The 226541-nt window shown below is 66.6% G+C and carries 230 protein-coding genes, 2 pseudogenes and 3 riboswitches (2 of these 235 cut by a window edge); of the genes and pseudogenes, 115 read left to right on the forward strand and 117 right to left on the reverse strand.

Annotated features, from left to right (window positions below; all coding sequences use genetic code 11):
- The 5 genes from M1247_RS14960 to lysA form a co-directional block, all read right to left on the reverse strand.
- On the reverse strand, positions 1 to 1056 hold the 5' portion of the coding sequence (locus tag M1247_RS14960; RefSeq protein WP_317157135.1) for a PDR/VanB family oxidoreductase. It extends 51 nt beyond the left edge of the window; 1056 of the gene's 1107 nt are visible here — the first part of the coding sequence; its start codon is at positions 1054 to 1056; its stop codon lies off the left edge, out of view.
- 14 nt (positions 1057 to 1070) lie between these two features.
- Positions 1071 to 1970, reverse strand: a complete 900-nt coding sequence (locus M1247_RS14965; protein WP_317157136.1) for a metal-dependent hydrolase — start codon at positions 1968 to 1970, stop codon at positions 1071 to 1073.
- 88 nt (positions 1971 to 2058) lie between these two features.
- On the reverse strand, positions 2059 to 2469 hold the full coding sequence (locus M1247_RS14970; protein ID WP_317157137.1) for a hypothetical protein: 411 nt from the start codon (positions 2467 to 2469) through the stop codon (positions 2059 to 2061).
- Between the two features lie 78 nt (positions 2470 to 2547).
- Positions 2548 to 4689, reverse strand: a complete 2142-nt coding sequence (gene malQ, locus M1247_RS14975) for a 4-alpha-glucanotransferase (RefSeq protein WP_317157138.1) — start codon at positions 4687 to 4689, stop codon at positions 2548 to 2550.
- A gap of 33 nt (positions 4690 to 4722) precedes the next feature.
- Positions 4723 to 6048 carry a diaminopimelate decarboxylase gene (lysA, locus tag M1247_RS14980; RefSeq protein WP_317157139.1) on the reverse strand — a complete coding sequence of 442 codons (1326 nt, stop codon included), beginning with the start codon at positions 6046 to 6048 and terminating at the stop codon, positions 4723 to 4725.
- A gap of 42 nt (positions 6049 to 6090) precedes the next feature.
- Between lysA and M1247_RS14985 the strand changes: the two genes are divergently transcribed.
- Genes M1247_RS14985 through M1247_RS14995 form a run of 3 tightly spaced genes read left to right on the forward strand, consistent with a single transcriptional unit; the run spans position 6091 to position 8885 of the window.
- Positions 6091 to 6708: a TetR/AcrR family transcriptional regulator gene (locus M1247_RS14985; protein WP_317157140.1), complete on the forward strand. Its 618-nt coding sequence runs from the start codon at positions 6091 to 6093 to the stop codon at positions 6706 to 6708.
- Positions 6705 to 7622 (forward strand): SDR family NAD(P)-dependent oxidoreductase, encoded by a 918-nt coding sequence (locus tag M1247_RS14990; RefSeq protein ID WP_317157141.1) that lies wholly within the window; start codon positions 6705 to 6707, stop codon positions 7620 to 7622. The genes M1247_RS14985 and M1247_RS14990 overlap by 4 nt, the downstream gene beginning before the upstream one ends.
- Positions 7623 to 7652: 30 nt before the next feature.
- Positions 7653 to 8885 (forward strand): MFS transporter, encoded by a 1233-nt coding sequence (locus tag M1247_RS14995; RefSeq protein WP_317157142.1) that lies wholly within the window; start codon positions 7653 to 7655, stop codon positions 8883 to 8885.
- Here M1247_RS14995 and M1247_RS15000 read toward each other — a convergent pair.
- Both M1247_RS15000 and M1247_RS15005 read right to left on the reverse strand, forming a co-directional pair.
- Complete coding sequence (locus M1247_RS15000) at positions 8854 to 9177, reverse strand: DMT family transporter (protein ID WP_317157456.1); 324 nt, start codon at positions 9175 to 9177, stop codon at positions 8854 to 8856. The genes M1247_RS14995 and M1247_RS15000 overlap by 32 nt on opposite strands.
- Positions 9177 to 9512, reverse strand: coding sequence for a DMT family transporter (locus M1247_RS15005; protein WP_317157143.1), 336 nt, complete (start codon positions 9510 to 9512; stop codon positions 9177 to 9179). The genes M1247_RS15000 and M1247_RS15005 overlap by 1 nt, the downstream gene beginning before the upstream one ends.
- 84 nt (positions 9513 to 9596) lie before the next feature.
- On the opposite strand from M1247_RS15005, the gene M1247_RS15010 reads away from it, so the two are divergent.
- The 4 genes from M1247_RS15010 (at position 9597) to M1247_RS15025 (ending at position 14190) form a co-directional block, all read left to right on the forward strand.
- On the forward strand, positions 9597 to 11144 hold the full coding sequence (locus M1247_RS15010; protein WP_317157144.1) for a carboxylesterase/lipase family protein: 1548 nt from the start codon (positions 9597 to 9599) through the stop codon (positions 11142 to 11144).
- Between the two features lie 51 nt (positions 11145 to 11195).
- Positions 11196 to 12599 carry an NAD(P)/FAD-dependent oxidoreductase gene (locus tag M1247_RS15015; RefSeq protein ID WP_317157145.1) on the forward strand — a complete coding sequence of 468 codons (1404 nt, stop codon included), beginning with the start codon at positions 11196 to 11198 and terminating at the stop codon, positions 12597 to 12599.
- 151 nt (positions 12600 to 12750) lie between these two features.
- Positions 12751 to 13374 carry a LysM peptidoglycan-binding domain-containing protein gene (locus M1247_RS15020; RefSeq protein ID WP_317157146.1) on the forward strand — a complete coding sequence of 208 codons (624 nt, stop codon included), beginning with the start codon at positions 12751 to 12753 and terminating at the stop codon, positions 13372 to 13374.
- A gap of 111 nt (positions 13375 to 13485) precedes the next feature.
- On the forward strand, positions 13486 to 14190 hold the full coding sequence (locus tag M1247_RS15025) for an Rv1815 family serine proteinase (RefSeq protein ID WP_317157147.1): 705 nt from the start codon (positions 13486 to 13488) through the stop codon (positions 14188 to 14190).
- On the opposite strand, the gene M1247_RS15030 is transcribed toward M1247_RS15025, so the two are convergent.
- Positions 14187 to 14627, reverse strand: a complete 441-nt coding sequence (locus M1247_RS15030; protein WP_317157148.1) for a nitroreductase/quinone reductase family protein — start codon at positions 14625 to 14627, stop codon at positions 14187 to 14189. The genes M1247_RS15025 and M1247_RS15030 overlap by 4 nt on opposite strands.
- A 116-nt stretch (positions 14628 to 14743) precedes the next feature.
- Between M1247_RS15030 and M1247_RS15035 the strand changes: the two genes are divergently transcribed.
- From M1247_RS15035 to M1247_RS15045, 3 genes are read left to right on the forward strand one after another with little or no spacing between them, the layout of a single operon-like run.
- Positions 14744 to 15436, forward strand: a complete 693-nt coding sequence (locus tag M1247_RS15035; protein ID WP_317157149.1) for a TetR/AcrR family transcriptional regulator — start codon at positions 14744 to 14746, stop codon at positions 15434 to 15436.
- A 45-nt stretch (positions 15437 to 15481) separates the two neighbouring features.
- Positions 15482 to 15976, forward strand: a complete 495-nt coding sequence (locus M1247_RS15040) for a VOC family protein (RefSeq protein ID WP_317157150.1) — start codon at positions 15482 to 15484, stop codon at positions 15974 to 15976.
- Positions 15977 to 16007: 31 nt separating this feature from the next.
- The gene (locus M1247_RS15045) at positions 16008 to 17486 is read left to right on the forward strand and encodes an FAD-binding protein (protein WP_317157151.1); all 1479 of its coding nucleotides are present in this window, start codon (positions 16008 to 16010) and stop codon (positions 17484 to 17486) included.
- Positions 17487 to 17495: 9 nt separating this feature from the next.
- Here the strand turns inward: M1247_RS15045 and M1247_RS15050 are convergent, their stop codons facing one another.
- A complete protein-coding gene (locus M1247_RS15050; protein ID WP_317157152.1) occupies positions 17496 to 19382 on the reverse strand; it encodes an ABC transporter ATP-binding protein/permease in 1887 nt (628 codons plus the stop codon).
- 23 nt (positions 19383 to 19405) lie between these two features.
- A complete protein-coding gene (locus M1247_RS15055; RefSeq protein ID WP_410506883.1) occupies positions 19406 to 21328 on the reverse strand; it encodes an ABC transporter ATP-binding protein/permease in 1923 nt (640 codons plus the stop codon).
- Between the two features lie 129 nt (positions 21329 to 21457).
- On the opposite strand from M1247_RS15055, the gene secA2 reads away from it, so the two are divergent.
- From secA2 to gcvP, 12 genes are all read left to right on the forward strand, one after another.
- Positions 21458 to 23794, forward strand: a complete 2337-nt coding sequence (gene secA2 / locus M1247_RS15060; protein WP_317157154.1) for an accessory Sec system translocase SecA2 — start codon at positions 21458 to 21460, stop codon at positions 23792 to 23794.
- Between the two features lie 9 nt (positions 23795 to 23803).
- The gene (locus M1247_RS15065; RefSeq protein WP_317157155.1) at positions 23804 to 24397 is read left to right on the forward strand and encodes a CDP-alcohol phosphatidyltransferase family protein; all 594 of its coding nucleotides are present in this window, start codon (positions 23804 to 23806) and stop codon (positions 24395 to 24397) included.
- Complete coding sequence (locus M1247_RS15070; RefSeq protein WP_317157156.1) at positions 24394 to 25293, forward strand: DUF881 domain-containing protein; 900 nt, start codon at positions 24394 to 24396, stop codon at positions 25291 to 25293. The genes M1247_RS15065 and M1247_RS15070 overlap by 4 nt, the downstream gene beginning before the upstream one ends.
- A gap of 28 nt (positions 25294 to 25321) precedes the next feature.
- Positions 25322 to 25654 carry a small basic family protein gene (locus tag M1247_RS15075; RefSeq protein ID WP_036439818.1) on the forward strand — a complete coding sequence of 111 codons (333 nt, stop codon included), beginning with the start codon at positions 25322 to 25324 and terminating at the stop codon, positions 25652 to 25654.
- 145 nt (positions 25655 to 25799) lie between these two features.
- Positions 25800 to 26552, forward strand: a complete 753-nt coding sequence (locus tag M1247_RS15080; protein WP_317157457.1) for a DUF881 domain-containing protein — start codon at positions 25800 to 25802, stop codon at positions 26550 to 26552.
- Positions 26553 to 26586: 34 nt separating this feature from the next.
- Entirely contained in the window at positions 26587 to 26982 is a 396-nt protein-coding gene (gene gcvH / locus M1247_RS15085) for a glycine cleavage system protein GcvH (protein ID WP_317157157.1), read from the forward strand.
- 17 nt (positions 26983 to 26999) lie between these two features.
- Positions 27000 to 27146, forward strand: coding sequence for a hypothetical protein (locus tag M1247_RS15090; protein ID WP_317157158.1), 147 nt, complete (start codon positions 27000 to 27002; stop codon positions 27144 to 27146).
- Positions 27147 to 27156: 10 nt separating this feature from the next.
- Positions 27157 to 27639, forward strand: coding sequence for a glycogen accumulation regulator GarA (gene garA, locus M1247_RS15095; RefSeq protein WP_317157159.1), 483 nt, complete (start codon positions 27157 to 27159; stop codon positions 27637 to 27639).
- Positions 27640 to 27642: 3 nt separating this feature from the next.
- A complete protein-coding gene (gene ftsR / locus M1247_RS15100; protein ID WP_317157160.1) occupies positions 27643 to 28392 on the forward strand; it encodes a transcriptional regulator FtsR in 750 nt (249 codons plus the stop codon).
- A gap of 95 nt (positions 28393 to 28487) precedes the next feature.
- Positions 28488 to 28982, forward strand: a complete 495-nt coding sequence (locus tag M1247_RS15105; protein WP_317157161.1) for a bifunctional nuclease family protein — start codon at positions 28488 to 28490, stop codon at positions 28980 to 28982.
- Positions 28983 to 29224: 242 nt separating this feature from the next.
- A complete protein-coding gene (locus tag M1247_RS15110) occupies positions 29225 to 29848 on the forward strand; it encodes a MerR family transcriptional regulator (RefSeq protein ID WP_317157162.1) in 624 nt (207 codons plus the stop codon).
- A gap of 119 nt (positions 29849 to 29967) precedes the next feature.
- Positions 29968 to 30066: riboswitch (glycine riboswitch) on the forward strand.
- Positions 30067 to 30202: 136 nt separating this feature from the next.
- Positions 30203 to 33043, forward strand: coding sequence for an aminomethyl-transferring glycine dehydrogenase (gcvP, locus tag M1247_RS15115; RefSeq protein WP_317157163.1), 2841 nt, complete (start codon positions 30203 to 30205; stop codon positions 33041 to 33043).
- A gap of 3 nt (positions 33044 to 33046) precedes the next feature.
- On the opposite strand, the gene M1247_RS15120 is transcribed toward gcvP, so the two are convergent.
- Positions 33047 to 33640, reverse strand: a complete 594-nt coding sequence (locus M1247_RS15120; RefSeq protein WP_317157164.1) for a TetR/AcrR family transcriptional regulator — start codon at positions 33638 to 33640, stop codon at positions 33047 to 33049.
- A 72-nt stretch (positions 33641 to 33712) separates the two neighbouring features.
- Here M1247_RS15120 and M1247_RS15125 point away from each other — a divergent pair, with 72 nt between their 5' ends.
- On the forward strand, positions 33713 to 35965 hold the full coding sequence (locus tag M1247_RS15125; protein ID WP_317157165.1) for a molybdopterin oxidoreductase family protein: 2253 nt from the start codon (positions 33713 to 33715) through the stop codon (positions 35963 to 35965).
- On the opposite strand, the gene M1247_RS15130 is transcribed toward M1247_RS15125, so the two are convergent.
- From M1247_RS15130 to M1247_RS15170, 9 genes are all read right to left on the reverse strand, one after another.
- A complete protein-coding gene (locus M1247_RS15130) occupies positions 35946 to 38192 on the reverse strand; it encodes a substrate-binding domain-containing protein (protein WP_317157166.1) in 2247 nt (748 codons plus the stop codon). The genes M1247_RS15125 and M1247_RS15130 overlap by 20 nt on opposite strands.
- 46 nt (positions 38193 to 38238) lie before the next feature.
- Complete coding sequence (locus tag M1247_RS15135; protein ID WP_317157167.1) at positions 38239 to 40482, reverse strand: malate synthase G; 2244 nt, start codon at positions 40480 to 40482, stop codon at positions 38239 to 38241.
- A 51-nt stretch (positions 40483 to 40533) separates the two neighbouring features.
- Complete coding sequence (locus tag M1247_RS15140) at positions 40534 to 41457, reverse strand: 3-methyladenine DNA glycosylase (RefSeq protein ID WP_317157168.1); 924 nt, start codon at positions 41455 to 41457, stop codon at positions 40534 to 40536.
- Positions 41450 to 42502: a hemolysin family protein gene (locus M1247_RS15145; RefSeq protein WP_317157169.1), complete on the reverse strand. Its 1053-nt coding sequence runs from the start codon at positions 42500 to 42502 to the stop codon at positions 41450 to 41452. The genes M1247_RS15140 and M1247_RS15145 overlap by 8 nt, the downstream gene beginning before the upstream one ends.
- On the reverse strand, positions 42495 to 43871 hold the full coding sequence (locus M1247_RS15150; RefSeq protein ID WP_317157170.1) for a hemolysin family protein: 1377 nt from the start codon (positions 43869 to 43871) through the stop codon (positions 42495 to 42497). The genes M1247_RS15145 and M1247_RS15150 overlap by 8 nt, the downstream gene beginning before the upstream one ends.
- A gap of 245 nt (positions 43872 to 44116) precedes the next feature.
- Positions 44117 to 45553, reverse strand: a complete 1437-nt coding sequence (locus M1247_RS15155) for a GuaB1 family IMP dehydrogenase-related protein (RefSeq protein ID WP_317157171.1) — start codon at positions 45551 to 45553, stop codon at positions 44117 to 44119.
- A 40-nt stretch (positions 45554 to 45593) separates the two neighbouring features.
- Positions 45594 to 47048 (reverse strand): NADP-dependent phosphogluconate dehydrogenase, encoded by a 1455-nt coding sequence (gene gndA, locus M1247_RS15160; protein ID WP_317157172.1) that lies wholly within the window; start codon positions 47046 to 47048, stop codon positions 45594 to 45596.
- Positions 47049 to 47105: 57 nt separating this feature from the next.
- Entirely contained in the window at positions 47106 to 48056 is a 951-nt protein-coding gene (locus M1247_RS15165; protein WP_317157173.1) for a M56 family metallopeptidase, read from the reverse strand.
- A 14-nt stretch (positions 48057 to 48070) separates the two neighbouring features.
- Positions 48071 to 48487 (reverse strand): BlaI/MecI/CopY family transcriptional regulator, encoded by a 417-nt coding sequence (locus M1247_RS15170; RefSeq protein ID WP_317157174.1) that lies wholly within the window; start codon positions 48485 to 48487, stop codon positions 48071 to 48073.
- A gap of 224 nt (positions 48488 to 48711) precedes the next feature.
- On the opposite strand from M1247_RS15170, the gene M1247_RS15175 reads away from it, so the two are divergent.
- From M1247_RS15175 to M1247_RS15210, 8 genes are all read left to right on the forward strand, one after another.
- Positions 48712 to 49482 carry an iron reductase gene (locus M1247_RS15175; RefSeq protein ID WP_317157175.1) on the forward strand — a complete coding sequence of 257 codons (771 nt, stop codon included), beginning with the start codon at positions 48712 to 48714 and terminating at the stop codon, positions 49480 to 49482.
- 155 nt (positions 49483 to 49637) lie between these two features.
- Positions 49638 to 50039 (forward strand): PaaI family thioesterase, encoded by a 402-nt coding sequence (locus tag M1247_RS15180; RefSeq protein ID WP_317157176.1) that lies wholly within the window; start codon positions 49638 to 49640, stop codon positions 50037 to 50039.
- Between the two features lie 57 nt (positions 50040 to 50096).
- On the forward strand, positions 50097 to 50399 hold the full coding sequence (locus M1247_RS15185) for an urease subunit gamma (protein WP_317157177.1): 303 nt from the start codon (positions 50097 to 50099) through the stop codon (positions 50397 to 50399).
- A 10-nt stretch (positions 50400 to 50409) separates the two neighbouring features.
- Positions 50410 to 50724, forward strand: a complete 315-nt coding sequence (locus tag M1247_RS15190; protein ID WP_317157178.1) for an urease subunit beta — start codon at positions 50410 to 50412, stop codon at positions 50722 to 50724.
- Positions 50721 to 52442: an urease subunit alpha gene (locus M1247_RS15195; RefSeq protein WP_317157179.1), complete on the forward strand. Its 1722-nt coding sequence runs from the start codon at positions 50721 to 50723 to the stop codon at positions 52440 to 52442. The genes M1247_RS15190 and M1247_RS15195 overlap by 4 nt, the downstream gene beginning before the upstream one ends.
- Positions 52442 to 53077 carry an urease accessory protein UreF gene (locus M1247_RS15200; RefSeq protein ID WP_317157180.1) on the forward strand — a complete coding sequence of 212 codons (636 nt, stop codon included), beginning with the start codon at positions 52442 to 52444 and terminating at the stop codon, positions 53075 to 53077. Before M1247_RS15195 ends, M1247_RS15200 begins: the two co-directional genes overlap by 1 nt.
- Positions 53078 to 53101: 24 nt before the next feature.
- Complete coding sequence (gene ureG / locus M1247_RS15205) at positions 53102 to 53788, forward strand: urease accessory protein UreG (protein ID WP_317157181.1); 687 nt, start codon at positions 53102 to 53104, stop codon at positions 53786 to 53788.
- Positions 53788 to 54441 carry an urease accessory protein UreD gene (locus tag M1247_RS15210; protein ID WP_317157458.1) on the forward strand — a complete coding sequence of 218 codons (654 nt, stop codon included), beginning with the start codon at positions 53788 to 53790 and terminating at the stop codon, positions 54439 to 54441. Before ureG ends, M1247_RS15210 begins: the two co-directional genes overlap by 1 nt.
- On the opposite strand, the gene M1247_RS15215 is transcribed toward M1247_RS15210, so the two are convergent.
- The 3 genes from M1247_RS15215 to M1247_RS15225 all read right to left on the reverse strand — a co-directional run bounded on the left by M1247_RS15215 (position 54438) and on the right by M1247_RS15225 (position 57549).
- Entirely contained in the window at positions 54438 to 55811 is a 1374-nt protein-coding gene (locus tag M1247_RS15215; RefSeq protein ID WP_317157182.1) for a type II NADH:quinone oxidoreductase Ndh, read from the reverse strand. The two genes, M1247_RS15210 and M1247_RS15215, sit on opposite strands and share 4 nt — an antisense overlap.
- Positions 55812 to 55927: 116 nt before the next feature.
- Positions 55928 to 56854, reverse strand: coding sequence for an LLM class F420-dependent oxidoreductase (locus M1247_RS15220; protein WP_317157183.1), 927 nt, complete (start codon positions 56852 to 56854; stop codon positions 55928 to 55930).
- A gap of 20 nt (positions 56855 to 56874) precedes the next feature.
- On the reverse strand, positions 56875 to 57549 hold the full coding sequence (locus tag M1247_RS15225) for an SDR family oxidoreductase (protein WP_317157184.1): 675 nt from the start codon (positions 57547 to 57549) through the stop codon (positions 56875 to 56877).
- A 133-nt stretch (positions 57550 to 57682) separates the two neighbouring features.
- On the opposite strand from M1247_RS15225, the gene M1247_RS15230 reads away from it, so the two are divergent.
- The 3 genes from M1247_RS15230 (at position 57683) to M1247_RS15245 (ending at position 60814) form a co-directional block, all read left to right on the forward strand.
- Entirely contained in the window at positions 57683 to 58489 is an 807-nt protein-coding gene (locus M1247_RS15230; protein ID WP_317157185.1) for an ABC transporter permease, read from the forward strand.
- On the forward strand, positions 58486 to 59565 hold the full coding sequence (locus M1247_RS36425) for a sulfate/molybdate ABC transporter ATP-binding protein (protein WP_410506873.1): 1080 nt from the start codon (positions 58486 to 58488) through the stop codon (positions 59563 to 59565). Before M1247_RS15230 ends, M1247_RS36425 begins: the two co-directional genes overlap by 4 nt.
- Before the next feature lie 223 nt (positions 59566 to 59788).
- Positions 59789 to 60814: an alanine and proline-rich secreted protein Apa gene (locus M1247_RS15245; protein WP_317157186.1), complete on the forward strand. Its 1026-nt coding sequence runs from the start codon at positions 59789 to 59791 to the stop codon at positions 60812 to 60814.
- Between the two features lie 15 nt (positions 60815 to 60829).
- On the opposite strand, the gene M1247_RS15250 is transcribed toward M1247_RS15245, so the two are convergent.
- Positions 60830 to 61087, reverse strand: a complete 258-nt coding sequence (locus tag M1247_RS15250) for a CDGP domain-containing protein (RefSeq protein WP_317157187.1) — start codon at positions 61085 to 61087, stop codon at positions 60830 to 60832.
- A 441-nt stretch (positions 61088 to 61528) separates the two neighbouring features.
- Here M1247_RS15250 and M1247_RS15255 point away from each other — a divergent pair, with 441 nt between their 5' ends.
- Entirely contained in the window at positions 61529 to 61795 is a 267-nt protein-coding gene (locus tag M1247_RS15255; RefSeq protein ID WP_317157188.1) for a GlsB/YeaQ/YmgE family stress response membrane protein, read from the forward strand.
- A 253-nt stretch (positions 61796 to 62048) separates the two neighbouring features.
- Positions 62049 to 63050 carry a zinc-binding alcohol dehydrogenase family protein gene (locus M1247_RS15260; protein WP_458695227.1) on the forward strand — a complete coding sequence of 334 codons (1002 nt, stop codon included), beginning with the start codon at positions 62049 to 62051 and terminating at the stop codon, positions 63048 to 63050.
- A 15-nt stretch (positions 63051 to 63065) separates the two neighbouring features.
- Here M1247_RS15260 and M1247_RS15265 read toward each other — a convergent pair whose 3' ends face one another.
- On the reverse strand, positions 63066 to 63539 hold the full coding sequence (locus tag M1247_RS15265; protein ID WP_317157190.1) for a hypothetical protein: 474 nt from the start codon (positions 63537 to 63539) through the stop codon (positions 63066 to 63068).
- A 120-nt stretch (positions 63540 to 63659) separates the two neighbouring features.
- Here M1247_RS15265 and M1247_RS15270 point away from each other — a divergent pair, with 120 nt between their 5' ends.
- Positions 63660 to 64241 carry a CGNR zinc finger domain-containing protein gene (locus M1247_RS15270; RefSeq protein WP_317157191.1) on the forward strand — a complete coding sequence of 194 codons (582 nt, stop codon included), beginning with the start codon at positions 63660 to 63662 and terminating at the stop codon, positions 64239 to 64241.
- Here M1247_RS15270 and M1247_RS15275 read toward each other — a convergent pair.
- Both M1247_RS15275 and M1247_RS15280 read right to left on the reverse strand, forming a co-directional pair.
- A complete protein-coding gene (locus tag M1247_RS15275) occupies positions 64238 to 65002 on the reverse strand; it encodes a CPBP family intramembrane glutamic endopeptidase (protein ID WP_317157192.1) in 765 nt (254 codons plus the stop codon). The genes M1247_RS15270 and M1247_RS15275 overlap by 4 nt on opposite strands.
- A 38-nt stretch (positions 65003 to 65040) precedes the next feature.
- On the reverse strand, positions 65041 to 67422 hold the full coding sequence (locus tag M1247_RS15280) for a phosphoketolase family protein (RefSeq protein WP_317157193.1): 2382 nt from the start codon (positions 67420 to 67422) through the stop codon (positions 65041 to 65043).
- Between the two features lie 37 nt (positions 67423 to 67459).
- Here M1247_RS15280 and M1247_RS15285 point away from each other — a divergent pair, with 37 nt between their 5' ends.
- Complete coding sequence (locus tag M1247_RS15285) at positions 67460 to 68935, forward strand: acetyl-CoA acetyltransferase (protein ID WP_317157194.1); 1476 nt, start codon at positions 67460 to 67462, stop codon at positions 68933 to 68935.
- Positions 68936 to 68939: 4 nt separating this feature from the next.
- On the opposite strand, the gene dthD is transcribed toward M1247_RS15285, so the two are convergent.
- Positions 68940 to 69713 (reverse strand): D-threitol dehydrogenase, encoded by a 774-nt coding sequence (gene dthD / locus M1247_RS15290; RefSeq protein ID WP_317157195.1) that lies wholly within the window; start codon positions 69711 to 69713, stop codon positions 68940 to 68942.
- 25 nt (positions 69714 to 69738) lie between these two features.
- Positions 69739 to 70659 carry a sugar-binding transcriptional regulator gene (locus M1247_RS15295; RefSeq protein ID WP_317157196.1) on the reverse strand — a complete coding sequence of 307 codons (921 nt, stop codon included), beginning with the start codon at positions 70657 to 70659 and terminating at the stop codon, positions 69739 to 69741.
- Between the two features lie 127 nt (positions 70660 to 70786).
- Here M1247_RS15295 and M1247_RS15300 point away from each other — a divergent pair, with 127 nt between their 5' ends.
- The 10 genes from M1247_RS15300 to xypA all read left to right on the forward strand — a co-directional run bounded on the left by M1247_RS15300 (position 70787) and on the right by xypA (position 81231).
- A complete protein-coding gene (locus M1247_RS15300) occupies positions 70787 to 71419 on the forward strand; it encodes an SIS domain-containing protein (protein ID WP_317157197.1) in 633 nt (210 codons plus the stop codon).
- Positions 71416 to 72912 carry an FGGY family carbohydrate kinase gene (locus M1247_RS15305; protein WP_317157198.1) on the forward strand — a complete coding sequence of 499 codons (1497 nt, stop codon included), beginning with the start codon at positions 71416 to 71418 and terminating at the stop codon, positions 72910 to 72912. Before M1247_RS15300 ends, M1247_RS15305 begins: the two co-directional genes overlap by 4 nt.
- Complete coding sequence (locus M1247_RS15310) at positions 72909 to 73559, forward strand: beta/alpha barrel domain-containing protein (protein WP_317157199.1); 651 nt, start codon at positions 72909 to 72911, stop codon at positions 73557 to 73559. The genes M1247_RS15305 and M1247_RS15310 overlap by 4 nt, the downstream gene beginning before the upstream one ends.
- Positions 73556 to 74596: an NAD(P)-dependent alcohol dehydrogenase gene (locus M1247_RS15315; RefSeq protein WP_317157200.1), complete on the forward strand. Its 1041-nt coding sequence runs from the start codon at positions 73556 to 73558 to the stop codon at positions 74594 to 74596. Before M1247_RS15310 ends, M1247_RS15315 begins: the two co-directional genes overlap by 4 nt.
- The gene (locus tag M1247_RS15320) at positions 74593 to 75351 is read left to right on the forward strand and encodes an SDR family NAD(P)-dependent oxidoreductase (RefSeq protein ID WP_317157201.1); all 759 of its coding nucleotides are present in this window, start codon (positions 74593 to 74595) and stop codon (positions 75349 to 75351) included. Before M1247_RS15315 ends, M1247_RS15320 begins: the two co-directional genes overlap by 4 nt.
- Complete coding sequence (locus tag M1247_RS15325) at positions 75345 to 76397, forward strand: zinc-dependent alcohol dehydrogenase (RefSeq protein WP_317157202.1); 1053 nt, start codon at positions 75345 to 75347, stop codon at positions 76395 to 76397. The genes M1247_RS15320 and M1247_RS15325 overlap by 7 nt, the downstream gene beginning before the upstream one ends.
- Entirely contained in the window at positions 76394 to 77947 is a 1554-nt protein-coding gene (locus tag M1247_RS15330) for a sugar ABC transporter ATP-binding protein (protein WP_317157203.1), read from the forward strand. The genes M1247_RS15325 and M1247_RS15330 overlap by 4 nt, the downstream gene beginning before the upstream one ends.
- Before the next feature lie 92 nt (positions 77948 to 78039).
- Positions 78040 to 78981, forward strand: a complete 942-nt coding sequence (locus M1247_RS15335; protein WP_410506885.1) for an ABC transporter permease — start codon at positions 78040 to 78042, stop codon at positions 78979 to 78981.
- Positions 78982 to 79027: 46 nt separating this feature from the next.
- Positions 79028 to 80077 (forward strand): sugar ABC transporter xylitol/D-threitol-binding protein ThpA, encoded by a 1050-nt coding sequence (gene thpA, locus M1247_RS15340; RefSeq protein WP_317157205.1) that lies wholly within the window; start codon positions 79028 to 79030, stop codon positions 80075 to 80077.
- 104 nt (positions 80078 to 80181) lie between these two features.
- Positions 80182 to 81231: a sugar ABC transporter xylitol/L-sorbitol-binding protein XypA gene (gene xypA / locus M1247_RS15345; protein ID WP_317157206.1), complete on the forward strand. Its 1050-nt coding sequence runs from the start codon at positions 80182 to 80184 to the stop codon at positions 81229 to 81231.
- 101 nt (positions 81232 to 81332) lie between these two features.
- On the opposite strand, the gene M1247_RS15350 is transcribed toward xypA, so the two are convergent.
- The 18 genes from M1247_RS15350 to M1247_RS15435 form a co-directional block, all read right to left on the reverse strand.
- Positions 81333 to 84476: a helicase HerA domain-containing protein gene (locus M1247_RS15350; protein WP_317157207.1), complete on the reverse strand. Its 3144-nt coding sequence runs from the start codon at positions 84474 to 84476 to the stop codon at positions 81333 to 81335.
- Positions 84476 to 85123, reverse strand: a complete 648-nt coding sequence (locus M1247_RS15355) for a hypothetical protein (protein WP_317157208.1) — start codon at positions 85121 to 85123, stop codon at positions 84476 to 84478. Before M1247_RS15355 ends, M1247_RS15350 begins: the two co-directional genes overlap by 1 nt.
- Before the next feature lie 181 nt (positions 85124 to 85304).
- Complete coding sequence (locus M1247_RS15360) at positions 85305 to 86519, reverse strand: NAD(P)/FAD-dependent oxidoreductase (protein WP_317157209.1); 1215 nt, start codon at positions 86517 to 86519, stop codon at positions 85305 to 85307.
- Between the two features lie 11 nt (positions 86520 to 86530).
- Positions 86531 to 87259, reverse strand: coding sequence for a DUF72 domain-containing protein (locus M1247_RS15365; protein WP_317157210.1), 729 nt, complete (start codon positions 87257 to 87259; stop codon positions 86531 to 86533).
- Positions 87260 to 87286: 27 nt separating this feature from the next.
- The gene (locus M1247_RS15370; protein ID WP_317157211.1) at positions 87287 to 87871 is read right to left on the reverse strand and encodes a hypothetical protein; all 585 of its coding nucleotides are present in this window, start codon (positions 87869 to 87871) and stop codon (positions 87287 to 87289) included.
- Between the two features lie 26 nt (positions 87872 to 87897).
- Positions 87898 to 88143: a hypothetical protein gene (locus M1247_RS15375; protein WP_410506874.1), complete on the reverse strand. Its 246-nt coding sequence runs from the start codon at positions 88141 to 88143 to the stop codon at positions 87898 to 87900.
- A 13-nt stretch (positions 88144 to 88156) separates the two neighbouring features.
- Positions 88157 to 89032, reverse strand: a complete 876-nt coding sequence (locus tag M1247_RS15380; protein ID WP_317157212.1) for an oxygenase MpaB family protein — start codon at positions 89030 to 89032, stop codon at positions 88157 to 88159.
- A gap of 14 nt (positions 89033 to 89046) precedes the next feature.
- Positions 89047 to 89271, reverse strand: a complete 225-nt coding sequence (locus tag M1247_RS15385) for a hypothetical protein (protein ID WP_317157213.1) — start codon at positions 89269 to 89271, stop codon at positions 89047 to 89049.
- A 94-nt stretch (positions 89272 to 89365) separates the two neighbouring features.
- A complete protein-coding gene (locus tag M1247_RS15390; protein ID WP_317157214.1) occupies positions 89366 to 90025 on the reverse strand; it encodes an endonuclease in 660 nt (219 codons plus the stop codon).
- Between the two features lie 38 nt (positions 90026 to 90063).
- A complete protein-coding gene (locus M1247_RS15395; RefSeq protein WP_317157215.1) occupies positions 90064 to 90399 on the reverse strand; it encodes a TfoX/Sxy family protein in 336 nt (111 codons plus the stop codon).
- Between the two features lie 17 nt (positions 90400 to 90416).
- Positions 90417 to 91799: an L-serine ammonia-lyase gene (locus M1247_RS15400; protein WP_317157216.1), complete on the reverse strand. Its 1383-nt coding sequence runs from the start codon at positions 91797 to 91799 to the stop codon at positions 90417 to 90419.
- 16 nt (positions 91800 to 91815) lie between these two features.
- On the reverse strand, positions 91816 to 93084 hold the full coding sequence (gene glyA / locus M1247_RS15405) for a serine hydroxymethyltransferase (RefSeq protein WP_317157217.1): 1269 nt from the start codon (positions 93082 to 93084) through the stop codon (positions 91816 to 91818).
- Entirely contained in the window at positions 93081 to 93485 is a 405-nt protein-coding gene (locus tag M1247_RS15410) for a glycine cleavage system protein H (protein WP_317157218.1), read from the reverse strand. The genes glyA and M1247_RS15410 overlap by 4 nt, the downstream gene beginning before the upstream one ends.
- A 15-nt stretch (positions 93486 to 93500) precedes the next feature.
- Entirely contained in the window at positions 93501 to 94607 is a 1107-nt protein-coding gene (gcvT, locus tag M1247_RS15415) for a glycine cleavage system aminomethyltransferase GcvT (protein WP_317157219.1), read from the reverse strand.
- A 154-nt stretch (positions 94608 to 94761) separates the two neighbouring features.
- A riboswitch (glycine riboswitch) is annotated at positions 94762 to 94853 on the reverse strand.
- Between the two features lie 78 nt (positions 94854 to 94931).
- Positions 94932 to 96410, reverse strand: a complete 1479-nt coding sequence (gene cycA / locus M1247_RS15420) for a D-serine/D-alanine/glycine transporter (protein ID WP_317157220.1) — start codon at positions 96408 to 96410, stop codon at positions 94932 to 94934.
- A 153-nt stretch (positions 96411 to 96563) separates the two neighbouring features.
- Positions 96564 to 96662: riboswitch (glycine riboswitch) on the reverse strand.
- Between the two features lie 194 nt (positions 96663 to 96856).
- On the reverse strand, positions 96857 to 99202 hold the full coding sequence (gene lon / locus M1247_RS15425) for an endopeptidase La (RefSeq protein ID WP_317157221.1): 2346 nt from the start codon (positions 99200 to 99202) through the stop codon (positions 96857 to 96859).
- 43 nt (positions 99203 to 99245) lie between these two features.
- The gene (locus M1247_RS15430; protein ID WP_317157222.1) at positions 99246 to 99530 is read right to left on the reverse strand and encodes a DUF3159 domain-containing protein; all 285 of its coding nucleotides are present in this window, start codon (positions 99528 to 99530) and stop codon (positions 99246 to 99248) included.
- Positions 99505 to 99723 (reverse strand): DUF3159 domain-containing protein, encoded by a 219-nt coding sequence (locus M1247_RS15435; RefSeq protein WP_317157223.1) that lies wholly within the window; start codon positions 99721 to 99723, stop codon positions 99505 to 99507. The genes M1247_RS15430 and M1247_RS15435 overlap by 26 nt, the downstream gene beginning before the upstream one ends.
- 84 nt (positions 99724 to 99807) lie before the next feature.
- On the opposite strand from M1247_RS15435, the gene M1247_RS15440 reads away from it, so the two are divergent.
- Both M1247_RS15440 and M1247_RS15445 read left to right on the forward strand, forming a co-directional pair.
- Positions 99808 to 100734, forward strand: a complete 927-nt coding sequence (locus M1247_RS15440; RefSeq protein ID WP_317157224.1) for an NADP-dependent oxidoreductase — start codon at positions 99808 to 99810, stop codon at positions 100732 to 100734.
- A complete protein-coding gene (locus M1247_RS15445) occupies positions 100731 to 101477 on the forward strand; it encodes an SDR family oxidoreductase (protein WP_317157225.1) in 747 nt (248 codons plus the stop codon). Before M1247_RS15440 ends, M1247_RS15445 begins: the two co-directional genes overlap by 4 nt.
- Before the next feature lie 62 nt (positions 101478 to 101539).
- Here the strand turns inward: M1247_RS15445 and M1247_RS15450 are convergent, their stop codons facing one another.
- The 3 genes from M1247_RS15450 to M1247_RS15460 all read right to left on the reverse strand — a co-directional run bounded on the left by M1247_RS15450 (position 101540) and on the right by M1247_RS15460 (position 106279).
- The gene (locus tag M1247_RS15450) at positions 101540 to 102547 is read right to left on the reverse strand and encodes an esterase family protein (protein ID WP_317157226.1); all 1008 of its coding nucleotides are present in this window, start codon (positions 102545 to 102547) and stop codon (positions 101540 to 101542) included.
- A gap of 166 nt (positions 102548 to 102713) precedes the next feature.
- Positions 102714 to 104114, reverse strand: coding sequence for a mechanosensitive ion channel domain-containing protein (locus M1247_RS15455; protein WP_317157227.1), 1401 nt, complete (start codon positions 104112 to 104114; stop codon positions 102714 to 102716).
- The gene (locus M1247_RS15460; RefSeq protein WP_317157228.1) at positions 104111 to 106279 is read right to left on the reverse strand and encodes an adenylate/guanylate cyclase domain-containing protein; all 2169 of its coding nucleotides are present in this window, start codon (positions 106277 to 106279) and stop codon (positions 104111 to 104113) included. The genes M1247_RS15455 and M1247_RS15460 overlap by 4 nt, the downstream gene beginning before the upstream one ends.
- Positions 106280 to 106373: 94 nt before the next feature.
- Between M1247_RS15460 and M1247_RS15465 the strand changes: the two genes are divergently transcribed.
- Positions 106374 to 106817: a DUF1810 domain-containing protein gene (locus M1247_RS15465; RefSeq protein WP_317157229.1), complete on the forward strand. Its 444-nt coding sequence runs from the start codon at positions 106374 to 106376 to the stop codon at positions 106815 to 106817.
- A gap of 3 nt (positions 106818 to 106820) precedes the next feature.
- Here the strand turns inward: M1247_RS15465 and M1247_RS15470 are convergent, their stop codons facing one another.
- From M1247_RS15470 to M1247_RS15500, 7 genes are all read right to left on the reverse strand, one after another.
- Positions 106821 to 108140 carry an alpha-amylase family protein gene (locus M1247_RS15470; protein WP_317157230.1) on the reverse strand — a complete coding sequence of 440 codons (1320 nt, stop codon included), beginning with the start codon at positions 108138 to 108140 and terminating at the stop codon, positions 106821 to 106823.
- The gene (locus M1247_RS15475; RefSeq protein WP_317157231.1) at positions 108133 to 108615 is read right to left on the reverse strand and encodes a nucleoside deaminase; all 483 of its coding nucleotides are present in this window, start codon (positions 108613 to 108615) and stop codon (positions 108133 to 108135) included. The genes M1247_RS15470 and M1247_RS15475 overlap by 8 nt, the downstream gene beginning before the upstream one ends.
- Positions 108616 to 108625: 10 nt before the next feature.
- A complete protein-coding gene (locus tag M1247_RS15480; RefSeq protein ID WP_317157461.1) occupies positions 108626 to 110296 on the reverse strand; it encodes a tetratricopeptide repeat protein in 1671 nt (556 codons plus the stop codon).
- Positions 110241 to 111371 (reverse strand): hypothetical protein, encoded by a 1131-nt coding sequence (locus tag M1247_RS15485; RefSeq protein WP_317157232.1) that lies wholly within the window; start codon positions 111369 to 111371, stop codon positions 110241 to 110243. Before M1247_RS15485 ends, M1247_RS15480 begins: the two co-directional genes overlap by 56 nt.
- 28 nt (positions 111372 to 111399) lie before the next feature.
- Positions 111400 to 111981 (reverse strand): TetR/AcrR family transcriptional regulator, encoded by a 582-nt coding sequence (locus M1247_RS15490; RefSeq protein ID WP_317157233.1) that lies wholly within the window; start codon positions 111979 to 111981, stop codon positions 111400 to 111402.
- A 100-nt stretch (positions 111982 to 112081) separates the two neighbouring features.
- Complete coding sequence (locus M1247_RS15495) at positions 112082 to 112660, reverse strand: ATPase (protein WP_317157234.1); 579 nt, start codon at positions 112658 to 112660, stop codon at positions 112082 to 112084.
- 4 nt (positions 112661 to 112664) lie between these two features.
- Positions 112665 to 113054 (reverse strand): TA system antitoxin ParD family protein, encoded by a 390-nt coding sequence (locus M1247_RS15500; protein WP_317157235.1) that lies wholly within the window; start codon positions 113052 to 113054, stop codon positions 112665 to 112667.
- Between the two features lie 88 nt (positions 113055 to 113142).
- On the opposite strand from M1247_RS15500, the gene M1247_RS15505 reads away from it, so the two are divergent.
- On the forward strand, positions 113143 to 113781 hold the full coding sequence (locus M1247_RS15505) for a DUF5701 family protein (RefSeq protein ID WP_317157236.1): 639 nt from the start codon (positions 113143 to 113145) through the stop codon (positions 113779 to 113781).
- A 37-nt stretch (positions 113782 to 113818) separates the two neighbouring features.
- Positions 113819 to 114445, forward strand: coding sequence for a PaaI family thioesterase (locus M1247_RS15510; protein ID WP_317157237.1), 627 nt, complete (start codon positions 113819 to 113821; stop codon positions 114443 to 114445).
- Here the strand turns inward: M1247_RS15510 and M1247_RS15515 are convergent.
- The 5 genes from M1247_RS15515 to M1247_RS15535 are packed head-to-tail and all read right to left on the reverse strand — an operon-like array spanning position 114442 to position 118231.
- Positions 114442 to 116439, reverse strand: coding sequence for an FUSC family protein (locus M1247_RS15515; protein WP_317157238.1), 1998 nt, complete (start codon positions 116437 to 116439; stop codon positions 114442 to 114444). The two genes, M1247_RS15510 and M1247_RS15515, sit on opposite strands and share 4 nt — an antisense overlap.
- A gap of 59 nt (positions 116440 to 116498) precedes the next feature.
- Positions 116499 to 116825, reverse strand: coding sequence for a ScnB (locus tag M1247_RS15520; protein WP_410506875.1), 327 nt, complete (start codon positions 116823 to 116825; stop codon positions 116499 to 116501).
- A gap of 4 nt (positions 116826 to 116829) precedes the next feature.
- Positions 116830 to 117513, reverse strand: a complete 684-nt coding sequence (gene scnC, locus M1247_RS15525) for a thiocyanate hydrolase subunit gamma (protein WP_317157463.1) — start codon at positions 117511 to 117513, stop codon at positions 116830 to 116832.
- Positions 117510 to 117809: an SH3-like domain-containing protein gene (locus tag M1247_RS15530; protein ID WP_317157239.1), complete on the reverse strand. Its 300-nt coding sequence runs from the start codon at positions 117807 to 117809 to the stop codon at positions 117510 to 117512. The genes scnC and M1247_RS15530 overlap by 4 nt, the downstream gene beginning before the upstream one ends.
- Positions 117806 to 118231 carry an SH3-like domain-containing protein gene (locus M1247_RS15535; RefSeq protein ID WP_317157240.1) on the reverse strand — a complete coding sequence of 142 codons (426 nt, stop codon included), beginning with the start codon at positions 118229 to 118231 and terminating at the stop codon, positions 117806 to 117808. The genes M1247_RS15530 and M1247_RS15535 overlap by 4 nt, the downstream gene beginning before the upstream one ends.
- Before the next feature lie 109 nt (positions 118232 to 118340).
- On the opposite strand from M1247_RS15535, the gene M1247_RS15540 reads away from it, so the two are divergent.
- Positions 118341 to 119054 carry an EthD domain-containing protein gene (locus tag M1247_RS15540; RefSeq protein WP_317157241.1) on the forward strand — a complete coding sequence of 238 codons (714 nt, stop codon included), beginning with the start codon at positions 118341 to 118343 and terminating at the stop codon, positions 119052 to 119054.
- 28 nt (positions 119055 to 119082) lie between these two features.
- Positions 119083 to 119838 carry an enoyl-CoA hydratase/isomerase family protein gene (locus M1247_RS15545; RefSeq protein WP_317157242.1) on the forward strand — a complete coding sequence of 252 codons (756 nt, stop codon included), beginning with the start codon at positions 119083 to 119085 and terminating at the stop codon, positions 119836 to 119838.
- A 23-nt stretch (positions 119839 to 119861) separates the two neighbouring features.
- Here M1247_RS15545 and M1247_RS15550 read toward each other — a convergent pair whose 3' ends face one another.
- Positions 119862 to 120083 (reverse strand): (2Fe-2S)-binding protein, encoded by a 222-nt coding sequence (locus tag M1247_RS15550; protein ID WP_317157243.1) that lies wholly within the window; start codon positions 120081 to 120083, stop codon positions 119862 to 119864.
- Positions 120083 to 120727 carry a fatty-acid--CoA ligase gene (locus M1247_RS15555; protein WP_317157244.1) on the reverse strand — a complete coding sequence of 215 codons (645 nt, stop codon included), beginning with the start codon at positions 120725 to 120727 and terminating at the stop codon, positions 120083 to 120085. The genes M1247_RS15550 and M1247_RS15555 overlap by 1 nt, the downstream gene beginning before the upstream one ends.
- Before the next feature lie 240 nt (positions 120728 to 120967).
- Here M1247_RS15555 and bfr point away from each other — a divergent pair, with 240 nt between their 5' ends.
- The 5 genes from bfr (at position 120968) to M1247_RS15580 (ending at position 125970) form a co-directional block, all read left to right on the forward strand.
- The gene (gene bfr / locus M1247_RS15560) at positions 120968 to 121447 is read left to right on the forward strand and encodes a bacterioferritin (protein WP_317157464.1); all 480 of its coding nucleotides are present in this window, start codon (positions 120968 to 120970) and stop codon (positions 121445 to 121447) included.
- Between the two features lie 136 nt (positions 121448 to 121583).
- Positions 121584 to 123644, forward strand: a complete 2061-nt coding sequence (locus tag M1247_RS15565) for an MDR family MFS transporter (RefSeq protein WP_317157245.1) — start codon at positions 121584 to 121586, stop codon at positions 123642 to 123644.
- Positions 123645 to 123686: 42 nt separating this feature from the next.
- Positions 123687 to 124169: a carboxymuconolactone decarboxylase family protein gene (locus M1247_RS15570; protein WP_317157246.1), complete on the forward strand. Its 483-nt coding sequence runs from the start codon at positions 123687 to 123689 to the stop codon at positions 124167 to 124169.
- Positions 124170 to 124190: 21 nt separating this feature from the next.
- Complete coding sequence (locus M1247_RS15575) at positions 124191 to 125561, forward strand: type I glutamate--ammonia ligase (protein ID WP_410506876.1); 1371 nt, start codon at positions 124191 to 124193, stop codon at positions 125559 to 125561.
- 43 nt (positions 125562 to 125604) lie between these two features.
- Positions 125605 to 125970 carry a VOC family protein gene (locus M1247_RS15580; protein ID WP_317157248.1) on the forward strand — a complete coding sequence of 122 codons (366 nt, stop codon included), beginning with the start codon at positions 125605 to 125607 and terminating at the stop codon, positions 125968 to 125970.
- Between the two features lie 11 nt (positions 125971 to 125981).
- Here M1247_RS15580 and M1247_RS15585 read toward each other — a convergent pair whose 3' ends face one another.
- The 3 genes from M1247_RS15585 to M1247_RS15595 form a co-directional block, all read right to left on the reverse strand.
- The gene (locus M1247_RS15585) at positions 125982 to 126425 is read right to left on the reverse strand and encodes a nuclear transport factor 2 family protein (protein ID WP_317157249.1); all 444 of its coding nucleotides are present in this window, start codon (positions 126423 to 126425) and stop codon (positions 125982 to 125984) included.
- On the reverse strand, positions 126415 to 128202 hold the full coding sequence (locus tag M1247_RS15590; RefSeq protein WP_317157250.1) for an N-acyl-D-amino-acid deacylase family protein: 1788 nt from the start codon (positions 128200 to 128202) through the stop codon (positions 126415 to 126417). The genes M1247_RS15585 and M1247_RS15590 overlap by 11 nt, the downstream gene beginning before the upstream one ends.
- Positions 128203 to 128301: 99 nt before the next feature.
- Positions 128302 to 129228: an SDR family oxidoreductase gene (locus tag M1247_RS15595; protein WP_317157251.1), complete on the reverse strand. Its 927-nt coding sequence runs from the start codon at positions 129226 to 129228 to the stop codon at positions 128302 to 128304.
- Between the two features lie 67 nt (positions 129229 to 129295).
- On the opposite strand from M1247_RS15595, the gene M1247_RS15600 reads away from it, so the two are divergent.
- The 3 genes from M1247_RS15600 to M1247_RS15610 all read left to right on the forward strand — a co-directional run bounded on the left by M1247_RS15600 (position 129296) and on the right by M1247_RS15610 (position 131947).
- A complete protein-coding gene (locus M1247_RS15600) occupies positions 129296 to 130198 on the forward strand; it encodes a dienelactone hydrolase family protein (protein ID WP_317157252.1) in 903 nt (300 codons plus the stop codon).
- A gap of 123 nt (positions 130199 to 130321) precedes the next feature.
- Positions 130322 to 131425, forward strand: a complete 1104-nt coding sequence (locus M1247_RS15605; RefSeq protein ID WP_317157253.1) for a glycosyltransferase — start codon at positions 130322 to 130324, stop codon at positions 131423 to 131425.
- Between the two features lie 108 nt (positions 131426 to 131533).
- On the forward strand, positions 131534 to 131947 hold the full coding sequence (locus M1247_RS15610) for a cupredoxin domain-containing protein (protein ID WP_317157254.1): 414 nt from the start codon (positions 131534 to 131536) through the stop codon (positions 131945 to 131947).
- Positions 131948 to 131963: 16 nt separating this feature from the next.
- On the opposite strand, the gene M1247_RS15615 is transcribed toward M1247_RS15610, so the two are convergent.
- Positions 131964 to 133244: a cytochrome P450 gene (locus M1247_RS15615; RefSeq protein ID WP_317157255.1), complete on the reverse strand. Its 1281-nt coding sequence runs from the start codon at positions 133242 to 133244 to the stop codon at positions 131964 to 131966.
- A 41-nt stretch (positions 133245 to 133285) separates the two neighbouring features.
- Positions 133286 to 134740 (reverse strand): ArnT family glycosyltransferase, encoded by a 1455-nt coding sequence (locus M1247_RS15620; protein ID WP_317157256.1) that lies wholly within the window; start codon positions 134738 to 134740, stop codon positions 133286 to 133288.
- Positions 134741 to 134911: 171 nt separating this feature from the next.
- Here M1247_RS15620 and M1247_RS15625 point away from each other — a divergent pair, with 171 nt between their 5' ends.
- Positions 134912 to 135370, forward strand: a complete 459-nt coding sequence (locus M1247_RS15625; RefSeq protein WP_317157257.1) for a hypothetical protein — start codon at positions 134912 to 134914, stop codon at positions 135368 to 135370.
- On the opposite strand, the pseudogene M1247_RS15630 reads toward M1247_RS15625, so the two are convergent.
- Positions 135367 to 135827: pseudogene (locus tag M1247_RS15630) on the reverse strand (SRPBCC family protein). The gene M1247_RS15625 and the pseudogene M1247_RS15630 sit on opposite strands and share 4 nt — an antisense overlap.
- A gap of 114 nt (positions 135828 to 135941) precedes the next feature.
- Between M1247_RS15630 and M1247_RS15635 the strand changes: the two are divergent.
- The 3 genes from M1247_RS15635 (at position 135942) to M1247_RS15645 (ending at position 138341) form a co-directional block, all read left to right on the forward strand.
- Positions 135942 to 136823, forward strand: a complete 882-nt coding sequence (locus M1247_RS15635; RefSeq protein WP_317157465.1) for a TIGR03854 family LLM class F420-dependent oxidoreductase — start codon at positions 135942 to 135944, stop codon at positions 136821 to 136823.
- A 94-nt stretch (positions 136824 to 136917) separates the two neighbouring features.
- Entirely contained in the window at positions 136918 to 137436 is a 519-nt protein-coding gene (locus M1247_RS15640; protein ID WP_317157258.1) for a protein disulfide oxidoreductase, read from the forward strand.
- Between the two features lie 8 nt (positions 137437 to 137444).
- Complete coding sequence (locus tag M1247_RS15645) at positions 137445 to 138341, forward strand: cytochrome c biogenesis CcdA family protein (protein WP_317157259.1); 897 nt, start codon at positions 137445 to 137447, stop codon at positions 138339 to 138341.
- Here the strand turns inward: M1247_RS15645 and M1247_RS15650 are convergent.
- Both M1247_RS15650 and M1247_RS15655 read right to left on the reverse strand, forming a co-directional pair.
- Entirely contained in the window at positions 138283 to 138618 is a 336-nt protein-coding gene (locus M1247_RS15650; RefSeq protein WP_317157466.1) for a hypothetical protein, read from the reverse strand. The genes M1247_RS15645 and M1247_RS15650 overlap by 59 nt on opposite strands.
- Positions 138619 to 138634: 16 nt before the next feature.
- Complete coding sequence (locus tag M1247_RS15655) at positions 138635 to 138847, reverse strand: Rv3202a family protein (protein WP_317157260.1); 213 nt, start codon at positions 138845 to 138847, stop codon at positions 138635 to 138637.
- 184 nt (positions 138848 to 139031) lie between these two features.
- Between M1247_RS15655 and M1247_RS15660 the strand changes: the two genes are divergently transcribed.
- The 5 genes from M1247_RS15660 (at position 139032) to M1247_RS15680 (ending at position 144065) form a co-directional block, all read left to right on the forward strand.
- Positions 139032 to 139916, forward strand: coding sequence for a cyclopropane mycolic acid synthase family methyltransferase (locus M1247_RS15660; RefSeq protein ID WP_317157261.1), 885 nt, complete (start codon positions 139032 to 139034; stop codon positions 139914 to 139916).
- Between the two features lie 68 nt (positions 139917 to 139984).
- On the forward strand, positions 139985 to 140935 hold the full coding sequence (locus M1247_RS15665) for a threonine ammonia-lyase (protein WP_317157262.1): 951 nt from the start codon (positions 139985 to 139987) through the stop codon (positions 140933 to 140935).
- Positions 140936 to 141192: 257 nt separating this feature from the next.
- Positions 141193 to 142536 carry a DUF7159 family protein gene (locus M1247_RS15670; RefSeq protein ID WP_317157263.1) on the forward strand — a complete coding sequence of 448 codons (1344 nt, stop codon included), beginning with the start codon at positions 141193 to 141195 and terminating at the stop codon, positions 142534 to 142536.
- A 20-nt stretch (positions 142537 to 142556) separates the two neighbouring features.
- Complete coding sequence (locus M1247_RS15675; protein WP_317157264.1) at positions 142557 to 143159, forward strand: Pr6Pr family membrane protein; 603 nt, start codon at positions 142557 to 142559, stop codon at positions 143157 to 143159.
- A 126-nt stretch (positions 143160 to 143285) separates the two neighbouring features.
- The gene (locus M1247_RS15680) at positions 143286 to 144065 is read left to right on the forward strand and encodes a L,D-transpeptidase (RefSeq protein ID WP_317157265.1); all 780 of its coding nucleotides are present in this window, start codon (positions 143286 to 143288) and stop codon (positions 144063 to 144065) included.
- Here M1247_RS15680 and M1247_RS15685 read toward each other — a convergent pair.
- From M1247_RS15685 to M1247_RS15695, 3 genes are read right to left on the reverse strand one after another with little or no spacing between them, the layout of a single operon-like run.
- A complete protein-coding gene (locus M1247_RS15685; protein ID WP_317157266.1) occupies positions 144049 to 144702 on the reverse strand; it encodes a sterol desaturase family protein in 654 nt (217 codons plus the stop codon). The genes M1247_RS15680 and M1247_RS15685 overlap by 17 nt on opposite strands.
- Positions 144699 to 145421, reverse strand: coding sequence for a FadR/GntR family transcriptional regulator (locus tag M1247_RS15690; protein WP_317157267.1), 723 nt, complete (start codon positions 145419 to 145421; stop codon positions 144699 to 144701). Before M1247_RS15690 ends, M1247_RS15685 begins: the two co-directional genes overlap by 4 nt.
- A gap of 39 nt (positions 145422 to 145460) precedes the next feature.
- Complete coding sequence (locus M1247_RS15695) at positions 145461 to 146234, reverse strand: helix-turn-helix domain-containing protein (RefSeq protein WP_317157268.1); 774 nt, start codon at positions 146232 to 146234, stop codon at positions 145461 to 145463.
- A gap of 108 nt (positions 146235 to 146342) precedes the next feature.
- Here M1247_RS15695 and M1247_RS15700 point away from each other — a divergent pair, with 108 nt between their 5' ends.
- The gene (locus M1247_RS15700; RefSeq protein ID WP_317157269.1) at positions 146343 to 146699 is read left to right on the forward strand and encodes a hypothetical protein; all 357 of its coding nucleotides are present in this window, start codon (positions 146343 to 146345) and stop codon (positions 146697 to 146699) included.
- Here M1247_RS15700 and M1247_RS15705 read toward each other — a convergent pair.
- Positions 146620 to 147900, reverse strand: a complete 1281-nt coding sequence (locus M1247_RS15705; RefSeq protein ID WP_317157270.1) for a cytochrome P450 — start codon at positions 147898 to 147900, stop codon at positions 146620 to 146622. The two genes, M1247_RS15700 and M1247_RS15705, sit on opposite strands and share 80 nt — an antisense overlap.
- A 250-nt stretch (positions 147901 to 148150) precedes the next feature.
- Between M1247_RS15705 and M1247_RS15710 the strand changes: the two genes are divergently transcribed.
- The gene (locus M1247_RS15710) at positions 148151 to 148522 is read left to right on the forward strand and encodes a hypothetical protein (RefSeq protein WP_317157271.1); all 372 of its coding nucleotides are present in this window, start codon (positions 148151 to 148153) and stop codon (positions 148520 to 148522) included.
- On the opposite strand, the gene M1247_RS15715 is transcribed toward M1247_RS15710, so the two are convergent.
- From M1247_RS15715 to M1247_RS15725, 3 genes are all read right to left on the reverse strand, one after another.
- Positions 148523 to 150772, reverse strand: a complete 2250-nt coding sequence (locus M1247_RS15715; RefSeq protein ID WP_317157272.1) for a molybdopterin-dependent oxidoreductase — start codon at positions 150770 to 150772, stop codon at positions 148523 to 148525.
- Entirely contained in the window at positions 150769 to 151347 is a 579-nt protein-coding gene (locus M1247_RS15720) for a TetR/AcrR family transcriptional regulator (protein ID WP_317157273.1), read from the reverse strand. The genes M1247_RS15715 and M1247_RS15720 overlap by 4 nt, the downstream gene beginning before the upstream one ends.
- A 148-nt stretch (positions 151348 to 151495) precedes the next feature.
- Positions 151496 to 152626 carry a nitronate monooxygenase gene (locus M1247_RS15725; RefSeq protein ID WP_317157274.1) on the reverse strand — a complete coding sequence of 377 codons (1131 nt, stop codon included), beginning with the start codon at positions 152624 to 152626 and terminating at the stop codon, positions 151496 to 151498.
- A gap of 181 nt (positions 152627 to 152807) precedes the next feature.
- On the opposite strand from M1247_RS15725, the gene M1247_RS15730 reads away from it, so the two are divergent.
- Both M1247_RS15730 and M1247_RS15735 read left to right on the forward strand, forming a co-directional pair.
- Complete coding sequence (locus M1247_RS15730; protein ID WP_317157275.1) at positions 152808 to 153542, forward strand: HAD family hydrolase; 735 nt, start codon at positions 152808 to 152810, stop codon at positions 153540 to 153542.
- Positions 153543 to 153598: 56 nt separating this feature from the next.
- Positions 153599 to 155830, forward strand: coding sequence for a S9 family peptidase (locus M1247_RS15735; RefSeq protein WP_317157276.1), 2232 nt, complete (start codon positions 153599 to 153601; stop codon positions 155828 to 155830).
- Here the strand turns inward: M1247_RS15735 and M1247_RS15740 are convergent.
- Entirely contained in the window at positions 155816 to 156550 is a 735-nt protein-coding gene (locus M1247_RS15740) for a MerR family transcriptional regulator (protein WP_317157277.1), read from the reverse strand. The two genes, M1247_RS15735 and M1247_RS15740, sit on opposite strands and share 15 nt — an antisense overlap.
- Positions 156551 to 156624: 74 nt before the next feature.
- On the opposite strand from M1247_RS15740, the gene M1247_RS15745 reads away from it, so the two are divergent.
- Complete coding sequence (locus tag M1247_RS15745) at positions 156625 to 157257, forward strand: DUF3159 domain-containing protein (RefSeq protein WP_317157278.1); 633 nt, start codon at positions 156625 to 156627, stop codon at positions 157255 to 157257.
- Positions 157258 to 157265: 8 nt separating this feature from the next.
- On the opposite strand, the pseudogene M1247_RS15750 reads toward M1247_RS15745, so the two are convergent.
- A pseudogene (locus tag M1247_RS15750) lies at positions 157266 to 158330 on the reverse strand (NAD(P)H-dependent amine dehydrogenase family protein); the annotation flags it as partial.
- A 114-nt stretch (positions 158331 to 158444) separates the two neighbouring features.
- On the opposite strand from M1247_RS15750, the gene M1247_RS15755 reads away from it, so the two are divergent.
- The 5 genes from M1247_RS15755 (at position 158445) to M1247_RS15775 (ending at position 164906) form a co-directional block, all read left to right on the forward strand.
- Positions 158445 to 159182, forward strand: coding sequence for a glucose 1-dehydrogenase (locus M1247_RS15755; protein WP_317157279.1), 738 nt, complete (start codon positions 158445 to 158447; stop codon positions 159180 to 159182).
- A gap of 166 nt (positions 159183 to 159348) precedes the next feature.
- Positions 159349 to 162072 (forward strand): glycoside hydrolase family 2 protein, encoded by a 2724-nt coding sequence (locus M1247_RS15760; RefSeq protein WP_317157467.1) that lies wholly within the window; start codon positions 159349 to 159351, stop codon positions 162070 to 162072.
- A gap of 10 nt (positions 162073 to 162082) precedes the next feature.
- Positions 162083 to 162307 carry a hypothetical protein gene (locus M1247_RS15765; protein ID WP_317157280.1) on the forward strand — a complete coding sequence of 75 codons (225 nt, stop codon included), beginning with the start codon at positions 162083 to 162085 and terminating at the stop codon, positions 162305 to 162307.
- Positions 162308 to 162374: 67 nt separating this feature from the next.
- On the forward strand, positions 162375 to 163577 hold the full coding sequence (locus M1247_RS15770; protein WP_410506886.1) for an enhanced intracellular survival protein Eis: 1203 nt from the start codon (positions 162375 to 162377) through the stop codon (positions 163575 to 163577).
- 36 nt (positions 163578 to 163613) lie between these two features.
- Positions 163614 to 164906, forward strand: coding sequence for a competence/damage-inducible protein A (locus M1247_RS15775; RefSeq protein ID WP_317157281.1), 1293 nt, complete (start codon positions 163614 to 163616; stop codon positions 164904 to 164906).
- Here M1247_RS15775 and M1247_RS15780 read toward each other — a convergent pair.
- The 8 genes from M1247_RS15780 to M1247_RS15815 all read right to left on the reverse strand — a co-directional run bounded on the left by M1247_RS15780 (position 164903) and on the right by M1247_RS15815 (position 172844).
- The gene (locus M1247_RS15780) at positions 164903 to 165550 is read right to left on the reverse strand and encodes an MBL fold metallo-hydrolase (protein WP_317157282.1); all 648 of its coding nucleotides are present in this window, start codon (positions 165548 to 165550) and stop codon (positions 164903 to 164905) included. The two genes, M1247_RS15775 and M1247_RS15780, sit on opposite strands and share 4 nt — an antisense overlap.
- Positions 165551 to 165583: 33 nt before the next feature.
- On the reverse strand, positions 165584 to 166513 hold the full coding sequence (locus M1247_RS15785; RefSeq protein ID WP_317157283.1) for an alpha/beta fold hydrolase: 930 nt from the start codon (positions 166511 to 166513) through the stop codon (positions 165584 to 165586).
- A gap of 15 nt (positions 166514 to 166528) precedes the next feature.
- On the reverse strand, positions 166529 to 167422 hold the full coding sequence (locus M1247_RS15790; protein WP_317157284.1) for a fructose bisphosphate aldolase: 894 nt from the start codon (positions 167420 to 167422) through the stop codon (positions 166529 to 166531).
- 107 nt (positions 167423 to 167529) lie between these two features.
- Positions 167530 to 168918, reverse strand: coding sequence for a pyridoxal phosphate-dependent decarboxylase family protein (locus tag M1247_RS15795; protein WP_317157285.1), 1389 nt, complete (start codon positions 168916 to 168918; stop codon positions 167530 to 167532).
- A 23-nt stretch (positions 168919 to 168941) separates the two neighbouring features.
- The gene (locus M1247_RS15800; protein ID WP_317157286.1) at positions 168942 to 170423 is read right to left on the reverse strand and encodes an amidase; all 1482 of its coding nucleotides are present in this window, start codon (positions 170421 to 170423) and stop codon (positions 168942 to 168944) included.
- Between the two features lie 6 nt (positions 170424 to 170429).
- Positions 170430 to 171059: a hypothetical protein gene (locus tag M1247_RS15805; RefSeq protein WP_317157287.1), complete on the reverse strand. Its 630-nt coding sequence runs from the start codon at positions 171057 to 171059 to the stop codon at positions 170430 to 170432.
- Between the two features lie 349 nt (positions 171060 to 171408).
- Positions 171409 to 172155: a peroxide stress protein YaaA gene (yaaA, locus tag M1247_RS15810; RefSeq protein ID WP_317157288.1), complete on the reverse strand. Its 747-nt coding sequence runs from the start codon at positions 172153 to 172155 to the stop codon at positions 171409 to 171411.
- 62 nt (positions 172156 to 172217) lie between these two features.
- The gene (locus M1247_RS15815; protein WP_317157289.1) at positions 172218 to 172844 is read right to left on the reverse strand and encodes a peptidoglycan endopeptidase; all 627 of its coding nucleotides are present in this window, start codon (positions 172842 to 172844) and stop codon (positions 172218 to 172220) included.
- Positions 172845 to 173324: 480 nt separating this feature from the next.
- On the opposite strand from M1247_RS15815, the gene M1247_RS15820 reads away from it, so the two are divergent.
- The gene (locus tag M1247_RS15820; protein ID WP_317157290.1) at positions 173325 to 174053 is read left to right on the forward strand and encodes an ArsR/SmtB family transcription factor; all 729 of its coding nucleotides are present in this window, start codon (positions 173325 to 173327) and stop codon (positions 174051 to 174053) included.
- Positions 174054 to 174064: 11 nt separating this feature from the next.
- Here M1247_RS15820 and M1247_RS15825 read toward each other — a convergent pair whose 3' ends face one another.
- The 5 genes from M1247_RS15825 to M1247_RS15845 all read right to left on the reverse strand — a co-directional run bounded on the left by M1247_RS15825 (position 174065) and on the right by M1247_RS15845 (position 179846).
- Positions 174065 to 176971: an MMPL/RND family transporter gene (locus tag M1247_RS15825; RefSeq protein WP_317157291.1), complete on the reverse strand. Its 2907-nt coding sequence runs from the start codon at positions 176969 to 176971 to the stop codon at positions 174065 to 174067.
- Entirely contained in the window at positions 176968 to 177441 is a 474-nt protein-coding gene (locus M1247_RS15830; RefSeq protein WP_317157292.1) for an MmpS family transport accessory protein, read from the reverse strand. The genes M1247_RS15825 and M1247_RS15830 overlap by 4 nt, the downstream gene beginning before the upstream one ends.
- A gap of 346 nt (positions 177442 to 177787) precedes the next feature.
- Positions 177788 to 178249 (reverse strand): DUF5078 domain-containing protein, encoded by a 462-nt coding sequence (locus tag M1247_RS15835; protein WP_317157293.1) that lies wholly within the window; start codon positions 178247 to 178249, stop codon positions 177788 to 177790.
- Between the two features lie 50 nt (positions 178250 to 178299).
- The gene (locus M1247_RS15840; RefSeq protein WP_317157294.1) at positions 178300 to 178635 is read right to left on the reverse strand and encodes a DUF732 domain-containing protein; all 336 of its coding nucleotides are present in this window, start codon (positions 178633 to 178635) and stop codon (positions 178300 to 178302) included.
- Between the two features lie 47 nt (positions 178636 to 178682).
- Complete coding sequence (locus tag M1247_RS15845; protein WP_317157295.1) at positions 178683 to 179846, reverse strand: alkaline phosphatase family protein; 1164 nt, start codon at positions 179844 to 179846, stop codon at positions 178683 to 178685.
- 62 nt (positions 179847 to 179908) lie between these two features.
- On the opposite strand from M1247_RS15845, the gene M1247_RS15850 reads away from it, so the two are divergent.
- The 3 genes from M1247_RS15850 (at position 179909) to M1247_RS15860 (ending at position 182799) form a co-directional block, all read left to right on the forward strand.
- Positions 179909 to 180484 carry an Rv1352/Rv1906c domain-containing protein gene (locus M1247_RS15850; protein ID WP_317157296.1) on the forward strand — a complete coding sequence of 192 codons (576 nt, stop codon included), beginning with the start codon at positions 179909 to 179911 and terminating at the stop codon, positions 180482 to 180484.
- Positions 180485 to 180729: 245 nt separating this feature from the next.
- On the forward strand, positions 180730 to 181980 hold the full coding sequence (locus tag M1247_RS15855) for an acyltransferase family protein (RefSeq protein WP_317157297.1): 1251 nt from the start codon (positions 180730 to 180732) through the stop codon (positions 181978 to 181980).
- Between the two features lie 132 nt (positions 181981 to 182112).
- The gene (locus tag M1247_RS15860) at positions 182113 to 182799 is read left to right on the forward strand and encodes an Rv0518 family GDSL lipase (protein WP_317157298.1); all 687 of its coding nucleotides are present in this window, start codon (positions 182113 to 182115) and stop codon (positions 182797 to 182799) included.
- Between the two features lie 8 nt (positions 182800 to 182807).
- Here M1247_RS15860 and M1247_RS15865 read toward each other — a convergent pair whose 3' ends face one another.
- Positions 182808 to 183779 carry a GlxA family transcriptional regulator gene (locus tag M1247_RS15865; RefSeq protein WP_317157299.1) on the reverse strand — a complete coding sequence of 324 codons (972 nt, stop codon included), beginning with the start codon at positions 183777 to 183779 and terminating at the stop codon, positions 182808 to 182810.
- A 114-nt stretch (positions 183780 to 183893) separates the two neighbouring features.
- On the opposite strand from M1247_RS15865, the gene M1247_RS15870 reads away from it, so the two are divergent.
- Complete coding sequence (locus M1247_RS15870; protein WP_317157300.1) at positions 183894 to 184547, forward strand: HD domain-containing protein; 654 nt, start codon at positions 183894 to 183896, stop codon at positions 184545 to 184547.
- A 10-nt stretch (positions 184548 to 184557) separates the two neighbouring features.
- On the opposite strand, the gene M1247_RS15875 is transcribed toward M1247_RS15870, so the two are convergent.
- Both M1247_RS15875 and M1247_RS15880 read right to left on the reverse strand, forming a co-directional pair.
- On the reverse strand, positions 184558 to 185217 hold the full coding sequence (locus M1247_RS15875) for an MOSC domain-containing protein (RefSeq protein ID WP_317157301.1): 660 nt from the start codon (positions 185215 to 185217) through the stop codon (positions 184558 to 184560).
- A 47-nt stretch (positions 185218 to 185264) separates the two neighbouring features.
- Positions 185265 to 185522: a hypothetical protein gene (locus M1247_RS15880; RefSeq protein ID WP_317157302.1), complete on the reverse strand. Its 258-nt coding sequence runs from the start codon at positions 185520 to 185522 to the stop codon at positions 185265 to 185267.
- Between the two features lie 90 nt (positions 185523 to 185612).
- On the opposite strand from M1247_RS15880, the gene M1247_RS15885 reads away from it, so the two are divergent.
- Positions 185613 to 186590: an o-succinylbenzoate synthase gene (locus M1247_RS15885; protein WP_317157303.1), complete on the forward strand. Its 978-nt coding sequence runs from the start codon at positions 185613 to 185615 to the stop codon at positions 186588 to 186590.
- Positions 186591 to 186596: 6 nt separating this feature from the next.
- Here M1247_RS15885 and M1247_RS15890 read toward each other — a convergent pair whose 3' ends face one another.
- Positions 186597 to 187490: an aminoglycoside phosphotransferase family protein gene (locus M1247_RS15890; protein ID WP_317157304.1), complete on the reverse strand. Its 894-nt coding sequence runs from the start codon at positions 187488 to 187490 to the stop codon at positions 186597 to 186599.
- Between the two features lie 60 nt (positions 187491 to 187550).
- Here M1247_RS15890 and tpx point away from each other — a divergent pair, with 60 nt between their 5' ends.
- A complete protein-coding gene (gene tpx, locus M1247_RS15895; RefSeq protein WP_317157305.1) occupies positions 187551 to 188045 on the forward strand; it encodes a thiol peroxidase in 495 nt (164 codons plus the stop codon).
- Positions 188046 to 188098: 53 nt separating this feature from the next.
- On the opposite strand, the gene tenA is transcribed toward tpx, so the two are convergent.
- On the reverse strand, positions 188099 to 188782 hold the full coding sequence (gene tenA / locus M1247_RS15900; protein ID WP_317157306.1) for a thiaminase II: 684 nt from the start codon (positions 188780 to 188782) through the stop codon (positions 188099 to 188101).
- Positions 188783 to 189177: 395 nt separating this feature from the next.
- On the opposite strand from tenA, the gene ripD reads away from it, so the two are divergent.
- The 6 genes from ripD to M1247_RS15930 all read left to right on the forward strand — a co-directional run bounded on the left by ripD (position 189178) and on the right by M1247_RS15930 (position 193516).
- Positions 189178 to 189789 (forward strand): NlpC/P60 family peptidoglycan-binding protein RipD, encoded by a 612-nt coding sequence (gene ripD, locus M1247_RS15905; RefSeq protein ID WP_317157307.1) that lies wholly within the window; start codon positions 189178 to 189180, stop codon positions 189787 to 189789.
- 86 nt (positions 189790 to 189875) lie between these two features.
- Positions 189876 to 190949, forward strand: a complete 1074-nt coding sequence (locus M1247_RS15910) for a M48 family metallopeptidase (protein ID WP_317157308.1) — start codon at positions 189876 to 189878, stop codon at positions 190947 to 190949.
- A 46-nt stretch (positions 190950 to 190995) separates the two neighbouring features.
- Entirely contained in the window at positions 190996 to 191778 is a 783-nt protein-coding gene (locus M1247_RS15915) for a hypothetical protein (protein ID WP_317157309.1), read from the forward strand.
- Positions 191779 to 191869: 91 nt separating this feature from the next.
- Positions 191870 to 192262 (forward strand): ArsR/SmtB family transcription factor, encoded by a 393-nt coding sequence (locus tag M1247_RS15920; protein ID WP_317157310.1) that lies wholly within the window; start codon positions 191870 to 191872, stop codon positions 192260 to 192262.
- Position 192263: 1 nt separating this feature from the next.
- A complete protein-coding gene (locus M1247_RS15925) occupies positions 192264 to 192752 on the forward strand; it encodes an SRPBCC family protein (protein WP_317157311.1) in 489 nt (162 codons plus the stop codon).
- A gap of 29 nt (positions 192753 to 192781) precedes the next feature.
- Entirely contained in the window at positions 192782 to 193516 is a 735-nt protein-coding gene (locus M1247_RS15930) for a M15 family metallopeptidase (RefSeq protein WP_317157312.1), read from the forward strand.
- 12 nt (positions 193517 to 193528) lie between these two features.
- On the opposite strand, the gene M1247_RS15935 is transcribed toward M1247_RS15930, so the two are convergent.
- Both M1247_RS15935 and M1247_RS15940 read right to left on the reverse strand, forming a co-directional pair.
- The gene (locus tag M1247_RS15935) at positions 193529 to 194041 is read right to left on the reverse strand and encodes a hypothetical protein (RefSeq protein ID WP_317157313.1); all 513 of its coding nucleotides are present in this window, start codon (positions 194039 to 194041) and stop codon (positions 193529 to 193531) included.
- Entirely contained in the window at positions 194028 to 194804 is a 777-nt protein-coding gene (locus tag M1247_RS15940) for a DUF899 domain-containing protein (protein WP_317157314.1), read from the reverse strand. The genes M1247_RS15935 and M1247_RS15940 overlap by 14 nt, the downstream gene beginning before the upstream one ends.
- 100 nt (positions 194805 to 194904) lie before the next feature.
- Between M1247_RS15940 and M1247_RS15945 the strand changes: the two genes are divergently transcribed.
- A complete protein-coding gene (locus M1247_RS15945; protein ID WP_317157315.1) occupies positions 194905 to 195237 on the forward strand; it encodes an ArsR/SmtB family transcription factor in 333 nt (110 codons plus the stop codon).
- Positions 195234 to 195671, forward strand: a complete 438-nt coding sequence (locus M1247_RS15950; protein WP_317157316.1) for an SRPBCC family protein — start codon at positions 195234 to 195236, stop codon at positions 195669 to 195671. Before M1247_RS15945 ends, M1247_RS15950 begins: the two co-directional genes overlap by 4 nt.
- Positions 195672 to 195681: 10 nt before the next feature.
- On the opposite strand, the gene M1247_RS15955 is transcribed toward M1247_RS15950, so the two are convergent.
- Entirely contained in the window at positions 195682 to 197229 is a 1548-nt protein-coding gene (locus M1247_RS15955) for a class I adenylate-forming enzyme family protein (protein ID WP_317157317.1), read from the reverse strand.
- Between the two features lie 56 nt (positions 197230 to 197285).
- Here M1247_RS15955 and M1247_RS15960 point away from each other — a divergent pair, with 56 nt between their 5' ends.
- The 3 genes from M1247_RS15960 to M1247_RS15970 are packed head-to-tail and all read left to right on the forward strand — an operon-like array spanning position 197286 to position 201120.
- Entirely contained in the window at positions 197286 to 197942 is a 657-nt protein-coding gene (locus M1247_RS15960; RefSeq protein ID WP_317157318.1) for a maleylpyruvate isomerase N-terminal domain-containing protein, read from the forward strand.
- Between the two features lie 57 nt (positions 197943 to 197999).
- The gene (locus M1247_RS15965) at positions 198000 to 199844 is read left to right on the forward strand and encodes a fatty acyl-AMP ligase (RefSeq protein ID WP_317157319.1); all 1845 of its coding nucleotides are present in this window, start codon (positions 198000 to 198002) and stop codon (positions 199842 to 199844) included.
- Positions 199845 to 199893: 49 nt separating this feature from the next.
- On the forward strand, positions 199894 to 201120 hold the full coding sequence (locus M1247_RS15970; RefSeq protein ID WP_410506877.1) for a serine hydrolase domain-containing protein: 1227 nt from the start codon (positions 199894 to 199896) through the stop codon (positions 201118 to 201120).
- Positions 201121 to 201130: 10 nt separating this feature from the next.
- On the opposite strand, the gene M1247_RS15975 is transcribed toward M1247_RS15970, so the two are convergent.
- The 6 genes from M1247_RS15975 to M1247_RS16000 all read right to left on the reverse strand — a co-directional run bounded on the left by M1247_RS15975 (position 201131) and on the right by M1247_RS16000 (position 205220).
- Complete coding sequence (locus M1247_RS15975) at positions 201131 to 201796, reverse strand: nitroreductase (RefSeq protein ID WP_317157320.1); 666 nt, start codon at positions 201794 to 201796, stop codon at positions 201131 to 201133.
- A 134-nt stretch (positions 201797 to 201930) separates the two neighbouring features.
- Positions 201931 to 202533: a methyltransferase family protein gene (locus tag M1247_RS15980; RefSeq protein WP_317157321.1), complete on the reverse strand. Its 603-nt coding sequence runs from the start codon at positions 202531 to 202533 to the stop codon at positions 201931 to 201933.
- Between the two features lie 29 nt (positions 202534 to 202562).
- A complete protein-coding gene (locus M1247_RS15985; RefSeq protein ID WP_317157322.1) occupies positions 202563 to 203198 on the reverse strand; it encodes a cation efflux transmembrane domain-containing protein in 636 nt (211 codons plus the stop codon).
- Entirely contained in the window at positions 203198 to 203527 is a 330-nt protein-coding gene (locus tag M1247_RS15990) for an ArsR/SmtB family transcription factor (protein WP_317157323.1), read from the reverse strand. The genes M1247_RS15985 and M1247_RS15990 overlap by 1 nt, the downstream gene beginning before the upstream one ends.
- A 55-nt stretch (positions 203528 to 203582) precedes the next feature.
- A complete protein-coding gene (locus M1247_RS15995; RefSeq protein ID WP_317157324.1) occupies positions 203583 to 204611 on the reverse strand; it encodes an alpha/beta fold hydrolase in 1029 nt (342 codons plus the stop codon).
- A 90-nt stretch (positions 204612 to 204701) separates the two neighbouring features.
- Complete coding sequence (locus M1247_RS16000) at positions 204702 to 205220, reverse strand: winged helix-turn-helix transcriptional regulator (protein ID WP_317157325.1); 519 nt, start codon at positions 205218 to 205220, stop codon at positions 204702 to 204704.
- Positions 205221 to 205277: 57 nt separating this feature from the next.
- On the opposite strand from M1247_RS16000, the gene M1247_RS16005 reads away from it, so the two are divergent.
- Genes M1247_RS16005 through M1247_RS16020 form a run of 4 tightly spaced genes read left to right on the forward strand, consistent with a single transcriptional unit; the run spans position 205278 to position 209116 of the window.
- Positions 205278 to 205922: a dihydrofolate reductase family protein gene (locus M1247_RS16005; protein ID WP_317157326.1), complete on the forward strand. Its 645-nt coding sequence runs from the start codon at positions 205278 to 205280 to the stop codon at positions 205920 to 205922.
- 53 nt (positions 205923 to 205975) lie between these two features.
- Positions 205976 to 207565, forward strand: a complete 1590-nt coding sequence (locus M1247_RS16010; RefSeq protein WP_317157327.1) for a threonine/serine exporter family protein — start codon at positions 205976 to 205978, stop codon at positions 207563 to 207565.
- Positions 207566 to 207607: 42 nt separating this feature from the next.
- Positions 207608 to 208042 (forward strand): type II toxin-antitoxin system Rv0910 family toxin, encoded by a 435-nt coding sequence (locus M1247_RS16015; RefSeq protein WP_317157328.1) that lies wholly within the window; start codon positions 207608 to 207610, stop codon positions 208040 to 208042.
- A gap of 48 nt (positions 208043 to 208090) precedes the next feature.
- The gene (locus tag M1247_RS16020; protein WP_317157329.1) at positions 208091 to 209116 is read left to right on the forward strand and encodes an NADP-dependent oxidoreductase; all 1026 of its coding nucleotides are present in this window, start codon (positions 208091 to 208093) and stop codon (positions 209114 to 209116) included.
- 12 nt (positions 209117 to 209128) lie between these two features.
- On the opposite strand, the gene sigJ is transcribed toward M1247_RS16020, so the two are convergent.
- Positions 209129 to 210061, reverse strand: a complete 933-nt coding sequence (sigJ, locus tag M1247_RS16025; protein ID WP_317157330.1) for an RNA polymerase sigma factor SigJ — start codon at positions 210059 to 210061, stop codon at positions 209129 to 209131.
- A 151-nt stretch (positions 210062 to 210212) separates the two neighbouring features.
- Between sigJ and M1247_RS16030 the strand changes: the two genes are divergently transcribed.
- The 4 genes from M1247_RS16030 (at position 210213) to M1247_RS16045 (ending at position 214551) form a co-directional block, all read left to right on the forward strand.
- Positions 210213 to 210683 carry a carboxymuconolactone decarboxylase family protein gene (locus tag M1247_RS16030; protein WP_317157331.1) on the forward strand — a complete coding sequence of 157 codons (471 nt, stop codon included), beginning with the start codon at positions 210213 to 210215 and terminating at the stop codon, positions 210681 to 210683.
- A gap of 60 nt (positions 210684 to 210743) precedes the next feature.
- Complete coding sequence (locus M1247_RS16035; RefSeq protein WP_317157332.1) at positions 210744 to 211820, forward strand: threonine aldolase family protein; 1077 nt, start codon at positions 210744 to 210746, stop codon at positions 211818 to 211820.
- A 63-nt stretch (positions 211821 to 211883) separates the two neighbouring features.
- Entirely contained in the window at positions 211884 to 213164 is a 1281-nt protein-coding gene (locus M1247_RS16040) for a class I SAM-dependent methyltransferase (RefSeq protein WP_317157333.1), read from the forward strand.
- A 118-nt stretch (positions 213165 to 213282) separates the two neighbouring features.
- Positions 213283 to 214551: an aminotransferase class III-fold pyridoxal phosphate-dependent enzyme gene (locus M1247_RS16045; RefSeq protein ID WP_317157334.1), complete on the forward strand. Its 1269-nt coding sequence runs from the start codon at positions 213283 to 213285 to the stop codon at positions 214549 to 214551.
- A 32-nt stretch (positions 214552 to 214583) separates the two neighbouring features.
- On the opposite strand, the gene M1247_RS16050 is transcribed toward M1247_RS16045, so the two are convergent.
- Positions 214584 to 215510 (reverse strand): LysR substrate-binding domain-containing protein, encoded by a 927-nt coding sequence (locus M1247_RS16050; RefSeq protein WP_317157335.1) that lies wholly within the window; start codon positions 215508 to 215510, stop codon positions 214584 to 214586.
- A gap of 80 nt (positions 215511 to 215590) precedes the next feature.
- Between M1247_RS16050 and M1247_RS16055 the strand changes: the two genes are divergently transcribed.
- On the forward strand, positions 215591 to 216526 hold the full coding sequence (locus tag M1247_RS16055; RefSeq protein ID WP_410506878.1) for an extracellular catalytic domain type 1 short-chain-length polyhydroxyalkanoate depolymerase: 936 nt from the start codon (positions 215591 to 215593) through the stop codon (positions 216524 to 216526).
- Positions 216527 to 216765: 239 nt separating this feature from the next.
- Positions 216766 to 217731 (forward strand): helix-turn-helix domain-containing protein, encoded by a 966-nt coding sequence (locus tag M1247_RS16060; RefSeq protein WP_317157336.1) that lies wholly within the window; start codon positions 216766 to 216768, stop codon positions 217729 to 217731.
- A 10-nt stretch (positions 217732 to 217741) separates the two neighbouring features.
- Here M1247_RS16060 and M1247_RS16065 read toward each other — a convergent pair whose 3' ends face one another.
- Complete coding sequence (locus tag M1247_RS16065; protein ID WP_317157337.1) at positions 217742 to 218740, reverse strand: aldo/keto reductase; 999 nt, start codon at positions 218738 to 218740, stop codon at positions 217742 to 217744.
- A 100-nt stretch (positions 218741 to 218840) separates the two neighbouring features.
- Between M1247_RS16065 and M1247_RS16070 the strand changes: the two genes are divergently transcribed.
- From M1247_RS16070 to M1247_RS16080, 3 genes are all read left to right on the forward strand, one after another.
- Positions 218841 to 219674, forward strand: a complete 834-nt coding sequence (locus tag M1247_RS16070) for a helix-turn-helix transcriptional regulator (RefSeq protein WP_317157338.1) — start codon at positions 218841 to 218843, stop codon at positions 219672 to 219674.
- Positions 219675 to 220012: 338 nt separating this feature from the next.
- Complete coding sequence (locus M1247_RS16075) at positions 220013 to 220216, forward strand: cold-shock protein (RefSeq protein WP_317157339.1); 204 nt, start codon at positions 220013 to 220015, stop codon at positions 220214 to 220216.
- 183 nt (positions 220217 to 220399) lie between these two features.
- Entirely contained in the window at positions 220400 to 221746 is a 1347-nt protein-coding gene (locus tag M1247_RS16080) for an NAD(P)/FAD-dependent oxidoreductase (RefSeq protein WP_410506879.1), read from the forward strand.
- A 5-nt stretch (positions 221747 to 221751) separates the two neighbouring features.
- On the opposite strand, the gene M1247_RS16085 is transcribed toward M1247_RS16080, so the two are convergent.
- On the reverse strand, positions 221752 to 222093 hold the full coding sequence (locus M1247_RS16085) for a cupin domain-containing protein (RefSeq protein ID WP_317157340.1): 342 nt from the start codon (positions 222091 to 222093) through the stop codon (positions 221752 to 221754).
- A gap of 70 nt (positions 222094 to 222163) precedes the next feature.
- On the opposite strand from M1247_RS16085, the gene M1247_RS16090 reads away from it, so the two are divergent.
- Positions 222164 to 223141: a GlxA family transcriptional regulator gene (locus tag M1247_RS16090; protein ID WP_317157341.1), complete on the forward strand. Its 978-nt coding sequence runs from the start codon at positions 222164 to 222166 to the stop codon at positions 223139 to 223141.
- A gap of 14 nt (positions 223142 to 223155) precedes the next feature.
- On the opposite strand, the gene M1247_RS16095 is transcribed toward M1247_RS16090, so the two are convergent.
- The 5 genes from M1247_RS16095 to M1247_RS16115 all read right to left on the reverse strand — a co-directional run bounded on the left by M1247_RS16095 (position 223156) and on the right by M1247_RS16115 (position 225697).
- A complete protein-coding gene (locus M1247_RS16095) occupies positions 223156 to 223521 on the reverse strand; it encodes an Hsp15 family ribosome-associated heat shock protein (protein ID WP_317157472.1) in 366 nt (121 codons plus the stop codon).
- A 44-nt stretch (positions 223522 to 223565) separates the two neighbouring features.
- Positions 223566 to 224723, reverse strand: coding sequence for an RNA polymerase sigma factor (locus M1247_RS16100; protein ID WP_317157342.1), 1158 nt, complete (start codon positions 224721 to 224723; stop codon positions 223566 to 223568).
- Positions 224724 to 224730: 7 nt separating this feature from the next.
- Entirely contained in the window at positions 224731 to 225138 is a 408-nt protein-coding gene (locus M1247_RS16105; protein WP_317157343.1) for a YciI family protein, read from the reverse strand.
- A 65-nt stretch (positions 225139 to 225203) separates the two neighbouring features.
- Positions 225204 to 225425 carry a putative immunity protein gene (locus M1247_RS16110; RefSeq protein WP_317157344.1) on the reverse strand — a complete coding sequence of 74 codons (222 nt, stop codon included), beginning with the start codon at positions 225423 to 225425 and terminating at the stop codon, positions 225204 to 225206.
- Between the two features lie 44 nt (positions 225426 to 225469).
- Positions 225470 to 225697, reverse strand: a complete 228-nt coding sequence (locus tag M1247_RS16115; RefSeq protein ID WP_317157345.1) for a hypothetical protein — start codon at positions 225695 to 225697, stop codon at positions 225470 to 225472.
- A gap of 161 nt (positions 225698 to 225858) precedes the next feature.
- On the opposite strand from M1247_RS16115, the gene M1247_RS16120 reads away from it, so the two are divergent.
- Positions 225859 to 226541, forward strand: partial view of an O-methyltransferase gene (locus tag M1247_RS16120; protein WP_317157346.1) — the 5' portion only. 4 nt of this gene lie beyond the right edge of the window; only the first 683 of its 687 coding nucleotides appear in the window; the start codon lies at positions 225859 to 225861; its stop codon lies beyond the right edge, outside the window.

A 226541-nucleotide genomic window follows, 5' to 3' on the forward strand; every position in this document is an offset into this window, starting at 1 on the left:
CAGCATGTAGCCTGCAGCCCGCTCAGGGTCGGTGAGCAGCGCGTCGCGGTGCTGCACGTTTCCGTCGAGCACCCTGACGCGGCAGGTACCGCAGAAACCCTGTTGGCACGAATACGGTGCGGCCACCCCCGCGCGGCCCAAGGCGGCCAGCAGGGTTTCGTCGGCATCGACATCGACAGTGGCCCCGGTGGAGGCCACCGACGCCGAGAAGCGCGCACCGTCGAGTACCGGTGGTGCGGCGAAGCGTTCGAAATGCAGCTCGATGTTGTCCCGATCCGCTAGCTCGGCGCGGATGGCGGTCAGCATCGGCGCCGGGCCGCAGGCGTAAACGGTGGTCGCGTCGGGGCAGTCGCCGAGTAACTCGGACGCGGTCGGCAGACCCTCGACGTCGTCGGTGCGGATCTGAATCCGGTCACCGAACCGGGCCAACTCGCCGAGAAACGGCAGGCTGTCACGATTGCGCCCCGCGTAGACCATCGACCAGTCGCTGCCCAGCCGTTGTGCGAGCCCGAGCATCGGCAGGATGGGCGTGATGCCGATGCCTCCGGCGATGAATCGGAACCTCTGGGTGGGTGAGCCGTAGCCGGGCACTGTGAGCGGGAACGCGTTGCGTGGACCGTGCGTGGTCAGCCGGGCGCCGACCCGCAGCGTGTCGTGCACCTCGACCGAACCGCCGCCGCCACCGGGTATGCGGCGCACCGCGATCCGGTACGTCGCGGTCGAGCCCGGATTGCCGCACAGGGAGTACTGCCGCACCCGTCCGCTCGGCAGGTGAACGTCGATGTGCGCGCCGGGATGCCACGGCGGCAGCGCCGCGCCGGTGGCGTCGGCCAGCGTCAGCGCGATGACGTCCTGATCGTGGGCCACCACCTCGCGGTCCACCACGGTCAACACGGTGGTCCGGTTCAGCTCCTGCGGTTGTTTCGCCCGGCGGACATACCGGGTCAAACCCCACATCGTGGTGATCGCGACTTCGGCCATACCCACCATCGGATCGTGCCGGAAGCGCCCAGAGGTGCTCGGCGGCAACTGCCGGTAGCGCGACAACAGTGGCATCGATGAGACTCCCGTCAGAGGTGCGCGGCCCGCGCCGCTGGTGAACTGGCCAGGTAGGCGACTGCCTGGGCCGTCGAACCCATCTCCTCCGGCGAATAGGAAGGCCGGCAGTACGTGAGCGTCTGGATGCCGAACATGGTGGCGAACTTCGGCAGCAGTCCGAGCTTGGAATCCCGCATGCGCAGGCGGTTCATCCGCCACCAGCTCACGTCGATGGTCGGGTCTCGCTTGACCAGATCCCAGGTACCGCGTTGGAAGAACACAAAGACCGCCGCCGCGGCGATGGACATGGCCCTGACCCGGCTGAAGTAGCTGTCCTGGAAGTAGACCGCGACATCGTGGGCCACGCTGCGATGCTCCACCTCCTCGCTGCCGTGCCAGCGGAATAGGTCGGTCAATGTCGGGTCGGCGTCGAAGTCCTCCCAGTTGCAGTTCAGTACGAAATCGCCGAGCACCGCGGTGTAGTGCTCGATGGCGGCGATGAGCCACAACCGGTCGCACAGGTCGCTGAGCCTGCGCTGCGGATCAGTCGAGGGCTTCGGCGCGAGCATCTTGGTGAAGACGTGCTCGACCAGGGTGAGCATCGGCGCGTAGTCCACACCGTGTCCGGTGAGGAACTGCTCCATCACCTGATCGTGCGTCTCGGCGTGCGTGGCTTCCTGTCCGATGAAACCGCGCATATCGTCGGCCAGCTTGGCGTCGCGCACGTACGGGAGCGCCTCGTTGAACGTCGCGACAAACCAGTGTTCGGCCGCCGGAAGCACGACGTTGAAGAGGTTCACCATGGTCGAGGCGACGGGATGGCCGGGGATCCAGTGCAACGGGATACCGGTGAGGTCGAAGTGAACCTTGCGGGCCTGGATCTGTACCGGGCCGGGGTCGATCTCGTTGTCGAACCTCAGTGGACGCAGCATTGCGGGCCTCCTCGAGCGAGTGTCCCTGCAGTCTACGAAACTAGGTGGGAACGCGGGTACCGGGTTCGGTGACCCGCGTTGTCATGCCTCAGGCAGGCGGCGGTGTCCCGGCACCGGGTGCGCCTGCGATCGGCACCACCGGCGTCGGCGTCACGGTCGTGACACCGTTGCTGCCGACTGTCGGACCACCGGGAACCGCGGAATCCGCCGCCGTCTCGGCGGCCTTGTCGCTGCAGTCCAGCATCAGGATCATCTTGCCGTTGGAGTTGACCTTCTGGGAGTCGACCAGGCATTCGGACTGGGGCAGCGAGCTGCCGAACGAGCCGCCGAACGTCGCCTTCACGCCCTGACTCTTCAGGATCGACAGGGCCTTGAGGTAGGGCTCACCTACGACGTTGTACTGGCCCGTGTTGGGATCGGAGGTGGCTGTCCCGGCGGCGAACAGGGCGATCGAGCCGGCGGCGACCAGGCCGCTGCCGAGCACAACAAGCTTCTTCACGAGATCTCCGTCAGTCGGGTGCGGTGCGAACATATCGCAGCTGTGACAATAGTGAAACCGGAACAGCGCCCCGTTGCGTTACAGCGGGGGCCGGGCGTGGGCTGCCGTCACCTCCGCCATGGCGCCGGCCAGCGCCGCTGCCCGAGGGTCGTCGAACACGTCCTCCAGCAGCAGTTGCCGCCCGTCCGGGCCGCCGAGCGGCACCCGCCAATTCGGGTATTCGTCGGTCGTGCCGGGTTGGTTCTGTGTCCGCCGTTCACCGACCGCGTCAGCCAAGGAGAGCGCCAGCAGTTTCGACGGGGTACGGCCGAGATAGCGGTACAGCGCCCCGACGGTGGCCTCGGTGTCGGCGTCCGGGCCGAGCAGTCCGACGCGGCGCAGCTCATCGAGCCAGGCGGACTGGGCGGCACGGTCCTGGGCCAGTTCCTCGGCGGCCGGTCGGGTGAGTAGACCGAGTTTCTCCCGCAGGCGGACGTGTGCACCTGCCAGATATCCGGCGGTCGGCGGCAGGTCATGGGTGGTGACCGAGGACAGGCAGTTCTCCCGCCAGCGCTGTGCAGGCAGGGGCCCGCCGGACTCGTCGGACTCGAACCACAGAATCGAGGTGCCGAACAGGCCCCGGTCGCGCAGATAGTCCCGCACCCACGGTTCGACCGTGCCGAGGTCCTCGCCGACCACCACGGCACCGGCGCGATGCGCCTCCAGCGCGATGATGCCGATCATCGCGTCGTGGTCGTAGCGCACGTAGGTCCCCGCCGTCGGCGCGGCCCCTTTCGGTATCCACCACAACCGGAACATGCCGATGATGTGGTCGATGCGTACTCCGCCGGCATGGCGCAGCGCCGTGTTGACCAACGCGCGGAACGGTCGGTAGGCCTGCTCGACGAGCCGGTCGGGCCGCCACGGTGGTTGCGACCAGTCCTGGCCGAGCTGGTTGAACTCATCGGGCGGCGCACCCGCCGAGACGCCGAGGGCGAGCACGTCCTGCAGGGCCCACGCGTCGGCCCCGTCGGGGTCGACGCCGACTGCCAGATCGCCCATGATGCCCAGCTCCATGCCCACCTGCACCGCGGTGGCCTGGGCGGCGGTGAGCTGATCGTCGAGTTGCCACTGCAGCCACCGGTGAAAATCGACCGCACCGGAATGTTCCGCGGCGAACGCCGCGACCGCCGGGCTGCCAGGATGCTGCAGTTCTGTCGGCCAGGTGTGCCAGTTGCTGCCGTGCTGTTCGGCCAGCGCGCACCAGATCGCGAAGTCGTCCAGGCTGCGCCCTTCCCTGGCGCGGTAGGCGGTGTATGCCAACTCTCGGCCCGCTGATCGCGACACGCGGTATACCTGTTCCAGCGCAACACGTTTGGCCTGCCATGCGGCGTCGCGGTCGATCAGGGCGGCACCGGCCGCGCGCGCCTGGATCGCCGCACGTGCCTCGCGGATGCCGGCCCGGCGCCGCATCGCGGCGTATTCGGGGATGGCTTCCACCCGCAGGTACAGGGGATTGACGAAGCGACGGGAGGTCGGGAGGTACGGCGACGGCTCCATCGGTGCTGTCGGCGCGGCCGCGTGCAGCGGATTGACCAGGATGTAGCCTGCACCGTGTTCGGCCGCCGACCACACCGCGAGGTCGGTGAGGTCAGTGAGATCACCTGTGCCCCAGGAGTTTCGTGACCGGGTGCTGTACAGCTGGGTGGTCAGCCCCCAGGTGCGCCGCTCGCCGAGGCGGGCGGGCAGCGTGAGGGTGGCGGGGGAGACCACCACCGGGGTGTCGGTCACGAACGGGCCCACCGTCAGTTTCAGCCGGTGATATCCAAGGGGTAGGTCCGCGGGGAGCTCGAAGGTGGCCTCGCCGATCTGTCGGTCACCGAGTGCGTACGGTGCCCGGTTGTTCTCCAGCTGGCGCAGACCCGTGCGCTCGGTACCGTCCTCGAGTGCCAGCGTGATCTCGACCGGGTCGCCGTGGGTGACGTGCACCCAGAAACTCGACGCCACTCCATCTAGGCCGAGCACGATCGGCGGAAGCGAACGCTGCCAGTAGTCGTGATCGTGAGCGACCAGCGCGTCGGCACATTCGCGCTCGGTGCCTGCCGGCACGCCCAGCGCCGCGAGCACCGCCACCAGCGTGGCCTCCGCCACCATGGTGCGCACGCCCGTCCAGTCGTCGTACTCGGTGGCCACGCCGTGGCGGCGGGCGAGCTCGATCAGTGCCGGGGACGGTCCAGTCATGGGGACAATCTTGGTGCCCACGGACCGATCGCGTCAGTCGACATCGCGGACCAGTAGATCGTCCCAGGTGTCCCGGCGCACCACGAGCCTGGCATTTCCGTTGTGGGTGAACACAACCGGGACCCGGCGGGCACCGTTGTACTGGTTGGACATGGTGTAGCAGTAGGCGCCGGTGACCGGCACCGCCAGCAGATCACCGACCGCCGGGTCGCGCAGCGGTACGCCGTCGACGAGCTGGTCGCCTGATTCGCAGTGTCTGCCGACCACGTTGACGCGCTCGCCGCCGCCGACCCGGTTCACGAGGGTGGCCTCGAACCGTTGACCGGTCAGTGACACTTCGAGGTTGTCGCCCATGCCGCCGTCGACGGCCACATGCGTGATCGGACCTGGTTGGCGCTTGACGGTGGTGACGCGGTACAGCGTGCAGGCGCTGGTCGCGACCATGCTGCGGCCCGGCTCCACGATGATCCGGCTCTCGGCGGGCAGCAGCGCGCGGGCCCGGGTCACCATCGCCTCGGCGTACTCGTCGAGGCCGGGCGGATGCTCGTCGTAGGTGTAACGGGCCCCGAGCCCGCCGCCGAGGTCGTACACCTCGAACGTGCCGAGTGCGGCGATCGGTGCCACCGCGGCCGCCAGTTGCTCGACGTCGAGCAGTTGTGAACCGACATGGGTGTGCAGGCCGTCGAGCCGCAGCCGCCCGCTGGCCTCGATCCGCGCAATCGCGGCGCGGGCATCCTCCGGTAACAGCCCGAACTTCGAACCGGCGTGCCCCGTGGCCTGCGAGGCATGGGTGTGTGCATCGACCCCGGGGATGACCCGCACCAGGCAGGGTTGTCGACGGCCCCGCGGCACGATCCGCTCGAGGCGGTCGATGTCGTCGAAATTGTCGACCACCACCAGGCCGACGTCGTTGGCGATGGCGAGCACCAGCTCCTCGTCCGTCTTGGCGTTGCCGTGCAGGATCAGCCGGGCCGGATCCACCCCGGCCTTGAGCGCGGACAAGACCTCCCCGCCGCCCGCGACATCGAGGTGGAGCCCCTCTTGTGCCATCACCCGCTGTACAGCTGTGCACGGGAACGCTTTTGACGCGAACGCCACGTCGGAGCGGGGCCAGCGGGCGCGGAACGCCGCCAGGTAGTCGCGCGCCTGCGCCCGCAGCGCCGCTTCGGAGACGACGATCACCGGGGTACCGAACTCGGCGGCGATCCGGTCGAGCCGGCAGCCTCCGACGGTCAGGGTGCCGTCGTCGCCGAGGTGGCTCCCCGGCGGGAAGAGTCCGGTCAGTTCCTCGGTGCTCGCCACCAGTTCAGCGTGCCATCGCGGCGCGCCGGGTGTGCGCTCGGTGCGAAAAAGTTGCATCGCTCTCACCGGCGGTGCACCGTGGCATATAGTCTGTATGTAATGATCAATACAGAGCGGACGCTGACGAAGAAACAGCAACAGGGCGCGAACTCGCGTGAGCAGATCCTCGATGCCACCGAGCAGCTGATGGCCACGCGCGGCTACGCCGCCACGTCGATCAGCGACATCCGCAAGGCCTGCGGACTGCCTGCCAGCTCGATCTACTGGCATTTCGGCTCCAAGGACGGCGTGCTGGCTGCGGTCATGGAACGCGGCGCCGAGCGCTTCTTCGCCGCGATCCCCACCGAGGCGACAACCGACGAGCAACTGGCCATCACCGCGGATCTGCAGTCACAGCACCCGGAATTCCTGCGGTTTCTGTACCTGCTTTCACTGGAGCGCAGCGACGATCCCGCGGTCACTGCGGTGGTGCGCACGGTGCGCGACACCGCGATCACGCGGTTCGCCGACGCTGTGCGCCGGTTACTGCCGGCCGACGTAGCTCCCGCCCGTGCGCGGCGGGTGGTGGACGAACTCACCGCGTTCGCGGTCGCGCAATCCGACGGGGTGTTCTTCGCCAGGCACCTCGAGCCCGACAGCACCGATGTCGTGCGCATGTACCGCAGGCTCTGGCAGGCCGTCACCGCCCTCATCCCGATACTCCTGGAGGAACAATGACCGACAACACCGGCAGAACTGTCGTGATCACCGGTGCCAACACCGGGCTCGGATTCGAATGTGCACGCGCACTACTGGAATCCGGGCCGGGTTGGCACGTGGTCCTGGCCGTGCGCGACACCGCCCGTGGGACCGACGCGGCAGCCAGGCTCGGTAAACCCGAACGCACCACGGTCAGTGCACTCGACCTGGCGTCGCTGCGATCGGTGCGTGACTTCGCCACCGGCCTGCCGCAATTGGGCCTCCCGCCGCTGACTGCGGTGGTGTGCAACGCCGGTCTGCAATTCGTGGGTGGCACCCAGACAACTGTCGACGGTTACGAAATGACGTTCGGCGTCAATCATCTCGGACATTTCGCGTTGGTGAACCAACTCCTCGACAACCTGCGGACCCCGGCCCGGATCCTGGTGGTCAGCAGCGGCACCCATGATCCGGACAAGTTCACCGGCATGCCCGCGCCGCGCTACACCACCGCTGACGAACTCCTCCGGCCCGCGCCCGGTGGGCTGACGGGCGAAGAAGGTCGGCGCCGCTACACCACCTCCAAACTGTGCAACATGTTCTTCACCTACGAGCTGGACCGCCGCCTGGGCCACGGCGCCAAGGGCGTGGCGGTGAACGCGTTCGATCCCGGCCTGATGCCGGCGTCGGGACTGTCGCGGGATTACTCACCAGGCCAGCAGCTGGCCTGGCGTCTGCTCAGACCGGTGCTGCGGATGGTGCCCGGGGTGCACAGCGTCCGCCGCTCGGGCATCAACCTGGCCGCGCTGGTCGCCGATCCGGCACTCGACGGCGTCACCGGTGCCTACTTCGCGGGCACCCGCCGCCTGCGGTCCTCGAAAGATTCCTACGACGAGGAGCTGGCGCGCGACCTCTGGCAGACCAGTGAACGGCTGGTGTCGGCGGCGCGCTGATCCCCGCCCGGGCGCGGTAGTGTCGCCGAAGTGGGTTCAGGGCAGCCGGATTCGGCCACGACGTCGGACCGGCGAGCCCGTATCGCCGTTGCGGCCCTGTTTCTGACCAACGGCGCCATCTTCGCCAACCTGTTGCCGCGGTATCCGGAAATCAAAGCTGACCTGCACCTGAGCAACGCGGTATACGGTGCGGCCGTCGCGGCGTTCTCGGGCGGGGCGCTGGTGGCGGGACTGACCGCGGGGGTGCTGATCCGTCGATTCCAATCCAGCCGGGTTGCGGTCGTCGCCACGATCGGGCTCGCGGTGTTCGTCGTGTTCGCCGGCCTGGCGCCGACGCCGGCGGCGCTGGCGGGGGCGTTGTTCGTGGCCGGTGCCTGTGACGCCATCACCGACGTCGCGCAGAACGCCCACGGATTGCGGTTGCAGCGCAAGTACGGCAGGTCGATCATCAACTCCCTGCACGCGGTGTGGGCAGTGGGAGCGATATCGGGCGGGCTGGCCGGTGCCGCCGCGATCGCACTCCACGTGCCGCGTGGCACGCACCTGACGGTGGCCGCGGTGTGCTGTATCGCGGTGGTGCTGGCCGCCTACCGGTTTCTGCTGCCCGGCCCTGACCACGATGATCATCCTTCGACCCGGGCGGCGGTGGGCACCCGACCGAGCCCGCGCGTATTCCTGGTGCTGCTGGCACTGGTGCTGATCGCGATCGCCGGCGCCACCGTCGAGGACGCCGGGAGTTCCTGGGCCACGTTGTACATGCGGGACACCCTGCACGCTGCGCCTGCCGTCGCGGTGTTCGGCTACGTCGCGCTGGTGGGTTTCATGTTCGTGGGACGGCTTCTCGGTGACCGGCTCGTCGATCGCTTCGGTGAACCGGCGGTGGTGCGTGCAGGCGGCGTGATCACCGCCGCCGGAATGGGCGCAGCGCTGGCATTCCCGTCGGTCGTCGGGAGCATTGCCGGGTTCGGGGCCGCCGGACTGGGCGTCGCCACGCTGATCCCGGCGGCCATGCATGCGGCGGATCAACTACCCGGTCTGCGTCCCGGATCCGGTCTGACCGTGGTGACATGGCTGATGCGGGTGGGGTTCTTCGGCGCGCCCTTGTTGGTGGGAGTCGTCGCCGACGCCCACGGCTTACGTGCGGGCCTGCTGGCAGTGCCTGTGGCGGGCGTGCTGACGGTGGTGCTGGCCGGCTCGTTGGGGACCGCGTTTGCCATGGCGGCGCGTGCCGTCAGTGCGTCACACCGGCCAACTCGATCGTGAACACCCCCGACACGATCAGCGCGATGCCCAGCATCATCACCGGAGTGAGCGGCTCGCGGAACAGAAACCGTGCAGCGAGCGCCACGAGCGCCACACCGCACGCCGTCCAGATGCCGTAGGCGATGCCGACCGGCACACCCAGTGACAACGCCACCCACAACAGGTAGAACGACAGCACGTATCCGAGGATCACCGGTGCGATCCACACCCTGCGACGCAGCCCGTCCGAGGCGCGCAGTGCCAACGTCGCACCCACCTCGACGATGATCGCGCCGATCAGCGCCAGCCACATCATGACTGCTGTTCCGACGGGCGCGAACCCAGCTCGACCAGCAGGACGCCGCCGATGATCAGACCGATACCGGCCGCGATGGGCCAGGTGAACGGGTCGCCGAACAGGACGGCCGCCAGCGCCGCGGTGGCGGCGGTCCCCAGCGCACCCCAGATGCCGTAGGCGACGCCGACCGGCATTCCGGCCCGTAACACCAGCGTCAACAACACGAAGGCGCCGAGGTAGCCGCTGACGACCACGAGCAGCCAGCCGGCGTGGTCCTGAGACGCCCGCAGCGAGAGCGTGGCCGCGACTTCGGTGACGATCGCCGCCGCCAGCAGCGCCCATTTTTGCACCGCACCAACCTATCCGACGGTGCGTGGTGGTCCGTCTGCGTACCGTGGGAGAGTTCACTGCTGCTGCGTCACCGAGGAGCCGCCATGACCGTCGTCGACACCGAGTACGGACCGGTTCGCGGATCCGACGACGGGACGGTCAAGGTCTGGCAGGGAGTTCGGTACGCCGCCGCCCCCGTCGGCGCGTTGCGCTGGCGGGCGCCCACCCCGCCCTGTCCGTGGCGCGAGGTCGCCGACGCCACCGCCGTCGGTCCGGTCTGTCCGCAGCCGATCGACCCCCGGATACCGCTCGACCTCGGCGGTAGCCAGTCCGAAGACAGCCTCGTACTCAACATCTGGGCGCCGTCGGGTACCCAACCGGGGGACGGTAAGCCCGTGATGGTGTGGGCGCACGGCGGCGCCTACGTCCTCGGCTCGGCGAGCCAGCCGCTGTACCGGGGCCGCGTGCTGGCCGCCGAAGGCGATGTCGTGATCGTCACCGTCAACTACCGCCTCGGCGCCTTCGGCTTCCTGGACCTGTCGGATCTCACCGCGAAATCTGGTTCGAGCACAGTGAGTTTCGACACCAATCTCGGCTTACGTGACGTACTGGCCGCACTGCGGTGGGTGCGCGACAACATCGCCGCATTCGGCGGCGACCCCGCCCGGGTGACGCTGTTCGGCGAGTCGGCGGGCGGTGGCATCGTCACCACATTGCTGGCCAGCCCGGCCGCCGAGGGTTTGTTCAGCGCCGCGATCGCGCAGAGTTCCCCGGCGACGTCGATCTACGATGCCGAGCGTTCACGCAGCGTCGCCAAACAGTTGCTCAACCGACTGGGCATCGGCCCCGAGGACACCGGCCGGCTGGCGCAGGTGCCGATCGCCGCGATCCTCGCCGCGTCCCATGAGGTGTTCAACGCGGTCCCGACCCAGACCCCGGGCACCCTGGCGTTCGCCCCCTACGTCGACGGCGATGTGGTGCCGGATTATCCGGTGAAGCTCGCCCGCGAGGGCCGTACCCATCCCGTGCCCTTGATCATCGGCACCAACAAGCACGAAGCCGCGCTGTTCCGCTGGATGAAGTCGCCGCTGATGCCGATCACGCCGGAAGCGATCAGGGAGATGTTCGCCGGGATCGCCGCCGAGCAGCCCGGCCTGCAACTGCCGACCGAAGCGCAGATCGCGTCAGCGTATTCGGGCCTGCGCACCAGGGCTCGCGGCATGGGTGTGGCCCGCGATGTCGGCTTCCGGATGCCGTCACTGTGGTTCGCCGAAGGACACAGCGCGGCCGCGCCGGTGTATCTCTACCGGTTCGATTTCTCCACTCCGATGCTGCGGCTGCTGCAACTCGGCGCGGCGCACGCCACCGAGCTGCCCTACGTGTGGGGCAATCTGGTTGCCGGACCGAAGGATCCGACGTTCAAGTTGGGCGGGCTCAAGCACGGCCGGGGGGTATCGCGACGCATGCGGCGCCGCTGGGTGAACTTCGCCACCACCGGACAACCGTGCGGTGCGCCGGGTGAACCGGTCTGGCGGCCGTACCGCCCCGCGGACCGGTCCGCCCTGGTGATCGACAAACAGGACAAGACAGTCACCGATCTGGATCGCGACCTGCATGCCGCCTGGGGCCAAGAGGTGCTCAACTTCCGGTGAATCACCTCATGACCGCAGTGCAGCTGCCTGCCGCCCCGTAATGTCCGCGGTGTGCAGACCGTTTTTGATGCCCACGTCGACCCTGCACTGATCGATCGTGCGCTGGGGTCGAGCACGCTGGGCTCGGTGTGGCTGGACATTGCACGGCCGGATCATCCGACACTGACCGCGTCGACCGATTGCGACCTCGCGGTGGTCGGGGCGGGCTATACGGGGCTGTGGACGGCGCTGCACGCCGCCGAACGCCATCCCGAGTGGCGGATCGTGCTGCTCGACGGCCGTCGCGTCGGCTGGGCGGCGTCCGGGCGCAACGGCGGATTCGTCGATGCCAGCCTGACCCATGGGGATGAGAACGGAAAGTCGCGTTGGCCCAACGAGATCGATGAGCTCAACGCGATGGGGCTGGACAACCTCGACGGGATGGCTGCCGATATCGAGCGGCTGAACCTGGACGCGGAATGGCAGCGCACCGGCATGTTGACCGTCGCCACCGAGCCGCACCAGGTCGACTGGCTGGCCGAATCGGCGGCCGCGGGCGACGGCACCCTGCTGGACACCGAAGCGGTCCGCGCGCAGGTCGATTCGCCGACCTACCTGGCCGGGCTGTTCGAACCCGACACCTGCGCCATCGTGCACCCCGCGAAGCTGGCGATCGAACTGGCCCGGGCGTGCACCGACGCCGGGGTGAGTATCTTCGAACACACCACGGCCCGGTCATTGGGCTCCGGCTCGACCGTGCGCATCGACACCGGCGGGGCCGCCATCACTGCGCGCAGAGTGGTCCTGGCCACCAATGTGTTCCCGAGCCTGCTGCGTCGCAACAGGTTTCATACCGTGCCGGTTTACGACTACGTGCTGGCCACCGAGCCGCTGACCGAGGAACAGCTGGCGCGGATCGGCTGGCGCGGCCGTCAGGGAGTCGGCGACTGCGCGAACCAGTTCCACTACTACCGGCTCAGCATGGACAACCGCATCGTCTGGGGCGGGTACGACGCCGTCTACCACTTCGGTCGCAAAGTCAAAGCACACTACGAGGACCGGTCGGCGACCTACCGCAGGCTGGCGGCGCATTTCTTCCTCACCTTCCCACAACTCGACGACGTGACGTTCAGTCACCGGTGGGCAGGTGCGATCGACACGAACACCCGGTTCTGCGCGCACTGGGGACTGGCCCGCCACGGCCGCGTCGCCTATGTCAACGGATTCACCGGTCTCGGGGTCGCGGCAACCCGCTTCGCCGCCGATGTCTGCCTCGATCTGCTCGATGGCGTCGCCACGCCGCGCACCGAGCTGGAGATGGTCCGCCGACGACCGCTCCCATTTCCGCCGGAACCGTTGGCCAGCATGGGAATACAGGCCACTCACTGGTCGCTGGACCGGGCCGACCATGCTGCGGGGCGGCGCAATGTGTTGCTGCGGACTCTCGATGCGCTCGGCCTCGGATTCGATTCCTGACCGGTCGCACCGTAGGCAGATCGGGGCCGACGCCAAAAGTTTGCATGACGTTTGAATTGGGCCGAGCAGAACGGCACACAATCAAAAGCGAGATCAGTAAGCTCGGCGGGGTCGGCGCTGAGTCGACTTCCGGTCACGAAAGGGGCATTGCGTGGGAGACACACTGACCGAAGGACAGAAGCTGGAAAAGGGGGGGTCGCTTACTTCCAACAACGGCGCGTACACGCTGACGTTGCAGGATGACGGCAACCTGGTGTTGTACGCCCGTGACCAATCCGTCTGGTCGACTTCCACCAACGGCCAGGACGTGGTTCGTGCCGAGGTGCAGACTGACGGCAACTTCGTGCTGTACACCGCCGACAAGCCGGTGTGGCATACGGACACCAAGGGCAAGAAGAATGTGAAGCTCGTCCTGCAGGACGACCGCAATCTGGTGCTCTACTCGGGTGATTCGGCCGCGTGGTCGTCGAAGACCGACACCACCGAGCCGCCGCCTCCGCCCCCGCCCCCGCCCCCGGCGCCGGAGGCCGCGCCCGAGGTCGCACCCGCTGCTGTGGAGGAGTCGGCGCCCCCCGCGCCTGCTGCGCCACCGCCGCCGCCACCACCGCCACCCGCGCCTGAACCACGGACGTACACGGTGGTTTCCGGTGACACGCTGTGGGCGATCGCCGAGCGTTTCTACGGCGACGGCAACCGGTACCAGCAGATTGCCGACGCCAGCGGTATCGCCAACCCCGACCTGATCCATCCCGGACAGGTTTTGACGATTCCCTGACCTGCACGAAATGGCGGCCCGGACCGAGCGGTCCGGGCCGTCTTCGTGTGGGAGTGCGGTCGCGACGGTAGGCTGGCAACCCCACGACCGCCCAATGATCGGAGGCCCGCCGTGCCCCAGCCGTGGCTGAATGTGTGGCGGGCAATTGCGGCGGCCGCCCCGGTGGCGTTGTTGCTCGCATGGCCGTCCCCGGCGCACGCGACGCCAGGGGCCCTGGTGTATCCCGGCATGGAGGTCCACCAGGACACCAACTCCTGCACCCTGGGCTTCGTGGATCCGCAAGCCAGGCTGGGCTATACCGCAGGTCATTGCCGGGGCAGCGGTCCGGTGTCGGACCGGGACGGCAATTTCGTCGGTAACCAGGCGTCGTTCCGGGACAACACACCCGACGGTGCCACCATCGACACCAACCACATGATCTCCGACTGGGAGGTCATTGCGCTGGCCGGTGACGTCGCGGTGAACAACATCCTTCCCGGCGGGCGGCCACTGGTGGAGGATCCCGCGATCGTGCCGTCACCGGGACTGCCGGTGTGTCATTTCGGTGTGATCACCGGTGAGAGTTGCGGCACGGTCGAGGCCGTCAACAACGGCTGGTTCACCATGGCCAACGGTGTGGTGAGTCAGAAGGGTGATTCGGGCGGACCGGTCTATGTGGTCACGCCCGACGGCCGGGCCGCCATCATCGGCATGTTCAACAGCACCTGGGGTCAGTACCCGGCCGCGGTCTCGTGGCAGAGTGCCAGCGGACAGGCGCGCGGGGACGTGGTGCAGGCCTCTGGCAATATCGCCGATAACATTGTGCCGCAGCCTTAATCGGCCAATTCGAAGATCGGGATCGACGGCGCGACGGAGCGCAACTCGGTTTCGGATGAATTCGGCGTCAGTCCGCCTGCGTGCCCTTTGACCTCCCAGTACCAGCGGTCGAGGTAGCGCTTGAGCAGGATCGGCTTCGCCTCGTCGGCGACCTCCGTGACGTTGACGGTACGGCGGCGCCAGCGCGGCCCGGTGGTGACCTGCCCGGCGGCTCGGGCGTTACGGACCCACTGGGTATTGCCGCGGGGCGCCACCACGTAGTCCCTGCCGTCGACGGTCATGAGATTGACCACCACGGTGCGCACCTGACCGGTGCTGCGACCGCGGACCCTCAGGGCTGTCGTGCCGGCGATGCTGACGCCGAATTCGGCGAGCCGGCGGATCAGTTCGTTGCCGGTGCGGGCGAGCCGGCCCGGAGCGTCGTATCGCGTGGTCATGGGGAGTCTCCTCGGGCCGATTGTGAGTTCCGAGAGCGGTGCTCTCGAAATCAGCGTGGCATACCTGGTGCGACAAATCAAGAGCAGTGATCTCGTTTTGTGTCAGACTCATCCACATGGGCAAGCGTCAGGACAGCCGGGAGCGCATCGAGGCCGCGATCATCGAGATCGGCAGGCGACACCTTGCCGTCGACGGGGCGGCGGGCCTGTCGCTGCGCGCCATCGCCCGGGAGTTGGAGATGGTGTCGTCCGCGGTCTACCGCTACGTCGCCGGTCGCGACGAGTTGCTGACCCTGCTGGTGGTGGACGCCTATACCGAGTTGGCGGATGCGGTGGATGCCGCCGACTCCGGTTCGGACTGGCGCGCGCGGGTGCGGGCGATCGCGCGGGCGGCCCGCGAGTGGGCCGTCGGGGAGCCTGCCCGCTGGGCCTTGTTGTACGGCAGTCCGGTACCGGGCTATCAGGCCCCTGTCGAGCGCACCGTCGCCCCTGGTACCCGGGTGGTGAGGTCGTTGTTCGCCGCGGTTGCCGACGGCGTCGCCGCCGGTGATATCGCCATGACGAATACCGTTGCGGCGCCTCCTCTGTCGGCAGACTTCGACCGGCTCCGGGCGGAGTTCACCTTTCCCGGCGACGACGCCGTGGTGGCTAGGTGCATTCTGTCGTGGGCGGGGATCGTCGGCGCGATCAGCCTCGAGGTGTTCGGCCAGTACGGCGCCGACACGCTCACCGATCCTGCGCTCATGTTCGACGTGCAGATCGACTTACTGCTCGGCCTGTTGGGCGCCGGCGCAGACCCGCAGAACTAGAACACGTTCTAGCTATTGCGGCGCGCCAGCGATATCCTCATGACGATGCCTGACCAGACACCTGTCCAGATCGCGTGGGTGACGCGTGACCTCGACGCCACCGAGCGCGTACTCACCGGGCTGCTCGGCGCGAAGAAATGGATCCGGATGCCCGGAATTCACTTCGGACCGGACACCTGCACCTACCGGGGAGCGCCCGCGGACTTCGTCGCCGACATCGCGCTGAGCTACGCCGGCGACCTGCAGCTCGAGCTCATCGCCCCGGTGAGCGGGGCCAGCATCTACACCGAGTTTCTCGACGCCGCAGGCCCCGGACTGCACCACGTCTGCGTCGAGGCCGCCGACCTGCCCGCCTACGAAGCGGCTCTGCGCGACGCAGAAGCCGACGGCACCCCGGTCATCCAGCAGGGGACCATGCCCGGCGGGATGCAGTTCGCCTATGTGAGTGCGAGCCACGCCGGGGTGCCCTACATCGAGATCGCCCACATCCCGCCCGATATCCGGGCCTTCTTCGATCACATCAAACAGGAGCAACGGTGAGACCCACGAACGCTCGCGCGAGGAGAATACGATGATGCAGCTTCCCGACCCGATCAACGCCGTCGACGTCACGACGTACTCGGACGAATTCGACGTCGTGGTCGTCGGTTTCGGCATCGCCGGTGGATGCGCGGCGGTGAGCGCGGCGACGGCGGGCGCGCGCGTGCTGGTGCTGGAACGTGCCGCGGCCGCGGGCGGTACCACATCGATGGCCGGTGGGCACTTCTACCTCGGTGGCGGCACGGCGGTGCAGCAGGCCACCGGTCATGATGACAGCGCCGAGGAGATGTACAAATACCTGGTTGCAGTGTCCAGCAAGCCCGACCTCGCCAAGATCCGGGCTTACTGTGACGGCAGCGTCGAGCATTTCAATTGGCTTGAGGCGCTGGGTTTTCAGTTCGAACGGAGCTACTGGAAGGGCAAGGTGGTGGTCCCGCCGGGGACCGAGGGGCTGTCCTACACCGGCAACGAGAAGGTGTGGCCGTTCTGCGAGCAGGCCAAGCCGGCCCCGCGCGGGCATTCCGTCCCGGTGCCCGGTGAACTCGGTGGGGCCGACATGGTGATCCAACTGCTGCTCAAACGGGCTGCCGAACTCGGCGTCGAGATCCGGTACGAGACCGGGGCGACCAACCTGGTGCTCGACGACGGCGCGGTGGCCGGCGTGCGCTGGAAGAGCTTCGGTGACACCGGCGCGGTCAAGGCGAAATCCGTTGTCATCGCGGCGGGTGGGTTTGCGATGAATCCCGAAATGGTCGCAGAACACACTCCCGCGCTGGGCAAGAAGCGGCGCACCAAGCACCACGGCGAAGTCGAGCCCTACATCCTCGGCAACCCGCACGATGACGGCCTCGGCATCCGGCTCGGTGTGTCCGCCGGCGGCGTCGCCAAGAATCTCGATGGGCTGTTCATCACCGCGGCGGCGTATCCGCCGGAGATTCTGCTCACCGGAGTCGTCGTCAACAACCAGGGCCAGCGCTTCGTCGCCGAGGACTCCTACCACTCGCGCACCTCGGCTTTCGTGCTGGAGCAGCCCGATCAGCAGGCCTACCTCATCGTGGACGAGGCGCACCTGCAGATGCCGGAGATGCCGCTGATCAAGTTCATCGACGGCTACGAGACGGTCGGCGAGATGGAAGAGGCACTGGGTATCCCGGCCGGAAAACTTGCCGCCACGTTGGACCGGTACAACGCCAACGCGGCCGACGGTTCCGATCCTGACTTCCACAAGCAGCCGGATTACGTTGCCGCGCAGGACACCGGGCCGTGGGGTGCGTTCGACCTCTCGCTCGGAGTGGCGATGTACTCCGGATTCACCATGGGCGGGCTGACCGTGTCCATCGACGGTGAGGTGCTGCGCGAGGATGGCCAGGCCGTGCCCGGTCTGTACGCGGCAGGCGCCTGCGCGTCCAACATCGCCGAGGACGGAAAAGGTTATGCCAGCGGCACTCAGCTGGGAGAGGGGTCGTTCTTCGGCCGGCGGGCCGGTGCGCACGCGGCGGCGCGCCGCTGACTCTGCTGGCTACGTCTGCTCGCCGACGGAGGCGAGCCGCCAGGCACCGTCGCCCAACAGCTCGAGCCGCCGATCGTGGTGCTGCTCGAGCGTGCCACGGTGGCTGACGCTGACGACGATGCAATCGGGCAGCTGCGCGCGCAGCGCTCGGTACAGTGCGAACTCCTGACCCTCGTCAAGCGCGGACGTGGACTCATCCAGGAAGACCACCTTGGGTCTGGTCAGCAGCACACGGGCGAACGCGATCCGTTGCTGTTCGCCGGGGGAGAGGATCTTCGCCCAGTCGGCCACCTCGTCGAGGCGCCCCGCCAGGTGTCCGAGCGCGACAGTGTCGAGCGCGGACCGGATCTCACCGTCGGAAAAGTGGCCGCCCTCATGGGGATAGGACACCGCCGTATGCAGATCACCCAACGGCACGTAGGGCAGCTGCGACAGGAACATGGTGTCGTCCTGCGGGCTACGCAGCGTGCCCGAGGTGAACGGCCACAGCTGTGCCAGGCTGCGAATCAGGGTGGTCTTGCCGCTGCCCGACGTCCCGGTGATCACCAGCGACTCACCCGGGTCGAGCCGCACATCCAGCGGGTCGATGAGCCGGACGCCCGCCGGTGTCCGCACCTCGACGTCGTCGAGCTCAAGTGAACCGTCGGTGCTCGCCACGGTGGTCAATGACGGTAACTCCCTTGCTGTTTCGTTGGCGTCGACCAGGCCGTGCAGGCGGATGATCGCGGCCCGGTAGCCGGCGAAAGCGTCGTACACGGACCGGAAGAACGACAGCGAGCTCTGCAACTGGGTGAAGGCGCTCGAGGACTGGGTGACATCGCCGAACTGGATCTGGCCGGCGAACAGGCGTGGCGCCTGGATGACCGTCGGCAACGGGTCCACGATGTCGTTCATCGACCTGTTCCAGCCGAGAAATGCGATGCCCCTGCGGACGAAGGCCCGGTAGTTGGTGATGATGGCGGCGAACCTGGTCATCAGCTGGCCCTGTTCGGCGCGTCCGCCCCGATAGAGGCCGACAGCTTCGCCCGCATCGCGCAACCGCACCAGCGCGTACCGGAACGCCGCGTTCGTCAACTCGTTGCGGAACGACAGCCGGATCAGTGGCCGCCCGATCCAGAACGCGACCGCGGTCGTGAGGGCCACGTACAGCAGCGCAATCCAGAACAGCGCCTTGGGCACCGTGATACCCAGGATGGTCAACGGGCCCGACAGGCCCCACAGAATCGGGGTGAACTCGATGACCGAGACGATCGCGAAGACCGTGCCGAACAACAGGGTCTGTGCGGTGCCGACGGTCGGCGTATTGGTCTCGGGTCCGGTGCCGGTGGTGAAGATGTCGATATCCTGCTGGATGCGTTGGTCCGCGTTGTCAATTGGGCGGTCGATGAACCGCCCGCGGTAGTAGGCCTCACCGTCCAACCAGTCGCCGGTGAGCCGGTGGGTGAGCCACACCCGCCATCTGATGATGAAGCGCTGCATCAGGTAGGTGTCGAGGAGGGTGCGGGTGAGCTTTGCCGCGATCAGCCCGGCAAGGATCAGCAGTGATATCCAGAAACCGTGTATCGCCGCATCTTTCGCAGCGCCTTCGCCCTCGAAGGCGGCCTGCATCGCCGAGAACTGGTCGTTGGACTGGTAGGTGAGCAGCACGACCAGACGAACGTCGATCATGACCGCGAGCAGTAACACACCGAGCAGCCCCCAGGCCGGGATGCTCTGAGGGCCTTTGAAATAGTCGCCCGTGATGCGCCAGAACTGGGCGCCCCAGGTCGTGAACCGGGCGAGCACGGCCAGCACCACGATCATGCCGACCGCCGAGATCGCCCAGGCTTTCGCGATCCAGATCGCCGACGCGATCAACTCGTCGCCCCAATCCAGGGACGGCGTGAACGTTTCCATGCCGGGAAGTTACCCCGGCGCGGTCACACCGGCGCGGGTTCCTTCTTCTCGCCGCCGCCATCCACCCGGCCCAGTCGCCATTCGCCGTCGCCGAGCAGTTCGAGTTGGTGGGTGTGGTGTTGCTCGACGGTCGTGCGGTGGCTGACGCTGACCAGGATGGTGTCCGGTAGCTCGGTGCGGACCAGCTGGTAGAGCAGGAATTCCAGGCCCTCGTCGAGTGCCGACGTCGATTCGTCGAGGAACACCACTTTCGGCTTGGTGAGCAGGATGCGGGCGAACGCGATCCGCTGCTGCTCACCCGGGGAGAGCACCTTGGCCCAGTCTTGTTGCTCGTCAAGGCGTTCGACCAGGTGCGGTAGCGCGACCTTGTTCAACGTGTTCGCCAGGACGTCGTCAGCGACCATGCCTTCTTCGCCCGGATAGGTGACCACCGCGCGCAGGTCGCCCAGCGGAACATAGGGCAACTGCGAGAGGAACATCGTCTCGTTGGGCCCGCACGGTCGCGTCAGCGTGCCCGAGGTGAACGGCCACAGTTCGGCCAGGCTGCGCAACAGCGTGGTCTTGCCGCTGCCCGAGGGGCCGGTGACGACCAATGTGTCACCGATTTCCAGCCGCATGTCGAGCGGCTTGATGAGCTGTTTGCCGTCCGGCGTGCGGACCTCGATATCGGCGAGCTGAACCGTGCCGTCGACACACGGCGTGGTGGTCACTTCGGGCAGCGCCCTCGCCTCTTCGTTGGCGATGACCAGGCCGTGCAGACGGATGATCGCGGCCCGATAGCCGGCGAACTGGTCGTAGGCGTTGCGGAAGAACGACAACCCGTCGAGCAGATTCCGGAATGCACTGGCAGTCTGGGTGAGCCCACCGAGATTGATGTCGCCGCTGTAGAACCGCGGGAACTGCACCAGGTAGGGGATGAGCTCCTGGGCCTGGCTCACCGACAGGTTCCAGCCGTAGAAGCCGACCATCCGGTTCACGTACTTCTTGTAGTTGGAGACGACGGGCGAGAACAGGCGCCGTAGCCCCGTGCGCTCGGCGACTTCCCCGCGATAGAACGCGACCGCTTCAGAGGCGTCACGCATGCGCACCAGCGCGTACCGGAAAGCAGCGTTGAACTTCTCGTTGTTGAAGGACAACCAGATGATGGGACGGCCGATCCAGAACGCGATGACGGTGGCCAGCAGCACGTAGACGATGCCGATCCAGAACATCGCCCTCGGCATCTCGAATCCGAGCACGGTCAGATTGCCCGACAGATTCCACAGAATCGCGGTGAACGAAATCATCGAGGCGATGGCATTGACGGCGCCGAACAACAGCGTCGCGGTCGAGGTGTTGTTCGGGGTGTTGGGCAGTGGCCCCACCCCGGCGGTGAAAATGTCGATGTCGCTCTGGATGCGCTGATCGGGGTTGTCGATGGTGTCGTCGATGAAGCGGGAGCGGTAATACGCCTTACCGTCGAGCCAGTCCCCGGTGAGCCGATCGGTCAGCCAGGCCCGCCAGGCCAACATGAACCGCTGGGCCATGAACAGGTCGAGCATGATCCTGCCGACGCTGATCAGCGCGAGGATGGCGAAGATCAACAGCGACATCCAGAAGCCGTTCTTACCGGATGTTTTGACGGCCTCGTTGCCGCTCGCGACACCCTCGGCGATGACCTGGAAGCTCGTCATCATGTCGTTGCCCTGATAGGTGAACAGCACCGAGAGCCGCACCCCGGTGATCACCGACAGCAGCAGCGCGGCCAACCAGACCCAGATACGGAGGCTCGACCGCCCGGTGAAGTAGGCACCGGTGATCCGCCAGTACTGGCTACCCCATTTGGTATATCGGCCGATGAGAAACAGGATCGCCAGAGTGGCGATCGCGGCGATGCCCCAGCCCTTGGCGATCCAGACCAGCGACGTCTGCAGTTCGTTGCCCCAGTCGAGCGTCGGGGTGAACATTCCGTCCATCCGGGCAACGTACCCCGACAATCCGCGCCGGGTGCTGTGGAGGTCACCGCGCGCCCGCACCCCGGCGCGTGTGTTGGGTCACGATCTGTCCCGGTGCACACGCCCGCGTAACGTGAACATGTGCCGAAGACATCCAGCGCCAAACCCGGGCGCGTGAGCAGCAAGTTCTGGAAGCTACTGGGTGCCAGCACCGAGCGGAATCAATCCCGCTCCCTGTCAGAGGTGAAAGGCGCAGCCGACTTCGAGGACAAGGCTGCCGCGCTCGATGACGAGCAGCTGACCAAGGCCGCGAAACTGCTGCACCTCGAAGACCTGGCCGACTCTTCCGACATACCGCAGTTCCTCGCGCTCGCCCGCGAGGCCGGGGAGCGGGCCACCGGACTGCGCCCGTTCGACGTGCAGCTGCTGGCAGCGCTGCGCATGCTGGCCGGTGACGTCGTCGAGATGGCCACCGGTGAGGGCAAGACACTGGCCGGGGCGATCGCCGCGGCGGGCTATGCCATCGGTGGCCGCAATGTGCACGTCATCACGATCAACGACTATCTGGCCCGCCGCGACGCCGAGTGGATGGGCCCGCTGCTCGAAGCGCTGGGGCTCAAGGTCGGCTGGATCACCGCCGACTCGACCGCCGAGCAGCGGCGCGAGGCTTACCAATGCGACGTCACCTACGCCTCGGTCAACGAAATCGGCTTCGACGTGCTGCGCGATCAGCTGGTCACCGACGTCGAGGACCTGGTGTCGCCCAACCCCGACGTGGCGCTCATCGACGAAGCCGATTCTGTTCTCGTCGACGAGGCACTGGTGCCGCTCGTGCTGGCAGGCACCAGCCACCGTGAGCAACCCCGCGTCGAGATCATCCGGCTGGTCGGCGAACTGACCCCCGGTACGCATTACGACACCGATGCCGAAAGCCGCAACGTGCATCTCACCGATGCCGGGGCACGCAAACTCGAAGCTCGGCTGGGAAACATCGACCTGTACTCCGAGGAACACGTCGCCACCACACTCACCGAGGTCAACGTCGCGCTGCACGCGCACGTGCTGTTGCAACGCGACGTGCACTACATCGTGCGGGACGATGCGGTGCACCTGATCAACTCGTCGCGCGGCCGGATCGCCTCGTTGCAGCGCTGGCCGGACGGGCTGCAGGCAGCGGTCGAGGCCAAGGAGGGCATCGAGACCACCGAAACGGGTGAGGTCCTCGACACCATCACCGTGCAGGCACTGATCAACCGCTATCCGACGGTGTGCGGCATGACCGGTACCGCGCTCGCGGCCGGTGAACAGTTGCGCCAGTTCTACAAGCTCGGGGTTTCGCCGATCCCGCCGAACACCCCCAACATCCGTGAAGACGAGACCGACCGCGTGTACATCTCCGCGGCGGCCAAGACCGACGGCATCGTCGATCACATCGCCGAGGTGCACGAGACCGGCCAGCCGGTGCTCGTCGGTACGCATGATGTGGCCGAATCCGAGGAGCTGCACGCCAAGCTGGTGAAGGCCGGGGTGCCCGCCGTCGTGTTGAACGCGAAGAATGACGCCGAGGAGGCCGTGGTGATCGCCGAGGCCGGCAAGCTCGGCGCGGTCACGGTATCGACCCAGATGGCCGGTCGCGGTACCGACATCAGGTTGGGCGGCTCCGACGTGGGCGATGACGACACCGAAAAGAAGCGGGTCGCCGAACTCGGCGGATTGCACGTCGTCGGCACCGGACGGCACCACACCGAGCGCCTCGACAACCAGCTGCGGGGGCGCGCGGGCCGCCAGGGTGATCCGGGTTCGACGGTGTTCTTCTCCAGCTGGGATGACGAGGTGGTGGCAGGGCACCTGGAGAGCAGCAAGCTGCCGATGGAGACCGACGAGAACGGCCGCATCGTGTCACCCCGCGCGGCGGGTCTGCTGGACCACGCGCAGCGGGTCGCCGAGGGGCGGCTGCTCGACGTGCACTCCAACACCTGGCGGTACAACCAGTTGACGGCCCAGCAGCGCGCGATCATCGTCGACCGCCGGGACACGCTGCTGCGCACGGCGACCGCACGCGACGAACTCAAGGAGCGGTCGCCCGAGCGCTACGCCAAGCTGGCCGATTCGGTCGGTGAGGAGAAGCTCGAGCAGATCTGCCGGCTGATCATGCTCTATCACCTGGACCGCGGCTGGTGTGACCACCTGTCGTACCTGGCCGATATCCGAGAGAGCATCCACCTGCGGGCGCTGGGTAGGCAGAACCCGCTCGACGAGTTCCACCGCATGGCTGTCGACGCGTTCGCGTCGCTGGCCGCGGATGCGATCGAGGCCGCCCAGCAGACGTTCGACACGGCCGAGTCGATCGAAGATGAACCCGGGATCGATCTGTCCAAGCTGGCCCGGCCGACCTCGACGTGGACGTACATGGTGCACGACAACCCGCTGGCGGAGGACACCATGTCGGCGCTGAGCCTACCCGGGGTTTTCCGCTAGGTTTAGCCCATGGCGGGCGCTTCGGGGGACGTGCGCGATCGGGTGCTCACAGTGCCCAACGCGCTCAGTGTGCTGCGCCTGTTGCTGGTCCCCGTTTTCCTGTACCTGCTGCTGGTGGTTCACGAGCAGGCCTGGGCGGTCGCGATACTGATGTTCAGCGGGTTCTCCGATTGGGCCGACGGCAAGATCGCGCGCCTGGTGGACAACCAGTCGTCGCGGCTCGGCGAACTGCTCGATCCGTTGGTGGACCGCATCTACATGGTGACGATCCCGATCGCGCTGGCGGTTTACGGCGCCGTGCCGTGGTGGATCGTGCTCACCCTGCTCGGGCGCGACGCGCTGTTGGCGGCCACACTTCCGGTGCTGCGCAGCCGCGGGCTGTCCGCGCTGCCGGTGACCTACCTCGGCAAGGCCGCCACTTTCGCACTCATGTCAGGGTTTCCGCTCGTGCTGCTCGGTCAGTGGGACGCGTTGTGGAGCCGGGTGATCCTGGCGTGTGGTTGGGCGTTCTTGCTCTGGGGACTCGCGCTGTATCTGTGGTCGGCGGTGCTCTACCTGATCCAGGTCGTGCTGGTGGTCCGGCGCTTGCCGGGGTCGCGATGAGCATGCTGGGGGGCTACGGCTCGCAGGCCGGTCTGAATGTCCACGAGGCCGACGCCCCGCAGCGCATTCCGCTCCCCTCACTGCTGCGTTCGCTGCTCTCCGAGCATCTCGACCCCGGATATGCCGCCGCGGCCGCAGCCCGCGAGGCCGGGGCTCCGCCGCGACGACGGATCGCGGAATGGGGATGGCAGGTACTCGCGGTGTTCGCGATCATCGCCGTTTTCACCGTGGCCGCCGCGCAGGCCCACACCGCCGCTCCGGCCGCCCGCGAAGCCCAGCACGCGTTGGCCGTCCGGGTGCGGGCCGCCGAGGTCGGCGCCCAGAACGCCAGTGCCACGCGCGACACACTCGGCGATCAGGTGGACGCCGAGCGACGCACCAGGCTCGGCATGGACGAGAACGGTCAGCAGTTGCTCGCCAGCCTCGATGAGGCAGGCATCAACGCCGCCGCCACGGCGATGATCGGTCCGGGTCTGACGATCACGGTCACCGATCCGGGGGTGTCAAAGGATCTCAGCGACGTGTCCAAGCAACGGGTGGCGGGAAGTCAGCAGGTCATCCTGGACCGCGATCTGCAGCTGGTGGTGAATTCGCTGTGGGCCAGCGGCGCCGAAGCGGTGTCGGTGGGCGGCGTGCGGGTCGGCGCGGGCGTCACGATCCGGCAGGCCGGAGGCGGAATTCTGGTCGACAATCAACCCATCGCCAGTCCATATGCCATCGTGGCCATCGGACCGCCGAACGGGATGGCCGACGCATTCGACCGCAGCCCCGGGCTGCAACGTCTTCGGCTGCTGGAGACCTCCTACGGTGCGGGGGTGCGTGTCAGCTCCGGGGATGGACTCAGCGTGCCCGCGGTTTCGGTACGAGATGTCAACTTCGCCAAGCAGATTGGATAGCCGTGAACAGCAGAGGATTGGCCGGTAGATGATCGGGATCGCCGCGCTCGTCGTCGGAATCGTGTTGGGGCTGGTGTTCCACCCCAGCGTGCCGGAGTTCGTCGAGCCCTATCTGCCGATCGCCGTGGTGGCAGCGCTGGACGCCGTCTTCGGCGGTTTACGGGCCTATCTGGAGCGCATCTTCGACTCCAAGGTGTTCGTCGTATCGTTCGTGTTCAACGTCTTGGTGGCGGCGCTGATCGTCTATGTCGGTGATCAGCTCGGCGTCGGTACCCAGCTGTCGACGGCGATCATCGTGGTGCTCGGCATCCGCATCTTCGGCAACGCCGCGGCCCTGCGGCGCAGGCTGTTCGGGGCGTGACGTGAGCGACGCCGACCCCACCGAACCCACCGAACCGGTGCCCGACAGCCCGCCCGACACGCCGGTGGCCGACAACGATCCCGGCGAGGTTCGCGCCGAACCCGCAGAACACGCCGCACCCGCAGAACACCATGGCCGGCACGAGATGCCCGACGACGTTTCGCCGAGGCGGTTCAGAAACCTGCGGGTGCGCGGTCGATCCCAGTTGATGTTCGGCGCACTCGGGGTCCTGCTCTGCGTGTTGCTCGGGATCGCCATCGTGACCCAGGTGCGGCAGAACGACTCCGGCGATTCGCTGGAGACGGCGCGCCCGGCGGATCTGTTGGTGCTGCTGGATTCCCTGCAGCAACGCGAGGCTTCACTCAACACCGAGGTGGCCGACCTCCAACAGACCATGCAGCAGTTGAAGGCCTCGGGCAGCAGCGACCAGGCCGCCATCGAGAATGCGCAGGCCAGGTTGGCGGCCCTGTCCATTCAGATCGGAACGGTCGCGGCGACCGGGCCGGGGGTGACCCTGACCATCGAGGACAACGGTCCTGGGGTGGCCCCGGAAACCATGCTCGATGTGATCAACGAGTTGCGGGCTGCCGGGGCGGAGGCCATCGAGATCCGCGGCGGCGGCCCTGACCAGCAAACCGCGCTGCGCGTGGGCGTCGATACCTGGATGGTCGGTTCCCCTGGCGAGCTCACCGCCGACAACGTGGTCCTGCACCCGCCGTATTCGGTTCTGGCCATTGGCGATCCGCCGACGCTTGCGGCGGCGATGACCATTCCGGGCGGGGCGATGGACAGCGTGAAGCGCGTTGGCGGGACGATGGTGGTACAACAGGCCGAGCGGGTCGACGTCACCGCCTTGCGGCAACCGAAACCACGCCAATACGCTCAGCCCGTCAAGTGAGCACAGCAACCCGGCCTGACAATCAAGGAGTGTCGTGAGCGAGATCCCAGCTGACCTTTACTACACCGCCGAACACGAGTGGGTACAGCGCACCGGTGATGACACCGTCCGCGTCGGCATCACCGACTACGCCCAGTCGGCGCTGGGTGATGTGGTGTTCGTGCAGTTGCCCGATGTCGGTGCCGAGCTGGCGTCCGGCGATTCGTTCGGCGAGGTGGAATCCACCAAGTCGGTCTCGGACCTGTATGCGCCGCTCGCCGCGAAAGTCATTGCCGTGAACGGTGATCTGGACGGCAGCCCGGCGCTGGTCAACTCCGACCCGTACGGCGAAGGCTGGCTCGTCGATCTGCGGTTGGAGGAGGGCACGCTGGCCGGTGCTCTCGAAGGTTTGCTCGACGCGGATGGATACCGCGCCACGGTGACCGAGTAACGAGTTGTTAGGGTTTCGTGACCGGTTCGACCGTGTACATCGGTGCGACATCCACCCCATCGGATCCGGCGGTGGTGGACACAACGATGGCCGTTGCGCGGTACGGTCGACGTGTGACCGACGACGGCTGGGGCCCCGCCGGGCAACGCCACAGCAGCCAGTGAGGAGCAGCGGGTGACGGACAAAGACAGCAATTCGGGGGCCGACCAGACGTCCGAGGAAGCCACGGTGGAGACGACTTCGGTCTTCCGTGCGGACTTCCTCAACGAACTGGATGCGCCCGCCGCGGCCGGTGCCGAGGGCGCCGTCTCGGGAGTCGAGGGGCTGCCCGCGGGTTCGGCATTGCTCGTCGTCAAGCGCGGTCCCAACGCCGGCTCTCGATTCCTGCTCGATCAGGCGACGACGTCGGCAGGCCGGCACCCGGACAGCGACATTTTCCTCGATGACGTCACCGTCAGCCGTCGCCACGCCGAGTTCCGGTTGGAGAGCAGCGAGTTTCAGGTGGTGGACGTGGGCAGCCTCAACGGCACCTACGTCAACCGGGAGCCCGTCGATTCGGCCGTACTCGCCAACGGCGACGAGGTGCAGATCGGCAAGTTCCGCCTGGTGTTCCTGACCGGGCCGCGCTCCGACGACGACAGTGGCGCGACCGGCTAGCCGATGACTGCCCCCGACAGACCTGCACTGGCCGGGATGTCAATCGGCGCGGTTCTTGACCTGCTGCGGGGCGACTTCCCGGACGTGACGATCTCCAAGATCCGGTTCTTGGAGGCCGAAGGACTGGTGACGCCGGAGCGCACCGGTTCGGGCTACCGGCGGTTCACCGCCTACGACTGTGCGCGGCTGCGGTTCATTCTCACCGCTCAGCGCGACCAGTACCTGCCGTTGAAGGTGATCAAGGCTCAGCTCGACGCCCAGCCGGACGGCGAGTTGCCCTCGACCGGATCCGCTTACGGGGTACCGCGTTTGGTACCGGTGGCGGGGGAGTCGACGGACCTGGCGGACGGCGCGCCCGGCGTTTCGGGGGTCGCGCCGACACAGGTGCGGCTGTCCCGCGAGGACCTGCTGGCCCGATCCGGTGTCGACGACGAACTGCTCACCGCGTTGGTGCGCAACGGCGTGATCACCACCGGCGCGGCCGGGTTCTTCGACGAGCATTCCGTATTGATCGCACAGTGCGCGCGGGCGTTGGCCGACTACGGCGTGGAGCCGCGGCACCTGCGGGCATTCCGCTCGGCGGCGGACCGGCAGTCGGATCTCATCGCGCAGATCGCCGGACCGGTGGTCAAGGCGGACAAGGCCGGAGCCAGGGACCGGGCCGACGACCTGGCGCGCGAAGTGGCAGCGCTGGCGATCACGCTGCACACGTCATTGATCAAGTCGGCCGTACGCGACGTTCTGGATCGCTGAGGATTAGACTCTTTTTGACGGCTACTTCGTCACATCAGGGTCCGCTTCGGAACAACAGCGACGAGACAGCACAGCGATGCGGAGGGCAGGCACAGATGGCTGAGGTTCGCGTGGTCGGCATTCGTGTGGAGCAGCCCCAGAACCAGCCGGTACTGCTCCTGCGCGAATCCAATGGTGACCGGTATCTGCCGATCTGGATCGGTCAGTCCGAGGCCGCCGCGATCGCACTGGAACAGCAGGGTGTCGAGCCGGCGCGGCCGCTCACCCACGATCTGATCCGAGATCTCATTGCTGCTCTTGGCCATTCGCTGAAAGAGGTTCGCATCGTCGATCTGCAGGAAGGCACCTTCTACGCCGATCTGATCTTCGACCGCGATATCAAGGTCTCGGCCCGTCCCTCGGACTCGGTGGCGATCGCGCTGCGCGTCGGCGTGCCCATCTACGTGGAGGAAGAAGTGCTGGCCGAAGCCGGCCTGCTGATTCCCGATGAGAATGACGAGGAAGCCTCCGGCGCCGTCCGCGAGGACGAGGTGGAGAAGTTCAAGGAATTCCTGGACAGCGTGTCTCCCGACGATTTCAAGGCGACATGAGATGGGGACCGTACCGCTGCGCCCTCGCAGGTCACGGATGCGTCTCAACTGGCCCCATCGGCGTCGACACGCGGTGCAGGTGCAATCCAACTCCTGAAATGGCGGCCATACTTTGATGGCAGCGAGCAGTCAGGACCCTGTGAGAAGCGTATGCTCGACACATTCGGGCTCGTGGCAAGAGCGCTGCAGTGCAGGTGGCTGCGGTAAACCGCGGGCGAGTTCGATCGGCGAGAGGATTCACAGTGGGTGACACGCCACGTCAGGAAGAGCTGGATCTGACCACGCGAAACCCTTCGGCGGATGCGACCGCAGGGCGACCCAGCGAGCCGGTCCAAGGGGGGTTGTTCCCCGATGATTCGGTGCCTGACGAGTTGGTCGGCTACCGGGGGCCCAGCGCCTGTCAGATCGCCGGCATCACATATCGCCAGCTCGACTACTGGGCCCGTACCTCTCTGGTGGTGCCGTCCATCCGGAGCGCAGCCGGTTCCGGCAGTCAGCGGCTCTATTCGTTCAAGGACGTGCTCGTCCTGAAGATCGTCAAGCGGTTGCTCGACACCGGTATCTCGCTGCACAACATCCGGGTCGCGGTGGATCACCTGCGCCAGCGTGGCGTGCAGGATCTGGCGAACATCACGCTGTTCTCCGACGGCACCACGGTGTATGAGTGCACCTCCGCCGAAGAGGTCGTCGACTTGCTGCAGGGCGGCCAGGGGGTGTTCGGCATCGCGGTGTCGGGCGCGATGCGCGAACTGACCGGAACCATCGCCGACTTTCCCGGTGAGCGGGCCGACGGCGGCGAGTCCATCGCCTCACCCGAGGACGAGTTGGCGTCCCGCCGCAAGAGCCGCGACCGCAAGATCGGCTGATTCTTTTTCCTTTCTTTCCTCCGCGAGCAGGCAGTTAAGTCCCCGCGCGGGCCCTGTTCGGGGTACCTGCGCGTCTGCTCGCGAGCCTTGGTGATGGGCCGGTAGAATCGGCGACGCATCGCCCTGGTGCGGGAGAGTTTCGTGACGGCCAGTCACGGACGCCGAAGGAGCAATACCTCTCCGTCAACCTCTCAGGCACCCAGGACCGCGCCAGGCCCCGATGCCTCTGGAAAGTGGTGCCCCTGTGGTGCCCGCCCATGGGGAAAGGCGCCACTGCGGCGCCGAATCTCTCAGGCGCCCGGACCGGGTCGACGACAGAGGGAGAGGGCGCGTGTCCGACCCCCAGGAGAACTCGTGTCCGACCAGCAGCAACTGCGTTTCGCCGACCGCCATATCGGGCCGGACGCCGACGCCGTCACCACAATGCTCGAGGTGATCGGGGTGGACTCCCTCGACGCCCTCGCCGCCAAGGCCCTGCCTGCCGGCATCCTTGACGCCCTGTCCTCCGACGGCCGCGCCCCCGGTCTGGAAACGCTGCCCGCCGCGGCCACCGAGGAACAGTCGCTGGCCGAGCTGCGCGAGCTGGCCGAGTCCAACACCGTCGCGGTCTCGATGATCGGCCAGGGTTATTACGACACGCTGACCCCACCAGTACTGCGGCGCAACATCCTTGAGAACCCCGCCTGGTACACGGCCTACACGCCGTATCAGCCGGAGATCAGCCAGGGCAGGCTGGAAGCCCTGCTCAACTTCCAGACCATGATCGCCGACCTGACCGGCCTGGAGGTGGCCAACGCCTCGATGCTCGACGAGGCCACCGCCGCTGCCGAGGCCATGACCCTGATGCACCGCGCCGTCAAAGGGCCGGCCAACCGGCTCGCGGTCGACGCCGACATCTACGCCCAGACCGCCGCGGTGCTGGCCACCCGCGCGCAACCGCTCGGGATCGAGATTGTCCGGGCCGACCTGCGCAAGGGTTTGCCGGACGGCGAGTTCTTCGGCGTGATCGTGCAGCAGCCCGGCGCCAGCGGTCTGGTCGAGGACTGGGCGCCGCTGGTCGCCGAAGCCCACGAGCGCGGTGCGCTGGTCGCGGTCGGCGCAGACCTGCTGGCGCTGACGCTGATCACCGCGCCAGGTGAGATCGGTGCGGACGTGTCGTTCGGCACAAGCCAACGCTTCGGCGTGCCAATGGGATTCGGTGGACCCCACGCCGGCTATCTGGCGGTGCACGCCAAGCATGCCCGGCAGTTGCCGGGACGCCTGGTCGGTGTGTCCCTTGATGCCGATGGGGCTCCGGCTTACCGATTGGCCCTGCAGACCCGCGAGCAGCACATCCGGCGCGACAAGGCCACGAGCAACATCTGTACCGCTCAGGTACTGCTCGCGGTGATGGCCGCGATGTACGCGAGCTACCACGGCGCGCAGGGTTTGACCGCCATCGCCCGCCGGGTGCACGGTCACGCCGCAGCGATCGCCGCCGCACTCGGCGATGCGCTGGTGCACGACACGTTCTTCGACACCGTGCTGGCCCGGGTGCCCGGGCGCGCCGACGAGGTGATCGCGGCGGCCAAGACCAAGGGCATCAACCTGTGGCGTGTGGATGCCGATCAGGTGTCGGTGTCCTGCGATGAGGCCACCACCGATGCGCACGTGGCCGCGGTGCTGGAGGCATTCGCGGTCAGCGCGGTACCGTCCGCGGCGACCGGCGCGAACATCGGCCCCGCCAGAACCTCGGAATTCCTGACCCATCCGGCGTTCCACAAGTACCGCACCGAGACCGAGATGATGCGGTACCTGCGCTCGCTGGCCGACAAGGATATTGCCTTGGACCGCAGCATGATTCCGCTGGGATCGTGCACGATGAAGCTCAACGCGGCCGCAGAGATGGAGCCGATCACCTGGCCGGAATTCGCCCGTCAGCACCCGTTCGCCCCGGCTGCGGACAATCCGGGCCTGCGCAAGCTGATCGCCGACCTGCAGACCTGGCTGAGCGGGATCACCGGTTATGACGAGGTGTCGCTGCAGCCCAATGCGGGTTCGCAGGGGGAGTACGCCGGGCTGCTGGCCATCAAGGCCTACCACGATGCCCGCGGGGACAGCACGCGCGATATCTGCCTGATCCCGTCCAGTGCGCACGGCACCAACGCGGCCTCGGCGGCCCTGGCCGGGATGCGCGTCGTGGTGGTCGCCTGCCGGGCGAACGGCGACGTGGACCTCGACGATCTTCGTGCCAAGATCGCCGAGCACGCCGACCGGATCGCGGCGCTGATGATCACCTACCCGTCGACGCACGGCGTGTACGAACACGACGTCGCCGACATCTGCGCGGCGGTGCATGACGTCGGCGGCCAGGTCTACGTCGACGGAGCCAACCTCAACGCACTCGTCGGGCTGGCCCGGCCCGGCCGCTTCGGTGGCGACGTGAGCCATCTGAACCTGCACAAGACGTTCTGCATCCCGCACGGTGGCGGCGGTCCGGGTGTCGGGCCGGTGGCGGTGCGGTCGCATCTGGCGCCGTACCTGCCGGGGCATCCGCTGGCCGACGAGTTGTCCGATGACCGCACGGTGTCGGCAGCTCCGTACGGTTCGGCGTCGATCCTGCCGATCACCTGGGCCTACATCCGGATGATGGGTGCCGACGGGCTGCGCGCGGCCTCCTTGACCGCGATCGCGTCGGCCAACTACGTCGCCCGCCGTCTCGATGAGTACTACCCGGTGCTCTACACCGGTGAGAACGGCATGGTGGCACACGAGTGCATCCTTGACCTGCGGGCCATCACCAAGGACACCGGCGTGACCGTGGATGATGTCGCGAAGCGATTGGCGGACTACGGTTTCCACGCGCCGACGATGAGCTTCCCGGTCGCGGGCACCCTGATGGTGGAGCCAACGGAAAGCGAAAGCCTGACCGAGGTGGACGCGTTCTGCGACGCGATGATCGCGATCCGGGCCGAGATCGACCGGGTCGGTTCGGGTGAATGGTCGGTGGAGGACAACCCGCTGCGAGGCGCGCCGCACACCGCCGAGTGCCTGCTGGTCGCGGACTGGGATCACCCGTACACCCGCGAGCAGGCGGCCTACCCGCTGGGCAAGGGATTCCGGCCGAAGGTGTGGCCGCCGGTCCGCCGCATCGACGGGGCATACGGTGACCGCAACCTCGTGTGCTCCTGCCCGCCGGTGGAGGCGTTCGCGTAGCGGCTACGCCAGCACGCCGCGCAGCACCAGTTCGGTCAGTTCGGCGGCCGCTGCGTCCAGGTCACGTACCTGTCGGACACAGACCGCGTACCAGGCTGCGCCGGCGATGACGTCCATGATGGTGTCGGCGCGCGCGGTGGGACGGGCGACACCGTCGGCCACCGCGGCGTCGACACGGTCGACGAGCTGATTGCGGGCTGCCGCCTCCAAGCGGTCGTTGAGCATCCGGCGCATCGGCCGGTCGGCCTGCACATCATGCAGCAACCCTGGGATCGCCTCGCGGACAACGGGATGCGAGTACATCCGCAGCGCGCCGCGGCAGAGCCTGGCGATTTCATCGGTGAAGTCGTCATGCGGGCTGTCCGCGCCGAGGTCGGGGAACATCGCGGCGTGGACGAGGTGCGCCTTGGATTGCCAGCGCCGGTACAGTGCGGGCCTGCTCACCCCGGCCGTGGTGGCGATCGCCTCGATCGATGTCGCGGCGTAACCGCGTTGTGCGAGCAGGCTCCGAGTGGCGGCCAGGACTGCGTCGTCGATCGCGGGGTCGCGCCGCGAGCCTGTCCGGCGGTGCCGTGGTCCCGCTCCGGTGGCCTTCACATTTCGCTCCCTGGTGATCGCTTTGTCGTTACAGTGTGTCACGACAAAGCTATGTCGAGGATGGAGACGCCGATGAGGACCGCAACTCCGCGAACACTGGCCGCTACAGGTCAGGACGGCACCCATCTGTACACCTGCCCGCTGTGCGAAGCCATGTGCGGCTTGGAGATCCAGGTGAGCGGTGGCCGGGTGGACGGGATCCGCGGCAACCGCGACGACGTGTGGAGCCGTGGGCACCTGTGCCCGAAGGGCGCGGCGCTGGGCGCGTTGCATGAGGACCCTGACCGGATCCGGCAGCCGATGATCAAGGTCGACGGGCAGTGGCAGGAGGTCAGCTGGCGGCGGGCCTTCGAACGCTGCACCGAACTCCTTGCCCCGGTGATCGCCGCACACGGGATCGGCGCCGTCACCTGCTACACCGGTAACCCACTGGCGCACTCGTTCTCGTTGGGCCGCTACACGGGCGTACTGCTCGGAATGTCCGGCATCCCGTTGAGCTATTCACCGGGCACGGTCGACCAGTGGCCCAAGAACCTGTCCTCGCATCTGATGTACGGCGGGTGGTGGACCTTCCCGGTACCCGACATCGAACGCACTGATCTCCTGGTCGTGATGGGTGCCAATCCGGCCGCCTCCCAAGGTTCCCTGCTCGCTGCGCCGGACGTGATGGGCATCATCGGCCAGATCCGGCAGCGGGGGAAGGTGGTGGTGATCGATCCGGTTCGCACCGCGACCGCCGCCAAGGCCGACGAATGGCTGGCGATCACCCCTGGTACGGATGCGGCACTGTTGCTCGCGGTCGTGCACACGCTGTTCGACGAGAACCTCGTCACGCTGGGCGCTCTCGGGGAGTACCTCGACGGCGTGGATACGATGCGGACGGTCGCCGCGCAGTGGGCCCCGGAACGCGTATCTGAGGTGTGCGGGATCGGCGCCGACCGCATCCGGGCACTTGCGCGTGAACTCGCGGGAACCACCCGGGCAGTGGTGTACGGGCGAATCGGCTTGTGCAACCAGGAGTTCGGCAGTCTGGCGAGTTGGCTCGTCGACGTCGTGAATATCCTCAGCGGGCACTTCGACACCCCTGGCGGTGCGATGTTTCCCCGGCCGGCTGCCTGGTCGGTGACCACGCAGCCGATCCCCGGTCTCGAAAACGGTGCTGCCGAGTTCGGCCGGTTCGCCACCCGTGTGCGCGGCGCGAGGGAAGTGCTGGGCCAGGTGCCGGTGTCGTGCCTGGTCGAGGAGATTGAGACGCCGGGGGAAGGCCAGATCAAGGCGCTCATCACCGTCGCGGGCAACCCGGTGCTGTCCAGCCCTGGTGGGCACCGGTTGGACGCCGCGTTGCCGCAGCTCGCTGCGATGATCTCGGTGGACCTGTGGCTCAACGAAACCACCCGCCACGCCGATGTCATCCTGCCCGGGCTCTCGCCACTAGAGCAGCCCCACCATGACGACCTGATCCTGCAGTTCGCGGTCAACAGCGTCGCCAACTATTCACCGCCGGTCTTCGCACCCGAGGATCCGGCACGGCCCGAAGAGTGGGAGATCCTCGTCCGGCTGACGGGCCTGTGTGCCGGCACGCCCGCCGAGGATGTCGATGTCGCCGCGATCGACGACGGGTTCTTCGATTACATGTGCTTCACCCAGGGACTCGACGGCGCGCAGATCCGTGCTCACTACGACCGCGGCGGCCCGGAACGCATCCTGGATCTGACGTTGCGCTCCGGGCCGTTCGGCGACGGGTACGGCGAAAACCCGGACGGGCTCACCCTGGACAGGCTCAAGGAACATCCGGACGGGATCAACTTCGGTCCGATGGTGCCGCAGGTACCGCAGGTTCTCGGCACCGTGGATGGCCGAATTCGGTTGGCGCCGCAGTACCTCCTCGATGATCTGCCGCGGCTGGCCCGGCGGCTCCATCGCCCTGCCGACGGGTTGGTGCTGGTCAGCAGACGCCATCTGCGGTCGAACAATTCGTGGCTGCACAACGTCCCTGCCCTGATGAAGGGCAGGGACCGGTGCACGTTGTTGATGCACACCGCGGATGCGCAGGCGCGTCGCCTTGCCGATGGTGACGTGGTGGTGGTGACGTCGGAGGCGGGCAGCATCGAAGTACCGCTGGAAGTCACCGACGCGATCAAACCCGGTGTGGTCTCGATGCCGCACGGGTGGGGACACGGCAAGCCTGGCACGCGGCTCGCGGTGGCCAACGGCGTGCCGGGAGTCAACACGAATACCCTTTCGCCACCGACGTTCCTCGACGAGCCGTCGGGAAACGGTGCGCTCAACGGCATCCCGGTGACGGTCAGCCGAGCATCGTGGTGACCGCGGTGGTCAACTCGGGAGAGGCCGAGCTGTCCAGGCTCTGGTAATTACCACCGCTGGCTTGGGCCACCGCTTCCCAGGTCGCCCGGTCGGAGTTGTCGCCGAAGTCGATCACGTTGACCGCGACCGGGCGTGCCGGATCGAACGCGCCGCGGATGAAGTCCTGTAGCCCGGAACCGCTCAGGCTCTGATCGGTGTGCGGACCGGTGGTGATCACCAGCACCGAATTGCCTTGCCCCTCGCGGTAGTCGGACAGGGCCTCGTTGTAGATCAGCCGCAACGTGGTGAACGAGACCGCACCGCCGGTCGAGGCCGACTGCTCGTCCAGGGTCGAGCTGAGCACCTCCGAGCGTGGCTTGCCGCCGACCTGATCCGACAGCGGGCCGGTGGAGACCACAGGGCGGCCCTCGGTGCCGTCGAAGGTCCACAGCCCGATCTGGGACGAGGCCGGGAGTGCTTCCAGCCGTGAATTCAGGGCAGCCACCACATTGGCCAGGCGGGATTTGCCGCCTTCCTCGGTGGGCATCGACTGGTCCAGCATGATGGTCACCGCCGGGCTTTTCGCCGGTGCCGCCATGGCATTGGCCAACGTGACCCGCATGGTGTTGTCGCCGACCGACAACGGCGCGGCCAGGGGAGCGAAGTCTGTGACGTCACTCTTGGGTGAATCCACGCCCTCGGCACGGAAACCGGCCTTGGCCAGTTCGCCGAGCTGGTCGGGTTTGCGCATGAATCGGGCGAACTCGTTTGCCGCCGTCACCTGTTCCTGGGACAACCAGTCACCGGACAGAAGCACCGTGGGGTAATCGGCCATCGCGGTGGGCCCGGGCGGAAGCCAGCCCGCGAGATCCTTCTCGGAGTCACTGAGTGTGGCGGCCCGCTGGAACAGCTGCTGCTCGGTGGTGGCCACCGCGTGCACCGGTGAGTTGGCCGGATCGGATGCGTCGAGCAGCGCGTCGAGGGCTGTGCCGAGCTCGCTGTCGCCGAGTTCGGGTTGTCCGCCGATGAGGCTGTTCACGCCGGCCATGCCCGATGTGGCCGGTGCACCTGCGGGTGCCGAGGCCTTGGCCACCGCTTCGGCAGCCAGGTAGGCGGCGTCACCGTTGTCGCGGGTCGGCAAGGCCAGCTTCAAAGTGCCCCAACCGGGCAGCTTGAGACCGTTCATGCCGGCAGGATTGCTCTGCAGGTTGGGCAGCGTCGACCAGTTCTGGTCGGCCAGCGCATCTTTGAGTTGCGGGTTGACCGCAAGTAGCACGGGCGAGGTGACCAGAGACCGGCTGTCGCTGACCGCCTTGGTGCCGACGGTGGCCTCCAGTCGTGCCTCGGCGATACCGCTGGCCGGTATCCACAGCGCGGGCCGTTCGCCGAGTTCTTTCGGCCAGGCATCGGCGAAACCGCTGACCACGCGGTCGGATCCGGCAGATTGCACGTGGACCTTCACACAGCGGTCACCGACCGGGCTGGCCGAATCGTTGTACTGGTTGGCCAACGTCTCGATGTGCGAGGAGATGGTGGGATCGGCGATGACCGACACACCCAGCTCACCGTCGACGCAGCGGGCCGCGGCGGCGTCGCTGCGGCTCGACAGGGCATCGCCGAAGAACCGCCACAGAATGACTGCGCCGACCACCACCACCACGGTGACCAGCGCGACAATCACCCCGACACTGACACCGCGCCGGCCGGAGGCCACTGCGCGATGGCTGCCGGTCCATTCGCCGCCGTCCCACTCGCCGTTGTGCTGTCCACCGGCGGGCGTCGACGGCGGCGGCGGCGGCTCGACCGCGCCGAACTGTGCGGTGGGAGCGTCGCGGACGTCGTAATCGTCGTCGTAGTCGGAATCGCCGTAACCGGCGCCCTCGTAGTCTTCGTCCTCATACCCGGCGCCGTCATAACCCGAGTCGTCGTAGCCCGAGTCGTCGTAGTCGTCGAACCGCCCAGGCCGCGGCGGGTAGGCCGGTTCGTCGTATTGAGGTTCGGCATAGCGCGGCTGCTCGTAGCCGGGCTGCCGGTGGCCGGGCTGGCCGTATCCGGCGTCCGGCTGGCCGTAGGCAGGGTAGCCGCGCCTGCCGTACCCGGCGGCGTCCGGCGGCGGTGCGGCCGGACGCGGCTGCTCGGGCTCCTCGTATGCGTCGTCATACGCGTCGTCGTAGCCGTCGTCAGACCCCGATTCGAACTCCGGCTCGTCGGCCGAATCCTCGGGGTCGGGAATGCTGTGCCTGCCCATCCCTAACCCCTGTACTCGTTGCTCACCCGGCTCCGCCGAAGTCTAGTCACTGTCCAGCGGTACTGGCTTTGAACTCGCGGCGGCGGCGATGCAGGATCGGTTCGGTGTAGCCGTTGGGTTGCTCCGTGCCGGACAGGATCAGTTCCTGGGCGGCCGCGAACGCGATGCTGGCGTCGGGGTTGGGAGCCATCGCACGGTACTCGGGATCGCCGGCGTTCTGTTCGTCGACGACCGCGGCCATCCGGCGCAGGCTGGTGTTGACGTCATCGGCAGTGATGACGCCGTGCCGCAGCCAGTTGGCCAGCAGCTGGCTCGAGATACGCAGCGTGGCACGGTCTTCCATCAGTGCGACGTCGTGGATGTCGGGAACCTTCGAACAGCCGACGCCTGCGTCGATCCAGCGGACGACGTAACCCAGGATCGACTGGCAGTTGTTGTCCACCTCCTCGTGGATCTCCTCGGGTGACCACGTCAGTGAGGAATCCGCGAGCGGGATGGTCAGCAGATCGTCGATGCTGCCGCGGGTCTGGCCGGCCAGTTCCTGCTGCACGGCGAACACGTCGACCTGATGGTAGTGCATGGCGTGCAGGGTCGCCGCGGTCGGCGAAGGCACCCAGGCGGTGGTCGCGCCGGCCTTCGGTTGGCCGATCTTCTGCTCGACCATATCGGCCATCAATTCGGTCATGGCCCACATGCCCTTGCCGATCTGGGCCTTGCCGGACAGTCCCGTGGCCAGCCCGGCGTCGACGTTGGCGTCCTCGTAGGCCTTGATCCAGGGCTGGGATTTCATCGCGCCCTTGCGGATCATCGGGCCGGCTTCCATCGACGTGTGGATCTCGTCGCCGGTGCGGTCCAGGAACCCGGTGTTGATGAACACCACGCGGTCGACGGCGGCTTTGATGCATGCCTTGAGGTTGACCGTGGTGCGGCGCTCCTCATCCATGATGCCGACCTTGAGGGTGGCCTGCGGCAGGCCGAGTACATCCTCGACGCGGCTGAACAGTTCAGCGGTGAAGGCGACCTCGTCGGGGCCGTGCATCTTGGGTTTGACGATGTAGACCGACCCGGTGCGGCTGTTTTGGTGAGGTCCGTTCGCCCCGTTGTTTTCAGCACCGGACTTCATGCCGTGCATGGCGATGAGCCCGGTGAACAGGGCGTCCTGGATGCCTTCTGGAACCTCGCGGCCCTCGGCATCGACAATGGCGTCGTTGGTCATCAGGTGGCCGACGTTGCGCACGAACAGCAGGCTGCGGCCGGGCAGGGTCAGTTCGCCCTCGCCGTCCGGCCGGGTGAAGGTGCGGTCCTCGTTGAGCACCCGGGTAAAGGTCTTGTCGCCCTTGCGGACCTCTTCGGACAGATCGCCGCGGTTGAGCCCCAGCCAATTGCGGTAGCCCAGCACCTTGTCGTCGGCGTCGACCGCGGCCACGGAGTCCTCGAAGTCCATGATCGTGGTGATCGCCGATTCGAGCACGACGTCCTTGATCCCGGCCTTGTCGGTGGATCCGACGGGGGAGTCGGGGTCGATGAGGATTTCGATGTGCAGCCCGTTGTTGCGCAGCAGCACCGACCACTGCGGCTTGCCGAGCTCGCCGGTGTAACCGACGAACTGCTCGGGGGTGGCCAAATTGGTCGACAGGTCGTCGCCGTAGGTGACCAGGAGCTGACCGTCGTCGATCTTGAGGCCGGTGGCCTCGCTCCACGAGCCTGCGGCAAGCGGGGCCGCCTCGTCGAGGAAGGTGCGCGCATAGGCGATCACCTTGTCGCCGCGGACCCGGTTATAGCCCGAGCCCTTCTCGGCGCCACCTTCTTCACTGATGACGTCGGTGCCGTACAGCGCGTCGTACAGCGAGCCCCACCGCGCGTTCGCGGCGTTGAGTGCGAACCGGGCGTTGAGGATCGGCACCACCAGCTGCGGCCCGGCGGTGGTGGTGATCTCGTCATCGACGCCGGCGGTGGTCACGGTGAACTCGGCAGGCTCGGGCAGCAGGTAACCGATCTCGCCGAGGAACTGCTTGTAGGCCTGCAGGTCAACCGGCTCCAGGACCCGGGACCGGTGCCACTTGTCGATCTGGGCCTGCAGGTCGTCGCGGCGGGCGAGCAGATCCTGGTTCTGTGGGGTGAGGTCGGTGACCACCTTGTCCACGCCGGCCCAGAAGCTGTCCGGGTCCACACCGGTACCTGGCAGCGCCTCGTCGGTGATGAAGTCGTACAACACCCGTGCCACCCGCAGATTTCCAACCGTCACACGGTCGGTGGCGCGGTCCGTGTTCTCTCCTCGCTCGCTGGCCATGTTTTCCTCCCTCGGCTCCAGACACCACGCGGCGCCTGCCGTTTATCCAGCTTACCCATGGGTAACGTCGGCGTTTCCGCCGTCCACCCCGTTGAGCAGCAGCTCACATTCGTTTGCCAGGGTGGCTCGCAACGGCGCTGCCCGCTCAGCGATCTGCTGTTGGGCCCGGACGTATTCGGCACGCCCGGCCGATGTTTCAATGGCGATCGGCTCGAAACCATATCGCCTCAGGTCGTATGGGCTCGCGCACATGTCCAACGCCCGCGCGTCGGCCGCGAGTTCGAGCGTGTCCATCACGAACTCGGAGGCCACCAGCGGACCCAGCTTGTAGGCCCACTTGTACAGGTCCATCGAGGCATGGACGCAGCCCGGCTGCTCGGTGCTGATCTGGTCCTGCCTGCTGAGTTGTCGGTGGTTCCGGGCCAGGGCGGGCTCGGTGAAAAATCGGTAGGCATCGAAGTGGCTGCACCGCAGCGGCATCGAGTCCACCACGGCGTCGGTGCCCGCGGCGCCGAGGCGCAGCGGTACCTGGGGGTGCCGCACCTCGGGTGCCCGGTAGACCATGGCCCATTCGTGCAGCCCGAAACAGTTCAACCGCGGCGCCCTTGCGGCGGTGGCCCGGAGCAGCGACGCGATGAATCGCACGGTATCGACCCGGGCCAGCAAATATTCGTCAGTCACGCCGACGCCGCCGTCGCGCCGACCGTAGCCACTGGCGCCCAGGTAGCGGCGGGCCGACGGACCGCCGAGCACCACGGGGAACCCTGGGTGCCAGCGGCGCAACTGACGGGGCCGCAGGCTGTAGTAGGTGAACAGGAAGTCCCAGACCGGATGGGCCTGCCCCCGCTCCTGGCGACGCAGATGCGGTGCCAGGAATGTGTTGACCCGCTCACGGTGTCGTGCTTCGGCGGCCGTCCAGTCCGGCTCATCGAGAACTCGGTGTGCCGTGGCGGTTCCGGACACCAGATCAGACACGGTGTGTTCCGTCGCGAACCGTGCCGACCAGGTCTTCGACCAGGTCCTCCAAGGCGACCATGGCGGTGAAGGTTCCGTCGGCGGAGGTGACCAGGGCCAGGTGACTGTTGCTACGGCGCAGCCGCGACAGCGCGTCGGGTAGCGGCATCGACGCGGGCACCTGCGGCAACGGCCGCACCATGTCGACGTCGAGGACCGCATCGGGATCGTTGACGTGGGAGAGCACATCTTTGATGTGCAGGTAGCCGATGAACGTGCCGGACGCGTCGGCCACCGGGAAGCGCGAGTAACCGGTCTCGGTCAACGCCCGCTCGACGGCGCCGACGGTCGGTCCGGTACCGGGCGCGGCAACCGGTATCGCGCGGATCTCCGCCAACGGCATGGCCACGTCGTCGACCGTCCGGGTCCGCGTCTGCAGGGCACGCGTCAACCGGCCGTGCTCTTCGGGATCGAGCAGGCCCTCCGATACCGACTCGGCGATCATTTCGGACAGTTCGACGGTGGAGACTGCCGATTCCAGTTCGTCGCGGGGCTCGACCCGAAACGCCCGCAAGGTGCTGTTGGCGCACCAGTTGTAGAAGGCGATGAAAGGCCGGGCCGCGCGGATGTACACCAGATACGTCGGGATCAACAGCATGGCAGCCGATTCCGGGCCGGCGATGGCGATGTTCTTCGGCACCATCTCGCCGAGCAGCACGTGCAGGATCACCACGACCGCCAGCGCCACGAAGAACGACACGGTGTGCAGCACCGCGTCCGACACCCCGACGAGGGCGAACGGTTTCTCCAGCAGATGCGCGACGGCGGGTTCGCCGACCCGGCCCAACAGGATCGAGCAGATGGTGATGCCCAGCTGCGAGCCGGCCAGCATCAGCGACAGCTGTTCTCCGGCGCGAATCACCGTCACCGCGCTCTTCTTGCCCTGCTCCGCGAGCGCCTGCAGCCGGTCCCGGCGCGCCGAGATGAGGGCGAACTCCGAGGCCACGAAGAATGCGTTGGCCGCCAGCAGAAGCACCGTGAGCAGCACACCCAGGACGTCACCCATTGCGGTCTCCACCCTGGTCGGTCTGGCCGTCGAGCCTGGTCAACTCGAGGACGTCGATGCGGCGACCGTCCATCCGCACCACCGTGGCCAGCCAGCGCAGCGGTTCGTCGGATACGCCGTCAGGATCGAAGGCGACCAGCTCGACAGACTCGCCGGTCTCAGGGATGTGACCGAGCTCCTGCAGTACCAGTCCGCCGATCGTCTCGTACTCGCCCTCGCTGGCGCGGAAGCCGGTTCCCGCCGCCACCTCGTCGATCCGCAGCAAACCCGAGACCTGCCAGCCGCGGCCGGCGGGCACCACGTCGGGGGTGGCGTCGTCATGCTCGTCACGGACGTCACCGACGATCTCCTCGATGAGGTCCTCGACGGTCACCATGCCCGCGGTGCCGCCGTATTCGTCGACCACCAGTGCGGTCTGCAGCCCGTTGGCGCGGATCTGGGTCATGACCGCGTCACCGTCCAAGGTGGACGGCACGGTGGCGACGGGCAGCGCCAGGCCGGCCAGCCGGATTCGGCCCCGCTCCTCGCGCGGCACCGTGAACACCTGCTTGATGTGCACCACACCGATGGTCTCGTCGAGGTCGCCCTCGACGATGGGAAACCGCGAGAAACCGGTCCTGATGGCTGTGTCCATCAGGTCGGCGACGGTGTCGTCGGCGTCCAGTGACTCGATCTTCGAGCGGGGTGTCATCAACTCCTCGGCGGTGCGCTCACCGAACTGCAACGACCGGTCGACCAGCAGGGCCGTGGTCGGGTCGAGTGAACCGCTGCGCGCGGAGTTGCGCACCAGGGACGCCAACTCCTGACCGGTGCGCGCGGAGCGCAGTTCCTCGGCGGGTTCGATGCCGAGACGGCGCAGGATCCAGTTGGCGGTGCCGTTGGTCATCCGGATCACCGGGGTGAACAGCATCGAGAACAGCAGCTGAAACGGCGCGGCCGCGCGTGCCGTCGGAATCGGACGCGCCACCGCGAGATTCTTCGGGACCAGCTCACCGAACACCATCGACAGTGACGTCGCGATCAGCACGGCCAGAAACAGTGACAGGCCTCCGGCGATGTTGGCCGGGATGGCGAGTGCGTCGAGCCCGGGCCGGATGAGCCCGCCCACCACGGGTTCCGCGAGGTAACCGGTGGCAAGGGTGGTGATGGAGATGCCCACCTGGGCGCCCGACAGTTGGAAAGACAGGGTGCGGTGAGCCCGGCGGACAAGTTGATCGCGACGGTCACCGCCACGGGCATGGGACTCGACGGTGCTGCGTTCCAGTGCGGTGAGTGAGAACTCGGCCGCCACGAACACCGCGGTGCCCACCGTGAGCAGCACGATGGCCAAGATCGACAGCACGGTGAACATCACGCTCGACGAGCTCATCGCATCTCCAGCAGAACGGCGCCGGGCCCTGGGCCCGGCCGACTAGAAGAGGGATCGTCAGGTTCGCTCACGGGTAACTGCTGGGCCGCCGGTTCACAACCGGAGGCCTCAGTGGGTGCCTGCGGCACATGAACCCTTTCGTTCGGACTGGCAGCGAAAGCCGGCCAGCACGGCGTGCAATGAAGCATCAATAATAACGCGAAGTCGATCGGTAACCGGTGGCAGCTACGAGTTTGACCGGGAGGTCACCACCCGGCGGGCAGCGGATGGCCTTCGGCGAAACCGGCCGCCGATTGCACCCCGAGAACCACCTTCTCGTTGAGCTCGGGCAGGGTGGACGCGCCGACGTAGGTGCACGTGCTGCGCACCCCCGAGGTGATGTGATCGAGCAGATCCTCCACCCCGCCGCGAGACGGATCCAACCCCATCCGTGAGGTCGAGATGCCTTCCTCGAACAAGGCTTTGCGGGCCCGGTCGAACAGGCTGTCGCCCGCGGTGCGCGCGGCCACCGCCCGCTTGGACGCCATCCCGTAGCTCTCCTTGTACGGCTGGTCGTCGCGGTCGTGCAGCAGGTCGCCGGGGGATTCATACGTACCGGCGAACCACGAGCCGATCATCACGTTGGAGGCGCCCGCCGCCAGGGCCAGCGCGACGTCGCGCGGATGGCGCACCCCGCCGTCCGCCCACACGTGTGCACCGAGCTGCCTTGCCGCAGAAGCGCACTCGACCACGGCGGAGAACTGCGGACGTCCCACCCCGGTCATCATCCTGGTGGTGCACATCGCGCCGGGGCCGACGCCGACCTTGACGATCGAGGCGCCCGCGCTGATCAGGTCCCGGGTGCCCTCGGCGGAGACCACGTTGCCCGCGGCCAGTGGCAGCCCGAGGTCGAGCGACGCCACGGCCTTGATGGCATCGAGCATCTTGACCTGGTGGCCGTGCGCGGTATCGACGACGAGGAGGTCGACACCGGCCTCTGCCAGCCCCCGCGCCTTGGCGGCGACATCACCGTTGATGCCGACGGCGGCGGCGATGCGGAGCCGGCCCTGCCCGTCGAGCGCCGGGGTGTAGATGCCGGCACGGATCGCCGAGGTGCGCGTCAGCACCCCGGCCAGGGTGCCGTCGGGTGCGGTCAGCACGGCGACGTCGACCGGTGCGTGTTCGAGCAGGTCGAACACCTGGCGAGGATCGGTGCCCACCGGGGCCGTGACGAAGTCGGACACCGCGACGTCACGGACCCGGGCGAACCGGTCCACCCCCGTGCAGCCCGCCGCAGTGACCAGACCGATCGGCCTGCCCTCGAAGACGACGACGGCAGCGCCATGGGCACGCTTGGGGATCAGCGCCGCGGCGTCGGACACCGAGTCGTCCGGCCCCAACGTCACCGGGGTGTCCACCACGAGGTCGCGGCTCTTGACGAAGTCGACGGTCTCCTTGACCGCTGAGATCGGCACGTCCTGCGGCACCACCACGATCCCGCCGCGACGCGCCACGGTCTCGGCCATCCGGCGGCCCGCCACTGCGGTCATATTGGCCACGACCACCGGGATGGTGGTGCCCGAGCCGTCGACGGTCGACAGGTCGACATCGAAGCGGGACGCCACCTCGGATCGGCCGGGAACGACGAAGACGTCGTTGTACGTCAGGTCGTAGGGCGGGTTGTGCCCCTCGAGAAATCTCATCGACCCCGATCCTATGCGGTCGGGCCGCCGTGCCCCCGGATCAGGCCTTGACCTCACTGCGGTCGCCGCTCCACAGGGTGTGGAACTTCTGGCCCGGTTCGGCGTCGGTACGCCCGTAGGTGTGAGCACCGAAGAAGTCGCGCAGGCCCTGGGTCAGTGCTGCGGGCAGCCGCTCGGTGCGCAGCGCGTCGTAGTAGGACAGGGCCGAGGCGAACCCGGGGACCGGGATGCCCAACTGGGTGGCGGTGATGACCACCCGGCGCCAGCTGTCGATTCCGGCTTCGACCGCGCTGCGGAAATACGGGGCCGCCAGCAGGGTCGCCAGATCCGGTTCATTGTCGAAGGCTTCCTTGATGCGGTTGAGGAATTTGGCCCGGATAATGCAGCCGCCGCGCCAGATCGTCGCCATGTCGCCGGGGGTGATGCCCCAGTCGTACTCGGCGCTGCCGGCCTGAATCTGGTTGAACCCCTGGGCATAGGCGATGATCTTCGAGGCATAGAGGGCCTTGCTGACGTCATCGACGAACTGCGCGGCGTCGGCCGGCTTCGTGCCGAGATCGCCCGAGGCAAGTCCGGTGGTCGCCTTGCGCTGTGGCACCGAACCTGACAGTGCCCTGGCGAATACCGCCTCGGCGATACCGGTCACCGGCACCCCGAGATCCAGCGCCGACTTCACCGTCCAACGTCCGGTGCCCTTCTGTTCGGCCTCGTCGACGATGACGTCCACCAGTGGCTTGCCGGTCTTGGCGTCGACCTGGCGTAGCACCTTCGCGGTGATCTCGACGAGGAAGCTGTCCAGGTCGCCCTTGTTCCACTCGTCGAAAACCTCGGCGATCTCCGGTGCGGTCTTACCCAGCCCGTCGCGCAGCAGCTGGTAGGCCTCGCCGATCAGCTGCATGTCGGAATACTCGATGCCGTTGTGCACCATCTTCACGAAATGCCCCGCCCCGTCGGGCCCGATGTGGGTACAGCACGGCACCCCGTCGACATGTGCCGAGATCTCTTCGAGCAGCGGGCCGAGGCTCTTGTAGGACTCTGCCGGACCGCCAGGCATGATCGAGGGACCGTTGAGCGCCCCTTCCTCACCACCGGAGATGCCTGCTCCGACAAAGTGCAGGCCACGCTCACGGATCGCCTTCTCGCGGCGGATGGTGTCGGTGTAGAGCGCATTTCCGCCGTCGATGATGATGTCGCCTTCCTCCATCGCGTCGGCGAGCTCATTGATGACGGCGTCGGTGGCCTCTCCGGCTTTGACCATGATCAGCACCCGTCGCGGTTTCTCCAGTGCGGCAAGGAATTCCGGAATGGTCTCGCTGCGGACGAAGGAGCCCTCCGAACCGTGCTCGGCAAGCAGGGCGTCGGTTTTGGCCACCGACCGGTTGTGCAGCGCGACGGTATAGCCGTGCCGGGCGAAATTGCGGGCGATGTTCGAACCCATCACCGCCAGGCCTGTGACCCCGATCTGTGCGGTACCGGTAATGCCCGAGTTGGTCATGCGGGAGCCTTTCGTTGTTTTGTTATAGGTGAACGCCGCTGCGGCGCAGAGTTATGCCTATCCGGCGAACAGCCGGTGCAGCTCGGTGAGCCAGGGAACGGCCACCGCGAATGTGGGGACGACCAGCACGGCGACTGCGCACAGGTACGCGACGACTGCCAGCGCGAGGCTGTTCGGCAGGCCGGCGAGCCGGCGGACCCGGATCACCGTCGTCGGCCCACCCGCGGCAAGGGCGCCGGACGGGGTGTGGCCGGAGGCGCACGCGACCAGGGCGCGGGCCAGGGGAGTGGGGCCCGCGGCGCGTACCGCGGCATCGTCGGCGAGCAACTCGATCAGGAGTCGCACCGCGTCCAGTGCGCTGGCGCTGCGGACGAACCGGGGGAACGCGGCATGTACCGCGGTGAACATCTCCAGGACGAGGTCGTGGCGGGCGCGCAGATGTGCCCGCTCGTGGCTCAGGATCGCCGCGATCTCGCTGTCGGACAGGGTGGTCAAGGTTCCTTCGCTGACCACGACCCGGCTGCGCACCCCGGGGAGGCAGTAGGCCAGCGGTTGGGCGACGTCGAGGATGCGCAGGCCGCTGGCCGGGGTGCGGAGATGGACGGGCACGGCGTCACGTGAGCGGCTCACCAGGTCGACCATCATGCGGTGATGTGCGCGCCGTCTGCGGGTGGCGACGGCGACCTGCAGTACCGCGATACACAGCCGGGCGCCGATGAACAGGGTGAGGCTGAAGACCACCACGTAGAGCAGCCACAGCGGCCACCCGAGGGCGCGGATCTCGCTGGTGATGGTTGCGGTCGGCCGACCGTCAGGACCAGGTACGAAGAGGCGGCTCGCGATCGCGATGCCTGCGGAAAAGGCCGAAAGTACGGCCGCAAGCGCGATCGACTGCCACAACACGATCGCCGCGCGGGGGGCGCGTAACGGCCACGACGCCCGCGCCAGCATTGCCGGCACTGGCCCAACCAGGGCCAGCGCGACGATTGTGAAGGCCAGCGCGGACACGCCGTAAGTCTCTCTCAGGCGACGGGGGAATTACCAGCCGGTGGGTCGATTCGGTCTTTGCTCTCGAGTTCTGCCAGCGCGCGTCGCAGTGCCTGGGCCTCGTCGGCGCCGACACGTTCGACGAAATGCACCAGCGCGGCCTGGCGGCTACCGGAATCCGCGGCCTGGTCGAGAGCGTCCACCATCAGGCCTGCGACCAGCTCGTCGCGGCCGTGGGTGGGCGCATAGCGGTGTGCGCGATCATCGCGGTGCTGAACGACGAGGTTCTTCTTCGCCAGTCGCTGCAGCACGGTCATGATCGTGGTGTAGGCCAAGTCGCGGCGGGCGGCCAGCGCCTCGTGGACTTGGCGCACTGTCTGGGGTTCGGGCGAGGACCACAAGTGATCCATAACCTCGCGCTCAAGCTCCCCTAGTCGCGTCAGTTTGGCCATGTTCCGTTCATTCTCCTGAGCAGTAGACCCAGCGTACTACGGGGTTACTACCGCGTGTCGTATCCGTCGGTGAGTGGTTGTGCTGCCGACCCGTTTGGGTGCCTCGTTCGAGGTCAGCCACCGTTCTTCGGGTGGCTGTGAAACGAATCACAGCGTCTGGACCTCAGTGCTCTCGTGACTATAGTAAGGCTAACCTAAGTCAATCTGGAACCTTCGGAGGTGCGATGACCGTCGTCATCGAGGACCCGCTCATCGCGGGTATGGCCATCAGGCAGACACTGCCGCTGCACGAATCGAGCCGGCGGCTGCGCGCGCTGTATCCGGAGTGCCCCCGGGTGTACGGGGTCGCAGTCATGGGGGACCTGTCGCGCCGTCGGTGGTGGCCGTTGGCGGAGGCGTTGAGCACCGACCGGCTTCAGGTGATGTTCGACACGGCGATGGCCGAGACGGGCAACCGGGCCGCTGTGGCCCAACAACTTGCCGCCACCCTTGCCCACGTCGTGATCGGCCGGGTGGTGCCGCTCCTGGTGCTGGAGGGTCGCGCCTGGGATACCGGCCTGGAGAACCTGTGGGTACACGTGGATTCCGAGGGCGCCATCGACTGGGTCGGCGTGGTCGATCCGATCCTGCGTGCGCTGCCGGGCGATGCCCAGTTCAGCGGGCGGGCCACCCGCCTGGCCAATGCCGGACGCGACGGGATCGTCGCACTTCCCGGCGAGGCGGCCCTGACCACCTGGGTCGCCCACCGCAGCCACCGGGCGCTGGAACCGCTGTTCGCCCGGTTGGTGGAGATCAGTGGTGGCGCGATGTCGGCCGCGGCGATGTGGCACATGGTCGGTGCCGCCGTCGTCAGCGCAGCCACCCAGGTGCCACTGCTGGCCGGATCGAGCGAGATCGTCAGCATGCGTCGAGGTCAGGCGGTGCTCGACGCGCTCGTCGGGTTCGGTCTGCCGGTCCGCGGCGAAAGCCGGGCAGGGAAGGTCTTGCTTAATTAGGGAAGGCTTGCCTATTATTTCGGTACGAGGCTAACGGACCGAGCCGGAGTCCTGAGGGCTGCAGAGACCCCCGGTCCACTCGAGGGCGGGTCCCGCGCAATATGTGCGGGGCCCGCCCGCATCTTTTGGATCGCCCGCCGTGTAAACACAAGGGCGTGACCACAGAATTGCCCGCCGGGCTGGGCGAAGGATTCGACACCGAGCTCGGGCTGACCTATCTCGAACTCACCGCAGACGGTGGCCGCGCGCAGCTCACGATTCACGACAAGCTGCTGCAGCCCTGGGGCATCGTGCACGGCGGCGTGTACTGCTCGATCGTGGAGAGCCTGGCCAGTGTGTCCGGTCACGTCTGGTTGTCGGAAAACGGCGGTGGCACCGTCGTCGGCGTCAACAACAACACGGACTTTCTCCGCGCGATCGGATCCGGCACCGTCACAGCGGTTTCCACCCCGATCCACCGGGGCCGCCGCCAACAGCTGTGGCTCATCACCCTCACCGACGAGAATGACCGCCTGGTGGCGCGGGGTCAGGTGCGCCTGCAGAACATGCCCGATTGAGGCTCGGCGTTCCGGCTGCGCTGCTGATTCGGCTCGGCCGTGGCAATATCGCGCACTATGCGTTTGACACCGCATGAGCGGGACAAGCTGCTCATCTCCTACGCCGCGGAGCTGGCACGGCGACGGCGGGCGCGCGGACTTCGGCTGAATCATCCTGAGGCGGTGGCGGTGATCACCGACCACCTGCTCGAGGGCGCAAGGGACGGCCGCACGGTCGCGGAGTTGATGGTCAGCGGTCGCGACGTGCTCCGCCGCGACGACGTCATGGAGGGCGTGCCCGAAATGCTCGACGACGTCCAGGTGGAGGCGACCTTTCCCGACGGCACCAAACTCGTCACCGTCCACCACCCGATCGCCTGAGGAGCGCGAGATGATTCCCGGCGAAATACTGTTCGGCGACGGTGATATCGAGCTCAATGCCGGCGCCGCCCGCCTCGAACTCGATATCGTCAACACCGGCGACCGCCCGGTGCAGGTCGGCAGTCACGTTCATCTGCCGCAGGCGAACGCAGCCTTGGACTTCGACCGGGCCGCCGCGCGCGGGCATCGGCTCGACGTCGCGGCGGGTACCGCGGTGCGTTTCGAACCCGGTGTCGCCCAACATGTGTGTTTGGTGCCGCTGGCCGGCAGCCGAGAGGTGTACGGGCTCTCCCTGAATGCGCCCGGCGCCTTGGATGTCTCGTGAGCGGGCTGTCGCGGGCCCGTTACGCGGCGCTGTTCGGTCCGACGACCGGCGACCGGATCCGGTTGGCCGACACCGATCTGTTCATCGAGATCACCGAGGACCGCAGCGGCGGGCCCGGACGCGCCGGTGACGAAGCCGTATTCGGCGGCGGCAAGGTACTGCGCGAGTCGATGGGTCAGGGCCGCGTCAGCCGGGCCGACGGCGCACCCGACACCGTCATCACCGGTGTGGTGATCCTCGACCACTGGGGAATCATCAAAGCCGACATCGGTATTCGCGACGGCCGAATCGTTGCGATCGGCAAGGCAGGCAATCCCGACATCATGTCCGGCGTTCATCCTGACCTTGTGGTAGGTCCGTCGACCGAGATCATCGGGGGCAACGGCCGCATCCTCACGGCGGGGGCCATCGACGCTCACGTACACCTCATCTGCCCACAACTCATGGACGAGGCGCTCGGCGGTGGCATCACCACGATCGTCGCAGGCGGCACCGGCCCGGCCGAGGGTAGTAAGGCAACCACGGTCACCCCCGGCTCCTGGCACCTGGCCCGGATGCTGGAATCGCTGGATTCCTGGCCACTGAACGTCGCGCTGCTCGGCAAGGGCAACACGGTCAGCACCGAAGCGATGTGGGAGCAACTCCGCGGTGGCGCAGCAGGTTTCAAACTGCACGAAGACTGGGGGAGCACTCCCGCGGCGATCGACGCGTGCCTGAGCGTCGCCGATGCGGCGGGGGTGCAGGTCAACCTGCACTCGGACACCCTCAACGAGACAGGATTCGTCGAGGACACCCTCGCCGCGATCAACGGCCGCGCGATCCACGCCTACCACACCGAAGGTGCCGGCGGCGGTCACGCGCCCGACATCATCACCGTGGCCGGGCACCCCAACGTGCTACCCAGCTCGACAAACCCGACACGGCCGCACACGGTCAACACCCTCGACGAGCATTTCGACATGTTGATGGTGTGTCACCACCTCAACCCGAGCGTTCCGGAGGATCTGGCATTCGCCGAAAGCCGCATCCGGCCCTCGACGATCGCCGCAGAGGATCTGCTCCACGACATCGGTGCGATCTCGATCATCGGCAGTGACGCGCAGGCGATGGGCAGGATCGGCGAGGTGGTGCTGCGGACCTGGCAGACCGCACATGTGATGAAACGACGCCGCGGCGCCCTACCGGGCGACGATCGTGCCGACAACAACCGCGCCCGTCGCTACGTCGCGAAATACACCATCTGCCCGGCGATCGCGCACGGTCTCGATCGTGAGATCGGCTCGGTGGAGGTTGGCAAGCTCGCCGATCTGGTGCTGTGGGAGCCCGCATTCTTCGGTGTGCGCCCCCACGCGGTAATCAAGGGCGGCATGATCGCCTGGGCGGCGATGGGCGATGCCAATGCCTCCATCCCGACCCCGCAGCCCGTCCTGCCGCGGCCCATGTTCGGCGCGGCCCCGGCGGCGGCCGCCGCCACCTCGGTGCACTTCGTGGCACCGCAGGCCATCGAGGACGGTTTGGCCGAACGACTCGACGTGCGCCGAAAGCTGGTGGCGGTCGGCAATGTTCGACACGTCGGTAAGGCCCAGATGCCGCTCAACGACGCGCTCCCGCACATCGAGGTCGACCCCGACACCTTCACGGTGCGTATCGACGGTCAGGTGTGGCAGGAGCAGCCTGCCGCCGAATTGCCCATGGCGCAGAGATACTTCCTGTTCTAGTGAGCACGCTGGCGACAATGCTGACCCTGGCCGATTCGCGGTTGCCCACGGGCGGGCACGTGCACTCCGGAGGTGTCGAGGAAGCGGTGAGCAGCGGCCTGCTCACCGACGGTGTGACCTTGCGGGCATACCTGGTCCGGCGCATCCGCAGCCACGGACTGGTCTCGGCGTCGATGGCGGTTGCCGTACACACCGGCGCCTTCGGTCCTGACACTGCCGACGCCGAAACCGATGCGCGCACACCGTCAGAGGCGGCCCGGTCGGCCTCCCGCGCCCAGGGCCGTGGATTGGTGCGGCTCGCCCGCCGGGTATGGCCGCAGTGCGACTGGGACGCGCTGGGCGCCAGACCCCATCTGGCAGTGGCCGCCGGTGCGGTCGGCGCCGCGTCCGGTCTGGACCCCACCCAGACGGCGCTCGCGACGGTGTACACCACCATGACCGGTTCGGCGACCGCCGCGCAGCGGCTGCTGGCACTGGACCCGGCAGAGGTCGCCGTGCTGACATTCGAGCTGTCACCGTTGTGTGAGGCGACCGCCACCGAAGCCACCGGCGGGCCTGCCGACCTGTCCGATCCGCTGCTCGATGTGCTGGCCGAGCGGCACACCGAACGTGAGCGGCCATTGTTCGTCTCGTGAGCATCCTTCTCTGAAAGGCACGTCATGCCACCACATTTTCTCGATGGTGAACCCCACACCCACCGCGAGCGGCCAAAACGGGTGCGGCAACCGGGTGAGGCCCTGCGCATCGGGGTCGGGGGCCCGGTCGGTTCCGGCAAAACCGCGTTGGTGGCCGCTTTGTGCAGGCAGCTGCGTGACGAGTTGTCGCTGGCGGTGCTGACCAACGACATCTACACAACCGAGGACGCGGACTTCCTGCGGCGGCATGCGGTCCTGCCCGACGAGCGCATCGCCGCCGTGCAGACCGGGGGATGCCCGCACACCGCGATCCGCGATGACATCACCGCCAACCTCGACGCCATCGACGATCTCGTCGCGGCCAACCCGGGGCTGGACCTGATCCTGGTCGAATCCGGCGGGGACAATCTCACCGCGACATTCTCCTCGGGCCTGGTGGATGCGCAGATCTTCGTCGTCGATGTGGCCGGCGGTGACAAGGTCCCGCGTAAGGGCGGTCCGGGGGTGACATTCTCAGATCTGTTGGTGGTCAACAAGACCGACCTGGCCCCACTGGTGGGTGCCGACCTTGAGGTGATGCGCCGCGACGCTGCGAAGGTCCGCGCAGACCGGCCGACGGCGCTGATCTCGCTGACCGAGGATCCGGCGGCGGGACCGGTATTGGCCTGGGTCCGCCTGCAACTGGAGACCGTGCGGGTGCCCGCGGTGTGATGCGCTCCGAACTGGTCATCGTGGCAAGTCCCGGCCGGTTGCCCCGCATCGAAGCCAGGGGTGGCCTCACCGGCCGCTGCACCGAACCCGACACCGTGCACCTGGTCTCCACCGCGGCGACGCCGCTCGGCGGCGACACGATGACGGTGCGGGTAACCGTCGAACCGGGGGCCCGGCTACGGATTCGCACCGTGGCTGCCACCGTGGCGCTACCGGGCGCCGATACGGCACGGTCGACGGTCCGGTGGGACATCGACGTCGCCGGGCAACTGGATCTCGATCCGCAGCCCACCGTGGTGGCCGACGGCTCCGAGCACGAGACCTCGGTACATCTGCGCCTGGCGGGCGCCGCACAGGTGCGGTTGCGGGAACGGATACAGATCGGCAGATCCGGTGAGCGCGCCGGATTCTGGTCAGGGTTGTTGTACGCGGACCTCACCTCACCGGACGCGGCCGTGCCGCTGTTGCGCCACCGGATCGAACTGGGTTCCGGGGCCCTCGGCGATGACGTGCTCAGCGCACCCCGGGCATGCGTCAGCGAGTTGCGTTATCCCCAACCATCATTCGATGCTGCGGGCACTGTGCTGCAGCTGGCGCGCGGCGGGAGTCTGGCCACCTGGCAGGGTGACCGGCTCCCGCCGTCGCACTGCTAGGACGCCGCTTTTTCCGTCTCCTGCACCGAGGCAGCGATCTCTTCGAGTTCCTCGATCCGGGTGCGGGCGTAGGCCTGCTGCTCGGTGATGGTGAGCTGGCCGCGCTTCGTGCTCAGGAACGTCACGCCCCAGGACAGGACCGTCACGAGCCTGCTCTTGAACCCGACCATGTACACCAGGTGCAGTACCAGCCAGGACAGCCAGGCGAAGACTCCGCTGAACTCGATCGGGCCGACTTTGGCGACCGCCGAGAACCGCGACACCGTCGCCATCGAACCCTTGTCGAAGTACTCGAACGGGGCACGGATCTTCGGGCTGGTGCCGCTGACCTCACGCTTGATCAACTTGGCCGCATACCGGCCGCCCTGGATCGCGCCCTGTGCCATGCCGGGCACGCCCTCCACAGCGGCCATGTCACCGACCACGAACACGTTGGGATGGCCCGGCAGGGTCAGATCGGGCTGTACCTTGACCCGGCCGGCCCGGTCGAGTTCGACCCCGGACTGCGCGGCGAGATCCTTACCGAGCGGGCTGGCCGAGACACCGGCCGACCACACCTTGCACGCCGATTCGATGCGCCGCAGTGTTCCGTCGGAATCCTTGACCGTCAGGCCGTTGCGGTCGACGTCGGTGACCATGGCGCCGAGCTGAACTTCGACACCCATCTTCTCCAACCGGGCCTGGGCCCGTTTGCCGAGCTTCTCGCCCATCGGGGGCAGCACGGCAGGTGCGGCGTCGAGCAGGATCACCCGGGCCTCGGTCGGATCGATGTGGCGGAAACTGCCGCGCAGGGTCTGATCGGACAGTTCTGCGATCTGCCCGGCCATTTCCACGCCGGTCGGCCCGGCGCCCACCACGGTGAACGTCAGCAGCTTCTCCCGGCGCACCGGGTCACTGGACCGCTCGGCCTGCTCGAACGCGCCGAGGATGCGCCCGCGCAGTTCCAGGGCGTCGTCGATCGTCTTCATGCCCGGGGCGAACTCGGCGAAGTGATCGTTGCCGAAGTAGGACTGACCGGCGCCTGCGGCGATGATCAGGCTGTCGTACGGCGTCGAGTAGGTGTGCCCCAGTAGCACGGAGTCGACGGTCTGCTTCTCCAGGTCGATATGGGTGACGTCCCCGAGCAACACCTGCGCGTTGCGGTTCTTACGCAGGACCACCCGGGTGGCCGGGGCGATCTCGCCCTCGGAGATGATGCCGGTCGCCACCTGGTACAGCAGCGGCTGGAACAGGTGGTGGGTGGTGCGGGCGATCAGCTTCACGTCCACATCGGCGCGCTTGAGGGTCTTGGCGGCGGTGAGACCGCCGAAACCCGATCCGATGATGACGACTTTATGCCGATCCGATGCCGTAGCTCCGGGATGGCTCATTGCTGCTCCTCGCGGACGTATTCCCAGTTGGTAAACCCATAGGCCGTTTATTCAACCAATAGGCTAGTCGGCGCCATTCCCACCAGCGCGGTGAGATGGGTAACCACGCCGAATGTTTACCCGGAAATCATCGGCTGCAGTGCCTCGCTCACCGCGGTGATATTGCCGGGGATGTAGCCGCCCATGGTCACCGGGCTGAGGATGACGCCGTCGACACCAGCGTCGAACACCTTGGTCTTGAGCTGTTCGGCGACCTGCTCGGGGCTGCCGAACACGGCTTGCTGCTTGAAGTCGTCGGGGATGGCGTCGGCGGTGAACTGTTCCCCGATCAGCGCGACCGCCAGCATGCTGGTCTCCAGCGTCGCGGGGTCCCGGTCGATCGCCTCGCAGCTCTGCCGCAGCACGTCGATCTTGCGGGGCAACTCGTCGAAGCCCGCGATGATGTTGAGATGGTCGAAGTGCCGCGCCGCTAGCGGGATGGTCTTCTTCTCGCCGCTGCCACCGATCATCAGCGGAATGTGGTCGCGGAAGCGAGGATTGGCCATCGCCTCGACCGTTCGGTAGTACTTGCCGGTGACGGTCGGACGTTCGCCTTCGAGCATCGGCAGGATGATCTGCAGAGCCTCGTCCAGCTTGTTGAAGCGGTCGGTGAACGTGCCGAACTCATATCCGAGCTGATCATGCTCGAGTTCGAACCACCCCGTGCCGATGCCCAGGATCGCCCGGCCCTGGCTCATCACGTCGAGTGTGGTGATGGCCTTGGCCAGCAGCGTCGGGTTGCGATAGGTGTTGCCGGTGACGAGCGTGCCGAGCTGGACGCGTTCGGTCGCGGCGGCCAGACCGCCCAACGCGGTATACGCCTCAAGCATCGGTTCCTCGGGGGCGCCGAGGCCGGGCAGTTGGTAGAAGTGGTCCATCACGAAGACCGAATCGAAGCCTGCGGCCTCGGCTTCTCGGGCCTGAGCGATGACGGTGGGGAAAATTTCGGCGACGCCGGTGCCGTAGCTGAAGTTCGGGATCTGGAGTCCGAGTCGGATAGTCACTCCACCGACCCTAACGCGCATTATCCGACGGTGGCGAGCGCACCCCGACTGACGTGCAGCGTCTGTCCGGTGATGTGGCGGGCGGCGGGCGTGCTGAGAAACAGTGCGAGCCGCGCGAACTCGTCGGCGACCGGCGGCGGCGTGCTCCCCAGGCCGTCATAGCCCGGCTCGGCGCTGCGACCGCAGGCGACCGCATTGACGGTGATGCCGCGCGTGCCGAAGTAGTCGGCCTGTCCCGCGGTCCATTCCGACAGGGCCGCTTTGACGGCGGATTCCGCGCTGCCCTCCTGGGGACTCTCGGTCACCAGGTTGACGATGGTTCCGCCGGAGCGAAGGTGGTCGCCCACGATCTGCACGGTCAACGCCGCCGCAACCACCGTGGCGTCGAGGGCATGGCGCCACGCAGCAGACAGATCGGCCAGTGTGAACGTCCGGGGGTCTTTGGCCGGCCAGAGCGGGGCGGGCACGTTGACCAGAGTGTCGAGGTGATGGGGGAACTGGCTGCGGGCGTCTTCGAGACTGGCCGGATCGGTGTTGTCGAACACGATCGACTCGACATCGAGTTCTTTGGCCGCGACCTCAAGGTCGTCCCGGCGTGCGCCGGCGATGACCACGGTGTGGCCGGCATCCCGGAAACCCGCCGCGATCGCGCGGCCCAGCTCGGTGTCGCCGCCGGTGACCAGCACGTCCGCCATGATGTACCTCCGTGAACCCAGGTGATCGCCGCACGGGTCGGGACGATCAGTCCTCGATGTTACTGGACAGTAGCTAGCTGACGAAACTCGACGCGCCAGCTCCCGGCGCCCGGGGTCACTTAGGGTTTATCCGATGACGCAGACCAGCGCGCCGCAGCTGCCGCGCTGGATCTATCTACCCGCGGCGTTCGCTGCGGCGTTCGTGGTGTTACCGCTGGTGGCGGTCGCGCTCAAGGTGGATTGGCCGCGGTTCTGGTCATTGATCTCCAGCGACTCGTCCACCGCGGCGCTGCTGCTCAGCCTGAGAACCGCGGCGGTGAGCACGCTGCTGTGCGTGTTGCTCGGAGTTCCGCTGGCCTTGGTGCTGGCGCGCAGCGAAGGCCGGTTCGTCCGGTTCACCCGGCCACTGATCCTGCTGCCCCTGGTGTTGCCACCGGTGGTCGGCGGGATCGCCTTGCTCTATGCCTTCGGCCGACTCGGCCTGATCGGCCGGTACCTGGAAGCCGCCGGGGTTCAGATCGCCTTCACCACCACCGCGGTGGTGCTGGCCCAGACGTTCGTCTCGTTGCCCTTCCTGGTGATCGCGTTGGAAGGCGCGGCACGTACCGCCGGTGCCGATTTCGAGGTCGTCGCGGCAACTCTCGGTGCGCGACCGAGCACCGTGTGGTGGCGGGTGACGCTGCCGCTGTTGGGCCCGGGCCTGCTGTCCGGCGCGGTGCTGGCGTTCGCCCGTGCCCTCGGCGAGTTCGGTGCGACGTTGACCTTCGCCGGATCCCGCGAAGGCGTCACCCGGACGCTGCCGCTGGAGATCTACCTGCAACGGGAGGCCGATCCCGACGCCGCTGTCGCGCTGTCGCTGCTACTGGTCGTGGTGGCGGCCGTGGTGGTGATCGGCTTGGGCAGTCGCCGGTTGCGGGTGGGCGGGGCGAACGTGACATGAGTGGGCTGCAGGTGCGTGCGGTCGTGGAACGTCGCGTGGACGTCGAGTTCAGCGTCGGGCCGGGGGAGGTGCTGGCCGTCCTCGGGCCCAACGGTGCGGGGAAATCGACGACGCTGCACGTCATCGCCGGTCTGGTGGCCCCCGAACCCGGCTTCGTGGCCGCAGGCGACCGCGTGCTGACCGATACCGCAGCCGGGGTGCGGGTGGCCACCCATGACCGCCGGGTGGGTCTGATGCTGCAGGATCCGCTGCTTTTTCCGCACCTTGACGCGGCGGCCAACGTTGCGTTCGGCCCACGCAGCCGGCGCCGCGCTGCCAGGGCCGCCGCGCGCGCGTCCGCGCAGCGCTGGCTGGCCGAGGTCGACGCCGCAGATCTGGCCGACCGGATGCCACGGCAGCTGTCCGGCGGGCAGGCGCAACGCGTGGCGCTCGCCCGTGCACTCGCCGCCGAACCCGATGTGCTGTTGCTCGACGAACCGCTGACGGGACTCGATGTGGCAGCGGCCACCGCCATGCGTCAGCTTCTGCGCCGGGTGCTGACGCGGGACGGGCGGTGCGCCGTGCTGATCACCCACGATCTGCTCGACGTGCTCACCCTGGCTGATCGGGTGGTGGTGCTGGAATCCGGCAGGGTCGTCGAAACTGGCTCGGCTGCAAAGGTGTTGGTGACACCGACAAGCAAGTTCGGCGCCCGGTTCGCCGGGGTGAACCTGATCAGCGGAACATTGGGCGCCCACGGTGTGCTCACCACGACATGGGGTGCGCACTGGCACGGCACTCCCGCTGCTGACGTTGTCGAATCTGCGCCGGCCGTGGCGGTCTTCGCCCCGGCGGCGGTGGCGGTCTACCGACAGGCGCCGCATGGCAGCCCGCGCAACACCGTCGCGGTGAGAATCGCGGAGTTGGACAGCCGCGGGCCTGGCATCCGGGTGCGAGCCGACGAGCAACCTGACGGTGCGCCGGGATTGGCTGCGGACATCACCGCAGAGGCCGCAGCTGAGTTGCGGCTCGTGCCGGGGGACCGGGTGTATTTCTCGGTCAAAGCGCAGGAGGTCGCTGTCCACGCGAGCGCGTAACGGAGCGGGCGGGCGCAACGATGAAATGGTCGGAATCCCGGCGCATTCTCCGTCGGCGACGGGTGGCCGCCGGGCCCGGCGTGGCGCTCGGTGGCCTTGTGCTGTCAGCAACTCGCTAGAGTGCTGTCAAACGCACGTCTTTCGCTCACAGCTAACTTCCAGTTGGACACTCTAAGAGCAACTCACACTTGCGTCACGGCGGTAACACGGTAGTTTCTTCCCCATGCACGAGTCGGACGCGGTGTCTCATCGACGCAAAGGTCTTTCGAAAAAGTTGATGTTGGTCGCGGTGACCGGCGCAACGGCGGTGGCCGTGGCGTTGCCGTCAGTGGCGAATGCCGATCCGGAGCCGCCGCCTCCGCCGCCCCCTGGCAACACCTTCCTGCCCGCAGCGCCGCCTGCTCCCGGTGCGCCTGCGCCCGCACCGGCACCCGCGCCTGCACCGGCGCCCGCACCAGCACCAGGGGCGCCCGTGCCCGTGCCGCCGCCCGCCGATCCGAACGCCCCGCCGGCCCCGCCTGCCGATCCGAATGCGCCCCCGGCGCCCGCGCCCGCGCCGGCCCCCGAACCCGGTCGGATTGACAATGCGGCCGGTGGTTTCAGCTATGTCGTGCCCGCGGGCTGGAAAGTCTCCGACGCCACCCAGCTTTCGTACGGCCAGGCACTGCTGACGAAGATTCCGCCAGAGGGCACCCCCGAGCCGCCGAATGACACCAGCGTGCTGCTCGGTCGTCTGGACCTGAAATTGTTCGCGGGCGCCGAATCGGACAACAGCAAGGCCGCCGTGCGGCTGGCCTCCGATATGGGCGAGTTCTTCATGCCGTTCCCCGGAACCCGGGTCAACCAGGAGACAGTGCCGCTCGACGCGAACGGGATGACCGGCGTCGCTTCGTATTACGAAGTGAAGTTCACCGACGCCAACAAGCCCAACGGTCAAATCTGGGCAGGCGTGGTGGGTGCGCCGACGGCGCCGGGAACACCGCGCGGTCAGCGGACCCCCGAACGTTGGTTCGTCGTCTGGCTGGGGTCGGCCACCAACCCGGTGGACAAGGCCGCCGCCGCAACACTGGCGAACTCGATCCGCCAGTGGGCTCCGCCCGTGGCGCCGCCACCGGATCCGAATGCGCCACCGCCGCCCGCTGATCCGAATGCGCCGCCCGCTGATCCGAATGCGCCGCCGGCGCGCCCCGGAGTCGGTGTGCCGGTTCCCGTCACAGACGCCCCGCCGGAGATGCTGCCCCCGGCCTGACGGCTGGGCGCGGCATCACGGCCCGACGTAGGGCACGTTTCCGGCCAGGTTGTTGACGTTCATCAGGTAGCAGTTGGTGCCGCCGAAGCCCATCGCGCCCGCAGTCACGCAGCGCTGAAAGGTGCCATCCTGGGCGACCGGTCCGTCGCAGGTGGTGCCGCCGCCCCACGGTGACCAGCCTCCTTGGCATCCGGCGTCCGCGGGCAGTGCAGTGGCCAAGGCGATACCGCTCGCCGCGAGCGCCCCGACAGCCAACCCGATCAACGTTTTCATCATTGCCTCCTACGTCAAAGGCGGTCTCACCATCGTTTGCTGACTCCTCGTTGTTACGCATGTGGCAGGTGTGGCTGCAGGTGCGGGTTGAGGTAGCCATCGGATCGGCGACGAGCTTGGCGCGACTCTCGGACACTGACCGCCCGATGCGGCCTGCCGTTGCCTCTGCACTGCATGGGGACGACCTTTCACCGCTTCGCGAAGCCGCCGCTCCCGACGGCGTCGCACCTCACACGGCGAGTTGCCAGACACTCCCGAGAATAGCCAGCTGTCCCCGGGTCGACAATGTGATGTGCGTTTGCCCACCGGTTCGCGCATCCCGATATGTCCGCCGGATGTTGCAGTGATTGACAACTGATCGTTCCCGATAAACCAGCCGATCCGTTACGTTCGGCAGGTATACCGATGTCTAGTAGCTAACCGTTCTCGGGAAGGATTCTCGTGGGAAGCATCATCGGTACCATCATTTTCGGCGCGATCATTGGGGCTCTCGCGCGCCTCGTTATTCCGGGCAAACAGGCGATGGGTTGGATAATCACCATCGTCATCGGCGTCGTCGGCGCGCTCATCGGTTATTGGCTCTGGGGTTTGATTGCGGGCGAGGGTAACGCCGACACGGGAGGGATCGATTGGATCCGATGGATCATCAGCATTGTTGTCGCCGTAGTCCTTACTCTCGGCTACACGGCTGCTACGCGTAAGAAATAGCTCCAAGCGCATCGTGGGTGCGGCGGGTGTGAGCATCATGCGTCGAAGTTTGCGTCATCAAGGCGATGGGCGGTTATGCACTTGACAACTGTGGGGCCCCGCGGTGAGCGGACCGCTGTTGCCAGAGTGGGAAGTCCGTCGTGCCCAACGTAGCCATCGGTTGCGATTCGGTCGTACGGTTATCGACTTCGTTTGCGGAGAGGATGTTGAATATTCGGCGCTGCACAACTGAGGCGATATGACCGCGGGGACCATGGCCGCGTGGCAGGTCGTGCGGCCGGGGCCGATCGCCACGCGTCCGCTGGACCACGTCACGGTGCCCAGACCGGAACCCGGCCCCGGCGAACTGCTTGTCGCGGTACTGGCATGCGGCGTCTGCAGGACTGACCTCCATATCGCCGAAGGAGATCTCGCCGTCCACCGGCCGCGGGTCATACCGGGGCACGAGGTGGTCGGTGAGGTGATCGCGGCCGGACCGGATGCCGGCCCTGATTTCAGTGCAGGCGACCGCGTCGGCGTGGCGTGGCTGCGCGATACCTGCGGGCGCTGCCGCTACTGCACCCGCGGCCGGGAGAACCTGTGTCCCCGGTCGCGTTACACCGGATGGGACGCGGACGGTGGATACGCGGAATTCGCCACCGTCCCCGCCGCTTTCGCACATCGACTACCGGCGGGATACTCCGATACCGCACTCTCGCCATTGTTGTGCGCCGGGATCATCGGCTATCGCGCCCTGCTGCGCACCGACCTGCCTGCGGGCGGCCGGCTCGGCCTCTATGGCTTCGGCGGCAGTGCCCATCTGACCGCCCAGATCGCGTTGGCCCAGGGAGCGCGGGTTCATGTGATGACGCGGGGTGAGAAGGCCCGCGAACTGGCGCTCGCACTCGGCGCGGCGTCGGCGCAGGGGAGCATGGACAGGCCGCCGGAGCCGCTGGATGCGGCGATCTTGTTCGCGCCGGTGGGCGAGTTGGTGCCGCCCGCCATGGAGGCGCTCGACCGCGGCGGCGTGCTGGCGATCGCGGGCATCCATCTCAGTGACATCCCCAGCCTGAACTATCAGCGACATCTCTTCCAGGAGCGCGAGATTCGTTCCGTCACCGCGAATACCCGGGCCGACGCCCGGGCGTTCCTTGCGTTCGTCGGTGACCACCGCATCGAGGTCACGGCTCCGCAGTATCCACTGGACCGCGCCGACGAGGCGCTCGGTGATCTCAGCGCCGGGCGGATCTCCGGGGCGGCCGTGCTGGTGCCGTGACCATGGCGGATCCGCTCAGAGTGCCGCGAGTGCGGCACCCAGCCGGCCCGTCAGATCGCCGCTGCCGACCAGGTAGAGCGGTCCCCGCCCGTCGGTGAGCACCCGGTTCAACCGGGCCATGCCGCGTGCGTTCACCGGCAGGGGCGAATGCAGGCGTAGCGTGATCGCGTCGATCACCGGTCGCGCGTGAGCAATGTTGTTGCCGTGCAGCGGGATGCAAGATGACGGTGTCATGCTGCCGTCGGCTTCACACACCGCGAGGCGAAACGCGCGGGCAATCGCCTCACGTTCGCCGACAGAGGTCAACCGGTCGGCACGCACGGCGAGCGGGCTGCCCGGAGGGGCGGGCGTTCCGACCGCGAGCATTGCGTCGAGTTGACCGGACCGCAGCCGCGCGGTCAGCTTGGCGCGCATCGAAGCCTGGCAGCCGTCGTTCCCCAATCCGGTCGGCGTTGATGCAGGAGTGGCGGAAATTCGGTTGTCGGTCATGTCGGTTACCTCGTAGTTTTCTGAATGCCCCACCCGAGGGTGCGGCTGTCTACGAGGCTAGGCCAGTCATGAGTGACCGGTCAAACTATTTAGATGGTCACGAGGGCCTAGACTGGTGCCATGACGTCGTGGAGCGGCGATGCCGAGTCCAAGCCGGCGCCGGGGCCGCTGGCCCGTATCCAGGCGTTGGTGAACACGATCGAACTGCCCGACGGGTCCGACCGACTCGCCGGCCCGGCAGACGCCGCGCCGTTTCTGGTCGACAACGCCCTGATCGGCACCGGAGCCACGCCGACCGCCGCCGAACTCGCCCTGCTGCGTGATGTCAGGGAAGCGTTACGTGCACTGTTGATCCACAACTCGGGCGGCCCGCCACCGGCGCCGGAGGCCCTTCAGACGCTGCGGTCGGTCGCGGCCGCGGGTGCCGCGCAGGCCGACGTCGCCGCCGATGGGCAGGTGCAGTTGCGCGCAGCCGGGGACAGCGTGGCGGAGCGACTCGTCGAACTACTGCTGGTGATGCGCGACGCGCAACGCGACGGCACCTGGGGGCGGTTGAAGGCCTGCGCGAATGCGGAGTGCACGTGGGCGTTCTACGACCGTTCCCGCAACCGCGGCGGGAGCTGGTGCGACATGTCCGACTGCGGAAACAAGATCAAGAACCGGGAGTTTCGCGCGCGTCGGCGCGCAGCGGGTGAACGCTAGGTCGACAGGTGCCAGACCATGGCGGCCGCCAGTGCACCCAGTCCGTTCAATGACCAGTGCAGCGCGATCGGCGCCAGCAGGCTGCCGCTGCGCTTGCGCAGCCAGGTGAAGACGAAACCGGCGAATCCGGTGGCCACCACCGCGAGCACGACACCGGCGACGGTGCCGAGAATGCCACCGCCGAACAGCCTGGTGAAGCCGACGTTGCTGCTGGTGAGACCCACTGAGGTGGCGATGTGCCACAGACCGAACAACAGTGACCCACCCGCGGCGACCCCGCGGAAGCCCCACGCCCGGTCGAGGGCGCCGTGCAGGACGCCGCGGAACGCCAATTCCTCGGGGATCACGGTCTGCAACGGGATGATGACCATAGACGCGATCAACGCGCCCGAGATGGTGGCGTAGTTGTCGTTCATGAACATCGGACGGGTCCACGGCAGCAGCGCCCCGATCCCGATCACCGAGACGACCAGGACCACCGCGCCTGCCGCGTACCCGGCGCCGGACTTCCAGTGCTCCCGGCTCAAACCCAGCTCGGCCCAACCCAACCCGCGCGCTCGAACCAGGATCAGCAGGCCGATCGCAGCCGCGGGGACAGTAGCGATACTTGCCCACGGTGTGGTGAAGTGCGCGATCAGGTTGGTGATCGTCAGAACGACGACGACCACCGCGATATCGGCATAAATCCGGAAATGGTGTAGCGCCGAAAGCTGGGCGACCAGCGGATGAGGGGGCGCGACCACGGCGCTCTGGTCAGACATAACCCGGCCAGTTTACCTGCGTCGGGCAATGCCCCAGGTCAATCAGAGTTTTGTGACCAGTCCCACGTCCATTCCGATATCGCCGGATCGTCCTCGCCGTGTTCGCGGGTGTAACGACGCGCCGCCAGCCGGGCGTCGGCCATCTCCTGGCGCAGCCCGGCGGCACCGGCGCCGAGTCCGGGAACCCGGTCGATGACATCCATGACCAGATGAAAGCGGTCCAGGTCGTTGAGCATCACCATGTCGAACGGGGTGGTCGTGGTACCCCGCTCCTTGAAACCGCGCACATGGAGCTGGTCGTGATTGGCGTGGCGGTACGTGAGCCGGTGGATCAGCCACGGATAACCGTGGTAGGCGAAGATGACCGGCTTGTCGGTGGTGAACACCGAGTCGAACTCCCGGTCGGAGAGGCCATGGGGATGTTCGGACTCGGGCTGCAGCCGCATGATGTCGACGACGTTGACCACCCGCACCTTCAGCTCCGGCAGCCGGCGACGCAGGATGTCCGCGGCGGCCAGCGTCTCCAGCGTCGGGATGTCCCCGGCACAGGCCAGCACCACATCGGGCTCGGCTGTCGTGGTGCTCGCCCACTCCCAGATCCCCAGACCGCGCGTGCAGTGGGCGATCGCCTCATCCATCGAGAGGTACGTCAGCGCCGGCTGCTTCCCGGCGACGATGACGTTGATGTAGTGGCGGCTGCGCAGGCAGTGATCGGCGACGGACAGCAGCGTGTTCGCGTCCGGCGGCAGGTACACCCGGACCACCTCGGGGCGCTTGTTGGCGACGTGGTCGATGAAGCCCGGGTCTTGATGCGATGCCCCGTTGTGGTCCTGACGCCACACATGCGAGGTCAGTAGGTAGTTCAGCGACGCGACCGGGCGGCGCCAGGTCAGTTGCGAACTGTTGAACAACCACTTGGCGTGCTGGTTGAGCATGGAGTCCACGATGTGCACGAACGCCTCGTAGCAGTTGAACAGGCCGTGGCGGCCGGTCAGCAGATAGCCCTCCAGCCAGCCCTGGCACAGATGCTCGGACAGCACCTCCATCACCCGACCGTCCGGCGCCAGGTTCTCGTCATCGGGCCCCGTCTCGGCCAGCCACGCCTTGTCGGTCGCCTCATATACCGCAGCGAGCCGGTTCGACGCCGTCTCGTCGGGACCCATGAGCCGGAACCGGTCGGTGTTGCGGGCGATCACGTCCCGCAGGAAAGTCCCCAGCACGCGGGTGGCTTCGGCGGTACCGGTGGCGGGATGCTCGACGGCGACGGCGTAGTCGGTGAAGTCCGGCAGGTCCAGGTCGCGGAGCAGCACACCGCCGTTGGCGTGCGGATTGGCGCTCATGCGGCGGGCACCGGTGGGCGCCTGCGCACGCAGCTCGGGCAGCAACGCCCCGGCCTCGTCGAACAATTCCTCGGGCCGGTAGCTGCGCAGCCACTCCTCGAGCTGGGCCATGTGGGCGGGATTCGTGTGGGTCTCCGACAGCGGCACCTGATGGGCCCGCCACGTTCCCTCGACTTTCTTACCGTCCACTTCTCTGGGGCCGGTCCAGCCTTTCGGGGTACGCATGATGATCATGGGCCACAGCGGGCGGCCGCGTTCGCCGTCGAGCCGGGCCGCCCGGCGGATGGCCGCGATCTGATCGAACGCCTCGTCGAGTGCGGTGGCGAGCTGCTGATGCACATTGGCCGGATCGTCCCCGGCGACCGTGATCGGCCGATACCCGTAACCGAGCATCAACGATTCCAGTTCGTCGGCCGGGATGCGTGCCAGCACAGTGGGATTGGCGATCTTGTAGCCGTTCAGATGCAGGATGGGCAGTACCGCGCCGTCGGTCACCGGGTTCAAGAACTTGTTGGAGTGCCAGCTCGCCGCCAGCGGACCCGTCTCGGCCTCACCGTCGCCGACCACGCACGCCACCACCAACTCCGGGTTGTCGAACGCCGCGCCGTAGGCGTGGACCAGGGCATAGCCCAGCTCGCCGCCCTCGTGGATCGAGCCGGGAGTCTCGGCGGCCACGTGGCTGGGAATACCGCCCGGAAAGGAGAACTGCCGGAACAACGCTCGAAGCCCGTCGACGTCTTCGCCGATACCGGAATAGATCTCGCTGTAGGTGCCCTCGAGGTATGCGTTGGCCACCAGCCCCGGCCCGCCGTGTCCTGGACCGGTGACATACATGACGTCGGCGTCGCGTTCCCTGATGATCCGGTTGAGATGCGCATAGATGAGGTTGAGGCCGGGTGTGGTGCCCCAGTGGCCGAGCAGCCGGGGCTTGATGTGTTCAGCGGCCAGTGGTTCGGACAACAACGGGTTGTCCAGCAGATAGATCTGCCCGACGGACAGATAGTTGGCAGCCCGCCAGTAGGCGTCGAGCTGTTCGAGTTCCTGGTCGGTCAGGGCCGGGGAGAGGGTCGCGTCGCTCATGTCTTCCATCGTGACGTGCGTCGGCTACGTTCGCAGCATGTCAATCGATCCCAGGACACCGGTGCTGGTCGGCTACGGCCAGGTGAACCAGCACGAGGACAATCCCGAGGTGGAGCCGGTCGACCTGATGGTGGCTGCCGCCAGGGCCGCAGCCGATCCGCGGGTGCTCGAGGCGCTCGACTCCGTCCGCGTCGTCAACCTGTTGTCCTGGAACTACCGCGACCCCGGGCTGTTGCTGGCACAACGCCTCCGCGCCGATCAGGCGGCCACCCGTTACACCGGGGTGGGCGGCAACGTGCCCCAGACTCTGGTGAACGAGGCCTGCGGCGACCTCGTGGCCGGACGCGCCGATGTCGTGTTGATCGCGGGTGCCGAGACGTGGCGTACGCGCAGCAAGCTGCGCGCCCGCGGTGCCCGGGCGGAATGGACCCGCCAGGACGAATCGGTGCCGATCGCACCCGGCGCACACGAAGGGGTGCCGATGGCCGGTGACGCCGAGATCCGGATCTCGCTGGACCGCCCGGCCTACGTGTATCCGATGTTCGAGCAGGCGCTGCGCATCGCCGCGGGCGAATCCAGCGACCGGCACCGGCACCGGATCGGCGAGCTGTGGTCACAGTTCAGTGCGATTGCCGCCGGCAACGGGCACGCCTGGAGCCGGGACCAACTGACTGCCGCGCAGATCGCCGAGCCCGGCCCGGGCAACCGGATGATCAGCTGGCCCTACACCAAGCTGATGAACTCCAACAATATGGTGGACCAGGGTGCGGCATTGATCCTGACCACTGCGGAGAAGGCGACGTATCTGCAAATCCCCACCGACCGTTGGGTTTTCCCATACGCAGGCACGGACTCACATGACACGTACGCGATCGGAGAGCGGGCTGAACTCCACCGGTCACCGGCAATCCGCATCGCCGGGCGACGCGTACTGGAGCTCGCAGGGATGGGCATCGACGATATCGACCTGGTGGATGTGTACTCCTGTTTCCCCTCAGCGGTCCAGGTCGCGGCAACCGAACTCGGCCTGCCGCTGGGAGATTCGTCCCGTCCGCTCACCGTCACCGGTGGCCTGACCTTCGCCGGCGGGCCGTGGAACAACTACGTGACCCACTCGATCGCCACCATGGCCGAGAAACTGGTGGCCAACCCGGGCGCGCGTGGGCTGATCACCGCCAACGGCGGCTACCTGACCAAGCACAGTTTCGGTGTTTACGGCACGGAGCCGCCACCGCAGGAATTCCGGTGGGAGGATGTGCAATCCACCGTCGACCGCGAACCGACGCGCACCCTGGAAGTGCAGTGGAGCGGGACAGGGACCGTTGAGTCGTGGACCACGCCGGTGGGGCGGGACGGTTCGCCCGAGAAGGCCTTCCTCGCGGTGCGCACCCCCGACGATGCCCGCACGCTGGCGCGGATCACCGACGCGACCGAGGTGGCGGCGACGGTGGCCGAGGACATCGCCGCGGCAAAGGTCCAGGTGCATGCCGACGGCACCGCGACGTTGTGCTGAGCGGCTATTTGATGGTGTAACCGCCGTCGATCACCAGGTCGGCGCCGTTGATCATTGCAGCGGCATCCGATGCCAGATATACAGCGGCGGCGGCGATCTCGTCGGGGTAGGCAAACCGGCCGGTCGGAATCAGCTGCTTGAGCGCATCGCCGCGGGGCCCGTCCCAGGCCTTGTGGCCCAACTCGGTGAGCACCACGGTCGGGGAGATGGTATTGACCCGAACACCGCGGCCGGCCCATTCGGCGGCCAGGACTTTGGAGACGCCGACCACACCGAACTTGGAGGCGCAGTAGGCCACGTGCTGATCGAGTGCCACACTCGCCGCCTGCGAGGCCATGTTGACGATCGACCCTCCGCCGGATGCCAACATGCGGTTGCCCACGGTCTGGCACATCAGGAACGTGCCACGCAGGTTGATGTTGATGGTGGCATCCCAGTCCGCCAGAGTCAGGTCCTCGGCGGGGGCGAGCCGCGCGATCCCCGCGCTGTTGACCAGGATGTCGATCTGCCCGAACGCATCGACGACCGCGTCGACCGCGGTGGCCACCGACTCGGGATCGACCACATCGCAGTGGAAACCCCGATGGTCCGAACCGAGCGTCTGCGCGGTCTGTTCGGCGCCTGAGGTGTTGAGATCCAGTGCGGCGATGCGGGCTCCCTTGGCGGCATAGGCAGCGGCGATGGCAGCACCGATCCCGGACGCGGCGCCGGTCACCACAGCGACCCTGCCGTCCAGCCGGAAGTCGAGATCCACTGGGCGCTGCGGTGTTTCGTTCATCTAGGGCAACCTTTCGATATATTCGTCAGTCGAGTACCGCGGCGGCGATCTCGACATCGGTGACAAGTGAGGACACCATTCCCGACCGCAGCACGGCGCGTGTCGCGGTGATCTTCTCCGGGCCGGTGGCGATCGCGATGACCGTGGGAATCGCGCGCATGGTGGATTCGTCGACACCCATCCGACGGTCGTCCATACCGGCCAGGCGGTTGCCGTCGGCGTCCAGTAGCAGCGCACACGTCTCGGCGCAGACGCCGGCGGCCGCCAACTGACGCACTTCTTCGCTCGACAGTGATCCGTGCACCTGCGAGGCGCCGTCGACCCATGCGCCGACCGAGACGATGGCACAGGTGACCTTGGCATGCTGACCGAAGGTTTCCTGGATTTGCTGATTGCCTGCGAGGCTGGCGGCCGTGCGCGCATCCGAGACCACCAGCGGGGCGTACAGCGGCCATGGTCTGCCGCCGCTGATCTCGCTGATCCGCCGGACCAGGTCAGCGCCGTTGTGGGAAATCGCCCCTGCCATGCCGGTCAGTTGGACGACATCGCAGTGCGGCAGTTCGGTCAGGTGATCGGCGATGTGGGCCAGGGTGCGGCCACAATCCACGCCGACCACGTCGCCGGGCCGCAGGATCGATTGCAGTAGTTCGGCCATCGCTTTGGTCACGGCGGCAACCCGCGCGGCGGTGTCGCCGGAATCGGCAGTGACGGCATAGGCGTGTTGGAGGCCGTAGCGGCGCTGTAACGCGGTGGACAGGTTGACGTCGACCGAACCTGGATTGTGGATCTTGATCTCGACCATGCCGGATTCGAGGGCTTCGTCGAGCATCCGCGCGACCTTGAACCGGGAGATGCCGAACTCCTCGGCGATCTGGATCCTGGTGCGTCCTTCGAGGTAGTAGCGGCGTGCGATCGCCACGCGTTGGAACAGCGCATCCGGTCCCATGCTGCATCCCTTCCCGAGGCAGTTGCCGTCCACCGTCATACTCGTGCACATATGTGCAGCCGCGTTGACACATGAGCATAGAGCACTGCATGATCCACATCACAAGCAATCAGGAGGATGAACCCGCATGCGGACTGAGGACGCCGACCTGGCAACGCTGGCCGGCGCGGTGTTGTCCCGGGAATCCGCTGCAGTTGCCGAGCTCACGGGCCACGTGGAGTCGGATCTGGTCGCAGTGGCCCGCAACCTGCTCGCGATCACCGGCAAAGTCATCACCACGGGCTCGGGCACCTCGGGAATCATGGCCGAACGGCTGGCCCATCTGCTGTCGGTGTGCGGCACCCCGGCGGTCTACCTGCCCTCGATGGACGCCCTGCACGGTGGCATGGGCGCAATCACCGAAAACGATCTGGTGCTGGCCATTTCCAAGACCGGGCAGTCCACCGAGCTCACCCGGTTGGCCGAGCGGTTGGCCGACCGGGGGGTCTCGGTGGTGGCGGTCACCGAGAGTCCCGAATCGCCGTTCGCCACGGCCGCGGGCAGGGTGGTCGCGCTGCCGCCGACCGCGGCCGGGGCCGACCCGGGTGACCTGATCGCCATGGCCAGCACCCTGGCGGTGGGCGCCTGGGGCGATGCGCTGGCCGTGGTGGCGATGGCACTGCGCGGGCACACCATGCGCGACGTGGTGGACAGCCATCCCGCAGGCGCGGTCGGCGCCCGCGGACAGACGGCCGGCGATACACCGGTGGTGCGCACATGACCGAATTCGCAGTCCTCGGGGTGGATTCGTCCACGCAGTCGTGCAAAGTCGAAGTGCGTGAACTGGACGGCGGGCGGCTCCTGGGATCCGGTTCCGCCGCACATCCGCCCGCATTCCCGCCCTGCAGCGAACAGCACCCGCTGGAATGGGTCGCCGCCTTCGCCTCGGCCACCCGCACCGCCTTGGCCCGCTGTGCCCAGCCTCCGGTCATCAAGGCGATCTCGGTCGCCGCGCAATGCCACGGCCTGGTACTGCTGGACGAGCACGGAAATCCGTTGCGGGCAGCCAAGTTGTGGAACGACACCACGGGTACACCCAATCTGGCGGCGCTGGTCGACCGCATCGGTGCGCAGCAGTGGATTCGCAGCATCGGTTCGATGCCCACCGCGGCGTTCACGATCGCCAAACTCGCCTGGACGGCGGAACACGAACCGCAGGTACTCGATTGGACCGCGTCGATTCTGCTGCCACACGACTACCTCACGTACTGGCTGACCGGGGCGCGGGTGACCGACCGCTCCGAAGCCTCCGGCACCGGATACTTCAACACCGAAACCGGGCAGTGGATCACCGAGTATCTCGATCTGGCCGGCGGCCGACGGGACTGGTCCTCGATGTTGCCCACGGTGCTGGCCCCGTGCCGGCCTGCCGGGACGGTCCGACCGGTGGCGGCCGACGCTCTCGGTCTTGACGCCGACGGCGCAGAGGTCATCGTCGGACCCGGCGGCGGCGACCAGCATGCCGCCTATCTCGGGCTCGGCCTCGACGATGGCGACCAGTACATCGGCATCGGCACCTCCGGTGTCGTCGCGACTTCCTGCCGCACAGCAGTTTTCGATCCGAGCGGCATGGTGGACGGGGTAGCCGATCTCACCGGCGGGTATCTGCCGCTGGTCAGTACGCTCAACGCGGCTCGGGTCGGCGAGGTTGCGGCCCGCCTGCTCGGCACCGACCTCGCCGGGCTGGCCGGCCTCGCGCTGGCCGCCGGTGACGGACCGGGCCCCGTACTGGTGCCGTTCCTGGACGGTGAGCGTAAGCCCGACCGGCCTGCGGCCCGCGGCGCATTCGTGGACCTCACCTCGCACACCACCCGCGAGGAGTTGGCCCGCGCGTTCGTCGAAGGACCGCTGCTGTCGCTGCTGAATGCGCGAGACAACCTGCGTGCCTGCGGAATCGATGTCAGCGGCGGTGCGGTCGCGGCCGGCGGTGGGACACGGTCCGCCGCGACACTGCAACTGCTGGCCGACCTGCTCGGCGACGAGGTGAGCGTGCTCGACGCCGACGAGGCGACCGCGCGCGGCGCCTGCGTCCAGGCCGCCGCGGTGGCGGGGGAGATGGACGTCGCCGGGCTCATGGACGTGGCCAAGCGTTGGCGACCGCCCGTAGTGACGCGGGTATCGCCGCGGCGCACCGGCCGTGACCTTGCCGCCCTTCGCGCCCGATGGCACGCGGTGGCCGGCTCACCACTACTCGACGCGGCGAGCCCGTCGTGATCGCGCGATGGCACACCGACTATCCGGGACTGGTCGCCGGATCCGTCTACGCGGCTCCGCCGCAGCGGCGTGGCGAGTTCGCCGCCGAACTCGTCGAGGCCGGCCTCGGCGTGCACGTGGATGTGATGGCCGAGAGTGAAGGACTGCCCGCCGGAGTCAGCCTCGATGAGTGCCGGGACATCTCGGCACGCGTCGGCCCGGCACGGCTCGAGGTGCATCTGATCGGTTCGGCCGAGTTCACCGAGGACGTGCTGCCCGCGCTGCTGGACCTGCAACCGGCCCGGGTGTTCCTGCCGTGGGCGGCCTTCACCGCACGGCGCGCAGCCGAGATCCGGGCCGCGGGCGCCACCGCGTGGATCACGATCTGGCAGGAGTGGTCGGACCGGCGCCGCGGACAGGAACCGCACTGGCACGCGCCGCCGGACGGAGCGCTCGTGATGCTGATCGAACCCGGCACCAGCGGGCACTGCAGGCCCGCACGATTGGGTATCGCCGCGTCGTACGCAACGTGGCTGCCGGTGATCGTCGACGGAGGCATCACCGAAGACATTGCGCCGCTGTGTGTCACGGCAGGAGTCGAAGCCATGGTGGTCGGTCGGGCGCTGCTCGCCGAAACCGCAGGCACAGAGATAAGGGAGATGAGATGAACGCCGTCGCAGCCGATTCAACCGGCACCATGCGCGCCAGCGTGATGACCGGTGTGGGAACTTTGGTCATCGAGGATCGGCCGGTGCCGACACCCGGACCGCACGAGGTGCTCGTCGAAGTCGCAGCGGTCGGGGTGTGCGGTTCCGACGTGCACTACTACCGCCACGGACGCATCGGCGACTTCGTCGTCGAAGATCCGATGATCCTCGGCCACGAACTGTCCGGTCGTATCGCCGCCGTCGGTGACGGGGTCGATCCGGGCCGGGTCGGGCAGCGCGTCGCGGTCGAGCCCCAACATGCCTGCCGTCGGTGCGCGCAATGCAAGGCCGGACGGTACAACCTGTGTCCCGAGATGAAGTTCTACGCCACCCCGCCGATCGACGGCGCCTTCTGCCGTTACGTCACGATCGACGACGACATGGCCCACCCCGTACCCGATTCCATGTCCGATGACGCCGCCGCACTGCTTGAGCCGTTGTCGGTGGCCATCACCACGATGCGCAAGGCAGGCATCGTCCCCGGATCGTCCATTCTGATCGCGGGTGCCGGCCCCATCGGCGTCATCTGCGCGCAGGCCGCACGTGCGTTCGGCGCGTCACGCATCGTGGTGTCCGACCTGGTGGCCGCACGGCGCGAACGGGTGCTGGAGTTCGGCGCCACCGAGGTGCTCGATCCCACCGTCGACGACGTGGCCGCGCTGGACCCGAAGGTGGACGCGTTCGTCGACGCCAGCGGCGCCGCGCCTGCGGTCGTCAGCGGGATCAAGGCCGTCGGGCCCGCGGGCAAGGTGGTGTTGGTCGGCATGGGCGCCGACGAGGTGGCGCTGCCCGTCGGCTACATCCAGAACTGGGAGATCACCGTCACCGGCGTGTTCCGGTACACCGACACCTGGCCTGCGGCAATCCATCTCGTGACCTCCGGTGCCGTCGACCTCGACGCTCTGGTCACCGGACGCTACGACCTCGAACACGTCGGCGATGCGCTGGACAGCGACACCGACCCGGCCAGCCTCAAATCGATTGTGAATCCCTCATGACACCCTTTGACCTGACCGGGCGTACCGCACTGGTGACCGGCGGCAACCAAGGGCTCGGTAAGGCCTTCGCGTTCGGTCTCGCCGAGGCCGGTGCCCGGGTGGCCATCGCGGGCCGCAGCGCCGAGCGCAACGAAAAGGCCGTCGCCGACGGAGCCGCGGCCGGCTTCGATCTGCACGCGATCACCGCAGACATCACCAAAGCCCAGGACGTGGACCGGATGACCGCGGATGCGGTCGGGGCGCTCGGACGCGTCGACATCCTGGTGAACAACGCCGGTACCTGTCATCACGGCGAATCCTGGTCCGTCACCGACGAGCAGTGGGACGACGTGTTCGACCTGAACGTCAAGGCGTTGTGGGCGTGTTCGCTCGCCGTGGGCGCCCATATGCGTGAGCGGGGCAGTGGATCGATCGTCAACATCGGCTCGATATCGGGCCTGATCGTCAATCGCCCGCAGATGCAGCCGGCCTACAACGCGTCCAAGGCAGCGGTGCATCACCTGACGAAATCCCTTGCCGCCGAATGGGCCCCGCTCGGGATCCGGGTCAACGCGCTCGCCCCGGGATACGTCAAGACCGAGATGGCACCAGTGGACCGGCCGGAGTTCAAGCGGCACTGGATCGATGACACGCCGCAGCTCCGGTATGCCATGCCCGAGGAGATCGCCCCCAGCGTGGTGTTCCTGGCCAGCGATGCGGCCGCGTTCATCACCGGCTCGGTGCTGGTCGCCGACGGTGGTTACACAACATGGTAGGAACCGGAGCGGTCACCAGAAGGGTCGTCGTCAACTCCCTGCGCGACGTCGACATCGAGACGGTTCGGCAACCTGAGCCCGGGGCAGGTGAAGTGCGGGTGCGCACCACCGTGGTGGGGATCTGCGGATCGGATCTGCACGCCGCATGCGGGCGCCACCCTTTCATCGAGTTGCCGTACCGGCCCGGCCACGAAGCCGTGGGTGTGGTGGAGGCGGTCGGCAGGGGCGTCGATGAATCCTGGGTCGGCGCCCGCGTCACCATCGAGCCCAATCTGGCCTGCGGCGAGTGCACCCAGTGCCGTGCCGGCCGGTACAACATCTGCCGTGACCTGTTGGTCTTCGGATGCCAAACCCCCGGCGCCTTGGCGGATTCGTTCACCATCGGTGTCGACCGGTTGGTTGCGCTCAACGACGACCTCGACGACCGCCATGCCATCCTGATCGAGCCACTGGCCACCCCGGTGCACACCGTGAGACGGGCGGCGGAGGCGGTCGGTGACCTGACGGGACGGCCGGTCGTGGTGATCGGCGCCGGACCCATCGGCCTGTTCACGCTGTTGGCGGCCAAGCATGCAGGCGCCCGTGTGGTGGTCGCCGACCTGCTCGAATCGAAACGGTTGCGGGCTGAAAGACTCGGTGCGGCAGGGACATTCGATCCGACCGCCCCCGACGCGATCGAGACCGCGCGGCGGCTGCTCGGTGGCCCGGCCGCTGTGGTGATCGACTGCGTATCGCGGGAGAGTTCAGTCGCCCAGGCGGTCGAGCTGGTGGACAAGGGCGGTGCGGTGATGATCGTCGGAGTCGCCGAAGGCGCCACCCCGGTGCCCCTCGGGCTGATCCAGGACCGTGAACTGGCCCTGATCGGCAACCTCATGTACGTCCGTCAGGATTTCACCGCCGCGGTCGAATTGCTGGCCTCCGGTGTGATCCCGGTCGACGAGATCATCAGCGCCGAATTCGATTTCGATCAATCACAGGAAGCCTTCGCAGCGTCGGCTGACGCCGAGAACGTGAAGGTTCTGGTAACGCTGGGGAGTTCGGCATGACGCCTGCTACGACAACAGCACTGCTCGAATGCACCGACATTCAGAAGAGTTTCGGCGGAGTCCCGGTGCTCAAGGGCATCACCCTGGATCTCCAGCCGGGCACCGTGACCGCGCTGGCGGGGGAGAACGGCGCAGGCAAGTCGACCCTGATGAAGATCGTCTCCGGTCAGTACGTCGCCGATCACGGCACGGTGTCGGTACAGGGCACTCACCTCACGAGCGGCAGCACCCGCGACGCCGTCAAGCACGGCGTGGCCATCGTGCCGCAGGAACTGGCCTCGATCGAGGACATGACCGTCTACGAGAACCTGTTCGTGGGACGGGAACTCAAACGCGGACCGTTCCTCAATCGGCGTGCGATGATCGCCGAGGCGAGAGAGACCCTCGCGGTCTTCGACGTCGGGATCTCGCCGACAGCCAGGATGGGCAGTCTGCCCGTCGGGCTGCGCCAGATCGTCGAGATCGTCAAGGCCGCACGCACCGGCGCGCAGGTGGTGATGCTCGACGAACCCACCTCGGCGATCTCCGAGCGTGAGGTCGAGGGGCTGTACAAAATCGTGCGGCAACTCCGTGATCACGGAGTTGCGATGGTGTACACCACCCACAAGATGGCAGAGATCAGAGCCATCGCGGACCGGGTGGTGGTCCTGCGCGACGGCGGGCTGATCCTGGACGAGCCGATCGCGGGCGTATCCGATGACGACATCGTCACCGCGATGATCGGCCGGGAACTCGACACGCTTTTCCCCGATCGGCCCGAACCGGGCACCGAGACCGTGCTCGAGGTCGACGGACTACAGGTCGAGGGCGCATCCGGACCGGTGTCATTCACTGTCAAGGCGGGCGAGATCGTCGGTCTGGCAGGGCTGGTCGGTGCCGGCCGTACCGAACTGCTGGAGGCGATCTTCGGCGCCCGCCGGTCCACGGCCGGTAACCTCACGGTGCGGGGCCGCACCGTCAAACGCAATCAGCCTGCCGCTGCGATCACCGCGGGCATGGCGATGGTTCCCGAAGACCGCAAGCTCTCCGGGGCCGTGCTGTCCATGAGTGTGCTCGACAACGGCACCCTGCCCCGGCTGTCCGCATTCAGCGTGGCCGGCTGGCTGCGGGGCAAGGCCCGCACACAGGCGGTGTCTGACGTGATGTCCTCGGTGCGGTTGCGCAGCCGCAACCTGAATCAGGAAGTGGGCACCCTCTCGGGCGGCAATCAGCAGAAGGTGGTGTTGGCCCGGTGGCTGACCGGCAAGGTCAATGTGCTGCTGCTCGACGAGCCCACCCGCGGCGTCGACGTCGGCGCCCGCAGTGAGATCTACCGCATCATCACCGAATTCGCCGCGCAGGGAATGGCGGTGGTGATGGCGTCATCGGACATGCCGGAAGTGGTGGGCCTGTCCCATCGCGCCTTCGTCATGCGAGGCGGCGCCCTGGTCGGCGAGCTCGACCGGGAGGCGCTCGACCATCCCGAGGTCCAAGCGTCGGTGTTCCGGCTGGCCACCGCATTGGAACCACAGCCTGAATCGGACCAGACAAGCCAGGAGGACCCATCGTGACGACCCAACTCGATTCCGAAGACACCGCACCGGATTCGTCCGGCGCGACTGTCACCTCGGCGATCACCGGAGAGCCGGTGCGGTTGTTCTCCATGGAATGGTTCACCGGGATCGCGGTGCGCTACGCGATGGTGCTGGTGATGCTGTTGGTCATCGCGTACTTCAGTTACCGCAGTGCACGCTTCGCCACCCCGGACAACCTCGTCACCATCCTGGTCGCCGCGGCACCGTTCGCCCTGATCGCACTGGGGCAGACGTTGGTCATCCTGACCGGCGGTATCGACCTGTCGGTGGGCAGCGTCATCGCCGTGTCGGCCATGGCCGGTGCGGCCACGGCCAAGGCCAATCCCGGTCAGGTATGGATGACGGTCCTGGTCGCGATGCTGGTGGGGCTTGCCGTCGGCTGCGTGAACGGATTTCTGGTGTCGCGCATCAACGTTCCACCGTTCATCGCGACGTTGGGCACGCTGACGGCGGGTTCAGGTCTGGCGTATGTCATCGGTGGCGGCGCGCCGATCAACGGCTTGCCCGCGGAATTCGGCGCGATCGCGAACACGAAGATCCTCGGGCTCCAGATCCCGGTACTGCTGATGATCCTCGGCATCATCGCGCTGGCCGTGGTGATGAAGCGGACCACCTACGGTATGCGGGTGTACGCGGTCGGTGGCAACCGCAACGCCGCCGAGATCGCAGGCATCAACGCCAAGAACGTGTTGTTCAGTGTGTACGCCTTCTCGGGTCTGCTGGCCGGGCTGTCGGGCGTGATGCTGGCCTCTCGCGTCATCTCCGGCCCCCCGAACCTGGGACAGGGATACGAGCTCGACGCGATCGCGGCGGTCGTGATCGGCGGCGCCAGCCTGATGGGCGGACGCGGCACGATCTGGGGAACCGCCCTGGGTTTGTTGATGATTCAGACCCTCAACAACGGGTTGGACATCCTGGTCGTCCCGGCTTATTGGCAGGACGTCATCAAGGGTGTGCTGATCGTCTCGGCCGTCGCGGTCGACGTGTGGTCGTCGCGACGGCGAACTTGACGCCCGAAACATCCACAAATCCAAATCAGTGAGAGAGAGAAGGCAGATGAGACTGGGAACAAAGACGTTCGTGATCGCCTCGGCGGCCGCGCTCGGGTTCGGCATGACAGCGTGCGGCGCGGGTGACACCGCCGCCAACAGTGACACCACCCGCATCGGGGTCTCGGTGTATGACATGAGTTCGTTCATCACCGCGGGCAAGGAGGGGATGGACACCTACGCCAAGGACAACAACATCGAGTTGGTCTGGAACTCGGCCAATCTCGACGTGTCCACGCAGGCCAACCAGGTCGACTCGATGATCAACCAGGGCGTGGACGCCATCATCGTCGTTCCCGTGCAGGCGGATTCGCTGGGGCCGCAGGTGGCCTCGGCCAAGGCCAAGAACATTCCGCTGGTCCCGGTCAATGCCGCGCTGGACAGCAAGGACATCGCGGGCAACGTGCAGCCCGACGATGTCGCCGCGGGCGCGCAGGAGATGCAGATGATGGCCGACCGCCTCGGCGGCAAGGGCAACATCGTGATCCTGCAGGGCCCGCTCGGGCAGTCCGGCGAACTCGATCGCAGTAAGGGCATCGAACAGACGCTGGCCAAGTACCCCGACATCAAGGTGCTCGCCAAGGACACGGCCAACTGGAAGCGCGACGAGGCCGTCAACAAGATGAAGAACTGGATTTCGGGCTTCGGACCGCAGATCAACGGCGTCGTCGCGCAGAACGACGATATGGGTCTCGGCGCTCTGCAGGCGCTCAAGGAATCCGGCCGGACCGACGTGCCGATCGTCGGCATCGACGGCATCGAGGACGGGCTCAACGCCGTCAAGAGCGGTGAATTCATCGGTACCTCACTGCAGAACGGCACCGTCGAGTTGTCCGCCGGCCTCGCCGTCGCCAACGCGCTGGCCAAGGGCGAACAGGTCAACACCGAGCCCGTGTACATGATGCCCGCCATCACCAAGGACAACGTCGACGTCGCGATCCAGCACGTGGTGACCGAACGGCAGAAGTTCCTCGACGGCCTCTCCGAGCTGACCAAGAAGAACCTCGAGACCGGTGACATCGCCTACGAAGGCATCCCCGGTCAGAAGCAGCCCTGATCCCCGAGACTTCCACCGGCGAGCAGACACGTGGGTACCGGGGAACGCGCATTCCCGGGTACCTCCGCGTCTGCTCGCCATAAAAAGAGAGCGAGCACTAGCAGATGAGACCAATGATCAAGCTCGGCGCGGCCGCCGCGGCCGGGATGCTCGGCCTCGGGCTGACGGCCTGCGGCGCCGGTGACACCCAGGCCAACAGCGACTCCACCCGCATCGGTGTGACGGTGTACGACATGAGCTCTTTCATCACCGAGGGCAAAGAAGGCATGGACACCTATGCCAAGGCCAACAACATCGAGCTGGTGTGGAACTCGGCCAACAACGATGTGTCCACGCAGGCCAGTCAGGTGGACTCGCTGATCAACCAGGGCGTGGACGCCATCATCGTGGTTCCGGTGCAGGCGGATTCGCTCGGGCCGCAGGTGGCCTCGGCCAAGGCCAAGAACATCCCGCTGCTGGCGGTGAACGCGGCACTGGAAACTCCCGACCTCGCAGGCAATGTGCAGCCTGACGACGTCGCCGCCGGTGCCCAGGAAATGCAGATGATGGCCGACCGCCTCGGCGGCAAGGGCAACATCGTGATCCTGCAGGGCCCGCTGGGCGGATCCGGAGAAATCAACCGGGGCAAGGGCATCGACCAGGTGCTGGCCAAGTACCCCGACATCAAGGTGCTGGCCAAGGACACGGCCAACTGGAAGCGCGACGAGGCCGTCAACAAGATGAAGAACTGGATCTCATCGTTCGGTCCTCAGGTCAACGGCGTGGTGTCGCAGAACGACGATATGGGGCTCGGGGCTTTGCAGGCGCTCAAGGAGGCCGGCCGCACCGAGGTGCCGATCGTCGGCATCGACGGCATCGAGGACGGGCTCAACGCCGTCAAGAGCGGTGAATTCATCGGTACCTCACTGCAGAACGGCACCGTGGAGCTCTCCGCAGGTCTCGCGGTGGCCAACGCGTTGGTCAAAGGTGAAGACATCAAGGCCGATCCGGTGTACGTGATGCCCGCCATCACCAAGGACAATGTCGACGTCGCGATCCAGCATGTGGTGACCGAACGGCAGAAGTTCCTCGACGGTCTGGTCGAGCTGACCGAGCAGAACCTGAAGACCGGCGACATCGCCTACGAAGGAATTCCGGGTCAGAAGCAGCCCTGACCGCCCACTTCTCCTGGCGAGCAGACAGTTAGGTACCCAAAAATGCCGGGATTTGGGAACCGGACTGTCTGCTCGCCGGAGAAGAAGTCGTGGCCCGCAGGTCAGTACCGGGTCGCGAGCTCCCGCTGAGCCAGCGCCAGCACCTCATCGGTGGTCGGTGGGCTCGGCGGATGATGCGACAGGCACCACGGCGTCTGGATCTTGTGAAAAGCGTTGCCCTCCAAGGCCAGATAGAACTGACCTGACCGCAGCTTGCTGATGTCGGGCACCAGCCCGCCCTTCACCCGGGCCATCTCCCTGGCCACCGCGATCTGGGTGGGGGAGTTGAGCAACCCGTAGAACTGGGTGGTCGCGTTGCCGGGTATGTGGTTGTGCAGGCCCCGCGGTGCCTGGGTGGCGAACACCAGGCCCAACCCGTACTTGCGAGCTTGCGAGGACAACGCCAACGTGCTGTGCGTGCATGCGGTGGTGTGGGTGGACGGCGCGAAATTCTGGGCCTCGTCCATCACGAGCAATCCGCCGAGCGGCCGGTCACCCGCGGGATTGCGTTTGATCCAGGCGAACAACGCCATCTGCAACTGATTGACGAAGCCCTCCCGCTGCTGGTCGTTGGTCAGACCGACCATGCTGATCACCGAAACCCTGGCGCGGCAGCCCGGTGACGGGGTCAGCAGCGCGGCCGGATCCGCCGCTGCCCCGGCACCGCCGAACAGCGGGTCGTTGACCACCGCGGCGCGCAGGTTCTGCCCGAGTTCGGCGGCCAGACGGTGTGCGCCGCTCAACGCGCTCACCTCGCTGGGCAGGTCGCTGAGCAGGTCGATGAAGCCACTGAGTGTCACCCCTGCGCGGGCACCGTAGAAGCGCAGCGCTTCACGCAATACGGCGCGGGAGTGGTTGGCCTTGGCGGTGTTTCCGGAAATCAGCGCCCGCGGCTCCAGCGCGGCGACAGCCGATTCGACCGCATCGGAGAACTCGTCGTCATCGTCGAGCACGCTGGCGAAGTCGGGCAGCGGCTGAAAGGACAGCGGCCGTCCGGTCGAGCGGCGCGGTGTCCAGACGACGACCTCGGTGTCGCCGAAATACTCGTCGGCGCGGTCGTTGTCGCCTGGCAGCCATCCCGGCGGCGGCTCGGGCCATCGGCTGCCCAACCGCGACAGGTCATTGTTGGTATCGAGCACGATCGAGGACACCCCACGTAGCGCGCATTCCTCGACGAGCCGCCGGATCAGCACCGTTTTGCCCGATCCGGAGCCCGCGAAAATCGCGGTGTGCTTGCGCAGCGCAGCCAGTTCCACCGACACCGGTTGCCCGGTGATCGAGTCCAGGCCCAGCGTCAGCGCGGTGGGCGAGTGTTCGACGACAACGGCCGGTTGGTCGGGGACCGGAGGCGGCGGCAGCTCCTCGGGTGTGACGGCCGGCGGCGGTGGGTCGCCTGCGAGTTCGCCGAGCGCGGCCCGCAGCAGTGCGATGCCGTGCCCGGGACGACGTTGCCTAAGCCACTCGGGGAGATCGGGGTGATTGTCGTCGATGAGGTCACGCAGTGCGGTCATCGTCCGCACGTCCTCCTCGCTCAACGGCAATACCCGGCCGCCTGCCGCCTCGAACTCGGCGAGCATCGAGGCGGTTTTCGCGCCGCTGGGCCAGCGCGTATTGCGCAGCAGGAACAGCCTGCGTCGGTCGGGATTGAACCCTGTTGCCTCCCACGCCTTCCGGAGACGGTTCTGCACGGCGACGGCGTTGCCCGATGCGATCGAGCGAAACGCCCAGTGCCGCTCGTCATCAGTGGCGGCGTTCAGGCTCTGGCGCAGCCGGGCGTGCAGCACCACCCGCTGACCCGGCGGGGGATCGGGCCGGAACGACTGCTCGGCCTCCCCGCGCTCGGTGATCCACGCCTCGAGTGCCGCCGACAGCAGCCCCGGCATCGTGGTGTCCTCACCATCGGGGTCCAGTGCCGCCGCGGTTACCGCCCTGCGCCGGTATTCGGCGAATCGCTGATCGAGCCCGGCGGTGTCGCCCCGCGGCCCGTCCTCACCCGCCTGTGCATGGACCTCGACGGTTTCACCGGTCAGCCGTGCCAATTCCTCGACGGTGTCGCGTTCCAGGCAACGGCGCACGTGGGCGTCCGCGCGCTTGAGTAGTTGCCGTGGCGTGTACTGGGTGGCCTCGTCGAATGCGGACGGCAGTATGGGCCAGCTGGGATACGGCGCGGTGAATCCGATGGCCCCGTAGCTGCCGGTGAATCGACGTTCCAGGATGGCGCGGCCGACATCGGGTGTCGGCAGACCCTGGAGCAGCGCGGTGGCGCGGAAGCGGTCCTGCACGGTTGCGGTGGCGCGTTCCTGGATCGACTCCCACGCCGCGGGCAGGCAGGCCACCACCGGCACGGTCCTGCGCATCGTCTGCCGCATCGACATCAGCCCGTGGGCCACGTGTTCGAGATCCCGGCTGCCCGTGCCCGACGCGTCAGGTCCGGTGTCGGTGCGTTCCGGTGACTGCGCCAGCAGCGTGTCGATCTGGTCGAGTGCCAGCACCGCGGGCCCGGCCAGCGCGATCAGCCGAGAGATATCGCGGACCGACTCCTGGGGCGTCAGGGTCGGCGCGGGCAGACCCCAAACGTCGCGTTCGCCGCGGCCGAAATCGTCGTTGGCGGTCAGGAACGCCTCGCCGATGTCCTGCAGCTCGAGATCCATCGCGGCCAGCAGCACCATGGCCCGCAGGGTGTGGTGGGTACGTCGCACGGTCTCACGCCGCGCCTTGTGCAGTGAGTTGACGAAGTCGGTGAGGATCTCGGGGGTCAGCTCGTCGTCGCCGATGACCGCCCGGCGGTTCGCCCGCGAAATATGCGCGACCGACGACAGTTCCCACAGCAGGTCTTTGAGTTGCGTGTCCCGTTCCGCACCCGGCCTGCCGAGGCTTTCCAGAATGCCCGCCCTGGTGGATTGCCAGAAGCCGGTCGCGTCGAGCAGCTCGACCAGGAAGAAGTACCCGCCCTCGGTTTGCACCCGCTCGCGGACCTGCCCGAGCAGGTGGGTCTTGCCCGATCCGGCCGGACCGCGCACCACCACTCCCAGTGGGCTCGAATCGATGTCGCGCTGGGCATCACCGAACGCGGCCATCACATCGCCCATCGCACGGTCGTGGAGTCCGCCGACGTGCAGTGCGCCCTGTGAGTGCCACAGGTCGTCGGCCGTCGGCGCCCAGGTCAGTCGCAGCGCGCTGAGCGCTTCCCGTTGTTGGAGGTGCATCAGCGCTCGATCGCGATCAGGTGTTTGTTCTGGTCGCCGATCACCACGGCGGCGGCGCGGTCTGCTTCGGTGAGCACCTTCTGGTTCTCCTCAGGAATGAGACTGACACCGGGCTGTTGGTAGAGGTTCACCAGCGCGGCGTCGACGTCGTTGCGGGCCAGGCCCGATACCGCCTGGCGCAGCTGCACCAGGTTCACCCAGCCGCCCGGCCTGGCCGTGATGCGCGTGTAGGCAGCCCGCAGTTGGTCCTCGACATCACCCTCGACACCACCCCCGACACCATCGGCGACGGTATCGGTCTGCGGCAGGAAGATGTCGGCGGGTACCAGGTCGGCCTCGTCGAAATACCGTCGAAGGCCCTTCAACAGCGTGTACAGCGCCCGGCCCTGACCCGACGGCCGCGGCGGGGCGTCGGCACCGAACAGCTCCCGGCACAACGCCCAGCCGGAGTCTGTCAGTTCATGGACCAGCGGACGGCCCGGTGTCGTCTCGACCAGGCCCAGCCGGTTGAGCCGGTCGCGGCCCGTCTTCTCCAGTTTCGGGCCCAGTCGTTCCAGTTCGGGGTTCGGCACCGGCCGGGATTCGGCCATCAGCACCAGCAGCACTGCCTGCTCCGTGCCGGTCAGTTCCTCGGGGGCCACGCTCACAGATGGTCACCTTCCTGCCGTCGTCGGGCGCTCCACGGGAGCCGCAGCATCCTCTCGCATGTCAGCGCCACCCACCGGGACCGGGCCCGGGTGCCACCGCCTGCACGTTACCGCGGGCGTCTACGGTGATGACAATTTTGTTGAACCGCACCGCATTCGCGACGGTCGGCTGCCGGGGCGGCTAACCGGAACGCAACGGTTGCTGAGGGTCGGCAAGTCGTTGCGGGTCCACGACCACGCGGTCGCGGATCAACGCCTTGACATCGTCGAGGACATCCCACACATTGACGTTCATACCGGCCAGCACGCGGTTGTCGGCGGCCAGCCAGAATGCCACGAACTCGCGGTTTGCCACGTCGCCGCGGAATACCACCTGTGCATAGTCCGGCGCATGGCCGACGTACTCCATGCCGAGGTCGTACTGGTCGGTGAAGAAGTAGGGCAGTTCGTCGTATTCGGCGTTGCTGCCGAGCATTCCGGCGACGGCGATCGCAGGCTGCTTGAGTGCGTTGGCCCAGTGCTCGGTACGGATGCGCGTCCCGAACAGCGGATGTTGGGCGGCGGCGATGTCGCCGACGACGAAGATGTCGGGGTCGCTGCTGCGCAACGACGCGTCGACGAGGACTCCGCCGTCGCCGGTGTCAAGGCCCGCCCGCTCGGCGAGCGTGATGTTGGGTGCCGCGCCCACCGCAACCAGCACGGTGTCGGCGTCGATGGTCGAGCCGTCGCCGAGCAACAGCCCGGTCGCTTTCGACCCGGATGTGGTGATCTCCCGTACGGTCTGGCCGAGCCTCAGGTCGACACCGTGTTCGCGGTGCAGCCGGGCGAACACTTCGCCGAGTTCGGGGCCGAGTACGCCGAGCGGCACGTCAGCGGTTTCGACGACCGTGACGTTGACACCGCGCCCGCGCGCCGAGGCGGTGACCTCGAGTCCGATCCAGCCGGCGCCGATGACTGCCAGCGAGGACCCATCGGTCAGCGCCGAGCTCAATGCGGCGGCATCGTCGATCGTCCGCAGATAGTGCACGCCGTCGGCATCGCCGCCGGGGATGGGCGGGCGCCGCGATGCGGAGCCGGTGGCCAGCAGCAGCTTGTCGTAGGCCGCCGAGCTGCCGTCGGGCAGTGTGACGGTGTGCCCGGCCGGGTCGATCCCCACCACCTCCGTGCTCAACCTGAGGTCGACATTGTTGTCGCGATACCAGGACGCCGGATCGACGGTGAAATCCTCGAGCTTCTTTTTGCCTGCCAGGTACTCCTTGGACAGTGGAGGCCGCTCGTACGGTAGGTGCTCTTCGGCTCCGAACAGCACAATGTCGCCATCGAAGTCGTTGTCCCGTAAGGCTTCAGCGGCCTTTGCACCGGCCAGCCCGGCGCCGATGATCACGAAGGCTGTCATGCCAACTCAGGTTACTCGTCTGCCAGCAGCGCCTTGAGCTTTCGCGCGTTACGCACGGCGTGCCCGCCGAGATCATTGTTGAAATACACGACGACGCGACGGCCGTCGTCGTCCCATTGCCGGATCTGGCCGGCCCACCATCGCAACTGGTCATCGGTATAGGAGCCGGCATACCTGTTGGCAGGCTCGGGCCCGTGCAGCCGGACGTAGACCAGGTCACTGGTGGCCACGGGCTCGCACAACAGTCCGGGGCCGCTCATCACCACGTAGGCCGCGCCGCGTTCCTCCAACAGCGCGTACACCGCGGGGTTGTTCCACGACCGGTGCCGCAACTCCATCGCCACCGGGATGCGGGCCGGCATCTGCGACAGGAAACGGGTGAGCAGGTCGTCGTCGCGTTCGAGCCCGGGATGCAGTTGCACCAGCAGGGCTTCGCCGCGGTCGCCCAGCACATTCCAGCAGCGGTCGAACCGTTCGATCCACGGCTCCGGCGAACGCAGCCGGCGGTAGTGGGTCAATCCACGGTGGGCCTTGACCGACATGGTGAACCCGCCGGGTAGGCGCTTGCACCAACCGGCGAAGGTCGTGTCGGTGGGCCACCGGTAGAAGCTGGCGTTGAGTTCGACGGTGTGGAAGGCCTCCACGTAGCGGGCCAACCGCGCCGAGGCCGTGGTGCCTGCCGGATAGAGCACGCCGTTCCAGTGGTCGTAGGACCATCCCGACGTGCCGATCCGGATCATGCGCCTTCCCCATCGGGCGGCCCTTCGCTAAGGGACCTCGGTGTACTGGAGGGTGTAACCGTCGGCAGAGAACGTGAAACCTTTCCCGGACAGTTCACGCAGGCACGAGACCCCGGATTCTTCCTGCACATTGCACCGGAAGCCTGCGACCGCAAGCACTTTGCCGAACGGCAGGGCCTTGGCCGAGTCCGTGGCGAACTGGGACTGGGGCAACACCACGAAGGTGGCGTCGTTTTCACGGTCCACCACGATGGCGTTGGGTGTGGTCGCCTCGCCGTCGACCATCACATCGGGTTGGCCCGTGATACCGATGCCTGCGGTCAATCCGTTCGCCGATTCACAGCCGGCGCGGTCGCGCGGCAGGATCGCACACTGCCAACGCCCGCTGGGCGTGCTGAAGTAGTAGGCGTTGCGGCCGTCGACCTGCACCATGTAGTCGGTCGCATCGACCAGGTTCGCCGTGTTGACCGGGGGCGGCGGTGGTGTGGCTGAACTGGTCGGACTGTGCTGCGGCGACTCGTCGGTGTTGATGACCGTTCCCGACGCGCATCCGGTGAGTACCGCCGCTGCCGCGGCGAGGACCGCACTGGCCTTCACGATGCAAGCCTTCACGAGCCACGACACTAGCCAATGGATTCTCATCCGGGCACACAGATGTGCCCGCCCAAGAGCAGCAGCGGCCACAGCAACGTGACCTGACCGAACGCCACCAGGTTGGCCCCGGCCGGAACCTTGGTGAGCAGTTCGGTTTCGATCAGCTGAACCTGGTCGGGATGGAAGAAGGTCCATGCCAGGCCGATGACCAGGTAGGGCAACGCCAGCCACATCAGCGCCTCGATCATGCCTTCGACGCTGACCCGGTGGCTCAAGATCCGGCGTAGCACGGTGGCGCTCCGTTCAGATCAGCGCGCGCCCGGCGCGCACGCGCCGACGCACGTCGGCCACCAGCAGGTAGCTGCCTGCCTGCCGGATGAACACCGGCAGGAATCGGTTGGCAAAAGCCACCAGCAGGAACAGCCATTCGAACATCCGCTGCCTGCCGGGGCCCCATCCCATTCCGAGTGCGTCGCGAAATACCGGGGCGAGAAAGCCTGCGGTCAGAAACTTCAGCAGCGGTCGAAACGGTATCCGCAGTACCGGATTGACCATCTTCAGGTTCACCAGGTCATGGAGGTACCGGCCCACCACGTCGTCGATGACCACCTGCCGGCAGGCATCGTTCCAGTAGGTGTCGAACTCCGTGCGCGTCGGCGGCCACTGCTCGTCACTGACCTGCAGTGTGGTGCCCAGAGTCCGGGCCGACCGGTAGAACTGCTCGGCTTGTTCGCTGTTCAGGGCGCCGCGCAGCAGTTGATACGTGTCTTCCAATCCGACGAAAAGGCAGGCCGCCACCCACATCTGCAGGTCTCGGTCGAACGCGGAGTATGAAACCGGGCTTGCCGGGCCGGATTTCACCTGCCGGTGCGCGCCGTCGACGGCCTTGCGGTACGCAGCCCGATCCTCGGGAGTGCCCAGGATGGCCACGGCGAGGTAGCTGAACGTGGTCCTGGCCCGTTTCCACGGATGCTTCAGCAGGTTGCCCGACTCCACGGTGCTCTCGACGACGCCGTAACCGACGCCCGGCCGCGACAACTGCATGACGACGTTCGCGGCCCCGGCCGCGAAGGACCAGAAGTCCATCGCGTCGGCCACGGTGACCGGATTCTCGTCCCATCGCGCGGTGCGTCTGCCGACCGAGATGCGGGTGGTGGCGGTGGTGTCTCCGAGGGGCATTGTGGTGGCGCCGTTCAGCTCATACAGACGTTGGTGAACAACAGCACCGGCCACGACACGATCGATCCGAGGAATGACACCACGGCGTCGACGCTGCCCATGCCGGCCAGCTGCCCCGTATGGGTGACCGACCAGATGACACCGATGATCAGGTAGGGGACCGCAAGGATGATCGCGGTGCCGATCCACTCCGCGATGGTCATCTGGAGCGCGAGCACCTTGCGCACAGCCGTCAACATGTAGTCCTGCCCACCCGTCGTTGTTGCCAGACCACCACGATGTTAATGGCCATTCTGGTCCGGCGTCGCGAGAACGGGCCAGAACCCTCCGATCTCACGCCGTGGCGTGATCCGTATCCCGGGTCAGTTCGGCGCGCAGGTCGGTGTCCAACGATGCCCGCACCAGGGCGGCGGCCAGCTGGGCGTTGTGCTGCGGTGCCAACCGGCCCAACTTTGCCGGGTCACCGGGCAGACCCAGATCACGCGCGGCACCGAGGGCACGATCGTCGAAGTAGGGGCGCACCCAGGTCCAGATGTCCTGGACCTCACGCAGGAAGATGTCGGCGCCGGTTTCACCGATCCCCTTGAACTGCTGCAGGAGTCGGCTGGTGGCCGGAATGTCCCGGCCGGCTTCATCGGCGAGCCGGCGCAGGTCCCCGCCGTAGCGGTCACGCACCAGCACGGCCATGTCCGACAATCGGGTTGCCGAACTTTCGTCATAGCGGACATAGTGTGCCCGGCCGAACGCCGCGATCATCGACTTCCGGTCGGCGTCCAGGACGGCGTGCGGGGTGCGTAGCCCGCTGTGGAAGAGTTCACGCGCGGCGCACATGGCGATGCCCGCGTCGATCGGCTTGCTGGCGAGCATGCACAGCACGAGCAGTTCGAACAGCGGCATCGGCTTGTCGTTCAGCCGGATCCCCGCTTCCTCGGCGTAGGTGGTCCCGGCGCTGCGTAACAGTCGCTTGATCATCGCGTCGTGTCGGTCTGGCATCACCTTCCGCGTACCCCACCGGCGCGGCAGGGAAACGTTCACTTGGGTGGCAGGCTCCTGGCGTACGCGACGCCACGGCCGACCCAGCTCTTGAGCTGACGTGTGGTGGCGACCCCGTCAGGCGCAACCCGCAGCCACCCGCGCATCTCACGGCCGCCCATGATCATCGGCTCGACGTGGGCACGGTGCAGCAACTGCGCGGCGTCGTCGCGCGGCACCCGCACCATCAGCCCTCCGGCGCGGGCCGCGGCCACCGCAATGTTGCCGTCGAGCAGAAACGCCAAACCCCCGAACATCCGGCGCTCGTCGACACCACGCTCGGATCCGAGTAACTCCCGGACGCGGTCGGCCAGGTCAGGATCGAATGCCGTCATGGCGCCCCAATGTAGCGTCAGCACTCGACAAAGTTCACCGGCACGTTCACCGCGAGGCCCCCGGTGGAGGTCTCCTTGTACTTGGCGCTCATGTCCATGCCGGTCGATCGCATGGTTTCGATCACCTGGTCGAGCGTCACCAGGTGCGTGCCGTCGCCGCGCAACGCCATCCGGGCGGCGTTGATGGCCTTGCCGGCGGAGATGGCATTGCGTTCGATGCAGGGGATCTGCACCAGTCCGCCGATCGGGTCGCACGTCAGGCCGAGACTGTGTTCCATCGCGATCTCGGCGGCGTTCTCCACTTGTGATGTGGTGCCGCCGAGGATTTCGGCCAGTCCGCCGGCAGCCATCGACGCAGCCGACCCGACTTCGCCCTGGCAGCCCACCTCGGCACCCGAGATCGACGCCCGCTCCTTGTACAGCGAACCGATCGCCCCGGCGGTCAGCAGGAATTTCACTGCCGTGTCATCCGGGTTCGCTTTGCCCGCACGGGTGTAATGCAACGCGTAGTGCAGGACTGCGGGAATGATCCCGGCCGCACCGTTGGTCGGCGCGGTGACGATCCGTCCGCCCGAGGCGTTCTCTTCGTTGACGGCGAGCGCCACCAGGTTCACCCAGTCCTCGGCGTACTCGGGATCGCGGTTCGGGTCCTCGGCGTCGAGGCGTTGATACCAGTCCCGCGCGCGCCGGCGCACCCGCAGGTTGCCGGGTAGTTGACCGTCACGACTGATGCCCCGGTCCTGGCAGGCGACCATGACGTCCCGGATGTGCAGGAGCTGCTCCCGCACCTGCTCGGGGGATCGGGTGGTCAGTTCGTGGTTGAGCATCACCTCGCTGATCGGCAGATCATGCCGATCAGCCAGCGCGAGAAGCTCTTCCGCTGAACCGAACGACCAGGGGCTGGCCGAGGTACTGCGATTCTGGTGCGGTTCGGATTCGGTGAGCACGAAGCCGCCGCCGATGGAGAAGTAGGTTTCCCTGTGTAGTTCCCGGCCGTCGGCGGCGTTCGCGGCGACCGTCATTCCGTTGGGGTGGCGGGCCAGCACGGTCTGTGGATGTAGTCCGATCTGGTCCTGCGCCAACGGGATCGGTGTGGCGCCACCGAGCATGATGGTGCGGGTCTCCCGTAGCTGTTCCAACCGACGTTCCATCTCCTCGGTCTCGATGGTCTCGGGTTGGAATCCCTCCAGGCCCAGCAGGATCGCGGACATGGTGCCGTGACCGGCGCCGGTGGCCGCGAGCGAACCGTACAGGTCGACGCGTACGCCGGTGACCTCGTCGAGCAGGTCGCGTGCCGCGAGGTCGGCCGCGAACCTCGCTGCCGCGCGCATCGGGCCGACCGTGTGTGAACTCGACGGTCCGATGCCGACGGAGAACAGTTCGAAGACACTGATCGTCATGAGAAGACGTCCATGATCACAACTCCGGGTAGAGCGGATACTTGTCGGCCAGCGTACGAACCGCGGCCGCGAGATGGCCGGTATCGGCGTCCGGCGCGGCGGTGAGGACGGCCACGATCAGATCGGCGACCGCGGCGAAGTCGTCATCGTCGAATCCGCGCGCCGCCAGCGCAGGCGTGCCGATGCGCAGACCGGACGTCACCATCGGTGGCCGGGGATCGAACGGAACCGCGTTGCGGTTGACCGTGATACCGATGGCGTCGAGGCGGTTCTCGGCCTGCTGACCGTCGATCGCGGCGTCGCGCAGGTCCACCAGCACCAGGTGCACATCGGTACCACCGGTGAGCACGGTGATCCCGGCCTCCTTGGCGTCGGGCCTGCTCAGTCGTTCGGCCAGAATCCGCGCGCCGCGCAGGCAGCGCTCCTGCCGGTCGGTGAATGCCGGCTGGGCGGCCATTTTGAAACCGACGGCCTTGGCGGCGATCACGTGCTCGAGCGGGCCGCCCTGCTGACCGGGGAACACCGCCGAGTTGATCTTCTTGGCGAGGTCGGCATCGTTGGTGAGGATGATGCCGCCGCGGGGGCCGCCGAGGGTCTTGTGGGTTGTCGAGGTGACGACGTGCGCGTGCGGTACGGGTGACGGATGCAGACCGGCGGCGACCAGTCCGGCGAAATGAGCCATGTCCACCATCAGGTATGCGCCCACCTCGTCGGCGATCTCGCGCAAGCGTGCGAAGTCGAGCTGGCGCGGGTATGCCGACCAGCCGCCGATGATCAACTGCGGCTTGCACTCCCGTGCCACCCTGGCCACCTCGTCCAGGTCGACGAGATGGTCCTGCGGGGATACCCCGTAAGCGGCAACCTCGTACAGCTTGCCGGAGAAGTTCAACCGCATGCCGTGGGTGAGATGGCCACCGCAGTCCAGCGACATTCCCAGGATGGTGTCGCCGGGCTTGATCAGCGCATGCATGACGGCTGCGTTGGCCTGCGCGCCGGAATGCGGTTGTACGTTGGCGAATTTCGCGCCGAACAGCGCCTTGACCCGATCGATGGCGAGCCGCTCGATCACGTCGATGTGCTCACACCCGCCGTAGTAGCGGCGGCCGGGATAGCCTTCGGCATATTTGTTGGTCAACACCGAACCCTGCGCCTGCATCACCGACAATGGCGCGTGGTTCTCCGAGGCGATCATTTCCAGCCCGACGCGCTGACGCTGCAGTTCATGCCCGATCGCCTCGGCCACGTCCGGGTCGAAATCGGCCAGGCTCTGGTTGAGGACGCTCATGCCGAGACCCCGTTCTTGTCTGCGTATTCGGCCGCGGTGAGCAGTTCTGCCGTATCGGTCGGCAGGACGGCGAACAGCCAGCCCTCGCCGTAGGGATCGGAGGTCACCAGGGTCGGATCTTCGACGGCCGCCGAATTGACGACCGTGACCCGGCCACTGACCGGTGGATACAGCTCGGACACGGTCTTCGTGGATTCGACCTCACCGCAGGATTCACCCGCGACGACCAGGGAATCCACCTCGGGCAGGTCGACGAACACGAGGTCGCCGAGGGATTCGGCGGCCACCGCGGTGATACCGATCCGCACGGGCGCATCGGGCAGCGGGGCGCCGGGGGAGATGAGCACCCATTCGTGGTCAGCGGTATAGCTGCGATCGTCGGGAATTGTGGTGTCGGGCATCGGTATTCCTTTCGGCTAACGGCGGTAGAACTGGGACGGGGTCACATCGAACGGTTCGCGTCTGCCACGGACATCGGCGGTCACCTCGGTGTCGGGCGTTGCCAGCTCTGCGTCGAGGTAGGCCAGGGCGATCGGATAACCGAGCGTGGGGGACAGGGCTCCCGAGGTCACGAGCCCGACGGGGTTGTCCGCGTCGCCGTGGTGCAGTGCATATCCGGCGCGCGCGGCGCGCCGGCCGGTACCCCGCAACCCGGTCAGTACACGGCGCACCGGTTGTTCCGAGAGCTGTTGCAGCGCATCGCGACCCACGAAGTCCTTGGTGAGCCGGACCACCTTGCCCAGGCCGGCCTCATAGGGATTGGTGGCCGCGGTGAGTTCCTGTCCGTACAGGGGCATCCCGGCTTCCAGGCGCAGGGTGTCGCGGCAGGCTAGCCCGGCCGGCGCGCCGTCGACCGCGGCGACACCGTCGGCCAGGGCCCGCCACAGGGGCGCGGCTGCACCGGCGGCCACGTACAGTTCGAAGCCGTCCTCGCCGGTATAGCCGGTGCGGGCGAGCAGCACCTCGATGCCGGCGACCACGGCCCGCGTCACGGCGTAGTACTTGAGCGCGGCCACGGTGTCGGTCTGTGCATCCGGGGTCAATGCCTGCACGACGGCGTGGGCGGCCGGGCCCTGCACGGCGATCAGCGCGGTCTGGGCCGAGCGGTCGTGGACGGTTGCGTCGAAACCGTCGGCCCGCAGTGCGAATTCGCGCGCCACGACCGGCACGTTGGCCGCGTTGGCGACCACGAGGAAGTGCTCATCTGCGAGGCGGTAGATGACCAGATCGTCGATCACCCCGCCCTCGGGATTGCACATCAGCGAGTACTTGGCGCGACCGATCCCGACCTTGGAGAGCTCACCGACCAGCGCGAAGTCCAGCGCCGCACCCGCTTGTGGTCCGGTGATGTCGATCTCGCCCATATGGGAGAGATCGAACAGTCCGGCTGTGCTGCGGACGGCGTGGTGCTCGGTCAGCTCGCTGCGGTACTTCAGCGGCATCTGCCAACCGGCGAAGTCCGTGAACGTCGCGCCGAGGCCGCGGTGTTCCTCGAGTAGGGGCGAGATGGTTGGCAGGGTCACGAGGCGCTCCGGTTTCACTCGTGTCCGGACGGCGCCGGACATCGACAGGATCACCTCCCCGCTCTGTCCTGAAACCTGAGAGCCTGGGCGCGGTTGCGCCGTACACCTTCGGTAAGTGCCTGCGATAAACGCCTGCACTGTTCTCCAGAGTTGCCTCGACGCTGCGGTATTGGGCCTGAGAGATTCCCGGGGAGGAAGTTGCTCCTACGGCGCCTCCGGATCGGAGGATTCTCCCGCTGCGTGTCAACGGCATATTCAGTTGTGGTTCACATCACCATACGCTATCGAGGCCGGTGGTCCAGCGTTGAGCGCCAAGGACTTTGATCAGTCCTGTTTTGTCGCCTCCAGATCCGCACGGAAACTGGCCTCGCGGGCGAGGTGGCCCGGACGCCGACGCAGCACCGACCACGCCACGCCGAGCACGACGAACCACACCGGCGTGACCAGCAGCGCCTGCAGCGTGTCGGACTTCTGCGTGAATGCCCAGACCAGGAACGCGAAGAAGGCCAGCACCACGTAGCACATGACGATCCCACCGGGCATCTTGAACTTCGACGCCTCGTGCAGGTGCGGCCGGCGCCGCCGGTAGGTCAGGTAGCTGATCAGGATGATCGACCAGACGAACATGAAGCACAGTGACGAAATGGTGGTCACGATCGTGAACGCCTCGATGATCGAGTCGCCGACCATCACCATGACCACGCCCGACAACAGGAACACACCGGACAGGAACAAGGCATTGGCCGGTACCCGTCTCGAGGTGAGCCTGCCGAACCGGCTGGGGGCGTCGCCCTCCTGCGCCAGGCCGTACACCATCCGCGAGGTGGAATAGATCCCCGAGTTCGCGGACGACGCGGCCGAGGTCAGCACGACGAAGTTGACCACCGAGGCCGCGACGCCCAGGCCCGCGAGGCTGAACATCGCGACGAACGGGCTGTTGTCGGCGCTGATCTCGCGCCACGGGGTCACCGAGATGATGATCGCCAGTGCCGCGACGTAGAACAACATCACCCGCACCGGGATCGAGTTGATCGCCCTTGGCAGGTTGCGCTCGGGGTCCTTGGCCTCTGCGGCGGTGGTGCCGACCAGTTCGATACCCACGAACGCGAATGTCGCGATCTGGAAGCCGGCGACGAATCCCATCGGGCCGGTGGGGAAGAAGCCACCGTCATTCCACAGGTTCGAGAAGCTCGCGACCGCGCCACCGGGGGCGTGGAAGTGCCTGAACACCATCACGAGTCCCACCACGATGAGCGCGACGATCGCGACGATCTTGATCAGCGCGAACCAGAACTCGGTCTCGCCGAAGGCGCGGACGGTGGGCAGGTTCAAGGCGATCAACAACACGACCGCGGCCAGGGCCGGTATCCACAGCGGAAGGTTGCCCCACCAGTAGCTCACGTAACCCGAGATCGCCACCACGTCGGCGACGCCGGTGACGATCCAGCAGAACCAGTACGTCCAGCCGGTGAAGAAGCCCGCCCACGGGCCGAGCAGATCGGCGGCGAAGTCGGCGAAGGACTTGTAATGCAGATTGGACAGCAGCAGTTCGCCCATCGCCCGCATCACGAAGAACAACATGAAGCCGATGATCATGTAGACGAAGATCACCGAGGGGCCGGCGAGCGAGATCGTCTTGCCCGAGCCCATGAACAGGCCGGTGCCGATCGCACCGCCGATGGCGATGAGCTGGATGTGGCGGTTGGAGAGCTGGCGGGAGAGCCGTTGCTCGGTGGGCGGGGGCGTTGAATCCCCTGAGGACGCGTCACCGCGCGCAGCGGTCAAGTCACCGGATTGAGACATAACAACCTCGAGGATCTCAGGCGCCATCGGTAGCGCGGAAAGCGGGCGCCTCCCCACTCTGTCGATTGACCTGAGAGTTTTCACGGCCCGTCGCTGCGGGCCGCTTGCCCCTTCGGTGAGTTGGCTTGTGGGCCAACTGCTTTCCAGAGGTGCCTAGTCGCGGCGATACCGGTGCCTGAGAGATTCCCGGGGAGGATTTGCTCCTGCGGCGCCCGCCTGCTGAATGGGACGGGACTCTCCCGCCGCGACTCACTGGCATGTTGAGTTGTGCAGGCCACCCCCAATGCGGAGGTGTGCCGCGCGTCACGCTATCAGCAGGAAACCCATCGCGCACGTCCGCAGGTCAGACGGAAACTTTCCGGCCGAGCAGACACAAAAGTCCCCGATTCACCGGTGAATCGGGGACTTCTGCGTCTGCTCGCGCGATGGAGTCGCGCGTTCGGTTGTCAGGCCGCGACGGTCGCGGACTCCGGGCGTGGCTCCAGCGCCTGGGCGATGATGTCGGCCACGTCGGTCATCGGCCGAACGTCGAGCACCGCCAGCACTTCACTGGGCACGTCGTCCAGGTCGGCCTCGTTGCGTTGCGGGATGAACACCGTGCTCAGCCCGGCCCGCTGGGCGGCCAGCAGTTTCTGCTTGACACCGCCGATGGGCAGCACCCGGCCGTTCAGCGTGACCTCACCGGTCATGCCGACATCGCCGCGCACCTGACGCCCGGTCGCCATCGAGACCAGCGCGGTCACCATGGTGACACCCGCGGACGGGCCGTCTTTGGGCACCGCGCCGGCAGGCACGTGCACGTGGATCTGCCGGTCCAGTGCCTGCGGGTCGACGCCGAGCTCGGACGCGTGGGCCCGCACGTAGGACAGCGCAATCTGCGCGGATTCCTTCATCACGTCACCCAGTTGGCCGGTCAGCTTCAGGCCCGGCTCACCCGGGGTCCCGTTGGCTTCGATGTACAGGACATCGCCGCCGAGACCGGTGACGGCCAGGCCGGTCGCCACGCCGGGCACCGCGGTCCGCTCGTTGGACTCGGGGGTGAACCGCGGGCGGCCCAGGTACTCGACGAGATCCGGCTCGTCGATGGTCAGGGAATCGCCTGCTGCGGCCAGTTTCGTGGTGACCTTGCGCAACGCCTTGGCCAGCAACCGTTCGAACTGACGCACCCCGGGTTCCCGGGTGTAGTCGGCGGCGATCTTGCGCAGCGCCGCGTCGGTGACTCTGACCTCGTCAGCGGTCAGCGCCGCCCGCTCGGACTGCCGGGGCAGCAGGTAGTCCCTGGCGATGGCGACCTTGTCATCTTCGGTGTACCCGTCGATGGTCACCAGTTCCATCCGGTCCAGCAGCGCCGACGGGATGTTCTCGATCACGTTGGCCGTGGCCAGGAACACGACGTCGGACAGGTCCAGGTCGAGATCCAGGTAGTGGTCGCGGAACGTGTGGTTCTGCGCCGGGTCCAGTACCTCCAGCAGGGCGGCCGAAGGATCGCCCCGGTAGTCGGAGCCCACCTTGTCGATCTCGTCCAGCAGCACAACGGGATTCATCGATCCCGCCTCGCCGATCGCCCGCACGATCCGACCGGGCAACGCCCCGACATAGGTGCGCCGGTGGCCACGGATCTCGGCCTCGTCACGCACACCGCCCAGCGCGACACGGACGAACTTGCGGCCCAGGGCCCGTGCGACGGACTCGCCCAGCGAGGTCTTGCCGACTCCTGGGGGCCCGGCCAGCACCATCACGGCGCCGGAGCCACGCCCACCCACGACGGCCATGCCGCGCTGCGCGCGGCGGGCCCGCACGGCCAGATACTCGACGATGCGGTCCTTGACGTCATCGAGGCCGTGGTGGTCGGCGTCCAGGATCTCCCTGGCAGCCGCGAGATCGGTGGAATCCTCGGTGGTGAGGTTCCACGGCAGGTCCAGCACAGTGTCCAGCCAGGTGCGGATCCAGCCGCCCTCGGGGCTCTGGTCGCTGGACCGCTCCAGCTTTCCGACCTCGCGCAACGCCGCTTCCCGCACCTTCTCGGGCAGCTCGGCCGCCTCGACCCGGGCCCGGTAGTCCTCGGAGCCTTCGGGTTCGCCTTCGCCCAGTTCCTTGCGGATGGCGTTCAGCTGCTGGCGCAGCAGGAATTCCTTCTGCTGCTTGTCCATGCCCGAGCGCACATCCTCGGCGATCTTGTCGTTGACCTCGACCTCGGCCAGGTGCTCGCCGGTCCAGTCGATCAGGGCGCGCAACCGGGCCGCGACATCTGAGGTCTCCAGCAGCTCCCGCTTCTGCACGTCGGTCAGGTACGACGCATAGCCGGCGGTGTCGGCCAGCGCCGACGGGTCGGTGATCTTGTTGACCACGTCGACGATCTGCCAGGCCTCGCGGCGCTGAAGCATCGCCAGCAGCAGCTTCTTGTACTCGGTGGCGAGCGCTTTCGTATCGTCGTCGATCTCGGATTCGGTCACTTCGTCCACGAGCACCCACAGCGCGGTGCCGGGCCCGGTGGTCCCGGAACCGATGTGCGCGCGCCGTTCACCGCGGACGACGGCGGCCGCGCCACCGCCGGGCGTGCGACCGACCTGCACGATCGAGGCGATCACACCGTAAGTGGGGTAGCGGTCCTCAAGCCGTGGCGCGATGAGCAGCTTGCCGGTGTCGCCGGTCGGAGCCGCGGCCTCGGCCGCTTCGACGGCGACGCGGGCAGCGTCGTCGAGTTCGATCGGCACCACCATGCCGGGCAGCACGATCGGTTCGCTCAAGAACAACACGGGCACAGCGGTGGATGTTGCAGTTGACTCGGACATCAAACCTCCAAAGTTCAGTCTGATGCGCTCAACCCTGCCGGGCTCAGGTTTGTTCCCGGGCCTGCATCCGTTCTTTATCCCACCTGGCACGTGCGCGGGTGGCCACCACGAACGTCGCAGCGACCAGGACCGCGGTCAAAATCAGCGAAACCACCGTGTCAACGGCCTTGGCGACGTCGACGGACATCCCGAAGATGATCGTCAGGCTGACTGCCATCCCGACGAACAGGCCGACGCCCCACATCGCTGAGAGCGCAACGTGCACCCGGTGCTTGAAATCACTCTCGCTCGGGTCCTGATCGTCATCGGCGGGCCTTGACCGCGTCATAACTGACCTTCGCGCCCGCGAGCACCGTGGCGGTCAGCAGCGCGACATACTCCGACACACCGGTGGCCCGCAATCCGTAATAGGCGATGAGCGGCGGTGCCACATCGAGGAGGACGGATCGCAGAATCGGCCGCAATGACCTTGGCTCGGCAGCAGACTCAGATTGTGCGACAGCCTGCACCGGTTCACTCACCGTCGCCAAAGTATGTGGAGTACCTGGGCGATTCCTGGGAATGAAATCGGGAATAGACGCTCGGGCAGCCCGGTCGTAGTTGAGATGAGCAGAGCAGTGCAGTTCGACGATTACGGCGGTATCGACGTCCTTCAGGTCCGCGATGTGCCACGCCCCGTCCCGGCTGACGGCGAGGTTCTCGTCGAGGTCAAGGCCGCGGGCATCAATCCGGGGGAGGCGATGATCCGCCGCGGTGCGATGCACGATCGTTGGCCGGCGTCATTCCCCTCCGGTCAGGGCAGTGATCTGGCGGGTGTGGTCGCCGGACTCGGTGCGGGTGTGACCGGATTCGACATCGGGGACGAGGTACTCGGTTTCGCTGAGCAGCGGTCCAGCCAGGCCGAGTACGTGACGGTACCGGCCCGACAGTTGACGGCCAAGCCGCCCGCCGTCCCGTGGGAGGTCGCCGGGTCCCTGTTCGTCGCAGGCACCACGGCCTACGCCGCGGTGCGTGCGGTGAACCTGGCCGATGGGGACGTGGTCGCGATCGCCGGCGCAGCGGGTGGCGTCGGCTCGATTGCGGTACAACTGGCCAAGCGGACCGGGGCGAATGTGCTCGGGATAGCTGGTCCAGCCAACGATGAGTGGCTCACCACGCACGGTGCCGGTCCGGTGAACTACGGTGACGGCCTCGCGGACCGGTTGCGTGCTGCCTCCCCGTCTGGGCGGGTCGACGCCTTCCTCGATTTCTTCGGCGGCGGTTACGTGGCACTGGCGGTCGACGAATTGGCGGTATCGCCAGAACGCGTCGACACCATCATCGATTTCGCTGCTGTCGAGCAGTTCGGTGTGCGCAGCGCCGGCAACGCCGACGCATCGGACATCGCCGTGCTCGCCGAGCTCGCCGATCTCGTCACCACCGGAGAACTCGAGATTCCGATCGGTGGCGTGTACGCCCTCGACGATGTGCAGGCCGCCTTCACCGAACTCGAAGCGCGCCACACCAGAGGGAAATTGGTGTTGCGGCCGTGAGCGCGCAGAGCCTCACGGGCAAGGTGGTGGCCATCACCGGTGCCAGCAGCGGCATCGGCGAGGCGACGGCACGGCTGCTCGCGGCCCGCGGCGCAGCCGTCGTTCTCGGTGCCCGCCGGGGCGACCGGCTGGAGCGGATCGCCGAGGAACTGCGCGCCACCGGCGCGAGCGTGACGGGGTGCGTCACCGATGTCCGCCGCGTCACCGACCTGGACCGGCTGGTCGAGCGGGCGGTGGAGAGCTTCGGGCGGCTCGACGTATTGGTGAACAATGCCGGGATCAGCAAGATCGGACCGCTCTCCGACGGGGATGTCCCCGGTTGGACGGCGATGATCGATGTCAACCTGCGCGGCGTGCTCCACGGCCTCGCCGCGGCCATGCCGGTATTCCGCAAACAGGGCGACGGTCATTTCGTGACGACGGTGTCGACGTCCGGCCTGAAGATCGTGCCCACCCAGGCGGTTTACGCGGCAACCAAGAATGCGGTGCGGACGTTGTTGGAAGGGTTGCGTCAGGAGTCCACTGACGGCGTCATCCGCACCACGTCCATCTCACCCGGTTACGTGCGTACCGAGCTCGCCGGTTCCATCGACGACCCGGCGGTGCGCGCCCAGGCCGTGGCGAACATGGCCGAATTCGGCATTCCGCCGGACGCGGTCGCCCGGGCCATCGCCTTCGCGATCGAGCAGCCGCACGATGTCGAGATCGGCGAGATCACCATCCGTCCCACCGTTCAGGGCTGACGCGGAAAGGCAGGAAGCCTGCCGTTGGGGGTAACGGCAGGCTTCCCGGGTGGGTGGATCTTCTAGGTGGCGGACTGGGCGCCCAGCACCCGCTGGATGTCCGGCTTCATCTGCAGCAGTTGCTGTCCCCAGTAATTCCACGCATGCGTGCCGTTCTGCGGGAAGTTGAACACCCCGTTGTTGCCACCGGCCGCGATGTAGTTGTCACGGAACGTGACGTTGGTCCGCAGGGTGAGGCCTTCGAGGAACTGCGCGGCCAACAGGTTGCCGCCGGAGGTTCCTGCGTCCAGATCCGATGGGGTACCGGTACCGCAGTAGATCCAGATCCTGGTGTTGTTGGCGACCAGCTGGTTGATGTTCACCATCGGGTCGTTGCGCTTCCAGGCCGGGTCGGTTGCCGGACCCCACATGCTCTCGGCGTTGTAACCACCGGCATCGTTCATGGACAGGCCGATCAGCATCGGCCACCAACCCTCGGAGGGGTTCAGGAAGCCCGAAAGGGTTCCGGCGTAGATGAACTGCTGCGGATGATAGATCGCGTAGGTCAGCGCGGCGCTGCCTGCCATCGAGATGCCGACGACGGCGTTGCCGGTCTGCGACACACCACGATTCGACTCCAGCCAGGTCGGCAGTTCCTGGGTCAGGAAGGTCTCCCACTTGTAGGTGTAGTCCTGCCCGTTGCCCTTGGACGGCTGGTACCAGTCGGTGTAGAAGCTGGACTGGCCGCCGACCGGCATGACCGTGGACAGACCCGAATCGTTGTACCACTCGAATGCCGGCGTGTTGATATCCCAGCCGTTGAAGTCGTCCTGGGCCCGGAGGCCGTCGAGCAGGTAGACCGCGTGCGGTCCGCCGCCCTGGAACTGAACTCGGATGTCGCGGTTCATAGATGGGGAGAACACGTCAAGGTATTCGACGGGCAGGCCCGGCCGCGAGAATGCTCCAGCGGTCGCCGACCCCCCGGCAAAACCGATCAACCCGGGCAGGGTCACTGCCGCAACGGCTCCCACCACAAGTCGGCGCAGCAGTGACTTCGCTGAAGCACCGCGCGTATTCCTCTTGAACTTCATAACGGCAACCAACCCACCTTTCGTCGCATGCCACAAGCAATTGCCGTCGCTTTGCCTGCAAAGTGAATCACGAGCCACTTCAGTCACAGTGGTCACAACACGGCGAACCAGATCGCGGTTGGCTAACGATTGCGACTCGACGTCGAGACCGTCGTCGTGCGCCGCTCTAGTTGTCGACGGACGACAGTGCCCGTCGGGCGTTGGCTCGGCGTTCCCCGATCACCCGGCCGATCTCGTGCAGCAGCATGGGATTTCGCGAAACCAGCGTCTCCAGGTATTCGCGCTTGACCTGCAGTACCGCAGTCTCCTCAAGTGCGTGGGCCGAGGCCAGCGCATTTTCCCGGGTAAGTGCGGTCTGCCCGAGGAATTCCCCGTCCTCGAGTACGCGGACCGGAACCGCGGCGCCGTCCACTCCGATCACGGTCACCTGCACCCGACCGTGCACGATGAAGCGCATCTGCGTGGGTACCTCACCGGCGATCTGAATGGCTTCCTCAGCGCCGAAGCGGGCCAAGGTGGCGTGGGCGAGCAGTTCGGTCTGCTCGGTGTGGCTGAGTCGCAGGGTCGGTGCCATCTGCCGCACGGCCTTCGTCAAGCGCTCTGGCGTGGTGAAGTCGTCGGCAACGTTGTCGAGATGCAGTCCGGCGCGACGTGACGCGTACCAGATCCAGCGCAAGAAAGTGGACCGGGCGGCGCCGTCATCGGCGGGTGAGCGTAGCGGAATCGAGGTTCGGTATTGGTTGCCGCCGAGCGGGACTGCCTTGGGAGCCGCACGGCCGCGTCGTTGCGGCAATGCCGCGGCCACCCGGGTGAGCAGGGCGCACACCTCGTCGGGTGGATCGGACGAGGCGAAGACACTGACAATCGACAGCGAATGCGATGACGGCGGACGGCTCAGATTCGTGAACGACGCGCCCGCCAACACCGAATTGGGCATGATCTGCAGGCCGCCGCCGGTGTCGATATGTGTTGCGCGCCAGTTGACCTCGACCACCCGACCGCGGGCCGACGGGGTGTCCAGCCAGTCGCCGAGCTGGAACGGCTGTTCGAACAACAACAGCAGACCGGAGATGATCTGGCCGACGGCGTTCTGCAGGGCCAGGCCGAGCACGATCGAAGTGACGCCCAGTGCGGTGAACAGGCCGCCGACGTTGGCTCCCCAGACGTAGGCGAAGATCATGCCGACGCCGATCGCGATCAGTGCGAAACGGGCCACGTCGAGGAAAATCGACGGAATCCGCTTGCGCCAACTGCCTTCCGGTGCACCTTGGAACAGCGTGGCGTTGAGCCCGGACAGCAGCAGGATCATCACCACGAAACCGAATGCGGTGGCCACAATCCGCACGGTGGTCGCCTCTGCCGAGATGTCGCTGCCCTTCACCAACAGGATCAGCAGGGCCCCCAGCGGGAGGATGTAGTTGCGCAAGAGGCCTATCGGGCGGGCCAGGTAGCTGCCACGCCGGGCCAGCGTGTTGTGCAGTTCGGTGAGCACGATCAGCCCGATCGGCAGGCCGATCCCGACCGACAGTGCCCAGTAGAACCAATCGGCGTTCAGCACGCTGCTCACGCCTGACGCTCCGTCAGACGCCAGATCTGCTCCTCGGCGTCACCGACGGTGACGGTTCCCGCAGCGGTGTACTGACGCGTGTCCCGCGTGACATCGTGCACTCTGCCGCTCACATAGACACCGGACGTCGGGGTGCCGCTCTGCACCTGGTGGGCCAGATCCACGGCGGATCCCCACATGTCGTAGGCCAGGCTGGACCGACCGACCAGGCCGCTGCTGACGGTGCCGGTGTCGATGCCGGCGCGCAATCGCAGTTCGTAACCGGACTCGCTGCGGAACCGGTCCACGATGCGTTGCATCTCGACGGCGAAATCCACTGTGCGTCGGACGTTGTCGAGCCTGGGCACGGTCAGGCCGCAGCTGGCCAGGTAGCCGTTGTGCAGGGTACGCACCTGCTCGATGCCGAGATCCTCTGCGGCCGCGTCGAACTGGTGAACCAGCTTGTTGACGATCGCCAGCAGTTCATCGGAGTTCAGCTCCGCGGACAATTCGTCGAGCCCGATGAAGTCGGCGAAGATCACGGTGACATTCTGGTGATCCTGGGCGATGTTGTCCTCACCCTCACGGTACCGCTGGACCACCGACTCCGGCATCATCGTCAACAGCAGCCGGTCATTCTCCCGACATTGTTCGGCGAGTAGATCTTCCTTGATCCGCAGGTTGCGGCTCATCTCGTTGAAAGCGACCGTGAGATCTCCGAATTCGTCCCGGGAGCGTACGGGTAGCGCGATTCCGTAGTCACCGGCGCTGATCTGCAGGGCGCCCGCCTCGAGCCGGCGAATGGGTCGAACGAAGAACCTCGCCAACAGAATTGCAGCGATGCACACCACGAAGATCATCGCCACGGTGGACAGCACCAGTGTCCGGGTGAACGCCGCCACCGGCGCGAAGGCCTCGGCGGTGTCGATCTTGGCGACCACGCCCCAATCCAGTCCCGCGAGATCGATCGGGGCATAGGCCTGCAGTGTCTCGTTACCGAGATAGTCGGTCTCGATGATGGTTCCGGTCTGGCCGCGTTCGGCCAGCTGCGCGGCCTGATCGCGGACCGGCTGTACCAATGTGGTTCCGCCCTGTCGGATGGATTTCTCGGCGACATCCGGTGGGGTGCCCGCATCGATGACCTGCTGTTTGAATTCGTCGCGGTTCTCGATGAACAGCCGCGAATCCGAGCGCATGAGACTGTCCGGACCGACCAGGTATGTCTCGCCGGTCTTGCCGAGGCCGTCGTGCTCCCACTGCCGGTCCATTGTCATCACCCGGTTGACCGCGGTGATCGGGAACTGCAGTGCGAGAACACCGTCGAGGTGACCCCGGCTGCCGATAGGGGAGATCATCCAGGCGGTCGGGGTATCGGCGGGCTGGTATTCGCCGAAGTCGGTCACCCCGACGTAGTCAACCGCGTTGGAATCCAATGCCGCCTTGTAGCCCTCGGCCAGGTTGCCGCCCTTGTACGGTCCGCTGTAGATGTTGGTGCCGAGGTCCGGGCCCTTGTACGCGGTGTAGACCACATTGCCTCTGGTATCGAGCAGCAGCGCATCCTCGAACTTGAACCGGGTGACGATCTCCCGGAAGAAGTCGTTGAACCGGGCGTTGGCCGCCGACCATGCGCTGCCGTCCGGGGCATCGTCGTACTTGATCGCAACGTCCCAATTGGTGAAGGGCGCGGTATAGATCGCCTGGAGGTATTTCTGGGCGTTCGATGCCGGCAGCAGCGCGCCGATGTCGGTCTGGTTGCCGGACTGTTCGGATTCGGCCTTGGTGAATTGGTTCTGGTAGTAGTCGACAATCGACTTCTGCTGCGGGGGGCTGATGGTGGCGTCGGACAGCTGATCGAAGCCGGCGGTGAAGGCCCGGGCCGCGTCGACTGCCGTCGTTCCCCTGGTGTAGACGACGAGGGAATCGCGCAGGTAGCGGAACTCGGCCTCGAGCTGGCGTGCCTGGGACGCCCTGGTCTCGGTCAACCGGTCGAATACCGACTCGCGCAACGAACTCCGGCCCGACTGATAGCCGATGAAGCCGACCACCGCGGCCGAGAGCACGCTGGTGATGAGCAGCATCGCGAGCAGTTTCGACTGGATGCTGATCCGGGACAGCACGCGGCGCCGCGGATATTTCACTTTGCCGGTGGGCACCTCGGTGGTGGGCATTTCAGAGGTCATTGTCATGTCAAAAAGAAACATTAGCTGGACCTTTGAGACGACCATGGGCTTTGCGGTCAATTTGTCGTCGGCGCCGCGGGAATGTGCCACATTCGAAGGCATGGCCGCCGAGAATGATCCTTTTGATCTCCACCGCTTCATCGAGGCGCAAGACCGGGTTTATCCGACTGTGCTGGCGGAGTTGCGCAGTGGCGAGAAACGCAGTCATTGGATCTGGTTCGTGTTCCCGCAGCTGCGCGGGTTGGGCAGGAGTTCGACCGCGTACCACTACGGCATCTCCTCGCGCGATGAGGCGTATGCCTATCTACGTCATCCGACGCTGGGGGAGCGGTTGCGGGAATGTGGCCGACTGGTCGCCCAGATCGACGGTCGCACGGCCGAGGAGATCTTCGGCATGCCCGACTGCCTCAAGGTGCGGTCGTCGATGACGCTGTTCGCCGAGGTGGCTGCGGGCACCGCCGAAGACGACACCGATTTCGTGACGGTGCTCGACCGGTTCTACGACGGCCAACCGGACGCGGCGACGCTGGAATTACTGGGCTGAGTATCAGTGGGGCTCGATGATCAGCCAGCCGTGCGGACCGATCTCGGTTTCGACGATGCCGGCCTGCGGCGGGGCGCCCGACCCGGCGATCACCTGCCCGGATGTCATCCCGAGCTCGGGTAGTGACAGCCGCAGCACGGCGTCGTCGGCGTTGAGCGCGATGACCAGAGAGTCGGGGCCGGCATCGGTGCGGTACACGTACTGGGTATTGGTCAGCGTGAGTGCCGTGGTCCTGGCGGTGTGCAGCCACGAATATCTACGCCTCAGTCCGATCAGGTACTGGTGCAGCCGGATCACATCTGCCGTGGACGGATCGGCATCGCCGGGGCTGGACGCGAATTCGGGGCGTACCGCATCGTCGCCCCCGCGGCGGTCCTCCTTGACGCCGCGAAACCCGGATTCGTCCCCGGCGTAGACGCTGGGGGTGCCGCCGATGGTGAGCAGGATGACGAGAGCATGCTCGAGGTGGCGGGGTTCGAGCAGCTGGCTGGCGATGCGGGTCACATCATGGTTGCCCAGGAACGTCATCGGCACGAATGTCCCGAGGAAGTCGCTGTGCCGCTGCAACGCCCAGTCCAGTTCGTGGAAGTTGGCGTCGTTGAGGCTGCTCCAGATCGCCTTCCAGAGTTCGTACTGGGTGACCGAGTCGAACGTGGCGGCGCTGACCGTGGCGGGGTAGTCGCCGTGGATGACTTCCCCGACGAACCACGCCTGGTCGAACTCGCGGCGGACCAGCGGCAGCACCGCCGCCCAGAACCCGTCCGGCACCGCGTACGCCGCGTCGAGCCGCCAGCCGTCGGCGCCACGCCCCAGCCAGTGCCGCATCACCGCGGCCGTGTACTCCACGACCTCGGGATTGTCGTGGTTGAGCGCAATCAGTTCACCGTGGCCTTCGAACGTGTCGAAGTCCGACTCGCCACGCCGGCGGAACCACGCCGATGCCGGGTGTCCCGGTCCTCCCTCGAGCGCTTCGCGGTATCGGCCGAAATCGGTACCGACGTGGTTGAACACACCGTCGAGCAGCAGTCGCAGGCCGCGTTGACGGGCCTGCTCCACCAGTTCGTCGAAGTCGGCGTCATCGCCGAGCCGGGGGTCGAGCCGGAAGTGATCGGTGGTGTCGTAACCGTGTGTGCGGGAACTGAAGACCGGCCCCAGTGCGATGCCGGACGCGCCGAGTTCCACGGCATGGTCCAGCCATTCGACGATCCGGCGCAGCCGGTGCTCAGCGGCGGTCGGTGGCGGATCGGCCGGGAACGCGCCGACGAATCCCAGCGGATAGATCTGCCACCAGATGGCGTGGGTCACCCAGGCCGGCTCAGACATGCGCGAACTTCGCGGCGTACAGCGCTTTCATCGGCTCGGTGAGTTCGGGGGCGGGCCCGTCCACGTCGATCGCAGGCGCGACGGTCGTGATCGGCAGCGGCGCCACCGGAGCCGGGGGCGCGTCCCACTCGGTGAGCCAACCGCTCAGTTGCGCCGACGACGTGGCGTAGACGATCCGGCCGAGACCCACCCAGGCGTGCCCCGCGGCGCACATCGGGCAATGCTCACCGGAGGTGTAGACGGTGGCGCGGGCGCGTTGCTGCGGGGTGAGATGCTCGACGGCCCAGCGGGCGATCGCGAACTCGGGATGCCGCGTGGCGTCGCCGTCCTTCACCCGGTTGCGGTCCTCGAAGCGGACACTGCCCGCCTCGTCGACCAGAATCGACCCGAAGGGTTCGTCGCCGTCGTCGAGAGCTTCGCCGGCGAGTTGAACGCACCTACGCAGGTGGTTGAGGTCGTCGTCGCTGATGGCCACAGCCCGGAGTTTACGCGCGGTCCGCGCCGTCGAGGCGGCACGCGCAGGAAGCGTGGATCGGTACGTCGGTGCGCGCCCGCGCCAGTTCCAGTTGCCTGCCGATGATCACGGCCTCGGCGTCGCGGCCCAGCCGCCGGAGGCATTCGTGGTAGCCGTGCAGGCTCCACACGTTGTTCGGGTGCCAGCTGGAGCGGCTCAGCGTCGGGTCGAGGCCGAGGTCGGCGGCGTACACCCCGGCGGCCTGTTCGACGTGCCCCTGCTCGAGCAGCAGGGCGCCGTAGGCGTGCCGGGTGGGCTGCATCCACCCCCACGGTTCGTCATAGGGCAGCGCGTCATCGAGCTCGATCGCCCGGCGCAGGTGGTCGAAGGCACGCTCGTGATGGCCTTCGCGGTAGGCGATTTCACCGTCGAGCATCGCGCCGGCGATCGCGAGGATGTCGAGGGAGGTGTTGTTGAACAGATACCGGGTGTCCGGAATGCGCTCATAGGCCGCGACGAAAGCCGCACGCTCGGTGTGCGCCTGAGCCAGTCGGCCTTGTGCGGCATGGGCAACGCCGCGACCGTAGTGGATGGTGGCGGTGGTGGTGCAGTACAGCGCGGGATCGGCAGGCAGCGGCTCGGCTGCCAGGTCGTCCCAGCGGCCGAACCGCACCAGCACGTGAATCCGCAACGGTACGAAGGCTTCCAGCCAGTCCGCCATGGGTGGTGACTGGACCGACAGCAGCTCGGGGGTGAGTTGGCGGGACAACTCGTCGGCGGCGCGCAGCGCGATCTGTGAACTGCCCTGAAACATCGCGGAGTACACCACGAAGTGCAGGTCGTGCGCGCGGTAGAGGGAGTAGAAATTCAACGGGCCCTCGCGCTCGACGAACTCTCTGTCCGCTTGCACCGCATCGAGATTCGAGTTCACGGAGCTGCGATAGTCGCCGCACAGGACGTCGATGTGGCTGGGCATGTGTCGCAGGTGGCCTGCATCGGGCACCAGCCCGCGCAGCAGATCCGCTGCGGGCAACGCATCCTGCGGCGTGGTCGACATCTCCATGGTGTGCAGGTAGAGGTGCAGCACTCCCGGGTGTTCGCGCCCGGCCACGGTCCCCAGCGCGTTTTCGAGGATCCGCCTGGCCTCGTGCACGCGGGAACCCGGTGCGGGGTCGCCGGTGCGCCCGTCCCACAGCGCCCACGCGGTGACGTTCACCAGGGCATCGGCGGCCAGGGCCTGTACATCGACGTCGTCGGGGTAGGCGCGCGCCAGGGTGGCCATGGCGTCGGCGTAACCGGCGTGGCCGGCCGCCAAACCCTCGCTATCGGCGGGGTCTGCGGTCGGAAAGCGTTGCCGCAACGCTGAAATCAGGTCACGTTCCACAGCCGACGCGCGACCACGGTCGGCCAGCTCGAGCTCGGCGCGGGCCCGTGCCAGTGAGGTGGCCAGATCGACGGGGTCGAACGCCTCCCAGGCCTTGTTGTAGTTGGGGCCGACCGAGTACGCGATACCCCAGTGGGCGATCGCCAGGTCGGGGTCGAGTTCCAGGGCCCGCTCAAAGCAGCGGATGGACTCTTCGTGGTTGAAGGCATACGCCCAGATCAGGCCACGGTCGAACCAGACCTGGGCCGGCGCCGACGGGGTGTCAATCGGCCGGTGATAGGACCCCAGGTCGTAGTACGGCTCGGTTTGCTCCCGCAGATCGGTCACGGTTCGCACGATAGTTGACTATTCGGCCCGGTGAGAAGCGTTGCAGCCACTGCTGAGTGGAATCGGCGATCGGCCGCAGCCGCATGAACGTGCCCAGCATCGCGAGCAGGCAACCGGCGGCCGCCCAGATCGTCAGGGTGGCAAAGGGCGTCAGTGCGCCATGACCGTCGAAGTACTCGATGCTGCGCAACAGCGACACTCCGGAGCCCTGCGGCACCACGTGGTTGAACGCGGTGTAGAAGCCGGACAGCAGTGGCCGGCCGACCGGGCCTGCCGCGGCGGCGTTGCCGACGATCACCAGGAACGCGGTCAGCACCATCGAGGCGACGGTGCCGAACGCGGCGGCGACACCGGTGACCGCTCCGCCGACCGCCATCGAGTACAACCACAGCGTGCCGAACACCTGCCAGGGGTGGCCCGTGAGCGCCCCCAGCGCCATATCGACGTAGCCGGTGACCACGCCTGCCAGCAACGCCGAGTAGGCGGTGAGGGTGACGGTGCGCAGCGCCAGGGTCACCGGCCTGCGCACGGAGCCGACCATGCGTCCGAAGGCGGCGGCTCCCACCGAGGCCCCGATGGAGACGAAGATGATGGCGTAGAACTCGACGGTGCCGGACGGATCGCCGGCCGATGTCGGCGCGATGTCGGTGACGGTGGTGGCCAACCCCGTCTGGGTTCCGACTGTGCGCCCGACAGATTCGGCCGCGGCGGCGACGCTGCGGCCGCCGCCGCCCGCGACGTAGACGTTCATGTGGCCCGGGGCGTCGACGACCAACGCGGCGTCGGCGGTGCGGTGCAGAATCCGATCGCGGGCAGCGTCGTCGTCACCGACCTCGGTGATCTCGAGCGCGGGCTGGCCGCGCAGTTGGTCGACCATCGGCTGGGGCGCGACGACCGCCACCGACAGGTTGTGCAGCACGGGTTTGGCGAATGCACCGGAATAGCTCGCGGTCATTGCCAGGACCAGCATGGTCAACGCCACCATGGCCATGACCACATTGCGGGCCTGGGCGCGGGTGACGTGCAGTCGGGGATGAGCAAGTTCGGGGGCCTGGTGTCTGCCCATGGGCGTGGACCTTTCGGGGATGAGTGGTTCAGGGGAGTGTCAGCAGCGCGTTCACGGTGTCGAATGCGGCGGCCACCCGGTCCCGCAGATCGCGCGCGTCGCCGGCGACGTCGGTGTCGGGCTCTTCCATCCAGTTCCGCAGCACTTCGGTGAAGCCGCCCACGAGGAAGCGGGTGACCGCCTCGGGGGTCAGGCCGGCGATGGGCGCCACCACGGCGACGCCCTGCTCGGCGATCTCGGCGCACGCGGGTGTGAGTTGAGCGCGGAACGCGTTGACCACGCGTTGGGTCACCGCGCTGGGTACCACATTGCGGTACATCGCGCGGTGCTCACCGGCGAAGTCGAACAGCCGCACGATGCGCGCGCGGGGATCACCGTAAAGGTCCGCGATCACCTGGGCGAACTCCGCCGCGAACGCGCTGGCAATGGCATCGTCGCGATCAGAGAAGTGCTGGTAGAAGACCTGACGGCTGACTTCGGCGCGAGCCACGATGTCGCTGACGGTGAGTTCGTCGACCGCACGTTCGTGGGCCAGTGCAAAGGAGGCTTCGCGCAGTCGGGTGCGAACCCGCTCGGCTCGGGGGTCTGCGCTGTGGGTGCGGGCTGCCATGAATCAACACTCTAGGACACTTCGTAGACAGATGACCACGACTGCATAGGTTATCTAAGGCACTCCGTGTGACCGGGTGTGACGGCCGTCGCGCGGCCCCTCAGTGGGGCCAGCGCTGCGGCAGTGGCGGCGGCGTCCACTCCGGCCAGGTGGGTGACCCGAGGGCCACGCCGCTGTTGAATCGCGCGACGATGCGCGGACCCCGGTGACGGGAATTGTCGTACGCGGTCGCGATGTCGGCGCAACTGACAGCGTCGGCGACCAGCGGCCACAGGCGGTGGTGGCGCTGGCGGATCTTCTCCTCGGGGACGTGGTGCCCACCGGCCAGTACGCGATGGCGAACCCGTTGGACAGCAAGGTCTTCGGGTATGAGCAGGGCGTGGACCACCACGGTGTAACCGGCGGCATGGGCCTCGTGGATGAGATCGAGTTTGGAGGGATGGGAGAACACGGTCTCGGCGATGAACGGGCGGCCCATCTCGATGAGCGTCGCGCGTGTCTTGGCGGCGATCCTGGCCGCATCGTAGGAGTGCGCGGCGGCGTCCGCGGGCCAGCGTTGTCTGGCGATCTCGTCGGCATTGACGAAGGCGCACCCCGGCAGCAGCGGTGCGAGCGTCACCGCAACGAACGTGGATTTTCCGGCGCCGTTGGGACCAACCACGACGTCGACACGCTTCACCGTGTCAGGGCCGGTTGGGCGCTACCACCGTCGACGAACCGTCGGGCCGGTGCTCGACGATGTTGCCGGCGTCATCGAGTGCCACGGTGGTGACCCCCTGTGCGGCCAGCAGATCGCCGTAATGGGTGCGGGCCAACTGTTCCTCGATGGCGGCCGAGATCTCGGCGTTGAACACCACGCCTTCCTCGACGGACAACTCGCTCATCGCGAGATCGCCGTTCAGTGCAGCCTCGACCCGGCGCCGCGACGCGGCATGCTGGCTGGACACCGCCCGGCCCACGCGGGCCCAGTGGTCGAGCTGTTGTTTGGCCGACCGGCTCTGACGTGCGCCTTCGGAGGCTGCGCTGTCGAGCAGGTCTGCGGCAACCCGTGTCACGCGGTCGGGACTGGGCATCGCCGTGCACCTCCTGTAGCAATCTGAAACCCACTGTAGCAAATTGCTACACCGGAACGCATCGTGCGCCTGCGTCGTTGAGGAAGCCATGCCCACCGCCACGCCGTCAACCCTGCCCGCCCTGCCGCCGGTGGCTGAACAAGCCGAACGGTGGATCGCTCTCGGGCTGCGTGCGGAGACGTTGCAGGCGGTGACCGACCGGGCCGACGACACCGGTGCGCTGCTGGTCGTGCATCCCGATCTGATGCCGGCCAGCGTGCTGGCGCCGATGCTGTCGATCCGGGGCAAGGCAGGCTTCGTGGTCGCCGATATGACCGATGTCGACGATTTCGCACCGATCCCGTCGGTCTCGGTGCCGGAGGCCGCGGCATATCTGGTGTCCGGGCTGGATCGTGGCGACGACATGGCCAACTGGTCACCGGACGAAGCCCTGCCCGCGATTCTCGCCGCGGGGCGTACCCCGCTGACACTGAGCGAGGGACTGCAATGGGTGTTGCAGCAGCCCGACGCACTCCAGCGGGGGCACTGCTTCATGACGATCGCGTCCCGGCTCAGCAAGCCGGACGGGTCACTGGATGCGCGGACACCGGCACTGTGGATCAGCAACGGCACCGGGCGCGACGGCGCCGCCAATCGCAACGCGCCCAAGGTCGGTTGGTGCTGGGCCGGGAACCGCCACACCTGGCTCGGCTTCGCCTCGGCCGGCCTGCGGGCCCTGCCGGGGTGATTCGACACCGCCGGTGCAACATGTTCTAGTTCTTCCCATGCCGGGTTTCACCCATGTCGAAGGTCTGACTTCCGCTGACGTCGAGCGCCTGCGGGCGGTCTACCAGCCGTTGGCCGAGTCGGTGCGGCAGTTGATCGACGCGACGATCCGCTCGGAAGTGGATGCCGACGAGGTGGCGGCGGTCAGGGCCGAGATCGACGCTGCGACCGCGAGGCTGCAGGCCAAACAGATCGATGGCCCGTTCGGGGTTCAGTACACCTCGGACGGCGACCGGATGCCCTGGGGCAACCCGGCGATCGGCCTCCGCAATCCGATCGCGCCTCCACTGTTGCTGCACAAGGACAATGGTGCCGTCCGGACCGACTTCCACCTCGGCGCCGCCTACGAGGGCCCACCCGGTCACGTACACGGTGGCATGGTGGCGATGGTGCTCGACCACGTCCTGGGTGAGGTCGCCGCCAGCGACCCGTCGAGCCCGCGGTTCACCGGCACCCTGACCATCCGGTACCTGCGGGCCACCCCGCTGGGAAATCTGCATGCCGAGGGCCGGATCACCCGCACCGACGGCATCAAAGCCTTTGCCGCAGGACATGTCTCCGACGGGCAGGGCATCACTGCCGAAGCCGAGGGCGTCTTCATCCTGCCCAAGTGGGCACGCGGCTAGCTGCCCTCGGCCGCGGGCTCGACACGGTCCACGGCGATATCGGCCAGGCTGCGGGTGATGGTGGACAGCTCGGCAACCAGGATGCGCGCCGCGCCGTTGTCGGCGGCCAGCGTCGATGCCACCTCGTGCACCCGGTGCAGTGCGTTCGACAGTTCACCGGTGTCCAGGCTCCACGGAACCGCCGGGCTGGGCGGGGCACCTCGCAGCACCTCCACGTAATCGTCGACGGCAGCGATGAATTCGCCGTGCAGAGCCGATGACGGATGGGTGGGCAGGCTGTTCTCCAGCGTCGTGCAGGCGCTGGTCACCGAATTCAGCGCGGTGCGGTATGAGCGCAGCCAACGCCGCAGACCGGGGGAGTCGAGCCGTGCCGCGCCCCACGCCGCCTCGAACGCGGCGCGGGCGCGGAACGCCCGTTGCCACGCCGCAGAGAGTGTCTCGGCCGGGTGACCCACTTCGTGGACGAAAGCCTTCACCACGAATGCCGCGTAGTCGATTTCGGTCATGAGCAACTCGCCCGCCCGCTGCCGCAACCGGATCAGGGCGTGATCAGGCAGCAGGACATGGGCTACCACCGCCAGGCCGCCCCCGATCGCCACGCCGAACAGCCGGTCGCCGCTGCCGGGCCAGTCGGCCACCCCGCCGACGCCGATGACGAAGACCACTACGGTGCCCACCGCCACACCGACCGCAAGATAGCCGAACCGCGCGACCGCGTAGGCCAGCCCCACGAACACCGCTGCGCACACGGCCGACAAGATCGGCATGGGTGACCAGAAGGCGGTCACCACCGCCGCGATGATGATGCCGGCGGCCAGTGCTGCCATCCGCCCGGCACACCGGGTGTAGGTGTGGGCGGTTTCGGGTCGCAGCACCACCAGCACCGTCAGTGCGATCCAGTAGCCGTGCTCAAGCCCGGTGAACCGGGCCAGCGCGGTGGCGACCGCGGCTGTGACGGCCAGCCGGATGGCGTGACGCAGAATCGGTGAGGTCCACGTGAGATGGGAACGCACCACCGCGGGTGCGGCGGCCACCAGGGTGATCAGGTCGGGTCGGTGTAGCTGGCCGAACCGCAACACCGCGGCTTCCCGCAGTTGATCGGACAGTCGTTGTGCGCGTGGGGCTTCGGGACCGGCGATTGCTGCGACGGCGGCATCGACCCTGACCAGTGCGTGTTCGGCATCGCGGCGCGCGGTGTGCCCCTGGTCGGCGATCGCGTCGAGCAGCACTGCGGCAGCGGCCAGTACCTGGGCCACCCCGGTGTCACGGTCGCCGTCGGTGGTGGAACGCAGCGAAACCAGGGTCGCCGCGATCCGCTCGGGGAGCCGGAAACCGCCGTGGTAGGCGCGCGGCCGCTGGCTCACCTGACTGTCGGCGAATACTTCGCGCAGCCAGGTCAGCGGGGCATCGTCGATATCTGCCGAGCAGTCGGCTGCCACGGTGCGCGCATCGGTGGCCAGCGATCGGTAGGCGCGGGTCAATCCTTCCCGCTGCGTGCGCCACCGGCGCGGCGGCCAGACCGCGATGAGCAGTGCCTGCAGCACGCCCGCCACGAACACCAGGATGGGCGCGAGCACGGCATTGCCCAGCGAGGGGACGGTGGCCGGGGCGATCACCAGGAGTGCACTGGCCGCCGATGCCACGAGTCCGGCGTTGGCGCCCAGCGACCACTGCATGCCCGCGGCAAAGCACCACAGCGCCACCACAACGACGAATACCAGGTTGTGCGAGCCGGCGAGCACCCCGAGCAGCACTGCGATCGCCAGTTCCAGTGACGCGGTGACGATCAACGGCACCCGGCCGCCGGGGCTGCGTTGCAGGGCAATGGCGCCGGCGATCACCCCGGCGGCGACCGTCCACATGGCTGTGGCGCCGGACCCGCACCACAGCGCCACCGCGGCCATCGCGAGCACGCCGGTCAGGCTGCGCGCCACCGCGCCCGCGTCGGGGGTGGTGAGCCGCAACGCGTCGGCTGCTTGTCCGGCCGTCTGCACCCATCCATTCTGGCGCTATGTGGGCCGATACGGGGCCAACGTCGGTGACGTGGCGCGGATCAGGTGCGGTTGAGCCGCTCCCGGATCGCGGCCATCCGGTCCTGCAGTTCGCCGGGACTGAACGCGCCGCTCTCCATGAGCTTGTGGGCGGTCACGATCACCGACCGGGCATGCACGGGAAATTCGCGGTAGGTCGTCTCACCGAGTTCATCCTCGGCGTGCCGCCGCTCCAGGTTGTCCAGCGCACCGCGCCAGGACAGGCACTCGCACGTCGCCTGCGCCGCCGATTCCCAAGCGTCGGGTGCGCGGTCGGTCGCCGGAGATGCTGCAGTGCCGCCGTCGAGCGTGTCGAGCAATATCTGGTAACCGTCGGTGCTCATCTGCATCGACTCACCGCTGACCCGACGGTGGCGCGGATGCGGTCCAATCCACTTGGGGTACAGCGACTCCGATCATGGTATCCCGCGTGATGATCTCGGCGAGCTGCTCCTGGGGCCAGTCTTCGGTGCCGGCCGGACGCATCGGCATCACCATGAATCGCGATTTCTGGTTCGAATCGTGCACCCGGACCTCGACCTCGGGCCCGAAGTGCAGCCCGAACTCCGCCAGCACCTCTCGCGGCCAGCGCACCAGACGCCGCCGGTAGTTGGGGGTGCGGTACCAGTCGGGCGACATCCCCAGTACCGGGCGCGGGTAACAGGAGCACAGGGTGCACACGATGACGTTGTGCACCGTAGGCGTGTTCTCCAGAACGTAGAAGTAGGTGTAGTCGCTCGGCGTCCCGGCCCCGGTGGGGTCGAGCCAGTCGATGCCGACTTCCTTGCACGCCTCGGTGCCGTCGGCGAGCAGGCGCGCCTTGAAGTCCGGGTCGGTCCAGGCCTTGGCGACAAGTTTGGAGCCGCCGCTAGGCCCGATGGATTCCGCCCATTCGGAGAACCTGCGGTGGTCCTCCTCCGAGAAGAGGCCCTTCTCGACGGCCAGCTCTCGGACGGCCCGCTCCAGAATCTCGAATTCGCTGACCTGATCGGCAGATTGGATGGCGTCGTGCGCACCGTGGTCGTGGTCGTGGCTCATGCCGGTTCCAGCCATCGTTGGGACACCTCGGTCTCTAGAGTGTCGATGTCGAAGCCGGTGTAGTTGGGCCACAGGTCGACCTGGCGGAACCGCACCACGTAGAACGGTTCGAACCGGCCCCCGTGTTCAGCGTCGTCGCGCCCCCAGGCTTCGTCCTCAGGGATCACCCAGTCGGGTCGGTACTCGACGACCACTCCGGTCCTGCCCCGCGTGAATGCCTGGGTGCGGGTGTGGAAAAGCGTGGTGGCGTCGCGCACGGTGACACGATCGCCGATGGCGAATCTGCGTTCGCTCATGCCGGTCCCTTCAATCTTTCCCTCACCTCGTCGATCTTCGCGGTCAATTCGTCGGGGGTGATCAGCCCCTTGTTGATCAGGACCTTGGCGGCCACGGTCGCCCAGCGGGCGTAGTAGGGCAGACCGAAGTACAGGGTGGCGCCCAGGTCGTTCTCGGCCCGACGGCGCTCTTCGGAGTTCCAGGTGCCGCGCCACCCGAGGCACTCGCACGTCACGTAGGTGTCCATCTCCCACTGCTCTTCGGGCTTCTCGGTGAACGGAACAGGTAGATCGGGTTGGCCACCCACGTCGTGCAGCACGTGCCGCAGCGCTTCGTAGAGTTCGTTGGAGATTTCGTACGGCGAATCCAACGGTGCGCGGAACACCGGGGCGAGGTCGGCGACCCGGCTCGCGACATCGTCGAACTGGTGTGGTGTGGCCATCACTGCCTCTCACCGCGAGAGTGCTTCGCTGGTGATTGCAAACGCTAATATGTGAATGTCGGGCCCGTGGCGAAAGTGATGAATCACGTGCCCGTTGTAGGTTCGGGGCGTGGAAAAAGTCATCGTCACACTGCGGGCGGCCGAGGCCGACGAACAGTGGTGTACCCGGTTACGTACCGAAGTCGGCGACAAGCTGCTCGACGCCGGTTTGGCCGGCTTGACCGTCAACGTGCGCGATGACGCGGTGCGTGATTCGTTGATGACATTGACCACCCTGGACCCGCCGGTGGTTGCCGTGGTCAGCCTTTGGGCCCAGCAGTACTACGGCGCCCAGGTCCGCGAATGCCTCGATCTGCTTGCTGCCGAAGGGGATTCGTCGGCGGCCTACCTGGTCACCGAGTCGGTGCCGCTGCCTTCGCCGCTGAGCGGCCCGGGGGAGCGGACCGACGGGCTGGCCAACATCGCGCTGTTGCGCAGGCCGGCCGGGCTGGACCGGGACACCTGGTTGCGGCGCTGGCATATCGATCACACGCCGGTGGCGATCGAAACCCAGGCCACGTTCGGGTACACCCAGAACACCGTGGTGCGGGCACTGACTCCCGATGCGCCCGAGGTGGCGGCCATCGTCGAAGAGTTGTTCCCGTTGGCGGCGGTGTCGGATGTGCACGCGTTCTTCGGCGCCGCCGACGACGACGATCTGGCCGACCGCATGCGGCGCATGGTGGCCAGCACCGACGCGTTCGGCGCCAGCACCAACGTCGACACCGTGCCGACCAGTCGCTACTGCTTGCGTAGCCCGTTCATCCCACCCGCCGGTCCATAATGGAACGTGTTCTAGTTACGCTGCAGCGATGACGCTCCAGATCGCGGACGCCAACCGGGTACGCACGCTCACCTTCAACCGGCCGGAGGCACTCAATGCCTTCAACGAGGCCCTCTACGACGAGACGACCGTGGCGTTGCATGCCGCCGCCGAGGATCCCGAGGTGGCCGTTGTCGTACTGACGGGGGCGGGCCGGGCGTTCAGCGCGGGCAACGACCTCGTCGAGATGCAGGCCCGGATCACCAATCCCGATTTCACGCCCGGTGAGCACGGCTTCTACGGGATGATCGAGGAACTGACAGCATTTCCTAAGCCGCTGATCTGCGCGGTGAACGGGGTCGGGGTGGGCATCGGAGCCACCATCCTGGGATTCGCGGACCTGGCGTTCATGTCCACGACCGCGCGGCTGAAGTGCCCGTTCACCAGCCTCGGCGTGGCGCCCGAGGCTGCCTCGTCGTATCTGCTGCCGCGGTTGGTCGGCAGGCAGAACGCCGCCTGGCTGCTGATGTCCTCGGAGTGGGTCGGCGCACAGGAGGCCCGTGAGATGGGGCTGGTGTGGAAGGTCTGTGAACCCGACGATCTGCTCGCCGAGACCCGTCGGCATGCGGAAATTCTTGCCGCCAAGCCCATTTCGAGCCTGCAGGCGGTGAAGAAGACGATGGTCGCACCCATTCGCGACGAGATCGTGGCGGCTACCGAACGCGAGAAGGCGTTGTTCGTCGAGCTGGTGGGCACGGCCGCCAATGCCGATGCCCTGGCGGCCTTCACCGACCGCAAGGGCTGAAACCGGAACCTGGGGGCGGGCGGCTAACTCCTCGCCCGGGACGGGCACCCGTTGAACGGCGTGGGACAGCCGCCGACCGGATGTGCCTGGTGGGCGGCGATTATCGCGCGGATCGTGCGCCGGCACCGGCCACAGTCCCCGCCGGCACCGCACACGTCGGCGACCTCCTTGGAGGTGCTGGCCCCCGACGCAACGATGTCGTTGACGGCTTGGCTGGTGGTTCCGGTGCACAGGCAGACGAACATCAGCCCTCCGGCCCTTCGGCCTCGCCCACGGTCATGATGTGGGCCAACTTGCCGACGAAGAGGCTCGGGTAGGCACCGAAGCCGGCGTTGGTCATCCATTCCGCGGCCGCGTCGGGGTGATCGATCCATCGCCGTGCGCTGACCTCGTCCTCGACCTCCTGCAGGATCATCACTTCCTGGCCGTCGTCGAGCGCCTGGTACACCCACACTTTGCGGATTCCGCTGGTCTCGAATCGGGCGAGTCCGTCGTGCACCTTGCGCATCAGGGTGGGGACATCATCGACAGTGGCGATGGCGCCCACGATCACCCCGGCGACATAATCCTCGGGCGACGGCTCGGTCAGGTCGATCTTCTCCACGACCTCGCCACCGAAGATCGGCGGAATGTCCTCCACGCCTGATATGTCGAACCATTCGAAGATCGCCGGGGACCGCAAAACATCGCGAATAGAACGTGGATGCCGGATGCCGATCGTCACCAGGACCCGGCGAGGTTCCCATATCGAGCGATAAAGCACCACGTGGTGCGCGCCAATCGACATCAACCCCGAACGATGTTTCTTCATCCATTTCCACATCTGTTCGACATCATCGACCTGGAAATCGCATGAAAGAATGAGCGAGTGCAAATCGTACTCACCCATTACTTCCTGCCTTTCATGTCCACTCATCGATGGGTTAGCGCAGTCTAACCTTAGTTAGGACAGGCAGTCCAGTCTACGTGGCCACGGGTCGGTGAGTAGCGCTCCCGCGGTCCGGCAACACTCCGTGAATACGCGGCGATCGGCCGAAACTATTGCGCCATAGCGGCCTTTCTGCACTACATTGGGTGTGCACGGCAAACAGCAATACTTGATCAGCCCTCAAGGTGCCCAGGAGTGACGATGCAAGGCGACCCGGACGTTCTCAAATTGCTCAATGAGCAATTGACGAGCGAACTCACGGCCATTAACCAGTATTTCCTTCATTCTAAAATGCAGGACAACTGGGGATTTACCGAACTGGCCGAACACACTCGTTCCGAATCTTTTGAAGAGATGCGGCATGCCGAGGCAATTACCGACCGAATTCTACTTTTGGACGGGTTGCCGAATTACCAGAGGCTTTTTTCCCTGCGCGTCGGACAGACGTTGCGTGAACAATTCGACGCCGACCTAGCGATCGAATACGAGGTTGTCGCCCGACTGAAACCCGGCATCATCATGTGCCGGGAAAAACAGGATGCCGTCAGCGCGAACCTGCTTGAGACGATCCTGGGCGACGAGGAGGGCCACATCGACTACCTCGAGACACAGTTGGAGTTGATGGACAAGCTCGGCGAGGCGTTGTATGCCGCGCAGTGTGTTTCCCGCCCGCCCAAGTAGCGCTTGCGCGGTCAGATCTCAGCTGCCCCGGGTGGCCGGCCTCCGCCGGTTCCCCGGGGCAGTTTCGGTTGTGCTGTAACTTTCATAGTCTGCCTAACGATATTGGTCCTGAACCGGCAGCCTGAGAAAGGACGTCATGACGAGGCCACCAACGACCGCTGAGGAGCAATCGGGCGGGGTGCTGCTGAGCGTGCGCAAGCGCAACCTGGTGTTCCTCGCAGTTCTGCTCGGCATGCTCCTGGCCTCGCTGAATCAGACCATCGTCGCCACCGCACTGCCCACGGTCGTCGCAGACCTCGGTGGTGCGGGCCACCAGTCGTGGGTGGTGACCAGTTATCTGCTCGCCTCGACCGTGGTCACCGCGGTCGTCGGGAAGGTCGGTGACATCTTCGGGCGGAAAGCGGTATACCAGAGCGCGGTCGTGTGCTTCCTCGTCGGCTCGGTGCTCAGTGGTCTGTCGGGATCGATGGCCATGTTGGTGGCGTCGCGGGCGCTACAGGGGATCGGCGGCGGCGCGATCATGGTGACCTCGACGGCTCTGATCGGTGAGGTCATCCCGCTGCGGGACCGCGGGCGCTACCAGGGTGCGCTCGGGGCCGTGTTCGGCGTCACCACCGTGGCCGGCCCGCTGCTGGGCGGGTTCGTCACGGATCATCTCGGCTGGCGCTGGGCCTTCTGGATCAGCATCCCGGTCGGCGTCGTGGTCCTCCTGGTCGCTGCCGCCACGATCCCGGCGCTGGCTTCCCGTCCGACCCGCCCGGTGATCGATTACGCCGGAATCTTCTGGGTCGGCATCGGGGCGTCCGGGCTCACCCTGGCCACCAGCATGGGCGGGGATCTGGCGTGGACGTCACCCCTCATCATCGGACTGGTGATCGCGTCGATCCTGGCGCTGGCCATGTTCGTCCGGGTGGAATTGCGGGCAGCTGAACCCATCTTGCCGATGCGGCTGTTCCGGAATCCGGTGTTCACCGTGTGTTGCGTGCTGTCGCTGGTCGTCGGCTTCGCGATGCTGGGTGCGTTGACCTTCATGCCCACCTTCATGCAGTTCGTGGGAGGCGTTTCGGCTTCCGAATCCGGGTTGCGGACCATGCCGATGGTGATCGGGCTGCTGATCACCTCAACCGTCAGCGGCACCCTGGTGGGCCGCACCGGCCGCTACAAGATCTATCCGATCGCCGGTACCGCGATCATGCTGGTCGGCTTCGTGCTGTTGTCGCGGATGAACGCGGCAACGCCGATCCCGCTGCAGGCGCTGTACCTGTTCATCCTGGGTGCCGGTATCGGCATGTGCATGCAGGTGCTCGTCCTCATCGTGCAGAACACCTCGAACTTCGCCGATCTGGGCGTTGCGACATCCGGCGTGACGTTCTTCCGGACCATCGGCAGTTCTTTCGGTGCCGCCATCTTCGGCTCGCTGTTCGCCACCTTCCTGTCCGAGCGGCTGCCCGGCGCGCTGGCATCCAGTGGGGCGCCCGCCGTCGCGGGCGATTCGCCCAAGGCGCTGCACGAGTTGTCCCAGGAGGCTGCCGCGCCGATCGTGAACGCCTACGCCGATGCGCTGGACCTGGTGTTCCTGTGCGCCGCGCCGGTCGCTCTGCTCGGCTTCATCGTTGCGTTGTTCCTCAAGGAGGTCCCGCTGCAGGAGCTGGACGCCGCGATGGCTGCCGACCTCGGTGAAGGATTCGGCATGCCGAGCTCGGAGTCTGCCGAGGACGTGCTGGAGACGGCGATCAGCCACCTGATGCGCAACTCTCCGGAGATCCGGCTCCGGTCCGTCGCAGGCAAGCCGGGCTGCGAATTGGACGTGGTCCGATTGTGGGCGTTGCTGCAGATCTACCGCCAGCGACAGGTTTTCGGCTCGGCACGACTTGCCGAGATCGCCGAGCGGCTACGAGTTCCACACGAGCTGCTGGAGCCGACGTTCACCAGCCTGATCGTCGAAGGCTACGCACTGCGCACCGAGGACGAGTTGTGGTTGACCCAGCGGGGATCACGTCAGGTCGACGCGGTGTCGGCCGCGCTGGTCCGGCGGATCAGTGACAAACTCGCGACCTCACCGTCGTACAACATCCGTCCCGACCGCGCTCAGGTGGAGGCCGCATTGGAGCGCATCGCCCACCGGTCGCTTCTGCAACGTGACTGGGGTGACGACCGGGCCGAACTCGCCGGAGCCAAAGCCGCAGGAAACAACTAGAACCTGTTCCAGATTTGGGGGTGCGGGCGGTAGCATTCCGCCATGAGCCGCATTGGAGATTTTCCCGACGACGACGTCGCAGGCTGGATTCTCGCATCACCCGACATCGGTACCGCCATGGCCAACTTCACCAACGCGGTGTACACCAAGGGCAGATTGCCGATGCGGGTGCGTGAGCTGGCGCGCATGGTGATCGCGCTGGCCAACGAATGCACGGTGTGCCAGAACACCCGCGACGGCGAAGGCCAGGCCGCAGGAGTCGATGAGGAGCTCTACGAGCACGCCGCGCAATGGCAGACCTGGCCCGGCTACAGTCCGGCCGAACGGGTGGCCGCCGAGTTCGCCCACCGCTTCGCCACCGGGCACACCGAACTCCGCGACGACGAGGACTTCTGGGAGCGGGCCGGTGCGCATTTCACCCCCGAGCTGCTGACCGACCTGGCGCTGTCCTGTGCGATGTGGCTCGGAATGGGCCGGATGCTGCGGACTTTGGACATCGGGCAAAGCTGCAAGATCACGCTCTAGGCAGCGCCGCTGCGGCGCAGAATGGGGACTGTGAACTCCCACGCTGCCAAACCGCTGGCCGCTGCGGCCATCGCACAGCTCGAATCCGACGGGGTCGCGACGCTGATCGGCACGGTGGTCAACCCCGCCGGCCTGATCCACGCGAAAACGGTTCCGCTGCGCCGGATGGGCATCTTCGCCGACCCCGGCCTGGGAGCCAGCCCGGTCTTCCACGCGTTCACCATCGACCAGACCGGCATCGTCTTCAGCGACGCCATCAGCGTGGTGGGTGACCAGCGGATCCGTATCGACCTCGGCGCATTGCACATCCTGGGGGACGGACTGGCGTGGGCGCCCGGCGGTTTCTTCGGCCAGGACGGGACACCTGACCCTTACTGCGGCCGCGGTGTGCTGCAGCGGGTGCAGGACCGTCTGGCCACCGCGGAGATCACCGCGCTGGTCGGCCATGAGATGGAGTTCTTCCTCGTCGGCCCCGACGGCAGCCGGCTGCCGTCCTTGCTGTGGTCCCAGTACGGGCTGGCCGGCCTGCTGGAGTTCGAAGAGTTCGTCCGCGGCGTCACCAACGCGGCGACGGCCTCCGGCGTCGCCATCGAACAGTTCCACCCCGAGTACGGGGCCAATCAGTTCGAGGTCTCGCTGTCTCCGCAACCGCCGGTGACTGCGGCCGATCAGTTGGTCCTGATGCGCATCATCGTGGCCAGGGTCGCCCGACAGTTCGGGATGCGGGCAAGCCTGTCCCCGCTGCCGTTCGCGGGAAGCGTGGGTTCGGGGGCGCATCAACACTTTTCGCTCAGCAAGGGGGAATTATCCTTGTTCTCCGGCGGAGCCGGGGCGCGTGGGATGACGCCGGAGGGGGAGTCGGCGATCGCCGGGTTGCTCGCCGGGCTCCCTGCCGCCCAGGGCATCCTCTGTGGCTCAGTGCTGTCGGGCCTGCGCATCCAGCCCGGGCACTGGTCGGGCGCGCACAACTGCTGGGGTACCGAGAACCGCGAAGCCGCGGTGCGGTTCCTCATCGGCGGTCCGAGCAACCCACATGGCGCCAATGTCGAGGTCAAGGTGATCGACCCGTCGGCCAACGTCTACCTCGCCACGGCGACCATCCTCGGGCTGGCCCACCACGGCATCGAGCGGGAACTCGAACTTCCTCCGGAGACCACGGTCGACCCGGCCACCCTCAGCGATGCGCAACGCGACGCGAACAACATCACGCTGCTACCCAGTCGGCAGTCGGAGGCCCTGGCCGCACTCGATGACTCGGCATTGCTGCGCGGCGTGCTGGGCGACGAACCGGTCGCCGCGGTGCTCGCCGTCCGCAGATATGAGCAGGAGAACTACGGCGGACTACCGCCCGAGGAACTGACCGAGAAGTTCCGCATGGCCTGGAGCGTCTAGCCGGCCGGGTTTCGGCCCAGCCCACAATGGCAATACGAGCCACGTGATCGGAAAGCTACGTTCCACTGTCCTGGACTGCAAGGACCCGCACTCGCTGGCCGCGTTCTACGCCGAGCTTCTCGGAGGCGAGGTGGCCGCCGAGGACGACACCTGGGTGGTGCTGACAGACCCGGGGGGCAGGCGGTTGGCCTTCCAGCATTCCCCGCAGCACCAACCGCCGAAGTTCCCCGATCCCGCCGGGTCGCAGCAGTTTCACCTCGACATCCACGTCGACGACCCGGACGCCGCCGAGCGACGGGTGCTGGCGGCGGGAGCGACGCGGGTCACCGATGCGGTCGGCGAGACGTCGTTCCGGGTGTTCCGCGACCCGGCCGGGCACACCTTCTGTCTCGTCTGGGGAACTGACTGACGGAGCGCGATTCACACCAGCCCGGTCGCGTCGAACACCCACGACATGTCTGCGGTGGCGAAGTCCGACATCCAGGTCGGCGGCGCATGGTTGGCCAGTGCGCCCATGTCCCAGTAGTCCTTCCACAGGGTCACCTTGTCGCCCTCGACCCGGTGCACGCTGACAAACTTGAGCACCGCGGATTCCCCGGTGTCCCAATGCCATTCCTCGTGGTGCTCGTACATCGCGTCACAACCGTTCTCCAGCAGCAGACCCGAGAAGTTCTCATAGGACGCCAACGGCTCCAGGCCGATCTTGAGCCGTTTGACGATGTCCTCGGGTCCCTTCGCTGCCGCCGTCGGCCCTACCGGCATGTCGAGATAGATGCAGTCTTCGGAGAGGTAACTCTTGAGCAGTTCCCAATCGCGGGCGGACAGGGCCCGCCACAGACCGAGCACGGTCGCCTCAACGGACATGGGCGAGCTCGGCTCCGTCGGTGTGCGGGGCGGGGGAGCGATGTGCGGCACGCAGGAACCGGCCGGTCCGGTGGGCGCCGACCAGATCGGTGAGCGCGCCGTCGCGGAAGACCGTGCGGCCGCCGACAAGTACCGCGTTGACCGTCTGGTCGTTGCGATTCACCATCCGGGACAGGCCGCCGTACTGCTCGACGGTGTCTTCGGCGTACTCGTCGAGCGAACTGTCGAGCCGTGCCGGGTCGATGACCACCACATCGGCGCGGTCCCCGACGCGTAGGTGTCCCGCGTCGATCCGGTACCAGTCGGCGAGTTCGCCGGTGAGCCGGTGTACCGCCTGCTCCACCGGCAGGAACGGCCGACCGGCCTGCTCGGCGTCGCGGACATGCCGCAACAGCCGCAACCCCATGTTGTAGAAGGCCATGTTGCGCAGATGCGCGCCTGCATCGGAGAAACCCATCTGGATGCCCGGATCGCGGGCCAGCTTCTTGAGCACTTCAGGGCGGTGGTTGGAGATCGTGGTGCGCCAACGCAGCGCAGTGCCGTGTTCGAGCACGAGATCGAGGAAGGCGTCGACGGGGTGCACGCCACGGTCTGTGCCCACCTGTCCGAAGGTCTTGCCGATCACCGACCTATCCGGGCATCCGACGATCTCGGCGTCGAAAAAGTCGCGGTGCCAGACCCGCACCCCGAACCTGTTCTCATAGTCCTTGCGGAATCTGCGCCGGTAGTCCTCGTCGCGCAACAGCTCGTTGCGCTCCACTTCGTCGCGCAGATGCAGGGCCGCAGCCCCGGCGCCGAACTCCTCGAACACCACGAGGTCGATGCCGTCGGCGTACACCTCGAACGGCACCGGCAGGTGCTGCCAGCGGAAGTTGCCGCCGAGTGCGTTGATGACACGGGCGAGCGGGCCCATCATCAGGATGGCGTAGGGGTTGGCCTTGATGTCGGCGGCGGAGAGCAGGCTCGTCTTGAGCGGATTGCGGAAGAACCCTAGTGACTGCGCCACCTGCGAGCCCAGGTTCAGCGGGTTGGAAATGTCGGGGCCCGACTGCAGCACCCGGCCCGCCCGCCGCAGCAGCGACTTGAGCCGACGTAGCTCACGCGGCTTCGCATAGGTCGACGGCAATGTGCGCGATCGGCAGGTTTCACCGTCAATTTTGTCGAAAAGTAGCTGCTGCGAAGACATTCCGACGAATCCAGAGTCGAGCGCTTCTTTGAGCATCTGCTCCATGCGGGCCTGCTCGGCCCGGGTGGGGCGTTGGTCGGAGCGGGTGGCCCGGTCCAGCCCCATGACAGCGGTCCGCATGTCGGAGTGTCCGATGAACGCGGCCAGGTTGGGGCCGAGCGGCAGCGCTTCCAGTGCGGCCACGTATTCGTCGCAGCTGCTCCACGTCTTGTTGTCATCGACCGCGGCGATCACGTGTTCGCGCGGGATGGCTTCGACGCGGCCGAACAGATCGCCCGCATCCACGCCGCCGACATGCACCGTCGACAACGAGCACGAACCGAGCATCACCGTGGTGACGCCATGGCGCAGCGATTCCGACAGTGCCGGACCGCCCAGCACCTCGACGTCGTAGTGGGTGTGGATGTCCAGCATGCCGGGCAGCACCCACTTGCCGGTGGCGTCGATGATCTGAGCGCACTCGGTGTCGTCGAGTTCCTCCGCGGAGATGGCCACCACGTGTCCGCCGCGAATGCCGATGTTCCGCACCGCTGACGGGGCACCGGTGCCGTCGAACCAGCGGCCGTTGCGAATGATTGTGTCGAAGGTCACCACGTCATAGAACAGGCGGCGCTGCCGGGTGTCAACGAAATCTGTGAACAGATCTGAGAAAATGTCTACTTGCTGGGCTGTCGACCGTGTGAGCTGCGGTTATATCGGCGCCCATGCATCGGGCACGCGGCCGTCGAGGTCTTCGAAGCCGTACTCGCGGGCGAGTTCGCTTGAGCTCACAGACCGTTGATTCCACCGTGACCTGGCCTCATCGGCGGCGATGGCAGCTACCCCACGGCCGACGAACCGCGGGGTCTCCGACTCGGAAAATCCCGGGGGAGCCATCGGGTAGCCGTCGGCGCGGGCGGGGTCCAGTGCGATGCGCCAGTTGGCCTCGGTGACGCCGTAGTTGTCCAGCATCATCTCCGAGCGCAACCACCCGGGGGTGACGGCCACCGCAGTCGAGCCGAGTAGCGCGAGCTCATGACCGTGGGCGAAAGCCAGCCGGTTCACCGCGTTCTTGACCAGATCGTAGAACACCGACAAGCGGTAGTTCTCGGCATTGAACTCTGTAGTCCCGTCGGTGATTTCGACGAGAAGGCCGCCGGGTCGGGTCGTCATCAGGGGGAGCAGGCAATGCGCGGTGATGAGGTGGGTGTCGATCCCGAGCCGCAGGATCCGCAGGCCGTCATCAAGGTTGTGTTGCCACATCGGTCTGCCCCAGGTGGCCGGCGCACCTTTGAGGACCTCTGCGCCCCAGATGTCGTTGACCAGGATGTCGATGCGTCCGTACTCCGAATCCAGGCGCCCGGCCAGCGCCTGAACCTGGCCGATGTCGAGGTGATCGACCTGAGCAGCGATGCCCACGCCGCCCAGCGCGGTCACCAGCGCGGCGGTTTCCTCGATGGTTTCGGGCCGGTCGTAGTCCGAACCCCGACTCCCCGCCACACTGCTGCGTCCGGTGCAGATCACGGTTGCCCCGGCTTCGCCCAGTCCGGCGGCGATACCGCGACCGGCACCACGCGTCGCGCCGGCGACGACGGCGACCCGGCCCCGCAGCGCGTTCGGATCCGGTGTCCCAGTCATTCGTTGAGTATCGCGCCGCAGACCGCTACATCACGCCGGTTCAGCAAATCGGCGCATACTTACAGAGGTGACTCCGTTGCAGCGCTACATCGCAGAGGAAATCGCCACTGACCACGTCGACGGGCTGCTGTCCCGACGCGAAGCGCTGCGCAGGCTGGCGCTGCTCGGCGTCGGTTCGGCGGCGGCCGCGGCGCTGATCGCCGCGTGCGGTGACCGCAGGCCCGCCACCGCACCATCCGCGGTGCCCGCCCCCGAGCCGACCCGCTCGCCACCCGGGTCCGATCGTGGACTGCCGACCGCACCGGTCTCGTGGGCAGGCCCGGCCGGTGAACTGCAGGGGGCCTGGGCGCAGGCCGGCGCTCCCAGGGGCGGGGTGCTTGTCATTCATGAGAACAAGGGCCTCAACGATTACGTCCGGTCGGTCACGGGACGCTTCGCGGGTACCGGCTACTCGGCACTGGCGGTCGACCTGTTGTCAAGCCACGGCGGCACTGCGACATTCGCCGACCCCGCAGAAGCGACTGCTGCTCTGAGCAAGATTCCGCCGGAAGAGCTCGTCGCAAACCTGAAGTCGGGCATCGACGAAGTGCAGCGCCGCGTGCCTGACCGGAAGATCGCCGCCGTCGGTTTCTGTATGGGCGGCGGGCTCGTCTGGCGGCTGTTGGCCGCGGGCACACCACAATTGGCCGCGGCCATACCGTTCTACGGGCCTGCGCCCGAGAACCCGGATTTTTCGGGCTCGAAGAACGTGGCGGTGCTGGCCTTCTACGGTGCACTCGACCAGCGCGTGAACGCGACCGAACCCACTGCCAGGGCCGCGCTGGAGCAGGCCGGCCTGGTACACGAACTGGTCACCGAACCCGACGCCAACCACGCATTCTTCAACGACACCGGTGATCGCTACAACGCGGCAGCGGCCGCGGATGCGTGGCATCGGGTGCAGGACTGGCTCAGCCGCTACGTCGGCTGAATTCACCGGCCGGCATCGAGTCACCGGGTGCACCCCGACGCCGCGGCCCGTGTTCAGCGGGTATTCAGGTACCGGTTGCGCCCACGTTGTTGACCGCACACACGGTCCGAGTCTGATCTGGGAATGCGCGTTGTCCAGGTCGCGAACTTCTACGGCCCGCGGTCGGGAGGTCTGCGCACTGCGGTGGACCGCCTGGGCGCGGAATACAGTGCGGCAGGTCACGAGGTGTACCTCATCGTGCCGGGCGCGCGCCCGGCACGGGGCGTGCTGCCGAGCGGTGTGGTGCGAATCGCGCTGCCGGCCAAGCTCATCCCGTTCACCGGCGGCTATCGTGCGGTGTTGCCCGGGCCGGTGACCGCGCTACTGAGCCGCCTGGCTCCCGATGCGCTCGAAGTGTCTGATCGGCTCACGCTGCGCTCGCTGGGCCCTTGGGGGCGCAGGCACGGGGTGGCCACCGTGATGATCTCCCATGAACGGCTGGATCGCCTTGTCGCACAGATCATGCCGCGTGGCATGGCTCGTGCCGTCGCCAACGCCGCCAACCGTCGCACCGCGGCCAACTACGACGCGGTGGTGTGCACGACGGCGTTCGCGCGGGAGGAGTTCGACCGTATCGGCGCGAGCAACGTCGCCACCGTGCCACTGGGCGTTGACCTCGAGTTGTTCCACCCCAATCGGCGCTGTGAGCGGATGCGGCAGCGCTGGGCCTTTCCGGATCAGACCCTGCTGGTGCACTGCGGCAGGCTTTCGGTGGAGAAACATGCCCACCGCAGCATCGCTGCCGTTGCCGCGTTACGGGATTCCGGCCTCGACGCGCGCCTGGTGGTGGTGGGTGAGGGGCCGATGCGGGCACGACTGGAACGTCAGGCTGCCCGGCTGCCGGTCGCGTTCACCGGCTACGTCGGTTGCCGTGACACGGTCGCGACGATCCTGGCCTCTGCCGATGTCGCGCTTGCGCCCGGACCACACGAGACCTTCGGTTTGGCCGCACTGGAGGCCCTGGCCTGCGGGACTCCGGCGGTGGTGTCTCGTACCTCGGCGCTGGCGGAGATCCTCACCGCCGACTGCGGCGCCACGGCCAACAACGACGCGCGCGCCATCGCGGACGCAGTGGCCTCTGTCATGAGCCGACCGGAGAGGTTCCGGCGCAGCAGTGCCCGGCGACGGGCCGAACAGTTCACCTGGCCCAGGGCGGCCGCCGGGATGCTCGACGTCCTGGGTGCCTGAATCCGCGCGGGGTGCTGCCGCGGTCGTCATCGGCGAAATCGGACCAAGGTGAACCCGGCTGCATCGATAATCGTGTCCAGGGCAGGACAACGATTCAGGGGGACGGCGATGAAACGGATTGCACAGTTCTGCGCAGCGGCGTGTCTGATTGCCGCGGTGGGCACGGCGTGCGGCGGATCCAACACTTCTGAGGCGCCCGCGACGGCGACCTCAGGGCCGGCGACTGCGACGGAATCGGCCCCGGCCTCAGGCCCGGCAAGTGTGCCCGCGCCCGGTACACCGACGCTCACCATCCAGGGCATGGGTTTCAGTCCGGCGCTGACGGTGGCACCGGGCACCGAGATCACCATCGTCAACAATGACGAGGTCGAGCATTCGGTGACCTCACGAACCGAGGGCCAGTTCGATGTACACGTCGACGGTAAACAGCGCGCCACGCTGACCGCGCCCTCAGAACCCGGCGAGTACGCCTTTTACTGCATCTACCATCCGGCGATGATCGGCACCCTCACCGTCAAGTAGCACTAGCCGATACCGCCTAGCGCGGAGTCCAGGCGACCGGCAACCGTTTGATGCCGTGGATGAACGCCGACTGGAGTCGGTCCGGCTCCTCGGTGGCGACGATGTCGGGTAACCGTCGATGCAATTCCTCGAAAGCCACGGTGATCTCGCGCCGGGCGAGATTGGCGCCGAGGCAGAAGTGGGCACCACCTCCGCCGAAGCCGACATGCGGATTCGGCTGACGGCGGATGTCGAAGCGCCACGGATCGTCGAATTTCGACTCGTCCCGGTTGGCCGACCCGTACCACAGGGTGACCTTGTCGCCCGCACTCAACGGCCTACCGCCAAGCTCGGTGTCGCGGGTGACAGTGCGCCGCATGTAGCTCACCGGCGACGCCCACCGCACGATCTCCTCGACCGCGGTGGGGGCCAACTCGTCGTAGCGCGACCACCAGTCGTCGCGCTGCTCGGGATAGCGGGTCAGCGCCAGCACGCCGTGACTGATGGCATTGCGAGTGGTTTCGTTTCCCGCCACCACCAGCAGGATGAAGAAGGACGCCACTTCACTTGAGGTCAGCCGCTCGCCGTCCACCTCTGCCTGCACCAGACTCGTCGTCAGGTCGCCGGTGGGACCGGCCCGACGGTCGTCGGCCATGGCGGTCGCGTACGCGCCGATATCGATGGCGACGTTGAAGAACTCGTCGAAATCGGTGGTCAGGTCCGGATCCCCGAAGCCGAGGATCACGTTGGTCCAGTGAAAGATCTGCTGATGGTCGGATTCCGGGATCCCCATCATGTCGCAGATGATCTGCAAGGGCAGTGGCCCGGCGAGGTCGGCGACCAGTTCAGCGCGGCCGTCGGGGTTGCGGGCCACCATGTCGGTGACCAGTCGGCGGGCCCGGTCTCGCACGGAATCCTCGATCATGGCAAGTACCCGCGGGGTGAACGCGCTGCGCACGATGTTGCGCAGGCGGGTGTGACGCGGATCGTCCATCGCGATCATCGATCCGAAATACTCGGTCAATTCCGGGGTTTGGTCTCCGATGGTGATGCCCGAGGCAGACGAGAAGATCTCCGGATGTCGACTGGCGTGGAACACGTCTTCGTGGCGGGTCACCGCCCAGTGGCCGGTGGTGTGTTCGAACCCCTCCTGCTCGAATGCCGGATGAAAGGAGATCGGTGCCTCCTGGCGCAGCGTCGCGAACGCACCGTCCCTGATGTCGTCGTCAAGCCCCCAGAACTGCCAGGAACCGAGGTCGATCTCCGATAACGGCACATGGGGCGGAGCCGCCCCGTTCACCCGCGGCGTGATACCCACGGGTACCAGGGTAGAAGCGATTTCGATCGGCGGGGGCACATTCAGGACACCGTCAACGTCCTGCGCTGCGCCCAGATGGACTGCCACGGTTGCTGCCGGCCGGTCAACAGATAGATGTGCATATCGTCGCCGATGGCGTCCAAGGTGCGTACCCCGGTGAAATAGGGGCGCAAGGCATCTGGCTGCGGACCGACGTAGAGCACTGAGTCGATGGAGTCGGGTGGCGCATCGAAGTAGCCGTAGCTGCGGTTGAGGCTGTAGGCGGCGGGCAGGCCGTACCGCGGCGCATAACCGTCGAGGTAGGCGGCCACGATGTAGGACTGGCCCATCACTGCGGTGCGTTCGCGTCGGTCGTCCGGTAGTTCGCGGTAGGCCGCGGCGGTGTCACGGGCGATCTGCTCGCCGATGTCGGAGCGGGTGATCTGCACCGACACCGTCAACACTGCCACCGCTGATGCCACGGCCAGAAGCACGGCCGACCACAGCGGCCATCGACGGCTGCGGGCACCTTGTTCACGTCTGCGCTGCAAGCCGTACGCGCCCGCGGCGGCGAACGGTGCGTAGAGTCCGGCCAGGTAGTACGGCCGTCCCGGGGCGAGGACGAACAGCAGATACAGCAGTGCCCCCGCGGCCAGAAGGAACCGGTATTCCCGCAGCTGCTCGAGACGCAGCAGTTTCCACGCGCCGTAGGCGCCGAGCGCCACGCCGAGGACGCCTGCGTACAGGATCAACTGGACGGCTATTCCGGGACGCCCGCCATAGAGCGCGTCGGCTTCGCCCGCGACGATGGCGGTCATCTGCAGCTGCGGCCAGCCGTGGGCGTGCTGCCAGAGCACGGTCGGTGCGGTCATCACCGCGGCGATCAGCGCACCCGCCCAGAGCAGCGGTCGGCGAAGGAGTTCGCGTGGACCGAGCACCGCGGCGCACACCAGTAACGCCACGCACAGGAGCACCACCTGAAACTTTGTCATCGCCGCGATGCCCACCGTCACGCCGATCGCCAGCAGTAGTCGGTCGTCGCGCAGGCGCATCCAGCGCAGCAGTAACCAGATGATGACCAACCACTGCACGGTCTCGAGCGTGTACGGGGTCAGCCAATGCCCCGCCAGCGTCGTCCACAGCATGGTGGCCTGCGCTGCAGCGGTGAGAAGCTGGGCGCGACGCTCACCGCCGAACTCACGCGCGATCAATCCGGCGAGCACCACCGCGCCCGCGGTGGCCAGCACGGCGGGCAGCCGCAGGGCGAACGGTGATCCTGGTGCGACGGCATCAAGCACCGCGGCCAGTGCCGGTGCGACCGGTGGCTGATCGGCGGACCCCCAGTCCAGGTGATAACGGCCAATGGCCAGCATGTACACCTCGTCGAACCAGTAGCCACCGCTCAATACCGCTGCGCCACAATGAGCTATCGCGGTCAGGGCGGCGACCAGCAGCACCCCCGTGGTAGCGAACTGCGGTATCGGCCGAACGTGTTGTTCTGCGGCAACGTCGGGCATCGGCTACACGCTAGTGCCGGCCCGGGCCTGATCGCGTCAGGTAACGCCGGGCGCGATGGATTCGATATGGCACAGGGGTGAACGTCTCGCCGCGGTGAAGTCGCAAGACGTTGCGGCGCCGGTGCATTGGGGGATGTCCGGCGCCGGGGTCACCACATCAGGAGGTTTTGGATGAAACTGACGAAGTTCGTGGCAGCGACGATGACCGTCGGCGCGCTCGGTTTCGGCGTCACAGCGTTCGGTACGCCATCGGCTTCGGCTACCCCGATCGCACCGGCACCGCTCAAACCCGGGCATGGGCATGATGACGATTGCTTCCCCTTCTGCGACGGGGGACCGGGACGCGATTTCGATCGCGGCCATGATCGCGGTCATTGGGACAACAGTCATTGGGACAACAAGGGCCCGTGGTGGGCGAACAACCGGCACGACTGGTGGGACGACCGTAACGGGCCACCGCCGTGGGGATGGGGCCCACCGCCACCGGTGCAGTGGCGGGGCGGACCGTTACCGCCGCGCATAAATTACTGGGGATATGACCTGAACCCCGTATGGGACAACGGTTTCCGCCAGTGGGGTGTCTGGCTGTTCGGTGTCTGGGTGCCGATTCTGGGGGTCGGCCTCGGCTAACCCTCGTCAGCTTCCGCGACTGCCTTGATGCGTTCGAGCGTCTTGCGCATGTCGCGGATGTTGCGGCGTTTACGCAGGGGGCCGGCGACCAGCCAGAAAAGCCGGTTCGTCAGCGAGTCGGAGAGCCGGAACGACTCGGTGACCTCGGTGCCGTCGGCCACCGGCGTAAAGCGGTAGTGCCAGTTGTTGATCGGCTTGTCTCCCAGCAACACGGCGAAACCGAATTCCCGGCCGGATCGCAGGCGGTGACCCGGCAGGTCGTCCAGTACACCGGCCCGATCTCGTTGCGCTTGACATGGCCGCGGAACCGGGCGCCCAGGGCCGCTCCGGTGGCGCCGTCGAGCCATTCGGCTTCCATCACTTCGGGTGAGAAGCGGCCGGTATTGCGGACGTCGGAGACCAGATCCCAGACCCGCTGCGCAGGGGCCACGATGGGCACCGTTACTGACGCGTGCATGGAGGTCAGCGTAGGCGCATCGGCCGCTTTCGCGGCAGGCCCACCGCCCGGCCGGGCACAAGATGCGCCCGCGTGGTGTTGGGGGTAGGTATGGCACGCGAGGCAGATAACCCGATGAAGATCCGGTTCGGTGTGGGACTGGGCGCCGATACCGCGCCGGCAGAGTTGGCCGGCATCATCGATCGCCTCGAGAGCACGGGCGTCGACTCGGTGTGGTTCTCCGAGTTGGTGTACACACCGGCTGTCGATCCGTTCGTCGGGATGGCCTACGCGCTGGCCCGGACCACCCGGTTGAAGGTGGGCACCTCGGTGGCGATCCTCCCGGGACGCCACCCCGTACTGGTAGCCAAACAGCTCGCTTCGCTGGCCGCGCTGGCGCCCAAGCGAGTGCTCCCGGTGTTCGGCCTGCATTCGGCGCTGCCCACCGAACGCGATGTGTTCGTGGTCCCCGACGGCCGCCGCGCAGCGGTATTCGACGAGTCACTGCACGTGTTGCGATCCGTCCTGCGTCAGGAAGAGGTGTCCTTCGCCGGCGACTTCTTCACCATCCGCTCGGCCCGTGTGCAACCGGTGCCGGCTCAGCCGGTGGACATCTGGCTGGGCGGCGCGGCACCGGCAGCGCTGACGCGCATCGGCCGATTCGGCGACGGCTGGCTGGGCAGCTTTCTCACCCCTGACGAGGCGGGTCGCGCACGAGTGCAGATCGAGCGCGAGGCAGATGCTGCCGGGCGGGCGATCGAGCCCGATCATTTCGGTATCAGCCTGGCGGTGGGGACGGGCAGCCTCCCCGATGACGTCGTCGCCGCAGTGCGACGCCGCAGGCCCGACGTCGACCCGGAGCTGCTCGTGGCCGCGGACTGGCCCGCGTTGCACCGGCAGCTCGACGGTTACCTCGCCGCCGGTCTCACCAAATTCGTCATCAGACCCGCGGGTCCCATCGACCGCGACGGATTCCTGGACCGCTTCGTCGCCGAACTGTTGCCCCGGCAGAACTGAGCCGGCGGCCCGGTGAACCAGGCCGCGCACTCCATCGTGTCAAGGGTGTGTGGACCACCCACGCACGCTGCAGTCTGAGCAGAGGAGATGTGCCATGAGGATGCGTATTCCGCGGCCGCGACAATCGTTCACCTTTCGCGTTGCCGGTCTGCTGGCCGCGGTTGCGGTGGCGGTGGCACTGGTGGCTCCACCCATCGCGTCGGCCGACGACAGGCTCCAATTCACCGGGACGACGCTGTCCGGTGCCCCGTTCAACGGAGCGAGCCTGGCCGGGCGACCCGCGGTCCTGTGGTTCTGGACGCCGTGGTGCCCCTTCTGCAACGCCGAGGCGCCGTCGGTGAGCCAGGTGGCCGCGGCCAATCCGCAAGTCACGTTCGTCGGGGTCGCGGCACGCTCCGATGTCGCCGAGATGCAGGGCTTTGTCGACAAATACCACTTGAACTTCACCAATCTCAATGACGCCGACGGTTCGATCTGGGCCCGCTACAACGTGCCGTGGCAGCCCGCCTACGTGTTCTATCGCGCCGACGGATCTTCGAGCTTCGTCAACAATCCGACCTCGGCCATGCCGCAGCAGGAGTTGGCCGACCGGGTGGCGGCCCTGAGCAGTTGAGCCAGGGCATGGAAACAGACCTGATGGGTCTGGCGTTCGGCGCCGGCCTGGTCGCCGCGCTGAATCCGTGCGGGTTCGCGATGCTGCCCGGCTACCTGGCTTTGGTGGTGCGCGGGCCCGGGCACACCGGCAGGTTCGCCGCGGTCGGACGCGCGCTTCTCGCGACCGCCGCGATGGCGACCGGATTCGTCGCGGTGTTCGGCACGTTCAGTGCGCTGACGATAGCGGCTGCCAACACCGTGCAGCGGTATCTGCCGTATGCCACCGTGATCATCGGCCTGGTGCTGTTCGGCCTCGGGTGCTGGCTGCTGGCCGGCAGGCACCTGGGCCTGCTGGTCCCCGCGGTGGCCGATCACCCGCGATGGGCACCCACGGCACGGGTGGGGTCAATGCTGGGCTACGGCGCTGGATATGCGGTGGCGTCGCTATCGTGCACGATCGGTCCGTTCCTCGCGGTGACGGGCGCAGGTTTCCGGGCGGATACGTCCGTGCAGGGCGTTGCCGTATTCGTGGCGTATGCAGCCGGTTTCACTCTCATCGTGGGGGTGCTGGCGATGGCTGCCGCACTCGCAGGCACCGTCGGCGAGGACCGGTTGCGACGAATAATCCCGTACGTCAACAGGATCAGTGGTGCGTTGCTGATCGTCGTCGGCGCGTATGTCAGCTACTACGGCAGCTACGAGATCCGACTGTTCGGCCCGTCGGGTGATCCCAGCGACCCGGTGATCACCGCGGCAGGCCGGGTACAGGGCCTGCTGGCGGGATGGGTTCACCAGCACGGCGCCTGGCCCTGGCTGGCGGCCCTGGCGGTGTTGCTGGTGGTCTGCCTCGGGGGCTGGGCCGTGGTCAGATTCGCCGGGAGAGCTCGGCGCGCACGTCCGGCCATGGTGGACGGCGCACCATAGCAATGGTGGCCAGGGTGGCCGCCACGAGCCCGATCAGCTCGCCCAGCAGTGCGATTCGGGTGGTGTCCACCGCGGGAACCCAGGTCGGTTCACCATCCTTGATGACGAAGATTCCGACCGGTCTGGCGGTGATGCCCCGCTGCGTGTCACCGGGTCTGCATCGCACCTTGCTCACCGGGATGACGGTGGCCCCGTCCGGGGTCTGATACGGCTCCCCGAACACCTTTGACGGGTCGGCATCGGTGGTCAGTCCGTCGATCGCTTCGGGCAGCCGCATCCGGCGTCCTTCCTGTTCAGCGGTCAAACTCCAGGTCATCGTCGAGTGGCACCACAATCGCCTGTTCGATCAGATCTGCCTCGTCGGCTTCAGCGTACGGCGAGAGCCGCACCCGGACGGGGGTGAGCGCCGCATCGTCGTCGTTGCCAACATCGACGGGTGTGAGCTGTTCGACGGCGTCGGCCTCGGGTATGTCATCGTCAAATACCGGGCTGTCGGCGTACCCCATGATCGTCCCCCTCCAGTATCTGAGCGTGCTCGACAATTCGATTGTCCCCGCCCTGACCGGGGGATTCAATGTTCACAGGTGAGTCGGGTAGGGTGCGAGCACTGCACCTTCGTCGACGGGGGAGGTTTCCCGGCAGCGGGGAACCCACAGCGTAAAACGACTTCTATTTGCTAAAGGCTGCGTCATGCCAGAAAACTCTGCAGATCCTGTGGCTCTGATCCCACGTTTCGAGAACGTCCAATCCCACTACGACCTGTCCGACGAGTTTTTCCGGCTCTTCCTCGATCCGACGCAGACCTACAGCTGCGCGTACTTCGAGCGTCCCGAGATGACGCTCGAGGAGGCGCAGCTCGCCAAGATCGATCTGTCGCTGGGAAAACTGGGCCTGCAGCCCGGTATGACGTTGCTCGATGTCGGCTGCGGATGGGGCGCCACGTTGCGTCGGGCCATCGACCGGTTCGATGTCAATGTTGTCGGTCTGACGCTGAGCCGCAACCAGCAGGCACATGTCCAGCAGACATTTGACGCCCTGGGCGCCGGCCGGTCCCGGCGCGTGCTCCTGGAGGGCTGGGAACAGTTCAACGAGCAGGTGGACCGCATCGTGTCCATCGGGGCGTTCGAGCATTTCGGTGCCGACCGTTACGACGATTTCTTCCAGATGGCCTATTCGGCGTTGCCGGATGACGGTGTGATGTTGTTGCACTCCATCGTCAAGCCCAGTGGAGAAGAGTTCGCCGCCCGCGGTCTTGCGCTCACCATGCGGCGGCTGCGGTTCTTCAAATTCATCATGGACGAGATTTTCCCCGGTGGTGAATTGCCTTATGTCGCACAGGTTCAGCAGCACGCCGAACGTGCGGGGTTCCGGGTCGAGCGGGTCCAGTCGCTGCGGCCGCACTATGCCAAGACACTCGATATCTGGGCCGCGGCGCTGCAGGCCCGGCGAGACGACGCCATCGCGCTGCAATCGGAGGAGATGTACGACCGGTACATGCGCTATCTGACCGGGTGTGCCGAACTGTTCCGCGACGGGTACACCGACGTCTGCCAGTTCACCCTGGTCAAGGACTGAGCACCGGTCGCATCGCGCAGTAGGTCCTGAGCCCGCCGGTTGTCGCGGGCCTGGTAAGACTGGACGTCGTGAGACTGGTGACCATTGACGACATCCGTGCCGCAGCAGAGCGTATTGCGCCGGCAATCGTGCGCACTCCGTTGTTGCCGGCCGGATGGGGTGACCCAGACCGCCCGCTGTGGTTGAAGCCGGAAAATCTGCAGCCGATCGGTGCGTTCAAGATCCGGGGCGCATTCAATGCGCTGGGCCGACTCGACCCTGCGGTACGGGCAAGGGGAGTGGTGGCCTACTCCAGCGGCAACCACGCGCAGGCGGTCGCCTACGCCGCGGCCCGTTACGGTGTCGACGCCCACATCGTCATGCCCGAGGAAACACCCTCGATCAAGGTGCAGGCCACGCGCGGACACGGGGCGCAGGTCGTGCTGTGCGGCACGGGCGAACGCGAAACCGTCGCAGCCGAACTCGTCGATCAGACCGGCGGTGTGCTGATCCCACCGTTCGACCACCCGGACATCATCGCCGGCCAGGGCACCATCGGCCTGGAGATCGCCGAAGATCTCGCCGATCTGGCCGCAGTGCTCGTCCCGGTCAGCGGCGGCGGCCTGGCCTCGGGTATCGGTACCGCGATCCGGGCACTGTGTCCGCAGGCCAAGGTGTTCGGTGTCGAGCCCGAACTCGCGGCTGACACCACCGATGGCCTGGCCCGCGGGCATCGCGTCGATTGGCCGGTGGCCCAACGCAACCGGACTATCGCCGACGGCCTCCGGTCGACGCCGTCCGAGCTCACCTTTGCGCATCTGCAACAGGTCCTCGACGGGGTGCTCACCGTCAGCGAGGACGAGATACGGTCGGCGGTAAGAGAATTGGCCCATGATGGGCATCTGGTGGCCGAGCCCAGCGGGGCGGTCGCGCTCGCCGGCTACCGGAAGGGGTCCACGCCCGCGGGACCCACCGCGATCATCGTTTCCGGCGGCAATATCGAGCAGTCGTTGCTGCAGGAGATTCTCGCGGACGGTTAGAACACGCCACCGGTGCCTGCCGAGGGGCTCTGCATGGGCGACCGGCAAACCGATGCTCCGCTGTGTCCACGGTGTTCTTCGGTACAGCACATTTCGTTGCGCACCAACGCATACGGAACGCCCGAGGCCGGCTGTACCGGTCATATCCGGCACGGTAGGGTCAGCCGGAACAGGTGGACGACGGCCACAATTTTCCGGTCCGTTGCAATGCTCCGGCGGACCACCGTTTCGTGGCCACAGCTCCGAGGGGGGTGCATGTGGACGCGGTGATCGGCGTCTCGATGACACCGTCGACCGTGGAACTCGTTCTGGTGGAGGGCCGGGCGGCTGACGGCGCAACTGTCGAGCACGAGGCCTTCGCAGTTCGCGGACACGGACCGTCCTGGGCCGACGACACCTGCGACCGGGCGGTTGCGTGTACCGAGGAGATCGCCGCGAGCCGCGGGCTTCGGTTGCACTCCATCGGCGTCACGTGGGACGAAGACACCGAGACCGAGGCCTCGCTGCTACTGAGGTCGCTGGCCGCATCCGGATTCGAGAATGTGGTGCCGATCGGGTTGCCTCAGGCCACCGAGGCGCTGGCCCGCGGAATCGCCGATGTCGTCGGATTCGACACCACCGCTGTGTGTGTCATCGAACCGGGCACGGTGTATGCGCTGATCGTCCGGCCCGCAGACGGTGCTGTCGACGCCACGCTGACCAATCTCGTCGACAGCGACGAGGCCCTGGCGGATTGGCTCTACGGCGTGTTCTCCCGTGCGGACCGGCGTCCGGATGCGCTGGTGGTGGTCGGGTCGGCGGGCGACGTGGGCACCGTCATGCCGATACTGGAGGACGCACTGGCGGTCCCGGTGTTCACCCCCGACGAAGCTGAACTGGCCCTGCCGCGTGGTGCGGCGTTGGCGGCCGCGGCGCGCCGCGGCGGTTTCATGTCTGCTGACCACAATGCCGTCAAAACCGGACACCCGTGGACACCTGCCCGGTTGGCGCCGCTGGCAATGCTGGTCGGTGGTGTGCTGACGTTGGTCGTGTCCGTATCGCTGGCGATCAGCCTGCAGACGATACCGCGCGGCGAGCCCGGACCACGCGCGACGAAACCGGCCGCCAGTACTTCGGTCACGCCAGCGGCGGCCAACCATCCACCCCCGGTGGCAGTTCCGGTGCCGCCGCCGAGCACCGCGGCCGCGTTCCTGCCCGCCGAACCGCCCGCCCCCGTCGAAGTGCCGGTCGAACCGCCTGCCGAACTACAGGCCCCCGAGTTCGTCGCCGATCCGGGACCGGCGGCGGTCCCTGCCGAGCCGGAGTCACCGGAACTCCCCATCGCGCCTGTGCCTGCAGCCGTTCCGCCGCCAGTCCCGCCGCCGCCGTTGGTCTTGCCGCCGAGCCCGACCAAGAAGCCTCCGCTGCTCACCAGGCTCCGTGACCGGTTACGCGGTGGCCCTGATCCGTCCGAACAACAGCCTGCCGTCGGTATGGTCCCGCCGCCACCGGAGCTGCCCCCGCCACCGGAGCTGCCCCCGCCACCGGAGGTGTTGCCGCCGCCCGCGCCTGAGGTGCCCGCACCGCCACCCGAGCAACTGCCGCCGCCACCTGTGCCGTAACACCGACTAATCTCGTTCAGGTGGGTGCTGCTGCGGTGCGGGTTGCGCTGCGAGTGGCAATTGTCGCGGCCGTGGTGCTGGCCCTTGTCCTGGTCGAGGTGTCGACGCGGTCGGGGGTGCTGTGGCGGCTGATCACCTTCACCTATCAGGCCAACCTGCTGGCTGCCGCGTTCTATGCGTGGACCCTGGCCTCACCGCGCGCCGACGCCCGGGCCGGGTTGCGTGGTGCGGTGGTCGTTTACGTGTTGGTGGCCGGCGTGGTCTGGAATCTCCTCCTGACCGACATGAGCATGGGATACACCGGTGCGAACATCCTGCTGCATGTCGTGGTGCCGCTGTTGGCCGCCGCGGAATGGCTGTTGGTCAGCAGCGCACAGCGCGGTATCCGGTGGTGGCAACCACTTGTCTGGCTGACATATCCGGCCGCCTATATCGGCCTTGCGTTGCTGGTGCTCACCACCGGCCGACGGCGGGTGCCGTATTACTTCCTGGATCCAGGCACGGTGGGCAGCTGGGTGGTGGCGGCCAACGTGGGTCTTCTGGCCACGGTCTTCGTCGGTCTCGGCTACGGCTTGATGGCCGTGGCCCGCAGCCCTGTGTTTGCCCGCAACGACGCTGGATGAAACGTTTTGAGGCGCCGCGCCGATGGATTCGTCATGCGCGCCATTCAACCTGATCCTAACCCGACGCCGGTCGCCGCCGCGCGTCTCTTCCCGGAGGCACCTGCTTCGACGACCTACACTGGAGGAATGCTGAACGCCCAATCGCCGAGGCCATGGACCGTGACGAGACCGGTTCGAAAGTTGTTTGCGGTGATCTCACTCGCCACGCTCGCCGTCTCCGGTTCGGTTAATGTCGCGGCGGCAGCCGTCAGCACGTCGGATCGCACCGCCACGATCGAGCCCGCGGCAGGCACTGTCGTCGGTGTGGCATATCCGTTGACCGTGACGTTCCCGGCGCCGGTGGCCGACCGGTCCGCAGCGCAGCGCAGCCTCAGCATCTCCTCCCCGGATACCCCCACCGGGAAGTTCAGTTGGCTCAGCAACGATGTCATGCAGTGGACGCCCGATCAGTTCTGGCCGGCCCACTCGAAGATCTCGGTGAGCGCGGGCGGCGCCAAGACCAGCTTCGAAACCGGCTCGGAGGTGGTCGGCGTCGCCGATGTCAGCGCCCACACCTTCACCGTCAGCATCGACGGCGAGGTGATGCGTGAAATGCCCGCGTCGATGGGCAAGCCCAAGTTCCCGACTCCCACCGGAACGTTCAGCGCACTCGGGAAAGAGCCTGTGGTGGTGATGGATTCACGGACCATCGGGATTCCGCTGAGCGACCCTGAGGGCTACAAGCTCACCGTGAACGACGCGGTCCGCGTGACGTGGGGCGGCGTGTACGTCCATTCGGCGCCGTGGTCGGTCGGGTCGCAGGGATACTCGAACGTCAGCCACGGATGCATCAATCTCAGCCCTGACAACGCCGCCTGGTACTTCGACAACGTCAACATCGGCGATCCGATCATCGTTCGGGCGTAGTCGCCGCGTGCAGATCCCTGGCTGTTGGTGAGCTGGGAACCGTCGCCGGGTCCGGGCAGGTGCCCAGTACCCGGTCTGCAGTCCCGGAACTGGTGACCGTGAACCAGTAGTGCTCGTTCTTGTAGTGGTGTCTGCGGTGGTTTCGCCAGATCGCGCGGTATGCAGCGCTTCTGGGCTTGTAGTCACTGTGGATCAGGTAGTGGCACCACTCGTATCCCATGCCGAGCATGGTGAGAAACGACAGATAGGTCAACCCCAACCCGACCCGCGGAAACGCCAGCAGTGCGATCGCGACCGCGACCGGCAACACCCACAGCAGCGCAAGCCAGGGGATGAAGATCAGCGCGACGGTGCGGGGGTCGACGTGGTGTCTGCGGTGTTCACGGGCCAACAGCGGGTCAATCGTCACCGGGCCCAGAACCTTTGGGCGCCAATGCAGGATGAAGACGTGGACGATCCACTCGAAGAACGGGAAGAGTGCGAGCATCACCAGCGGCACGAGCGCGTCGGTGAGCTGCCAGTCCCCGACGAGAATCCGCGCGCTGACCGCGACCAGCAGGGTGGCGCCGATCATCCAGGGGGAGGGGTGGCGGACGAACTCGGCTGCCGCGTCCCGAAGAGTGAAGCCCCGCGTCATCGGTGCTCTCCCAGGGCATCAAGGGCGGCCAACAGGCCGGCGGTGGCCGGTTCCAAGAGATCCTGGGCAGCCTGGCGCGCTGCTGCCGGGTCGCCTGCGGCGATGGCATCGGCCACCCGGCGGTAGGCCTGCGGGTGGCCGACCTCAGCGGCCATCATCGTCGCCAATGCGGGCAACGCGGGTTCGTAGGTGGCGCGCAGGGTGTTGTACATGAGCCGGAACGCGATGGAATCGGCTCCGTCGACGACGTGGTCCCAGAATGCCAACGCGTGGCGTTGCTGCACTACGGGATCGGGCTCGGCCCTCAGCGCGTCGACCGACGCCATCAGGAGCTCCGGGATGTCCGGATGTCGTCGTCGCGCAGCCAGTTCGGCGATCTTCGGCCCGTTGTGCAGTCGGGTTTCCAGGATGCTGCGGACCACGGAGACGTCGAGTTCACCCGCGCGGAAGAGCAGCTGGGGCAGCAGGTCCAGGCCGGCATGCCTGCGGAAATCACGCACCGTGGTGGCATCGCCCTGACGCACCTCGACCAGCCCTGCCGCGGTGAGGCGCTTGATCGCTTCGCGCACCGCAGGTCGTGACACTCCGAGGACCTCGGCGAGCCGGCGCTCACTGGGCAGCGACTCGCCGGGCTGCATCGCCCCGCTGAGTACCTCGCTGACGATCTGGGTGAAGACGTCTTCGGGGACGGACCGACGGTTCACCGGTTGCAGGGCCATGCGGGTATGGTGCCCGCACATCGGTAAGAGGTCAAGTGGTCAGACCAGTAAGGCGGCGGTCCGTTCGTCGGCGGGAAGGAAGGCTTCGATGCTCAGTTCCGCGGCCGTGAGGTCCAGCGCGGTCCCGAAGGTCGTCACCGTGCTCATGAAGGTGAGCGTTTCGCCCTGCGCAGTGGCCAGTTCCAGTGGTACGACGACACCGCCGAGGTCTCGGGTCGATTCCAGTCCACCCGGATAGGACTCGATCTCGGCGAGCAGCGCGGCCAGCTCGCCGGATCCGCTCACGGCCACCTCGCGCCGCAACCGGCTGATGAGGTGATGACGCCATTCGGCCAGGTTCCGGATGCGAGGCGCCATGCCGTCGGGGTGCAGGGTGATGCGCAGGGCGTTTGGTCGGCTCAGCAGATGCTCGGCGACGCCTTGCAGCATGATCGCGGTCCCCGCGTTGGCCTGCAGCAGATTCCAGGCCCGATCGACGACCACGCAGGGAAAGGGGTTGTAGGCCTCCAGGACCCGGGTGACCCCTTCCCGCACCGCGGTCATATCGGAGCCGTCGAGCGCGCGCTCGGCATACACGGGCGCCAGGCCTGCGGCCATCAGCAGCCGATTCTGTTCGCGCATCGGCACTTCCAGGACCGAGGCGAGTTTGAGCACCATGGCCCGGCTCGGCACCGACCTACCGGTTTCGATGAAGCTGACATGGCGCGCCGATACGTCGGCTTCGAGGGCCAGTTCGAGTTGGCTCATCCGACGCCGCTGTCGCCAATCCCGCATCAGCGGACCGATGGGTGTCTGGATTGCAGTGCTGGTCATCCCCTGAGTGTCGCCGATGGTGGATCCGACGGCCACTACCTCACAGGTAATTGCACCGACTACCCACAGCTTGCATGGTTGGGGTGTCAACGAGCAGAGGAGACGAGGATGCGAGACGCACCGCGGTCCGGCCGGCCCATCCCACGCTGGCTGCGCTTCGTGTTGACCGCAGATCGTGCGGGGTCAGCGGCCTATGTGGGGGCCGGCTTCTTCTTCGCCCCGGCGCTGGCCGTGGTGTCGCCCTGGCCGGCCCTGACCACGGTGTTGTGGATCGTGATCGGGCTGGCCGGGTTGTGGCTGGGACTGCTGGGCATTGCCATGGCCACGGGGCTGGCGATGGTGTTGCGCTCAGGTACCGAGATTTCCGAGGATTACTGGCGCTCCATCATCGATTACCCGAGCGCTCCTGCGCCACAGGGTGTCTCGGATCTGGCTCGCCGCGGTAATCGACCTGCCAGTGTTTGATCCCGTTGAGCCAGCCGGACCGCAGCCGCTCGGGTGCGGCCAACGGTGTGAGGTCGGGTATGCCGTCCGCGATCGCGTTGAACATCAGATCGATGGTCATCCTGGCCAGGTTCGCGCCGATGCAGTAATGGGCTCCGGTGCCGCCGAATCCGACGTGTGGGTTGGGATCCCGCAGAATGTTGAACGTGTACGGGTCGTCGAACACGTCCTCGTCGAAGTTGGCCGAACGGTAGAACATCACCACCCGCTGGCCCTTCTTGATCGGCACGCCTGCGAGTTCGGTGTCCTCCAACGCGGTGCGCTGAAACGATGTCACCGGAGTCGCCCACCGCACGATTTCGTCGGCGGCGGTAGCCGGCCGCTGCTTCTTGAACAACTCCCACTGATCCGGATGGTCGGTGAACGCCATCATGCCCTGGGTGATCGAGTTGCGGGTCGTCTCATTGCCTGCCACCGCCAGCAGGATCACGAAGAAGCCGAACTCGTCGTCGGAAAGCTTGTGGCCCTCGACATCGGCCTGCACCAGCGTGGTCACCAGATCGTCCCCGGGATTCGCCGACCGCTCCGCGGCCATTTTCATCCCGTACGTGATCAGCTCGACCGACGCGCTCAACCCGTCGTTGCCGGCAAACTCCGGATCCTGGTCACCGACCATCTGATTGGACCAGTCGAACAGCTTCTTGCGTTCCTCCTGAGGCACGCCCATCAATCCCGCGATGGCCTGCAGCGGTAGCTCGCAGGACACCTGCTCGACAAAATCGCCGGAACCTTCCTCCCGGGCGGCCTGGACGATGCTGCGGGCCCGGTCGGCGAGATCGGCGCGCAGCCGTTCCACCGCGCGCGGCGTGAACGCCCGGGAGATGATCTTGCGCAGGTGGGTGTGATGCGGTGCGTCCATGTTGAGCAACACGAACTTGCCGTGATCGATCTGCTCCTGGACGGTGCCCTCCCGGTACCTCGGCAGCGCGGTCTTCGCCAGGCTGGAGAAGACGTCGCTGCGCAGTGACACCTCCTTGACGTCTTTGTGCTTGGTGACCACCCAGAATCCGCCGTCGTCGAAGCCACCCGTGCCGACCGGCTGTTCGTTCCACCAGATGGGGGCGAGCCTGCGCATCTCGGCAAGCTCCTCGACGGGCAACCGCTCGGCGTAGATGTTGGGGTCGGTGAAATCGAAGCCGGGTGGAAGATTCAAAGTCGGCATAGCGTGAGGCTCCTCGCGACGACGTTTCGTAGTGTCGTAAGCCATTGCTACACCACAGGTGGGGCCCCTCGGAGTGGGTTTCGGAAACTCCCACATCGTTGGTATTGGAACACGTTCCGATTCTTGCACTGTAACGAAACATCGACCGCAACGATGCACTCAGCGTTACCATCTGTCCCTGGAGTAACAGCGGGAGGCCAGCGAGATGCGTGTCTACATGCGAACGGTTGCGTCGGCATTCGGGTGCGTTGTGTCGGGTGCTGTGGTTGCGTGCTCAATCGCGGCCGCGGCCGTCGCCGATCCGGGCATCCCGGTCCCGCCACCTCCGCCGCCGACGGCGCCTCAGCCCGAGGCCGGCACCCCGCACCTGGCGAGCCCGGATGCCCTGCCGCCCGGGGCGACGATGGATCCCAACGGGCAGGGAACGGAAACGCCCAACTTGAGCTATCTCAAGGATCTGTGGCACGCCGTGCAGAACCAGGAGATCAGTGGCAAAGAAGCACTGATCCTCGGGGTCGCGCAACGCGGTATGAACACGCCCGTGCCGGAACAGGCTCCCGGTCCGAACGTACCGATCTCCCCGGATGCGCCGGATATGCCTGCTGCGCCGGCCGGGCAGTGATCAGGCCGGCGCGCCTGTGACCCGAATCCGATCGACCCGGGCAGGCACGTGCTTGTGCCACGGCGTGCCCGCATAGGCGTCACGCCACTCCGTGGAGGTGAGCGCATTGGGAGCCACCCCCGGCACCTGCACGCGGCCGTCGGTGCCGGTGTAGTCCAGCCCGTACCCGTTGGGCAGTGACACATGGCCGGGCAGCATCGCCTCGCTGACCTCGACACTGGCCTCGGCGCTGCCTGCTGCGGTGGTGATCCTGGCACGATCACCATCGACGACGCCGATGGCGCGGGCGTCCTGTGTGCTGATGCGCAAAGCGCCGTCGGTGTCGCGCTTACGCCAGCCGGGGTCGCGGAAAATGTCGTTGGCGGTGAAGGCGCGCCGCTCACCGGCCGAGAGCACCAGCGGGAACTCCGCGGTGGTCAGCGCCGACGGTGTAGTCGGCAACTCCCTTGCCGCCGCGAGCATCTCGGGCATGTCCAACGCAATCTTGCGGTCAGGATGGCTGATCAGGGCGAAATCATCCTCATACTCGTGCACCGTGAACGTCAGCCCGGACCTGCTGTCCAGGATCGCCTCGAACAGCGCATTGCCGTCCGCGAAACCCGCTCGCCGCACCGCGTCGGGGTAGGTCATGGCCGTCTTCTGGGCAAGTCCCCACAGTGCTGCGGCGCCGGCCAAGCCGTCGGGCAAGGCCGGGCCCAGCGTCTCGTACAGCACGTACGGCAACACCCGGCCCAATCCCGGATTGGCACCTACCGCGGTGAGAAACGCCGTGGCGTAGGCGTCCAGACCCTGGCGCGCCGCCACCCGCAGCGGATGTAGTTCGGCGTCGTCGACGGCACCGATGGCGCGGACCAGGCGGGCCCAGATCTCCGGTTCGGGCAAGGTGCCGGGCAGTGGATCCATCAGGGCGTGTCGCAGGTGAAATGTATTGTGCGGGAACTCCAGATTGAAGAACGTGGCCTCTGGCTTCTCGAACTGGCTGGCCGCAGGCAGGACGTAGTCGGCCAGCCGGGCGGTTTCGGTCATCGCGACATCGATCACGACCAGCAGTTCCAGTGACTCCAGTGCGGCGCGTACCGATGTCGAATCGGCAAGCGAGTGCGCCGGATTGCTGCTCTCTACGATCATTGCCCGGAACCGGTCCGGGTGGTCGGTCAGAATCTCCTGCGCGACGACGTTGGACGGTACCAGGCCGGCGATCACCGGAGCACCGGTGACCGGGGTCCGTCCGACGCCGGCCGAGCTGAACAGCGGGGCGATCGACGAGTGCAGGTGTTGCCCACCGCGTTTGGCGAAGTTTCCGGTCAGGATCCACAGCAGCTTGTTGAGGTACGAGCACAGGGTGCTGTTGGGTGCCTGCTGGATGCCGAGGTCCTCGAACACCGCCGCACTGTCGGCGAACGCGATCCGGCGCGCCGCGGTTTGCAGCAACGATTCCTCGACGCCGCATCGCGTGGCGTAGTCGCCGACGGGCACCGCCCGCAGCATGTCCCGGACCGGTTCGACCCCGTTGACGTGTGTGCTGAGAAACTCCTCATCACACAGGTTTTCCTGGACCAGCACGGCCGCCATCGCGGCCAGGCACCAGGCGTCGGTTCCGGGAAAGACCCGCAGGTGGATGTCGGCCATCTTGGCGGTGTCGGTGAGCACCGGGTCGATGACGATCATGCTGCGGGCCGGGTCTTTGGCGATCTCGTTGAGTACCACGCGTGCCCGCGGAAAACTCTGTGACATCCACGGGTTCTTGCCGACGAACACCGCGACCTCGGCGTGCTCGAACTCGCCGCGGGTGTGGCCGCCGTACAGATGCGCGTCGACCCAGGCTTCACCGGTCTTCTCCTGTGCCAAGGCATTTGACCGGTACCGGGAACCCAGAGATTTGAGGAACGGGCCGCTGTAGGCACCGCCGAGGTGGTTGCCCTGGCCGCCGCCGCCGTAATAGAAGATCTTGTCGCCGCCGTGGGTGTCCCTGATGGCGAGGAACCTCTCGGCGATCTCGGTGATCGCGGTATCCCAGTCGATCTCCTCGTAGCCGCCGTCGGGCCTGCGGCGCAGCGGTGCGGTCAACCGCGCGTGATTGCTCTGATAATGGTCGAGCCGCAGCGCCTTGTTGCAGGTGTAGCCCTGTGACGCAGGGTGATCCTTGTCTCCGCGGATCTTGGTGATCGCGCGGTCTTCGGTCTGAACCACGATGCCGCAGTTGCATTCGCACAGGATGCACGCGGTGTGTCGCCAATCGTCGCTGGTCACTTCGACGCCCCTTCGGCCGTAAGCTGCGCGCGCAGTTGCCGGTGGATCACGGTGAGCGGTTTGAGGTCTCGGGTGGCACGCGCGACGATGACCGCCCCTTCTACCGCGGTGAGGATCAGCAGCGCCAGCTCCTCGGCACGTTCGGCGGCCACGCCGTCGTCCCGCAGGCGCCCGGTGATGTGATCGGTCCACCGGGTGAACGCGGCCCCGGCGCGCGCCAGCACCGGTCCGCCCGCGTCGTCGGGCGCGGGGTCGCCTGCCTCTACGGCAACCGCGACGACGGGGCATCCGGCCCGGAAGTCGCTGTCGGTCAGTTGCTTGCCGAAATCCGCGACCATGCGGTCGAGCAGGGCCACCGCGCTGGGTGTCTTGCGTATCCGGTTGGTCACATGATCGCTCGCGTAGTCGATGGCCTCGCAGAGCAGCTGGGTGCGACCGCCGGGGAAGTAGTGGTAAGCCGAGCCGCGCGGTGCGCCGCTGTGTGCCAGCACGTCGGCAATCGCGGTCGGATGCGCACCACGCTCGCGGATCAGCATGGCGGCGGAGGCCACCATGCGCTCACGGGGAGTGCTCACGTTTCGTCCCTTCGCCCGAAGACTATGTATGACACCTTACATAATCAGGAGTTGGTGCACCAGACTGCATTCGTCCGATCTTGAGAACAGCAAAATGGCTGCGGAAACAAGGTTTCCGCAGCCATTTCGTGAATCTCGGTGGGTATGTCTACACGGACGCGGCCTCATTGAGGTCGTTGAGCGTGGTGGTGGCTTCGAGGTACTCCTGCACCCACCGCTCGATCACCGCGGAGGTCTTCTCCACCTTCTCGAACTGTCCGACCACCTGGCCGACCGGGTTGAACGCCACATCCACGGTCTCGTTCGGGTACTTGTGCGTGGCGGCCACGGCCATTCCCGAAACCATGTACTGCAGGGGCATTCCGAGCGGGCTCGGGTTCTCGGGCTGCTCCCAGGCTTCGGTCCAGTCGTTACGCAGCATGCGGGCCGGCTTACCCGTGAAGGACCGGCTGCGCACGGTGTCGCGGCTAGATGCCTTGGTGTAGGCCGCCTGCTGCACCGCGGTGTTCTCCGCCTCCTCGACCATCAACCACTGCGAGCCTGTCCAGGCACCCGCGGCGCCGAGCGCGAGCGCCGCGGCGATCTGCTGCCCGCTGCCGATCCCGCCGGCCGCCAGCACCGGCACCGGTGCGACCTCTTTGACCACCTGTGGCCACAGCACGATGGAGCCCACCTCGCCGCTGTGGCCACCGGCCTCGCCACCCTGGGCGATGATGATGTCGACGCCGGCGTCGGCGTGCTTGCGGGCCTGCGACGGCGAACCGCACAGTGCCGCCACCTTGCGCCCGGCGTCGTGGATGTTCTTGATCATGTCGGTGGGCGGGGTGCCCAGCGCATTCGCGATCAGGGTCATCTTGGGGTGCCGCAACGCGATCTCGACCTGGGGAGTCGCGGTGGCCTCGGTCCAGCCCAACAGCTGCAGTGCGTCGTCATCGCTGTGGTCGACCGGAACGCCGTGGTCGGAGAGGATCTTGCGGGCGAACTCCAGGTGCTCTTGTGGCACCAGGGACTGCAGCATGGTTTTGAGCTCGTCGGCCGACATGTTGGCATCCATGCCCTCGTACTTGTTCGGGATCACGATGTCCACGCCGTAGGAGTGGTCCCCGATGTGCTCGTCGATCCAGTCGAGCTCGATCTCCAGCTGCTCGGGGGTGAAGCCCACCGCGCCGAGCACGCCGAAGCCACCGGCCTTGCTGACCGCGACCACGACGTCACGACAATGGGTGAAGGCGAAAATGGGGAACTCGATGCCGAGCTCGTCGCATAGGGCGGTGTGCATGCGTGCTCCTTCAGACGGGGACGGCTCCATGGCCGGTCAAAATTGAAACGTGTTCTAGTTTAGTACCCTGCGAGGCACCCGTGGGGCAAGACCCAGACCAATCACGCAAATTCCTGCACGAACGAAACCTCGTTGCCGTCGGGATTAGTCGTTCGTCGTACCCGCTTGGTGTACTTGGCTCATGGGCCGCACGATGTCGCCAGCTGAATCGCTCGAGGAAATCGGTACCGGTCCCGGTGGGGCGCAGGTCGGCGCATTCTTCGACCTCGACGGAACCCTGGTCGACGGATTCACCGCGACCGCCCACGCCGGCCACCGGATTCGGCAGCGCCAGGCCGCCCTGGGCGAGGTCCTCGGAATCATCGAGGCTTCGGTGCGGTACCGGATGGGCCGGATGCCCTTTGAACGGTTGATCGTGCGGGCTGCCGGTTACCTGCGCGGCGAATCGCTGACCGAACTCGATGAGCTGGGGGAGCGCTTGTTCGCGCAGCGCTTCGCCCACCGTGTCTATCCGCACATGAGGGAGGTCGTACGCCGACACCAGGATCGCGGCCACACCGTGGTGCTGAGTTCGTCGGCGCTGACCATCCATGCCGAACCGGTGGCCAGGCACCTGGGCATCGATCACGTGCTGTGCAACCGCTTCGAGACTGATCAACACGGCGCCCTGACCGGCGGGATAGTCGAGCCGATCGTGTGGGGATCACGTAAAGCGGCAGCGGTACAAGGCTTTTGCCGAACCAATGATGTTGCACTGCAGCGGAGCTACTTCTACGCCGACGGCGGTGAGGACAGCGCGCTCATGCAGCTGGTCGGGCAGCCGCGGCCGGTCAACCCACGGCCCGGCCTTGCCGCGGCGGCGACCGCGGGCGGCTGGCCGGTCCTCACCCTCGCCCGCCCCGGCAGGCGCGGCTAAACACCGACCGGACCGGGATTGACTGTGCCGCTGCGTCCGGGTGTTGCATGGCGGGCGTGACAACGATCCTCACTGACTCCGACTACGCACGCGCCGAGCAGATGCTCGCGCCCTATCGGGCCCGCAAGGTTCCGGGCTGCGCGCTGCAACCGCAATGGCTCGCCGACGGTACGCGGTTCTGGTACCAGGTGGGCCCCCGATACGTGGTGGTCGACCCGGCCGAGGGCCGCCGCCAGGATGCCTTCGACCACGACGCTCTGGCCGCCGCGTTGTCGGTGGCGTCACGCCACCCCGCCGCCGGTGACGACCTGCCGATCTCTGCGGTGGAGATCCGAGACGACCACACGGTGCGGTTCAGCGCGTTCGGCACGCGCTGGGAATGGTCGGACGGCAGCTGTGTGCCGTCCGAGGGTGCGGCACCGGTGCCGGGCGAGGTGCGCTCACCCGACGAGCAGTGGGTCGCGTTCCGCCGCGATGGCAACATCTGGGTCCGGCGTTGCGAGAGCGGTGAGGAGTTCGCGCTCACCGACGATGCCGAACCGCAGTTCGACTACGGTGGCCTGCCGGATACGACCGGGGCGCGGGCGCTCATGCGTTACCTCGGCCTGCCGCCGCCGATGATCCTGCACTGGTCGCCCGACTCCACCCGAATCCTGGTGCAGCGCATCGATCAACGCGATCTTCCCGACCTGGTGCTGATCGAGTCGAGTCCGCCCGGCGGTGGCAGGCCGGTCGAGCACCGCACCCGCTACACCATGCCCGGCGAAGAGGCGGTGGCGACGATGACATGGAATGTGCTCGATATCGGGAAACGGACCGTGGTGCGTCAGCAGACCGAACCGACGCCGATCATGCACAACGTCGCGCTCGTCTATGCGTGGTGGACAGACAAGGACACCATCCACTTCCTGCACCACTCCCGCGACGCCCGCACGCTTGAACTGCGCCGCCTCGACCCGGCCAGCGGTGCGCTGACGACGCTGATCAGCGAGACGGGTCAGACGCGGGTGGATCCCGTGGTGCAACTCGGCGACCCGCAGATGGTGCGGGTGCTCGACTCCGGTGAGGTGCTGTGGTGGTCGCAACGCGACGGTTGGGGCCACCTGTATCTCTACTCGGCGGACGGCGCGCAGGTCAGCCAGGTCACCAGCGGTCCTTGGCTGGTGCGCAGCCTGCTGTGGGTGGACGAGGCCACCCGGCAGGTGTGGTTCGTCGCGAACGGACTGGTCGACGATGACCCGTACCTCCGTCAGATCTGCCGAATCGGACTGGACGGCAAGGGTTTCACCCGTCTCACCGATGATGATCTCGATCATGACGCCGTCAGCCCGCCCGAGGGTGGCTACCTGGTGGACCGGGCGTCCACCTCGAGCAGGCCGCCGCGGTCGGTTGTGCTCGACGGTGACGGCCAGCTGCTGGTCGAGTTGGAATCGCCGGGCACCGAAACGCTCGACGCGCTGGGCTGGCGTCCGCCCGAACGGTTCCGAACGACCGCCGCCGACGGGAAGACCTCGATCTACGGCCTACTGTGGCGGCCACACGATTTCGACCCGCAGCGCCGGTATCCGATCATCGAACACACCTATCCGGGACCGCAGATCTACCGCGCCGGACCGTCGTTCGATCCTCCGCATCAGGGCGAACCGGAGGCTTTCGCGGCGCTCGGATTCGCGGTCGTGGCCATCGACGGCCGGGGAACCGCGGCGCGCAGCAAGGCCTTTCACGATCACTCTTATGGTGACCTCGGCAATGCGGGGGCGCTCGACGACCATGTTGCGGCCATCCGGGAACTCGGTCACCGGTATCCGTGGCTGGACACCGGTCGCATCGGGATCACCGGTCAGTCCGCGGGTGCCTTCGCCGCTGCCCGCGCCGTGCTGATGTACCCCGATTTCTACAGAGTGGCCGTCGCGACGTCCGGGAACCACGACAACGGCGTCAACCTGGCGATGTGGGCCGAGCATTATCACGGCGATGTCAGCGCCGAAGGCAAGGCGGCGATCTCGAACGCGACGCTGGCCGCCAACCTGAAGGGCAAGCTGCTGCTCATCCACGGCGAGCTCGACGATAACGCGCACCCGTATATGACGCTGCGGCTGGCCGACGCCTTGATCAAGGCGGACAAGGACTTCGACCTGATCATGATCCCTGGCGCCGAGCACGCCCTGATCGGACGCCAGCACTATTTCCTGCGGCGGACCTGGGACTACTTCGTGCGGCACCTGCACGGCAGCGAGCCGCCGAGCTACCGCCTGGCGCCGCTACCGCTGCCGTCACTCGGCGGCTGAGGCGCGCAGGATCTGCCCGGCCCGGCGCAGCACGTCCAGCTGCGCGGGGTTGTACAGATCAGCCATCGCGCGATCGATCGCCTTCTCGGCGTAGTTCGCCCCGCGCGGGGCGTCGGCGCGGACCTCCGCCAGGCCGGGATGCGCCTGCCTGACCGACCGGATGTACGGGGCCAGGCGCTCGGCGAGGTCTTGGCGGGTGCTCTCATCGGCATCGTCGGGCAGGGTGTCGAGTTCGCCGGCCGCCGGATCTTCCCGGGAGTCGCGGATCAGGTCGGCGTACACCTGTCTGCCGCGTGGTCCCAGCACCCGGCTCAGCACCACGACGAGCGCCCGGTCGGCCTCGGTCATCCTGGCGACCACGTCGAGTGGTGCGAAGTCCGGTGGCAGGTCGGTCGGCGCCGAGTGCTCCAGCAGTTCGCCGAGTTCGCGCCGGGCCCGCTGCAGCCGCTCGATCGTCGCCGCCAGTTCGGCGTCCAGCTCGCGCAGCGCCTGCTCGGGATGTTCGTCGGTATCGCCCAGCGCGGAGATCTGGGGCAACGAGAACCCGAGGTCGACGAGTCGTTTGATGCGCACCAGCCGGACCAGGTGTGTCACCCCGTACTGCTTGTACCCGTTGGAGCGGCGTTCGGGCTCGGGGAGCAGACCCACCTGGTGGTAGTGCCGGACCGCCCGCAGGCTGGTGCCGGCCAGTTCGGCGATTTCCCGGGTGCTCCACGCCACGGGGCCATTCTGGTCCACGCCGGGCGCCCACCCGGATTTGACTGTGCCGTTGCGTCCGAGTGTGCGATGGAGGTATGCACAAATCCGAGCGCGTGACGGAGGAGCGGGAGCCGACGCTACTGGAGCGGGTGGGTGGCGTGTCGGGGCTGGTGTATGCCAGTGTGCCCACCTTCGCCTACGTCATCGTGAACGCCATCGCGGGACTGGGCGCCGCGGTGGCGGTGGCCGTGGCGGTCAGTGCCGCACTGATCGTGGTCCGGCGGGCGCGCGGCGAGCCGATCCAGCCGGCGGTCTCCGGACTGCTCGGTGTCGCCCTTGCCGCAGCGATCGCCTACTTCACCGGGTCGGCCGACAACTACTTCCTGCCGGGCATCTGGATCAGCCTGGTCTCGGCGGCCGCGGTGACGGTGTCGGTGCTGGTGCGCCGTCCACTGGTCGGGGTGATCTGGAACCTGTTGCGCAGCAGCGGACCCGATCCGGCGTGGCGTTCAGATAAGGCCGTGCTGCGCGGATTCGATATCGCCTCAACGGCATTCGTAGTGCTGTTCGCGGCACGATTCGTGGTGCAGCAGTGGTTGTACGACGGCGGGCACACCGGTTGGCTGGCTGTCGCGCGGATCGGGATGGGTTATCCGCTGCTCGGGGTGGCGCTGCTGGTCGTGTTCTGGTCGGTCCGGCGGGCCAATCGGCTGGCGGTCGCGGGCTGACCGAGGCCGTACAGACCCTTGCCCGTCACCAGTGGCATGTCCAGCGTGGTGCGGATTCCGGCCGGCGCCGCCACCACATCGGGGATGGCGTTCACGATGCGACCGGCCGCCGCCACGATCGCGGCATGGTTGTGGTCGCCCTTGCGGCTGGACGGGCAGATGTCCACGGCGTAGGAGGGTTCGCCGACGATCTCGACGCGGTACGAGCCGCCCGGCTGTGCGGGCTGGGCCCAGTCCGGCCGCAGATCGCCGCGCAGTCGCGTGACGTGCTCGATGACGATGACCGGCTCACCGGCGACCATGCCCCGGATCTCGAACCGCAGCGCCGCCACAGTGCCTTCGGCGATGCGGCCTGCGGCAACATCGAAGGATTCCGGTGCAGGTTCCTTTTCGCAGACTTCGGTGATGTCGTCGATCTCGATGCCGAGCCCCGCGGCCAACTGCCGGATGGAGGTGCCCCAGGCGATGCTCAGCACCCCGGGCTGGAACAGGATCGGCGTCTCGTCGAGCGGCTTGCCGAACCCCATCACATCGAACATGACCGTGACACCGTCATAGGTGGCGTAATCGGCGATCTCCATGCAGCGGATCTGTTCGATGCTCTGGCACGTGCCTGCCAGCGCAAACGGGATCAGGTCATTGGCGAACCCGGGATCGACACCGGTGATGAACAGGCTGGCATCGCCGGCCTTAGCCGCCTCCTCGATGCCCGCGATGTACTTGCCGGGCATGAGTTTCCATGGGTACTGCAGCAGCACCGGAGCAGAGCCGACGACGTTGATGCCTGCGGCCAGCAGCCTCACCACGTCGGCGATCGCCTCCGGCCCGCGGGTGTCGCCCATCGCGCAGTACACCGCGCAGTCCGGCTCGGCGGCCAGGACCGCGTCGAAGTCGCTCGTGGCGGTGACCCCGGTGGAAATATCCAGCCCCGCAAGCTCTCCCGCGTCCCTGCCCACCTTGGATTCGGTCGATACGCACAGAGTGGTCAGCTCGTAGGCGGGGTTGGTGAGAAGCCCGGTCAGCGCCAGGCGGCCGACGTTTCCGGTTCCGATGTGGGCGACCCGGATGGCCATGTGCTCTCCTCAACTCTGGTTCTCGTGCGCTTGCCTGCAGCCGAGTATGCACATTGAGAGACATAATTGGAACAGGTTCTAATTGCGCCCGTTGCTGCGGTAGCCTCACCGGTCATGGGACGGGTTGACGGAAAAGTTGCATTGATCAGTGGCGGGGCACGCGGAATGGGCGCCGAACATGCCCGGGCGCTGGTCGCCGAAGGCGCCAAGGTGGTGATCGGCGACATCCTCGACGAGGAAGGCGCCACGCTGGCCGCCGAACTCGGTGACGCCGTCCGCTACGTCCATCTCGATGTCACCCAGGCCGACCAGTGGGATGCGGCGGTGGCGACGGCAACCGAGACGTTCGGCCTGCTCAATGTGCTCGTGAACAACGCGGGCATCGTAGCGTTGGGTGCTATCGGGAAATTCGATATGGCCCAGTGGCAGAAGGTCATCGATGTCAATCTGACCGGCACGTTCCTCGGCATGCAGGCCAGCGTCAAGGCGATGAAGGCCGCGGGCGGCGGGTCGATCATCAACGTCTCCTCGATCGAGGGACTGCGCGGTGCCATGATGGTGCATCCCTACGTCGCCTCGAAGTGGGCGGTCCGCGGTCTCACCAAGTCGGCCGCGCTGGAGCTCGGCGGGAAGCAGATCCGGGTCAATTCGATCCATCCCGGCTTCATCCGCACCCCGATGACCGAGCATTTCCCCGAGGACATGCTCACCATTCCGCTGGGCAGGCCGGGGCAACCCGAAGAGGTCTCCAGTTTTGTGGTGTTCCTGGCCAGCGATGAATCCCGCTACGCCACGGGCGCGGAGTTCGTGATGGACGGTGGCCTGGTCAACGACGTGCCGCACAAGCTCTGAGCGGTACCTGCGGCGCGGCGGGCGGCGGTACGCGGCAGAATGGCGTGAGCGGCGTCGGATGCCGTCATCAGTGCCGTACCGGTCGTGAGGAGCCGCCATTTTCGCCCGGACGCGACGCAGCCGCCTGAGCATCGCGGGATTGGTCGTCGTCGCGCTGCTGGTATCACTGTGTGCCGCCGATCTACCGACGTTCGCGCGGCCCGAGGCGCCGGCGGGACGTATCGAGCTGTCGCAGGGCTGGCAGCTGGCCTCGGCGCGCAAGGTCACGGCTGACGGGGCCGCGCTGTCCGCACCGGGGGAGCAGGGCCACGGCTGGCACGACGTCGCACACATGCCGGCCACCGTGTTGCAGGCCCTGCAGGACGACGGGACCTTTCCGGATCTGTACGTCGGGGAGAACCTGGCCGACGTCCCCGCCGACCTGTATCGCCAGGACTGGTGGTACCGCACCACGTTTCACGCGCCGGCGGGCCGTTCCAGCTACCGGCTGGATTTCCCGGGCATCAACTACCGCGCCGAGGTGTGGCTCAACGGCCACCTGATCGCGGACAGTTCCGATGTGGTCGGCATGTACGTCTCACACGAACTCGACGTGTCCCGTTGGATCAACACCGGGGCCGACAACACACTCGCGGTCAAGGTCACCCCCGAACAAGCCCTGCAGGACGTGGACGGGGTGGAGTTGGCCGACAGCTGGTGGGATTGGATCAACTGGAACCGGATCGGGTACCAGGGCCCGGGCAAGGATCCGCAGCGCGGCAATTCCTTTGTCGCCGACCGCAATGCCGGGATCTGGAAGCCGGTGTACCTGAGTTACTCCGGCGCGGCGGTTCTCGACGATCCGATGGTGACCACCGAATTGCCACTGCCCGAGACCGACCGGGCGCGGTTGACCGTGTACACCGACGTTCGCAATGCCTCAGCTGAGGACCTGCGTGGGGTGGTGCGGGCCACGATCAGCCGCGCGGGCAAGCCGGACATCTCGGTCGACCAGCCGGTTCGCCTCGCGGGCGGCGAGCGGCGCGAAATCCGTTTCGACCCCGACACATTCGAGGCGTTGACGGTGGCCGATCCCGACCTGTGGTGGCCCTACACCATGGGCGAGCCCAACCTCTACGACCTGCGCGTGGAGTTCCGTCAGTACGGCACTGCCACCGCAACCGACCATTCGCGGTTCGGGATCCGCACCGTGACCCAGCACCGTGATCGGGATGAACAATTTCCCGAGCTGGGCCGGGGCGGCAATTTCTATCTCACCGTCAACGGCAGAGACTTCCTGGTGCGCGGCGCGGCCTACACCCCGGACCTCTTGTTCCGGTACGACCCGAGCCGCGAGGACGCGATCCTGGGCTATGTGCGGGATCTCGGGCTGAACATGCTGCGCCTGGAAGGAAAGTTCCCCGGGGAGAACATCATCGAGCGCGCCGACGAACTCGGCATTCCACTGATGTACGGCTGGATGTGTTGCAACCAGTGGGAGAAATGGTGGCAGTGGGACGACGAGGACCGGCGCATATCGACTGATAGCCTGCGGTCGACGATCCTGAGCCTGCGCGGGCATCCGTCGGCGTTCATCTGGGCCAACGGCAGCGACGGCAAACCGCCGCCGGCTGTTTCCGACGCCTATCACGGCATTCTCGACGGTCTGCACTGGCCGAATTCCGTCGTCGACACGGTGTCGTCGATGGCGCGTGGCGAGGATGGTGAACGCGACTGGGACGGCATCCACATGGCGGGCCCGTATACCTGGAGACCGCCCAGTTACTGGTTCAGCGGGCGATACGCGGCCACCCGCGGCTCGAATGCCGAACAGGGCGACAACGAGCACATTCCGCCGTTCGCCAGCCTGAAGAAGTTCATCCCGCCGGACAAACTCTGGCCGATCAATGACGCCTGGTACTTCCACGCCGGTGCCAACCCGAGCAATGCGAAACTCGACAGCATCCGCACAGCCGTGGTTCAGCGGTACGGAACATCGCAGGACGCAGAGGAATTCGCGGGTAAGGCCCAACTCGCGCATTACGAATCGACCAGAGCCCAGTTCGAGGCGTTCGCGGCAACGGGGTGGGCCAACCACAAAATGACCATCTACTGGATGCTCAACAACCACTGGCCCTCGTTCTTCGGCCACCTCTTCGACTATTACCTGCGCCCCGGCGGTGCCTACTACGGCGCCAAGAAGGGGCTACGGCCGCTGTCGGTGGTGTTCGACTCGTACGCCACCGGTGATCACGACACGGCCAATGTCACCGTGGTCAACCAATCACCCGAGGTGCAGCGTGACCTGACGGTCCGGGTGCGGACCTACGATCTGGCGGGACGTGTGCGCGACGACCGGAGCTCCGGGCCGCTCACCGCGCCCTCGGGCGGGGCGGTGGCAGCGCTGACGCTGCCGCGGCAGGCCCGTGACTCGCCGGTGTTCTTCGTGCGCTGCGAGTTGATCGACGCCAAGGGCGAGGTGGTGGCTGCCAACACCTACTGGCAGTCCCAGCAACGCGACGACGTCGGCAGCCCCGGAAATGACCGGGCGTTCGACCTGACCCAGACCCGATGGGCCGACATGACCCCGCTCAACACGATGGCGCGGGTGCCGCTGCAGGTCAGCGCCGAACGGTCGGCGGGCACCGACAGCACCGGTGTGGTGATCAGGCTGCACAACCCGACGCGGCAGATCGGCTTCTTCGAACGCGCCGAGATCACCTCGACCCGCGACGGCGACGAGATCCTGCCGATCGAATACTCCGACAATTACGTCACCGTGTATCCGGGGGAGACGGTGGAACTGACCGGGCAGATCGCCGGAACCGCACCGGCCGCGAACTGGGTCCGGGTCACCGGTTACAACTCCGCGCCCGTAGCCGTCCCGATCGACGAACCCAGCCGACGTTAGGATTGCGCCCATGACCACAACCGACGAGCGCCAGGACCTGGGCCAACTGGCCGCGAGCAGCGGCTGGCAGCGCAGGGATCTCGACCGGGTCGATGTCTTCGCCCGCGGCGCCAATCGCGTGCGCGTGGTCTGGCAGGGGTCACACGTGATCAGCGGCGCCACGCTGTACCAGGACGACATCATGACCACCTACACCCGTGACATTCCGACCGTGAACGCCTGGCTCAACCGGTAGTTCAGCGGCGCCTGCGCCAAATTCGATCGCGCCGCGGCATCCAGTTGTGGCACTGTCGGATTCTGTGATCGCCCCTGCCACGAAACTGACGCTCGCCACCAGCACCGAAGAAGACTGGACGGCGATGGCGCTGCTCGGCGGCACCGCGTTCGGCGAAATCGGCCATCCTGACTCGGTCGCGGCGTGGCGCAGCATGGTGCCCGAGGAGGGTGCGCTGGTCGTCCGGGACGGCGCGGACGTCGTCGGTCAGTGTCTCTACCTGGACCTGTCGCTCACCGTGCCGGGGGGTGCGGTGCTTCCCGTCGCGGGCATCAGCTTCGTCGCGGTGTCGCCGACGCACCGTCGACGCGGGATCCTGCGCACGATGTACACCGAACTGCATCAGCGAATCGCCGACGCGCATTACCCGCTGGCCGCACTGACTGCCAGCGAAGGCGGCATCTACGGTCGCTTCGGGTACGGCCCGGCGACCACCGAGGTGGAGGTCTCGGTCGACCGCCGCTTCGCCCGGTTCCATGCCGCCGTGCCCGACCCCGGCGGGGTGCGGTTGGTCAAACCTGCCGAGCACCGCGACGACTTCGCCGAGATCTACGACCGCTGGCGGCTCGCCACTCCGGGCGGCCTGCCACGCCCCACGGCGTTGTGGGACGACCTGCTCGCCGACCGGGAGAACACCCGCGGCGGGGGCACCGAATGGTTCGCTTTCCTGCACGCCGACGGCTATGTGCTGTACCGGGTGCACGGTGAACATCCGATGATGGTGCGGGTCAGCGAATTCACCGCAGCGACCACCGCCGCGCACGCCGCACTGTGGCGGGCCCTGCTCGGACTGGACCTGATGGAGAAGATCGTGGTCCACACCCATCCCGATGAGGCATTGCCCTACCTGTTGACCGATTCGCGGCTGGCCAGGACCACCGCCAGTGCCGATGACCTGTGGGTACGGATCATGGATGTCCCCAGGGCACTGGAAGCGCGTTCTTATCAGGCCGATCTGGACACTGTCATCGAGGTGGCGGACGGTTTCCGCAGTGACGGTGGACGATTCGCCCTGCAGATCCGCGACGGACGTGCCCGGTGCACACCCACCGACACCCAGGCCGACGTCGAGTTGGACCTCGACGTCCTCGGCAGCCTGTACCTGGGCGACCATCGCGCCGAAGGGTTTGCGCTGGCAAACCGGTTGCGCAGCAACGACACCGGCCTGATCCGTCGCCTCGGCGCGGCGTTCGCCAGCGACGTGCCTGCCGAGCTTGGCTACGGGTTCTGAGCCGGCGCAACGTTGCCGGTGCGTAGTGTTGGTCCGGTGAGTGCACGCGCAGGCATCGTCGTAACCGGAACAGAAGTTCTCACGGGGAGGATCCAGGACCGCAACGGGCCGTGGCTTGCCGATCAGCTCCTCGAGCTGGGGGTCGAACTCGCGCACATCACGATCTGCGGCGACCGTCCGGCCGATATCGCGGCGCAGTTGCGCTTCCTGGCAGCGGCCGGAGTCGACCTGATCGTCACCAGCGGTGGTCTCGGTCCGACCGCCGACGACCTGACCGTGGCCACGGTGGCTGAATTCTGCGGGCGTCAGCTGATTTTGGACGCAGCGCTGGAGGAGCGGATCGCCGAAATCCTCCGCAAGTTGATGGCAGGCCGGGCCGGCGCGGACGTCGACTTCGACGCGGTCCGGGCCGCCAACCGCAAACAGGCGCTGGTTCCGGTCGGTGCCGAGGTGCTCGCGCCGATCGGCACTGCACCCGGGGTGGTCGTGCCGGGTGCAACGGGGGGCACCCCGGCCATCGTCGTACTGCCCGGCCCGCCCCGCGAATTGCAGCCGATGTGGTCCCGGGCTGTCGCGACCGAGGCGGTGCAGCAAGCGATCTCGGGGCGCACGGTGTACCGACAGGAAACGGTCCGCATGTACGGCCTGCCGGAGTCACGGCTGGCCGAGACGTTGCGCGATGCCGAGCAGAGCGTCGCCGGCTTCGACGGACTGGAGATCACCACGTGTCTGCGCCGTGGCGAACTGGAGATCGTCACCCGCTACGAACCCGACGCTGTCGGCGTGTACGGCGACCTCGTGGCCCTGCTGCGCGATCGTCACGGAGACGCGGTGTACTCGGTGGACGGTGCCACCGTCGACCAACAGGTCGCCACCCTGCTCGTCGACCGCCGCATTGCGACGGCGGAATCCTGTACCGCCGGGCTGCTGGCCGCGCGACTGACCGAACTGCCCGGCTCGTCGGACTACTTCGCCGGTGGGGTCGTCGCCTACGCCAACGAAGCCAAAGCGGAACTGTTGAATGTGGATCCGGTGCTGATCGCCGAGCACGGCGCGGTGTCCGAGCCGGTCGCCGAGGCGATGGCCACCGGCGCCATACACCACCTCGGCGCCGACACCGCGGTGGCGATCACCGGTATCGCAGGCCCGGGCGGTGGCTCGCCGGACAAGCCGGTGGGCACGGTGTGTTTCACGGTGCGCGCCGACGGCGTGACCCTCACCCGCACCGTCCGGCTCCCCGGCAGCCGGGCCGACATCCGTGAACGATCGACCACGGTGGCCATGCACCTGTTGCGCCGGGCACTGCTGGACGGTGCGGCAAAAGGCTAGCGGGCCACCGGAATCGTCTGCGCCGCTTCGGCCACACAATCGGCCCAGGCACGTGCGCCGAGCACCGTGACGGCGCGGTCACCGAACGCACTGGAGATCACCACATCGGGCTCCAGCGTGGCCAGCAGCGCCAGACTGGAGGCCAGGTCCGCGCTGTCGCCCACACCGGGGATCACGAATGTCGACCAGTGTCCGTCGGCGTCGACGAAGATGGTGTCACCGGTGAACAGGTATCGGCCCTCCGTGCCTGCCACCAGGTAGCTGGTGCTGCCGGGACTGTGCCCGGGGCTCGGAATGACCTCAACCCCGTTGGCATCGATGTGACGGCCGGCCAACGGGACATCGATGTGGCCGTGGCGTCCGATGTTCACCAGTTCGATCGCCGGTGCGTGCAGTCGTGCGCCGAACCTTTCGGCGATCTGCGCCAGCATCGGTCCGGCCTCGTCCTGATGTGACAGGTACTGATCGTGGACCCCGCCGAGCGATTCGAGGGCGGCGAAGTCCGCGTCGGTGGCCGGGCAGTAGAACAACGCGTTGTGACCGTCGGCCTTCCACAGGTAGGCATGGGTGGTCAGTCCGGGAAACGGTGAATCGGTGCGGGTTTCCCAGAGATCGGATCTGATCTGAGTCATGGCGTCTGTCATGACCGCAGCCTCCACCCTCAACAATGGTTGAGGTCAAGGGGTGGTGGCCGCGCCGCCCCCGCTGCTGTCCCAGATGTCGATCATCGTGCCCATGATCTCCTGCGCACAGCCCAGGCCGCCGAGGTGACTTTCGTACGGCAACTCGGTCAGCACCGCATCGGGCAGCCGGGACACGACATGGCGGCCGTGGGCGAACGGGACGATGTGGTCGTGGTCGCCGTGCCACCAGCGCACCGGCACCGTGATATCGCCGAGCCGGAAACCCCAGTCGCGTTCGAAAACCACGATGTCGTAGAACGGCGCCGCCAACTGCTTGCGGCTGCCGTTGAGCAGATCGTCGAGGAACATCGCCTTGAACTCGGGGCGGGACAGCATCCGCCGGTCACCCTCCGGCGAGATCCGTGCGTAGATCTCCAGGGCAGGGGAGGCCACCGGGCGGATCAGCCGGATCAGTCCGGAGGCGGCCAACCGGATCGGCGCGCCCGCCACCTGCAGCACAGGTGCGACCACCGCTCCGAGTTGCATCAGCCGGCTGCTGATCGCGTCCGGGCCGACCATCGGTGCGACACCGCCGAGCACCCCGGCCGCCATCACCCGATCGGGCATGGCGGCCGCGGTGGCGAGGGTGTACGGACCGCCACCGGACAATCCGATGACGGCCAACTTGTCGATGCCGAGGACGTCGGCGATGGTGCGTAGGTCCTCGGCAAAGTCCAGCACCCGGTCGTACTGGTGCGGTGTGGAGGACCCGATGCCGGGACGGTCCACGCCGATCAGCCGAATGTGGTTCTGCTCGGCGTACATCCGGGCCTCGGTCGGGATCTGACGGCGGGCACCGGGGGTGCCGTGCAGCCAGAAGACCGCCCGTCCCTGCGGATCACCGAACTCGGCGAATCCGATCTGGCGATCGTCGCCGACGGCGACGTTGCCCTCCAGCTTGGGACGGGCGATCGGGATGACCATGGCTGCGAGTCTGGACTAGCCGGCGACCGACGCGTCGTAGATCGACTGGATCGACTTGTCCAGCGTCGCGTTGAACTCGTCGTCGGACTGCTGGGCGGACAGGCCCTCGGTCAGTGCCCGGCTGAAGCTGGCGATCACACCGGCGTTCTGTGCCAGCAACGCATTGGCCTCGTCGCGCGGGTATCCACCCGACAGCGCCACCACCCGCATCACCTTCGGATGCGCGACCAGCGACTGGTAGTGGTTGGCCACGGTCGGCAGCGTCAGCTTCAGCATGACCTGCTGTCCGTCGGGCAGCCCATCGAGGTTCTTGGTGATCTCGTCGCGCAGCAGATCCTCGGCCTCCGACTTGTCGGCGATCGAGATGGTCACCTCGGGCTCGATGATCGGGATCAACCCGTGCGAGAGGACCTGCTTGGCGACCTCGAACTGCTGGGCGACGACCGCGGCAACACCGGCGGCGTTGGCAGCGCCGATCACCGAACGCTCCTTGGTGCCGAAGATGCCGTTCTTCGCGCCGCGGGCCAGCAGGTCGTCGAGGGCCGGCATCGGCTTCATCAACTGCACGCCATCGGCGACCTCGGCGAGGCCCTTGTCGATCTTGAGCAGTGGCACCACGCCCTTGTCCTCCCAGAGGAAGGTGGCCGACGGCTTGCCTTCGATCGCCCGGTCCATCGTCTGCTCGAACAGGATCGCGGCGAGGATCCGGTCACCGGTGAACACCGGCGAGGTGATGATCCGAGAGCGCATCTGATGGATGAGGTCGAACATCTCATCCTCCGACGAGTAGGCGCTCTCCTCCACGCCGTACAGACGTAACGCCTTAGGGGTCGAGCCGCCACTCTGGTCGAGCGCGGCGATGAAGCCCTTGCCCGACGTCATCTTGTCGGCCTGCTGCTGGTTCACCATGGGGTTGTCCACTCCTTTGAAGACGCTTCCTGCTGTCGTTGTCGACGTTCGCCTCAGAGGATATTCGCTGCGTATTCCCTCCCGGACCCCACCTCGGTGCGGTGCACTCAGGCGGCACCGATCGCGCTGATGATCGCCGCCGCGGACCGGTCCACGTCCTCGTCGTCGGTGGCCCAGTTCGAGAACGAGATGCGCAGCACATACTCGCCGTTCCAGGTGGTGCCGCCCAGCCAGCAGGTGCCGTCGGCCTGGATCGCCGCCACCGCCTTTCGGTTGGCCTCGTCGCCACCGGGCAGCCGGACCAGCACTTGGTTGAGCACCACGTCATTGAGAACCTCCGCGCCGGGCAGCTCGGTGAGCAGTCGTGCCATCCGCCGGGCCTGGGCACAATTGCGCTGTACCAGGTCGGCGACTCCGCTGCGCCCGAGCGCGCGCAGCGCCGCGTACACCGGCACCGCGCGGGCACGACGCGAACTTTCCGGAACGAAATTCGTGTTGTCGCGCTGACCCGGGTCGGCCACCAGGTATGGACCGGCCAGTCCGGTCGCGGCCTGGTGGGCAGCCGCGTCGGCGACGATCGCCATGGCGGCGTCGTAGGGCACGTTGAGCCACTTGTGGGCGTCCACGGCCCACGAGTCCGCCCGCTCGGCGGCCGCGGTGAGATGCCGGGTTTCCGGTGACGCCGCGGCCCACAAGCCGAAGGCACCGTCGACGTGCAGCCAGGCGTCGCGCGTCGCGCAGATGTCGGCGATCGCGCCGAGATCGTCGAACGCCCCCGTGGACACATTCCCGGCCTGGGCACACACGATCACCGGACCGGTGGTCCGGCCCATCGCCTCGGCCAGCGCATCCGGGCGCATCCGGCCCTGATCGTCGACGGCGACGCGGACCGCGGCGTCCTCACCGAGGCCGAGCAGGCGCAACGCGGTGTAGATGGTGGCGTGGGCCTGGTCCCCGCACAGCACGTGTACCCGGGGCGCACCGCCGAGCCCGTTGCGGCCCACATCCCAGCCGGCGCGTGCCAGCACACGATGGCGGGCGGCGGCCAGGCCCGTGGTGTTGGCCGCCTGGGCTCCCGTGACGAACCCGACGCTCGCATCCGGCGGCAGCCGCAGCAGTTCCAGCATCCAGCCGGCGGTGATCTCCTCGATCGCCGCCGCCGCGGGGGACAGCGAATGGAATGCCGCGCACTGGTCCCACGCGGAGACCAGCCAGTCCGCAGCCAGCGCGGCGGGCAGCGCACCGCCGATGACGAAGCCGAAGTGGCGCGGGCCTGCGCTGGCGACCAGTCCGGGTTCCGCCCCGTTAGCGAGCGCATCGATCACAGCGGTCGGGTCTTGACCATGTTCGGGCACCGGGCCGCCGAGGACGTCGCGGACTGCGGCGGCATCGGCACGCGACGCCACCGGCCGGTCGTCGAGGCCGGCCAGGAAGGTCTCCGCGTGAGCGGCGGCGGTGCGAAGTGCCGCGGTGCGATCAGGCTGAGAAATGGCCATGGGCCGACCGTACGGCGGCGCGGTCAGGCCCGCACCTCATTGGCCACCCAACCCGGCGGTCGCCTGCCGGTCCAAGGCGCGGCCTGCTCCAGTTGGCCGGCAAGGCCGAGCAGCACGGCTTCATCGGGAGCCATCAGTTGCACACCGATCGGCAGGCCGTCGGAAGTCATGCCCAGCGGTAGCGAAATCGCCGCCCAGCCGGTGACATTGGCCAGCGACGTCCAACCGGTGGTGGCGAACTCGACGTCGAAGAAGGCACGGGTGGTGCCGCGTGGCTGGTTCAGCAACCCGTAGGGCGGTGGCGTGGTCAGCAGCGTCGGCACCAACAACACATCGTGGTCGGCCATCGCGGCGGCGAAACGCCGGGTCTGCGCGTGCACCGTGTTGATCGCATCCGCATAGGCCAGGCCCGTGGTGGCGAATCCTTCGCGGACCATCACCCAGGTGCTCGGCTCGAACTCGTCCTCGCGCGGTTCCCGGCCCAGCTGGCCGGTGGCGAATGCGTGCAGCTGGACGTTGCTGACGGTGTGCAGCACCGCGATCGCGTCGGCCACCGCGTCGGGCTCGATCATCGGGTCGTTCGCGGCCGAATCAATGTGGTGGCCAAGGCTTTCCAGCATTCGGCCGGCCGATTCCACCGCGGTGACCACCTCGGTGTCGACGCGATCGCAGGGGAACGGTGACGATGTGGACAGCAGAACGCGCTGCGGCTGCGGTGACTGCGTGAGTGACTGCAGAAAGGGCTGATGCGGTACGGGGGCCGTGTACGGGTCGCCGCCTGCCGAACCGGTGACCGCGTCGAGCAACACCGCACTGTCGCGCACCGTTCGGGTCAACACGTGGTTGTTCACCAAACCTTCCAACCCGTGACCACCGTCGGGTGCGAACGAGGTGCGACCGCGCCGGGGTTTGAGGCCGACCACGCCGCAGCAGGACGCCGGAACCCGGATCGAGCCGGTCCCGTCCCCGCCGGAGGCGGCCGGCACCACTCCCGCCGCCACGGCGGCTGCCGAGCCGCCGCTGGAGCCGCCGGGCGTGATCGCCGGCGACCAGGGATTCACCGTGGGACCGAACAATGCGGGTTCGGTGGTGCAGTGGTTTCCCCACTCCGGGGTGTTGGTCTTGCCGATCATCACCAGACCGGCCTCCAGGTACCGTTGCACGGTCCATGCCGAATCCGTTGCCACATAATCACGTAACGCGCGCGAGCCCATCGCTTCTGGCGTTCCGGCCAGGGAAGCGCCCAGGTCTTTCAGCAGAAAAGGAACTCCGCCCACCGGGCCGGCCTGCCCGCCGCGCAGCGTCCCGGCTGCGTCGAGTTCGGCCGCCCGGGCCCGACCCCGGTCGAAGAGGTCGGTGATGACCGCATTGAGTTGCCGGGTCGCCTCCACCCGCAAGATCGCGGCCTCCACGAGTTCGACGGCGGTCACCTCTCCGGTGGCGGCCAGAGCGCCCTGGCCGACGGCGTCGACATCGGCGAGTTCGAATGCCTGCTGCGAATCCATCTGCAGCTACCGGGGTGCGACGACGATTGGCGTGGAGAGGATCTCGCGGTACTCGACCATCGGCTCCTTCTTGATGACGTTTTTCCCGGACGTCACCAGCAGTTCAGCCGACGACACCGCATAACTGACTTCGTGGTTGCGTGCGACGAATCGACGCGCCTGACCGGTCTGCGCGACAGCGGCCAACGCGGCATCATCACTCAACCGGACGCCGTGATACTCGAACCGACCACTGCGGTCCAGACAGATCACCACCAGTGAGGCCGTGGTACGTCCGATCGCACGGGCGGTCTGGTGATCCTGGCACCGCGCCTGCGAGCCGATGAATCCTGAATGATCGAAGGCGAATTGCGACGCCTGGTATGCCCTGTGGGATTGCGCGGGTTGTGCCGATTGCGCCGGCCGTGGTGCTCCGGTCCGCTCAGGTTGTAGCGTCCGTGCGCCCACCGTGTACGTGGAGTCCCTGGCCGACAGCTTCGCGGCCAACGCGGTGATCATCACGACGGTAGCCAGCAGGACGCTGACCGCGCCGGCCGCCATCAGCCCGATGCTGATCGGTCTCCAGCGATGCTCCGGCTGCTTGCGGTGCCGGCCACCGGTGCGCGGCGGCCATGACGTAGATGCTGGGTGAATCACCAAGCTCGCTCCCCGTAATGCGGCATCGTGTTGCGGATCTCACACACCAAACGCGTGGCGCGGACTCGTATTCTGCACCACGCCGTGGCGCGCCGTGTGGAACCCGCAAGGAAAGATGATAGCGCTGGGAGTCGGATGCCCGTATCGCAGATTCCGTGAAATTAATTCGGCAACAAACAAATTGACCATCACAAAGCCGTGAATTCAGGTACTTCGCAGGCCAAAGCAGTTTGGACCGACAAGTCCAGACAGCTCCGGCAACTGCGCCATCCTGCGGCCGGTACCCGGCCACCACATCGCGGATATCCCTGCCGCGCCGCTGAAATGGAAGGCTGACCTGACTGGCGCGTCAGGCGTCGGTCACGATCGTGACGTCATTGCCCTCGCGTTCGACCCGCATCCCGGCGCGACGTGCGATGGCGGCCACCGCGGCCGCGTCGTTCGGCTCGGACCGGGAGCCGGCCAGCACCCGGGCCAAGCGGCCCTTGTGTGCCTTGTTGAAATGGCTGACCACTGTGCGCCTGCCGTCGGCATGCTCGGCGAGGACCTGCACCCGCACGGCGTCCGGGATCCGGCCGAGCGCCGCGTAGGAGCCGGACCGGAGGTCGACGATCAGTTCCTGACGGGAGAGTTCGGCAAGTGCCGGCTCCAACAGCGGGCGCCAGCGCGTGCTCAGGCCAGGTTGACCGGGCAGCTTCGAGGTGGCGGACAGGCGGTAGGCCGGAACCCGGTCCTCGGCCCGCAACAGGCCGAACAGTGCGGATCCGACGGCGAGGCGGTCACGGGCCCGGCCCGCCGCCGCGCCGCGCAGCGAGTCGACATCGAGGGCGTCGTAGAGCACGCCGGTGTAGCGGTTGATCGCCGCCAGCGTCGGCGCCGCCCGAAGTGCCGCATTGCGTTCGATCTCGGCGTCCTGGGCGGGGGAGAGGCCCAGCGCCTTGCGACAGGCAGGGGGGTCGGCCGCGACGCTGACCAGTTGGTCGACCAGAGCCTCGCGCAGCGGCGTGAGGGCGGGATAACTCAGAGCGTCGAAACGCATCGGCGGGCCGTCCCCGCCGGTGCGCTTGGTCTCCGACGGAGGCAGCAGCACGATCACACCGAGACGTTATCCGAGTGAACCGTCGTCCCACGCCCGCCGCAGGTGTGATCCCGGTCGGGTCAGACGGGCATCGTTCCGGGCGCGGGGGGTGGCGCAGGCAGTGCCGGGGGTGCCGGGGGTGGTGGCACATCCAAGACAATTGGTGCCGCGAACGGGTCGGCAGGTGGCGGTGGCGGTGGCGCGAACGGATCAGCCGGCGGTGGCGGCGGAGGCGGATCCATCGCAGGCGGCGGAGCCGGGGGCATCGGGGCTTCAGGCGGGGGTGGGGCACCTAAGGGCATCGGCGCGCCGGGTGGCGTGGCCGGGTCGGCGGCCTGCGCGGGAAGGTACATGTGGTGGGTGAACTGCGACTGGTAGGCGCCGCCGCCCCCCACCTTCACACCGCGGCCGCCCTCGCCGGAGGACACAGGTGTGCCGTCGGGCAACGTCACCGCGGTGTGGCCCCTGTTCCAGCCGATCACCAGCGCACCGGGCTCGCTTCCGTATTTGAAGCCGCGGGCCAGAAGGGCGCGTTCCTGGTTCCCGGTGTTGAACCGGTCCCCGAATGCCGGCCGGCCGGTGGCCACATTGCTCACCCATGAGGCCAGGCCCGAGCAGTCGGTTCCGGACGGAGAGTCCCCACCGGAGATGTACGGCGTGCCCGATACCTGCTGGACAAGCGCCATCAGCGTCGCGATAGCAAACATGCGGCCGGACATTAACAGAGGCGAATTTGGCCGACCAAAATATGTGACTCCCTTCACAAGTGGCCGTTCGTACTGGTCAGTTCACGGAATATCGAATTCAGTGTCGTTCTAAAAAGTGCAGTTGGAAGACATTTCCCGCCTTGGTTTGGCCTCGATCCTCATGAAGGTCGGCTTGCCTCAATGTGCTTGCGGCAGTGCATGTATCCGCGCCCGAACCGTCGTGGTGACAATTCAGAGTGTGGCGAAAGGCGCTGTACCATCGGATTTTTCGAGCAGCAGGTGGTCCGGCGCCGCCGGCCCGGCTGCGGCGCACCGGTGTCATGCCCTGTCGCTGCGCGTAGCACGTTCGACGCTGGTACCTCGAGTTGCAGATCGGGCGAATTTCAGGCCGGCGCGTTAAGCCGTCTTCAACCCGCGTGGCAGCCCGGCGGGGTGAGAATCCGAAAATATGCAGCCATAAGGCTGCGTAATATGGGGGAGATGGACGAGATCTTCAAGGCGTTGGCTGATCCGAGCCGGCGCCAACTGCTCGACAGCCTCAACGACCACGACGGCCAGACGCTTCGGGAGCTGTGCGACGGGCTGACAATGGCGCGGCAATCGGTGAGCAAGCATCTCAGCGTGCTGGAGAGCGCCGAGTTGGTGACCACGGTGTGGCGAGGCAGGGAGAAGTTGCACTATCTGTGCACCCGACCGATCAACGCGATCACCGACCGCTGGATCGACCGCTACGACCGTCCGCAGGTGCTCACACTCGCGGACGTCACCGACCTCGGCGAAGAATTCGTCTACACGACCTACATCCGCAGCACGCCGGAAAGGGTGTGGTACGCCATCACGAACCCCGGGTATTCGGCGGCGTACCTGGGCCACGCGATCGAATCGGACTGGCTGCGAGGGTCAACCTACATATGGGTCGAGAACGGGTTGCGGATCGAAGAGCCCGAGCAGGTGATCCTGGAATCCGACCCATATCAGCGGCTTGCGTTCACCTTCCGCGCTTTCGGCACTGACGAGACCGTCGCCGTGGCCGCGGCGGAACGACGGTCCCAGGTCTCGTTCGACATCGAGCCGAACGAAGACCAGGTGAAGCTCACCGTCACCCACTGCGGCCTCGGTGCGGATAGCGCTGTACGTCAGGCGGTTTCGGACGACTGGTCGCTCAAGCTGTCGAATCTGAAGTACGGGCTGGAGCAGCGGACACCCTAGCGCCGTCGGTGCTATCGGTTCAGCGATTCCTGCGGATCCTTCTGGATATCCGGCCACGGCGCCCGCACCGGGCGTTGACGCACACGCTGCGGCCACCAGAACCACTTACCGAGCAACGCCGCGATCGACGGGGTCATGAACGACCGGATCACCAACGTGTCGAAGAGCAGGCCAAGGCCGATGGTGGTGCCCACCTGCCCGATCACCGCAAGTTCGCTGACGGCCATCGACATCATGGTGAATGCGAACACCAGACCGGCCGAGGTCACCACCGAGCCGGTGCCACCCATGGCGCGGATGATGCCGGTGTTGAGCCCGGCGTGTATCTCCTCTTTGAATCTGGATACCAGGAGCAGGTTGTAGTCGGCGCCGACGGCCAACAGGATGATCACCGACATCGCCAGCACCATCCAGTGCAGCTCGAGTCCGATGAGGTGCTGCCAGATCAGCACCGACAGGCCGAAGGACGCACCCAGCGATATCACCACCGTGCCGACGATGACCGCGGCCGCCACCACGCTGCGGGTGATGATCAGCATGATGATGAAAATCAGGCACAGTGAGGCGATTCCGGCGATCAGCAGGTCGTAGTTGGCGCCTTCCTGCATGTCCTTGAAGGTGGCCGCGGTACCGCCGAGGTAGATCTTCGAGCCCTCCAACGGCGTGCCCTTGATGGCTTCCTTGGCGGCCTGCTGGATCTTGTCGATATGTGAGATGCCTTCGGGGCTCATCGGATCGCCCTCATGGCTGATGATGAACCGCACCGCATGCCCGTCGGGGGACAGGAACATCTTCATGCCGCGTTTGAAGTCCGGGTTGTCGAACGTCTCGGGCGGCAGATAGAAGGAATCGTCGTTCTTGGAAGCGTCGAACGCCTGGCCCATGGCCGTCTGGTTCTCCATCATGGCTTCCATCTGATCCTGCAACCCACCCATGGTGGCCTGCATGGTCAGCATCATCGTCTTCATCTTCTTCATCGTCTCGATCATCGGCGGCATGATCGTGACCATCCGCGGCATGAGTTCGTCGAGACGGTCCATGTCCGGCATCAGCTTCTGGATGTCGTCGGTCATGGTGTCGATGCCGTCGAGGGTGTCGAAGATCGATCGAATCGACCAGCACATCGGAATGTCGAAGCAGTGCGGTTCCCAGTACAGGTAGTTGCGGATCGGCCGGAAGAAATCGTCGAAATCGGCGATGTGGTCCCGCAGTTCGGCCACGTCGACGACCATGGTGTGCATCTTGCCGACCATGCTGTGGGTGGTGTCAGCCATCTCCCTGGTCAGCTGGAGCATGGATTCCATGGTGTCGATCGACTTCTGCATCTCATCGGCCATCGACAGCATGTCTTTCATGCGGTCCTGCATGTACTTCATGTTCATGGTCTGGGTGGTGCCCTGCATGCTGATCTGGAACGGGATCGAGGTGTGCTCGATCGTGGTGCCCTGCGGTCGGGTGATGGCCTGCACCCGGGAAATGCCGGGCACCTGGAAGACGCGCTTCGCGATCCGGTCGACAACCAGGAAGTCCGCGGAGTTGCGCAGATCGTGATCGCTCTCGATGAGCAGCAGCTCGGGATTCATCCGCGCTTGGGAGAAGTGCCGGTCGGCGGCCGCGTAACCACTGTTCGCCGGGAGATCCTGCGGCAGGTAGTCGCGGTCGTTGTAGTTGGTGCGGTAACCGGGCAACGTCAAGAGTCCGATGAGCGACAAGGCGATCGTGGCGATCAGGATCGGTCCGGGCCAGCGCACCACGGCGGCACCGATCTTGCGCCACCCACGAGTACGCATGGCGCGCTTGGGTTCCAGCGTCTTGCCGAACCGGCTGGCCACGGTGATGACCGCGGGTCCCAGTGTCAAGGCCGCGAAAACGACGACGGTCATGCCGATCGCCAGCGGGATACCCAGGGACTGGAAATACGGTAGGCGGGTGAAGTGCAGGCACAGAGTGGCACCGGCAATGGTCATGCCCGAACCCAGCACCACATGCGCGGTGCCGTGAAACATCGTGTAGTAGGCCTGTTCTCGGTCCTCGCCGACACTTCTGGCCTCTTGATATCGCCCGGTCAGGAAGATCGCATAGTCGGTGGCCGCGGCAATCGCCAACGTCACCAACAGGTTTGTCGCGAACGTGGACAAGCCGATGATCTCGTAGAAGCCCAGGAACGACACCACACCACGGGCCGCGGCCAGCCCCAACACCACCATCAGCAGGGTCAGGATCACCGTGACGATGGACCGGTAGACCAGCAGCAGCATGATGATGATGACGGTGAACGTCAGCATCTCGATCATCCGCATGCTGCGGTCACCGGCGATCTGCTGATCGGCTGAGAGTGCGGCCGGACCCGTGACGTAGGCTTTCACGCCGGACGGGGCCTGCGCGCTATCGACGATGGACTGAACGGCTTCCACCGACTCGTTGGCCAGCGCCTCACCCTGGTTACCGGCGGTGTAAACCTGCACATAGGCCGACTTGCCGTCAGAACTCTGCGCGCCGGAGGCGGTCAGCGGGTCGCCCCAGAAATCCTGGACGTGCTCGACGTGCTTCTTGTCGGCTTCGAGCTTGTCGACGACCTCGTCGTAGAACTTGTGTGCATCGTCGCCGAGGGCTTCGTCACCCTCCAGCACGACCATCACCGAGCTGTTGGACTTGAACTCCTGGAACACCTCGCCGACGCGCTTCATCGCGATCATCGACGGCGCGTCATCGGGGCTCATCGACACCGAGCGCATCTCCCCGACCTCTTCGAGCTGGGGGACGATCACATTCAGCACTGCGATGACGGCGATCCAGACCAGGATGATGGGAATGGCAAGGCGCCGGATCCATTTCGCAAGGCCACCATGGCGCGCAAGCTTGGGCGCGTCCGCCGCCGGGAAGGCGTCAGTGGGTGCGTCGGGAGTGGGGGAGCTCATGCAGATTTCACCAAGCAGAAGGTCTGGGCGTTCACGCCGTTGGAGGTGCGCTCGTCTTTGAGTTCGTCATCGACGGTGATGCGGCAGCTGATCGTGTCACCGTTGCCCTGGGCGACGATGTTGGGAAACACCGACGGTGCCGTCGACTCCAACCGCAGCGTCCACGGCAGGCTCACGCCGTCGACCCGTTGAGGTTGGGCGTCGAGGTCCAGATAGTTGACGTCGGCATAGGCGCCCGGTTCGCCGTAGATCTCATAGACCACGACCTTGGGATCGAACGGTTTGGTGTCATCGACCTTCGCGCTGGCCATGCCCGTGCCATCGCCGGCGCCGAAGAACGTGCGCACCCGCAGCACAGTGAACGCACCGACAACCACTACGACCGCGATGAGCACCGGAATCCAAAACCGCCTCGCCAGTCTCGTGATCGAGAACTGTTTGGTCCGTCGGTTTTTCGTACCGTTCGTCATCGCGTTCCGGCACCGGTCCCGAGGCACCGGATGTCGTTGCTGCTCTGTGCCATGTGCACCCTCGCGTCTCCACCCGTTAGCTAAGTTAAGCGAGATATTAGCTTATATAACAGAATCGTAAAACGCCGATATCATCGTCACGCCGGGTCGCGGGCCCGGCGGCATCGGTCGCCAATGCATGAGTCGAGCAAGCGTCATCGGCAAAACAAACGCTCACCACGGGTTGATCGAATAAACCCGTGGGATCACGTCGCTGCGCGTCGACGACCAATGGTGATGCAGGTAACGAAACCAGCGGCGACAATACCCGCGGATCCAACGGTGCGCAGTGGGGGTGGCCCGGGAATTACCAGTTCCACAAGGACATATCACCGCGCGGGTAGTTCATGCAGATATCCGTGGTGTTCGCCGCCACACCCTTGTTGTTGAAGAACAGCTTGGCCCAGTTCGGCCAGCGCCACGCCATCTGCTCGTAGAACGCATTGGTCGCGGTGTTCTCCGAGTACTGACGGCGTCCGGCGTAATCCATCGAGAAGAACCAGTGGATGCGATCCCGGGCACCTTGCTGATCGGCCGGCGGCTTGTTGTTGTAGTCGATCATGTACCGCTCGTAGTACACCGGTTCGACATCGCGGGCCGCCGCCATGATCTGCTCGGCGTCGCACTCCGTCTTCAAGATCCGGTTGGGGATCGGGTAGTCGTCGGTGGCATCTGCGGAGGCGATGCCCGGAATGGCGGCCAGGCTGCCCACCACGGCACACGTGGCCACGCCGGCGCGGATCAGATTACTCACACGATGCGGTCGCATGCGGTTCAACATTTTGCTCCAAAAGTCTCGGATGTGGCCGGTTGCAGATTTCAGCCCGACTGCGCAGCGGCCTCTTCCATGACGAAGCGCTGATCAGGGCAGTAGTAATTGATGGCGGTGCCGAGGAACTGCCACACCTGCGCTGTGCTGCTGTCCCGGTCCAGGTTCTTGGTGACGAACGAGGCCGCGTCATTGGCATTGCGATCGACGCCGTTGTGCAGCCGCTTACAGCCGATCTTGGCTATCCACGCGTTGTAGTCGCGCTGCCCGTAGATGCCGTAGGTGTGCAGTTCGTTGGCGAAGTCGGTGTCCATATCCGCGTGCGCAGGAGCGGCGAGAGCAATGGCGGCAGCGGCGCCGATGGCAGCGAGCCCTACAAACTTCATGCGGGGAATCTTAGTCCACCTAATGCTCATTTGGGCACCCCGTCCGATTATCCGAGAGCCAACAGCAGCGGGATGTTTTGTTCGGCGCTGGTCAGCGAACCATGGTGGCCGATCAATGACGACTCCAGCGGTTCGGTGTCGCGGCGCACCATCGCCGCGCGGTCACGGGCGGCGGCAACGACATCCCCGATGCGCGGGCGCACGTCGTCACGCACCCGATCGCCGAACCACCCGGCGGCGACCGCCTCGTCCCGTGACAGCACCCACGCGGTGTCGGCCAGCGTCTCGCGCCAGGCGGCCAGCACATCCCCGACGGCGCCGTCGGTGACGTAAACATGGCGGGCCCTGGCCTCGCCGCCGACGGCTTGTACACCCGCGAGCAACGGCAGGCTGGCGTCGATGTCGACGGTGGTGGCCGAATCGACCGTGACCATGCCGTGGTCGGCCACCACAGCGAGCAGCCCACCCGGCGGCAACGCCTCGACCACCGATTCGACGAGGCGATCGACCTGGCGAAGCTGCATCCGCCAGGGCAGCGATCCCGGTCCGTGCAGGTGACCCACCAGGTCGAGTTCGCTGTGGTAGCCGTAACAGAAACCACGCCCGGCGATGACGTCGACGACACCGGCGGCGAGCTCGCCGATGGCATGGACGCCGCGGTAGCGGGCACCGCGCAGGACTGCGCGGGTGAGCCCGGAGTGCGCGAACTCGGCACCGGAGACCACACTCACCGCGATTCCGGCGGCGGCGGCGCGTTCGAACGTGGTGGGTAGCGGCTGTATCTGCTCCGGTGGCACCCGCTCGCGCAGGTCCTCGCCCCACGGGTGCGGACGCCAGCGCAGTGCGTTGATCACACCGGTTCCAGGAAAGGCGTCGGGTACCCGGAAGGAGTAGCCCACCATGCCGTGCTCGCCGGACCGAACTCCGGTGCCCACGGCGGCCAGGCCGGCTGCGGTCGTGGACGGAAAGCCGACCTGGAGAGTCCTGCCGCGCAGGCCGGTCAGCACCGGCGCGTCGTCGGCATGGGCATCCAACAGTTCCGCGCCCAGCCCGTCCACCAGCAGCACGCACGCGCCGGCAACCGGACCCGGCAGTTCGATCGGCGCGTCGACAGGGCCGCCGGTGAATCCCGACGCACCCATGGCGGTGAGTACCGCAGGGATCACGTCGGCCAGGTGGGGCAGGCTCGGATCGAGGTGCGGCACTTCCACATCGCGAGCTTGCCACAGCAACCCCGGGGAGAACCGCCGCGTACGCGGTACGCTGGCGTCCGATGAGGCCGATGAAATTAGCGATCCTCGCCGCCGCATTACTTGTTGCCGGCGGCGGGGCGTTCAGCGGTATCGCTGGTGCTGATCCGGGCGTGCCCTCGGTACCCGGCCCCGCACCGGGGCCTGCACCCGGCCCTGCGCCCGCGGCACCGTCGCCCACGCCCGCGGCAGCTGCAGACCCGGCCGCGCCTCCGGCACCGCCGGCTGTGCCTGCAGCGGCCATCGACCATGACGGCCTGTTCGTGGTGGGTACCGACATCGAACCGGGTACCTACGCCTCGGCGGGGCCGGTAGAGGACGGCACCTGCTACTGGAAGCGAATGGCAGACCTGCACGGCGGCGACATCATCGACAACGCGTTCAGCAAGAAGCCTCAGGTGGTGCAGATCGACGCCACCGACAAGGCCTTCAAGACCAGTGGCTGCCAGCCCTGGCAGAAGACCGACGCCGTAGCCACCGATCCGCCCGCGACCGGTGACATCCCGGCGCTGATAGCCAAGGCCAAGCTGTTCGCGTGGCTGTCCTCGATCAATGCCGGTGCCCGCCAGTTCGACGGATCCCAGGTACCGTTGCCCTGAGATGCCGGGCGATTGCGACACGCGCTGTCCGCGCTGGCGAGCCGCGTTCGATCCGCTCTGTGCAACAGGGAAACGCTTTGCTGCACAACGCAACCCGAGCCTGTCGTGACCGCGGCGAGAACGCCCGCCCAGCAAGTGCACAGGCCTGTTGACACACGGTGTCCAGCCGCTCGCTGCTAGTCTGCGATGGCTGCCGGGTGCCAGGTCGCGACCCTGTGATCCGCCCGGCCAGCCGCGGCGGTGGCATGGACGAGTCAGCTGAGTGTGGATACGGAAAGAGTGTTGTGCGCGGCGCAGAGATCAAGGCCCTGACGGGACTGCGCATCGTCGCAGCCGTCTGGGTGGTGCTGTTCCACTTCCGGCCATTGCTGCACGATGCTGCTCCGGCATTCGCCGAGGCGCTCGCGCCTGCACTCGATCGCGGCGCCCAGGGCGTCGACCTGTTCTTCATCCTCAGTGGGTTCGTCCTGACCTGGAACTACCTGGACCGGATGGGCCCGTCGTGGTCGACCCGGGCGACGCTGCACTTCCTGTGGCTGCGGCTGGCCCGCGTGTGGCCGGTGTACCTGGTCACGCTGCATCTGGCGGCGCTGTGGCTGATCTTCACCCTGAACGTCGGGCACGTGCCGCCCGAGGACACCAGTCAGTACACCGCGGTCAGCTACCTGCGCCAGCTGTTTCTGGTGCAGTTGTGGTTCCAGCCGTACTTCGACGGGTCCAGCTGGGACGGTCCGGCCTGGTCGATCAGCGCAGAGTGGCTGGCATACCTCCTGTTCGGGGCCCTTATCATGGTGGTCTTCCGGATAGCTCGCGCCACCCGGGCCCGGAGCTTGGTGTGGCTGGCCATCGCGGCCTCGCTGCCGCCGGTGGTCCTGCTCATGGCGACCGGACATTTCTACACACCGTGGAGTTGGCTGCCCCGGATCGTCATGCAGTTCATCGCCGGTGCGCTGGCCTGCGCCGCGGTGCGCAAGTTGCAGCTGACCGACCGCAGTCGCCGTGGCGCAGGCTATCTGTCCATCGGGCTGTCGGCAGCGATCATCGGCCTCCTGTATTTCTTCGACGGACACCCGATGAACACCGTCGGGGACGCCGGCGGTCTGGTGGACATCCTGTTCGTCCCGTTGGTGGTGGTCATGTCGGTCGGGCTGGGCAGCCTCCCCGCGCTGCTGTCGACGCGATGGTTCGTCTACGGCGGCCAGATCTCCTTCGGGCTGTACATGGTGCATGAACTGGTCCATACGGCCTGGTTGTGGGCGGCCGAGCAGTTCGAGCTCACGATGTCGGGCTGGTCCGGGAAGCTGATTCTCGCGGGCCTGTTCGCGATCGCGGTCGTCGGGGCGATCCTGCTGTACCACGGTGTCGAGGAGCCTGCTCGGCGATGGATGCGCAGGATGGTCGACATCAAACCTGCCGACCCGCCCAACAGCAAGCTGCACCGGATCGACGGTGAGCTGGACACCCGGCAGACACCGGTTTCGGCACGCGCGGGATGACCTGGCGCGGCCACCGAATATGCTGTGGCACAGGTTGTTATGGGCTCGTTACCGATGTGACACCGTCGGCTGGGAGTCTGATCGAGAATCGCAGAGCGGGACAGATACGTCTCACCGGCAGTGGAGGTAGCAGTGAGTCGTCTGACCACGTTCGTCATCTCGTTCGGCCTTCTGGTCGGGTTGGTCATCCAGATACCCGAGCAGCAGTACACGACGTCAGGGTTGGACCCGCGGCTGAACCACATCGCGGTGATCGGCGACTCGTACACCACCGGCACCAATGAAGGTGGACTCGGGCCGAAAGGGTGGACGACGCTGGCCTGGCAGGCGCTCGCCAGCCGCGGCGTGCTCGTCACCGCCGACGTGGTCGCCGAAGGGGGAGCGGGCTATGTGGTGCGGGGCAACCGCGGCAGCATCTTCCACGATCTGACGGCGCGCGCAGTGCAACCCGACGACTCGCTGATCGTGTTCTTCGGCTCTCGCAACGATATGGACGCGGACCCGGCGGCGCTCGCCCGCATGAGCCGCGATGCGCTGGCGCTGGCGGGCCGGATCGCACCCGCGGCGAAACTTCTCGTCATCGGGCCGCCGTGGATCAACGCCGACGTGCCTCCCAACATGTACCGGACCCGGGACATTCTCCGGGACGCGGCCCGCGACGTCGGCGCGGAGTTCTTCGACCCCATTCAAGCGGGTTGGTTCTTCGACCGGCCCGAGTTGATCGGCGGCGATCGCATTCACCCGACCGATGCCGGGCACGCCTACATGGCGGACAAGATCGCACCACTCATCGGTCAGGAACTTCCCCGCTGGGTCTGAGCCCGAGCTCACCCGCGCGCGGCGGTGCGGAACCTGTCCCGGTAAGCCTTCGGGGAGACACCGAGGTGGTTGACGAACACGCGCCGCAGCGTTTCGGCACTGCCGAAACCCGCCGCGTGGGCAGTGTCACCGACCGCAGCGCCGGCGTCGAGCGCGGCGCGGGCGACGTCGATGCGCACCCTCTCCACATACCGTGCCGGCGTGGTTCCGAGTTCGGCCTGGAAGAGGCGGGTCAGCTGGCGGGTGCTCAGCGATGCCAGCGCGGCAAGGCTTTTCACGCTGTGGTCGCCGGCCGGATCCGCCGCGACCGCTTCGGTGACCCGCCTGATCGCCGACTGCGACGGCACCTCGGTCTCGACCAGCGTCGAGAACTGGGACTGACCGCCGGCTCGTTTGAGGTACACCACCAACGAACGCGCCACCTGGCGGACCAGTTCGGTGCCGTGATCCAGCTCCACCAACGCCAGCGCCAGATCGATCCCTGCCGACACTCCCGCCGAGGTGAACACGTCACCGTCGCGCACGTAGATCGCATCCGGTTCGACGGCGATGTCGGGATGGGCACGTGCGAGCAAGCGGGCATGGCGCCAGTGGGTGGTGGCTCGTCGACCGCTCAACAGGCCTGCCTCGGCGAGGATGAACGCCCCCGTGCATATCGAGGCCAGGCGCCGGGTCCGCGACGGGATGTCGCGGAGCGACGCCACCAGCGCGGGGTCGATGGGCTGACCCACCAGGTTGTCCCCACCGGCCACCAGGACGGTGTCGACGCCGTGGATGTCCGAGACGCGTTCGGTCACGGCGAACTTTGTGCCGATCGAGGTCGTGACGTCGTGGCCGTCCACCGATGCGACCTTGAGTAGGTAATCGGCACCGAACCGGTTCGCTTCGGCAAAGACCTCGGCAGGGCCTGCCACGTCGAGGAGTTTCGTACCGTCGAAGACGACGATGACCACGATCCGTGAACGCATCGCTGCTGTCATCCGCTCATTGTGTCGCTTCTTGTGGGAAACATGGCGCATCGGCCATGGTCGGGTTGCCGCGGGCGGTCGCAGACTGGTCTCAGATTTCCAATCCGCTCACGAATGCGAGGTGTCATGACCATTCCGACAACCGAGGCCATCGCCGGTATCACCATTCCCGACACCGCGCTGGTGCGCGATGTCACCCAGTACATCCGCGACGCGGAGAACGATCTGTTGTTCCACCATTCCCGGCGGGTGTTCCTGTTCGGTGCATTGCAGGGGCAGCGCCGCGGATTGCAGCCCGACCTGGAACTGCTCTACGTCGGTGCGATGTTCCACGATCTCGGCTTGACCGAACCGTACCGCAGTAATTCGGCCCTGCGGTTCGAGGTCGACGGCGCCCACGCGGCGCGGGACTTTCTGCTCGAGCGCGGGGTCGATGAGGCCGCAGCCCGCAAGGTCTGGCTGGGGATTGCGCTGCACACCACACCGGGCGTACCGGAGTTCCTCGATCCCGAAATCGCCTTGGTGACCGCCGGAGTCGAAACCGATGTGCTCGGCATCGGACGCGATCAACTCTCAGCGGACGCCCTTGCGGAGGTGACGAAGGCGCACCCGCGGGCCGACTTCAAAAATTGCATCCTGCAGGCGTTCACCGACGGGGTCAAACACCGTCCCCAGTCCACCTTCGGCACAGTCAACGCCGACGTCCTTGCGCATTTCGACAAGTCGTTCGTCCGTGAGGATTTCGTCGAGGTCATCCTCAAGAACAGCTGGCCCGAGTAAAAGCCGGAGGCTAGGTGCCGGCGCGTCGCGCTGCGAGGTCCTTGAGCACCTCGGGCAACGCGTCGGCGCGCAGAATATCCGGCAGCAGTTGCGCTTCCAGCGTCAGAGCCCGGAACACGATCCCGACGGTGATGTTGTGGTCGGGCCGTTCGGTCACCACGATCTGATCCCCGGCGCGCACGGTGCCGGGGGTCACGAGCCGAAGGTATGCGCCCGGAATCGCGGCCCTGGTAAAGGTTTTGATCCAACCGTTGATCTCCAACCACGCCGAAAACGTGCGGCAGGGGATCCGCGGCCGGGACACTTCGAGCTCCAGCCCGGCTGTCCCCACCCGCCAGCGTTCGCCGATCAGAGCATTGGTGAGATCTATGCCCGCGGTGGTGAAATTCTCGCCGAACACCCCGTTGGCGATCTCGCGGTCCAGTTCGATCTGCCAGTAGTCCAGATCCTCGCGCGCGTAGGCGTACACCGCCTGATCGTCACCGCCGTGGAACAGCTGATTGCCGATGGTGTCGCCGACCAGTCCGCTGCCCAGCCCGCCATGCATCGGGCCGGGGGAGCGCACGGCGACAGCGTCGTCGGTCGGGCGCTTGTCGATGCCGGTGAGCGTCTGCGGCTTGTCCGGGTTGGGTCGCGGGTGGGCCACATTGACGGTCAGGACATTCGCCATGGCCTGAGCGTAGTTGGGCCTTGCCCGGTCCTCGATCGGAGAGTCGGTTACCAGAGCGGGGTTCTACCGCCAACCGCCGGTGCTGCTGCCGGCGGCGGTACCGGCAGGCACAGACCGGTCGCGGCGTCGAGTTGCCGTCCGGGCACACAGAACGGTGCACATCCGTAGATGACTCCGGTTTCGCCCGGCTGGCACCCCGCCAAACTCACCGCGGGTGTCACGACGGCGGTCACCCCCATCGGCACCGCTGCCAACGCCGCCACCGACAACGCCGCCATCACGCCCCGCCGCACTCGGCTCGCCATGCCGATCTCCTCCGCATTCGTCCCGCTCAGGCCCGCACCGAAGTCTAGGCTCCACGCACCGGGCGCGGCGTGGGCTAGCGTCATTTCCTTGTGAAGACTCTGATCGACTTTGACAGCGCACCGGTGTTTGCCATCCCGCTGATCGATCCTGTCGGGCAGGTCACGATGCACCACGGCATGCTCATCGAGGGGCCGCAGGGCTGGGGTGAGTTCAGCCCGCAGCGCGACGATGACGACCGAGTGCTGGCCCGCTGGCTGACTGCCGCGACCGAGGCGGGCACCGTGGGCTTTCCGGACCCGGTACGCGGACGCGTTCAGGTCGCCGTCACCGTTCCGGCAGTAAACGCCGCCCGCGCACACGAGATCGCCTCCGCGACACCCTGCCGAACAGCCGCGGTCGAGGTCGGCGCGGACGGGGACACCCTGGCCGACGACATCGCTCGGCTCGAGGCCGTGCGGGCGGCGCTGGGCCCGGGCAGCGCGCTCCGCTGTGACGCCAGAGGGCGATGGGATGTCGAGAGCGCCGCCACCGCGATTGCGGCGCTGGACAGGGCGGCCAACGGATTGGAATTCGTCGAGCAGCCGTGCCGCACGTTGGCAGAGTTGGCGGCGGTGCGCCGCCGGGTCGATGTCCGCATCGCCGCAGATGCGGCGATCCGAGAAGCCGAGGTTCCGGCAGGTGTCACCCTCGGTGAAGCCGCTGACATCGCGATCCTGCGGAGCGGTCCGATGGGCGGTGCCCGCCGGGCGCTGCGGACAGCCGAGGTCAGCGGATTGCCGTGCCTCGTCACCTCGGCGTTGGAGACCAGCGTGGGTCTGACCACCGGGCTAGCGCTGGCCGGTGCGCTCCCGGAGTTGCCGTACGCCTGCGAACTGGGCGCCAGGTCACTGCTGGCAGCCGATCTGGTCGGCCCGTCGCGATCACTGGTCACCGCCGACGGTTTCCTGCCGGTGGCCCCGATGCCGCCTGCCCCGCAGCAGGACCTGCTCGGCCGATATGCGGTGACCGAGCCGGAGCGGGTCGCGTGGTGGCGGGAGCGACTCCGTGCAGCCATCGCTGCGGCGTGACCGCCGTCAGTCCTGCACGGCCTTGGCAATGGCCACGCAGGCGGTCAGCCAGTCCGGGTCGGGTTCGACGTTCTCGGTGAGTTCCCACATGGCGTTGTGCATCATCCGCACGATCACCCACGCGCGGGCCCGGTCGGCGTCGAATCCGGCCGCGTCGACCAGCGCGTAGAACCGTCGCCGCACGCCTTCGCGCACATATCCGGCCAGTTCCTCGCGCCGGTTCCACAGCATCGGCGCGATCTCGTAGTGCGGGTCGCCGTTCATCGGCTTCGGGTCGATCACCAACCACTGTTGGCGTTCGGCTGCCAGTACGTTCTCGTAATGCAGGTCGGTGTGGATCAGTGTGCCGGTGCTGGCGGGCTCGGCGGCCAGGTTCGTGCCGAGGGCTATCGCCTGTTCCACCAGCCTGCGCGGGATCGGGGCGTTGCGGGGCAGGGCCGCCAGACCGGCGGTCCACTCGGTGACGGACTCGCTCAGCAGACGCAGCTGCGGTAAGGCGGGAACATGAATTTTCCGGTACAGGCCGGCGACAACTTCGCAGGCCTCAATGTCCCAGAGCTCGTTGAGGTTTCGTGGCTGCAGACGTTCCAGCAGCATCGCGCGACGAGGGGGAGCGGCGCTCAGCAGACGGACCGCACCGTTGCCTCCCCATCGCCTCAGCGCAAGATGCTCATGTTCGGACTCGGTGTCAGGAAAGCCGATCTTGAGCATTCCCGCTGCACGATCCGGGGTGCGGACAGCCAGCACGAGTGAGCAGTGGCCGTGCGTGGGGTCCCCGTCGATCACCAGCTGCCACTCGTCGAGTTGGGACCGCACCATCCGGGGGAGTCCGTCGACCCAGGCCTGCCACTGCGGCCCCCGCGCGCCCATCGCGCGCACCGCCTCCGGCAGATCGATCATCACTCCCATCGTTGCACCCCGGCCTGCCCATCCGGCGCCCGGTTTTGACAGACTGAGCGCATGGCACAGATAACCTTGCGTGGAAATCCCATCAACACAGTCGGCGAACTGCCCGCGGTCGGGGCACCGGCGCCCAGCTTCAGCCTGACCGGCACCGATCTCGGCGTGGTGAACAGCGATCAGTTCCGCGACAAGGCCGTGTTGCTGAACATCTTCCCGTCCGTCGACACCCCCGTGTGCGCGACGAGCGTGCGGACGTTCAACGAGCGCGCGGCCGCGAGTGGTGCGGCCGTGCTGTGTGTGTCGAAGGACCTGCCGTTTGCACAGAACCGGTTCTGTGGCGCTGAGGGCATCGAGAACGTGACTACGGCGTCGGCTTTCCGCGACAGCTTCGGTGAGGACTACGGCATCACGATCACCGACGGCCCGATGGCCGGCCTGCTGGGACGTGCGGTCATCGTGATCGGTGCCGACGGCAAGGTCGCGTACACCGAACTGGTGCCCGAGATCGCCACCGAGCCCAATTACGACGCCGCGCTGGCAGCGCTGAAGTAGTCGTCCGGTCCGCTCGGCCGCCCGATCTGGGCGGCCGAGCGCCTGAGCCCGCTCTAGACGGGCCACTCCTCGCGCCGGTAGGCAGCGTCGAAGAACATCCACTCATAGCGCGAGGTGAGCGCGAAATGCGCCCGCGCAACCTGCTCCTCGGAGTCGGCCAGGGTCGCTCCCACCCGGTCGGTCAGGGCCAGCACCTCGGCGACGGTCTTGGCGAACGCCTCTCCGCCGTAGCTGTCGATCCAGCGTTGGTACCGCCGGTCGGTAGAGCCCTTTTCCATCAGCGCGGTCCCGACGCGGGCATAGATCCAGTAACACGGTAGGACCGCCGCCAACCCATCGGCGAAGCTGCCGCTGTAGGCGGTGGCAAGCAGATAGCTGGTGTAGGCGCGCGTCGTCGGCGCCACGGGCGCGGCGTTCAGCGTCACCGGATCCAGACCCAGTTCGGGCAGCAGCTCGCTGTGTAGCCCCAATTCGACATCGAACACCTCGGCGGCGTGGCGGGCGAACATCGCGGTATCGGCCAGGCTGGGTGCCTTGGCTGCCACGATGGCCAGCGCACGGGCATAGTCCCGCAGGTAGTGCACGTCCTGAGCGACGTACTGAGCGAACACCTTCTCGTCCAGTGTGCCGTCGGTCAGGCCGTCCAGAAACGGGTGAGCGATGATCGCCGCATAGGTGGGCTCGATCTCATGCCAGAGCCGGGCTGACCAGGAATCCTGAGTTATCTGATGCTGCATGGCATCCATCCTGTCAGGCGGCCCAGGCGGTTGCGTAACTGCTTGCGGCGCAGTCGATGCTGAATGGAAATGCGGAACCCGAGCCGGATATCTGCCGACGCTGCACACCCACCACAGGCGCTGGCTGTGCAAACTTCCGGACCGGTCCGGGGTCCGTGCTCATCGCCGTCGATACGCACCCTGACGGTGAGACGCGCGTCACCGTATAGTGGCGTACAGCAGCGGATCCGGCGTCTCCAGTCACCGTTCGGTCACGTTAGTGCATCTGATCGGCCTTGCCTCGCATAGAAATTGGGCAAATCCTGAACTCGACGGTACAAATAGTTGACGCGACTGTCTTCGGCCAGCGGTCGGCGTCGCACTCCGTATCCTGGTCGAAGAAAGTTGAAGTTCGGATGAGACGCACGTATGCCCTTGTGATCAGCCTGGCGCTTCTTGTGGCAACTCCCGGACTTGCCGCCGCTGCCCCGGTCGATCGTCCTGCCGGCAATCAGCAGTACGTGGATCTGGTGATTTCCCGGGCGCTTTCGCAACGCGGGGTGCCCTTCACCTACGGTGGCGGGGACTCCAACGGCCCCACCCGCGGAATCGCGAGGGAAATCCCGGCCACAGGTTTGACTCCGGGTGCCAGTGCCCCCGGGCTGACAGCCGGTGTCACTTCCGGCATGGCTCCCGCGGCCGCGGTTCCCGGGCTCACCCCGGGCGTCGCCGTCGACCAGTCGGCCAACGTCGTCGGGTTCGATGCCTCGGGCCTCATCGTATACGCGTTCGCCGGAGCCGGCGTCAAGATGCCGCGGTCCTCGGGAGAGCAGTACAAGGTCGGCCAGAAGGTGCTGCCGTCCCAGGCGCTGCCCGGCGACCTGATCTTCTACGGCCCCGAGGGCACACAGAGTGTCGCGTTGTTCGTGGGCAACGGCCAGATGGTGCAGGGCACTGATCCCGTAGTCGCGGTGACGCCGGTGCGCACCGAAGGGATGACCCCATACCTGGTCCGGATCATCGCCTGAGTTCGGTGCCACCGGCCTGATTTGGCGGTGCCGTGGCGCCCTCGCCGTCCGTAGTGTTGAGCTGCAGACGACGAAGGGCGCCCACGATGAACCAGCAACCCGCGACCGCACGGACCGTTCTTCCCGACATCAGTTCACGCGCCTGGGAGCACCCCGCGGACCGCACGGCGCTGACCGCGTTGCGTCGCCTCAAGGGCTTCGACCAGATCCTCAAGCTGCTGTCGGGAATGCTGCGCGAACGCCAGCACCGGCTGCTGTATCTGGCGAGCTCGGCGCGCGTGGGACCGCGCCAGTTCGCTGACCTGGAGGCGCTGCTCGACGACTGCGTGCAGGTACTCGACGCACAGGTCCGCCCGGAGATGTTCGTGATTCAATCGCCGACCGTCAACGCGTACACCATCGGGATGGACGAGCCGTTCATCGTCATCACCTCGGGCATGTACGACCTGATGTCGCACGACGAAATGCGTTTCGTGGTCGGGCACGAACTCGGCCACGCGCTGAGCGGTCATGCGGTGTACCGCACCATGCTGATGCATCTGATCCGGTTGGCATCGTCGTTCGGTTTCATCCCGCTTGGCGGCTGGGCGCTGCGGGCCATCGTCGCCGCCTTGCTGGAATGGCAGCGCAAATCCGAACTTTCGGGCGATCGGGCCGGATTGCTGTGCGGGCAGGATATCGACGCGGCGATCCGGGTTGAGTTGAAGCTGGCGGGCGGCAGTCGGTTGGACAAGCTCGACTCACAGGCTTTTCTGGCCCAGGCGCAGGAGTATGACCGGACCGGGGACATGCGCGACGGGCTGCTCAAGCTGCTCAACCTCGAACTGCAGACGCACCCGTTCTCGGTGCTCCGCGCGGCCGAACTCACCAAATGGGTCGACACCGGGGGATATGGCGCGATCATGACCGGTGACTACCCGCTGCGGTCCGACGACGACAAGGCCGGTTGGAGCGAAGACTTCGGTGCGGCCGCACGGCACTACAAGGACGGGTTCGACCAGTCGAACGACCCGCTGATCCGGGGAATCCGCGACGGCCTCGGTGGTGTGGTGGACGGGATCGGGCAGGCCGCGACAAGCGTGGTCGACAGCATGGGGCGCAGGATCGCCGGATGGCGCAGCGGCGGCGGGCCGCACCACGAGAACGGCACCGCCGACTGAGACGCTTTGCCGTATATGCAACGGTAAGCCCCTAGACTGTGCCGTCGTGGGCATTCTTTTCGGCTTCGCGCCGTGGATCATCTACTGGGTTCTGGTCGGGAACGTCCCGTTCCTGACGGCCGTCCTCGTCGCACTGGCCGCTGCCATCGCCACGTTCGTCATCAGCAGGCTCTCGGGTGGTTCCGGGCGCACACTGGAGATCGGCGCACTCGCAACATTCATTGTGCTGACGGTCCTTACGTTGACACTCAGCCAGAGCTTCATGGAGCGGTGGATGCAGCCGCTGAGCAATGCCGGGATCTTCCTGGTCGCGTTCGTCGGCATGCTCATCGGAAAGCCGTTCGTGAAGGAGTTCGCGGAAGCGGGCCAGCCCCCGGGTGTCGTGGAGAGCGACCTGTTCAAGCGGATCGTGTCGATCCTGACCTGGATCTGGGTGGCCGCCTTCGCCGGGATGACGATCTCGTCGTTGATCCCGCCGATCGTGCAGGGCGACGCGACCATTCTGGACACCAGGACGCCGCTGTCGTTCATCTGCTACTGGGTGGTGCCGTTCACCCTGTTGGGCCTGGCGGCGCTGGCCTCACGCATCCTGCCCGACCGGATGACCGCGGGCATGAACGATATGGTCCGCAAGACCACGTTCGTCGCCTACAGCGAAGCTGCGATCGACGAGTTGTACTACCTGGCCCAGGAACACGCCAATCGTGAGGTCGGCGCAGGTCAGGAGGCATACGACGTCCGCGTCGGAGGAGCAGGGACCCCGCTGCTCGGTGATGAGAGTCGGCAATCGTGGCCCTCGACGTACAAGGTGCGCGACCGAAAGCGTTGACCGCCTGCGGCAGGCCCGGGCTTCAGTCGGATCGGAACCGGTTGAACATCCGGCCTTGCAATGTACAACCGATTGGTTGTATGTTTATGGCGTGACCGAGCAAGACGAGGAGCGGGCCGATTCCCTGTTTCACGCGCTCGCTGACCGCACCCGGCGCGACATCCTGCGGCGAGTGTTGGCCGGTGAGCATTCGGTCTCGACGCTGGCGGCCAAGTACGACATGAGCTTTGCCGCCGTGCAGAAACACGTCGCCGTGCTGGAGAAGGCCGGATTGATCACCAAACGTCGAATCGGGCGTGAGGCGATGGCCAGTGGTGACGTGGAAGCGGTGCGTTCCGTGGCCGCAATGCTGGGTGAGATCGAGGCCGTCTGGCGCGGTCGCATCGCACGGATGGACGAGTTGTTCGCAGCGGACACCCCTCCTTCCCGTAAGGCACCCGGCAACTCCCGAGAACCTGAAGAGACTGCCCAGAAAGGACATTGACATGCCTGTCACCGACGTTACGCAAGACGCCGAGAACCTGACCCTGACCATCACTGCCGAGTTTGCCGCACCTGTCGAGCGGGTGTGGGCGGTATACGCCGACCCGCGCCAACTTGAGAAGGTCTGGGGCCCGCCGACCTACCCGGCCACCGTGGTCGACCACTCGTTGACTCCCGGTGGCCGCGTCACCTACTTCATGACCAGTCCCGAAGGGGAGAAGTTCGCCGGCTGGTGGGAGGTCACCGCGGTGAACGAACCGGAGAGCTTCTCGTTCCGGGATGGCTTTGCCGACAACGATTTCAATCCGGTGCCCGATATGCCGGTATCCGAGAATTCCTACCGCTTCGAAGCCACTGACACCGGCACTCGCGCCGTCTACGTGAGTAGGTACGAGAGTGCCGAGGCCTTGCAAAAGGTGCTCGACATGGGAGTCGTCGAGGGTGCCTCGTCCGCCATCAACCAGATCGACGATCTCCTCGCGGCTGATTGAGTTTTCGTTCGGGCGGATATCCAGAGGCGATGACTTCGGGACACCGTTGGATGTCTGCCCGGCGCTGGATCGTCGCCGCGATGATCCTCGCGGGTGGCCTGCTGTGTGTTCAATGTGCACCGTCCACACCACCGGTCGGTACGCCTTCGTCGTCAGAACCTGCGTCGCCCGCACCCACCGTCACGACCAGCCCGTCGACGTCGCCCGCTCCGGCGGCCGTGCATCCCGTCACGGTCGCCGAGCTGGGTCCGACCTGGCGGCCGGGCTGCCCGGCCGGGCCGGACCAGCTGCGGCGGATTGAACTCGACCACCTCGGTTTCGACGGCCGAACACACCGCGGTGACCTCATCGTGCACAAAGATCTTGTGCCGCAGGTCATCACGATATTCCAGGAGCTCTACCGGTTGCGCTATCCGATCGAGAAGATGGTGCCGGCAAGTCGTTATGCGGGCGGCGTGGACGAATTGTCCATGCAGGACAACAACACGTCGGCGTTCAACTGCCGCGGTATCCCCGGTTCGCGAAACTGGTCGCTGCATGCGTACGGCCGTGCCATCGACGTGAATCCACTGCTCAATCCGTACCTCGACAGCAGGGGCGGGTTGCAGCCGGCCAATGCCGGACCCTATCTGGACCGTAATCGGAGGGACCCCGGCCTGCTGCACCGCGATGATCCCGCAGTGCGGGTGTTCACCGACCGCGGCTGGCGGTGGGGCGGGTCGTGGCGCTCGCCGATCGACTACCAGCATTTCGAAATGCGTTGACGGGCAGTGGACCTACTCGACGAGGTCAGCCTCGGCGGGACCGAACAGGTACAGATGTTCGAGCACCGGCGTCGGGTCAGCCGACCAGTCCATCGTGGCGAGTTGGTCGCGGCTGCGCCGGCCGGTGCGCCAGCGCAACGCCTCGAATCGGGTGGTACGGAGCCGAAGTTCGGCGCGGTCGGTCGACCCGCTGCGGTACTCGGCGTCCTCCACCGCGACCAACAGCGGTACCGGGGTGTCGAGGTTGGCGAGCAACTGATCAGATGAGCGGTGCACTGCCGTGGAATCCCGGGCACCCGGTCGACCGATGGCGCCGCGGATATCGTGCTCGTGGCTGATGATATCGCCGAGCGGTGCGTTCAATCCCGCCGTGTGAGCGAGGTCGACGAGCCCGGCCGTCGCGTCGGCCCAGGCCGCCACGACTGCCTGCCAGGCTGGGTCCTCGGGTCCCGTCAGCATGGTGACGATCCGGTCGCGGGTCTCCTGGTAGAGCCGGGCCAGCAACTCGGGATCACCGGTCGGCACAGGAATCACACCCTTCGGGTTGGCGCGGTGGCCGAGGATCGTTGGGATCGTCCGGGTCCGGGTCGCCGAACCACCGCGACGGCTCGGTCTCGCGGTAGGTGTCGTGCCAGCTCCACCATTCGTACGGTTTGCTCTGCGGATAGCCCTCCGGTGAATCTTCCCAGGTTTCTTGACGTCCCAGCGCGGTCATGTCGAGAAAGCGCCAGGTGTTCACGAACGTCTCGTCGCCGCGGTCGTTGATGAAGTAGGTGCGGAAGACGCGGTCGTCGTCCCGGATGAATGCGTTGGTGCCGTGCCATTGGTCGACACCGAAGTCGACATCGAACTCGCTGCCCGGTGTGGGAATGATGGTGTACCAAGGGATATTCCAGCCCATCCGCGCCTTGATCCGTTCGAGTTCGGGTTGCGCCGCCCGTGAGGCGTAGACCAGTGTGGTGTCGCGGGCATTCAGGTGTGCCAGGTTTCCGATGTGATCGGCCATCAGGGAGCACCCGACGCAGCCGTGCTCGGGCCAGCCGTGAACGCCCGGTTCGACGAACGCGCGGTAGACGATGAGCTGACGTCGGTCCGCGAACAGATCGAGCAGGGTCGCTTTTCCGTCGGGTCCCTCGAACTGATAGGCCTTCTCCACCGCAAACCAGGGCATCCGTCGACGCTGTGCGGCCAGCGCGTCCGAGGCCCTGGTCAATTCCTTCTCTTTGACCAGCATCTGCTGGTGCGCGTTCTCCCATTCTTGTGCCGACACAATCGGAGGCGTTTTCATGTCGTGTCCTTCCGGGGGGCTGACAAGGGCGAAACGTTAAACAATTGAGTTGAATGTTTCTCTGCCCAGCACACCACGGTGACCGGCTATAGTCAACAATGTGGTTGAAGATCAGGTGTTGGATCGGGCGTATGCCGCGCTGGCCGACCCGACCCGGCGTCTGTTGTTGGAGAAGCTACGTCAGGGTGCGGCCCGCATCACCGATCTGGCCGCGCCCTTGCCGATGACGTTCGCGGGCGTGTCCCGCCACGTCGGCGTGCTGGAATCGGCCGGACTCGTCGAGCGCGAGGTGCGTGGCCGCGAGCACTGGCTGTCCCTGCGGCCCGAAGGACTGACGATGGCCCAGCGGTGGATGACCGAGCAGACCGACTTCTGGTCGGCCCGCGCGGATGCATTGTCGGAAAAGCTGCGCCGAAAGGGGCGTGCCAAGTGACCGAGGCGCCGACTGTGCAGGTACAACGCATCATGCCCGCCACGCCGGATATCGTTTTCGACCAATGGCTCGATCCGGAGTCCTTGGCGGACTGGATGTGTCCACGCCCGGATCGCTGTGTGGCGATCACCGTTGAACCGCATGTCGGAGGAGTGGTGCGGTTCGATGTCGACCATTCGGGCACCAGCGTGCTGATCACCGGACAGTTCCTGGCCATCGAGCGTCCACGGCTGCTGCGCTTCACCTGGAGCAATTCGAACTGGACGGACCCGACGTTGGTCAGCGTCGTCAATGTCGCCTTTGAGCCCGCCGGTGACGAGGAGACGCTCATGTCGATCGAGCATTCTCTGTTGCCGCCATACGAATTCGACAACTTCCACAATGGGTGGATACGCACCGCCGACCAGTTGGCCGCGGTACTGCAGAACCGATAGGAACCGCGGGTCAGCTACGTTCCAGTGAGCCGTCAGCGACCATCGCCCGCAAGGCATTCCGGTCCAGCTTGCCGCTCGGCAACGTCGGTATGCGGTCGCTCGTGGTGATCACCCACCGCGTGGGCACCTTGTAGCCCGACATTTGTCCGCGCGTGCGCTCCGCAACAGATGCGACGTCGACATCCGTCGTCGGCACCACAACGGCACACACTTCCTCGCCTCGCTGCGGATCGTCGATGCCGAAAACTACACACTGTGCCACGGTGTCGAAGGTCTCGATCACCGCCTCGACCTCAAGTGGTGACACATTGGCGCCCGCGACTTTGATGAGGTCGGTGGTACGCCCGACATAGAAGAGGCGTGGGTCGTTCTCCTTGCGGTATACCCGATCTCCCGTGTGGTACCAACCGCTTTCGTCGAAGGTCTCGTGGCGTTCCCGCTTGTTGTATCCCGACATGACGCCGATGCCGCGGATCAGCAGCTCGCCGGGAACGTCCGGTGCCACAGGTTCACCCTCACCGTCAACAATGGTGATGTCCGTGAAAGCGAAGCCTCCCGCGGTTTCGGACATGGTGCGGTGGACGGGAAATCCATCGGGCACATCGGTCATCGCGATGTCCAGTGGACCGTCCCGCAACATCGGGGCACTGCTCAGATCACGGTCGGCGAATGACGGATGCGCACGCAACCTCTGGGTGAAGGCCGGCCATCCCACGATTCCGCCGGCCCGTTCGCGCTCAACAAGATCCAGCGCCGTCTCGGCGTTCAGCTTCGGCATCACGAGCACAGTGACGGGTTCATGGAGCGCACCCGTCACGGCGAGTAACCCGCCGATCCAGAAGAACGGCATCGCGCACAGGATCCGGGTGCAGGTGTCCGAACCGGTGATGGCGCGGATGGCGCCGGGCCAGGTCGATGTCTGTCTGACGAGTGTGCCGTGTGTGTGCAGCACGCCCTTGGGATCGGCGGTGGAACCTGAGGTGTGCACCATGACCGCCAGGTCGGCGGGGGAGACCTCGGCCTCGACCGCGGCCAGCATCTCCTCAGGAATCGCCGCTGCGGTGTCGTCGTCCCAGCGGGTGGACCACGCTCGGTGGGTGTTCCCGATGAGCGCGATGCGTCGGAGGTACGGCGCGGTGCGCAGCGCGAGCTGAGTCGTCGGTTGGCCGGTGAGCTCCGGCAGTGCGGCTTCAAACCGCTCGGCGACGTCGAAATCGAGTATCCGGTCGGGGGCGACCAGCAGACCGATATCGGCCAGTCGCAGTACCTTTGCGATCTCGGCCGGCTTGTACATGGTGCTCAGCGGCACCGCGACCGCACCGATACGTGACACCGCGAGCCACCAGGTCACCCACTCCAGGCCATTGGGGAAGAACAAACCGACCCGGCTGCCCTTGCCGACTCCTGCGCAGAGCAACCAGCGCGCCGCTCGGGCCGAGGCACGCTCGGCCTGCTCGTAGGTCAGCCGATCGGTCGGGGTGACCAGATACGTCGTCCGTCCGAACTCCCGGGAGCTGCGGTGCAGTAGGGCAGGGATCGTCAGCGGTGATTGAGCCACGCGCCCATCTTCGCCGATGACAGTCAGCGGCTGCCGGCGGCTGCTACCTTGCCGTCGTGGATCTTTACTCGCTCACGTGGTCGGCGTTGCGCACCGCGGTCGCCGAATTGACTGACGAGGACTTCGCCCGGCCGTCCGGTTGCGCGGGCTGGCTGGTCCGGGACCTGGTGTGCCACCTGATCATTGATGCTCAGGATGTGCTGATCACGTTGGTGACACCAGCCGTTACCAAACCGACCCGCACCGCCGTGACCTATTGGGAGGTCTCTGAGACGCCGCCGACCGGCGATGACCCCCTCGACGCGCTGACCGTCCGGCTGGCCGCCGCCTATGAGGAGCCGGGGTTGCTCAAGTTTCACCTCGACGACGTCGGCTCCGCCGCAGGGCGCGCGGCGGCGCTGGTCGATCCGCTCCTGCACGTCAGTACCCGAAATGAGGTGCTGACCGCCGACGATTACCTCTCCGCTTACGTCCTGGAGTGGACGCTTCATCACCTCGACCTGATCGCATACCTCCCGGGTGCGGCGGATCCGCCGGCCGCCGGGCTTGCCCGGTCGCGCGAGATGCTTCAGGAGATTGCCGGGAAGTCATTTCCCGCATCGTTCTCCGACAAGGACACGCTGCTGGTCGGGACCGGTCGCCGTGCCCCCACCGAGGCCGATGCGGCCGTTCTGGGCCGCCTCGCCGCGGAGTTGCCGATCGTTGTCGGATGATGGTGTCGCTCCTCACGGACCAGACCGACCGGTCGTGCCGACGCATAGAATGGCGGAGTGGCTCGTGGTCCTGCACAACAAGAACCGGGTCGAAGCGGCTTGATCCAGATCGAGGAATGTCTGGATGCCGAGGGTGGCATCACGTTGCCGCCCGGTGCCACCCTCGTATCTCTCATCGACCGCAATATCGCCGGCGTCCCCGACACTGTGGCCTATCGCTATCTGGACTACACCAGCACCGCTGACGGCGAGGTCACCGAACTCACCTGGGCCCGGCTCGGTGTTCGGCTACGCGCAGTCGCGGCCCGCGTGCAGAGTGTCGCCTCTTTCGGTGACCGGGTAGCGATCGTCGCCCCGCAAGGCCTTGAGTACATCGTCGGATTCTTCGCGGCGATCAAGGCGGGCACCATCGCGGTGCCGCTGTTCACCCCTGAACTGCCCGGCCAGGCCGAACGACTCGACACAGCGCTCCGAGATGCCGAACCGGCCGTCGTGTTGACGACGGCCGCCGCGGTGGACGCCGTCGGAGACTTCCTCAACACGCTTCCCGACGTGCGGATGCCACAGATCGTCGTGATGGACGAGGTGCCGGACCCGGCCGGTGAGATGTTCGTGCCCGTCGAGGTCGACGTGAACGACATCTCGCACCTGCAATACACCTCCGGCTCGACGCGGCCTCCGGTCGGTGTGGCACTCAGCCACCGCGCGGTTGGCACAAACCTGTTGCAGATGATCCTGTCGATCGATCTGCTGGACCGAAACACCCACGGCCTCAGCTGGTTACCGCTGTACCACGACATGGGCCTCTCGATGATCGGCTTCCCGGCGGTCTATGGTGGACATTCCACCCTGATGTCGCCCACTGCGTTCATTCGCAGGCCACAACGCTGGATCCAGGCGCTCTCGGCGGCATCGAAGGAAGGCCGGGTGGTGACGGCTGCGCCCAACTTCGCCTACGAGTGGACCGCCCAACGGGGCATTCCGGGTCCGGACGCCCACATCGATCTGAGCAACGTCGTGATGATCATCGGCTCCGAACCGGTCAGCATCGACGCGATCAGGACGTTCAACAAGGCATTCGCGCCATATGGATTACCGCGAACGGCGCTGAAACCCTCGTACGGCATCGCTGAGGCCACCCTGTTCGTCTCGACGATCGCACCCGACGCCGAGGCGACCGTGCTCTACCTCGACCGCGAAGAGTTGGCCGACGGTCATGCCGTGCCGGTCGCCGCCGATGCACCGGGCGCGGTGGCCCAGGTCGCGTGCGGCCAGGTGGCGTACAGCCAGTGGGCGGTGATTGTCGATCCTGATACCGGTCAAGAGGTCGCCGACGGTCGGGTCGGCGAGATCTGGTTGCAAGGCAACAATATCGGGCGGGGATATTGGGGAATGCCGGAGGAGACGAGCAGAACATTCGACGCCCGGCTGCGGTCCACGCTGCCCACCGACAGTCACGCTGCGGGTTCCTCCCTCGACGGGGCATGGCTGCGCACCGGTGACCTGGGGCTGTACTTCGACGGCGAACTCTACGTCACCGGACGCATCGCCGACCTCATCACCATCGACGGCCGTGACCACTATCCGCAGGACATCGAGGCCACCGTTGCCGACGCCTCGCCACTGGTACGGCGCGGCTACGTCACCGCGTTCACCGCCTCTGCAGGGGATCCGGGCCGGGAACACGTGGTGATCATCGCCGAACGGGCCTCCGGAACATCGCGTGCCGATCCGCAGCCGGCCATCGAAGCCATCCACGAGGCGGTGACGCGCAGGCATGGCGTACCGGTCACCGAGGTCCGTTTCATGCCCGCCGGTGGTATCCCGCGGACCACCAGCGGCAAACTGGCACGCCTGGCCTGCCGCGACCAGTATCTGAGTCAGACACCGGGCGCGCGGTAGGAATCCACTTTCGCCACAAGCCGTTTGCGGTGCGCGTAGCCTGTCGACGATGAGTCGCTTCCGGACGTTGCTGAGTGCCGCGTGCGGTGCGTGTGTCGTCATGGTCGTCGCAGCGTGTTCGTCAGCACCGACCACGGGTTCCGGGCTCAAACCGATCGATCCGGCCGAACTCCGGGCCGTCGTCGAGGCCGCGGCGAAAAAGTTGATGGTCCCCGGTGCCATGGTGGTGTTGCGCACCCCGCAGGGTGACTTCGACGCGGCGGTCGGTACGACGCAACTGGGGGCGCGGACGCCGCCGACGCCGACCACGCATTTCCGCATCGCGTCGAACACCAAGACCATGACGGCCGCACTGATCATGCTGTTGGAGCAGGATGGCCGGCTCGCATTGAGTGACCCGATTGCGAAGTTCGTGCCCGGCGTGCCGAACGGTGAAAACATCACCCTCGCTGGGCTGTTGACGATGCGCAGCGGGCTTTACGGCTACACGGCCGACCCCGCACTCTCGTCCGCCATGGATGCCGATCCCGGCATGGTGTGGACACCGCAGGAGGTGCTGGCCATCGCATTCCGGCACCCACCGGAGTTTGCGCCAGGCACCGCCTACGACTACAGCAACACCAACTACGCACTGTTGGGCCTCGTCGCCGAGAGCGCCGGCAGAAGGCCACTGAACCGACAACTGCAGGACCGCCTGTTCAGTCCGCTGGGGCTGGCCGACACGGAGCTTCCCGCCGCCGACGACATCTCCATCCCGGCGCCCTACTCGCACGGCTATATGTACGGCGCAAGCGTCTATGCGCTCGCCGATGACACGTACCCCGCCGCGCTGCAGGCCGCCGCCAGGGCCGGAACCCTGCGGCCGACCGACTATACGAACCAGAACTCCTCGTATGCGACCGCTGCCGGCGGCGCAATCTCGACCGCCGACAACATGGCCAGCTGGATCCGAGACCTCGTGTCCGGCAAAGTCTTCAACGCAGATCAGCAACGCGCGTGGCTCTCGAGTCTGCAACCCGAAGACCCGGCCAACGCCGACGGACAGCAATATGGCTACGGGATCTCGTATCAGCGTTTCGGCCCCGACGCCGCGATGTACTACCACGGCGGCGAGCTCCCCGGATTCAACTCATTCATGGGCTACGACCCGGATAATGAGGTGGCGCTGGCTATCTGGACCAACCTGACGCTGTCTCCGGAGGGCAAGACGACGGCGAACGCGATGCTGCCCGCGCTTCTCGACGAAATCTACGCCGGGTTGTCACTGGCCTCTTGACGCCCGGTGCTCACACGTCGATGAATGTGACAGTCTCGTCGAGCGGCGCGCGGCTGTGCCGTACGTACGGCACCGTGACGTCCTCGTATCCGATCGACATGCCGCAGAAGAGAATGAGTTCCGCGGGCGGTGACACCACATCGGCAACGGTCTTGCGCACCTGCGACCACGCCATCTGCGGGCAACTGTGCAGTCCCTCCGCGCGTAGCAGCAGCATCACGGTCTGCAGATACATTCCGAGGTCCGCCCACTGCGGCAGCCCCAGATCGCGGTCGATGTAACAGAACAGCGCTGCCGGCGCCCCGAAGCAGTCCCAGTTTGCGATGGCGGCTCGCTGTCGCGCCTCCCAGTCCTCTCGCACAATGCCGAGCGCGCTGTAGCGCTCCTTGCCGAACAGGGACCGACGGTCGCCGTACGGCGATTTGAGTACGGGTGGATACAACTGGAACTCCCGCTCATCCCAGTCGTCACCGGCAGCTACCCGCCCGACGGCAACCTTTTTGATCTGTGCAAGGGGCGCGCCGGTCACCACATAACTGTGCCACGGTTGCAGATTCGAACCCGACGGCGCCCACGCCGCGGCGGTCAGCACCCGCTCCAGCACCGCACGTGGAACAGGTTCATCGGTGAATCCGCGTACCGCCCGTCTGGTGGCGACAGCCTCATAGACGTCCATGTCATGTCCTACTTCCGCCAATACGTGTCTGCCGGTATCAGCCTGGCGGACGGGCGGTTGGACCGAGCCCTTGACTGTTCGTGGTCTGCGGTGCCGAAGCCCTGACATGGTTGAACGGGCGGCGCGAGACGATCTCAGTTGTGCCCGATGCCGGGGAGAAACCGTCCGACGGCGGCGCGGTAACCACGGTAGGCCTCGCCGTGCACGCGCGCGAGATAGGGCTCCTCCACGACGCGAACGTGCACTTCGATGGTCGCCAGCAACGCTGCGAACGCAGCCAGGGCCAGCGGGTTGGGCGTCATGAGTGCCGTACCCGCGGCGAAGATCAACATCGCGCTGAAGATCGGATTGCGCACCACGCCGAACACACCGTGCCGGACCAATGTGGTCGTTTCGCTTGCGTCGACGCCGATACGCCATGACTCGCCCATGTCACGTTGGGCATACAGAGTGCCCCCGATACCGGCCACGGCCAGCACGGTCCCGGCTACCTGAAGCCAAGGCCTGTCCAGCAGCCCGATCGGGGTGAGCACGCCAAGGAGTTGCAAGAGGGGTGCGGCGACTCCGACGATGATGGCAATGACGAAGCCGGTGCCGGCGCACCATTCCACCGAGCCCACTCTGCCGTTGATTCCGCGGAAACCAGTCGATCCGGTGCGTCGATACTGGGTCCAGCTTCGCCAGCCAAAGCTCAACGCACCGAAAACCATGTAGAGCACGAGTGCGGTCACCGACATGTGATGAAATCTCCCTCCGAGGTGATCGCTCAATCGCAGCAGGTCTGGCCGCGCCAGGCTTCGCGTCCCTCCTTGAGGGCGACAACAGCCAGCACCAGAGCCGCGACCGGGTCTGCCCAACTCCAGCCGAAGAGACTGTTGAGCACCAGGCCGGCCAGCACAACCGCCGACAGGTAGGTGCAGAGCAGGGTCTGTTTCGAATCGGCAACCGCTGAACGCGAGCCGAGTTCACGCCCTGCACGGCGTTGGGCCAAGGACAGGATCGGCATGATGATCAGGCTGGCCGCGGTGAGCGCGATGCCGATCGCGGAGTGGCGGGTGTCGTCACTGCCGGTGAGCGCGCGGATCGACTCCACGGTGACATAGCCTGCCAACGCGAAGAATGACACCGCGATGACGCGCAGCGCGGTCTTCTCCCTGGCTTCGGGGTCAGGGCCGGAGAACTGCCAGGCGACCGCGGCCGCCGAGGCCACTTCGATGGCTGAGTCCAGGCCGAAGCCGATCAGCGCGGTCGAGGACACCCGGGCGCCTTCGCTGATCGCTATGACGGCCTCGATCACGTTGTAGGTGATCGTCGCGGCGACGAACCAGCGGATGCGCACGTGCAGGACAGCGCGGCGCTGCGCGCTCGGCCGGTTCGCAGCCTTACCGGGGCCTGCGGCCATCAGCAGCAGCCCTCGTCCACGGCATTGGGGCAGTGCGCAGATTCGGCCGCCAGAACCACCCGCAGCAGGTCACCCAGCGCGTGCGCCAGGTTCGGGTCGGCGAGTTCGTAGCGGGTGCGACGCCCCTCGGGGACCGCCACCACCAGACCGCAACCCCGCAGGCAGGCGAGGTGATTGGACATGCTCTGCCGCGATACTCCTGCCATCTCGGCCAGATCAGCCGGGTAGCCGGGAGTGTCTTTGAGCGCCAGCAAAATTCGGGACCGGGTCGGATCGGACAGGGCATGCCCGAACCGAGCCAGTACCGCCACGTCGGTCAGCGTCTCCACGCCGCCAACTATACATCGGTTCGTGTATTCACAAAATGATGAACCCTCGCCGCGGTCAGCTCGCGAGCAGCTCCTTGAGGGTGTTGTCGATGAACGTGATGTCCTCGGGGTTGGCACCACCGCCGGCGAAATGTCCGTAAACACCTGGAATCACGCGCAATTCGGCGTTCGGGATGTGGCTGACCGCGAACTTCTCATCCTCGGGCGGGAAGTAGAGGTCTTTGAGTGCCGGGAGCACGATCATCTTGGCCTTGATGCTCTTCAACGCCGCGACCTGGTCGCCGTCGAAGCCGCGGCCGGGGGTCGCGCCGACGTTGCCGTTCTGCCAGGTCCACAGCATGGTCAGCAGGTTGTTCGGATCGCGGCGATCCAGGAAAAAGCCCTCCCAGAAACCGACGAGGAAATCCTCGAGCGAGGCAAACCCCATCGCCTTGTACTCCTGCTGCCAGTAGAACGCCTGCGAAAAGCCCCAGCCGGCGTACACCCGGGCGGCGGCGCGCAGGCCCTTGACCGGATTTTCGGTGTACCAGCCCTCCTTGAACGCGGCATCGGCAGTCAGCGCGGACTTGACGCCCTCGAGGAACACGATGTTGTGCTCGCTGGTCTTGGACGAGCCACAGAACGGCATCGCCCGCTGCACCATATCCGGGTAACTCACCGCCCACTGGTAGGTCTGCCCGGCGCCCATCGACCAGCCGGTCACCAGCGGAAGCGTCTCGATCCCGAATGAGGTCACCAGTTTGTGCTGCTGCTCGACCTGATCGTAGAAGGTGACATTCGGGAAGCTTGCGGCGTTGTACGGCGGTGGCATGTTCGATGGTGAGCTCGACAGGCCGTTGCCCAGCATGTTCGGGACGATGATGAAATACTTGGCCGGATCGAGTGCCATCCCGTCGCCGATCAGCCACTCGTTGTCCCAGTGACGCCCCGAGTACCAGGTCGGATACACGATCGCGTTGCTCTTGTCGGCGTTGAGCTCACCGTAGGTCTTGTAGGCGAGCTTGGCGTCGCGCAGTGTCGCGCCGTGCTGCAGCGTCACGTCGCCAAGGTTGAAAATCTCGTAGTCCTGCGGGAACTCATCCATCGAGATGGGATCTCCTGTGCTCGATCGTCGGGTGGCGTTGTCGAAATACCTTGATGCGTCTGATCCTAACGAAAGAGCTGATTTTTAGTCCTAAAGTGTGGATTTCGACTGGTAGGCGGCGGTCAGTTCGGCGAGCACGCCATCGGCAGGCGCGGACGCCCCGTCCAGGTGGGTGGCACGCAGCTCGGCCATGAAGCGTTCCCACAGCGGGGGACCGCCGGCTGCGAGCAGTTCGGCGCGGATTGTCAGCTCCGGCGCTGTGTCCAGCCAGTGGGCGCCCCAGGCGCCCAATTGGGCCAGCACCGGGACGAGCTGGATCGCTGCCTCGGTGAGGCGGTAATCGACCTTCTGGCGATGGCTCGGATCGTCCTCGCGGGTGAGTAACCCGGCGTCGACAAGCTTCGCGAGGCGGCTGGCCAGGATGTTGGACGCGATGCCTTCGATGGACCCGCCGAGCAGTTCGCGGAAGTGGGTGTTGCCACTGAACATGATGTCGCGCAACACGATCAAGCTCCAACGGTCTCCTAGGAGCTCGACCGTCATGTTGATCGGGCAACCCGATCTGGCCGGTGGCACCGGGAGCTTGCGCCCAACAACTGGTTGCGGCATGCCATCAGTCTAGGTAGATTGCATTCCGATTGCACATTGCAACCAGAAGGGGATTCGATGGCACAGCTGGTTCGGGTGCAGAACTTCGGTGTTTCCGCAGACGGCTACGGCGCCGGGGAGGGGCAGAGTCTGGAGCGGCCGTTCGGTCATGCCGATCCGGCGGATTTCATGTCCTGGGCGGGCGCGACCGCGCACTGGGTCAACCGCACCGAATCCGGTGGAACCTATGGGCTCGACGATTACATCACCCGTGATTTTGCCAACAACATCGGCGCCGAGATTATGGGCCGCAACAAGTTCGGCCCGCAGCGTGGCCCATGGGAGAATCACGACTGGCAGGGGTGGTGGGGGGACGAACCTCCGTTCCATACACCCGTATTCGTCCTGACGCACCACCTGAGGCCATCATTCGCCTTGGGGGACACCACATTCCATTTCCTCGATGCGGCCCCCGTGGACGCGCTGGCCGAAGCTCTTGCGGCCGCGGACGGCAAGGACGTGCGGATCGGCGGCGGTGTGGCCACGGTTCAGGAGTTTCTCGACGCCGACCTCATCGACACGATGCATGTCGCCGTCTCACCGGTCGTCGTCGGTCGCGGCGAAAGGCTGTGGACAGGTCCCGAAGAACTCGTCGACCGATTCCACCTGGAACAGATTCCGAGCCCCAGTGGGGTGGTGCATCACTTCTTCTGGAGAAGGTGATGCCGCGGCGCGTCGATCTGGATAGCACCAGGTCCTAGGTACTCTGCTGGTCAATGGCGCAAGAACCTTCTGGCAGCAGAGCCCGCTTCCGCGGGGGTCTGCGGATCGCTTTGCGCGGAACCCGTGATCCCGCGCCGGTGGCCGGACGGCGCAGCCGGGCCGGAAGCGGGATGGGTGACATCCACACCCGCAAGGTTCTCGACCTCACGATCCGGCTCGCCGAGGTGATGTTGTCGTCGGGCTCGGGCACCGCAGACGTCGTCGCAACGGCCCAAGACGTGGCGCAGGCGTACCAACTCGCCGATTGCATCGTCGACATCACGTTCACCACCATCATCGTGTCGGCACCGCCGACCACGGACACTCCGGCGGTGACCATCGTGCGGTCGGTACGGACCCGGTCGACCGACTACTCGCGGCTCGCTGATCTCGACCGGCTGGTGCGGCGGATCACTTCCGGCGGCGTCACGGTTGACCAGGCTCACGAGGCCATGGACGAACTGACCGAGCAGCCCCACCCGTACCCACGGTGGTTGGCGACTGCGGCATGGGGCGGCTTCGCCCTCGGCGTCGCGATGCTGCTCGGTGGGAGTTGGTTGACCTGTGTTCTCGCGGCCGTCACCTCCATGACGATCGACCGCGTCGGCCGGCTGCTCAACCGGATCGGGACACCGTTCTTCTTCCAGCACGCGGTCGGCGCGGCGATCGCGACCTTGGTTGCGGTGGCGGCATTCCGGTTTACCGGCCAGGGGCTGAGCGCGTTGGTCGCCACCGGAATCGTGATGCTGTTATCGGGGATGGCCTTGGTCGGTGCGGTACAGGACGCACTGACGGGGCACATGCTCACCGCGGTTGCCCGGATCGGCGACGCGCTGTTCCTGACGGCGGGGATCGTGGTGGGTATCGTCGCCGCCCTGCAGCTTGTGACCATTGCCGGCGCCGACATCGAGTTGCATGTCGACGTGACCCAGGCCTTTGCGACGCCACACCAACCGCTGGCGATATTTCTCGCGGTGACCGGCAGTGCGTTGGCAGGAATCTGTCTGACCATCGCGAGCTACGCGCCGCTGCGGTCGATAGCGACCACCGGACTTGCGGCCGGGCTCGCCGAGCTGGTGTTGATCGGTCTCGGCACGGCAGGGTTCGGGCAGTGGGTCGCAACCGGGGTCGCCGCGATCGGCGTCGGGTTCGTCGCCACCCTGATCTCGATCCGCAGGCAGGCGCCGGCCCTGGTGACGGCGACTGCCGGCATCACGCCGATGCTGCCCGGGCTCGCGGTCTTCCGGGCGGTGTTCGCCTTCTCCGTTTACGAGGACTTCAACGAGGGCCTGGCTCAATTGCTGTCGGCCGCCGCTACCGCGCTCGCTCTCGGCAGCGGTGTGGTGATGGGCGAGTTGCTCGGCTCGCCGCTGCGGTACGGGGCCGGTCGGATCGGCAACTTCTTCCGGGTCGAGGGTCCCCCCGGGCTCCGCCGCGCAGTCGGCCAGGTGGTGCACCTGCAACCGGCCGAAAGTGCACCGACGACCAGCGCCGCCGGTCAGCTCTCCCGAAGTGTCCCGCTGGAGCCGGCATCGACCGAAGAATCGGACGACGAGAGCACCGAGGGCTCCGATGCCGACGGCAGTGCCGACGAGGAACAGTAGCCACCACTCGGTGCTCGACGGCCGGTGATTAGCATTCCCGCCATGGCCAAGGTCGAGCTTTCCCGCGAACTGTCTCTCAGCCCGCAGAGCGCGTGGGAGCACGCATCCAATCTCAACGACCTGGGTGACTGGTTGGTGATGCACGAAGGCTGGCGCAGTGAGGTGCCCGGTGAACTGTCGGTGGGTACCACGCTGGTCGGCGTGGCAGGCGCAAAAGGAATGCGAAATCGTGTGACCTGGACGGTGCAGAAGTTTGAACCGCCCACGCTGCTGGAAGTGACCGGAAAAGGCGTCGGCGGCACCAAGTATGGACTGAAGATGAAGGTGAAGCCCACCTCGACCGGATGTGCGTTCGCCGTGGTGCTCGACTTGGGTGGCGCGCCGTTGTTCGGGCCGATCGGGGCCGTGGCAGCCCGCGCAGTCAAGGGCGATATGGAACGTTCAATCCGGCGATTTGAGGAATTGTACGTCCGTTAGGCGGCATTCTCCGGCCAGATTTCCTGTGCTGCCGGTAGTTTCGGCACCGTGGCTGACCTGACCAATCTCCAGATCGTATTGCGTCGCCGTCCTGCCGGGTTGGTCGAACCGGGCGATACCGAGTTGGTCGTGTCGCCGGCTCCGGAACCGGCCGACGGCGAGGCGCTGGTCCGCACCACCTACGTGGGGATTGACGCCGCTGCACGGACCTGGCTCAACGACCAACCCGGTTACCTCCCGCCAGTCGGCTTGGGCGAGGTCATCCGTGCGGCCGGAATCGGTGAGGTGGTGGCGTCGCGCTGCGACGCCTACCGCGTCGGTGATGTGGTCACCACCCTGACCGGCTTCCAGCAGTACGTGATCGTGCGCGACGACGTGTTCTGCACGCCCGTCGAGGGGTTGACGGACCAGCTGGCGGTGATGTCGGTATACGGTCCGACCGGGGCCACGGCCTACTTCGGGATGGCCGGTATCGGACGGCCGCAGCCGGGGGAGACGGTCGTGGTCTCGGCCGCCGCGGGAGCCACCGGGTCGGTGGCGGGCCAGATCGCCAAGATCGCCGGTGCCCGGGTGGTGGGCATCGCGGGCGGGCCGGTGAAGTGCCGGGCGGTGGTCGAGGATTTCGGATTCGATTCGTGTATCGACCATCGCGAGGGCAACCTGTCGACGGCGCTCAAGCAGCACTGTCCCCGGGGCGTCGATGTCTACTTCGACAACGTCGGCGGGCCGATTCTCGACGCCGTGCTGGGGCGCATCGCCGCCAAAGCCCGGATCGTGCTGTGCGGCGTCATCTCCAGCTACCTGACCGGTGAGCACCCGGGTCCGGCCAACTACGTGAACTTGTTGGCCAAGACCGCGCTGATGCAAGGATTCAACGCACTCGACGAGTGGGGCCGTTTCGATGAGGCTTTCGGCGCGCTTCGGCAGTGGGAAGCAGAAGGCCGGTTGGTGCACCGCGAAACCGTGATGGAGGGCATCGAATCGTGCGTCAACGCGCTCAACGGCCTGTTCACCGGGGCCAACATCGGCAAAATGCTCGTCAAGGTCGGCGAACCCACGATCGGCGGCGCTTGACCGGGAATCCCGTCAGCACCAGGGCCGGAGCTTGTCGGGGTTGCGCACGGCCCAGATGTGCGTGATCCGATCGCCTGAGATGTCGAACGCAAGTACCGTCACGGCAACACCGTCATGCCGCATCACCAGCCCCGGCTGCCCGTTCACCGCGCATTCCTGGATTGTCACGCCGACGGGGATCCGGTCGGCGATGTCGAGGTAGAACCGCACGATCTCCTCGGCGCCTTCGAGCGGGTTCAGGTTGGCGGTGACCCGGCCTCCGCCGTCGGCTATCGCAGTGGCATCGGGGTCGAGTAGGCCGAGTAGGGCATCGATGTCCCTGGCGGCCCAGGCTTTTCGAAAGTCCCGCACGACCCGAGCCCGCTGCGGGGGCTGGGTGGGTGGCGACTGCGAGGCCCCGATGCGGCTACGGGCCGACGAGGCCAGCTGGCGGCACGCCCCCGGCGTACGCCCGACGATCTCGGCCACCTCCGCGAATGAGTAGCGGAACACGTCGTGCAGGATGAAGGCCACCCGCTCGGCCGCGGTCATCGACTCGAGCACCACGAGGAACGCCATACTGACAGATTCGTCGAGAGTGACCCGATCGGCCGGGTCGGCCGGGGCGCTGCTGCCCCCGCCGTTGATCCAGCCCGTGGGTTCGGGCACAGGCTCTGGCAGCCATTCGCCGACATAACGTTCCCGTCGCGCGCGCGCCGACCTGAGCAGGTCCAGGCAGATGCGACTGGCCACCGTCGTCAGCCAGGCACCGGGCGAGTCGATGGCCTCCTGCTGCTGCCGGGACATGGCATACCAACGGGCGTAGGTGTCCTGGACGACATCCTCGGCATCGGCCAGCGAGCCGAGCAATCGGTACGCGACATTGATCAGCTGACCCCGCTCGCTCATGATCGCGCTCAAGCCTGCTTCAGGGTGGCCGGACTCCGGTCCGGGTGGAGCGGTCATGGTGCGTTGACTCCTCTGGCTACCTCTGGCTTACCTCTGCCGTCATCAGTTCGACGAGACAGCTGCCCAGTTCGTCAGGTGGGTTTCGCCTGACGTTCTGCCGAGGTATTCCGTCGGTACTACTGAGACACGAAAACACTGGAGGTTAATCATGGATGCTCGGTTGAATTTGATGGCCAACCCGCTCGCGGGCAAAGCGCTGAAACACATTGCGACGGCGGGCCACCTGATCAACGATTCGACATTGCCGGCCAGGACGCAAGAACTGGTCAGGATTCGGGCGAGCCAGATCAACGGCTGCGGGTTCTGCCTCGACATGCACACCAAGGATGCGGCACATGCGGGTGAGACACCGATACGGCTGAACCTCGTCGCGACGTGGCGGGAAGCCACCGTGTTCACCGACGCCGAGCGCGCTGCCCTGGAACTGGCAGAGCAGGGCACCCGCATCGCCGATGGCGGTGAGGTCACCGATGAGGCCTGGGCCAACGCCGCGGCGCACTATGACGAGGATCAGCTGGCGGCGCTTGTCTGCGTCATCGCCCTCATCAACGCGTTCAACCGCGCGAATGTCATCCTCCGGCAGCCGGCAGGTGATTACGAAGTGGGGCAATTCGGTTAGCCCCCACGCTCGACGACCGCGGGCGGGGGTGAAGAGGCGCGGCGATGGAAGTATGGACGGATGCCGATCTCTCCACTTCACGATCCCGAGTGGCGCAGCTTCGCCAGCGACAACTATGCCGGCGTGCATCCGGAAGTCCTCGCTGCGATCGCCGCCGCCAACGGCGGCCACCAGATCGCCTACGGCGAAGACCAGTACACCGCTCGCCTGCAGGAGGTGATCCGCGAGCACTTCGGCGAGCAGGCCGAAGCATTCCCGGTGTTCAACGGCACCGGCGCAAACGTCGTCTCCCTCACCAGCATGCTGCCGCGGTGGGGCGCCGTCATCGCGGCCACGACCGCACACATCAACACCGATGAAGCCGGCGCCCCGGAGCGGATGACTGGCATAAAGCTGCTCACCGTACCGACGCCGGACGGCAAGCTCACCCCCGAGTTGGTCGCCCGCGAGGCGTGGGGCTGGGGCGACGAACACCGAGCTCAGCCACTCGCGGTGAGCATCACGCAGACCACCGAGATGGGCACGCTCTACACGCCCGATGAAGTCAAGTCAGTCGCCGACTTCGCCCATGAGCAGGGCATGGCGGTGCACATGGACGGCTCGCGTCTGTGGAACGCGGCGGCCGCTCTCGGCGTGCCGTTGCGGGAGTTCACCACCGACGCGGGCATCGACATGCTCAGTCTGGGCGGCACGAAGAACGGACTGCTCGGCGCGGAGGCCGTGGTGATGCTCGCTCCCGACCGTGCCGTCGGCCTCCTCTACCTGCGCAAGATGACGATGCAGCTGTCGAGCAAGATGCGCTTCGCTTCCGCGCAGCTGCTGGCCCTGTTCGACGACGAGCTCGGACTACGCAGTGCGGCGCACGCCAACACGATGGCGGCACGGCTGAGGTCGGCGCTGGAGGCCGGTATCGCAGACGGCACGATGCCCGGGCTGGCCCTCACCCAGGACAGCCCGGCAAACGCGATCTTCGCGACGCTTCCCACCGATGTGGCGGACCGCATCCGCGAACGCGTGCGCTTCTACGACTGGGACCGCGCCCGGGGGGAGGTGCGCTGGATGACCGCATGGGACACCACAGAGTCAGACGTCGACCGATTCGTCGCGGTCGTCCGGGAGGAGATCGCGCGAAGTTGAGACTGGCGTGATCGCTAAGCTCGTATCGGCTGTGTGATCGTCCGAGGTGGACGGAGGTCCCTGATGTCAGTTGCGGAAGCAGTGGCGCCATTGGTGCGTGCCGCCGTGGATCCGTCGGCGCCCATCGCGGTCAGCGGTTGGGATGGAAGCCGTACCGGCCCACCGGATGCGCAATGGACGATGAAGATCAACAATCGCCGAGGTCTGCGACGGCTGCTCTGGGCGCCGAACGAACTGGGCTTCGCCCGCGCCTACGTATCCGGTGACATCGAGATCGAAGGCGACCTGCTCGCAGGCATGGAAGTCCTGGAGCAGATGTCGGATCCCACCCGTGGGCCCGGGGTACGTATCGATGCCGAGACGAAAAAAGCCTTGGTGAGGGCGGCGGTGCGGCTCGGAATCATCGGCCTCCCACCGAAACCGCCGAACGAAGAAGCCAAGCTCGCGCGCGGCCGCAGGCACGACAAGCGTCGGGACGCGGCTGCGATAAGTCACCACTACGACGTCGGCAACGACTTCTACCGCCTGGTGTTGGGGGAGTCGATGACCTATTCCTGCGGCTACTGGGCGCAACCGGACAAGGGGTTGGCCGCGGCCCAGTTCGCCAAATGCGATCTGGTGGCCCGCAAGCTCGGTCTCGCGGCCGGCATGCGGGTGCTCGATGTCGGCTGTGGGTGGGGGACTTTCGCCCTTCATGCCGCCCGCACCTATGGCGTGCACGTCGTCGGTGTCACCCTGTCACGTGAACAGGCGGACTATGCCGCCAAACGGATGATCGACGAGGGCGTCAGCGAACTGGTCGACATTCGCGTTCAGGACTACCGCGATGTCACGGACGGCCCCTACGACGCGATCTCGAGCATCGGAATGGCCGAACATGTCGGTGTGGCGATGCTGCCCGTGTACGCCGCACAGCTGTACGGCCTTCTGCGTGCCGAAGGCCGGCTGCTCAACCATGCGATATCCCGCCGGCCCGGTAAGCGCGCAGAGTTCTCCAAAACGTCGTTCATCGATCGCTATGTTTTTCCCGACGGGGAGCTGGAACCGGTGGCGACGATGATCGACGCACTGGAGCAGGCCGGCTTCGAGGTGCGTGACGTCGAATCGCTTCGCGAGCACTACGCGCAGACGCTGCGGGCCTGGGTGAGCAATCTGGAAAACAACTGGGACGCGGCGGTCAGACTCAGCAGTGCGGGCCGCGCCCGCATCTGGCGGCTCTACATGGCAGGTTCGGCGCTGGGATTCACTGCCAATCGCCTCGGAATCAATCAGGTTCTGGCGGTCAAATGCGAGGGAAACGGCCGCAGCGGGATGCCTTCCACCCGCGCCGGCATCATGGCGTAATCCTGTCGCTCAATCACAACGCAGACGTTGTCAGTCGCAGCGTGAAAGGTGTTTCCCCGCGTGCGCCACCACGCCCATCATGGGCTGGTAGGCATCCGGTATCCACAGGGAGACGAACGTGACTTCTACCGCCACCACGGCTACAACTTCTCAGCGGTTGACCGAGCGGGCCGCTCGCGTCGTGCCCGGTGGCATGTACGGCCATCAGGCTGTGCGGAACATGTCCGCCCGGTACCCCCAGTATTTCGCTGCCGGGTCGGGCGCGATCATCACAGACGTCGACGGTAAGGAGTACGTCGACCTGATGTGCAGCTGGGGCCCGATCGTGCTCGGACATGGCGATCCGGTGGTCAACCAGGCGGTGCGTGACCAGATGGAAGCCGGCGATTGCCTCGCCGGTCCGGGTGAGACGTTCGTCGAGCTCGCCGAGACGATGGTCGACACGGTGGCTGATGCAGACTGGGTTCTGTTCGGCAAGAACGGAACTGACGCCACCACCGCATGCCTGACGATCGCTCGGGCCTACACCGCGAAGCCGGTCATCCTCGTCGGCCGGGATGTCTACCATGGCGCGGCGCCGTGGTGCACACCTGTCACCACCGGAACGCTGCCGTCAGACCGGGCCGCCATGCGCTACTTCGACTACAACGATCGTGAGAGCTTCGACCACGCACTTCGGGAAGCCGGATCTGACCTGGCGGGTGTCATGCTCACCCCGTTCCTGCACATCGAGGGCCGCGACCAGGAGCTGGTGGACGAAGACTTCGTCCACCACGTCCGGCGGGTGTGTGACGAGCACGGTGCACTACTCATCGTCGACGATGTCCGCTGCGGCTTCCGCCTGGCCCACGGCGGCAGCTGGGAGTCTCTGGGGGTGCGTGTCGACCTGAGTGCATGGAGCAAGGCCATCGCCAACGGCTATCCGCTGGCCGCGGTGACCGGCACAGAAGCGGTCCGCGAAGCCGCCTCCAAAGTCTTTCTGACCGGGTCCTTTTGGATGAACTCCACCCCGATGGCCGCCGCCGTGGCGACCATTCAGCGCCTCCGGGCCATCGACGGTGTGGCGTTGATGCGACGCGCCGGAGCCCGGTTGCGGGAGGGGATTCTTGCCCAGGCCGAGTCGGCCGGGTTGGCCGTGAACTACACCGGCCCGGACGTGATGCCTTACCTCACCTTTGCCGGCGACACGGACTACCAGCGGATGCTGTGCTTCGCCGAGGCTGCCCTGCGCTCAGGGGTTTACCTGCATCCGAAGCACAACTGGTTCATGTCGTGTGCCATGGAGGACGCCGTCATCGACCGTGCGCTCCGCGGCACCGAGGCGGCCTTCGACGCAGTGCGAAAGCAATTCGGCACCACTGCCGTCGCGGAGTTCGGAGAGAAGTAGGAACTGCAGCGGCGGGGCGTAGCGCGGACGGGTCAAGCGAATGGATGCTCGATCGCGTGGACGACGTCGACCTCTCGGTGCCGGACGAGCTGGGCGATCCGGTTGAACTCCAGTGCGAGCGCCGTGGCCCCGTCTCGTCTCCATGCCACGGCCACCGCGGACCCCGGGACATCGACGATGGGAACGTGCCGGACACCGGCATCGGGTAGATAGCGCATCATCGCTGCCGGGTTCACCGTGCAGGCCAGCCCCGCGGCGATCAATTGGACCTCCTCGGAGTTGGTCGTTGTGGGTTTGAGTAAGGCATCGGTCACCTCCGTGCGGTAATCGCGCAGGCTCCAGAACCGTTGGTACTCCGCGTCGTTGGATCTTCCGACAGCCAGTGGCACATCGAGTATTTCGGCAACCCGCACCTGGTCTCGTCGGGCCAGTTCGTGACGGGCCGACACCGTGAGCACCCGCGGTTCGACAAACAGCGTGTGAGCCTCGATATCGTTGGTGGCCAGCGGAGGCCTGATGAACGCGACGTCCGCCCACCGGTCCGCAAGGCCTGCGCTCTGGTCGGGCAGCGCGAACTCCCGCATCTCGATCCTGACTGCCGGGTGTTGGCGCGTGAACTCCTCGAAGATGTGCGAAGTGAGCTCCAGCGCGGCCCCCATCCCGAAGCCGATCCGCAGGCAGCGGGATGCCTCGGCAGCGTAGTGCCGGGCATCGGCGACGGCTTCGTCGAGAGCGGCGAGAGCGACTTTGACGTGCTCGAGGAAGGCCGCGCCGGCGGGGGTGAGTTCCACCGAGCGAGTGGTGCGCGACAACAGGATTACCCCGACTTCGGATTCCAGATCCCGGATCTGCCGCGACAGTGACTGTTGTGCGGTGAACAGGCGGGCGGCCGCCCGGGTGAAGTTCTTTTCCTCCGCGACGACCATGAAATAGCGCAGCTTGCGCAAGCTGACCTCCATTTCGCGACCATATCGTCATATCCGGAATGCCTCTTGGCAAACTCACTGACGGAACGCCGCGGTTCGGGCATATTTGCTCCATGGCGAAGCGGCTGGGGTGGCGATCGTGGTTCCTGAGGCGATTGAGTGTCACGACAGCCGTCAGTTGCGCGGTCATGTGCTCGGGCCTCGGGGAGGCGACGGCGGAGGCCAGTCCGTTCCGTACCGCCCAGATTGACTTCGGCGGGCTGGTCCGGACCTACGAACTGCACATTCCGGCCGGCGTGCAACACCCTTCGGGTCTCGTCGTGAACTTGCATGCCGCCGGTGCGACGGGCCACCAGCAGGCGATGCTGACGCATTACGATTCGGTCGCCGACGCACACGGGTTCGTCGCGGTGTATCCGGACGGCATCGACCTGAGCTGGGCCGACGGTCGTGGTGCGGCACAGCCGGACCGGCAGGGCATCGACGATGTGGGGTTCATCGCTGCACTCGTCGACAATCTGGTCGCGCAGTACGGCATCGATCCGGGCCGGGTCTACGCGACCGGCCTGTCCGCGGGCGGGTTCATGGCGAACCGGTTGGCGTGTGATCGGGCCGATATGTTCGCCGCCATCGCCCCTGTCGCGGGCACGCTCGGGGCGAACGTGCCCTGTAATCCGGCGCGGCCGGTCGCGGTGATGGCGACCTATGGCACCGCAGATCCGATCGTCCCCTTCGGGGGCGGCGCCATGTTCGGTCGAGGCGGCTCCAGCGACATCCTCTCCGCCCCGGCGATGGTGGACCGGTGGAGACAGCTCGACCGATGCCCGGGCGTTCCGTCCGAAGACGCGCCTGCCGGCCCCGGCACCCAGCGCGTTGCGTATTCACCGTGTGCGGCGGGCACATCGGTGGTCTTCATGCGCGTGGACGGCGGCGGTCACGTCTGGCCAGGTGCTCCGCAGGTCCTACCGCCCGAGGCTGTCGGACCCGCAACCCTCGCGTTCGATGCCTCGGAGGCGTCGTGGCAGTTTTTCAATTCCCACGCGCGTTAGCGCTCCTTCAGCGCGCGACGCGCGCACCGGACTGCTGCGGCGGCTCCACTCCGTGTGCCAACCCGTTGGCTGTGTGAACTCCGGCGGCGAGAGCGATCAGCATCCGCAATCGCCGATGACGGCGCAGACGATGCAGGCGATGCAGGCGAGATGAGCTTCGATACAACATCTTTCGATCATGGCTGCGACAGGCCCACTACAACAGTGGCACTAGAGACGATATACGTTAAGATAGTGACATGCATAGTGTCGCGATCCTGGCCTACGAGGGCATGTCCGGGTTCGAGTCCGGGCTGGCGGCCGAGATCTTCGGGATGACCGAACTCTCGGAGCGGTTCTCCGCTGATATTCCCCGCCCCTGGTATTCGGTCAAGTTGTGTAGTCCGACGCCGGAGGTGCGGATGCTGGGGGGCGCGACGGTGCGGACCTCGTACGATCTGGCCGACTTGGCGGCCGCGGACACCGTGATCATCCCGAGTGTGCGGGATGTGACAGAGGCGCCAGCGCCCGACCTGGTCGAGGCCATCCGCACGGCCCATCAGCGGAATGCGCGGTTGGTGTCGATATGTTCGGGAGCGTTCGCACTGGCTGCGGCCGGGGTCCTCGACGGTCAATCGGCCACGACACACTGGATCTATGTGGATCTGCTCCAGGCGGGCTATCCCGACATCGATGTCGATCCGGCGCCACTCTATGTCGATGGGGGACGGGTGCTCACCAGTGCAGGCTGTGCCGCCGGCCTGGATCTGTGTCTCCACATCGTCCGGTCCGATCACGGTGTCCGGATCGCCAACGACATCGCCCGCCGAATGGTGGTCTCACCGCATCGAGCCGGGGGACAGGCTCAGTACATCGACAGTCCGGTACCCGAGCCGGCGGCCGACGGTCGGATCGCGGCAGGTATGGAGTGGGCCCTCTCGAACCTCGACACCCCAATCACTCTGGACGACTTGGCTTCCCGGTCGACGCTGTCACGGCGTACCTATTTGCGGCAGTTCGCCAAGGCGACCGGAACGACTCCCATCAAATGGCTGATCGAACAGCGAGTCCAGGCGAGTCTGGCACTGCTGGAGTCGTCGCCGCTGTCCATCGAGCAGATCGCCACCCGCGTCGGATTCGAGTCCGCGGTGACCTATCGGCACCATTTTGTCCGCCAGTTGCGTACCACTCCCAGCGAGTACCGCAGCTGCTATACCGGTAGCTAGATCACGACAGCTATTCGGCCGCAACACGTTCGGAGTCGAGGGCGGCCATGTGTGCGGTGGGGTAGCGGTCGCCGGCCACCTGGCCGGCCGGGACGGCCGCTTCGATCCGGGCCAGTTGCTCGTCATTCAACGCAACATCGGCCGCGCCGAGCGCCTCCACCAACCGGGTCCGGGTACGCGCGCCGATGAGCGGCACGATGTCGGTTCCGCGGGAGGCCACCCAGGCGATCGCCGCCTGCGCCACCGACACCCCGAGTTCCTCGGCAACGCCGCGCAGGGTCTCGACCAGCGCCAGGTTGCGATCAAGATTCCCGTCGGCAAACCGTGGGTGGATCGATCGGGAATCACCCTCTCCGCCACTGGATTTCGTCCAATGTCCGCCGATCAGCCCGCGGGACAACACGCCATATGCGGTCACACCGATCCCCAGTTCGCGGCAGGTGTCGAGAATGTCGTGCTCAATACCGCGCGAGGCGAGTGAATACTCGATCTGCAGATCGGTGATCGGCCGGACCGCCGCGGCGCGACGGATCGTGCTCGAACCCACCTCCGACAACCCGATGTGCCGCACATATCCCGCGTCGACCAGTTCACCGATGGCGCCGACGGTGTCCTCGATGGGCACTGCGGGATCCAGGCGGGCCGGCCGGTAGATATCGATGTGGTCGGTGCCGAGCCGCTGCAGTGAGTACGCGGCCGACGCCTTCACCGCGGCGGGGCGTGCGTCGAACCCGGCCCACGAGCCGTCGGGGCCGAGTTGGCCACCGAACTTCACACTGAGTTGATAGCTGTCGCGAGACGTCGACCGCAGCGCCTCGGCGAGCAGCAGTTCATTGTGTCCCATGGCGTAGAAGTCGCCGGTGTCGAGCAGCGTGATTCCGGCATCGAGTGCGCCGTGCACGGTGGCGATGCTCTCGTCCCGGTCGGTGTCGCCGTAGGCGCCGGACATGCCCATACATCCGAGCCCGAGTGCCGATGAAGTCAGAGTTCCGAGTTGCTTGGTGTGCATGGGGCAAGTCTTCGGCGAAAGTGGACATGCCGCCACGGCGCGTCGAACCGGGGACTGGCAGTCCCTGTCTGGGCACGGCCACCCGAGCCACAATGTGCTGATGGACCGTGATGCGCTCGCTGAGTTCCTGCGCCGCCGCCGGGCGGGGCTGAGCCCGGCGGAAGTCGGACTGCCCGCGGGTGCGCGTCGGCGCACCAGCGGTCTGCGGCGCGAGGAAGTGGCGCAGCTGACCGGGATGTCGGTCGACTACTACGGCAGGCTTGAGCAGGGGCGCAGCACACAGCCGTCGCCGCAGATGTTGCGGGCGCTGGCACGCGCACTGCGCCTGACCGACGATGAAACCGACCATCTCTACCGACTGGCCGGTCATGCGGTCCCGGACCGGGCCAGGCATTCAGACCATGTGCGTCCCGCCCTGATGTTCGTTCTCGACCAGATGCGCGACGCAGCGGCGTTCGTCTGCTCCGACACCGACGTCATGCTGGCCCAGAACCAGATGGCCAAGCTCCTGATGGGTGATCGCGTCACCGGTGAATCGGGCCTACGGGCCAGCCTGAGCTGGCAGTGGTTCACCGATCCGCGCAGCCGCGAGGCGGCTCCGGCCGACGAACACGACGATCACAGCCGGATCATGGTGGCCGACCTGCGGGCGGCGTGGGCGCGTCGGCGCACCGACCCTGACATGCGTGAACTCGTCGAAAATCTGCTGGAACACAGTTCTGAGTTCGCTGAACTGTGGGCGCGGCACGAGGTGGCCACCCGGCGTATGCAGCGCAAGACGTACCTGACGAAGGTCGGGCCGATCACGCTGGACTGCGAGGTGCTGTCGGCGACCGAGGGTCAGCGGCTGGTGGTCCTCACACCGCCGGCCGGGTCTTCGGCCCTGGAGAACCTCCGACTGCTCGCGGTCCTGGGGAATCAGGCCGTGGGATAGGGAACCTGAGATCGGGCAGATGGCGTTCATTGCCGAATAATGTTGCCGGGTAAGGCAACTGATTTGACCGACGGAGATGGCCGGCGTCGGTTCGCGTGGCTGGGGCCCGAATCGCACAAGGTGCGCTACACTCATCCCATACGTCGCACGCGCCTGCGTGCCGTATTCGATTTTGATTGGGCCCGTTTGTGGTCGGGCAGGAGCGCCGTATCACGGCAGTAGACCTACTCATCCAGTGAATGCCGATCCCCGTCCGAGTTGAAGACCGTAGTGGTCGCATATCAAGAACAGTGGACACATAAATGGTGTCCATCTTTGAAAGAGAAAGAAGTATCAGCATGGCAGAAGGAACCGTCAAGTGGTTCAACGGCGAAAAAGGCTTCGGCTTTATCGCTCCTGACGGCGGCGCAGCAGATGTGTTCGTGCATTACTCCGAGATCCAGTCGGGCGGTTTCCGCACGCTGGAGGAGAATCAGCGCGTCAAGTTCGAAATCACCCAGGGCGCCAAGGGCCCCCAGGCAGTCGGCGTAACCGCCGTCTAATCGCTACCTCGGACCCCCGGGCGGATCAGAAGTGCACTGCAGGTCAGTGCATTCGCTGATCGGCTCGGGGGTTTTGGCATGCCGGAAAACCGGCCATCCGGTCTATTCGGACCGAACTGCCACGGTTGACACCGGCCGCAGGTCCCCGAGACTGCTCGCCGAGCATCTGGCAACCTCATACGGATGAGTGACGGGCGCATGAGGGTGCTGATCATCGGCGGGGGATTCGGCGGGCTGTTCTGCGCACGCCGGCTGGGCGGTATCGATGTCGATGTCACGCTGCTCGATCGCGCGGCGGGCCACCTGTTCCAGCCGCTGCTGTATCAGTGCGCCACCGGGACGCTGAGCATCGGACACATCAGCCGCCCGTTGCGCGAAGAATTCGAGCGTCACCGCAACGTCACCACCCTGCTCGGCGAGGCGCTCGAAATCGATGCCGAGCTCCGTCGGGTCACCGCTCTGCGGCCCGATGAAACCACCTTCACCATCGACTACGACGTACTGGTCGTCGCCGCGGGGATGCGGCAGTCTTACTTCGACAACGAGCATTTCGCCCAGTGGGCGCCTGGGATGAAAACCCTTGACGACGCGCTGAGCATCCGCCAGCGACTGTTCACCGCATTCGAGATCGCCGAGACGCTGGCGCCAGGACCCGAACGTGACAGCTGGCTCACGTTCGCCGTTGCCGGCGGCGGCCCAACCGGGGTGGAGTTGGCCGGGCAGATCCGGGAGATGGCAACCAGGACCCTGGCACACGAATTCCACAGCATCGAACCCGAGGATGCCCGGGTGCTGCTGTTCGACGGGGGAGGCCGCGTCCTGAAAAGCTTCGCCCCGGACTTGGCGGCCAAAGCCACCCGCACGTTGAGCAAGCTCGGCGTTGAATTGCACATGGGAGTCCATGTGACCGATGTGCGGCGTGAAGGGGTGACTGTCACACCGAAATCGGGCGGGCCGGAGGAACAGTACGCGGCGCGTACTGTGCTCTGGACAGCTGGTGTCGAAGCCGTGCCGTTCGCGAGACACCTGGCAGAGGTGTTGGAGGCCCCTTCCGACCGCGCCGGTCGAATCGCGGTCGAACCCGACCTGTCGGTGCCGGGGCACCCTGAGATCTTCGTGATCGGCGACCTCGTCGGTCGTGACAAACTGCCCGGGGTCGCCGAGAACGCCATGCAGGGCGGACTCCACGTCGCGTCCTGCATCCGCCGCGAACTGGCAGGCAAGCCGCGCCGCCACTATCGGTACCGCGATCTGGGGTCAGCGGCCTACATCAGCCGGGGGCAGGCCCTGCTGCAGGCCGGGCCCGTACGACTCGCGGGCTTCCCGGGTTGGCTGGCCTGGGGGTTCTTGCACATCGCATTCCTTACCGGCCTGCGCAACCGTGTCAGCACCGTGGCCACCTGGTTGGCCACGATCGCCCGCGCCACCCGCTATCACCGGGCGTTCATGCTCGGCGGCACGGCCACACCCGAGCAGCGCTACACCTGGTCGACGTCGGACGAGCCGACACCGCCACCGACCGGTCACTGACGAGGTCAGCCCTCCGGATAGAAGACGAAAAGCCTACAGCCGGTAGCGGTTTGGGGGATATGCCAGGAGCCGGCGGGGGCGTGGATGAAGGATCCCTCCGGGTAGTCCCGGACGCCGTCGTTGAATGTGCCGGAAATGACGTACACCTCCTCCGGTCCGGGCTCGTGTACATCGACACCTTCCCAGCAGGCGCCGGGATCCATCTCAAGTACGTGAGCCGTCGCCCCGTTGTCGCCGGCCCACAGCGGACGCGCCCTGATTCCGGGAAAGAGTTCACGTAGGGGTGCGTTCGGCACCGAGGACCACGTATAGCCGGGCATATCCGGGCCATTCTGAGTCTGTGTCATCCGTTCATGGTGGATCCGGCAACTGATCGCGACGAGTGTCAGGAAAGACGCTGACCGGTACGATCTTGCCATGATGTCGCGGTCTCGCCGTCCACACCGCGTGGTGGCGTTGGTTCGCGCGCCGCAGGGTCTGTTCGAACTCGGTTGTGTGATGGAGGTTTTCGGTGTCCGGCGCGAGTCGATACCGGTCCGCTACGAGTTCGCAGTATGCGCGGAGGAGCCGGGCGGCATCCTGACCTCTGGCGGATTTCCGCTGGTCGTCACCGAGGGGCCTTCTGCCCTCGACACGGCGGACACGATCGTTGTCCCCGGCTGGCGCCCCGTAGACGCGCCCATCTCCGATGGGCTCCGACAGACGCTGCTGAGCGCACACGCGCGGGGCTGCAGGCTGATCACCATCTGCAGCGGTGCGTTCGCCCTGGCCCAGACCGGTTTGCTCGATGGTCGACGTGCGACCACCCACTGGGCTGCAGCCGCCGAACTTCAGCGGCAGTTCCCGCAGGTGCAGGTCGACCCCGACGTGTTGTACGTCGACCACGGAGACCTCGCCACGAGCGCAGGCGCGGGAGCAGGCATCGATCTCTGCCTGCACCTGGTGCGCAGCGATCAAGGCGCCGGTTACGCAGCCCAGGTGGCCCGCCACATGGTGATGCCGCCGCACCGTGAGGGCGGACAGGCCCAGTACGCCACCCCGCCGCAGGCACCACCGGCTACGCCGCCTTCCCTGGCCGAGCTGCTGGACTGGGTGCGCGGGCGCCTGGGCGAACCCATCAACCTCGAAGATATGGCCGCCCACCTGCACGTATCTCCCCGCACGCTGGCCCGTCGGTTTGACGAGCAACTGGGCACGAGCCCAGGACAATGGCTCCTGGTCCAGCGGATCAACGCGGCCAGGGCCTTGCTGGAAGAGACCGACCTGCCGGTCGAGGCCATCGCCTCCCGCGTCGGTCTGGCCTCGGCGACCAATCTGCGCCGCCGGTTTCACGCCGCGGTGCACACGACACCGGCCGCATATCGCCGGGCATTCCGGAGCAGGAGCGCGCCCTGACCATCGAGATTGGTTCAGCCCTGGCTTGCCCGCCACTTGTCGAGAATCCGGCGATCTCGTTTGGTCGGTCGTCCGGCACCTCGGTCTCGCGCAGCCACCGGAACGATCGATGTCGGAGGTGGCGCGGGCGTGCGGTCGAGGTAACACGTCACGGCATCAGCCGCGCCGACACGCTTCTGGATCACCCGTACCACTTCGACGATGCGGGTCCGGTCTCCGATCCGCGCGCGGACCTCATCGCCGGGGGACACCGTGGTCGACGCCTTTGCCGGCCGGTCGTTGACCCGCACGTGCCCGCCCCGGCAGGCGGTCGCGGCGTCCGGACGCGTCTTCGTCAGCCGGACTGCCCACAACCACCGATCCACGCGGGTCGATTCCATACGGTCCATGATGACTGTCGCCGACGAGCGCACCTGCGCCAGCCTCATCCAGATCGCCCTCCTGGCCGACGCGCATTGAGGCGGGCGGCCTGCCGGGTGAGGTGATCCCGCTCGGCCAGATTGGGTGCGTCTCCGGCCGCCTCGGCGTACAGCCGCGCGGCCGTGGACAGGTTTCCGTCGCGTTCGTGAAGGTGTGCTGCGACCGCGGCATAGCGGGGCAGGGAGTCGTCCAGGGCAGCGAGTTCGGCCAGGCCGGCGCGCGGTCCGTCGGCCTCGCCGACGGCGACCGCACGGTTGAGCCGAACGATCGGGCTTGCCGTCAAGATGACGAGCTCGTCGTACCACTCGACGATCTGCACCCAGTCGGTTTCGGCCGCGCTGGGCGCGTCCGCATGAAGTGCCGCGATGGCGGCTTGGGCTTGAAACTCGCCCAATTGATCGTGGGCAAGGGCTGACTGCAGGATCGCGACACCCTCGGCGATCAGGCGGGTGTCCCACCGCGAACGGTCCTGTTCGGCCAGCGGTACCAGGGTGCCGTCGGGCGCGGTGCGGGTGGCCCGCCTGGCGTGGTGAAGCAGCATCAGGGCGAGCAATCCCGCCACCTCCGGGTGGTCGATCGCCGACGAGAGTTGCCGGGTGAGCCGGATGGACTCGGCGGCCAGGTCGACGTCGCCCGAATAACCCTCGTTGAAGACGAGGTAGAGGACACGCAGCACGGTCGCGACGTCACCGGGCTGATCGAACCGCACCTCGGACACGGTGCGTTTGGCGCGGCTGATGCGCTGCGCCATGGTCGCCTCCGGCACCAGGTAGGCCTGGGCGATCTGGCGGGTGGTCAATCCACCCACGGCGCGCAGTGTGAGCGCGACCGCCGATGACGCTGTCAACGACGGGTGCGCACACAGGAAATAGAGCTGAAGTGTGTCGTCGACCGCGGACGTCGGCCCGGGCGCCGGTTGGTCGACGGCGTGTTCCTCGCGGCGCCGGCGTGCGGTGTCGGACCGGTTCGCGTCCAGGAACTTGCGCCAGGCCACCGTGACCAGCCAGCCCTTCGGATCCTGCGGCTGGTCGGCCGGCCACACACGGATCGCCTCGATGAGAGCGTCCTGCACCGCGTCCTCGGCCGCCGAGAAGTCCGCACCCCGGCGGACGAGGATCGCGAGCACGTTTGGTGTGAGGCTCCGGAGCAGAACCTCGTTCACCGTTGAATCACTCCGTGATTGTGTGCGCGGCAGTCAGGAACGGGCGCACTTCGAGCCACTCGTGGATCGGCTTGCCGCCGGCCCCGGGTGCGGCCGACAATTCCCCGGCCAGCTCGATGGCACGCTCATAGCTGTCGACATCGATGACCATCCAGCCGGCGATCACGTCTTTGGTCTCGGCGAAGGGGCCGTCGGTGATCGGTGGGCGACCCTCGCCGTCGTACCGGACGAAAATCCCCTCGGGCGAGAGCGCCTGACTGTCGACATACTCGCCGGTCTGTACGAGGCGGTCGGCGAAGTCTTGCATGTACTGCACATGGTCCGAGATCTCCTCGGGGGTCCACTGATCCATGGGAACGTCGTTGACCGATGCCGGGGCACCGCGGTAGTGCTTGAGGAACAGGTACTTGGCCATCGTGTATCTCCTAGGTGCGGTGCGACCCATTCTGGTCGCGTTCATTGCAGGGACGGAGCCACCCACTAATTCTCGACATCGCCGGCGGCTGCCAGCGCCCCGAACGCCAATGTCCGCATCCGCTTGTCTCGTCGATGACCGGCGCCGAATATCCGCGCGCCCTCGATCGCGTCCCGCGGCCGTCTGTCTTCGGGCATCACGTCTTCGAACAGGGACAGCACGCGTTCGGTGCAGTCCGCGGCCCACAACGACACAGGCCGAAGGTCATCCACCGTGAACGCGGTCATGAGGAGAGCGAATCTGTCCGGGTCGAGCCCGGCTCAACCGTGGATCAGGTGAACGGGAGGAAGTCCCCGTTGACCCAGACGCCCCAATGTCCACCCGCAGGCAGTTGCGCCCAGACCATGGGGTGACCCTGCCACGATTCCGCCGGCTTCTTCGGTGCATTGGGCGGGGGAAGCGGGTCTGCGCTCGCGGTGGCGGCGCCGAGGCCGATGGCCGACCCGATGATCGCGCCCGCGGCCGTAACGGTCGCCAGAGTCGCCTTCGTCCAGATCATGTATGCCCACCTCGGTGATTGAGTTCGACGTCCTGTCCCGGAAAGTTTAGCTACTCGAAGCGATCGGTGGACAACGCCCCGGCGGCGGCGTGGACTGCATCGAAGTTGTTATGTAGGTTAGGCTCACCTAACTAATCGATGGCGCTTGAAGGAGAGACATCATGGACACACTCACCTCTGCACCGGTCGCCGATGTATTGGCCCGATTGTTCGCTGAAGCCGAAGCCGCGGACGAGCCACTCGCGGCACGATTCGCTGAGGGCGACCGTGGTGATGCTGTCGCACAGCTCCTGGACGCGGAGGCCGCCGACTACAAGGGTCTCTATCACGGCTTTGCCGACAATTTTCTGAGCATTTCAGCCGAACTCGGCCGGTTTCTCTACATCTGTGCGCGCGCCCGTCAGGCGGAACGCATCGTCGAATTCGGCACGTCGTTCGGCATCTCCACCATCCACCTTGCCGTGGCGCTGCGTGACGGCGGCGGCGGTCAACTCGTCAGCACAGAGCTTGAGCCCACCAAAGCCCGACGCGCACAAGAGAACCTGGCCGCCGCAGGGGTGGCCGATCTCGTCGATGTCCGGGTCGGCGATGCTCTCGAAACACTCCGGGGCGGCGTCGGTGGCCCCGTCGATCTCGTGCTGCTCGACGGAGCATTCAGCTTGTACCTGCCGGTCCTCAAGCTGCTCGAGCCCAATCTGAGCCCGGGGGCTCTGGTGATCGGGGAGAACGCCATCGACGAGTCAGGTGATTACCTCGACTATGTGCGCAACCCCGACAACGGGTACCGCAGCATGCCTCTTCCCTTCGCGCCCGGTCGCGGCAACGAAATATCGGTGCGCACCGG

This window comes from Mycobacterium appelbergii (genome assembly GCF_032883035.1).
GTDB lineage: Bacteria > Actinomycetota > Actinomycetes > Mycobacteriales > Mycobacteriaceae > Mycobacterium > Mycobacterium appelbergii.

Coding starts and splice junctions, on each gene's coding strand:
- lon (WP_317157221.1), bottom strand. CDS start 99,202: ATGTCCGAGTCAACTGCAACATCCACCGCTGTGCCCGTGTTGTTCTTG.
- M1247_RS36425 (WP_410506873.1), top strand. CDS start 58,486: ATGAGTGGGCTGCAGGTGCGTGCGGTCGTGGAACGTCGCGTGGACGTC.
- tpx (WP_317157305.1), top strand. CDS start 187,551: ATGGCACAGATAACCTTGCGTGGAAATCCCATCAACACAGTCGGCGAA.
- M1247_RS15470 (WP_317157230.1), bottom strand. CDS start 108,140: ATGTCTGAGCCGGCCTGGGTGACCCACGCCATCTGGTGGCAGATCTAT.
- M1247_RS14990 (WP_317157141.1), top strand. CDS start 6,705: ATGACCGACAACACCGGCAGAACTGTCGTGATCACCGGTGCCAACACC.
- M1247_RS15780 (WP_317157282.1), bottom strand. CDS start 165,550: ATGACAGACGCCATGACTCAGATCAGATCCGATCTCTGGGAAACCCGC.
- M1247_RS14965 (WP_317157136.1), bottom strand. CDS start 1,970: ATGCTGCGTCCACTGAGGTTCGACAACGAGATCGACCCCGGCCCGGTA.
- M1247_RS16035 (WP_317157332.1), top strand. CDS start 210,744: ATGCCGATCTCTCCACTTCACGATCCCGAGTGGCGCAGCTTCGCCAGC.
- M1247_RS15835 (WP_317157293.1), bottom strand. CDS start 178,249: ATGCGACCGCATCGTGTGAGTAATCTGATCCGCGCCGGCGTGGCCACG.
- M1247_RS15765 (WP_317157280.1), top strand. CDS start 162,083: ATGACCACAACCGACGAGCGCCAGGACCTGGGCCAACTGGCCGCGAGC.
- sigJ (WP_317157330.1), bottom strand. CDS start 210,061: ATGACCGCTCCACCCGGACCGGAGTCCGGCCACCCTGAAGCAGGCTTG.
- M1247_RS15305 (WP_317157198.1), top strand. CDS start 71,416: ATGACCGAATTCGCAGTCCTCGGGGTGGATTCGTCCACGCAGTCGTGC.
- M1247_RS15565 (WP_317157245.1), top strand. CDS start 121,584: ATGACGAGGCCACCAACGACCGCTGAGGAGCAATCGGGCGGGGTGCTG.
- thpA (WP_317157205.1), top strand. CDS start 79,028: ATGAGACTGGGAACAAAGACGTTCGTGATCGCCTCGGCGGCCGCGCTC.
- M1247_RS16065 (WP_317157337.1), bottom strand. CDS start 218,740: ATGCACACCAAGCAACTCGGAACTCTGACTTCATCGGCACTCGGGCTC.
- M1247_RS15545 (WP_317157242.1), top strand. CDS start 119,083: ATGACGCTCCAGATCGCGGACGCCAACCGGGTACGCACGCTCACCTTC.
- M1247_RS15685 (WP_317157266.1), bottom strand. CDS start 144,702: ATGACGCGGGGCTTCACTCTTCGGGACGCGGCAGCCGAGTTCGTCCGC.
- M1247_RS15855 (WP_317157297.1), top strand. CDS start 180,730: ATGGACGAGTCAGCTGAGTGTGGATACGGAAAGAGTGTTGTGCGCGGC.
- M1247_RS16095 (WP_317157472.1), bottom strand. CDS start 223,521: ATGGAATCGACCCGCGTGGATCGGTGGTTGTGGGCAGTCCGGCTGACG.
- M1247_RS15575 (WP_410506876.1), top strand. CDS start 124,191: ATGGGGACTGTGAACTCCCACGCTGCCAAACCGCTGGCCGCTGCGGCC.
- M1247_RS16010 (WP_317157327.1), top strand. CDS start 205,976: ATGGCGCAAGAACCTTCTGGCAGCAGAGCCCGCTTCCGCGGGGGTCTG.
- M1247_RS15010 (WP_317157144.1), top strand. CDS start 9,597: ATGACCGTCGTCGACACCGAGTACGGACCGGTTCGCGGATCCGACGAC.
- M1247_RS15660 (WP_317157261.1), top strand. CDS start 139,032: ATGCCAGAAAACTCTGCAGATCCTGTGGCTCTGATCCCACGTTTCGAG.
- M1247_RS15485 (WP_317157232.1), bottom strand. CDS start 111,371: ATGGGCAGACACCAGGCCCCCGAACTTGCTCATCCCCGACTGCACGTC.
- M1247_RS15490 (WP_317157233.1), bottom strand. CDS start 111,981: ATGGCAGCCCGCACCCACAGCGCAGACCCCCGAGCCGAGCGGGTTCGC.
- M1247_RS15505 (WP_317157236.1), top strand. CDS start 113,143: ATGCCCACCGCCACGCCGTCAACCCTGCCCGCCCTGCCGCCGGTGGCT.
- M1247_RS15365 (WP_317157210.1), bottom strand. CDS start 87,259: ATGATCCGGATCGGCACGTCGGGATGGTCCTACGACCACTGGAACGGC.
- M1247_RS15335 (WP_410506885.1), top strand. CDS start 78,040: ATGGAATGGTTCACCGGGATCGCGGTGCGCTACGCGATGGTGCTGGTG.
- M1247_RS15520 (WP_410506875.1), bottom strand. CDS start 116,825: ATGCAGATGAGCACCGACGGTTACCAGATATTGCTCGACACGCTCGAC.
- M1247_RS15075 (WP_036439818.1), top strand. CDS start 25,322: ATGATCGGGATCGCCGCGCTCGTCGTCGGAATCGTGTTGGGGCTGGTG.
- M1247_RS15230 (WP_317157185.1), top strand. CDS start 57,683: ATGACGCAGACCAGCGCGCCGCAGCTGCCGCGCTGGATCTATCTACCC.
- M1247_RS15930 (WP_317157312.1), top strand. CDS start 192,782: ATGACTTCGGGACACCGTTGGATGTCTGCCCGGCGCTGGATCGTCGCC.
- xypA (WP_317157206.1), top strand. CDS start 80,182: ATGAGACCAATGATCAAGCTCGGCGCGGCCGCCGCGGCCGGGATGCTC.
- M1247_RS16075 (WP_317157339.1), top strand. CDS start 220,013: ATGGCAGAAGGAACCGTCAAGTGGTTCAACGGCGAAAAAGGCTTCGGC.
- M1247_RS15320 (WP_317157201.1), top strand. CDS start 74,593: ATGACACCCTTTGACCTGACCGGGCGTACCGCACTGGTGACCGGCGGC.
- M1247_RS15680 (WP_317157265.1), top strand. CDS start 143,286: ATGCTGAACGCCCAATCGCCGAGGCCATGGACCGTGACGAGACCGGTT.
- M1247_RS16000 (WP_317157325.1), bottom strand. CDS start 205,220: ATGCCGCAACCAGTTGTTGGGCGCAAGCTCCCGGTGCCACCGGCCAGA.
- M1247_RS15460 (WP_317157228.1), bottom strand. CDS start 106,279: ATGACAATGACCTCTGAAATGCCCACCACCGAGGTGCCCACCGGCAAA.
- M1247_RS15440 (WP_317157224.1), top strand. CDS start 99,808: ATGAGCAGAGCAGTGCAGTTCGACGATTACGGCGGTATCGACGTCCTT.
- M1247_RS15295 (WP_317157196.1), bottom strand. CDS start 70,659: ATGGGACCGGATGCGCTGTTCCAACGCGTGGCGATCGCACGCCGCTAC.
- M1247_RS15980 (WP_317157321.1), bottom strand. CDS start 202,533: ATGTCGGTGACCGCACTCGTGCTCTACATGGTTTTCGGTGCGTTGAGC.
- M1247_RS15175 (WP_317157175.1), top strand. CDS start 48,712: ATGACCGTCGTCATCGAGGACCCGCTCATCGCGGGTATGGCCATCAGG.
- M1247_RS16115 (WP_317157345.1), bottom strand. CDS start 225,697: ATGATCTGGACGAAGGCGACTCTGGCGACCGTTACGGCCGCGGGCGCG.
- M1247_RS15035 (WP_317157149.1), top strand. CDS start 14,744: ATGGGCAAGCGTCAGGACAGCCGGGAGCGCATCGAGGCCGCGATCATC.
- M1247_RS15820 (WP_317157290.1), top strand. CDS start 173,325: ATGGACGAGATCTTCAAGGCGTTGGCTGATCCGAGCCGGCGCCAACTG.
- M1247_RS15385 (WP_317157213.1), bottom strand. CDS start 89,271: ATGTTGACGGCTGTGCGCAAGGTGCTCGCGCTCCAGATGACCATCGCG.
- M1247_RS15995 (WP_317157324.1), bottom strand. CDS start 204,611: ATGGATGAGTTCCCGCAGGACTACGAGATTTTCAACCTTGGCGACGTG.
- M1247_RS15275 (WP_317157192.1), bottom strand. CDS start 65,002: ATGTCTGACCAGAGCGCCGTGGTCGCGCCCCCTCATCCGCTGGTCGCC.
- M1247_RS15535 (WP_317157240.1), bottom strand. CDS start 118,231: ATGGCCACACCACACCAGTTCGACGATGTCGCGAGCCGGGTCGCCGAC.
- M1247_RS16080 (WP_410506879.1), top strand. CDS start 220,400: ATGAGTGACGGGCGCATGAGGGTGCTGATCATCGGCGGGGGATTCGGC.
- M1247_RS15650 (WP_317157466.1), bottom strand. CDS start 138,618: ATGCGGCTGCCCGAAGCGATCGACGGACTGACCACCGATGCCGACCCG.
- M1247_RS15985 (WP_317157322.1), bottom strand. CDS start 203,198: ATGGCCGCAGGCCCCGGTAAGGCTGCGAACCGGCCGAGCGCGCAGCGC.
- M1247_RS15410 (WP_317157218.1), bottom strand. CDS start 93,485: ATGCCCGACACCACAATTCCCGACGATCGCAGCTATACCGCTGACCAC.
- M1247_RS15850 (WP_317157296.1), top strand. CDS start 179,909: ATGAGGCCGATGAAATTAGCGATCCTCGCCGCCGCATTACTTGTTGCC.
- M1247_RS15695 (WP_317157268.1), bottom strand. CDS start 146,234: ATGACCAGCACTGCAATCCAGACACCCATCGGTCCGCTGATGCGGGAT.
- M1247_RS15280 (WP_317157193.1), bottom strand. CDS start 67,422: ATGAGCGACGCGACCCTCTCCCCGGCCCTGACCGACCAGGAACTCGAA.
- M1247_RS15800 (WP_317157286.1), bottom strand. CDS start 170,423: ATGGATTCGCAGCAGGCATTCGAACTCGCCGATGTCGACGCCGTCGGC.
- M1247_RS15400 (WP_317157216.1), bottom strand. CDS start 91,799: ATGACGATCAGTGTCTTCGAACTGTTCTCCGTCGGCATCGGACCGTCG.
- M1247_RS15190 (WP_317157178.1), top strand. CDS start 50,410: ATGATTCCCGGCGAAATACTGTTCGGCGACGGTGATATCGAGCTCAAT.
- M1247_RS15500 (WP_317157235.1), bottom strand. CDS start 113,054: ATGCCCAGTCCCGACCGCGTGACACGGGTTGCCGCAGACCTGCTCGAC.
- M1247_RS15285 (WP_317157194.1), top strand. CDS start 67,460: ATGTCAATCGATCCCAGGACACCGGTGCTGGTCGGCTACGGCCAGGTG.
- glyA (WP_317157217.1), bottom strand. CDS start 93,084: ATGAGCGTCCTCAACCAGAGCCTGGCCGATTTCGACCCGGACGTGGCC.
- M1247_RS16005 (WP_317157326.1), top strand. CDS start 205,278: ATGGCACAGCTGGTTCGGGTGCAGAACTTCGGTGTTTCCGCAGACGGC.
- M1247_RS15170 (WP_317157174.1), bottom strand. CDS start 48,487: ATGGCCAAACTGACGCGACTAGGGGAGCTTGAGCGCGAGGTTATGGAT.
- M1247_RS15940 (WP_317157314.1), bottom strand. CDS start 194,804: ATGAAAACGCCTCCGATTGTGTCGGCACAAGAATGGGAGAACGCGCAC.
- M1247_RS15330 (WP_317157203.1), top strand. CDS start 76,394: ATGACGCCTGCTACGACAACAGCACTGCTCGAATGCACCGACATTCAG.
- M1247_RS15270 (WP_317157191.1), top strand. CDS start 63,660: ATGACGTCGTGGAGCGGCGATGCCGAGTCCAAGCCGGCGCCGGGGCCG.
- M1247_RS15925 (WP_317157311.1), top strand. CDS start 192,264: ATGCCTGTCACCGACGTTACGCAAGACGCCGAGAACCTGACCCTGACC.
- M1247_RS15380 (WP_317157212.1), bottom strand. CDS start 89,032: ATGCCCCTCGGAGACACCACCGCCACCACCCGCATCTCGGTCGGCAGA.
- M1247_RS15135 (WP_317157167.1), bottom strand. CDS start 40,482: ATGGCCAGCGAGCGAGGAGAGAACACGGACCGCGCCACCGACCGTGTG.
- M1247_RS15265 (WP_317157190.1), bottom strand. CDS start 63,539: ATGACCGACAACCGAATTTCCGCCACTCCTGCATCAACGCCGACCGGA.
- M1247_RS15585 (WP_317157249.1), bottom strand. CDS start 126,425: ATGTCCGTTGAGGCGACCGTGCTCGGTCTGTGGCGGGCCCTGTCCGCC.
- M1247_RS15865 (WP_317157299.1), bottom strand. CDS start 183,779: ATGACAGCAGCGATGCGTTCACGGATCGTGGTCATCGTCGTCTTCGAC.
- M1247_RS15975 (WP_317157320.1), bottom strand. CDS start 201,796: ATGGACGTCTATGAGGCTGTCGCCACCAGACGGGCGGTACGCGGATTC.
- M1247_RS15040 (WP_317157150.1), top strand. CDS start 15,482: ATGCCTGACCAGACACCTGTCCAGATCGCGTGGGTGACGCGTGACCTC.
- M1247_RS15825 (WP_317157291.1), bottom strand. CDS start 176,971: ATGAGCTCCCCCACTCCCGACGCACCCACTGACGCCTTCCCGGCGGCG.
- M1247_RS15050 (WP_317157152.1), bottom strand. CDS start 19,382: ATGGAAACGTTCACGCCGTCCCTGGATTGGGGCGACGAGTTGATCGCG.
- M1247_RS14985 (WP_317157140.1), top strand. CDS start 6,091: ATGATCAATACAGAGCGGACGCTGACGAAGAAACAGCAACAGGGCGCG.
- M1247_RS15640 (WP_317157258.1), top strand. CDS start 136,918: ATGAGGATGCGTATTCCGCGGCCGCGACAATCGTTCACCTTTCGCGTT.
- M1247_RS15655 (WP_317157260.1), bottom strand. CDS start 138,847: ATGGGGTACGCCGACAGCCCGGTATTTGACGATGACATACCCGAGGCC.
- ftsR (WP_317157160.1), top strand. CDS start 27,643: ATGACTGCCCCCGACAGACCTGCACTGGCCGGGATGTCAATCGGCGCG.
- M1247_RS16040 (WP_317157333.1), top strand. CDS start 211,884: ATGTCAGTTGCGGAAGCAGTGGCGCCATTGGTGCGTGCCGCCGTGGAT.
- M1247_RS15260 (WP_458695227.1), top strand. CDS start 62,049: ATGGCCGCGTGGCAGGTCGTGCGGCCGGGGCCGATCGCCACGCGTCCG.
- M1247_RS15595 (WP_317157251.1), bottom strand. CDS start 129,228: ATGACTGGGACACCGGATCCGAACGCGCTGCGGGGCCGGGTCGCCGTC.
- M1247_RS15755 (WP_317157279.1), top strand. CDS start 158,445: ATGGGACGGGTTGACGGAAAAGTTGCATTGATCAGTGGCGGGGCACGC.
- M1247_RS15145 (WP_317157169.1), bottom strand. CDS start 42,502: ATGGGTGACGTCCTGGGTGTGCTGCTCACGGTGCTTCTGCTGGCGGCC.
- M1247_RS16055 (WP_410506878.1), top strand. CDS start 215,591: ATGGCGAAGCGGCTGGGGTGGCGATCGTGGTTCCTGAGGCGATTGAGT.
- cycA (WP_317157220.1), bottom strand. CDS start 96,410: ATGTCTCAATCCGGTGACTTGACCGCTGCGCGCGGTGACGCGTCCTCA.
- M1247_RS16060 (WP_317157336.1), top strand. CDS start 216,766: ATGCATAGTGTCGCGATCCTGGCCTACGAGGGCATGTCCGGGTTCGAG.
- ripD (WP_317157307.1), top strand. CDS start 189,178: ATGAGACGCACGTATGCCCTTGTGATCAGCCTGGCGCTTCTTGTGGCA.
- M1247_RS15465 (WP_317157229.1), top strand. CDS start 106,374: ATGGCCGCCGAGAATGATCCTTTTGATCTCCACCGCTTCATCGAGGCG.
- ureG (WP_317157181.1), top strand. CDS start 53,102: ATGCCACCACATTTTCTCGATGGTGAACCCCACACCCACCGCGAGCGG.
- M1247_RS16110 (WP_317157344.1), bottom strand. CDS start 225,425: ATGACCGCGTTCACGGTGGATGACCTTCGGCCTGTGTCGTTGTGGGCC.
- M1247_RS15215 (WP_317157182.1), bottom strand. CDS start 55,811: ATGAGCCATCCCGGAGCTACGGCATCGGATCGGCATAAAGTCGTCATC.
- M1247_RS15395 (WP_317157215.1), bottom strand. CDS start 90,399: ATGACGGCATTCGATCCTGACCTGGCCGACCGCGTCCGGGAGTTACTC.
- M1247_RS15840 (WP_317157294.1), bottom strand. CDS start 178,635: ATGAAGTTTGTAGGGCTCGCTGCCATCGGCGCCGCTGCCGCCATTGCT.
- dthD (WP_317157195.1), bottom strand. CDS start 69,713: ATGAACGAAACACCGCAGCGCCCAGTGGATCTCGACTTCCGGCTGGAC.
- M1247_RS15045 (WP_317157151.1), top strand. CDS start 16,008: ATGATGCAGCTTCCCGACCCGATCAACGCCGTCGACGTCACGACGTAC.
- M1247_RS15360 (WP_317157209.1), bottom strand. CDS start 86,519: ATGACAGCCTTCGTGATCATCGGCGCCGGGCTGGCCGGTGCAAAGGCC.
- M1247_RS15910 (WP_317157308.1), top strand. CDS start 189,876: ATGAACCAGCAACCCGCGACCGCACGGACCGTTCTTCCCGACATCAGT.
- tenA (WP_317157306.1), bottom strand. CDS start 188,782: ATGCAGCATCAGATAACTCAGGATTCCTGGTCAGCCCGGCTCTGGCAT.
- M1247_RS15880 (WP_317157302.1), bottom strand. CDS start 185,522: ATGGCGAGCCGAGTGCGGCGGGGCGTGATGGCGGCGTTGTCGGTGGCG.
- M1247_RS15605 (WP_317157253.1), top strand. CDS start 130,322: ATGCGCGTTGTCCAGGTCGCGAACTTCTACGGCCCGCGGTCGGGAGGT.
- M1247_RS15705 (WP_317157270.1), bottom strand. CDS start 147,900: ATGCCGACTTTGAATCTTCCACCCGGCTTCGATTTCACCGACCCCAAC.
- M1247_RS15125 (WP_317157165.1), top strand. CDS start 33,713: ATGAGGACCGCAACTCCGCGAACACTGGCCGCTACAGGTCAGGACGGC.
- M1247_RS15785 (WP_317157283.1), bottom strand. CDS start 166,513: ATGGTCATCCCGATCGCCCGTCCCAAGCTGGAGGGCAACGTCGCCGTC.
- M1247_RS15620 (WP_317157256.1), bottom strand. CDS start 134,740: ATGCCCGACGTTGCCGCAGAACAACACGTTCGGCCGATACCGCAGTTC.
- M1247_RS15155 (WP_317157171.1), bottom strand. CDS start 45,553: ATGAGATTTCTCGAGGGGCACAACCCGCCCTACGACCTGACGTACAAC.
- M1247_RS15700 (WP_317157269.1), top strand. CDS start 146,343: ATGCGAGACGCACCGCGGTCCGGCCGGCCCATCCCACGCTGGCTGCGC.
- M1247_RS15625 (WP_317157257.1), top strand. CDS start 134,912: ATGAAACTGACGAAGTTCGTGGCAGCGACGATGACCGTCGGCGCGCTC.
- M1247_RS15065 (WP_317157155.1), top strand. CDS start 23,804: ATGGCGGGCGCTTCGGGGGACGTGCGCGATCGGGTGCTCACAGTGCCC.
- M1247_RS15350 (WP_317157207.1), bottom strand. CDS start 84,476: ATGCACCTCCAACAACGGGAAGCGCTCAGCGCGCTGCGACTGACCTGG.
- M1247_RS15185 (WP_317157177.1), top strand. CDS start 50,097: ATGCGTTTGACACCGCATGAGCGGGACAAGCTGCTCATCTCCTACGCC.
- M1247_RS15450 (WP_317157226.1), bottom strand. CDS start 102,547: ATGAAGTTCAAGAGGAATACGCGCGGTGCTTCAGCGAAGTCACTGCTG.
- M1247_RS15080 (WP_317157457.1), top strand. CDS start 25,800: ATGCCCGACGACGTTTCGCCGAGGCGGTTCAGAAACCTGCGGGTGCGC.
- M1247_RS15245 (WP_317157186.1), top strand. CDS start 59,789: ATGCACGAGTCGGACGCGGTGTCTCATCGACGCAAAGGTCTTTCGAAA.
- M1247_RS16015 (WP_317157328.1), top strand. CDS start 207,608: ATGGCCAAGGTCGAGCTTTCCCGCGAACTGTCTCTCAGCCCGCAGAGC.
- M1247_RS15325 (WP_317157202.1), top strand. CDS start 75,345: ATGGTAGGAACCGGAGCGGTCACCAGAAGGGTCGTCGTCAACTCCCTG.
- M1247_RS16070 (WP_317157338.1), top strand. CDS start 218,841: ATGGACCGTGATGCGCTCGCTGAGTTCCTGCGCCGCCGCCGGGCGGGG.
- lysA (WP_317157139.1), bottom strand. CDS start 6,048: ATGCAACTTTTTCGCACCGAGCGCACACCCGGCGCGCCGCGATGGCAC.
- malQ (WP_317157138.1), bottom strand. CDS start 4,689: ATGACTGGACCGTCCCCGGCACTGATCGAGCTCGCCCGCCGCCACGGC.
- M1247_RS15970 (WP_410506877.1), top strand. CDS start 199,894: ATGAGTCGCTTCCGGACGTTGCTGAGTGCCGCGTGCGGTGCGTGTGTC.
- M1247_RS15130 (WP_317157166.1), bottom strand. CDS start 38,192: ATGGGCAGGCACAGCATTCCCGACCCCGAGGATTCGGCCGACGAGCCG.
- M1247_RS15610 (WP_317157254.1), top strand. CDS start 131,534: ATGAAACGGATTGCACAGTTCTGCGCAGCGGCGTGTCTGATTGCCGCG.
- M1247_RS15510 (WP_317157237.1), top strand. CDS start 113,819: ATGCCGGGTTTCACCCATGTCGAAGGTCTGACTTCCGCTGACGTCGAG.
- M1247_RS15870 (WP_317157300.1), top strand. CDS start 183,894: ATGACCATTCCGACAACCGAGGCCATCGCCGGTATCACCATTCCCGAC.
- M1247_RS15250 (WP_317157187.1), bottom strand. CDS start 61,087: ATGAAAACGTTGATCGGGTTGGCTGTCGGGGCGCTCGCGGCGAGCGGT.
- M1247_RS15030 (WP_317157148.1), bottom strand. CDS start 14,627: ATGACCACGCGATACGACGCTCCGGGCCGGCTCGCCCGCACCGGCAAC.
- M1247_RS15745 (WP_317157278.1), top strand. CDS start 156,625: ATGCACAAATCCGAGCGCGTGACGGAGGAGCGGGAGCCGACGCTACTG.
- M1247_RS15815 (WP_317157289.1), bottom strand. CDS start 172,844: ATGTTTGCTATCGCGACGCTGATGGCGCTTGTCCAGCAGGTATCGGGC.
- M1247_RS15550 (WP_317157243.1), bottom strand. CDS start 120,083: ATGTTCGTCTGCCTGTGCACCGGAACCACCAGCCAAGCCGTCAACGAC.
- M1247_RS15725 (WP_317157274.1), bottom strand. CDS start 152,626: ATGCACACCGCCCTATGCGACGAGCTCGGCATCGAGTTCCCCATTTTC.
- M1247_RS15890 (WP_317157304.1), bottom strand. CDS start 187,490: ATGATCGATCTGCCGGAGGCGGTGCGCGCGATGGGCGCGCGGGGGCCG.
- M1247_RS16090 (WP_317157341.1), top strand. CDS start 222,164: ATGATGTCGCGGTCTCGCCGTCCACACCGCGTGGTGGCGTTGGTTCGC.
- M1247_RS15635 (WP_317157465.1), top strand. CDS start 135,942: ATGAAGATCCGGTTCGGTGTGGGACTGGGCGCCGATACCGCGCCGGCA.
- M1247_RS15795 (WP_317157285.1), bottom strand. CDS start 168,918: ATGGCCATTTCTCAGCCTGATCGCACCGCGGCACTTCGCACCGCCGCC.
- M1247_RS15300 (WP_317157197.1), top strand. CDS start 70,787: ATGCGGACTGAGGACGCCGACCTGGCAACGCTGGCCGGCGCGGTGTTG.
- M1247_RS15055 (WP_410506883.1), bottom strand. CDS start 21,328: ATGTTCACCCCGACGCTCGACTGGGGCAACGAACTGCAGACGTCGCTG.
- M1247_RS15530 (WP_317157239.1), bottom strand. CDS start 117,809: ATGAGCGAACGCAGATTCGCCATCGGCGATCGTGTCACCGTGCGCGAC.
- scnC (WP_317157463.1), bottom strand. CDS start 117,513: ATGAGCCACGACCACGACCACGGTGCGCACGACGCCATCCAATCTGCC.
- M1247_RS15875 (WP_317157301.1), bottom strand. CDS start 185,217: ATGGCGAATGTCCTGACCGTCAATGTGGCCCACCCGCGACCCAACCCG.
- M1247_RS15430 (WP_317157222.1), bottom strand. CDS start 99,530: ATGACGCGGTCAAGGCCCGCCGATGACGATCAGGACCCGAGCGAGAGT.
- M1247_RS15390 (WP_317157214.1), bottom strand. CDS start 90,025: ATGCCAGACCGACACGACGCGATGATCAAGCGACTGTTACGCAGCGCC.
- M1247_RS15570 (WP_317157246.1), top strand. CDS start 123,687: ATGAGCCGCATTGGAGATTTTCCCGACGACGACGTCGCAGGCTGGATT.
- M1247_RS15150 (WP_317157170.1), bottom strand. CDS start 43,871: ATGAGCTCGTCGAGCGTGATGTTCACCGTGCTGTCGATCTTGGCCATC.
- M1247_RS16085 (WP_317157340.1), bottom strand. CDS start 222,093: ATGACACAGACTCAGAATGGCCCGGATATGCCCGGCTATACGTGGTCC.
- M1247_RS15070 (WP_317157156.1), top strand. CDS start 24,394: ATGAGCATGCTGGGGGGCTACGGCTCGCAGGCCGGTCTGAATGTCCAC.
- M1247_RS16105 (WP_317157343.1), bottom strand. CDS start 225,138: ATGGCCAAGTACCTGTTCCTCAAGCACTACCGCGGTGCCCCGGCATCG.
- M1247_RS15000 (WP_317157456.1), bottom strand. CDS start 9,177: ATGTGGCTGGCGCTGATCGGCGCGATCATCGTCGAGGTGGGTGCGACG.
- M1247_RS15315 (WP_317157200.1), top strand. CDS start 73,556: ATGAACGCCGTCGCAGCCGATTCAACCGGCACCATGCGCGCCAGCGTG.
- M1247_RS15105 (WP_317157161.1), top strand. CDS start 28,488: ATGGCTGAGGTTCGCGTGGTCGGCATTCGTGTGGAGCAGCCCCAGAAC.
- M1247_RS16050 (WP_317157335.1), bottom strand. CDS start 215,510: ATGGAGGTCAGCTTGCGCAAGCTGCGCTATTTCATGGTCGTCGCGGAG.
- M1247_RS15210 (WP_317157458.1), top strand. CDS start 53,788: ATGCGCTCCGAACTGGTCATCGTGGCAAGTCCCGGCCGGTTGCCCCGC.
- M1247_RS16030 (WP_317157331.1), top strand. CDS start 210,213: ATGGATGCTCGGTTGAATTTGATGGCCAACCCGCTCGCGGGCAAAGCG.
- gndA (WP_317157172.1), bottom strand. CDS start 47,048: ATGACCAACTCGGGCATTACCGGTACCGCACAGATCGGGGTCACAGGC.
- M1247_RS15730 (WP_317157275.1), top strand. CDS start 152,808: ATGGGCCGCACGATGTCGCCAGCTGAATCGCTCGAGGAAATCGGTACC.
- M1247_RS15830 (WP_317157292.1), bottom strand. CDS start 177,441: ATGACGAACGGTACGAAAAACCGACGGACCAAACAGTTCTCGATCACG.
- M1247_RS15555 (WP_317157244.1), bottom strand. CDS start 120,727: ATGGGTGAGTACGATTTGCACTCGCTCATTCTTTCATGCGATTTCCAG.
- M1247_RS15690 (WP_317157267.1), bottom strand. CDS start 145,421: ATGGCCCTGCAACCGGTGAACCGTCGGTCCGTCCCCGAAGACGTCTTC.
- bfr (WP_317157464.1), top strand. CDS start 120,968: ATGCAAGGCGACCCGGACGTTCTCAAATTGCTCAATGAGCAATTGACG.
- M1247_RS15225 (WP_317157184.1), bottom strand. CDS start 57,549: ATGGCGGACGTGCTGGTCACCGGCGGCGACACCGAGCTGGGCCGCGCG.
- M1247_RS15790 (WP_317157284.1), bottom strand. CDS start 167,422: ATGGTGAACCAGCAGCAGGCCGACAAGATGACGTCGGGCAAGGGCTTC.
- M1247_RS15645 (WP_317157259.1), top strand. CDS start 137,445: ATGGAAACAGACCTGATGGGTCTGGCGTTCGGCGCCGGCCTGGTCGCC.